The following is a 230,686-nucleotide window of genomic DNA, read 5'->3' as shown; positions in this document are numbered from 1 at the left end:
TTTAATCATGTGCATTGGCACATGGCCTGGGCCTTCAATAAATACTTGTACATCGTGTTTCCACGCAATTTTTGTAAGCTCCCCTAACGTACGTAGCTCACTAAATTGCGCTTCGTCGTTGGCATCAGCAATCGAACCAGGACGAAGGCCATCTCCAAGCGAAAAACACACATCGTATTGTTTTAAAATTTCGCAAATATCTTCAAAGTGCGTATATAAAAAGTTTTCTTTATGGTGCGCTAAACACCACTTAGCCATAATTGAGCCACCACGCGATACAATGCCGGTTACACGCTTTGCCGTCATTGGCACGTAACGCAGCAATACACCGGCATGAATAGTAAAGTAATCAACACCCTGCTCGGCTTGTTCAATTAACGTATCGCGAAATATCTCCCACGTTAGGTCTTCGGCCACTCCGTTTACTTTTTCAAGCGCCTGATAAATTGGTACCGTGCCAATAGGCACCGGCGAATTACGTACTACCCATTCACGGGTTTCGTGAATGTAACGCCCGGTTGATAAATCCATTACGGTATCGGCACCCCAGCGCGTAGACCACACCATTTTTTCTACTTCTTCTTCGATTGATGAGCTTACCGATGAATTACCAATATTAGCGTTAACTTTAACTAAAAAGTTACGGCCAACTATCATGGGCTCGGTTTCGGGGTGGTTAATATTATTTGGTAAAATAGCGCGGCCGCGGGCTATTTCGTCGCGTACAAATTCAGGGGTAATAAAATCGGGAATACTCGCCCCAAACGACTCGCCTTTATGCTGTGCTGCTAATAGCTCTTCTCTAATTTGTGCACGGCCCATGTTTTCGCGTATGGCTACGTATTCCATTTCAGGGGTAATAATGCCTTGGCGAGCATAATGCATTTGCGTCACGTTTTTGCCCGCTTTACCACGGCGAATTTTAGGTAAATGATCAAAGCGAATATGATCAAGGCCGTCATCGGCCATACGTTGCTGAGCAAATTGCGAAGTGACTGAGTCGAGCACTTCGGTGTCGTTGCGCTCTTTTATCCACTGCTCACGAAATTTAGGTAATCCCTTACGTACGTCTAATTCAAAGTTAGGGTCGGTATACGGGCCTGATGTATCGTAAACACGCAGTGGATCGTTTGGCTCATACACAGGGTTTTGCTCATCGCCACCAATAAACGTATCGCTTAATGTAATTTCGCGCATACCCACGCGTACACCGCTTTGGCTGCCCTCAACATACACTTTTTGTGAGCTTGGAAATGGCTGACCCGTTAAATTATAAATGTAATCTGACGCAGCAGCGCGCGTTTCTCGACGTGTAGACTTATTTGTAGTGTTTGACATGACTTACCTCATTGCTAAAGGGTTGTCTTGTCAGATATTCCATAAGGAATAGAGAAAGATCGTAAAGCAGTGGTTACGCTGCTTTGCGGCCTAAAATGGCTAGTTATTTTGTTGTGCGCATAAAAAAAGACGCACAAGCGTCCCATTTTAGGCAGCTTGTTCCCTACGCAGGTTTTAACCTGATCAGGTTCACGGATCCCGCTTTCGCGATCTCAGCCTTAATTATTTAAGGCACTCCGACAAGTAAAATTATGTTCGTTGATTTGCTATTTTGATCAAATCAGCGTTGAGTGTACGCCAGTTAAAAATTGCCTGCAAGGGGCAGTTTTAAATACTCATGCCACTACTTTGCAATAAATAAAAAAGTTTGATCGCCCTGCATAACTAACTGTGAGCCTTGCATGGTAAGCGTTGCACCTTCTCGTAGCGCTTGTAAAAACTGCTGCTCTAGCTCATCAACGTCTGCTCCGCACGACTTACGCGTCATGCCAAGTTTATTAACGCTAATACTGCTGTCTTTAAGCTCACCTTCACCAAAAAACTTATTACATCCTGCAAACCCGTTTACTTGCAACGCTTCAATAAAGCTCATTGATGCATTGTAAGAGGCCGGCACAGCTAAACCATCAACCTTTGATAGTTGCCATTGTGTGTACTTTAGCTGCTCAGTGGTCACCGTCCCTGTGGCTGTACAACCAATACATAAACCGATTAAAAGCATCGGTAGTGCTGCTAATTTCATGCTATTTCTAACTAAATATTTAATTACCGTAATAGTAACAATTTTTATGCGGTTTATCCGTTAAAAATGCATGTTTTAAATGTAAATTTTTGTTCTATGATAGTTTAGAGAGTGTTGAACTTTGCAGATTAAAACGTGTTCACAGTAAGGGGGCTTTAATCGCTTTGCTTGGCTTGTAACTTAGTGGGCTCGATAACAGCACCTGCGCTACCCGCTATTTACGATAAACAATCCCACTGCCTAGGCGCTGCTTTAAAACAAACTACGTTAAATTTAGCCTAAAGGTCACAGCCCCTAAAAATTATACCCGCTAATCTTGGGTGTAATTTTTAAATAAGTTATCTATTTCGGGAGGTAAAAAAGGGCGCCCTTTTTCATTAACCGAAGTGCCTATAACCTTGGCTTGTAGCATTACTTTATTGTCGTGTTTACGTACTAAGGTTTGCTTAAACGCAAACTTTATACGGCTTATACGCTCAGGTTCAACTGCTATATAAAATTCATCATCTGGTACAAGCGAATGTTTATAATCAACCTCACTGCGTATCACTACTAAGTTAACTTTTTGCTTTGCTAGCAGTGCAAAATCAACCCCATTTGCAAATAAAAACTCATGGCGAGCATGCTCTAAATAATTAAAGTACACACTGTTATTTACAATTCCTTGTAGGTCACATTCGTAATGGCGCACTTTAAAATCAACTTTAAAGGTCATATTAGTAATCCTGATTATTTAACGTATAATCGCTGCGTTATAACACAAGTATTAAAATAATTGCTACCATACGAGTCCCCAAAATGGAGTTAAGTAACCTAATGAACTTACGTTTGTCTTTAATTACTGCGGCGTTATTACCGCTAATTAGTACACCACTTATAGCAAACGCTGATGACAGCGACCTAGAACGAATTGTTGTTACAGGCGACTTTCAACGTGAAAGCATTCAAACATTAAGCGCTAGCGCTAGCCTATTTAGCAAAGATGAAATTAATCAACGTGGTGCAAGTTACTTAGACGAAATGCTAGGTAGTACAGCCAACGTAAACTTTACATCTGGTGCCTCTCGTGGTCGTTATATTCAAATTCGTGGAGTGGGACTTCGTTCACAATTTGTAGATCCAATTAACCCATCGGTTGGCTTAGTCATTGACGGCATTAACTACTCGGGTTTAGGTGGCAGCTCATTATTATTTGATATAGACCAGGTAGAAATTTACCGCGGCCCGCAAGGCACTCGCTTTGGTGCAGACGGCATGGCCGGTATGATCCAAATGGAATCAGCTCAGGCAACTGCCGATCCTAGCTTAAAATTACAAGTGGGTATGGGTACTTATAACTCGCGCGAAGCAGGCCTTGCAGCAAGTACTGGATTAACCGACGACACAAGTGCCCGCGTAAGCTACTTTCGCAGAAAATCAGATGGCTACGTAGATAACCTATATTTAAACGACGAAACTCAACAACAGGATGAGCAAGTAGCCCGCTTTAAATTAAACAGCCAACTTACTGAGCATTTAAACACAGAGTTAAACCTGCACTACATAGATATAAACAACGGCTACGATGCGTTCACGCTTGATAACAGCCGTAATAGTGTAGCCGACGAGCCAGGCCAAGATAATCAACAAAGCTACGCCATTGGTATTAATAATACCTACACAGGCTTTGATGCCTTTGATGTAAGCTTAAACCTTTCAGCCATTGATACAGAGCTACTTTACAGCTTTGATGAAGACTGGGTATGTAACGATGCAAGCGAGCCACAATTATGTGCAGCTGGCCTACACCCTTGGGGTTATAGCTCAACCGATGTGTACACGCGTGATCGCGATGATCAGTCGGCTAATTTACAGTTTAATTCTAAAACAGGTAACTGGGTTGCCGGTGTTTACTATCAAAACCGCGACGTAGATTTAGAGCGCGAATACACTTGGCTTGCAAGTCCATTTGCATCAACCTACGAAACCAGTAACGTAGCTGTTTACGGCCAAGTAGCCACACCTATTGGCCCTAAAACCACGCTCATTACCGGTTTACGTGTAGAGCAATACCAAGGTGATTACACCGACAGCAACGGCTTTATTGAAGAGACTGACGACGTAATGGTAGGCGGTAAAATAGCACTTGAATACCAAGTGATTGATCGCACTATGATCTACACCAGTATTACCCGTGGTTATAAAGCTGGCGGTATTAATTCAGAAGCATTAGCCAAAGCTAAAGATGAAGGCTTAAACCTAGATGCTGATTTTTTCCAGCAGCATACAAGCTTTGACCCAGAATACCTCTGGAGCGGTGAGTTTGGCGTTAAGGGTTCATCGCTTGATGATAAATTTACCCTGCGTTTAGCAGCATTTTATATGCACCGCGACAACATACAGTTAAAAGCATGGCAAGTAGAAGGTCAGCAATTTACAGGCTACGTTGATAACGCAAGCTCTGGTAGCAACTACGGGCTAGAAGTTGAAGGTAGTTACCAACTTACCGAAGATTTATTCTTAACAGGTAGCGCCGGTTACTTAAACACAGAAATTGACGACTTTGTAACGCAATCAGGCTTAAATCAAGACGGTCGTGAGCAAGCGCAATCACCTAAATACCAATACGCATTTAGCGCACGTTACAACTTTACTAATGAGCTGTACGGTATGATTGGTGTTGAAGGTAAGGACGATTACTACTTCTCCGATAGCCATAATTCAAAAGCACCCAGCAGCAATTTAGTAAACCTAAGTTTAGGCTACGAAGCCGACATATGGGCAGTGCGCGCATGGGCACGTAACGTATTTGACGAAGAAGTACCAACCCGCGGCTTTGAGTTTGGTAACGACCCACTTGATGGCTACGCTACACACACCTACGTGCAATTAGGTGAGCCAAGAGTAGCGGGTATAACGTTTACGTTAGAGCTGTAAGCTGTAAGCTGTAAGCTGTTAGAAAAAATAAATATTAAGCACCGTGTTTACAATAAACGCGGTGCTTTTTTATTGGTAGGCGTGAAGCTTGCTCACGCAAAAAGAAAAAGCGTAAATAGATTTTATATCAACGCGCCAGCAAGCAAGGCGCCTACAGGACAAGCATCACGCCCTATCTACATCAAACGCGATGACTTCTTTTATTGTATCTTTAGCGGTGGCTAGCATAACTAATCTGTCTATCCCCATAGCAACGCCTGCGCATTGCGGTAAACCGTGCTCAAGTGCGGCGATTAAGCGGGTATCCATAGGCACGTGGTTTAACCCATTGGCAGCGCGATAAGCGTTATCTTCATCAAAGCGCTTTGCCTGCTCTTTAGCATTAGTTAGCTCATTAAAGCCATTCGCTAATTCCATATTTTTATAATAAAGCTCAAATCGCCCTGCTACACGGTTATCATGCTCACAAATTTGTGCCAGTGCCGCTTGCGATGACGGAAAGTGATACACAAAACACGGCTTAGTTTGCCCTATAGTTGGCTCTACTTTCATACAAAATAACAGCTGCAGCAAGGTATCTTTATTGGTTTCGTTTTCGGCTATATCGGCAAAACCGTGATCGCAGGCAAGTGTTTGCAATTGTCTAAGCGTAGCTGTTAATGGGTCAAGCGCTAACACTTGCTCAAATGCTTGTTGGTAAGTCAGTCGCTCTGCAGGTTCTACATTTAAAATGAGCTGCATTAGCTCATTCATTTCATCCATTAATGCAAACTCATCAAACCCAGGGCGATACCACTCAAGCATGGTAAATTCGGGGTTATGATGGCGTCCCGCTTCTTCGTTTCTAAATGCCTTACAAAGCTGAAATATGGGCCCTGAGCCTGCTGCTAGCAAACGCTTCATTGCAAATTCAGGCGATGTTTGTAAATAAAGTGGCAAGCCACCAGCGTGGCCTGGGCCTACAAACTGTGTATTAAAACTTGCTAAATGCACATCGGTTACACTGGCACTGCTTAAGCTCGGTGTTTCTACTTCCATTACATTACGCGTATAAAAAAACTCACGAATGATTCTCAGTATGGCTGCACGCTGCTTAAGGGTGTTTATGCTTGCACTAGGTGCCCAAGGTGTTGCTGACATATTTTCTCCAAAAAAAATCCCAGCTTAAGCCGGGATTTTATAAACCGTACTCAAGCTTACTTAACACGGCCTACGTATTCACCGCTACGGGTGTCTACTTTAATTACTTCACCAATTTGTACGAATAATGGAACGCGTACTACTGCACCAGTGCTAAGCGTTGCAGGTTTACCGCCTGTGCCCGCTGTATCGCCTTTAAGACCAGGATCAGTTTCAGTGATCTCAAGCTCAACAAAGTTAGGTGGAGTAACCGCGATTGGGCTACCGTTCCATAATGTAATAGTACATACATCGTTTTCAACTAACCATTTAACGGCATCGCCAAGTGCTTTTTCGTCAGCGGCAATTTGTTCAAATGTTTCGTTATTCATGAAATGCCAAAACTCACCGTCTGTGTATAGGTACGCTAAGTCGGTATCCATTACATCGGCGCCTTCAACTGATTCACCCGATTTAAAGGTTTTTTCAAGCACCTTACCAGAGATAAGTTTGCGGATACGAACACGGTTAAACGCTTGGCCTTTACCAGGTTTTACCATTTCATTTTCTAAAATACTGCAAGGTTCGCCGTCCATCATAATTTTTAGGCCGCCCTTGAACTCGTTGGTGCTATAATTCGCCATCGTTTCCTCTATTTAATTTTTTTCGAGTAATCTACGTGCCAATGATACAAAGAAATGAAGCAAATTTGCATAAAAACTGGCAAAAAGAATTAGCAAATGTAGTTACCTGCCCAAAAACCTTGCTTGAAATGGTCGGTTTATCGAGCCAAGCCCATGAAAACGACCTAAAAGCCCGCAGTTTATTTCCGGTACGCGTGCCAGTCCCTTTTATAAAAAAAATACGCAAGGGCGATGCAAACGACCCCTTATTGCTACAAGTTATGCCACGCCATCAAGAGTTTTTAACCAAAACAGGTTTTAATAAAGACCCTTTACTAGAGCAAGACAACGAACAGCCTGGGCTTTTACATAAATATAAATCCCGTGTTTTAATTATGTTTAAAACTGGCTGTGCAGTAAATTGCCGTTACTGCTTTAGACGCCACTTCCCGTATCAAGAAAACCAGCTTAATAAAAAAAGCCTGCTTGATGCGCTGAGCTATATAAAATCAGATGCCAACATAAACGAAGTGATTTTAAGTGGTGGCGACCCACTTATGGCCAAAGACGATGCCATTAGCTGGTTTTTAGATGAGCTTGAACAGTTACCTCAAATTAAACGCATGCGAATACACAGCCGTTTACCTGTTGTTATACCTGCGCGTATTACCGATGAGCTCTGCGCGAGGCTAAAGCAATCACCGCTAAAAATTATATTTATTAACCATATAAATCATGCCAACGAAATAGACGACGAGTTTAAAGCAGCCATGCAAAAGCTAAAGCAAGCAGGCGTAACGTTATTAAACCAGGCAGTTATTTTAAAAGAGGTGAACGACACCGTTGAGGCACAAATAAATTTAAGTGAGGCGTTATTTGATGCCGACGTACTGCCATACTATTTATATTTGCTAGATAAGGTTGAAGGCGCAAGCCACTTTGATATAGAAGAGCCACAGGCAATAAAAATAATGGCAGAACTATTAAAAGCCCTGCCTGGATTTTTAGTGCCTAAATTAGTAAGAGAAATAGGCGGTCAAAAAAGCAAAACACCTATCGACCTTAAGTTAGTTTAAACGTATATATTTACATTGTTACCCAGTGTTGCAGTGACCGACTGAGCCGGTGATTGCGCATTTGTTGGCTGGGCAGCACCTTCAATTAGTGCAAGTGCTGCTGCGCCATCTGCTAATTGCTGCTTTTTAGACAAAGCAGCGGTATATACTTCACCACCTTGGCCAGAGCTAGACATAGCGGGTAGATTTCCACCTGATATATTCATCGTTATAAGCCTTAATCAACCTGACATTTAAATGTAATCCAAGTACTATATCGGCAATGCAGTACAAAGCTTTAGGAAAACCATGGATTCTATAATTGAACAACTCAACGCTAACTTAAAAATTGTTTATCGCCAAGCACTTGATGCCGACAAAAAACTAGATGAGCTACAGCAACAAGGCCACGGTAAATTTAAAGCCTTGTTCCCAGCTGATGCCGGATTTAGTTTTGAAGCTAAACGCTTTAAGCCATACGTACTTGATGTAGCAGCCGATGTAGAAAGCTTAAGCACAGATGGTTTTGATGAAGAAAAGCTTAAAACAACGGTTATTAAGCTACAACAGTTACTTACCCTGCTCGCTACGTTTAAGTAGCTAAAAATTAAAGTTTAATTTAGTAAACATCAAATACAAAAAATGCCGATAATGTTTATCGGCATTTTTTATTTATTTTATAACTGTATTTAACTTATATTAGATAAAACTTTTGAATGAAACCAGTTAGTTACTAAGCGTTTTTCATAATAAAATGATCTAGAGGTTGAGCGCTTAATTTTATCTAAATAGCCTCTATCTTTTAATAACACTTCTGTGGCGTGGTTCACAACTTCACCCTGCGGATTAGTTACCGTGTAAGACAGCTTAATTTGTGGGTAATGAAATGGTTGAATTACTCTTATTTTTTTAGCGCCAGAAAACTCAATTGCACCTGCTAAATCAAGATCTGCAACCTCTACATTTAATTTATATCCACTTGGTAATTTTTCAGCTAACTTCGCAAAATGCTTTTCAAAGTTAATAGTAATTTGCTTTTCAAAAGAAGTTGGTGATTGATTTGCTGCACGCACATCGCGGTAATTGTCAAAATCTTGCCATTTAACTGCAGACTCACCAGCTTGTGCAATACCAATAGAACTTAAACCCATTACTAACGTTAGTAATTTTAAACTTTTCATAATCTTCTCCATGTGAACTATCAAAAGTCAACGCAAGTACAACACATTCAATTTAAAACAATAAACCAGAACACTTACACTGATGACATTAGTTTAAATTAGCAGCAAAAATTTTTAATGTAAAGTTGGGTACATCCCTATATTGATAAAAACACAATCAAAAAGTAATTTAATCACTTAATTGCCAGCTTGAAATGCAAAAGCTAATAACTCTCTTTGTACGCATAATCAAAATGATAAAAAAGCCTACTTATATTTAAGCTCCGCTTGATAAAACTAATTTTAATAAGGAAAACTATAAATCGCTTTTTTAGTCTGCAATAGTTGCTTACTTTAAGTCATTTTGATTTTGTAACTTGCCATTGTTGGTGGCAAGTTTAATTTAATCAATGCTTGCTAAAATTTGCTCGCCAAACCATTCGGTTATTAAGCGTTTTTCATAAAAAAACGGCTCGTCGCGACCCATTTTAATTTTATCCATAAAGCCCATGTCTTTAAGCTCTACATCGTCCTCTTCACTCACTACACTCCCTTTATTATCGCTTAGCGAGTAATTGAGCTTAATGCGCGGAAAATAAATAGGTTTTACTACGCGTATTTCATCCATACCGCCATAGCGCACGTCCCCTGCTAAATCGATATCGGTTATTTCTAAATTTAGCTTGTAGCCTTTTGGCAATTGCTCGGCCAGTTTAGAAAAATGTTTTTCGAACTGAGTAGCAATTTGTTTATGGTACGACGCTTTACCCTGGCTAGAAGCGCGCACATCGCGGTAGTCTTTAAAATCTTGCCACTTAACTACAGATTCTCCAGCGTGTGCAAATGCAGGTAATGTAATACACATTGCCATAGCGATTGTTTTAACTGAATTCATAGCATTCTCCAAAGGGGCAGTACTAATTATTTAGACTTAGCCCAGTAATAGACCATACAAGTTTAACACTAGTTTATTAACCATTACTTAATTAACCTATTTTAATACGCTTTTAAAATAAAGCATGTAAATAGTAAGAATATATGATGAAATTAAGATAATTGAAAAAGGTATCCACGGAGCATTCATGGCAATTTTAGTAACAGGCGGCGCAGGCTACATAGGCTCACACACCGTTTTAGAACTTTTACAGCAAGGCAGCGAAGTTGTTGTTGTTGATAATTTAAGTAACGCATCAAAAGAGTCGCTTGCACGCGTAAAGCAAATCACAGGCAAAGAAGCCACGTTTTACCAAGGCGACATTCTTGATAAAGTTTTTTTAGATGCCATTTTTACAAGGCATACCATAGAGAGCGTTATTCATTTTGCAGGCTTAAAGTCAGTGGGTGAGTCGGTAGCTAAACCTGTTGAGTACTATCAAACAAACGTACAAGGTACGCTTACACTTGTAGATGCCATGCGTGATGCAGGCGTATTTAAATTAGTATTTAGCTCATCAGCCACAGTTTACGGCGACCCTGCAAGCTTACCGATTAAAGAAGACTTCCCGGTAGGTGGCACAACTAATCCGTACGGCACATCAAAACTGATGGTTGAGATGATGCTGCAAGATATTGCTAAATCAGATGAGCGTTTTGCATTTGCTATTTTACGCTACTTTAACCCAGTGGGCGCACATGAGTCAGGCTTAATTGGCGAAGATCCAAATGGTATTCCTAATAACTTATTACCATTTATTGCCCAAGTTGCAGTAGGTAAATTAAAGCAGCTTGCTGTATTTGGTGATGACTACGACACCGTTGATGGCACTGGTGTGCGCGACTATATTCACGTTGTAGATTTAGCGATGGGGCACTTAAAAGCGCTTGATAAAATTGCCAACAATACCGGCGCGCTGGTATATAACCTTGGCACAGGCAATGGTTACTCTGTGCTGCAAATGGTTAACGCCTTTATAAAAGCCAGCGGCCAAGAGGTTCCATATCAAGTATCGCCACGCCGCCCTGGCGATATTGCTGCATGTTATGCCGCGCCAGAAAAAGCCCTTAATGAGCTTGGTTGGAAAGCAGTACGTGGAATAGATGCCATGATGGAAGACACATGGCGCTGGCAGTCAAATAACCCTAATGGTTATAAAAGTTAATAAAAAATACCTCATAGATTTTGCCTGTTTCGCAAGCAGGCAAATTACCTACAAGTAAATTTAACCACCGCGTAATTTTTGGTTTAGACGTAGAGCTTGCTCAGGGTTGATGCATAGCTTCCCATTGTTTTAAAAAGTAATAAACACTGTAAAAGCGCTGCTTTTAAACGCCAGCAAGCTGCGCGCCTACAACACCCACTGCACCTGTGTTATTTCAGTCGTAGGCGTGAAGCTTGCTCACGCACAAAGTTGAAATACCAGTATTTTTATACCAACGCGCAAGCAAAGCGCCTATAAATAAACTTAGCGTCAGCGCTAATTACCAATTTTGCATTTCGACAATACGCGACTGCGTTCGCGCATATTCAAAGTTCAGCTTTTGCCCCTGATACAAATACTCAACGTGCGCGTGGGCGTTAATAACTAATAACTTGTGGCAATCGTAAAACTCGTCCACCAATGCAATAAAGCGCCGCGCTTCGTCATCTAAATAATGCTCATTTGGGGTTTGTTTTTCGCGTTGATAACTGTCTTCAATACCATGCACTATTACTTTACCTGTTGCGCCTACACCCATTTTTGGCACATTTTCTATATATAAAATATCAAACTGCTTGGCTAAAAACATATAATCGTAAGCGCTACGCGCTCCTGAGCAAAGCGCCATAAAATCGATCATTAATGCATTATCTGCGGTTAATAAACACGGTAAGCTGCGGGAGTGTACCTGTAAAACTTGGTTTTCCTTTGCTTGTGGATACTGAGATAAAAACTGCTTTTTAAACTCGCTTATAGGTAAATTAATAAAATAATGGCAGCTATTTTTACCATACCTAAAGCGATGATCATCCTGCCCTTCAACACTAATTACATGGCAATAATTTTTAATTAAATCGATTGTGGGTAAAAACCGCGCGCGCTGTAGGCCATTGCGATAAAGCTGCTCAGGTTTTGCGTTAGAAGTTGCCACCAGCACTACCCCACTATCAAACAAGGCATTAAATAACCTTGCCATAATCATTGCATCGCCAATGTCGCTAACAAAAAACTCATCAAAACACAGCACTTTTATATCTTTCGCCCATTGTTTAGCAATTAACGTGAGGGGGTTTTTATGACCTTGTAGCTGGGCAAGTTGCGTGTGTATTTGCGCCATAAAGTGATGAAAATGTAGCCGCTGCTTACGCTCAGTGGGTAAATTTTTATAAAATAAATCCATTAGCATGGATTTACCCCGCCCCACCGGCCCATGCAAATAAATACCTTTAATTAACGGCGCTTTTTTCCACCAAGGTGTTTTTATGTGTAACTGTATACTTAGGTTATTTAACGCATTTACCGCATTTTGCTGAGCGCTATCAACACACAGTTCACCCGCATCTATTTTTGCTTGGTAAAGCCTTAAAATTTGTGGGTAGTCTACTGACATGGGGTTTCACTATCGGCTATAATCGCCGCCATTGTAGCCGACTAAAAATGTGAACCAAAATGAAATTCCCTTGCCGCTTAGATAAATTTATTAGCCACCTAGCCGAGCTACCACGCTCAAAAGCTCGCGCGGGTATTAAACGCCAAGAAGTGCAAGTAAATGGGGAAGTTGTTAGCGCGTTCGATTTTCAAGTAACCCAGCAAGATGAAGTAACATTTGCTGGTGAGCCTATGGTATTTTTAGGCAAACGCTACTTCATGCTACACAAACCTGTAGGCTACGTGTGTGCCAATGTAGATGAACTACACCCCACCGTATTTGATTTACTCGATGAGCCAAATATGGCCGACTTTCATGTAGCAGGTCGCCTTGATATAGACACCACCGGCTTAGTACTTATTACTAACGATGGCGATTGGTCGCACCGTATAACCTCGCCAAAACACAACAAATTAAAAACCTACTTAGTAGAAACTCAAGAGCCTATAACCGAAGAAGCATTAGAGCAACTACGCAGCGGCGTACAACTTCACAACGAAAAAGATCTCACCCGTCCAGCTAAAGCAGAAGCACTTGCCACCTACAGCTTACGTTTATCAATCAGCGAAGGTAAATACCACCAAGTTAAACGCATGTTAGCCGCGGTAGGTAACAAAGTGGTAGAGCTACACCGCGAGCAAATAGGTAATATTATACTGGACGAAAACTTAGCAAGTGGAGAGTATAGGGAGTTAAAAGAGGGAGAGGTAAAACTATAGAGCGGTCAGCGGTCAGCGGTCAGCGGTCAGCGGTCAGCGGTCAGCGGTCAGCGGTCAGCGGTCAGCGGTCAGCGGTCAGCGGTCAGCGGTCAGCGGTCATTTTTAATGTTGCGATTAAACTAGTCAACATTTTTGAAAGCGCTACGGTTTCATCAAGCCACTTTCGACCAACGGACTTATCTATATAACAAATATCTATTCCAATATAAATTTGCGTTCTTGCTTCAGCTATTGATGAGCGAGCGATATCTAAAAACCTCACTTTTTCTTTATTGCTGTCTCTTGTCATTCCCTCAGCTATATTACTAGGAACAGACAAGCCAGAGCGCGTTAATTGATCTCTAAATCCGTAATCTTTTATAGTGCTAGTCGCTTTATAAATATCAGCACTTAAGCGAGCAGATCGTTTCCATACTTCCAAGTTTTCAAAGTTCATGGGCTAAATCCTAGCTATTTACTTTTAGCTTAGAAGTATTTGAAGAAATAGAAACCCTAAACGCAATTAAAGCCTAAAACTGATTGATCTGACTCCATAAAAGTAGACACCTATTTAGGAGTCAGTTCTCATGAAAGTAAAAGCGTTTCGTAAACATACAGAGGAATTTAAAAGAAAAGTGGTGCAGGAGTCATTAGACTCACACGGTACCGTTAAAATGACCGCTAATAAATACGGTATTCATCCCGATATGCTGTCAAGTTGGAGAAGTAAAATGACCTCAAGAAAAGAGCCTAAGCCACTTAAAAACCATGGTCCAGAAAAGTCATATAAAGACCTTGAACGTCAAGTTCGTAACCTTGAAAAGCAGCTTGAGGACGTACAGTTGGAGAACGACGTACTAAAAAAGGCGAGGGCCTACTTCGACAGTCTAAAAGAATAAGGTTTCAATATATTCATAAGACCACGACGGTGAAGAAAACAGTAAGCAAGTTATGTAAGTTATTATCTGTTTCTAAGGCTGGGTATTACAAATGGTTGAAACAGTCGTCGAATCCAGTTGAAAGAAAAAATGATTTTTTACTTCAGTTTTTAATAAAAAGAAGTAATGAAGAGCACTGCATACCTGGTTACAGAAAATTGTGGCAAGCCGCCATAGCCGACGGATATGATTGCAGTAAAGGCCGAGTGCAGCGTTTATTACAAAGCGTAGGTTATCGCTCTAAATCAGGTAAGCGTCGCTACACCAGTGGTAATAAAAAGCAGGGTTTTATAACGACAGAGAATCTACTTGCTCGTCAATTTGATGTTGAAGAGCCTAATAGTGTATGGGTATCGGATATAACTCAGGTGCGCTGTAAAGAAGGCTGGCAGTACTTATGTGTCATTTTAGATTTATACTCACGCAAAGTTGTGGGCTGGGCAACAAGTCGAATTAATAATGCGGTTTTAGTGATTAAAACACTAAAGAAGGCTTGGAATGTGCGCAAGCCGAACGGGCAACGTTTACTGTTTCATTCAGATCAAGGGAGCCAGTATCGAGCTAAAGAGACTATATCGTGGTTGAACAAGCGAGGTGTAACGATTAGCATGTCGAGAAAGGGGAACTGCTGGGATAATGCCTGTTCAGAAAGTTTTTTTGCTCAGTACAAAAAAGAATGGATGAGTAATCTAAATGAACTGAGTCGTAGCGAAATGACAATACAAAGTCGTTTTTATATTGAGAATTACTACAACTCAGTGCGAATGCATGGGACGATTGGAAATGTTAGCCCCATACAATATGAATCAATGAATTAAAACCCCGTGTCTACTTTTATGGAGTCAGATCAGATAGCTGATAGCTAAAAGCTGATAACTAACAGCTTACAGCTCCCCACTTTTCTTACGATTTTATCTGCACTAAATCAAAGTCTGCCATACCTGGGACAATCGCTTGCAAGCGTGATTCGGTCACATCGAGTGCGTTTAAACATTCACAGTATTCAGAGGCTTTAAGCTCAAGTTGCTGAGCCTTTTTCTGCAGGGATTTATCTATTTCTTTAGAGATAATATCCATACGTTGGCCCATGTCGTTAATGCGGTCTTCAATATTACCTTCACGTGATTTAAACGCATCACCAAGCGACATTAAAATAGCCCCTAACGAACCATGTACGGCAGAGTGTATTTGCTGGCTAATTTCTTTAGTGAAAAAATCATCTATTTGCGAGAGCGACTGTGGCGCGATAAAAAAGAAGTCATCACCACGCTTAAATTTGTCCATAAGCGCACGCTCTACGTACTGGAGCTGGGTTTTTAGCACCTCTGGCTCTTTGTCAGACATCCCCTCGACTACATGTTCAATGGCGCTTAAACCTAAGTTAACACCATCGGTAGCCAAATTAACAAGCTCCGGCACCGTATGGCGAATACCATTGCTAAATTGCTCAAGCACTTTGCTTTCTTCAATGCTTAAATCAACCCAGTAACCTCGAATAAAAAGCTGGTTGTTATTATTAATTTGTACGCGTGTTTGGCCTTTATCAAGAATACGTATAACGTCGTCGGTGATAATTAAGCCATGACTAAGCTCAACATCACACTGCGACTGAGCTAAAACTGCAGAGCTTGAAAGTGCTAAACACAACGCCAATATCGAACGAGATAACAACGCCATATACACCTCAACAAGCTAAAAAAGGAAGGCAGGTAGGTTAACAAAAAACCAACTTTATGCAAGAAAAATAGCTGTTAGCTGTTAGCTGTTAGCTGTTAGCTGTTAGCTGTTAGCTGTTAGCTGTTAGCCAAAATAAATTATTAAGCACTGCGTTTACAATAAACGCAGTGCTTTTTTATTGGTAGGCGTGAAGCTTGCTCACGCAAAAAAATAAAACACCTATATTTTTACCAAACGATAGCAAGCAAGGCGCCTACAACACTCCCCTCTAGAGCGCAGCGTCTCTTAACCTCTTTGTGAATAAGTCACTTAATATTTTGCACAAAGAGAAGAAAATGAGAAAACATACAAGTAGCAGCGAGTTTACCTCGCGTCAGACATTTTGCATTAATAAATATACGCATAATAATTACCAAGCGCGCCAGCAAGCAAGGCGTCTACAACGTTACCCTCTAAAACGCAGCGTCTCTTAACCTCTTTGTGAATTAGTATTTTTATTTTTTCATAAAGAGAAGTAAGTGAGAAGCAAATGAGAAAACATACAAGTAGCAGCGAGTAATACTCAATACGCGGCATAAAGCCGCGACTACAACGTTACCCTCTAAAGCGCAGCGTCTCTTAACCTCTTTGTGAATTAGTATTTTTATTTTTTCACAAAGAGAAGTAAGTGAGAAGCAAATGAGAAAACATACAAGTAGCAGCGAGTTTACCTCGCGTCAGACATTTTGTATTAATAAATATACACAGAATAAATTCCAAATATGCCAGCAAGCTGGGCGCCTGCAAAATAAAACTTAACCTCAAAGCTCATTTGGGCTAAAAATGTAGATCTTACCCATACTAAATAACGACTAATCTACGTGGGGTTGAGTCTTTTTCTTTCTTACTTAGTTATTTATTGCTAACCTCGCATTAACGTTTTTTTACTTAAACAATTTTTTGCTAACGGAATAATTATGCTAAAAAAAATATCGCTACTTGTCGGGATGGCAATCAGTGCAAATGTAATGGCTAAAGGCGGGGTTTCACCTTATTTACCTTTAAATCAAGTTCCTGAGCTTGAACATCAAGTACAACGCCTTTTAGCTGTAAGTAAAAACACACACATAATGAGTAAGCCCTATAAAGCGCATGATATCTATAGAGTGCTACAGACAGTTAGGCATACTTACCCCGAGTTATATCAAACGCTTTCTTATCAGCTTAGTCCATATGTACAAAGCGACGCAGGCGCTTTTGCAAAGTTAACCATTGCTGCAGGTACTAAAAACAAAACACTGCCAAACCAGCGCGGGCAAACCACAAAAACCAACTTAATTGTCGAAGGCGGAGCATACGCTAACTTTGGCCGGCACTTTGGTGTAAGTGTGGCTGGCATAGCCAACGAAGACGAAATACTTCCAACACAAAGCTTTGTTTACCTAGGTTATAAATACGCACAACTAGATATTGGTTACCGTGAACATTGGTACTCTCCCTTTGAAGACAGCGCCATGCTACTAAGCACACAAGCTAAAACAACACCTTCTATAACAATAAGCAACGTAGAGCCAATCACTAGCTTTAAAATTAGATACGACATGTTTATTAGCCAAATGACAGAGCAAAGCGGCATATTAAAAGAAGGTAAACAAACTGGCGTTGAAAGAGTTTACGAGCCGGGCAAGCCCTATTTATTCGGTTTACATACAAGCTTTGCAGCTACCGATAATTTAACCATTGGTTTAAGCCGCTTAATGCAATTTGGTGGCGGGCCGCGTAGCGTAACGCTAAAAGACTTTGCTGAAGGCTTTTTTAGCCCTGGAAGTAAAGACAACATAGGCCGAGAAGACGCTGACGAACTAGGAGAAAACTACGAGCTAGGCGATCAACTAGGCTCTATAACATTTGAATACAACAACAGCCTATATTCACTACCATTTGAGTTTTATGGTGAAGTCGCGCTTGAAGATACCTTAGGCGGCTCACGCAATAACGCTTACAGCTTTGGTTTATATTTACCTTATATTGCAAACAATCACAGTTTACGTTTTGAACATAGTAATTGGCAAAAGCTTTGGTACGCCAATGGTATTTATCTAGATGGTAATCGTAATTCTGGTAATGTTATTGGCCACTGGGGTGGTGATGAGCACAACTACACCGACTATACGCCAGCTAAATCAATGAGCGTAAATTGGCATTGGCAATTGAGTCCCATAGAAACGCTAAATACAACTATTCGTTCACTTGAAAATAAAAACAGCGGCTATAAAACAGGCTACGAACTGCAAACAGCTTATACACGTAAATTAAGCAAGCCAATAATGGGGGCACAAAGTTGGGGAGCAGAGCTGTATCAGGGCAAAGATGTATACGGAGAAACATTTGCAAGGTTAGCTATATTTGCAAATTTTTAACGCTTATTAAAAGCGCACCTTAAAGTTTTGTTTTAAATATTTTAGTAGCAGCGGGTTTAACTCGCGTTTGGCCTTATTGTTTTAACGCGGCATAAAGCCAAAGCGCGGCATAAAGCCGCGACTACAGCGTTAACTTCTAAAGCGCAGCGTCTCTTAACCTCTTTGTGAATTAATCCTTTAAATCTTGCATTTATAAATGCACCATAAATTCCAAATGCGCCAGCGAGCAAGGCGCCTACGGTAAAAACACAATGTCGTAGGCATGAAGCTTGCTCACGCAAAACTGCGAATTTACTTGGCGTTAGGCACTAATACTCAATACGCGGCATAAAAGCCGCGCCTACAGCGTTACCCTTTATAGCGCAGCGTCCCTGAATCTCTTTGTGAGTTAAGGTTTTTAAATTTTGCATTAATAAATAAATGCACCAAAAATTTCAAATGCGCCAGCAAGCAAGGCGCCTACGGTAAAAATACAATGTCGTAGGCGTGAAGCTTGCTCACGCAAAACTGCGAATTTACTTGGCGTTAGGCACTAATACTCAATACGCGGCATAAAGCCGCTGCTACAATATGACCCTCTATAGCCCAGCGTCTCTGAATCTCTTTGTGAGTTAAGGTTTTTAAATTTTGCATTAATAAATAAATGCACCAAAAATTCCAAATGCGCCAGCAAGCAAGGCGCCTACGGTAAAAACACAATGTCGTAGGCGAGAAGCTTGCTCACGCAAAACTGCTTGGCGTTAGGCACTAATACTCAATACGCGGCATAAAAGCCGCGCCTACAGCGTTACCCTCTATAGCGCAGCGTCCCTGAATCTCTTTGTGAGTTAAGCTTTCTAAATTTTGCATTAATAAATATATGCACCAAAAATTCCAAATGCGCCAGCAAGCAAGGCGCCTACGGTAAAAACACAATGTCGTAGGCGTGAAGCTTGCTCACGCAAAACTGCGAATTTACTTGGCGTTAGGCACTAATACTCAATACGCGGCCTAAAGCCGCTACTACAACGTTACCCTCTATAACGCAGCGTCCCTTAATCTCTTTGTGAATAAGTTACTTAAAACCCTATTGCACAAAGAGAAGTAAAAGAGGAGTAAATGAGTAAGGTATTTAAGTAGTAGCGAGTTTTCCTCGTGTCAGACGTTTTGCATTAATAAATAAATGCACCATAAATTCCAAATGCGCCAGCAAGCAAGGCGCCTACGGTAAAAACACAATGTCGTAGGCGTGAAGCTTACTCACGCAAAACATAATGACTTATCTCTAGCAAAATACATACACCCACAAAAAAGCGCGGCATATAGCCGCGCTTAAAATAATATAAGCTTTAAAATATTATAAGTTTACAACATTATCAGATTGCGCAGCCGGCTCATCATTTACCAATGTTTTTAAATATTGTCCAAAATCGTCGCCAAGCTTAGTATCACGCATGCCGTATTCAACAATTGCTTTTAAGTAGCCTAGCTTATCGCCACAGTCGTGCGAACGGCCACTCATATGAAATGCTTCAACGGTTTCTTGAGTCATCAACGCATCAATAGAGTCTGTTAACTGTATTTCACCACCAGCGCCTACCGGCGTTTTAGCAAGTAGTGGCCAAATGTTTTTACTTAATACATAACGACCAACAACAGCAAGGTTTGATGGCGCTTTATCGGCATCTGGTTTTTCAACCATTGTTTTAATTGCCGCACTGTTGCCTGGTGTTAACTGCACGCCGTTTATATCAGCAATACCGTATTTGCTTACATCTTCTTGTGCTACTGGCTCAAGCATAATTTGACTTGCTTTAGTTTCGTTAAAGCGCTTGATCATCGCGGCTAGGTTTTCAGTTTTTTGATCGGCCGTATAAGCATCAAGTATTACGTCAGGGAGCAATACAATAAAATCGTCATCGCCTACAATAGGCTTTGCACACAAAATAGCGTGCCCTAGGCCTTTAGCTTCACCTTGGCGTACACTCATTACCGTTACATCAGCAGGGCAAATAGAGCGTACTTCTTCAAGTAAAGCACGCTTAACACGCTTTTCTAAAGTAGCTTCAAGCTCGTAGCTGGTATCAAAGTGGTTTTCTATGGCGTTTTTAGAGCTATGCGTTACAAGTACAATGTCTTTAATACCGGCAGCTACACACTCACTCACTATGTATTGAATAAGTGGTTTATCTACAATCGGTAGCATTTCTTTAGGAATTGCTTTAGTCATAGGTAACATGCGAGTGCCAAGGCCGGCAACAGGAATCACAGCTTTCATGGGTAGTCCTTTATTTATAAATTAATTAATTATTTTTAAGTTAACAGGTTAAATGTAGATGGGGGCTGAATGAATGGGAAGCTGATAGCTATCAAAGTGTAAATTAAACTATTTTTAAGTAAACACTGCTTTTAAAAAAAGCAGTGTTTACTTCGCTATAAAGCTTATTTATAAAAGTCTTTATACCATTTAATTAGCTCACTAACGCCTTGCTTAACACCCACTTGCGCCTTATAGCCAGTCGCATTAAACAAATCTTGCGTGTCGGCATATGTTTTATAAACATCGCCCGCTTGCATTTCGCGGAAGTTTTTATTTGCCTCAGTACCAAGCTCAGCCTCAATTGCTTCAATAAACTTCATCAGGTTTATTGGGCTACCGTGGCCAATATTATAAACAGCATAAGGAGCAGAGCTCGTAGCTGGTGAACCGCTCTCTACACGCCAGTCAGGGTTTGCTTTAGGTATAACATCGGCAGCGCGTACAACACCTTCTACAATATCGTCAATGTAAGTAAAGTCGCGCCACATATCACCATTGTTGTTTATATCAATAGTATCGCCGGCGAGTATTTTTTTAGTAAAAATATACGGTGCCATATCAGGGCGCCCCCACGGGCCATAAACCGTAAAAAAGCGTAGCCCAGTGGTCGGCAAATTATATAAATGCGAATAGCTGTGCGCCATTAGCTCATTTGCTTTTTTAGTCGCCGCATAAAACGATACAGGGTGATCAACACTATCGGTAGTTTCAAATGGCGTTTTTTCGTTTAGGCCATAAACAGAGCTAGATGATGCATAAACAAGGTGCTTAACATTGTTATGTCTACATCCTTCAAGCACATTTAAATGCCCTACTAAATTAGAATCGGCATAGGCATCTGGGTTTTCTATTGAGTAACGCACACCCGCTTGCGCAGCTAAGTGTATTACTTTATCAAACTGCTGTGCTGCAAATAATTCGCTCATTGCTGCGCGTTCGCTTATATCAAGCTTAATAAACGTAAAATTATCGTGGCTTTCAAATTGCGCTAAACGTGCCAACTTTAAATTTACATCGTAATAATCGTTTAGGTTATCTATACCAACAACCACATGGCCAGCAGCCAATAACTTTTGGCACGTTGCAGCACCAATAAAGCCCGCTGCACCTGTAACTAAATATTTCATAAAATTCCTAATTTAAGCAAAAAAACCGCATCAACATACATTTCAGCGGCTTTTAAAAGTAATCTCTAACAGCTATTATCTAATCAATCACTACCAAATAAATCACGTGTATACACTTTATCTGCAATATCACTAAGCTCCTCAACCATACGGTTAGAAACCACTACATCAGATATCTGCTTGAACTCGTTTAAGTCTTTAATAACACGCGAGTGGTAAAACTCGTTTTCTTCAAGCACAGGTTCAAATACAACAACCTCAATACCTTTGGCTTTAATACGCTTCATAATGCCTTGAATAGCAGACGCTCTAAAGTTATCAGACCCCGTTTTCATTACTAAACGGTACACACCTACAATTTTAGGGCTACGTTTAATAATTGAGTCGGCAATAAAGTCTTTACGTGTTGTATTGGCATCTACAATAGCGCCAATAATATTGTTTGGCACATTTTGGTAATTAGCTCGTAGCTGCTTGGTATCTTTTGGTAAACAGTAGCCACCGTAACCAAACGACGGGTTGTTATAATGGTTACCAATACGTGGGTCTAGGCCTACACCTTGTATAATTTGCTTAGAGTTTAAGCCATGTGCTTCTGCGTAGCTATCAAGCTCATTAAAATAAGCAACTCGCATTGCAAGGTAGGTGTTAGAAAATAACTTAATAGCTTCAGCTTCCGTTGAGTCAGTGAATAGCACTTCAACATCTTGCTTAATTGCACCTTGCTTAAGTAAGTTAGCAAAAGTAGTTGCGCGCTCGCTTTGCTCACCTACAACAATACGTGACGGGTGTAGGTTATCGTAAAGCGCTTTGCCTTCACGTAAAAACTCAGGGGAAAATATTAAATTTTCTGCGTTAAGTTGCAGCTTAATATCAGCCGTAAAGCCTACCGGAATAGTCGACTTAATCACCATAACCGCATTAGGGTTAAGCGCCATTGTGTCTTTAATTACGGCTTCAACAGAGCTAGTATTAAAGTAGTTGTTTTCAACATCGTAGTCAGTGGGTGTAGCTATAATTACGTAATCAGCGTCTTTATAAGCGGCTACCTTGTCAGTAGTAGCTGTAAAATTTAAATCATCACGCGTTAAAAACTCACTAATTTCTGTATCAACAATTGGTGACTGTTTATTGTTTAAAAGAGCTATTTTTTGCTCGTCTATATCAAGCGCAACCACTTCGTTATGTTGCGACAAAAGCATAGCGTTTGAGAGGCCTACATAGCCTGTACCTACCACGGCGATTTTCATGTTAATCCTTTAAGATTTAGTTAGTGATCAATAAATATAATTTTATCAGAATTGTATAGCATTAGGTATTAGATTTAAGCTATCAGCAATAGTACTATTTATTGGCAGAATATTGCTTTTCTGGTAAGTCTAATTTACGTCTAAAAAAGTTAATGATTTTGCAGTAATTAATTAAAATTACTAAGTAAATTGCAAACATAACTATAAAACTATAAAACATTAAAAACTCAGGTATTACAAACATTTCACCAATTATCCCTACACCTGCAAATACAGCAGCAATACTACATATTAATATAAGCGTTTGCAGTGGAGAGCAACCTAAACGCTGGCAAATATGGTGCAAGTGCTCACGGTCGGGCTTAAAAGGAGATTTACCTTGCTTTATACGGCGAATCATAATTGCCGCCATATCCATAAGCGGCAGGGCTATTAACCATAGTGCAGTAACAGGGCGTATCATCGGGTTGCCAGGTGTTTGGCTTGCACCAATTAATAGCCAAATAACGGTAAAGCCTATCATCATGCTGCCAGCATCGCCCATAAACACCTTGCGCTCTCGCCCAATTAGGCCTAAGTTCATCACAATATAGGGGATCATACATACAACTAATAGCAAACATAAATAACTTAAGCTTTGCTCATTAGCTAAATTTAGTAATATACCAATTGCGCCAAAGGTTACTACCGATAACCCACCCAATAGGCCATCAATTCCGTCAACCATATTAAATGCGTTAATACAGCCTATAACTGCAATTATAGTAATAGCCCCACCAACATAGCCATAATTTAGCGCTATTTCGCCAAACCCTAGTATATTACCCAATGTAACCAACTCAGCTTTTGCAAAATAAATCATAGCTACCGATATAATCGCTTGTACCAACATGCGTACTTTTACGCTTAAATCAAACCTATCATCCAATGCCCCAACAGTGGTTAGCCCAATAATACAAAATATATACAAGTTAGCATTATTAATCATAGCTGGGTGAGAGTATATGTATTGTACAATGGTAATACATATAGCTACGCCGCCCACTAAGGGTATGTTACCCGTATGAAGTTTACGTCCTGAAGGTTTGTCAACCAAACCAACTTGCCTTGCAACTTTTCGCATTAAAAAAAGCACAGCGAACGATATAAAAAAGGTAAACATTAAGTCTAATAACATGATATTCCTTCTAGTTTTATTACTACTTCTTAAACAACTATGTTAGCAATAGAATCGTTTATTTTTAGTCAAAATTAAAACTAACTAAAGCCAGCCTTCCGCTACTCCTGCTTAAAACTTAATTCGCGTAAGAGCTATTCTAAGAAAGCTTTATCAATTGCCTCCTTGCTCTGGAAGTACCAGCTATTTAACTGTTTATATCTTTCATAAAACTTGAATATAAAGCCGATATATTTCTAATTCTTAGATTTATATCATATTTATGCATGATTTTTGCTCGTGCAGCCCTACCTAAACTTTCCCTGAGGGCCTTATTTGCAATTAATTTATGGATATTTAGATTTAGTTTTGACTGTTCAGATAAATTAAATAATAGGCCATCCGATTCAGTAACTAAGTGGTTATTTCCTGGAATATTTGAGACTATTGAAGGTAGACCTGATGATTGAGCTTCAAGTATAGCAAGAGGCATTCCTTCCCATAATGAAGGAAGGACAAAGACATCTAGCATTCTTAGTATATCTTGGATGTCATTGCGCCAGCCCAAAAAATGTACTTTATCTGAAAAACCTGACTGCTCTACTATTTCTTCTAAGTGACTTCTTAGCTCACCATCACCAACTAAAAAGAATTGAACATTTTTTTTCTGCGATAATATTTCTATAGCAGCATTAACAAATACAATTGGGTTTTTCTGTTCCCATAAACGTCCCACCATTCCAACGCAAATTGTATTCGGAGGGACATTAAAACTCGACTGTAATCTATTCTTTGCTACATGATCTATTGGAGAGAATTTAACTGTATCAACCCCATTAGCTAAAATTACAACTTGCTTTTCTTTCGCACCTAACTTGTCAACTGCAATATTTTTGTCAACTTCATGAAGACAAATTATTTTGTCTGAACATTTTGTGCCAAGCCATTCCATAAAAAAAAATAATAACTTATCCAATCGACCTTTAGCTGCAGGAAAAGCAAATCCATGGACTGTATGAACAACCATAGGTACACCAGCCAACTTAGCGGCTACTCTTCCAATTACTCCGGTCTTTGAAGAATGACTGTGTACAATATCAAACTTCTGCTGCTTAAATAATTTATAAAGCTTAATAAAGGCTTTTAAATCATTTAATGGTGATATACTTCTCTCTAAATTTTCGTTAAAAAAAAAGTTTATATTTTTGTTTTTAGCGCCTTCAATCAGAGGGCCTTCTTCTTTACAAACAATAAATTTATCATATTTACTGTCCTCTAAACGCTCTAACTCTTCTAAGGTTACACGTTGCACCCCTGTCAATAATGGCAATAACTGTAAATGTGCAACTTTTAATTTTTTACCCATGAAATAAAATCACTTTAATTAAATAAATTGTAAGGCTTAATTTATAAAGTTTTTATAAAATTTTCTTCGCTTAGTTTTAAGTACGTCAGAGAGATATTCTCTGGCTATATTAAGACTTCGCTTAGTATCATCTTCAAGACTGTAACTTTCCACCACTTCAGTTAAGTCATTATTTAGTTTAATAAAGTCACCTCTAGAGTGAATGTATTTACCCCGTACTAACTCACTAAGCCCACCTGCATCAGAAGAAAGTACAGGACAACCAGTACTCATCGCTTCTATTGTTGCCCTAGGTAACCCCTCTTGAAAAGAAGGCTGAAGATATACATCTATATCTTTAAACCAATCTAATACGTCAGCTTTATTAGCTTTAAAGCCTTCATATTGAAAGTCGACACCATACTCTTTTGCTAGCCGAATATACCTTGAAGGATCTCCAGCTCCAATTACATGGAGACTACCGGGTATATTTTTTAGAGCCTTTATAGCTATATGAATACCTTTGGTATCATTCTTTAAAGTTCCCGCGATACCAAACTTTAAAGACTTACATTGCTTTCTTGCATTAAATCTTTCACTTCGGAAATCGAGAGTATCATAGTGAATACTATCTAGTTCAACATTAGAAGCATTTTCAGTTAATCCGTAGCATGGGTACCTAGCCTGTAATTCAGACTTAGTTACATATAACGCACCATCTGCAACTGAAACCCACTTTTTCATCCTATATTTGATTAACCGCGCATAAAGTTTCGCTGTTATGCTTCCATGATAGCTCAACGCATCATATGGGCATGCAACTACTTCACATACAACTTTCTTACCCAGTCTCTTAGCCTCTTTAACAGCTGCAAAACCAATTTCACTGGGTAGACGACATATTACCAAATCAACTTTTTTTACTTGATTTTTCACGACCTGATGATCAGCACCAAAAAATAAGCATTTAGGACTTGATAAGTTAGGCGAAAAATTGAAACTAACTTTGTCAGTAGAAGATAAAACTAGGTTATCTGTAGTAACCTCTGCTGATTTCCTACAGCAGACAATCAACTCTTCGACATCATGCTCTAAATATCGCTCCCAAAAAGTACTACTCAATGTTCCCGTAGTATAAATATTATGACCATTACTGATAAAATTATGATCGTGAAAAAAGCCTACTACCATATTAGATACTCATATAATTAAATTAGTGGTTAGTTTTAAAAGGTTTCTCTAATCAAATTGATCAAGTTATTTCTGTCTTGCTCAATAATAGCCATCCCACTTTTAAGTTTTCCTAAGTAATCTTCCTTAGATGCTTCTAGAGTTCTCATCATGTCAGTTAGCTTAGAGCAAGATACTTCTTCAATATCAACGACGAACTCTTCAAGATCCAGTTCTCTCATTATCCCTCTGCTTTTGTTGCCACCATAAGCAATTGCAATAGAAGGTATATTCATTATTTGTGAAAAAATAACTGAGTGAAACCTTGTACCTATCACATAATCCATTTTTGAATAAACATCTAGTAGCTCTCTGTAATCGTAAGAATCATCAACTAATTCATAAACCACATCATCCGAAAGTATTTTTAATACATCATTAATAGCAATTAAATCAGTTTCATGAGCGCTTGGGCCTTGTACTTGCACTATAAAATAATATTTCCTACCATCGATATTATTATTACAAAAGTCAGCAACAGCTTTTATGTATGAAGAGTATTTTTCCTCAGGATTTGCGGATTTAGGAAAACGATATGGCCGTAATGTTATACCTATTTTCTTAGCTTTATTATCATCCAGGTTCTTTTTATTATCTGATATAGGCTTACTTTTGGAGTAATAACCTAAGTCGTAAGCGTATATAGCATTACTAATACCCATCGAACTGAGATACTCCTTCGATATTCTCTCTCTAACTAATAATAAATCAACCTTCCTAATCACATACTTAAAGAAAGCGCGATTTAGCCCCCCCGTAATAGGTCCAATAGAGTTCGGGAATATAATAACTTTCTTGTTTAATCTTTTAGCGAGAAGAACGTAATAAAGACCAAACCAAAGATAATATAGATCCTCTATTTTCCCATAAGTATGCAAATATCCGCCCCCTTTAATAACTATAGCATCAGCTCGTTTAATTCTTTCAAAACTCTCTTTGTAGCCTTTCCCTCTATAAAACAGATTAATAATTAATTCTGTTGGGCAAAGTAAAAGAATAAAGTGTTTAATAAAATCTAAACAAGCAACCGTAGCAGAGATAAAAAAAGCAGACAGTTTATTATGCACTGAAGAATTATTAACATACCTTTTAGGGTTTTCCGTTAAATTCCTTATAACATTGAAGCCTTCAGCTTTTGTTTGAGCTGACTGCCTGGCTCGATCAGCTTCGGTATTACCATAGTCAACAATATCAACTGATAACTCGTCATCACCTAGAGCATCCCTCATTAAATAAGCGGTTTCCCAAACTAAAGCCTGATCACCTCTATTCAAATCAGTACATGCGGGAACAATTACTACGTTTTTTGTCATTAGACACCTATAATTCCTAATAAATTAAGCTAAAATAGCTCGTTTTTCACGAAGGGTTGCTTTCAATTTGTAACAATACCCTTTTATAAATTCGAACTATATTTGAAGACTCGTATATAGAAATACTTGACCTTAAAATACTTTCGTCCCAATCAAATTCAAGTGCATTTATAATAGATTCTTTTAAATGATTTTTATCTAAATGATTTACGAGAAATCCGTTTATATTATCCTGGACTATCTCAGAAGGCCCACTTGGACAATCATAAGAAACAACTGGAGTACCAGCCGCTATAGATTCTAGTAGCACATTTGGAAAACCTTCATTGAAAGATGTCAACAGCGTTAATGAAGCATCCCTATAATAATTAGAAACATCATCAACTTTCCCCACAAAAGATACTTTGTTATTTAGGCTGTGAAGCTCACAAAAAGATTCTAAACTCTTCCTTTCGCTACCATCACCTACGACTGTTAATTTTAAATCATTATCAAACCTGCTCATCTCTTTAAAAACTAACAAAATATCCAGTACATTTTTCTGTTTAACCAACCGCCCTACATAAAGTAAATTTTTAGTACTTTTTTTTATAACAGTTGATAGTTCTTTTGGAGGTATATTAACTGGATTCGGGATTTGTATACTGGGTCCTTTGACTGAGAAGTTATCTATCAAGTCTGCTTTAATACCCTTAGACTGAAAAATGTAAAAGTCCATATACCTATAAAAGCACGCCATAAGAAATTTCATAACTAGCCTATATGAATATTTCTTAAACTTAATTGTTTGAGAAAATGTATTATTCATCCTAGATATTATTTTAATTCGAGAAAATGTTATCTTCTTAGCTAAAAACAACATAATTGCTAACTCATGATTAAAAACCAATACCGACTTACTTTTAAAAGTACTAAGTAATTTTATTAGTGAAGGGAATGAACTTAAGGTACTCTTTTTACCTAAATATATATATTTTACGCCAGTATCGTCCAAAGGGGTTGTTGGTCTGTGATCAAATATATATATTTCTACTAAATCTCCATTTTTAGTAAGCTCCTCTGCAAGTAGCAAACAAACTTTCTCTGTACCGCCTCCATGCAATGAATTTATCAAGAAACTATAAACCATCACTCTTTTCCCTATCAGTAATTAATATTAAAAATAAAATAAATATAAAAACAGCACTAGTGAATTTTATTTTTGTAAGAAAAAGTAGCATTAAGCATAAAGGCCGTAACATACCTTGTCCTCTACTAAATACGCAGTAAATAATAGCTATAATACCGATTACACCAAACTTCAAAAAAAGAAAAAAAGCTAAGCCGTTATCATTAATAGCCGCTACTCCCTCTTTAGTCCAAGATATAGTATCAGAGCGAAAAAGGTAAGATAATGCATCAGGAACACCGACAGGACCATTCCCAAACATTATCTCTAACCAACTCTGACTTATAGCTATATCAAATAACCTATACCTAATTCCTAATGCATCATAGCTACCTGATGTCCTCATAACATATAAATCTATAACTACAGGTATAATTAATAATATGATTACGGTAATAGGGGGTAAATATCTATATATCTTTTTCCCTTTCAAATTTATTAAAACTAAGAAGATTACCGCGATAGCTATTGAGGCAAAGGATAAGCTTAAAAACAAACTTAAAATTACTAATCTATCTACCTTCGTCAAAAAACCTGTAAAATAATATTTAACACATAGTAATGAGAAGACTATTGACAAATAGGTTGAGGGTTCATTAAAAAAACCTGTAGGGCGGTATGTAGCCCCAATCACAGGAACGCTTACCCCCCACGTGTATCGTGAGGTTTCAGCTGTAAATGGCTCTAAGAAATCTAAATAATAACCTGAGGTGTAAACTAAAATAAACTGTACAAAAAATAAGGTAACATGAATAGCTAATACTTTATTTAATATCAAAACCAAATTATTTTTTTTATTGTTTAAGGTATTGACAGCAAAATAGACTATTAATAATTTAAAGCTTGTAGCATAAAAAAAATCTGATAAAGAGTAAGCTTTCATATTTTCTTTGTAAGATAGCCCACCGAGATAAGATATTACAGATATTAGGATCAAAAATAAGAAGAGCTTTATATAAGCAGTAAGAGTAGCTTTATTGAAATTTACATAAAAGGCATAAAAAATAAAATAAATAACAGGAGGAATACACAAAATAAAGCGTATATTTCCATGATTTTCTAATGATAATATAAATATACAAAAGATTAATAAAAAGTTACGAAAGGAATCAGACCCTAGCTTAGTCATTATCACCTGACCAACTTCTGTTCTGATATTTTTCTTGCAGGTACACCGGCTATTACCCCTTCCGTATTAAAGCTTTTATTCACGACAGAGTTTGCACCGATCGCTATGTTATCACCTAACTCTATTGAACCGTACAGCTTTGCACCAGGTCCGATGTAACAATTATTACCTATTTTAGGTGCAGCATGCGAATCATGGGCTGATGCCCCTATGTTAACACATACATGAATCCTACAATTTTCACCAATTCGAGCTTTACCACTTATCACAATAGTGCCTATGTGCGCTATAGATAAGCCTGCACCACAAGTATTTATAGGAATAGAAAAGCCAAGCTTAAGTGACATACGATATAGGGCAATTCGATAAAAAATTGTTCTGATTTTCTTATTAGTATTGCTATAATATTCTGTTTTTCTCAAGAGTTTTTGAAACTTCCAGATATCGTTAAACAAATAATCCTTAATACTTCCTTTTACTTTCAAAGCTTGTTTATCTTGTCTCAAGTAATAAATCAAATCACTTTTGTTTTTTATCATTACAGTTTCGCCGTTCTACTTATAAAAATTACAGTTTTTCACTTAAGAAAATTCTCTTTTCTTTTTTATTCAACTTTTTAGTTTGGTAAATTTTATTTTGATTCTTTTCTTTATACTCTTTGATAGTACAAATTTTCTTGGCTGGGGTACCTGCATATACATAATTACTATCTAACACTCCTTTAACAACTGAACCAGCTCCAACTATTACATTATCTCCCACAACACTCCCAGCTAAAACTATAACGTCAGCGCCTATAAAAACATTATTACCAATAACTATTCTTCCGAAAATATCAGCGTTAGTAAGTTCATCATAAATATTTCTAAGCACATTAACAGAGCCATCATGTGTTATAAATTTCACACCGGCTGCACAATAGAAATCATCACCAATTGATGTTAAATAAGGCTCACTTCCAAAAGTTATACCTTTATTAAATTTACATCTTGCCCCATAACTTACTCCAATATAACTAACCCATCTATTAGCAGTAGAAAAGCGCTTAACTAGCATCTCTCTTATATTATAAAACTTTTTAATGAACACGTTTTAGAATTTCCCTATTAACATATATTTGGATAATGAAATGAACAAGTTGAACTATAAAAAAACAGTACGCAAGCCCAATAGCACCAAAAAATAGTAGCATTGGATAGACCAAAATTAGATTTACAACCACAGTGGTAAAAGTGACTTTAGTTAATACACTTCCTTTTTCTTCAAGTATTAAAATTGAGGATAGAAACCCACCGATAGCAAATAAAAGCGTCATTGAAAATACTTTTAGTATGGGTAAGCTTTCTGAAACAGGCCCTTCGATTAAGAAAATCAATAAGGCCTCTCCAAAAATAAATAAGAGTCCTGAAAATATTGAAAGTAATAGCATGAGTGTTAGAAAGGAATACTGAACATACTTTTTAAAAGAAGTGTAGCTCCGTTTTCTAAAACCCGCTAAGTAAGGGAAAACAGCTTGTATAAATGGCCGAAAGAGTTCTCTTGAGGCCATATACACTTTTTCAGCGATTGAATAATACCCAACAATAACATTCGAAAACATAAGTCCTAAAATTACCGTATTTAAACTTGTATAGAATAAGACTGCTCCTTTCGAAAGGAATACATGGCGTGCACTTATTAATAAATCTAAAGATCTTTTCAAAGATAATGAATAAAGCTTGAGCTTAAACATTCTAACCGCAATTATAATTGAGGCTAATGAAATAATGATAGATATAGACGCCTCAATCAAAGGAATGTATAAAATATCTTCTGGTGAGTTGACATAAACAAGTACTAAGCCTACAAAAGTAAATTTACTAAAGAGTTTTAAAAAAGTTATAACTTTCATATTCTGCAAGCCCTGAAACAGCCAAGCAGGAAAAAACACATCTGCAATTACTAATATAAAATAAGACAATAATAATAATTTGTTTTCTGTAAATTGCTCGACTGTAAAGATCAAAGTGCATAAAATAATGAAGCTAATAATACACAGTAAGGACTTAGCAAATATTACGTCAGTAAAAATCTTACCTAAGATTCTTAAATCATTTGAGCTTTCTGCAACTGCTTTTGTTGCGGTAAAATCAAATCCATAGGAAACAAAAACCCTAAAAAAAGTGTTAATTGCGATTATAAAGCTTAAAGTGCCGAAGGCTCCTACACCAAGCTTGATGATCAAATACGGCGTAAGGACTAGTGGTACTATATAGTTACCAGATTGTAAGACTAGAAGTGAAAAGCCATTTTCTAAGACTTTACGTATGTCTTTATTCAAAACTAATCACCTGATTTATACTCATAATTGTAATAGCCATAATAACCATATGCATTGCTGGCTTTTTTAACTACACCGTTAAATACCAAGCCTTTTACATCTATACCGTTTTGATCAAAGCGATCTCGTGTTAATTCTATTTCACGTAAATGGTTTTGGCCAAAGCGTGCTACCAATAATGTAGTACCTGTATGGGCACTAACTATAGCTGGGTCGGTTACCGCAAGTATTGGTGGTGTATCTATAATTACTATGTCGTAAGCGTTGCTTACCTCTTCAACCAACTTACTAAAGTTGCTGTGCATTAACAGCTCTGATGGGTTGGGTGGTATTTGCCCGCGGGTAATAACATTTAACCCTTCTACTTTGGTCGGTTTAGTAACTTGCTCCAGGTTTAAACGCCCCGATAGGTAATCACTTAGTCCGTCGTCCCATTTTAAGCCAAACTGTGTTTGCAAATAGCCTTTGCGCATATCGGCGTCAATAATAAGCACTTTTTTACCACTTTGTGCGAGTACTGAGGCTAAGTTAACCGAAATAAACGATTTACCAACGCCAGGGCTTGGACCCGATATAGCAATAATGTTGTTTTTAGCTTCCATCATCGCAAAATGTAAGCTTGTACGTAAACTACGTAGCGCTTCTATTGAAAGGTCTGCGGGGTTATCGAGCGCGAGTATGGTTTTTGCTTTTGCGGTTTTATTTTTGCGTGCTTTAGCAAAGCCGGTTAGCTTATCTTGATGATCTGAGTGCGGTACACTTGCGTAAACAGGTATACCTAGCGCTTCTATCTCGCTTGGGTCTTCTACCCCTTTATGCATTGCTTTTTGTATAAGCACAATTGCAATACTCAACATACCGCCTAGCATAGTCGCCATAACCACTATTAATGCCTTTTTAGGCTTAACTGGTTTTGTGGTGTTTACCTCTGCGTAGTCAATAACACGTACATTACCCACAGTACCAGCACGCACTATGTCGAGCTCTTGGGTTTTACTAAGTAGCAATGTATATATTTGATTGCTTACCTCAACATCGCGCTTTAGGCGTAGTAGCTCTTGTTGGGTTTCGGGCAGGCTACCTACCTCGCCAATTAGTTGGTCTTTTTGTTTTTCTACTGCTTGTATTTGCTCAATAATACCCTGATACGATGGGTGATTTTTTTTAAATTTACGGCCAAGTTCTAAGCGTTTTAAGTTTAGCTCTTGTAGTTTGGTTTCTAGCTTTACGACTTGCTCAAGTACACCTTGGGTCTCAAGCGTTATGTTTATAGACTGGCGTTTTATTTGGTAATCGTTAAAGCGTTGCTCGGCGTATTCAAGTTGCTTTTTAATCTCAGGTAGTTGTACTTCTAAAAATTCAAGCGACTTTTGTGCCTCGGCACTGTTTCGCTCTACATTGCGGCGTACATAAATAGCGGCTACTTTATCAAGTACTTTTTCGGCGTAGCTTGGCTTGGTACTTTGAAGGCTTAAATTTATGATGCCTGAGTCTTTACCTTTTTCGCTTGCGCCAATGGCTGCTTGTAAATCAAGTATTGTATTTAAGCGATCTTTACGGGTTAGTATAAACTCAGTACCTGGGCGAGCGTTAAGCTCACGCACTGTTAAGTTAAACTTGCCATTGGTAAGCTCCTCGCCTACTTTACCAGCGAGTATTTGTTCGCCATCACTACTTAAAAGTTCTACGCTATTATTTATTTGTGCTACAAGTGTGAACTCTTGGTTTACAGCAGTGCGAGGTACATCAAACCTAAATATATTGATGCTTTCGCCGCCCCACGCATAGCTACTTGCACCAAAGCTTGGCTCGGCTAGGTCGCCCTCTTCCATTGGCATAAACTTCCGGTAAGCGCGATTACCAATAAATGGGAAGAGCTTAGGCTCGGCTGTTATATCAAGCTTTAATGTATCTACTGCCTCTCCAATAACGCTTCGCGATTTAAGGAGTTCTATTTCGGTTACTGCGGCCGATGTACTTTCGAACATGCCGGCCATATCGTCAAACCCAGGGACCGATGCGCCGCCATCTTCCACTTGGATCATGGCGGTGGCTTGGTAAACCGGTGTACTTAATACAGCATAAACCACACCTACAAACATAAATAATGCGGTTATACCGGCTATAAAATACTTTCGGTCGAGCAATGCACCAAGGAGGGCCATTAAATCGATTTCTTGAGTTGGTTGTGCGGTATTTTTACTTTTATTACTTGGCTGGGCAGTCATTAATTTAGCCATTCCTTATAAATACTTTTGCCAAGCGCTGCATGCGCTATCGATTAGTGTGTACACGTGTTCAAAAGCCTCTTGGCTTTGGCGGTATGGGTCGGGTATTTCGGCGTTGTTAATCCACTTACCGAGTAAAAAGGTTTTACCGCGTGCCTCTGGGTAACGAGCGTGTACATCGTTTAAATGGCGTTCTTCCATTACTAAAATAACACTGTTTTGCGCCACTAAAGCCGATGTTAATTGGCGCCCTTGGTGGGCATCCATATTTACACCATTAGCTTGTGCAATTTGCTTTGCTGTGGCATCGGCGGGTTTACCTTCAAGTGCGGTTAACCCAGCCGACGAAACTTTAATATTTTTACCTTCAAGCTTTTGCTTTAATACATATTCACCGGTAGGACTACGGCATATGTTACCCGCACAAACTACTAAAACTGAATCAAACATTCTTTAACCCTTAGTTTGATGAAATATCATCTAAGCTATCAACTGATGCTACCGATGGTAGTAATAAACTTATTACACGGTTCCAACGTGCAAGCGGTGCAGAGGTTACATATACAATGTCGCTTGGCTGCAATTCAAATTGCTCTGCTAGTACCATTGCTGCAATATTTTTTGCATGTAACTGATATACGTTTGCAATATAGCCCGTTTGTTCTACGTTACTTTTACGTAGTACAAATACGCCGTTTGCATCTGCTGTTGCTTCATTTAGGCCGCCCGAATCACTTAATGCTTCGGCTAAGTTTAAACCATAGCGATTAAGGGTTACTGAACCCGCTTTTTTTACATCGCCTAGTACAAATACCTTTTGCGCATCGTTACGGCTTACATGCACTATATCGCCATGTTGCAGTAAACGGTTTTGCGAAATATCGCCGTGGGCATAAAAATCATCAAGCTGAATGACCTCTGTTTTATCGCCTCGGGTAAAAGTAACTGTCCGCCAATCGGCTGAGTCTGTTAGGCCACCTGCTTGGTTTAGTGCGTCAATTAGGGTAAGCGGTATTTCGGTTACAGGGTAAACACCTGGCTTATTTACCTCACCTGTTACGTATGCTTTTTGGCTTCTAAAGCCCACTACTTTTACATCTACTTGTGGGTCTTCTATTACTCGGCTTAAGCGCTTTACTAGGTCGTCACGCACTTGGCTAATAGTTCGGCCTGCGGCAGGTATGTTAGGCGCATACGCGTAAGTAATTGTGCCGTCTTTTTGTACCCTAAAGCCATCAAACTCTGCGGTACGCTGTACGGCAGCAGGTATTGTAAGCTCGGGGTGATCCCACACGCCTATTGTTAGTACATCGCCAACACCTAGTTTGTATTCGTAGTTGCTGGTGTTTACACCTGCATTACTTGAAATAGGCTTAGCGGCGGCCTGTTCTAACTTTTGTGTGTTTAAAAGCTGAGAGTCGATAATTTGAATGTTTACTTTTTCGAGATCTTGCTCAAGGTTATATGTTTTTTCGCCTGAGTCTATGCCTTCAAAATGGCTACCGGGTACTATTGTACAACCTGATATTGCTAGCATTACGAGAGAAGTTGCGAGTGATTTACAGCTTAACGCCATTGTAGAATCCCAAAATTATTTTAAATATTGCGCTTGCTCACCAACCTTGGTGAGTACTTATTTTTTTAGCGGTGTAATTAAAGCATGAGGTATGTTTACGCGCAAGCGCGAATCGATTTGTTGAAGCTATCAGCTTTTCTATTAAACGCTTATTCGCTTTATACCTTCAATTAGCTTTACTTGGTTAAAGTTTATGAGCAATCCTGTTTTTATACCGCTTAATTTTAAGTATGTTATTAGCTGTGCTGTATGAATTGGCAATAGTTTATCAACTGTTTTTATTTCTATTATTAATTGCTTTGGGATTAATATATCGAGCCTATACCCTGCATCTATGGTTGTGTTTTTATATTTGATTGGTAATTTTATTTGGCTTTTTGTTGATAAACCTGTTTGCTGCAGTTCATATATTAGGCAGCTCTCGTAGCTTGATTCTAATAAACCTGGCCCTAGGTTTTTATGTACTTCAATGGCGCAACCAATTACTTTTTGAGTTAATAAGTCTTCCATGGCGATCCTTTGCAAATTTGTCACCTTGGAATATAGACTAATTATTTAAGTTGCACATATTTTGTTCGCCACTTGTGCATTTGCTTGCTAGCTTATTTAAGTTACACATTAATTACCACCGAGAGCACAGAGGCGCTGCGCGCTACACTGAGAAGTTATTAGCTTTACTAGCTCTTCTCCTTCACTTTTCCTTGTCTTCTCTGTGGTGATAATAATATTTTATTTTTTATCAATTAGGTAAAAATTCAACCGCAGAACAATCTGACCACCGAGAGCACAGAGGCGCTGCGCGCTGCACCGAGAAGTTATTAGCTTTACTAGCTCTTCTCCTTCACTTCTCCTTGTCTTCTCTGTGGTGATAATAATGTTTTTATTTTTTATCAATTAGGTAAAAATTCAACTTACAAATTTTTTGCTTGTCTAGCCCTTCGGGCACGCTTCACGTTCCAGTTCGTCGCAGAGCTCCTCTCGCTCCAGCTTGAAAGCAAAACTTTTTGCTTGTCTAGCCCTTCGGGCACGCTTCCGCCCCTAGGTTGCAGTTCCTACGTACTGATATTTACTTAATTTTTGCGATATAAAGGCACAACTACGCTTTAACCTTCTGCCTTTAATCTTTACTGCCTAATATCTTTATTATCGACACTTACTTCGATTTTTTGATTAAGTAAGTTAATTAGTAAAATGCTACGCATGTCGCCATCAGGCTCTTTATATATTGCTGTAATATTATTGAATGCGTTGTTGTGAACGCTCACAGTATCGCCTGCCTTTGGTATTGTTGATTCGGCAAATTCTGTGCGCTCACATTTAAGTTGTTCTATAAGGCCTTTTGGCACAACCTGGTAATGAGCCCCATAAGTTACAAACCCGCTAATTCCGCGCGTATTTTTTACAGCAGAAAAGTTACCGTTTTGAGACTCTAAGCAAATAAATAAGTAGCTTGGGAATAGAGCAGACTGTTTAACAGTTCGCCTGCCTTTAATGAGTTTTTCTGTGGTTAATTTTGGATAAAAAACTTCAATGCCTTGATTAAGTAAGTTGGTGGCTGCTCGCTCTTCTTGGCGAGGTTTACATGTAACTAAATACCAACTTTTCATAGCAATCCTTACTACATACACAATTGCAACAAACACAACATTATTTTTAACAGCGTGCAATTATAAACAGTTTAGGTTTATTAAGTAAATAGCCTTTAAGGTAAATGCACACTTACTTTGTTAACAGCAGCAAATGAATTTATTGTTCCCGCTGGTGTTTATATAGACTAAATCTAGCTTAAAAACATGTGAGTAGCAGTGAATTTAGCTCGCGTTTGACATACTGCTTTAACGCGGCATAAAGCCTAAGTGCGCCAGCAAGCCAGACGCCTACAACGTTCCTCTCTAAAGCACGGCGTGCTTTTAACCTCTTTATGAATTAATCACTTAAAAACCTATTGCACAAAGAGAAGAAAAAGAGGAGTAAATAAGAGAAACACCTAAGCTATGTGAACTAAAATTGATGCGCAGGCAAGTAATGTGCCAACAATAACAACATAGTTAAATTTTGCTTAAACCGCTGTTTAACTCTACTTTTAACTTTACCCTAAAAAAAACAAATATAGATACCCTATGCAAATACTTCACCACGGAGCGGTAAATGGCGTGACTGGCTCGTGCCACGAATTAGTTATTAATAATAAAACCAGCGTGCTAATAGATTGCGGGCTTTTTCAGGGAGAAGACGCAAAAGATGATTTATCAATAGAGTTTGATATTGCGCACATTAGCGCGCTTATTGTTACCCATTGCCACATTGACCACGTGGGGCGCATTCCTTATTTATTAGCAGCCGGTTTTAAGGAGCCCATTTATACTACGCCTGCCTCGGCTAGCTTGCTGCCACTAGTGATTGAAGATGCGTTAAAGGTAGGTGTTACCCGCGATATAAAAATTATAAATGCGTGCTTAAGCTTGCTAAATAAGCAGATAATAGCGGTTAATTTTAATACTTGGTTTGAGCTGCCTTGCGCCAACGTGCAAATAGCTAAAGCGCGGTTTCAGCGTGCTGGTCATATATTAGGTTCAGCCTATGTAGAAATAGACATTGGCATTAATACAAAGAATGATAAAAGCCATAGGGTTGTGTTTTCAGGCGATTTAGGTGCCCCCTACACGCCGCTATTACCGGCTCCAAAACCTCCTTATAAGGCCGACACATTAGTTATAGAGTCAACCTACGGTAATAAAAATCATCAAGGCCGAAAAGAGCGTACCCAAACACTAAAAAATGTAATTGAACGCGCAGTAGCAGATAACGGCGTAGTGTTAGTGCCGGCATTTAGTATTGGCCGCACACAAGAGCTACTTTACGAGCTAGAGCAGCTAATACATCAATCAGCTAAAGGATCGCCTTGGCGAAGTATTCATGTAATTTTAGACTCCCCCATGGCTGCCAATTTTACCGAGCAATATATTAAGTTTAAACACTTATGGGATGCAGAGGCTAAGCGCAAAGTATCCAAAGGCCGCCACCCGCTAGACTTTGAAAACCTAACCACGATTGATACCCATAGCGAGCATATCGCTATTATTAATTATTTAGCTTCTCGCCAAACACCTGCCATTATTTTAGCTGCCAGCGGTATGTGCAGTGGCGGGCGAATAGTTAATTACCTTGAGCGCTTTTTAGGCGACAAAACAACCGATGTTTTGTTTGTTGGCTACCAAGGCCGAGGGACGCTTGGCCGCGATATACAAAAATATGGCCCCCGCAATGGGTATGTTTTTATAAACGATACACGTATTACAATTAACGCACAGGTGCATACCATTAGTGGTTACAGCGCACATGCCGATCAAAACGGATTAGTAAAATTTGTAACCGGCATGCGTAAAAAGCCAAGCCATATAAAAATTGTACACGGCGATGAAGACGCAAAGCGCGCATTAGCAAGTAAATATAAAGAGGTGTTGGGGGAAGGTGTTAAAATTGAGATAGGTAAGGGGTAAATACAGAGCTTATTCGAAAATATGTGTAAATACCTGCGTAGGCGTGAAGCTTGCTCACGCAATTTGGTAAATATGTAAAAGCGTTGCTTTTAGTGCGCCAGCAAGCAAGACGCCTACAGCCCAATATACACCGAGTATAAAAATTCACGTAGGCGTGAAGCTTGCTCACGCGAAAAAGCACTTTAAAAGGAATAAAACTATGGCTAACACACATAAACGTTTAAAAGGTAGGTGCCCTACCATTAATGCTTTTTACTCCATAACTTTATGTTGCGACTTCCGTAAGCCATTATTTGCTAATTATTTAAATGCACGGTTAGTAGCTAGAGAGCTTACTGTGTTTTCCAAAAGTAATTCGCTTAACACTATTTGCTTTGTAATTATGCCTGATCATATACATTGGCTTTTACAACTAAATCGTAGCCCAGAACTATCAAACCTAGTTAGAAAGTTTAAGAACATTACAACTTATAGATTTAATAAATATAACGGTACAGACGGAAAGATATGGCAATCAAATTATTATGACCACAAAATAAGAGATGATGAAGATTTAATAGCTCAAGCTAGATATATAATAGCAAACCCTTTACGCGCAAAGTTAGTAAACAACATAAACAAATATCCGTATTGGGATTGTGTTTATTTGTAAAAGCTTTTAATGCGCCAGCAAGCAAGACGCCTACAACATAATAAACACCGAGTATAAAACCCCACGTAGGCGTGAAGCTTGCTCACTCAATTTGGTAAATATGTAAAAGCGGTGCTTTTTTGCGCCAGCAAGCAATACGCCTACAACCCAATATACACCGAGTATAAAAATCCACGTAGGCGTGAAACTTGCTCACGCTATTTGGTAAATATGTAAAAGCGTTGCTTTTAGTGCGCCAGTAAGCAAGACGCCTACAACACAATATACACCGAGTATAAAAATTCACGTAGGCGTGAAGCTTGCTCACTCAATTTGGTAAATAGGTAAAAGCGTTGCTTTTAATGCGCCAGCAAGCAAGGCGCCTACAATACAATATACACCGAGTATAAAGTCCACGTAGGCGTGAAGCTTGCTCACGCAATTTTGGTTAATATGCAAAAGCAGTGCTTTTAATATGACAGTAAGTAAGGTGTCTATAACACAATAAATATATACCGAACGTAAAGGTACATTTTGCGTCAGGCTAGCTCAAACAAATAGGCTGCAAATTATTAAACTATTGCAGCCTAGCCATTTTAAGAGCCGCTTACGTTGGGTAAAGCGGTAACATTTGTTTGGCTATTTTGCTTTTCTTGCCAGTTAAGGTCACATATACCATCCGTTGGCGAAAATGCGGTAGGCGCTTGAAGTAATAGCTTACGTATTAAAATATGATCAGATTCATCACATGCGTTTTTGAGTTTTCCTAAGAATGGCTCAAGCTCATCCCATGGCATTTTTATTTCTTGTGCACTTAAAATTCTTGGATGGTCTGTGCCAATAACGTTGTCGCCAATAAGGAGCTCTTCAAAAAGTTTTTCGCCTGGGCGCAAACCTGTACATTTTATTTCTATGTCGCCATTTGGGCGTTTTTCGTGCTTAACTTCAAGCCCCGATAAGTGAACCATTTTAGTTGCTAGGTCTTTAATTTTAACTGGCTCACCCATATCAAGCACAAATACATCGCTACCTACCCCCATAGCACCAGCTTGAATAACAAGCTGAGCAGCTTCAGGTATGGTCATAAAGTAGCGTGTAATATCTTGGTGCGTCAGCGTTATTGGGCCGCCTGCTTTAATTTGCTTTCTAAATAATGGAACAACAGAACCAGACGACCCTAATACATTACCAAAACGTACCATTGTAAAACGTGTTGTATTTTGAACCTCAGACAACCCTTGAAGCACAAGTTCTGCCATGCGCTTTGTCGTTCCCATAATATTTGTAGGTCGTACGGCTTTATCGGTTGATATTAAAACAAATGTATCTACTTTGGCGTTTATTGCCGCCGTGGCTACATTGTAAGTACCGTAAATATTATTGCGAACACCTTCTACTACGTTGTGTTCTACTAATGGTACATGCTTATATGCTGCTGCATGATAAACAGTTTGTACATTAAAGGTAGAGAATGTTGATTCAACCAGTTTTTTATTTTGTATTGAGCCTAAAATAGGCAGTACTTCTATACTTAAGTTATTTACAGTGCAGTACTCTGATAGTTCTTTTTCTATCGCGTATAAAGCAAACTCAGAAAGTTCAAAAAGTACTATTTTTGTAGGGTTATTTTTAACTATTTGTCTGCATAACTCAGAGCCGATTGAGCCACCCGCCCCTGTTACCATGACTACTTTGTTTTCTATATTTGCCGACATAAGATCTTGACGAGGCTGTACAGAGTCTCTACCTAACAGGTCGTCTATCTCAACATCTTTAACTTCATCTAAATTAGTCGTGCCCGAAACAATATCAGCCATACCAGGAACGGTCATAACTTGTAGCTTGAACTTTTCGATTGCGTTAAGCACTTCCTTACGACGGCTTCTAGAAGTACTTGGCAGGGCAAGTAAAATTTTATTAGCACATTTTTGCTTTGCTATTTCAGCTATTTGAGATGGAGCATGAACACAAACACCTTGTATTAGTGATAAATGCTTTTTAGGATCATCATCAATAAAGGCAACTGGTGAGTACTCTGGGCCATTAGCTAAGGCAGTTGCAAGTTGGCGGCCAGCTGACCCCGCGCCATATATTATAACCCCTTCTTTACGGCGCATTGTAATTTGCCCAACAACTGCACGAACGGTAAGCCTAGCTCCGCCTACAAATAAAATACAAAAACTTGCGTATATAAATGGCACTGTGCGTGGTACAGGGGCACTTAAAAAGAAAGATAAAACGGTTAAGTAAACGGTAGAAAGTACAACACCTGCAATAATGGCCCACATAGCTTGGGTATTCATATAACGAAGTACTGCCCTGTATAAGCCAAGCTTTACAAAGCTAAGTAAGCTTAACGGTAATACTGTTGCCAGCAGAATCCATGTGTGTGTATTTTTTAAAACAGCGGTGCTGTCAAGCCTAAGTAAAAAGGCAAGCCAAAAAGCTACAATAATAAAAATGCTATCTACAACAAGTGATACAACTCTTTTTTGGGGGCGAGGCAAGTTAACTAAGAATTTTAAAAACACAATACATTTCCCTGAAGCTAGCAGTGATACTACTATTCTATTGGTTACAATTTTACTACAAGATGAACAACTATTGCACTTAATAGTTAAAGACTATATGCAAAAGATTATATGGTCTTTATGTATTTGGTTACTTTTTGTAAATTTGTGTATGTAATTTAGCTATTTTACTCTATCGCCACTGCCACTTCCTGTGACGGTTTGTAGTATATAAGTAAAGTAGTGTTTTAAATTAAGTGTGGCAATCATTCTTGCATCGGTTTCAGCTAGCAGTTGTGGAGTAGACATGTCTATTTCGTTTACTTGCGCCAAGCCAGTAATGCCAGGACGTACTGTGTATATATTTTTCGCTTCGCGCGCTTGGGTAAGCTCGTCTTGGTTGAATAACCCGGGGCGCGGCCCAACTAAGCTCATTTCACCTTTAAGTACATTCCATAGCTGTGGTAGTTCATCTAACTTTGTTTTACGTAAAAAACCGCCAAATGGTGTAATAGATGCTGTACTTGCTAAGTGGCTAGCTACAGAGGCTGTATCTACTGTCATTGTTCTAAATTTAACTAAAGTAAACGGTTTTTTATTACGACCAACGCGCTCTTGCATAAAAAGCGGCGAGCCAGTATCGAATAGGCCAATGATATATAAAATAATTAAGAATGGCGTAGTAAGTATTAAACCTACCAATGAAAACAAAATGTCGAGTATACGAATCATTAACTAACCTATTTAATTTTTGCTGATAACTTAAAACCATCTTCAACTGAATATGGAGGTGTCCATTTTAAGGTATCTTTTGTATGCGTAATATCTACTTGCAAAGAGCCTATTAAACGATCAACTACGTGTTTTTTGCCTAATATAGAGCCCGCTATTGAAAATAACGTTGTTGGTACTGGAAGTGCTAAGTTTGACTTGCCCTGTACCTTAGCCATTAATTGTACCATTTCGGCAGTGGAAAGGTCATGATCATCACTTACTAAAAATACTTTATTAGCCGCATTTGGGTGTTCAACACAGACTTTAATTAGGTCAACTAAATTATATACAGATACTAAGCTTCTCTTATTTTTATTTATTGATCTAAAAGGTAGAGGAAAACCTTTGTTTACTAATCTCATTAAAGATGCAAAGTTAGCCTTTACGCCTTCGCCATATACTAACGGTGGCCTTATTATTACTATTTCCATACCTGTTTGTTGCCCTAGAGCGAGCAACTGCTGCTCGGCCTCCGCTTTAGAAACTCCATATGGGTCTTCTGGGGAGCATTCTTGTTCGTTAAAAGGCTTACGACCAGTTGTACTTTCGCCATTTACTTTAATAGTACTTATAAATATAAAGCGTTTAACACCAGCTTGGGCAGCTTGAGTCGCTAAATTTAAAGTCCCTTTTGTATTTACAGCTCTAAACTCATCAATTGGGTTTTCAGAGTTATCGTTCATTATGTGGACGCGAGCGGCGCAATGAATAAGCACTTTAGCTCCACTTAAATCTAATTTTTGAACTGAGTTACTAAGGTCAAAATACTGATGTTTGTAATTGCCAGATATCGGTTTTCTCCCGAGCAATAAGTGCTGCTTTTCGGTATTTATTTTTTTTAGTAGCTCTGTACCGACAAAACCACTATAACCAGTAATAGCGATCATAGTTTATTATCCAGCAATGCTTTATATATTTTGATGTGAGTATCTACGACAGCTTTAACATCAAACTCTTTTTCTGCAAATATTCTGGCTTTAACACCCATTTCTTTACGTTGCTCTGGGTTATTGATTAGTTGAATAAAAGCATCGGCAAGTGATTTTGCATCCATAGGAGGAACAGCTAGCCCTGTTACATTATTAATTATGGCATCACTACAACCTGGGTTTGTAGTTGTTACAATCGCTCTACCGCAGGCTGCTGCTTCAATAAGTACTTTAGGGACGCCTTCACCATAAAAAGAAGGTAGACTTACAATGTTTACATCTGAGAAAATTGCAGGAATGTCATTACGATGCCCTAAATAATCGATTACCCCGTCATTAACCCACTTGTCAATTTCAGCTTGTTTTATTGTATTTGGATTTTCTAAGTCGGGTGTTCCTATAAGCAAAAACTGTGTATTTGGGAGCTGTGCCTTAACTATTTTGGCAGCTTCAATATATTGGTAAACACCTTTTTCACGTAATAAACGACATGCCATTGCTACTTTAATGTGCGTGCGGTTTATTTCAGGGATGTGATTATAAACAGATAAGTCGGCTCCAGAGCCTTTAATAAGTATTTTATCGTTAGCTGCAAGTTTAGCTACATCTGTTAGTATTTTTTCATCTGATCTATTTTGAAAGATAACCGTTTTATTTTTATGAGCTAGCGCAACTTTATACACCATTGATGCTATAAATTTAGTTAGCTTTGCCCTAAACGTACTAGCAGTAAATACATAGCCTAAGCCAGATATAGCAGCTACAAACGGTATTTTTTGTTTAATAGTTTTTAATACTAACCCTGCATATAAAACAGGCTTTATTGTTACAGCATGAATAACCGATGGCTGCTCTTGCTTAATTAAGTTACGAATAGCTTTAAGTGTTTTTAGCTCATTACCTATGCTGCCACCACTTCTACTAAATGGTAGTTCTGCAACATTAAAACCCATATTTATAAGCTCTTGCTTATGCTCTGTAAAATGACAAGCTATGGTAACATCATACCCTTGTTTAAGCGCTTCTTGTGCAATTGGTAAACGGTGTGAAATAAAGAACCAGTCCACATTAACTAAAAATAAAAGTTTAGGCATTAGCTTTATCCCTAAGTTGGTAATTTGAAAAAATTTTAATACTTCCTATTTGTTTGATTTTAATAAATACAGACGCAGATAATTAATAGTTAAACTATATTGACCAAGCTGCGTGATAGTTATTAATCATTGAATTAATACTAAAATTATCTTCAACCCTTTTTCTACATGCCTTTGAGCGATTTAACCAATTTTCTTCTTGTAACTCTTTTTCTTTAATAGCACCAATAATAGCGTCAGCTAGTTCATTATGATTCTTTGGGCTAACAACCCAACCTGTCGATTTTACAATTAACCCAGCATCTCCCACATTTGTAGTTACGCATGGTGTCCCGCAGGCCATAGCCTCAGCTAAGACATTTGGAAACCCCTCCCCAAAAGATGAAGATAAAATATTTATATCAAGTGCGTTCATTATGTGAGGTATATCGGTTCTTTGACCTAATAAAATAATTTCTTCTGTCAAATTTAAATTATCAACTTGCTCAAATAACACCTGGTTATTCCGCTCTATTTCTCGCCCTATTAAAACGCATTTAAACGAATAACCAGCTCGTTTTACTAAGTTAAGTGACTGTAATAAATTATGATGATCTTTTTGCGGGTTATATCGACCGATCATACCTATAAGCAATTCAGATTGCTCAAGACCTATACTGCTACGGAAGGTATGTGCCCCTACATTATCAACGGTAAATAACTCTAAATCGTAGCCATTTCCAATGACTATGGATTTTGAACTATCGTACCCTAACTGCTCATGGGTGACTTTAGCTTGCTCAGCACAATAGATGATTTTTTTTGGGATCCATTTAGAAAGTATTGAACAAGCTTTAGCGACAAGCACGAGTGACTTTTTAGAATGTTCAATTTCTATCGTGGAGTGTCGTACATTCCAGTAAATTGATTTTGCTCGAGCTAACTTAGCTACTACCCCACCAATCAAGTCGGCATGATACATCCATGTTTGTATTACGTCAGCATTTTGCTGTTTAATTAATCTATATAAGGTTAATAGGCCATTAATAGAAACCCTTCCTGAAGGCATATTGAGGCAGTAAACCCTAATTCCTTCAGCTTCCAATAGGTCAGCATATTTACCCCTACCAATTAATGAGACCACAATATGAGTATTGTGCTTATCGCCTTTACAAAGCCTGTATAAAACGCCTTCTGCACCACCATTTTCTAAGCCGGTAGAAATATGAATAATTTTTTTCATTACAACCCTGTACCCCAGCCTAACCAAGGTTCTTTAAATCTGAGAATCCACGTAATTAACGTAAACGATATTATTAATCCAAAAAAGCAAAGCCTTCGCCACGAAGTTAAGCCCAAACTCGCTAATAGTACTATTACGACAGAGCTTTCGAAAATTCGCCCTGTCACTTCAATCAAAAAATAAGTGGATAGATAAAAGGCTATTATGCTCATTGCAAAAGCATTCTTTTTGGCGAATGTACGTCCTTGCAAGTAATACAAAGTAAAAACACATAACCATAAAACAAAACCTAAACCGCTGACCGAGCTAGCACTAAATTCATACACGTTTGCTTGCCTTGCCCCAACTGCACCGGCTAAAAAGCCTAGGCCTACCCCTATCGTTAAGCCGAATAAAATAACCGCTATTGTTCTTATGTCACTAGATAGCTTTACATCTCTAAGAATGTGAGTAAAAACATATAAAAATAATATAAAAAAGAAGCTCGCGTGTATTAATGGAGTTAAAGCAAAGAAGAACCATCGCCATGAACGAGATTGGCAAAACCACCCTAGCAAAAATAAGCTAATAGCAAACCCCTGCCTAATATGAACTACATATTTAGTTATCACTTGTGGAAAAAGTAAAATAAAAACGAGAAAAAAGATGTACCTTGGGTTAATTTTAAGTATTACAAACGCAGAGCTAAAAGCTGAAAAAAATATTATTGTTGCTACAACTTGTTCTGGAGTTAAGAAGCGGCTAAATATAAAGTTTAACCCCAACCACACAGGTTCGTTAAAAAAGCTAGAAATTACGCCGCTAGACCAATATCTAACAAATATTATTTCTGGATTGCTTGCATATTCGATGTAGTTTAGTCGGTCTTTTATAGTCACATCCATAGGAATGTAATTCGATAGAACCAAAGCATATAAAAATGCTAAAGCCAATACCGCCAAACTATAAATAAGCTTGGTATTTCTGTATTTTATTAACTGCTTTTCAATTGAAGTCATTCTACTAACCCAGTTAGATATTCTTTAAGAGTTCTGAATATTTTTTCATAACTTCTGACACTTTATTTTTTTTAGCTGTTTCCATTACAACTTTAGAGTCAAACTGAGTATTTAAGCTTTTGTCTAAATAGAATATAAGGTCGTCGATATTTTGATATTCTACAAGGTAGCCATTGCTCCCTTGGTTTATTATTTCACTTGGTCCACTAGGACAGTCAAACGAAACAACAGGAGTGCCTAAGGTTATAGACTCTACGAGTACGTTAGGAAAGCCTTCGTAAATAGAAGTTAATAAAGTAACTTTAGCATTTAAATAATAATCGAGCATGTGAGGTTGGAAGCCTTCAAAGTCTACGCTCTCACTGATTTCAAGCTGTTTTGCTAAGCTTTTAAGCTCACTTTCAAGACTACCTTGTCCTACAATTTTTAGTCGTAAGTCTGGGTAGTTATTACTTATTTTAGCGAACGCTTCTAATGCAAAATGAAAGGCCTTTTGTTTCTCCAAACGCCCTACACAGAGTATATAGTTCTGCTTGTGATTATTTTCTTTATTATGGTTTTCCGCATAGTCTTCAACATGCTTTGCTACAGGATTTAAGATTACACTGGTTCTTCCTTTTAATTCAGGAAACGCAGTTAATAAATCTTCCTGCATTGCTTCACATTGATTTATTACATGATCAGCTTTACAAAAGTAATGTTGGATTAATGGGTTGGCAATATATCTACGCCATATCCCTTTACCTTGGCCACTAGATTGAGAAAAAGTATTAATATTCCGTGCTATGACTTTTATGTTAAGCCTTAAAACACTTTTTAATAGAATAAGTAATACCGCTAGTTCATATTTAAATACAACTATTTTTTCTATTTTGTTTTGGCGAATATATTTTAATAGCGGAACAATAGCGTACCTTGCATTGCCTGCATTTAACGATATTAAATTTACGTTTTCGTTAACACGATCTAAATAAGCTGCATTTTTTAAATGTAATACAATTAAGTCTACATCCCAGCCGTTTTTGGCTAGTCCATTTGCTACATTAACACAAACCCCTTCTGCCCCGCCTCCGGCCAAAGAGCTAACAAAAAGTGTTATTTTATTATCTTTCATTTAAATATCTGCATTTGTTTTTCCACATAGATAATAAGTAGAGTCGGTAAATCAATCGGCATGAAAGTTGGGAGTACTTTGTATCTTTATCCATAGATTTTTTTAGTCTGAGAATAATGCGGTCTACTTCACTATGATCCCACAAAGAACATTTACTTATCTCAGCTGTAATAATATCCCAATTATTATTCACGATTGCTTTAGTATCATAAGACCAACCCATCTTGCCTATTTCATCAGAGTCGATATTGATTTTCTCTTTTAGTAAATCTCTTAAAACAAGCTTATTTTTAAAAGTTTTACGATCAAATAAATACTGTTCAGGCATCTTTCCAAAATATTCTGCAACCCTTTTAGTTGCAAAGGGAAGTACTATTTGAGCACCCAGGTAATCTGAAAAGTTAAATAGTTTACGAATCATTTTTTCGCTAATTACACGTGTAGAGTAAATATCAGATTTAAAATAAAATAAATCCCAACTACTTCTCAAGTTAGACTCTTTTCTCCAGTACCCATAAGTTGATACTGTATTTGGAAAAACCTTTAAACTATCTTTTAATGAAAACCCAGATTGTCCAAACCATTCAGCTGGTGTTCTTAATAATGAACTATATTTATTTTCTGAATCTATAAACTTTCTAATAAAAGAAAACCGTGAGCTAAAATTACTGACTTTTGTTTTTAAGCTATCTTTAGCAGAAGGTGGGCTAATCATATGGCTGTCGTTGCCATCCCCAAAGATTATATTTGCATTGAATAGTTCTGGGAGTTGCTTAGCATATAAAGGATACGCTAAGCATAAGTTATCTACACAAGGAAATGGTGCTTTTGTAAAATACTCTTCAATATATTTTAAGTGCTCATTATTTAGCTCATCAACTTCGTTTAAAACTTGATGTGAAAAACCCAATTGTTTAGCAATATTTTTACTAATTTGGCTCTCATCTAAATTACCCTTAGAGCAATGTGTAACCAATGTGACTTGATCCTGTAGGCCTGCTTCGGCAAGCGCAATGGCAATGCTATTACTGTCCTTACCTGCACTATGAAAGAGAAACGTTTTTTTACTTATATCTAATTTACTTACTGTTTCTTCTGCTAAGAGTTTTACAATATCATCAAGATTAGGTTTTTTGTAAGTATCAAAATCTTCTCTATTGTTGTCCATAAAAGGAAATTCATGCCTGAAATCTATAACAATTTCATTATCTACAGTTTTTATCTCCGCTGTATCACCTATTCCTACAATAAAAACACCTTGATAAGCTGTCATCGGCGGCGGGATTACACTACTTTGTAGCAAAAAAGAGATACCTTCATCTGATACTTTTAGAGGCTTTGTAACTCTTGCATCTTCGAACAGTTCTGTTACCGAATTAGAGTAAAGCAAGGTCTTTTTATCTTCAGATAAATATATGTATAGTGGTAACTCACCAGCTAAATCAGACGCAAGCTTTAAACACGGGTTACCAAGGCTGTATTTATCAATCATTATATGACTCTTTCAAGATCTCTAAATTAAAATCACTTTTCATTCATTGCTCTAAAATCTTCAAACTGCGTCCTTCTAGGATGCTTTTTGTTATATTTCATATTAAACCTGTCGGCAGTTCTTGAGAGCAAATATATAAACCGATTGTACTTAAAATTACATGCAGGCATTTCAATGCTTTTTAAACTGTCGAGTGAATGTTGACACGATTCATTTGTAAACTGCTCTATGCAATTTACATGTTTAGTTTTTAGCTCTACCCTTAACTCTTTAGGCATATCAATGTAGTCAGCAATCATTTTCTCGACTGAGAATAGAGGTAAATCTAGGCCCTTCCGCGTATATTGATGCATATAAACATCACAAAAATAACCATAAGTTTTGGGCTCAACAAAGTTCTGAACACCAACGATAGAAGGGATCCCAAGAGCAGCAGCTTGTACTATTGCAGTGCCGTCACCAATAAACATATCACTATTACTAACAACTTCGTCAAACTTTGAATAATCCAGTGTTCCTTTTAATTTTATTGAGTTAGAAACTTCAAGTCTAAGTATTTTTTCTTTTAATTCATCGTATAACGGGCCATTCCCATAAATATCAAACTCAATATTGTAGCCTTTACTAACTAAGTTTTTTATAACTTGAATCATATAAAAGTTATACGTTTTAAATTCAACCAACCTGCCAATAGCAACCAGTTTTAATGGGGTACTTATATCACTAGATAAATGAACATCTTTTTTATCCACGACTCCTAGACTAAATGTATTTGCTCTTTTGAATGACTTATTTCTATTTTTTTCATACAGATCTCTGCTCCCAGGGGAGAAAAAAAGCAGAGATTGTTCTGGTAGATAATCAAAAATAAATTTTCGATTAATACGTTCATGCAACGCCACTTTATTACCGCCCCACAAATACTTAATGTAATGGTAAAAGCCAACTGTTATAGGAATTTTTTTATCTATTAGACGGGCAAGCCTTTCACCCAGGAGTAATTGCATAGCATCGAAACTATGAATTTGATCAACGCCTTCCATTATGCTTTTTAGTTTATTTTTATTAACAGGCGCAATAATTGATAGTCGTGAACTTAGAGTTGGTTTGAATAAAAAAATGTCTTTCGCAAAAAATACGCTAGCGTATAGTCTAGCCTCCGTGAGTAGCTCAAGGTTACTTTGTTTAGGCTCGGATAAGAGTAAAATTGAGGTTTTTAGCCCTTGGCGTGCTCTTTCTTTAGCCATACGCACAAAAAATGTTTCGATCCCTCCGACCGACAATGAACTATAAATAAATAACATTTAGCCTCTTTTTTTTATATATTGCTTAATTGTTTGTAAGCTTGTTTCTATTCTTTGATAAAAAGTAGCGCTTACAATCATAAATAAGCAGACCCAAACAATGCTAAAATATGGTAAATTTCCTTGGGTTAACAAACATATACAGGTTGCTACCGTGTACATTGTTAGTACTAGATAAATCTTTAAGCGTGGAAGTGATTGCCATGTTATCGCACTAGCCTCTGTTCTAATCAGGAAAAAAATAAAGAAGGAAATAACAGTTGCTAATGCAGCCCCAGCGGCACCATATATAGGGATTAAAAAATAGTTAAAAATTGCATTCGATAAAAAAGCAATTAAAGATGCTAGCATTGCATATGAAGACTTACGCTTTATACCAATACCAACCCCAGTAGTTTGTGACAGCATATAAAATAAAGGCATAGATACACACGCTACTATTAGGTATTCAATTGCCCTGTATTCACTAGGTAGGAAATAGGGAACAATAAAAGAGAATATGCCTACAAGAGACCAAATCAGGCACACTAATAATAATATACTTTCTGTTACTGCTTGAATCTTACTATTGCTAACCCCTTGTTTAACCCATTTATATAAAGTTGGGTGCCAGAGATTAGAAAAAACAGTTGAGATTACCGATACAGCTCCAGCTAAAGAAGCAGCTAACGCGTACACACCAAGCTCTTCAAAACCGACCATACTCCTTAAGAAAAAGCGGTCCATTGTTGTTAAGCCCCAGTAAGCTAGGCCTCCTGCAACTAGTGGGAGACTGAATAGCAAGGTTTTCTTTAATAAAAATAGATCAGTTTGACTCTTTAAAGCGCTGAGCCACGTTTCCTTTGTAATGAATAAAAATATTAATAAAGAAAATAGTATAGCGTACGTATTCATCTGCATTAAAGTAGTAAAGTTAGCTGTCAAACTAAAGCACATAATCAGCGCTATAAAAAATACAAAAAAGAGTTTAGGGGCTATTTTTGTTGCAGAAAACGCTAATCCTTTTTCTTCCATTCTAAGTAAATGCGACAAGAAGTTGATCAAGAAACTAGCATAGATACCTACTATTAATAAACCAGTTAATAACTTTGATTCAATGCCAAATAAAAGTTTTGATAAGGAAAATGGTGCTACTAGACACACTATAACTGTGAACGATAAGAAGAGTAAGCCAGGGAGCACACTCACTCTGAATAATACAGCTTTATCTTTCTCTTCATGGTATTCCCTAACATAAGCTTGGTGCATTGCTAAACTAAAAAACGATACAGATAGGCTTAGCACAACCTGCATCATTGTTAATTTCCCGACATCTTCTACAGAAAAAAACCAAGCTACAAATGGAAGTGTAATTAGACCTAAGCCAGCTGCCGCGATAGGACCAATAGCAAAATGCAAGACTTTCTTTAAGTTCAAGCAAAAAACTCCGATACTGCACTAATAACTTTAGCCTGTTCAGATGGCGAAATACCATAAAAAATAGGTAAACGAACTAATCTTTCACTCTCTTTTGTGGTGAATACATCACTGCCACTAAATACACTCGCTTGATTTCCTGCCGGCGAACTATGCAATGGAACATAATGAAAAACCGAAGAGATATTACGGGACTTCAAAAAATCAATAAATTGGTTTCGTATGTTAAGATTTGCAAGTTTTAGGTAGAACATATGTGCGTTATGCTCACATTCAGCAGGGATATGAGGTAATTCAACATTATTTTCATTTTTCAGGTCTTTAAATGCTTCATAATATATTTGCCATGACTTTAAACGCGCTTGGTTTATTTGATCTGCTCTTTCTAATTGCCCCCACAAGTATGCAGCTTGCAAATCGCTAGGTAAGAAGCTACTTCCTATATCGACCCAAGTATACTTATCCACTGTTCCACGGATAAATTTACTTCTATTCGTTCCCTTTTCTCTTATTATTTCTGCTCTTTCAGCGAATTTAGGGTTATTAATAATTAGTAACCCTCCTTCACCGCCACTTGTATAGTTTTTTGTATCATGGAAACTAAATGCTCCAATATCACCTAAAGTACCAAGCGGCTTACCTTTATAATAAGATCTTACTCCTTGTGCAGCATCTTCTATTACATAGAGCCCATGCTGTTTTGCCAAGGCTAAAATTGTATCCATTTCACACGCAACACCAGCGTAGTGAACAGGTACAATTGCTTTAGTTTTACTTGTTATAGCAGCTTCTATCAAAGACTCGTCAATATTCATAGTATCAGGTCTAATATCGACAAAAACAATCTTAGCACCCCTCAGCAAAAAAGCATTTGCAGTGCTAACAAATGTATAACTTGGCATTATAATTTCATCACCAGGCTGAGTATCAATTAAAATAGCAGCCATCTCTAAGGCGTGTGTGCATGAAGGAGTTAATAGTGCTTTATGGCATGCTAAATCCTCGACGAACCAAGTATGACAAAGCTTTGTAAACTTACCATCACCAGATAATTTACCGACTTTCATGGCTTCCAGTACGTATTGTTCTTCATTGCCAGTGTAGGGAGTCTTATTAAACTCAATCATTGCTGTGCCTTAAGTATGCTTTTTAGTTTTTCAATATTCGGTGATTGGGAAATTGTTGAATAGTTCTCTTGTATTTTATCTACAGACCAGTCCCACCACTTTAATTTAAGAAGTATCTCAATAACCTCTTTTGAAAACCGATATTTTATTATTTTTGCTGGACTGCCTGCGACAATTGCATATGGGGGGATATCTTTAGTTACAACTGCATTTGCGCCTATTACTGCACCGTCTCCAACTTTGACCCCCCTAGTTACAACTGCACCTGCAGCAACCCATACATCATTACCAATTTGTACCGAACTTTTATAACGTTCGTAGGCTACTGGCTCAGATTTTGGACGTATGTTATCTGTAGAATTGTAAAGAAATGAGTGTTGTGTAATACGAGAGTAATCATGATTCGCGCCACCAATTGAGACATTCCAAGAAATACTCGTGTAATTACCAATGACAGAGTAAAGAATGATGGTGTTACGCCCAGTGTAACTATAAGCGCCAATTTCGGTATTATCTATATGGTTGTTTCGATCAATTTTAACAGCGGAAAAAAGTTTAGAATTAGCTACCTTGGAAAAGTCTCCCACGCTTACGTTTTCACCCAATTGCGAGTCAATAACAGTAACGCTATTGTAAAGCTTCACACTTTCATGTGCTAAGTTTTCAGTTACTCCAATATGATTGCTCATTTTATAATAAGCTCTATAGAAGATGCTAATTCTTTTGCTAACGCTTCAGCTTCAGTACTAGTGTCAGATATAACAATTATATGCCCTAATCTATCAGGACCTACTTTAAATGCATTTACCTGATCACCTTCAACTACATCAAGTTTTAAATCGACTAACATTGGGTGGTTTTTGAGCCTAGAGGGTATATTAATACTTTCAACAACCCCTGTCTTTTCTGAGCATATTAACAATGAGGCGTTAGGCTGCTTTGACATATTACTTTGAACTGGTAAAGGCTTGCCAATTGCTAACCCTATTAAGTATTCATAAATATCAATCCCTTGGTAAATTGAAATGTTTTCCGGTAAACATGTCGCTCCCATCCTAGCGCCTATTTCTAGAACAAAAACATCATTATCGCATATCATTAGATCCACATTAGCGACTGTATTCTTTAAACCAATTGCTTTAACAGCTGAATTTATAACTTCTATGCATTGCTCTAAAACACTGCTAGCTAATGTAATAGGTAATGAATGTCCTATAGGAACACTAATGGGTGGTTGGGTAACTACGTCATTGTGAATAAAAACTTTATCAACCTTATCGCCACGAACTAGCGCTTGAGCTCCTATTTCATAGCCTTCAATGAATTGTTCTACAATCACTTTTGACGCTTGAGAAACTGCTAAAGCTTCCTTAAATGCGGGCTCGACTTCAGCCTCATTTTCAACCTTAGTGATTCCTCTACTTCCCGAAGAGTCGATAGCCTTTACCATTACAGGGTAGCCTATAAAGTTGGCTTCTTTTTTTGCCTCAACCAGAGTATGCACTTCTTTATAATGGGCAGTTTTAACATTGTGGCTGATAAAGCACTTTTTCATAAGGGCTTTATCCATGCTTCTTTGAGACGCTAAAAAACCAGTACCAGGTAAATTGAGTTTATCTACAACATAACCTATTGATGGAACAGCTACATCTGTGCCAGTTGTTAATATTCCTGAAATTTCATACTTAATAGCAGCAGCTAAAATAGCTTCCTTGTCTCTGGTGTCTGAATCTACAATATGGTCAGCAATTTTAAGTCCTGGATAGTTCCCTATTGGAGAAACTACAATCGCAATATAGCCAAGTTCCTTAACTTTTTTTATTAGAGGAACTTGGTATATTCCTGCACCCAATATCATAATTTTCATATTTTATTCCACGTAGACTTTTCTGCTGAAGTGCTAATAAATACTTTAAAGAGTAAATAAAGCAGAGAAAATTTATACTGTTTATTCAGCTAAAATGCTTAAGTAATGACCATAACTATTTTTTTTAAATAATTCGGCACGCTCTTTAATTTGTTCTTTATTTAACCAACCATTGTTAAAAGCTATTTCTTCTAAACAAGCTATTTTATAGCCTTGCCGTTTCTCAATGGTTTCAACAAATTGAGCTGCTTCAAGTAAGCTTTCATGTGTACCAGTGTCTAACCAAGCAAAGCCGCGCCCTAAGCGTTCAACATTTAGCTTATTCTGGTTCAAATACATTTCATTGAGGCAAGTAATCTCTAGCTCACCTCGGTGTGAAGGCTCTACTTTTTTAGCTAACTGAACAACAGAATTATCATAAAAATATAAACCTGTTACAGCAAAATTAGACTTGGGTACTTCCGGTTTCTCTTCTATGGAGATAGCTTTTTTATTTTTATTAAACTCTACAACTCCAAAGCGCTCGGGATCCTTCACTTGATAACCGAACACCGTTGCGCCTAAACCATTCTTTGCATTGTCGACGGCATTTTTAAGTTTAGGTGTAAAACCTTCACCGTAAAAAATATTATCACCAAGCACTAAGCAAACATCATCATTACCAATAAAACGTTCACCTAAAATAAAGGCTTGCGCTAGACCTTCAGGTTCTGGTTGAACTGTATAATTAAGCTCAATTCCAAATTGTGAGCCATCACCCAGTAAGCGCTTGAAAGAATCAGAATCTTCGAGTGTTGTAATGATTAATATTTCTCTAATACCTGCGAGCATTAGCACCGAAAGTGGATAATAAATCATTGGCTTGTCATAAATCGGGAGCAGCTGCTTGGATACGCCCATGGTAATTGGATATAAACGGGTACCAGATCCTCCCGCTAAAATTATTCCTTTCATTGCATAGCTCCTTCTTATAACTTGCCAAGTCGTTCGCGCTGATACGATCCGTCTTGAACATTTTTGCACCATTGCTGATTCGATAAGTACCACTCGATAGTTTTACGCAAACCTGTTTCGAATGTTTCCACTGGCGTCCAGTTTAGCTCTTCACTCATTTTTGACGAGTCTATCGCATAGCGCCTATCATGCCCTGGGCGGTCAGTCACATAAGTAATTTGATCAGCATATTTAGTTGCTTTAGGGACTAATGTATCTAATATACTGCAAATAGTTTGTACAACTTCGATATTCTGTTTTTCATTGTGGCCACCTATGTTGTAGGTTTCTCCTACAACCCCTTCTGTCACTACTTTATATAAAGCGCGCGCATGGTCTTCTACGTATAGCCAGTCACGTATTTGATCGCCTTTGCCATAAATAGGCAAGTCTTTTCCTTCTAGGGCATTAAGTATCACTAAAGGAATTAGCTTCTCAGGAAAGTGGTAAGGCCCATAGTTATTTGAACAATTAGTAACAATTGTAGGAAAGCCATACGTACGCAGCCATGCTCGAACTAAATGGTCACTCGAGGCTTTACTAGCTGAATATGGGCTACTTGGCGCGTAAGATGTTTGTTCAGTAAATAATGGAAGCTCACCTTCTTGCTCATCTGGATGTGGAAGATCGCCATATACCTCATCCGTTGAGATATGATGAAACCTAAACGATTTTTTATCATCGTCATTTAATGTATTCCAGTATTCACGAGCCGCTTCTAATAAATTATAAGTACCTACAATATTAGTTTGTATAAATTCAGCAGGCCCTGTGATTGAACGATCGACATGGCTTTCAGCAGCCAAATGCATTACTGCATTTGGCTTATGAGAATTGAAAACCCGATCGAGCTCCGCACGATTACATACATCAACTTGTTCGAATATATAACGACTATTATCTTCAACTAATTTTAATGATTCTAAATTCCCAGCATAAGTTAATTTATCGAGATTAATCACTGAGTCTTTAGTATTTTCTACAATATGGCGTATTACAGCTGAGCCTATAAAGCCTGCACCACCGGTTATAAGTATTTTCACATTAATCCTATGTAGTAATTACTACTTTTACTGAGCTGTTAAAAAGCTTTGCGGAAATAAGTAGACTTCACTCGCATCAAAAATGCTAGGGTCTATTACTTTGTGTAAAGAAGTTCAGTAATTTAATTCAATTAATAAAAAATTTTATACAATTTTTTATTCGATTAAAACTGTATTACTTTAGTAGCTTATATAGTTAATTAATTGCATTGACTATAAAACAAACAGAAATAAACTTATCTTAATCTTTGATCCTAATATAGTGCTTGAGAATAACGATCATACAACTAAAAACTATCCCTAATGCGAAGCCTAAAATTACGATTAAGGTGCGCTTTGGACTGTCTCTTACTTCTGGAACAAGTGCTGGATCAATCGTTTTAAATGCATACTCATCTCGAACACTAGCAAACATAATTGTTTTTGCTTGCTCTTCAATTAATTTATAAAGAATGATTCGTATATCAGCGATTTTCGTATCCTCTAATTGCTTAGAAAGGAAATCGGCACTTTTTTGAGCCTCCACTACGTCTCTATCTTTCATTTCTTTATTAATATCTTCGACCAGCCAGTTTACCCATTTTTTCGCAATCAAAGGGGACTGGTGAACTATAGATAAAGTTATCATTGCCGTTTCTTTATTTGTTTTTATTGAGATTAAATCACTAAAAATTTTATAAGCTTCTTGTTCAGATGGTTTAGGTGTGCGTGGAGGATCGACTACCCTCAACCATTTTTTTGAAGTGCTATCGTAAACTTCTGGATCATAGCCAACCCCTTTATCTATATCCCAAGACTTTACTGCCATTAGATCTGGTAAAATATTATGTTTTTCAATAAAACTTGATACGAACTTTCTTGACTTTAAAACTTCAAGAGCTAACTGCGTTTTGTTGATGCTTTGCCCACCAATATTTACTCCTGCTAAGCTTGCTAAACCACCAAACTGGCCAGCTAGAGCAGATAGCCCGCCATTACTTTTTGCCTCCGCAGGCGCTAATAACACTTCTGATCTGTATAAGTTTGGCTGTTTTAAGGCAAAAATGACCGAGAATAAAACAAACAGAAAAGTGATGACTGCAATTACCCACTTTCCTCGCCAAATAACAGATAGCAGCTCTCCTAAATCTATTTCATCATCAACAGGCGGATATCTGTTTTGCTCTAGCTCGGAGCTTTGTGTTCTCAAATCTGTTTTCATATAGTTGGTCTAGTTCCACTTTCTAATCTAATTCTTAAAGCAATAATTACTGCTCGCATAATTGCTTATGAGAGCAAGTTTATATTTTAAATATTGCTAATTGCAGCAACGGCCACACCTAATTGATAAACAATTTGGGTTGCAGTACTCCATAGAGTAAGCTTATCCATATGGCTTGCATCCATTGGTATTACAATAGTATCGCCAGCTTCTAGCTCTGTAGGATCATTTGCGGCAAACCATCCCCCTTTAGAAGGAATTTTTACTGAACCATTTGCTTTAATTATGTAAATACTGTCTTCGTCCGCACGATCTTTTAAACCACCACTTAGACCAATATAATCTTCTAATGTAACCCCTGACTTATATAAATGGGAGGTAGAGTAATTAACTTCACCTATTACGCTAATCGAGTCACGCTTGCTTGGCACATATAAAACATCACCGTCTTGAAGGACTAAGTTTTGCTTATTTTCAACAATCAGTGGTAAATCGATAACTAAACGCCCTACCGCTTCAACACTCGCTAAATCATTTAATAACTTATTCATTTCATCATAAGAAAGTGAATTACTACTTACTGAGTTTTGAAAGCTCTTTGAAGCAATATCGCGGCGTAGCTCAGTTGATAAGCGGGCTAGCTGTTGCTGCTCTTGTTCTTTAATTGAGGCACGGGTGAATACAGCTGCTTTTTGTTCAGCAAACTCTGAGAAGCCGCCTGCGCGCTCTAAAAGCTCTGTTAGTGTTTCGCCTCGGCGAATTGTGTATGTACCAGGGAACCTAAGTTCGCCTTTAAGCTCTACTTTTACGTTTTCTTGCCAATTTGGGATAGCGAATACGTTAATGCTGTCTTTACTTTGCAATGTAATGTTGCTTTGTAAATCGCCACGCATTGCACTTTCAAGGTCTAAACGTAAGTGTTCTATTTTAGACGCGTCGCTTGCAACAATACGCGTAATTTCGGCTTGTTTTACGTAGGCTGATTCTAGCAAGCCACCTGCAGCGGTCACTAAATCACGAACATCACCACCTACCATTAACGGGTAAACACCAGGAAATGTAACGTTACCGCTAATTTCTACAAGCTGAATAGCCTGATCAACAGAGGCCTGTTGCTTAAATTTAGCAATAAGTGGGGCTAGTAAGTTATGGCGGCTAAATAGAGCGTAGTCTTCAGGCTTGAGCTCAAGCTCGGCTTCTTCTTTAGCTTTGCGTTTTGACATTTCAGCGAGCGTGAGGGCTTTATTTTCTTCAAAAATAAACTCTTCTACTTCTTGGTTTATACCAATGTATTTTTCAAACTCTTTTTGCTGATATGTATGCCATTGCTCAGCCTTTAGCTGCTGCTCTTGCTGCTCTTGACTCAACGCCATATTAGCAAGTGCTGATTTTTCAGCTTCTTTTTCTTCAAAGCGGCTAAATACTATGATTTTGTCATTAGCTTTTAACGCTAAATTGTTTTCAGGGTTTTTAATAATGGCTTGTGCTACATCAAATTGATGCGCTTCTATATCACCATTTATGTTAATTTCGCGAATAACTAAGCCATAGCTTAAATCTGCTTGTGGCAGTAAGTCACCACGTACTGATTTTAAAACATCAGAAATACGCTTACCTTGATACCACTGATAATTCCCTGGGCGCGCTACAGCACCAATTAAGCTAATAGAGTTTTGGTATTGTGAGCTTACAGAATTAAAGCGTACACGGTCGCCATCTTGCGGGATGTAGTTAATTTGTGGCTTAGTAAAGTCTACTGATAGCACTTCTTTGCGATCAAAATTGAAACGCTCTACCACTGCATTTTTAGCATAAGCACCCGGCTTTAAGCCCCCTGCCATAGTGAGTAACTGCTTAGCCGTTTCGCCTTTTTTAAGTTCAAATATTGCAGGGCGTTTAACTAAGCCGTCCACTGTAACTTGAGCACCTACTGGTGGTACAAAAACGACATCGCCAGGCTTTAGTACTATATCGTTGCTGCTATCGCCATTGATTAGTAAATCGTAAAGGTCGAAATTAGCTACTGTTTTACCAGCGCGTTTTACTTGTATGTTACGCAGTGAAGCAATTTCAGACACACCACCACTTACAAACAAAGCATGTGATACGGTTGTTAAAGACGATACGCTGTAGCTGCCAGGTTTGTAGGCCTCACCTAATACAAGTATGCGCATACTACGCAGTTGACCCAGTGATACAAAGGCTTTTACACCGATTACTTCTTGCTCAACCTTTACTTTTATTAGCTCTTTAATTTCGGCAAATGTTAAGCCTGCTACTTCTACAGGGCTTAAATCAGGAATGCTAATACGCCCTTCACGGTCAACAGTTACATCAAAACTATCGCTTTCTTTCCCGTAAAAGTTAATTTTTAGTTGATCCCCTGGACCTACTATATAAGTGTCAGGTACGGCTGCATTTTCACTAGGCATAAATGTGGTGGGTTCACCGGCAAAAAGCTCGTAGCCGTAAGGCTTTAATTCTTCTGTTTTTGGCTTAAAACGCTCTTCGTCAGTTAAGTCTTCTTGTTCTTTTTCTGGGCGTTCGCCGATAGTTGACTGCTGCTCATTTGAGTCTGCGTCATTTGATTGATTAGCGCCGGTGATCGTAGAAATATCTACACCGTATTGTTTCGCTAGGGCTTCTTGCTGGGCTTTTGGCAACTTTTTAAATTGCTCAATTTGTGAGGCCGTTGGCGTAAAAGCCATGGTACTAAAACTACAAAGTAGAATAAAAGCACTAAAAAATTGTGTAAAAACTTTCACGAGTAGGTATATCCCTAGGTCTACAACCAAAATTGGTGGCTATAATACATTAAATCTAAACAAATAAAAAAGGGACTTTCGTCCCTTTTGTCACTTAAATGTCATTAAATACGGTTTTTGGTTAAAAACTGTAAACTAACGTTAATGACGTCTCTGTATCTGTGCTTTCTTCGTCATCAGCAACATCTGAGTTGTTGGTAACATTAAAAGCGACTTTCATTTGCAGCGAGCCATTTATTTTTGCTAGCAATGCAGTTTCTGAACGCGTTTTGGTGTTTGAGTCACCGTACTCAACTGATACAAGTTGAGTAAAACGTGCACTGTCTGAAATCTGCCAGTTGTAATCAAGTTTACCTAAAGCAATTACTTCACTGTCGCTTTCGCCTGCAAGTAGGTTACCGTCGTCATCAACTTGCGTGCTGTCGTCTGAGTATTCAAAAAATTTGTAACCCGGACCAAACTCTGCATTTAACCACATATCTGGTTGGTCAATTAAACGTAAGCCGTAACCAGCAGAAATTACAGATTCAGTTCTATACGCGCCAAAGTAGTCTGAAACGTGTGAACCATAAATGAATAAATGAGAATTCTTTTCATTTAATTTGTAATTACCTTGCGCAGATGCAGAGTACTTTTCGTTCGTACGCTGCTTGTCTTTATCGCCGTTGTCATCTTCTACTTCATCTTCTTTATAGATGCCGTCGATTTTGTACTCGTTATTCCAGTTTTCTAGGTGATGTAATACCTTTAAACCGCCTTTTAACGTTGTAGTTTCAGTGTTACCACTAGTGACAATAGCACCTAGCTCGCTTGTTACTTCCCACGTTTTTTTCTCTGCGTCTTCAGCGAATGCGTTAGTTGCAGCAGATGCTGCAACTAAAAGTGTTAAAAGCTTTAATTTCATTAAAAATAACCTATTTAATCCTAAAAATTATACTAATTCGCTTAATTAAGTAATCTATTTTGAGGCTGGAAAAACGTGTTGATAGCCAGGCAAAAAATTCGCTATTTAGTTGTTCTAAATAAGAATTTTTTAACGCAGCTAGCAACACGTTTAACCCCGCAAAATGATTAAGTATTATTGCGGATTTGTATTAGTCTTGCTTGTGTAAATGTACATCCATTTGTGGAAATGGGATTGTAATGTCTGCATCATCTAATGCAATTTTAATGTTCTCTAATAATGCCCAGTACGTTGGCCAGTAATCACCAGAGTTTACCCAAGGACGCACAATAAAGTTTACGCTTGAGTCTGCAAGTTCAGAAACTGCAACAGTGTATTCTGGATCTTTAAGTAAACGAGACTCTGCGTCAAGTACTGACTGTAACACTTCTTTTGTTTTACGTAAGTCAGCATCGTAACCTACACCAATTACTAAATCGATACGGCGAGTAGACTCGCGCGAGAAGTTAGTAATAGCACCAGACATAATTTGTGAATTTGGTACGATAATTACTTTGTTATCTGGGGTGCGAAGCTCTGTAGAGAATATTTCAATTTTTTTAACTGTGCCCATTTTACCGCCAGCTTCAACAAACTCACCTGATTTAAATGGACGAAGTAATATAATAAGTACGCCAGATGCAAAGTTAGACAGCGAACCTTGCAGCGCTAAACCAACAGCTAGGCCAGCCGCACCTAAAATAGCAATAAACGAGGTTGTTTCTATACCGATTTGCGAAAGCGCCATTAAAATAGTGGCAGCAAATACGATGGCATAAACTATACTCGATACAAATGAGCCTACAGCTTTATCAACTTTCTTTTTATCGAATGTTTTTTCTGTTAAGCCTGCACAAAATTTGGCAATACGGCTACCAAGTAAAAAGATAACAAGCGCAATAACTGCTTGAATACCGTAGTGTAAAATTAGGCCTGAGTTTTCGTTTAGCCAAGTAAGTATTGAATCCATAGTAACTCCAAATAGTTTTTATTAAGCAATTTCCCGCAAATGAGTATACATTAATTTACATTTTATTCTCATTAAATAGTAAAATATCACTACAAAATAATTTTTATTATTAGCGCTAATACGCTACACACTCTTTATGAACCTTTACTGATAGTGGGCAATTTTATGAAATATTTATTTTTTTTGATTTTTTTTAATTTTAGGCTTCACAACATTTATAATATTATGTATTATGCGCGCCACACCAAACGAGGTGTGTAGTGGCGGTTGTAGCTCAGTTGGTAGAGCCCCGGATTGTGATTCCGGTTGTCGCGGGTTCAAGCCCCGTCAATCGCCCCATTTCTTCCCCCTTATTTTTAGTCATTTGCTAGTTCCCTATTTTTTAATACCTCAAAATTAATTTGCTCCTTTTTTATTACCTCTTAATTTTATATATTTTGAAAACAATTGTTAACATCTTTACAATAATACTCCCTCATACTTTACATATAGACAAAAAGTGCTAACTTATTAACGTTTAATAGCATTTAGTATTAGCAGCCTGCTATCACTTTCTTACGGGATACCCACACAAGCATGACTAAACACGCCTTTTTTATAATATTTTTTGGATGCTTTTTTTTAATGAACTTTAACGCTAAGGCTCAAAGTGATACGTCGTTTGTAAAGCTACTTGGTGAACTGCAATATTTAATTTCGCAAAAGCAATTTGATGAAGCATACAAAAGCAGTCAAAAACACTATAAATATTTGGGCGAACCTGATTTTGACTACTTGCTTGGGGTTTCAGCACTAAATTCTGGTCTTTCTGCTCCGGCGGTATTTGCTTTTGAGCGAGTAATAGAAGCAAAACCACAGTGGTATGAGGCACGTTTATATTTAGTAAAATCTTATATTGCAGCCAATAATTTACCTGCAGCTAACGCTCAAGCAACTTTATTAATTAATACTGATACTTCACCAGAGGGTGTAAAAAAAGCGGCTCGTTCTTTATTAGCAACATCACAGCACAAGCAGCGCTTAACAGAGCGTACATATGATCAGAGCATTGAACTTGCATATGGTGTAGATGGTAACGTTAATGCAGGCACCTCTGAGGATACAATTTTAATCCCTAATTTGGGTGAGTTTTTACTATCACCAGAAAGTAAAAGCACCGACGATAATTATATAAAGCTAAATTATAAAGGGCGGTACTTTCACCCCATTGATCAGCGAAGCTCTTTTGTTTTAGGTGTAAATACCGATTGGTACAAATTTAATGAGCTATCTGAATATGACCGTATTAGTACCAATATATCAGGTCGATACCAACAAAAGTTAAATGATAACACCCTGTGGTATTTGCAAGCTGGTATTACGCCTTTACTGTTAGATGGCGAGCTATACAGAACCGAGACATCATTAACAAGTGGAGCTAGTTACCAGTTTGATAAACAGTTAAGTGTATTTGGAGCGCTATCAATTGGCCTTATGAATAATACATTTGACGAGAAACTAGATAACTCCTTTTACACTCTTAATATAGGTGCAAGTTATCTGTCTCAAAAATGGTACCAAAGCGTTAGCGCAAACTTTAAAAATGAAAGCGCTAACATTGACGAAGGTGAGTTTAATGCAAGAAGCATTAGCGGAATTTATTACCAAATAAATGCATTACTTAGCCAGCAATGGCAAGTCTCTGCACAAACAGGGTATCAATGGATTGAATATCAGGATGAGCACCCGCTATTTCTTCAAGAGCGAAGCGATAACCTATTGATACTTTCTAGCTCGTTACGCTATTTAGTTAATAAAAGTTTAGCGTTGCAATTAGCATTGAACTTCCAAGACAAAACCAGTGATATTTCTTTGTTCGAATACGATCGCTTTGATACCAATATAAGCGCAAGTTACTCATTCTAATTAAGGTACTTATGAAACATTTGATTCCGGTATTAACCACCTTACTTTGTGTGAGTTTTTATTCTCAAGCGAGCACAACTGTTGCAGGAAAAACTATTTTAGCCCGAGGCGCTGTACTTGCTACAGATGCCAAATCCGCCCAACAACGAACACTTAAACGACGCGACACGGTATATGGCGTTGATAAAATAACGACTGGCGAAAAAAGCAAAGCGCAATTTTCAATGTCTGATGGCGGCTTAATTGCATTAAAAGAAAACTCTGAGCTAAATATTGCTAACTATGAATTTAATACAACGACTCAGCAAGGCTCTGCCTCTATTGAGCTAATAAAGGGCGGGCTGCGCTCTATTTCGGGTGTTATTAAAAAAAATGGTGGCGCATACAGTGTTAAAACACCGGTTGGATCAATTGGTATTCGCGGTACCCATTTTGAACTACAGCTTATAGATGGTGATATGTATGTAGCTGTTTGGGATGGCGCAATAGATTTAACACTAGAAGATCAAAGCGTTGTATCCCTTGGTAGTAATGAGCCCTTTTCTTTTGCACAGGTTACTTCATTAGGGCGCGTGATTAAAACAACTCAGCCACCTGCTGTTTTTACCCAAACCATAGCGACTATTAGTGATGACACAAGTGCTGAGCAACCAACAGAGCAGCAATCAATAGTACAAAACAATACTTCAGAAAAAACGACAGATGCCGATATATCAATAACTGATGTTTATGCTCAGCAGCAATTTCAGGCGGTAAATGATGCAACCTTAATTGACCAAATCGCGCAGCGCCAAGGTGTTTTTAATTACCAAGCAACCAGCTTTGATGTGTCGTCGAGCCTAGGAGAAATCAGTGATTTTTCTATGTCTATGTCGGTAGATTTTGATAACGGCACAGTTCCCGATGGTGAAATTAGCTTTAATGATGCTGGCGGCAACTGGTACGCAGCTTACAGCGGCTTAATTGATTTAACCAAACTAGATTTAGCCGTTACATTTGCTTCTCATAACAATAATAAAGCAACAGGCCAAATTGATGCTGTGTTTTTAAATGACATAGATACCATCACGGGTGATTTTAGCCTTACTGAAATTAATAACCCTGCTGTAAATGCCGGTGGCGACTTTAGATTAGAGCCTTAAGTAACCTACACTGTGGGTAATAATTTTCTTAACTAGTATTCAGGTTAAGTAACTTGAATATAAAGCTTTTTATTGGAGTATGTAGAATGACAGCAAAGAACCTTTTTTTGCTCGGTTCAATGGTTTTTTTGCTTAGTGCATGTGGAGGCTCCGATGAGACAGCTCAACAAGACTCAGAACAGCTACCTGTAGAACAAGTTACACCCACCCCTTCTGCTACACCGATAAACCTTACAGGTATAACGGGTAACTCTGTTGTTACTAAAACACAGGTGTCAGGTGCTGTGGCCTCTAGCAGAGGGGTTGTAGGCACAACGGTAGCAAACTCTCAGGCTACAATAACTCTTTCGCAAACTAATGAAGTTATACAAGGCAATATCACTTTTTTACTTAGCGTATCTGATCCTGATGGCATTAGCGCAGTAAATTTAGTACTGCCGAGTGTAAATAAAAGCCTAGCACTTTGCACACAAGCATGTGGAACAGATTTTGAGCAGTCGGTTATAGGGTTGAGCCCTTACTTTTATGGCGTTGATCCTGGTGATCTACGTTTAGAGATATGGATTACCGATAGCCTTAATAACCAGGTACTTGCAGACGCAGTGACGGCTAATTGGCAACCCTACCAAATAGAAGGCACAACTGCACAGCGAGACGGACAAACGATTAATTTAGCGTGGCAAGAAAACGAAAACTTAAACCGCTACAATATTTATCTAGCAACCGAAGCTGGCATTACCACCAGCAATATAAATACGCTAGAAAATGGCCAGCAGTTTTTAAGCGTATCAGGCTCTAGCTTTAATATAGACAACCTATTAGCTGATAAAAGCTATCAAGTTTTAATAACTGGTGTAGATGGCAGTGGTGAAAGTGGCTTTGCAGAATTAATTAACGTAGCACCGCAAGGAGGAGAGCTAAACTTTGCACCAAAAGCGGTAAACGATCAATTTTTAGTTAATGAAGATCAAGCCTTACAAGGCAACGTTTTAACTAACGACACTGATGAGTACCAAGGGGAGCTATATATAAGCACAACCCCTTTAGTTACCCCTCAGCATGGCAGTATTTCACTCAGCGGAAGCGGTGATTTTACTTATACGCCACGAGCTAACTTTAACGGCATTGATGCATTTAGTTACCAAGTAATTAATGAACTTGGGATGACAGATACCGGTATTGTAGAAATAACGATTAATGCTGTAAACGATGCCCCCATAGCCCTTAATAACACATACAATATAAGTGCTGACGGAACGTTATTAGTTGGCACCCCCGGCTTATTAAATAACGACAGCGATATAGACCAAGATCTGCTTACTCTAGATACAACGCCTGTTAGCCTACCTATTAAAGGTACTCTCACACTTGTTGCTGATGGTAGCTTTGAATATGTAGGTAGTGCAAATATGCAAGGCACTGATAGTTTTCAGTACCGTATTTTTGATGCTCAAGGTGCTGAGGCTATTGCAAGTGTTACAATTAATGCACTAGATCAAAATAGCCCGCCTACTGCTGCAAACGATAGCTATAGTGTAGATGAAGATACCACACTTGTAGTTGATGCAAGCCAGGGTTTACTTGCTAACGACACAGACCCTAATAATGATACTTTCATCATTGATGATACTTATCTTATTTCACCTGCCCATGGGCAATTGCAATTAGCTACCGATGGTAGTTTTTCATATATTCCTGATGCTAACTACTACGGTATCGATGAATTTCAATACCAAGTAATCGACACTTTTGGTGCCACGGCCACTGCCACGGCAACACTCACAATAAATAGCACGCCTGATACCCCTAATGCTCAAAATGATGAATACCAATTTCAGTATAATCAAACACTGGTTATTTCAGCTGAAAATGGCTTACTTAAAAACGATGTAAACATAGAGCCAGGTAATCTCATCGTTAACACCACTCCCGTAGTTAATGTACAAAGCGGTACTTTGGCACTTAACGTTGATGGGTCATTTTCCTATCAACCCGATTCAGATGCATTAGATGTTGATAGTTTTACTTATTCAGTTTCAAATGAACAAGGGCTAACATCCACAGCACAAGTTGTATTAAGTAAAACAGGGTCTAACTCCCCTGCTGAAGCTAATGATGATGAATATACGTTATTAGAAGACAGCCCTGCTACTTTGTTAAACGTATTAGAAAACGATACCGATGCCAACGGCGATACACTTACCCTTACTAATGTTACAAATACAATCGGCAGCGCACGCATTGTAAACAATAGAATTGAGTATACACCTGAGCCCAATTACTTTGGTGAAGTAACCCTAAACTATAAGATTTCTGATGGCATTGCAGATGGCACGCCAGCTCAAAGTAGCGCAATGGCCACCCTCATTATTATACCGGTTAACGATGCCCCCATTGCGGTGGCTGATAGCGCCGCAATGCAAGAAGATGCATCGCCAATTTTAGTTGATGTGCTTGCCAACGACACTGATATAGACAGTGATAATTTAACTATAACAAGTGTTGGCACCGAATTTGGCTCAGCCAGCATTGTTGATAATAAAATTCAGTATAGCTCTGCACCTAACACTCATGGCGTGGCAATTGTATCGTACAGTGTATCCGATAATAACGGCGCAGAAGCAACTGCTAATTTACAAGTAACCATTTCGCCAGTTAATGATGCACCCATAGCAAATGCCGATAGCATTACCATTACAGAAGACGCTACTGCTACCTTAATAAATGTATTAAGTAACGACACAGACATAGATGGTGATACCTTAACTCTTAGCTCTGCTAGCAGTGATATTGGCAGTGTCTCAATTGTAAATTCTCAAATTCAATACACTCCCACAGAAAACGATAATGGCACTGCAACAGTCAGCTATACAATAACCGATGGTACGCAAAGTGCTTCGGGGATACTTACAGTAACAATCACCTCTGTTAATGATACGCCGGTAGCAAACCCTGATACCGCAACCATTTTAGAAGATGCTGCGCCAACGAGTATTAACGTAATAGCTAACGACACCGATGTAGACAACGACCCCCTTGCTATTAGCACAGCAAGTGCAAGCACCGGCTCAGTATCGGTGTCTGGCAGTAACCTAGTTTACACACCTGAGGCAAACTTTAACGGCCAAGCCATTGTAAATTATACACTTACTGACGGCACGACTACCGCCGCAGGTGTGCTTACGGTAACAGTAACAGCAATTAACGATGCACCTGTTGCTAATCCCGACTCAGCGACTATTTTAGAAGATGCTGCAGCAACAAATATTAACGTACTTGGCAATGATACCGATGAAGAAAACGACGTTCTTTCTATTAGTGCGCTAACGACCACATCAGGTGCAGTTACAAGTACAGGTAATGATGTAATCTTCACGTCTGAGGCCAACTTTAATGGCCAAGTAACGGTAAATTATACCCTAAGTGATGGTACTGATACGGCTATGGGCGTACTAACAATAACAGTAACGCCCGTTAACGATGCCCCAATTGCAAACCCTGATTCTGCCACTATTTTAGAAGATGCCGTAACAACAAACATTAATGTATTAAGTAACGACACAGACCCTGAAAATGACTCGCTCACGATAAGCGATGCAAGTACCAGTACTGGTAGCGTTTCGGTAGCCGGTAGCAACCTTGCTTATACTCCAGAAGCCGACTTCAACGGCCAAGCAGTTATAAATTACACCCTAAGTGATGGTACTGATACAGCCTCTGGGGTACTTAATATTACGGTTACACCGGTAAACGATGCGCCAGTTGCCAACCCTGATACAGCCACAATAAATGAAGACAGCTCTACTACTGTAAATGTAGTGGCTAATGATACTGACACTGAAGGCGACTCACTCACTATTACCACGGTTTCTGCTGACTCAGGAAGCGCAACCATTGTGGCTAATCAAATACAATATACACCGCAAGCTGATTATAACGGCACTGCAGTTGTTACCTATACAATTAGTGATGGCGAGGCGGCTACATCAGCTACACTTAATATCACAATCAATTCAGTGAACGATGCGCCGGTAGCAAACCCTGATACAACCACTATTTTAGAAGATGCCACAGCAACAAATATTAATGTGTTGGGCAACGACACTGATGTAGAAAACGATACACTCTCAATTAGTGCTGTAACTGCCACATCGGGCACGGTGACAAGCTCTGCAAGTGATGTAATTTATACCCCAGATGCAAACTTTAATGGTCAAGCCACTATAAATTACACCCTAACTGATGGCACTGATACAGCCAATGGCGTGTTAACTATTACGGTTACCCCAGTGAACGATGCGCCAATTGCAAACCCTGATACAGCTACTATTTTAGAAGATGCCGCAGCAACAAATATTAATGTGTTGGGCAACGACACTGATGTAGAAAACGATACACTTTCTATTAGTGCTGTAACTGCCACATCGGGCACAGTGACAAGCTCTACAAGTGATGTAATTTATACTCCAGAGGCAAACTTTAGCGGTCAAGTTACTATAAATTACACCCTAACTGATGGCACAGATACAGCCAATGGCGTGTTAACTATTACGGTTACCCCAGTGAACGATGCGCCAGTTGCCAACCCAGATACTGCCACTATTTTAGAAGATGCCTCAGCAACAAATATTAATGTGTTGGGCAACGACACCGATGAAGAAAACGATACACTTTCTATTAGTGCTGTAACTGCCACATCGGGCACAGTGACAAGCTCTGCAGGTGATGTAATTTATACCCCAGATGCAAACTTTAGCGGTCAGGCTAGTGTAACTTACACCCTAAGTGATGGCACCGATACAGCCAATGGCGTGTTAACTATTACGGTTACCCCAGTGAACGATGCACCAGTTGCCAATCCGGATACTGCCACTATTTTAGAAGATGCAGCAGCAACAAATATAAATGTGCTGAACAACGATACAGATATAGAAAACGATACTCTTTCTATTACTTCTGTAAATGCTGATGTTGGCGCCATTTCTAGCTCTGGTGCTAACGTTGTTTACACGCCAGAAGTTAACTTTAATGGCCAAGTAATCGTAAATTATATCCTAAGCGATGGTACAGACACTGCTGCGGGAACATTAACCATTAATGTAACCCCTGTAAATGATGCGCCTGTAGCGCAACCTGATACAGCAACTATCAATGAAGATGCTCCCGAAACAACCATTGACGTTATAAGCAACGACACCGATGCAGATGCAACCGATACCCTAGCTATAACAGCCGTTACAGCAGATATTGGTACAGCGAGCGTTGAAAATAATGAAATTAAATATACCCCCGCCTTAAACAACGAAAGCACAGCAACACTCACCTACACGTTAAGTGATGGTACTGATGAGGTGCAAGGTAATTTAACCATTACAATTGTAGCAATTAACGATGCTCCAACGGCAGTAAACCAAACTTTTGCTATTGGTGAAAATGCCGCTGATGGAGAAACAATTGGTACTGTAACAGCGTCTGATATTGAAAATAATACCCTCACATTTAGCCTAAGCGGTGGCGAAACCTCATTATTTAATATTGATAGCAATAGCGGGTTGTTAACCGTAAATGGCAACAGTGCCTTTAATTTTGAAACAGCTACACAGCACACAGTTAATATAGATATTACCGATAACGGCTCTCCAAATGAAACCACTACAATAACCATTAATGTGAATATTACGGATGAAGAAGACCCATTAATTCCTGTAGAAGATGATGCATTTGGACGAGCGATTAGCGAACAGTTAGATCTTTCGAGCGTTTTTTCAAACGGTGAATTTAAAGATAGCATTGAGCTTAACACTAACCTTTATTTTGTAGGTTACAATAACAACACAGATACAGATATTGTTGTTGTTTCTTATACCAATACGGGCGATTTAAACACTGCATTTAATAGCAGCGGCTTTAAAACGATAGATTTTGGTGAAGATGAAACAGGCACAGCTATTATCTCTGGTAATGGCGAGTTATTTATAGGTTATTCAAGCTTTAATGGCTCAGAAACTGAAGCATGTTTATTAAAAATGAGTGCTGCAGGCGTTATAAGTACTAACTCTGGCGACGCTAACAGCGGTACTAAATGTACAACACTGGCTAATGAATCTGTAATAAACGACCTTGAGTTCACCGACAATAAAATACAAGGCGTTGGCTACTCGGTAAATGGTTCAGACAAAGACAGTTTATTCCTTAAATTTGATGTATCGACCCTCGCTTATGAATCAGGCAGCCCAGGTATAGTAGATGTAAGTGGCCGAAACCTGGATGATGAATCGCACGCTATTAAAAACTTTGGTAACTCTAATTTACTTGTAGTGGGAAGCAGCATAGGTGAAGAAGGTGATTTAGATGCAACCATCAGATACCTTATTCCTGATGGCAACAATAACGGAAGTTTTAACTCTGGCGATGCGCTTATATTAGATTTATCGGACGAAGAAGGTGACGATGAGCTACTTGCAGTTGGTGGAGTAGACGCAGCTAACTTTAATGCCTTTTTAGGGGGGTATATTACTCGCTCTTCAGGTGAGAAAGAGGCTGTAATGATCTCAATTGATAACAATGGCAATATTGATGAGAATATAGGGGATGAAGGAATCGCCGTATACAATATTGATGAAAACTCGGGTTCTGCTAATGGCGGCGCACAAATAACGGGTGTGCAATACGCCCCTATGAGTAATCAACTAATCCTCTCAGGTACTACTGGTGTGGAAGCCTCTGATGATACTCAAAACGAGCAACTATTTTCGGCGCGAGTATCTATATCTGATGGCGCGCTTGACACTAGCTACGGCAATGCAGGCATAAACATCATCTCTAACGTTATCAGTCATCAATCTGCTAATGCATCAACTATTGATGAAAATGACACTCTGTGGCTATCAGGCAGATTTAACGATTCATCTAATGAGCCTTTTGTAACGTCAATAACGAGTGATGCAAATTTAAACACCGACTTTGCAATAAATGGCTATACAAGTATAAATGACTTAAGTGTTAGCTCAGACGACTTATCGATGAATGTATTGCAGCTACAAAACGGCGTGCAAGCTAATAAGTTTTTAAGTGCCTCTATTGCACAACTTAATACTAATAATAAGCTAGTGCTCACTCGCTATACCAGTGCAGGCATTATTGATACCAGCTTTAGCCTTGATGGTAGTAAAGCCTTAAATATTAATGTTGCGTTTAAAACCATTACTTTAAAAGAGCTTAGCGATGGCAGCATCATTATTGCGGGTACACTCATAAACGGTTTAAACGAAGAAGGCTTTATAGCAAAAGTAGACCAGGACGGTTACCTAGATGAAAGTTTTGCCAGCGAAGGTATTTATACCACTGTAGATATATTAAATATCAATATTAACTTTGCAGATGTTGCAGTAGATAGCAGCGGCTATATTGTTGCTGTAGGATCTTCGACTAATGCTTTAAGCGTAACAAGAGCGTTTGCAACGATGTTAAAAAGCGATGGTAAATTAGAAAATAGCTTTGCTACAAGCGGTGCTTATTACGGCAGCGTAAATGAATTTTTTGAAACACTCTATATTGATGCAAATAAAGATATATATATTGCAGGCAAGCAAGTATCTGGCAGTGACTCGCAATTAATAATGTTGAAGATAGACGATGATGCTAACGCGCTATTTAGCTATACAGATAGCCGCTCTTCGACAGATATTAGTAATAGAGCAGCAAAAATACTCGCCGATAGTGCGGAAAATCTCTATTTAGTTGCTAATGAAGGCACTACGCCAAACCAAGCGGTGATCATCAAGTTACAACCAGATGGAACTGAAGATACAAGCTTTGCCACTAGTGGTGTGGGGCAATATCAATTAGCATCAAGTTCTGATACTAAAGTTACCGATGCGGCGATTGATACTGCAGGTAATATAATTTTATCAGGCATGAGTGATTCTAAAGGGGTGATTGCCCGCATATTAGCTAATGGCACTATCGACACCTTATTTGGAGAAAATACGCTTGGTTATTATCAGGCTAATCAATGCGATGGCACACATCAGTTTACATCAATGCTTTTACAAACAGATACCCAAGTGGTACTTAGCAGTACATGCTTTGATAATGCCTCTAATAATGTCAGTCTATCTAAGTTTAACTTTTACCCTGATGGAGTTAAGCCCTAAATTATGAAAGTTAAATTTTATGGTGTAAGAGGCTCAATGCCATCTCCGGGTGAGCATACGCACCAATTTGGTGGTAACACCTCATGTGTGTATGTTGAGCAAACAAATGGCAAAGGCCTGATACTCGACTCAGGAACGGGCATTGCACAGTTAGGTGAAAAGCTCATAGAGCACACGACCCCCATTGCAATTTTATTAACGCATAATCATTGGGATCATATTCAAGGCTTTCCTTTTTTTAAGCCTATTTACCAAGCCGATCGCGATATAACCATTGTTGTAGGTGATGTTGAAGACGAGCAAACTAAAAATGCGATTTTAATGCAAATGTCTGGCTCTTTTTTTCCGGTTAGCTACCAACACTTACCTGCAAACATTACATTAAACACTCAGCTTGCTTCTCAAAAAAACTTTACTCTAAATAGTTTTAACGTATTTACCGCGCCGTTAAATCACCCAGGCGGCGGCACAGCGTATTGTGTGCATGCTGAAGGCAAAAAAATTGCTTATATAACAGATAACGAATTGGCCCCACCTGGTGTTGTTAAAACCACAGTTACCCAGTGGGCTGAGTTTATTAAAGATGCTGACTTATTAATTCATGATGCACAATTTACTACCGAAGAGCTCACGCTTAAGCACGGTTGGGGGCATAGTACATTTAAGCAAGTAGCTGAATTAGCAATGCAAGCGTGTATTAAAAATTTAGCGGTTATAAGCCACGACCCAGCAAGAACCGATGACGAGCTACTCGCAATAGAAACACATTTACAGGCAAATTATGGCGAGCATATTAATATTGAATGTGCCAGAGAAGGCCGAACGTTTGAGTTTACGCTAAGTAAGGATTAATAGTTATTTCTCGCGTTTATATTCCTAAAATTTACCGCCACCTATTTGTAGGCTTAGCCATTACGCTGCTTATAGCTGCTGTAGAATTATTCTCTAGTGGCGCATTAGCCAAGCTGCTCAATAGGGTCGAAGGTATTATTTACGACTCTAGGCTATTGCTAACTTTACCCGATACTCCCCGTCAGCTCGACGAAACCGTTGTTATTATCGACATAGATGAAAAAACGATGCAAGAGCAAGGGCGTTTCCCGTGGAGCCGGGCAAAAATGGCAGATCTGGTAAATAAACTCACAGAGGCCGGTGTTGTAGTTATTGCATTTGATATATTTTTTTCTGAACCGGAAACAAACCCGGTTAACCAAATTCAATCTAGAGCTCCTGATTTATTAAGTGCATACAAAGTAGCGTTAAATGATATTAAACATCAGGTAGATGCTGATACCACCTTTGCTAAAGCACTCAATAGTAACGATACCGTATTGGGTTTTTTATTAAACAACGATACCTACAAACAACGTAACCCGTTGCCAGAGACAAGCGTACTATGGCCAAAGAGCGAGCAAAGTAACTCCCAAGTAACCCAGTTTTTAGGCGCTACTGTTAATATACCTATGCTGCAAAATAGTGCTACGGGCAACGGATTTATCAATGCTCACAGCGAAAACGACGGATTTATCCGTAAAGCGGCACTGGTTAATAGAGTCGGTGATAAGCTCTACCCTTCTTTAGCACTTGAGGCAGCACGTTTATATACCTTAGCGGACAGTGTTGAAACACGCGCGAGTGCCCAAGGCGACCTGACTTTTTTTGAAGGGGTTAAATTTCATGAGCATTGGATTCAAACAGATGAGTACGGCCAAATTTATATCCCGTACAAAGGCCGTGCTAAAAGTTTTCAATATTACTCTGCCACAGATGTATTAACCAAAAAAGTTGCCGAGCAGCAATTAGAAGGCAGCGTAGCATTTATTGGTACATCCGCAATTGGTTTAGCTGATTTAAGAGCAACACCAGTGGGTTTACAATACCCAGGGGTAGAAGTGCATGCCAATATTTTTGAAGGGCTACTCCATCCAGAAATTTTACCTTCTCAACCCACATGGGCTTTAGGGGCAACATTATTAATAATTACCTTTGTGGGCTGTTGCTTATCGTTTTTAAGTTTTCGTAAAAGCGCCCGCTTTATTGTCACGCTTTCAGTGAGTATGGCTGGTCTGGTTATATTGCTTAATTTTTATTTATGGTCAGTACAAAAAATTAGTCTGCCGCTATTTATGCCGCTGTTACTTATTTCCCTATTAGCAGCCTACTTTGTTTTTATTGGCTCTATAGCAGAAATGAAGCACAGCCGAAAAATTAAATCGATGTTTAATCAGTATGTACCGCCTGACCATATTGAGCAGTTAATTCGCCAACGTAAACAGCTTACTCAGCAAAGTATAAAACGAAATATGACCGTATTATTTGCTGATATAAGAAGTTTTACTGCGCTGTCGGAAGGAATGAGCGCAAATCAATTAAGTGATTATTTAAATCAGTACTTATCGGCGACTACAAAGATTATTTTTGATCACAGCGGCACAATAGACAAATACGTAGGCGATATGATTATGGCCTTTTGGAATGCCCCACTTGAAGATAGCGACCACGCAAAACACGGTGTTGAAGCAGCAATGGCAATGGTAGCAGGCCTTACAAGCCTTAATAAAGCATTTGCCGAACAGCAGCTTCCTCCCATTAGCATTGGTGTGGGTATAAGCACTGGCGAAATGAATGTTGGCGATATGGGCTCGGTGTACAGAAAAGCCTATACAGTACTTGGAGATGCAGTTAATTTAGGCTCAAGAGTAGAAAGCTTGACCAAATTTTACGGGGTAGCTATTCTGGTTACAGAAGAGACAATGCTTGCTTGTCCACAAATTGCATTTCGCTTAATTGATAAAGTACAGGTAGTAGGTAAAGTAAATGCAACTGAGCTATATGAGCCTGTCAACTTTATAGATGATATAAGCGAAAGCCAGCTATTTGAGATTAAAAAGTCGTTCACTGCTATGCAGCATTACAATAATAAAAATTGGCAACTCGCTCTATCGTTATTTGAAGAGCTAAGTGAAACTAGCTTATTGACTGACCACGTTTACCACATTTTTATTAACCGAATTAAAAATACCGATTTGCAAACTTTAGCACAGGATTGGAATGGCGCCTTTATTCACAAAACAAAGTAGTAATAATATGTCTGAGTACATTAAAGATAGAACAAATCTTCATCACTTTATTGATATTAGTATTAGGCTAACAACAGAAAAGGATGCGAGTAAACTTCTTGAAGAAATTCTACAAGTTGTTATGTCTATTTCTAACTCTGACGCAGGGACTATTTACTCTATTACAGATGACAAGCAGCTAAAGTTTGAAACGGTTATTAATAAATCTTTAGACCTCTATTTAGGGGGAGCTTCAGGGAAGCCCGTTGACTTTCCTAATATAGATTTGTTTATAGATGGAAAAGAGAACGAAACAGCTATTGTCGCTCATGCGGTTAACTCTGGTGAGATTATTAACATACCGGATGTATACGCGGCCCTGCCCTTTGATATGAGCGCTGCCCGTAATATGGATGCGCGTACGGGATATCGCACCCAATCTATGTTAACGATTCCGCTAAAAGATCATACCGATGATATTATTGGTGTGATCCAACTGATCAACGTAAAAGATCAACACGACAATATAATCACTTATAGTGACGAACTTGTCACATTGATACGATCATTTGCATCGTTAGGCGCTATATCACTGACAAACTCTACCCTTATTAAGGGAATGGAAGAGCTATTTTCTAAATTTGTAGAAACCATTGCTATGGCCATCGACGAAAAGTCCCCTCATACCGGCGGACACTGTAAGCGAGTTCCTGCACTTACTTTAATGCTTGCTGATGCTGTGCATAAAATTGACCGTGGTCCCTTGGCTAACTTTTTAATGAGTGATGCAGACCGTCATGAGCTAGATATAGCAGGCTGGCTTCATGATTGCGGCAAAATAGCGACTCCCGATCACATCATGGAAAAGTCGACCAAACTCGAAACTATTTTTGATCGTATTGAACACATTGAAGCTAAATTTGAAGTTATTAAACGTGATTTAGAAATAAGCTATCAAAAACAAATTATCTCTGCAATGAAGCTCAATAGGCCAATTGAGGTTTTACAATTTGAGCGCTTACTCGATACCGAATTAAAACAACTTTCTTTAGATCGCGCGTTTTTGCAAAGAGTTAATGTGGGTGGCGAGTTTTTATCAGATGAAGATGTTGCGAATATTGACCGCATAGCATCTCATTATCACTTAACTATAAACGGCAAAGATACCCCGTTACTAAACGCAGATGAAGTAGAGAATTTACAAATACGCAGGGGCACACTAACGCTCGGCGAGCGCGACGTTATGAAGCGCCATATGGATGTGACTAAAAATATTTTAGACACACTGCCATTCCCTAAGCATTTAAGTAATGTGTCTGAATATGCACTGGGCCACCACGAAAAACTAGATGGTACAGGTTACCCGCAAGGATTAACTAAAGAGCAAATGTCGATTCCGGCAAGGCTAATGGCCATTGCAGATATTTTTGAAGCCTTATCAGCAGTAGATAGGCCTTATAAAAAAGCAAAGCCTGTGAGTGAGTGTTTAGCTATTTTAGGAAAAATGGTAGAGAGCAACCATTTAGACGCCGATATATTCGCGGTATTTGTAGAGAGTGAAGTGTATAAGCACTACATAAATGAGTACGCAATTGCAGAGCAATTAGACTTTGTTGATTTAACCACCCTACCGGGCTATTCACCTATAAAATAAGCCAGCTTAACTTACTCAAGCTATAAAAAATGCCACCTTGCGGTGGCATTTACACACGGGTTATTTCTACAAGTAGAAATTCTTTTTATTTTTGATTACTTTTAAACAAAAATTATGCCGTAAATGTAGCACTAAGGCCTATATCTAGCAATAAAAAGGTAACTTGTAGTTATAAACCTATACCAATTCCGCAATAATATTTAATCATTTTATGGGGCTAAACGTGCCGCTACCGGCGTTAAAAAATGCTCATTTACGACTGCATGGATGCACAAGGTAGAGCAATGCAGGCGCAATTGCCGAGGACAACTAAATAGCGAATTTTTTGCCAAGCTATCAACACGTTTTTCCATCCCCAAATTGAGCACTTAATTAAGCAAATTGGTATTAGTAACCTAAGCCGTGCTGGATAAACCAATTTTCATGGTTTATGGTGTCATCGTTTTTAAACTTTGATACACACGTATTTTTCTTCAAGGTATTCATCAAGCCCTTGATGGCCGCCTTCTCGGCCTAAGCCAGATTGCTTAACTCCACCAAACGGTGCCACAGGGTTAGATATAACCCCTTCGTTAACACCAACCATGCCAAACTCAAGCCCTTCGCTAATACGATAAATCTGCTTGATATTTTGACTGTAAAAATAAGCCGCTAAGCCGTATGGAACATCGTTAGCAAGGGCAAGTACTTCGCTTTCCTCATCAAAAGGAATAACCGTTAATACCGGGCCAAATACTTCTTCGTGGTATATATCCATTTCGGTCGTTACGTTAGTAACAATAAGCGGGTTTTGAAAACTGCCGCCTAAGTCGCTGTTATCCCCTATTAGGTCTGCGCCTTTATCAAGTGCATCTTGCACAAGCTGCTGCACTTTTTCTTTCGCTTTTGGGTAAATCAGGGGGCCAATGTCTACGTCCTCTTCAAACCCATTGGCTACTTTTAATGCAGCTACTTTAGGCGTAATTTTACTAAGCACTTCATCTAAAATACTGCGCTGTATAAAAATGCGGTTTGCGGCTACACATGCTTGGCCACTGTTTCTAAACTTAGCCGCCATGAGGCCGTCGATTGCTTCGTCTATATCGGCATTATCAAAAATAATAAAGGGGGCGTTTCCGCCAAGTTCCATGGAGGTACGTTTAATTGTACCCGCACACTGAGAAAGTAACTGCTTACCTACGCCTGTTGAACCTGTAAAAGTAAATTTGCGTACCACTTCTGAGTCTGTAAGTATTTGTCCGACTGTTTTTGCGTCTTGCGAAATCAGTACGTTAAAAGCTCCTTTTACAAACCCGGCTTGATCGGCAAGGTATGCCAACGCCAAAGCACATAAAGGTGTATATTCAGAAGGTTTTAGCACAAAGCTACAGCCTGCAGCGTATGCTGGCGCCACTTTACGTGTCACCATAGCAACCGGAAAGTTCCAAGGAGTAATGCCAGCCACAACGCCTACAGGTTGTTTAAAGCTCGTTAATCTATGTGTATCGTCGGTTGGGGGGATCACATCGCCGTAACTGCGTTTAGCTTCTTCTGCAAACCATTTTATAAACCCAGCGCCATAGTCTATTTCACCTAACGACTCTTTAAGCGGCTTTCCTTGCTCTTTGGTCATTAGCTCAGCAAGCGTTTGCTTGTGTTTTATTACCAGCTCATACCAACGCATTAGCGTATCACTTCGCTCAGTGGCATTGGTTGATTTTAACTTAACAAACGCACCTTGCGCTGCCTTTATTGCGCTATTAACGCCTTGCTCGTCTATATCACTTACTTCAACAATACTTCTTTCGGCCGCAGGGTCGTCAACGCTAAAACGCTGGCTTGTAGAATAAAAATCACCGTCGATAAACGAATCAGAAAAAACCAAATCAGACATAGAACCTCCAAGTAAAAGCTATCAGCTATCAGCTATCAGCTATCAGCTATCAGCTATCAGCTATCAGCTATCAGCTATCAGCTATCAGCAGCTTAAAAAAATCGAGAAATGAATGTAAAGCTACTTCAATTTATTAACACAAATAGCTAAACCTCCATCATGAGCAGCTAAAAAACTGACGGCTGAAAGCTGAAAGCGCTAAAACAAAAAACCGCTGTAGAGACCAAGCAACTACAGCGGTTTTTACGAAATCAAAGCCGTTTAGAATTAATGCTCTTCATTAACGATATTGAGATTGTACTTAGGTATTTCAACCACTAAGTCTTCATCTCTAATAACTGCTTGGCATCCTAAGCGAGATTCTGACTCTAAGCCCCATGCTTTATCTAGCATGTCGTCTTCTAGCTCATCGCTTTCATCTAGTGAGTCAAAGCCTTCGCGGATCACTAAATGGCATGTAGTACATGCACATGATTTTTCACATGCGTGTGGAATGCTAATGCCATTTTTAAGGGCCACATCAAGGACTGTTTCGCCCGCAGGCGCTTCAAGTGCTGCACCGTCAGGACATAACTCCGGATGGGGAAGAAAAATAATTTGTGGCATTCTAACCTCTTTAAACGTTGTCTACTGACTGCCCTGTAAGGGCCTTTTTAATTGATGCATCCATTCTGCGCGAGGCAAAATCGCTGCTAGCGTTATCTACTTTTTCAATTGCGGCTTTAATATCACCTGGCTGCTGCGCGGTTTCGCGCACTTTAGCAAGCTCGCTTATTTCAGCTTTTAAATTAGCAAGTTGAATATCGTCGAGCAAGTCACCGTCGCTAGCAAGTGACGCCTCTAGTGCTTCTATAACACGTAGCGCTTCTACTTGTTGCTCTTTAAGCATACGTGCTTGCATGTCGTCTTTAGCGTTACTCATTGACTCTTTAAGCATGTTAGCTACTTGGTCATCAGATAAGCCAAATGATGGTTTAACTTGGATTTCAGCTTGCACACCAGTTGATTTTTCCATTGCTGATACACTTAATAAGCCATCGGCATCCACTTTAAAGGTAACACGAATATGTGCAGCGCCTGCTGCCATAGCCGGTATGCCTTTTAAGCTAAATTTAGCCAGCGAGCGGCAATCGTCAACCAGTTCGCGCTCACCTTGTAGCACATGTAAAGACATTGCCGTTTGGCCGTCTTTAAAGGTAGTAAATTCTTGTGCACGAGCAACAGGAATAGTGGTATTACGCGGAATTATTTTTTCAACTAACCCACCCATCGTTTCAAGGCCGAGTGACAGTGGCAATACATCAAGTAATAGCATGTCAGAATCTGGCTTGTTACCTACTAATACATCAGCTTGTAATGCAGCACCTAGTGCAACAACACGATCAGGGTCGATTGATGTTAGCGGCTCTTTTTCAAAAAAACCTTCAACTTGGCTGCGAACCAGTGGCATGCGAGTTGAACCGCCTACCATTACAACCTGCAGCACTTCTTCATTTTCGATGCCAGCATCTTTTACTGCACGGCGACACGAACGAAGTGTTTTTTTAACAAGTGGCATAGCCAGCTCATCAAAGGTTTCGCGTGTAACTTCTACGGTGTGTTTTTGCTCGTCAAATTCAAGTACTACATTCACTTTTGCGAACTGGCTCAGTGCTTCTTTACAGGCTTTTGCTTTATTTATAAATAAGCGAAGCACAGAAGGTGATAATGCCGAAATACCGGTTTGTTGCTTAAAGTAATCGACTAATAGCGAATCGAAATCATCGCCACCTAAGCTTGAATCACCGCCAGTTGCCATTACTTCAAACACACCTTGGTGTAAGCGAAGTATTGAAATATCAAAGGTGCCGCCGCCTAAATCGTAAACAGCAATGATACCTTCTTGGCCCGAGTCTAACCCGTAAGCGACTGCCGCAGCGGTTGGCTCGTTTAATAAACGTAATACGTTAATGCCAGCAAGCTCGGCTGCATCTTTAGTGCTTTGGCGCTGTGCGTCATCAAAGTACGCAGGCACAGTAATTACTGCACCTAAAATCTCTTGATTCCCAAAGCTTTGCTCTGCACGCGCTTTAAGTGCCGCTAAAATATGGCTAGAGGCTTTAACAGGGCTGATTTTTCCGGCATCGGTTTGAATGGCAAGTGAGCCGTTATCTTCACAAAACTGGTACGGTAATTGGCCGTAGCTTTGCTCTATTTCAGCTTGAGTTTTACCTAAAAAACGCTTAACCGAAATAAGGGTATTGGCTGGGTCTTGTGTTGCAGCTTGTGCAGCATCGCTGCCTACCGTGATGCCGCCAGCTTGGTAACGCACAACCGATGGCAACATGGCTGCACCAAGGTCATCTGTTAATGTGCGGGCTTCGCCACTTTGTACCGTTGCAACCAATGAATTAGTGGTACCTAGGTCAATACCTATTGCTAATTTGTGTTCATGTGGTGCCGCGCTCTGCCCCGGCTCAGCAATTTGCAATAATGCCATAATGCTCTTTAAACTCGTGTTGCTCGCTTTACAGCAAGTAATTAATCGTCAAATAAACTGTCTTCAATGCGCTCAAGTTCGTCTTCTAATTTATATACAAACTTTAATTTGCGAATGTTGTCAGCAGCTTGTTGATATTGCGCCTCGTCGTTACTTGCAAGTTGCTCGGCAAGTTCATTACTGTATTGGATTTTTAATTGCTTTATTTGTGATTCAAAATTGGCGATAGCGGCCTCAGGATTACTTGCTGAAGCGAGCTCTTCAAGCTCTTCACGCAGTTCCATTTGCTGCATCAAGAACATTGGATCTTGCAATGTTTGTTGCTCAGCTCGAATATCAACACCTAGCTCGCTGAGCATATATTCTGCTCGTTTTACTGGGTGTTTTAGCGTTTGTAGCGCATCGTTAATTTCAGCGGTACTTTGTACGGCCATTAACTTATCACGGCTGCTCGCATTAGCGTGGCGATCGGGATGCACTGCGCGCTGCAGCTCTAGGTAATGCTTATTTATTGTTGCCAAGTCAATGTTGTAATCAACTGGTATTGCAAATAACTCAAAGTAACGCATAGCTTCAACCAATAAAATTTAGAAATACAAATTTCACAAATAACAAAGCCCTACAATTACTGGCAGGGCTTAAAAAAACTACAAAGGTAGCTGAGCTTAAACAGTAAAGCTTTCGCCACAACCACACTCGTCGGCTTGGTTAGGGTTATTAAATTTAAACCCTTCATTTAAGCCTTCTTTGGTGTAGTCAAGCTCAGTGCCGTCGATGTAAACCAAGCTTTTAGCGTCAACAATTAAGGTAACGCCTTTAGCTTTAAAGGTTTCATCGTCTTCGTTAAGCTCATCAACAAACTCGAGTACATAAGCAAGACCTGAACAGCCCGTCGTTTTAATGCCAACGCGCAGGCCTAAACCTTTACCGCGGTTTGCTAAAAATGATTGTACGCGGTTTGCTGCCGCATCTGTCAATGTCACTGCCATGAATTTCTCTTACTTCGCTTGTTTGCTTTTGTAATCAGCAATTGCTGCTTGAATTGCATCTTCAGCTAAAATTGAACAGTGAATTTTCACTGGTGGTAATTCAAGCTCTGCACTGATATCAGTGTTTTTGATAGTTGATGCTTCGTCTAGTGTTTTGCCTTTCACCCACTCTGTTACAAGTGATGATGAAGCAATTGCACTGCCGCAACCGTATGTTTTAAATTTTGCATCTTCAATAACGCCTTCAGACGATACTTTAATTTGCAATTTCATTACGTCACCACATGCTGGTGCGCCAACCATACCCGTTGCCACTGACGGATCATTTTTGTCTAAAACACCAACATTACGTGGGTTTTCTACGTGGTCGATTACTTTATCACTATAAGCCATAATTCTATCCTCATTACCTGCTACGGTAGGTGCTCACTCGTATTAGTGGTGAGCCCATTCAACTGAATCTAAATCAACACCTTCTTGATGCATTTCCCATAAAGGAGACATCTCGCGTAGGCGACCGATAGAGTTTTTCATTAATTCAACGGTGTAATCAATTTCTTCTTCGGTAGTAAAACGGCCAATACTAAAACGAATTGAGCTGTGTGCTAGTTCGTCGTTACGGCCAAGTGCGCGTAATACATATGAAGGCTCTAGACTTGCTGATGTACACGCAGACCCTGATGATACCGCTATGTCTTTTACTGCCATAAGTAACGACTCACCTTCAACAAAGTTGAAGCTGATATTTACAATACCTGGTACTGATTGGTCTTGTGCGCCGTTAAAGTATACTTCGTCCATATCAGCCATAATGCCGTCAATTAGGCGTTTACGTAATGCGCTGATGTGTGCGTGATCTTTTTCAAAATCTTGCTTAGCAATTCTAAATGCTGCACCCATACCTACTAGCTGATGAGTTGCAAGTGTACCTGAACGCATACCACGTTCATGGCCGCCACCGTGCATTTGCGCTTCTAGGCGAGCACGTGGTTTACGACGAACGTAAAGTGCGCCAACACCTTTAGGGCCATATACTTTGTGGCCTGAGAACGACATAAAGTCAACTTTAAGCTGTTGTACGTCGATTAATACTTTACCTGCGCTTTGTGCTGCATCTACGTGGAACATAATTTTACGTTCGCGACACATTTCGCCAATAGTATTGATATCTTGAATTACACCTAGCTCGTTATTAACGTGCATAATGCTGACAAGAATAGTGTCGTCACGCATAGTTTCTTCAAGCTTTTTAAGATCTAACAGGCCGTTTTCTTCAACGTCCATATAGGTTACTTCAAAGCCTTGGCGCTCAAGTTCACGACACGTGTCGATTACTGCTTTGTGCTCAGTTTTAGCGGTAATAACGTGCTTACCTTTCTTTTTGTAAAACTGCGCTGCACCTTTAATTGCAAGGTTATTTGATTCTGTTGCGCCCGATGTGAAAACAATTTCACGCGGGTCAGCATTAATTAAATCGGCAATGTCTGTACGCGCTTGGTCAACTACTTCTTCAGCTTGCCAACCAAAACGGTGCGAACGTGACGCAGGATTACCAAAATTACCGTCCATTGTCAGGCATTGCATCATTTCTTTTGCAACACGCTCGTCAACAGGCGTGGTCGCTGCGTAATCTAAATAAATCGGTAACTTCATTTCTCTCTCCGCTGCAGGTCAACTTTTATAGTTGACAGCTTACTTGAATGTTTTCCAACTGCTTAATTGCATTATTGATGCTGTTATCTTGGCGAGATGCGATTTCTTTCACATCTGATTTTTCCACCAATTCAGCTAAGGTAATATTATTTAAAAACTCTTCGATACGTGCGCTTAAATCAGACCATAGGTTGTGAGTTAAACAACGCATACCACTTTGACACCCGGTATCGGCACCTTGGCAACGTGTTGCATCTACCGATTCGTCTACGGCGCTAATTACGTCGCCAACAGAGATAACCGCGGCTTCTCGGCCTAGCAAATAACCGCCACCAGGACCACGAACCGAGCTCACTAAGCCATTTTTACGTAAACGGGCAAATAATTGCTCAAGGTAAGACAAAGAAATTTCTTGTCTTTGTGAAATATCAGCAAGGGCAACAGGACCTACACTCGCATGTAGTGCAACATCCAGCATAGCTGTTACGGCATATCTGCCTTTTGATGTTAACTTCATAACGCCCCCCGCACAAAAGAGTGCAAATTTTAATTACCAGAGTAAAATAGTCAAGTATTATCACTTGATAAAAATTTGATTAAAGAACACTGTTCTATTAACAAATTTTTAATACCTGACCTTTTTGGTCAAGTATTAGGTGTATTGTAATTACTTGAGTGTTTTAGTCAAGTATTAGCTCGTTATTTACCCGCAGGTTTTTATAACCAATCGCTATACCTTACTTAGGAATAGATTTATTAATTGAGGTAAGAATACCGCGCAATATGTTTAGCTCTGCCTCTTCTGGGCGTGCACGGTTAAACAAACGGCGTAGCTTGGTCATTACTAAACCTGGATGCTGCTTAATAATAAAACCGGTGTTATCGAGCGTCTCTTCTAAATGCTCGTAAAATAACTCTGTTTGTTTTGAGCTTGGGTAAGCAGTTTCATCGTCTGCTTGCTCAGCCTTTGGCTGCTGATTTAAAAACGCCATACGTGTTTCGTAGCTTAGCGTTTGTACCGCCATAGCTAAATTAAGCGAGCTGTACTGTGGATTTGCAGGAATACATACATGGTAATTACACAGCTGTAGCTCTTCGTTAGTTAAACCGCTGTTTTCACGGCCAAATACGAGCGCTACAGGGCCGTTTACAGCCTCAGCAACTAGCTTTTCACCGCATTCACGTGGCTCAACCATAGGCCAAGACAGCGTGCGTGAACGAGCACTCGTACCAATAGTTAATGCACAATCGGCAATGGCATCAGCCACGGTATCAACAATAACCGCATTGCCTAAAACATCGGTTGCACCGGCTGCTAAGGCGCTTGCATGGCTGTCTACTTCACAAGCAGGGTCCACTAAATACAGTTTTGATAAACCCATGGTCTTCATGGCGCGAGCCGCCGAACCAATGTTGCCAGAGTGTGAGGTATTAACTAAAACGATGCGAATATCATCTAAGATCATTGCTGTGCTACTTTACTATGCCAAAAAATTGTGCGAATTCTAACATAAAAGCGCGCTAAGATCCTAGATCCTTAAAGCCGATCAACACGCTAAATACCGTTAAACCATGGCCGCTTTTACATACACATCAAAACGGTTCTTTTTTGTTTTAATTTGCATGCTGGGGGTTTGATTGTTTAAAAATGGGGCGTAATCAGGGCGTTTAACTACCACACGCTTACTGGCAAGTGGGTAGGCAAATTCAAGTAAGTCATCGGCGTCGGTGTCTGCGCCTACTAATGCCTGAAATACGCGCATTTCTTTTTTAACTAACGCTGATTTTTCTCGGTGTGGAAACATAGGATCTAAATACACAACATCAGGCATGCTCTCGCACTGCTCTAACAACGTGTGGCTTGAGCCAAACACTAAGCTCATATTTTGCTGCATCCACGAACCAATCTCTGCATCTTCGTAAGCGCGTTTTAAGCCATCAAATAATAAAGCTGCTACCACAGGGTGGCGCTCATGCAGTATAACCTTACAGCCAAGTGACGCTAGCACAAAGCCATCTCGGCCAAGCCCGGCGGTGGCATCAAGTACAACAGGCGTTGCGCCCTTATTTAAGCCTACCGCTTTTGCGATTGATTGGCCTTTACCGCCGCCAAATTTACGCCTATGAGCAACAGCACCTGTAACAAAGTCAACGTTTATTGCGCCAAGTTTAGGTTCATCGCTTTTTAAAAGGCTCAGCCCTTTATCGTCGTAATGCAGAGTAAAACCGCTGCAACTTTGCGCCCATTGGGCTAAGTTAAAACGCGTTTCTAGCTCATTTAAATATGGGCGACACTCTTTAAAAGCACACTGAATAACCACTACACACTCCGACGAAAAATTTCAGCTGCAGTATAACAAGCGTTAAAGCACTAAAATAGCTCTATATCGCTTTGGTGTGCAAGACTATGTGAGCTGGCCTCTTCTACTTTTGAGCGTAAGTTGCACAATAATTCGTTGCGGCTTTCGGTCACTTGTTTAAGCTGGTACTTTATAAACGCTAAATCACTATTTGCGGTTACTAGCAGTTGCATAGTTTCGTCTAATTGCGACATGTATAAAGTTAAATCAGCTGGATTGGCGTGTGCTTGTGTTTGCTTAATTGCACAGTTGAGTTCATGAAGCTGCTCTATAAACTGCCTTGTGTAGTCGTTTTGTACAACATTTTGGCTAGTAAGCTGCTTTACTATATCTTGCAAAGCAGTGCTAATTTGGGTGGCTTGTTCAAAGCTATTTTCGTTTCTTTCCATAGCAACGACCTTTTCGTTTGTCACTTCGAGTATGTGGGGAAATAAGTCTTTATAACGGCCGTATAAAGCACGATTATCAGCCGGCATATTTTTAATTAATAAAGATATTTTGGGGTAGTTAATAATGGTGCTGCTACCAATATCAACAAATCGATTTGCATTACGGTGCTGCTCTAAAAGCTCCTGCTCGAGCGGGCATACGCCACTTTCTAAACTATAAAAATAGCTCCCCCCTTGGTACCAAAACACAATAACAACATCTAAATTAAACGGGCTAAAAAAGGCAAGTAAGTGCTCGCTTAACGAATGAAAGTTATGAGAGTGATAGCTTTGCCCCACAAACCTAACAATACGCCCCATATCCCCCGACTCCGCCAAAGCCATTGCGGCCGTATCTTGCGCTTTAGCAACATCAAATTTTAGCTTTTCACATTGCTGCCGGTACTCATACAGCACTTTAATGCGTGCCATTAGCTCTTCGGTGTTGAAGGGTTTTATAATGTAGTCAGATGCGCCTACGCTGTAGCCTTTTACTCTATCGTTAAGCTCCACCTTAGAGGACAAAAACATAACGGGTATATCGTGTGTTGACTCATCCTCTTTTAGTGCTTGGCATACTTGGTAGCCGGATTTACCGGGCATTTCTATATCAAGTAAAATTATGTCGGGCGTGTGCTTTTTGGCTAGCTTAAGTCCTTGTTCGCCATCTTTAGCGTGAATAAGCTTACAAAAGCCCGCTAAAGCCTCTTCAATAATTCGATGAACATACAAATCGTCATCAATCGTTAGTACCAACTTTGCCATGCCCTAGTCCATTTTGCTGCGTATACACAAAGCATAGTACGGGAGGTTAAAATTACTAAAAACAATTGGCCAATATATTAAAAAACATAAAAAAAGCGCCATATAGGCGCTTTATAAGGTTAAGTAGTTGTTTATGCAGCTATACCACTGTGACGCAGTAAGGCATCAACATTTGGCTCGCGACCACGGAACTTTTTAAATAACTCCATAGGTTCTTCACTGCCGCCTTTTTCTAAAATATTTTCTAAGAAGGCTTTACCTGTTTCGGCGTTAAAAATACCGTCTTCTTCAAATTTAGAAAATGCATCGGCAGAGAGTACCTCAGCCCATTTGTACGAGTAGTAACCGGCGCTGTAGCCACCTGCAAAAATATGACTAAAGCCATGTTGAAAACGATTAAACTCAGGCGGGTTAACCACCGACGTGCGGCTACGTACGTCGTTTAAAATCGCTTGAATTTGGCACTCTTGGTTTGCCTGGTAGTCGTGGTGGATTTTAAAATCGAACAACGAAAACTCAATCTGACGCAGCATTTGCATGCCAGAATTATAGTTTTTAGCAGCCAGTAGCTTATCAAGTAGCTCTTTTGGTAACGGCTCACCACTTTCAAAGTGGCCTGAAATAAAGCTCAGCGCTTCTTCATCGTAACACCAGTTTTCTAAAAATTGGCTTGGTAGCTCTACGGCATCCCATGCAACGCCGTTAATACCAGCAACAGGAGCAGCATCAACTTGGGTAAGCATGTGGTGTATACCATGGCCAAATTCGTGGAAAAGCGTGGTTACTTCGTCATGTGTAAATAGCGCCGGTTTGTCGCCTACCGCTTTATTAAAGTTACACACTAAGTATGCCACGGGTGTTTGCAATTCTCCGCTGGCGCGCACTTTACGCCCCATACAGTCATCCATCCACGCGCCGCCACGTTTGCGCTCGCGTGCATATAAATCAAGATAAAAACGACCGCGCAATGTATTACTGCTATCAAAAATTTCAAAAAAGCGAACATCGCTGTGGTAGCTATCAAAGTCGCTTACTTCTTTTACCTTAATACCAAAAAGGCGGCTAACGGTTTCAAATAAACCGCTAAGTACTTTATCTGCAGGGAAATAAGGGCGCAGTACTTCATCTGAAATTGCGTATTTTTCTTGCTTGAGCTTTTCGCTGTAGTAACCAAAATCCCATGCTTGAAGCTCAGTAATACCATGGTGTTGCTCAGCATAGGCTTTTAGCTCTGCCACTTCTTGCTCTGCTTGAGGCTTAGACTTAGCGGCTAAGTCTTCTAAAAATGAGAAAACTTGCGCTGGCGACTCGGCCATTTTAGTTGCTAATGATTTTTCAGCGTAGTTATTAAACCCTAACAGCTGCGATAGCTCATGGCGTAGTGCAAGCTCTTCTTTCATAATGGCTGAGTTATCAAACTCACCCGCATTAGGGCCTTGATCTGAAGCGCGCGTACAAAATGCCGTGTAGGTTTCTTTGCGAAGTTCGCGGTCATCTGCATAGGTCATTACCGGTAAGTAAGACGGAAAATCAAGCGTAAATACCCAGCCGTCTAAACCTTTGCTTTTAGCTGTTTCGCTAGCAAGCGCTAATGCCGACTCTGGCAAGCCTGCCAATTGGCTTTCATCGGTAATGTGTTTATGCCATGCAAGCGTTGCATCCATTACGTTGTTACCAAATTTAGAGGCTAGTTCAGATAAACGCGTGCTAATTTCGCCGTAGCGCTTTTGATCTTCTGCTGATAATGCAATGCCTGAAAGTTTAAAATCACGTAGAGCGTTGGTGATGGTTTTTTGCTGCGCAGTGCTGAGTGTTTTAAATTCGTCGCTGTTATAAAGCGCATTATACGCTTCGTACAGGCCTTGATGCTGCCCGACAAATGTTGAGTACTCAGATATAAGTGGTAAACATTGCTCGTAGGCTTCACGCAGCTCGTCGTTATTCATGACTGAATTAAGGTGCGATACCGGTGAAAACATACGCGAGAGTTTATCGTCGGCTTCTTCAAGGGGTAATACTAAATCGTTCCATGTAAACGAGCCTTTCGCTAACACGTCACCTATGGCTTTACGACATTGCTCTATACCGTGCTTTAGTGCCGGTACTACGTACTCTGGCTTTATTTTTGAAAACGGGGGTAAGCCTTCTAGGCCAATGAGTGGATTTGTTTGTGCTTCGCTCATGAATTTTCTCAATTTAATTGACTATGAATTTGAAGTTGGGGCAAAACGGTGAAATACAAGCCTCCATTAATGGGTCTAATATAGCTTAGGATGAAACTGATCGGCATAATAAACAATTTCGTTTGTTGTATTTATCAGCTTTTTAGCGCGCCGCGCTGGGTGACTTGCACTTAGCATATGCTATCATCGGCACATTATAGTTAAATATATTTTTTGAGGATAAAACATGGCTCAGCATTTTGATTACATTGCGATTGGTGGTGGTAGTGGCGGTATTGCCTCTGCTAACCGTGCGGCAATGCGTGGCGCTAAAGTAGCGCTTATCGAAGCAAAACACATGGGCGGCACCTGTGTTAATGTAGGCTGTGTGCCTAAAAAAGTAATGTGGCATGGCGCACAAGTTGCTGAAGCAATTAACTTATATGCACCTGATTACGGCTTTAACGTAGAAGTAAAAGACTTTAACTGGAGCAAACTCGTTGAGAGCCGCGAAGCGTACATTGGTCGCATTCATAAAGGATACGACAACGGTTTAGCTAACAATGGCGTAACCGTAATTAATGGTTTTGCTAAATTTGTTGATAGCAAAACCGTAGAAGTAAACGGCGAGCATTACACGGCTGATCATATTTTGATTGCAGTAGGTGGACGTCCGCATACTCCTAATATTCCAGGTGCTGAGTACGGTATAGACTCAAATGGCTTTTTTGAATTAACAGAGCAGCCAAAGCGAGTAGCGGTAATTGGCGCAGGTTACATTGCTGTAGAACTTGCCGGTGTACTACATGGTTTAGGCACAGAAACTCATTTATTTGTACGCAGACACGCGCCGCTTCGTAATTTTGATACGCTACTGGTTGAAACCCTGGTAGAGATCATGAAAAAAGAAGGCCCAACACTGCATACAGAATGCTCGCCTAAAGAAATTGTTAAAGAAAGCGATGGTAGCTTAACCATTCATTTTGAAAATGGTTACAGCCAAAATGTTGACCAAGTAATTTGGGCTATTGGCCGTGAGCCAAGCACCGATGTAATTAACATTGCAGCAGCAGGGGTTGAACTAAATAGCTCTGGTTATGTAAAAGTAGATGAATATCAAAATACAAACGTACCTGGTATTTATGCTGTGGGCGATATTATTGAGCACGGTATAGAACTTACGCCTGTCGCTGTTAAAGCCGGCCGCACCCTATCAGAGCGTTTATTTAATAAAGACCTACCTGATGATTTAAAAATGGATTACAGCCTTGTACCTACCGTGGTATTTAGCCACCCACCTATTGGTACTATTGGTGAAACCGAGCAAGAAGCTATTGCTCGCCACGGCGAAGAAAATGTAAAAGTGTACAAGTCGGGCTTTGCCGCTATGTACACAGCCGTTACACAACACCGCCAACCGTGTGCGATGAAGCTTGTATGCGTAGGCCCTGAAGAAAAAGTAGTTGGCTTACACGGCATTGGTTTTGCCGTTGATGAAATGATTCAAGGCTTTGCGGTTGCTATGAAAATGGGCGCAACTAAAGCTGATTTTGATGCCGTTGTTGCTCTGCACCCTACAGGCTCAGAAGAGTTTGTGACGATGCGCTAGGCATATTCTGCTTATAACGTTAAAAGCCCTTACTATGTTTTAGTAAGGGCATTTTTTATGCTTAACGCATTTAACCCTATACAGCACAACTAATTAACTCAACTTATTACAAAAAACACATCATAAATACATAAAATAAAAACATAACCCATTAATTTAACAGCAAAAAATTTAGACCGATAAATATATAAAAAGTTTCTATAATGTTTTGGCTTTTAGCCATTTTTATAATTAAACTGCCGCGCATTGTTTTCTATTTGAGCTTTTATATGTTTTTACTGCGATCTTTTATTTACTTATTATGCTTAGCAGGTGTGGCTTTTTTAATTCAGCTTGAAGGTTTTGATTTACAGCAAAATGCACTTTACAGTGAAGAAACACTAACCGAACACATGCAAGATATTTTAACGTTTTTAAGTTGTATGCTGTTTTTCTACGCCTCACGTATTCACTCTGATCTTAAAATAGCCGCGCTGTTACTGGCTGCATTGACAGCTGCTATGTTTGTTAGAGAATTTGACACCTACCTAGATATGTATGTGTTTGATGGCGCATGGCAAGCAATTGTATATACGCTGTTAGGGAGCGTACTACTTTACTTAAAAGCCCAACGAGGCTTTATTTACAGCTCGTTAAAAGCCTATGCGCAAACACCGAGCTATGGTATTTGTCTATCTGGCTTAGTGACCTTACTCGCTTTTTCGAGAGTGATGGGCAAGGGCGAATTTTGGCACTCAGTTATGGGAGAACAATACGTTCGGGTAGTTAAAAATATTATTGAGGAAGGCGTAGAAACCCTAGGTTACACACTTATTTTTATCGCTGCCATTGAGCTTGTATTGTTTTGCCAAAAACACGCTAAACACACGCAGGTCTCTATTACAGAGCAAACAGCCTAGCTGCTAAGTAATACCGGTTTAATTAAGTATTAGCCATTCTAGCGTACAAGATAAAGCGCTAACAGGGTTATAACGCTATTCAGCTATTGCTATAAATGGCTCATAACTTAATACAATTGGTATAAGTGATTTTATGTAGCTTAAATTTGCTAATTGGTTTGATTACTCAATATACTTAGCGTGCCTATTGCTACTCGTATTTGGAAGTTATGATTAAAGACATACTCATGCACCCTTTTTTAGTTTCTGTGCTCGTGCTTGCCATTGCATTTGTGCTTAAAGTACTGGTTGATAAACTAGCAAGAAACCGCGCAGAAAAAAAAGAAAAAGACATTCGTTACATCACTCATAACATTAAGCACTTTATTAATTTTGTTATGGTGTTGTCGCTGCTATTTGTGTGGTCGACCGAAATACAAAATTTTGCGCTGTCTATTGCTGCGTTTGCAGTGGCTATAGTGCTTGCAACTCGCGAGTTTATACAATGCGTTATTGGCTTTTTTTACCTAGTTACCACCCGCCCGTTTAGAGTAGGTGATTGGATACAAGTAGGTGACTATTTTGGCGAAGTAGCCGAAACAGACTGGGTAAAAACCACCATGCATGAAATAGACATGCACACTTATCAGTTTTCGCGCAAAACAATTTATATACCAAATAATAAGCTGATCACCAGCTCAATTAAAAACCTTAATTATGTAAAACGCTTTGTTACTCATCATTTTACTATTGTACGCAGAGAGAGCTTTAACCCTTATGTTATTCATGACGAGTTAGTCAATCAGGCAAAACTGTACTGCGAAGAGTTTCACGATGTAGCAACACGTTATAATTCGATGATAGAGCGTAAACTCGATGCCAAAATTTCGGGTCCGGCACCGGTTATTCACTTTGGCACTACAGAGCTTGGTGAGTTTAAAGCAAGCTTTACGCTATTTTGCCCAACCAACAAAGCACTTGAAATAGAGCATAAATTAACTGAGTGTTTTATGGCTTTGTGGTACGAACAGGCGAAGAAGAACAAAGAAGAGCAAAGCGAGGCGTAAACCTCGCATTGGTAACCTATAAAGCGCGAATTGCTTCGCGCTTTATTGTTTTATGCGGTACCACCTACTGTAAGTTGGTCTATTTTAAGGCTTGGCTGACCTACCCCTACAGGAACGCTTTGGCCATCTTTACCGCAGACACCCACGCCTTTATCAAGGGCTAAATCATTGCCTACCATAGAAATATGCTGCATCACCTCTGGGCCATTGCCAATCAGTGTTGCACCTTTAATTGGCTGGGTAATTTTACCGTTTTCAATTAAGTACGCCTCTGATGCGCTAAATACAAACTTACCTGAAGTAATATCTACTTGGCCGCCACCAAAGTTTGGTGCAAATACCCCTTTTTTAACTGAGCTTATAATATCAGCTTGGCTATGCTCGCCCCCTAGCATGTAGGTGTTGGTCATACGCGGCATAGGTAAATGCGCATACGACTCACGACGTGCATTACCCGTTGGGTTTACACCCATTAAACGCGCATTGAGCTTATCTTGCATGTAGCCTTTTAAAATACCGTTTTCGATAAGTACGTTATAAGCTGCAGGTGTGCCTTCATCGTCAACGTTAAGTGAACCGCGGCGATCAGCCATGGTGCCATCATCAACTACTGTACACAGCTCAGATGCTACTTTTTGCCCCACTTTACCGCTAAATGCCGAAGCTCCTTTACGGTTAAAGTCGCCTTCAAGGCCATGGCCTACCGCTTCGTGTAGCAACACGCCAGGCCAGCCATTGCCTAACACAACTTCCATTGTGCCAGCTGGTGCATCAATTGCCTCTAAGTTTACTTTAGCTTGGCGTACTGCTTCTTCGGCAAAGCCCATCCAACGCGGCTTGCCTTCAACTAGCTCTTTAAAGTAACCATAATCTAAGCGTGCGCCGCCCCCTGCACCACCGCGCTCACGGCGGCCATTTTTTTCAAGTAAAACGGAGCAGTTTAAACGAATAAGCGGGCGTATATCGGTAGCAAACGTGCCATCGCTGGCAGCAATTAATACTTCTTCGTATACAGCCGACATTGAACTAATTACTTGCTCAGCATCAGGGGCGAGTTCGCGTATATAGTTTTCAAGCTCACGCAATAAACTCACTTTATCGCTGTCACTCATGCTTGATATTGGCTGATGCGGGGCAAATTGCTCTTTTGCTTTCACATCGCTAAATACTTTAATGGTTTTATCTTCGCCTGCATCGGCAATGCTACGAGCCGCCGTTGCGGCTTTGTTTAACGCTTCAAGGTTAATGGCATCAGAGTAAGAAAACCCTGTTTTTTCACCACTAACGGCACGAACACCTACTCCGCGCTCAACATTGTAAGAGCCTTCTTTTACTAAGCCGTCTTCAAGCACCCATGACTCATGATGGCTTGATTGAAAGTATAAATCGGCGTAATCCACTTTATGCTGATGAATATACCCAAGCGTTTTTTCGAGTTCTTCTCGATTTAGCTGGCTGTCGTGTAATAAATGCTGTTCAACCGAATTCATAATAAATGCTCTCTAAATCGTTGATGAGATTGCACGGGCATATCTCTTCTAATTTTATTTAACTGGTTTAGGTCGGCGTAACCGCTTATAAACCCTACCCCACTTTCAAGCGTTGCTATTTGCTCGCCCCACGGTGAAATAATAATACTGTGGCCGTATGTTTGGCGGCCATTTTGATGCGTTCCATACTGCGCCGCTGCTATAACGTAACATTGCGTTTCTATTGCGCGTGCTTTTAATAAGGGTTGCCAATGTGCTTGCCCAGTAGGGAGTGTAAAAGCACTGGGCACTAAAATTATTTCAGCCCCTTGGCGCGTAAGTGCGCTAAATAATCCGCTAAAGCGCAAATCATAACATACTGTTAAGCCAATTTTACCAAACGGTGTAGCAACAACCACCACATCATCGCCTGCCTGAGTAAAGTCTGACTCTCGATAGCTGGCGGTTTTATCGGCCACATCAACATCAAATAAATGCATTTTATTGTACGTGGCTACGCATTCACCTTGGCTATTAAATAAGTGCGAGGCCGCAAAGTATTTATTATTTTTGTGTGGCTCAGGGACGGTGCCCGCATTTAGCCAAATATTATGCTTTTTACACAATGCACTTAATTGCAGCTTGTAGTGAGTAATACGTTTAGCAACCGCTAGCGTATCATGGCCACTTTTACTAAATACTAAAAACGCCTCGGGTAAACATACAAGCACTGGCCTGGCTGCGGGGAGTTTATTTAACGCCTCGACAAGGGCTGCCATGTTTTCATCGGGGTTAGTGCCTGAGCACATTTGCAAAGCAATTATATTGGCGTTTAGCGTACTCATTGTGTTGCTGTTACCGCGGCATCTTTAAGTGTGAGTGTACTGGCCGCTTGCGGCTGATTTTGCGCAGCTTGCGGTAAGGTAACTTCTTTGCTTTTACGCTCAAGCTCTTGTACCACAGGGTCATTCATTTTGCCGGTTACTTTAAAGTTGATTTCGGAGATTACTCTTGCTGAGTGAATAACCTTATCAAGCGCTAAAGCGGCAAGCCCTGTGACGGGATTAACCATCCAAGCCACAATAACCGGAATACTAGATGTTACTTGTGGTGCCACTGCTAAATCGTAATCTATTTCAAGGGTGTTTAAATTAGCATAGCCGTTAATCGTTAAATCGGCTGGCACGCCATCCATTTTGGTATCTTTTGTGTAGGCTATACCTTTATCTAGCTGCATAGAGCCTTTTAAGCTGTTGTAAAAAAAGCCTTTTGAAAATACATCTCTAAAATCGAGTTTTAATTTACGCACTAGCGAGTCAAGGCTAAGTAACGAAAATACACGTGCCCCACCATCACTTATTTCAGCAATGTGGCCTTCGCCTAAATCCCACTTAACTTCACCGCCCAAACTAGGTATATCAAAGTCATACGGGGCGCCTTGCCAAGCAAGGTTGTAGTTAATATCGGCTTTTGAATCTTTTATAGCGGTGGTGATATCAAATTCATCAAATAGCGCGCCTATATCGTCACTTTTAAGTTCACCATTAAATTGCGTAAAGCCACCTTGCCACTGCCCTTCGGTACGTAAAATATGGTCGCCCTTATCAACCACAAGCTCAGAAATAGTAAGCTTGTCGCCTTCACCGACCAGCGAAGCGCTCACTTTATCAAGCTGATAACTTGCCACTTTACAATCTGCACATTCAAATTCAATGGCAGGTACTGTGTTAAGCCACGCTAGGTTTTGCTCTGGCAGTACATCGGTGATCTCAAGATCTTCTTCTACTTTAGGTGCAAAGTTAAGTCTTAAGTAATCGCTATTTATGCGTATCGGCTGGCTTGGCTGAGAGCTAGGAATAAACACGTCAGCACGCAGCTCTTTGGCATTAAGCTTTAAATATAAGTCGTTTTGCTGGGGCGCTAAGCGCATTTCAAAATCGTTAAAAATAATGTCGCTAGCATTAACTTTGTCAATATGCGCAACCACTTCATTTAATGGCGGCATAATACCCTCAGACTGCTGGTCTGGCTTAGCTTGAGCGGCTTTAATTATTTGGTCTATTAATTCAAACCATGCTTCTAGTTGCGTTTGTTCAAGGTTAATATTAACGCTTAAATCTTTTTGATTTAGCCCTAAATCTTGCTCACCAAGTACAATATGCATATTACTAAATTGCGGCTGACCGTTTTCTAAAATCGCATTAAAATATAGCTGCTGATTAGCATTAGCCGTAATAAGATTTGAAATATCATCGCCTTGCACTATGCCCGTTAACGGCCAAACCTGTTCACTTGTTTTGCCATAGGGCGCTGGTAGCGTGCTCGTCAAGCCACGTAGCTCAGAGCTAACCTGAGCGCGGTAATTAAAGCCTTGCTCAGTAAAATTAAGTGCAAGGCCTATATCAACTTCACTTTGCCCACTCAGGTACCCTTTCAGTACACCTTGCGCCTGGGTTGTTAGTGTATCTGCATTTAGTAACGCCGTTATATCAATATTAGCGGTGTACTGCTGTGCTTCGCTTGCACTATTATAGTTAATGCTAAGCGGCATACCCAACCATGTAGCGCTGGCGTTTTGCATGCTAATTGTATCGTTTTCAAAGCTGAGCTCGCCGCTTAGTTTTTCAAGCGCAATGCCTGGGGCTGCAATATAAACAGGCAAATCGTTTAGTTTTACTTTGCCGTTTACACTGGCTCCACCTTTAAATTTAGAGCCAATCAAAAGAGTTACGCTTGCATCGGCTTGACCTTTACCTTGCACCACTTCAAAAATATTGGCCAGTGGGTTTGCAATCGGGGTGGCTGCAAAAAAGTCATGCAGTTTTTCCATTTGCGCGCGTTTATCTATTTGTACAATGAGTTCATCAGCGTGCATTAAATCGGCAATACTCACTTGCACGCTATCGCCTACTTCTAAATTAACTAACTGGCCTTGCTGGCTATAAATATCCATTCGCTCGTTGGCAAAGTGCAACTGCACATTGGCGTTAGTTACTGCCGGCCAATTGGGGTCAAACGCGTACGTTGCATTATCTATTTGCGCGAGTACATCAAATTGGCCGCTGCCATCGGTGAAAGGAAAACCTGAAAGCGGACCTGCAAATAATACTTGCGCCTTAGCTACTTCGCCCCCTTTTATTGCGCCATTTAAGTAGCTTACAAGTTGAGGGCTCATTGCCTTTAACGGAAAGTAGTGCCCAGCTACTGTGGCATCTTCTGCATAGGCTTCCGCGTAAAGATCTAAGCGAGGATCGTCGCTAAGGCTTACATTTAGCTCAGCCGCTAAGGTAACTTCGTTATTATCAAACCAAATATTATTACTGCTTACATTCCAGTAATTATCTGTTTTTGCTAAATCCAGATCGATATTAATTTGGTTGTAATCAATATTTTTACTGAAGCTGTCGCCGGTTATTAAAGTCCCGTTTTCGCCAAATAACTGCACTCGCCCGCGCTGCTGATTTATAAGCCCCGAGACTCTAAGTGCCTGCGCTGCAGGAACACCAGACACTTCTTGCCAGCCAATATTATTAGCTGAAAACCATAACTGCCATTGCTCATCTGGATTAAGTTCTAGGTAGGCTTGATCGATAAAACCACTTGGTTTGCGGTTTAAAAGTGGCTGTAATGCTTCAAAGTTAGTTAACGACGCCAAGTTACTCAGTAAAGAAAGATCAACCTGCTGCAGCCACACTTTATTTTGCTTACCTAAGTTTGCCTCAAATTCTAGACTTGGCCAGGTTGTGTCGTTATTACTAAATGTCAGGCCCGTGCTTTTTAAGTGCCAAGCGTTTGCCTCAGGAAATAAATGAAATCCCCCTTCGCTTAAGCTTACTTGTTTAGCTTGTTGGTTGTTTTGCCAGTGCACAAAGCTAGGTAACCACTGCATTTTTACATCACTGATAAAGCCATTTTCGAGCTTAAGCCAAGACTTTAAGTTTATGTCTGTGTAAAGCTGTTGTTTTTCAGTATTAATATATTGCGCCAACCAATTAGACACATCTACGCTATTTGCTTGAACGTAAATATCACCCGCAATTTGCTCTATAGTTTTGCCACTAAGCGCGATACGTGCGTCAAAGCTACCCACACTAATGCCGGGCAAGGCGAGGCTGCCGCTTCCTAAATGTTGTTCATCTTGGTTTTGCCATACTATGTTTTCGAGTAATAGTTTGCGCTCTCTACCATCTTCTAAAATAAAATTAATACTCGAATTTTCAATAGCAAAATGCCCAGTATCTCCCAAAAACAGCTCTTCAATTAGCTCTTTTTGTTCAAACGAGACATCATCGTTATTGGTGTTATTAAATAAATTTTGAATATTTACACTGGTATGAAAGCCATTAATAACAAAGTAATTAGACTTTAACTGAAAGGATTTAATGCTCTCCCATAGGTTAAGCTCTAAGCTTGTTTTGGCAATAGTGAGCGATATAGGCGCAGTTTCGTTATCCTTAAAGGAGAGATCTTCTAATACCAAGGCAGGGCCGGCGCCATGCCAACTGGCAGAGATTGCGCCTATAGAAAGACTAATGGCAAATTTATCGTGCAGGTAGGTTTCTATATCGCCTTTGTAGTCGTTTGCATAAGGTAAGGTGTACTTTAAAATAGAAACGATCACGGCCAGTAATACTAAAATTATGGCGCAGGTTTGCCATAACTTTCTAAAACAAAAAAAACAGACCGCTTTCGTTTTCATTACATCATTACCACATCAAACTGCTCTTGGCTGTATAGGCTCTCTGTTTGAATATTGACCTGTTTTCCAATAAATAGTTCAAGTTCGGCAAGGTTATGATACTCATCATTGAGTAAGGCTTCACTTACAGCAGGTGCCGCATACACCATGAATTTATCGGCATCGTAGGCGCGATTAACGCGCACTATTTCGCGCAGTATTTCATAGCATACGGTTTCGACTGTTTTTTGTGAGCCACGTCCAGAGCAAGCCGGACATACATCACACAAAATATGCTCAAGGCTTTCGCGGGTGCGCTTACGGGTCATTTCTACTAAGCCTAATGCGCTTAAGCCGTTTATGTTGGCTTTTGCACGGTCTTTAGATAGTGCTGATTCTAGTGAATGTAATACTCTGCGTTTATGATCTTCGCTGATCATATCGATAAAATCGATAATAATAATACCGCCTAAGTTACGCAGGCGTAGCTGCCTAGCAATGGCTGATGTGGCTTCCACATTGGTATTAAAAATGGTTTCTTCTAAATTACGATGCCCTACAAACGCACCTGTATTCACATCAACGGTGGTCATCGCTTCGGTTTGGTCGATAATTAAATAACCGCCTGACTTAAGCGTGACTTTACGATGCAGTGCTTTTTGAATTTCGGTTTCAACGTCAAATAAGTCAAAAATTGGGCGCTCACCTGGGTAATACTCAAGTGCTTGCGAAAGCAAAGGCACAAACTCTTCAGTAAACAGCTTTAGCTCTTGATAGGTTAGCTTAGAGTCAACTCTAATGCGCTCCATATCTTCACCTACGTAGTCGCGCAGGGTTCTAAATGCAAGCGTTAAGTCTTCGTGTAATATACTGGCTTTATTGGTTTTTTTACGACGTGATACAATTTTTTGCCATAGTTTTCGTAAAAATTCAGCATCGTGTCTTAGCTCCGCTTCACTGGCGCCCTCTGCCGCTGTACGAACAATAAAACTGCCATTATCGTCGCCGTATTCTGCCACTATTTTTTTAAGTCGCGCACGTTCTTCTTCGGTTTCTATACGCTGACTAACACCTACATGCGTAGCGTCTGGCATAAACACTAAATAGCGCGAAGGAATAGTGATATCGGTAGTAAGCCTTGCTCCTTTAGTGCCTAGTGGGTCTTTAACCACTTGCACCATAATGTATTGGCCTTGGCGTACCAGCTCACGTATGTCTTGTACTTTTTTAATCGGCTCGTCGTCTACCCCCTCAACTATTGAGGCGCTATTGACTATGTCTGATGCATGCAAAAAAGCGGCTTTTTCTAGGCCTATATCAACAAAAGCAGCTTGCATGCCTGGCAGTACGCGGCTTATTTTTCCTAAGTAAATATTGCCTACAATACCTAGGTTGCCTATACGCTCTAGTTGAATTTCTTGTAATACACCGTTTTCGATTAGGGCAACACGGCTTTCACTTGGCGTGACATTTATTAGTAATTCTGTACTCATGTTACCTTCTTAAGAATGCTTGTAATAATTGTTCGGTCTCGTATAAAGGTAAGCCTACAACAGCAAAATAGCTACCCGCAATGTGTGTAACAAAGCGACCACCTAAGCCTTGAATGCCATAACCACCGGCTTTATCTTGTGGCTCGTTTGACTCCCAATAGCTATTTATTTCTTCATCGCTGAGGGTTTTAAAGGTCACATCGGTACTCACTACACAACTTAGTACATCTGTTTGTGTAGCAAAAGCAACGGCAGTAAGTACTTGATGTGTATTGCCAGATAAACGTTTAAGTGTTGTTATGAAATGGTTTTTATCGCGTGGTTTACCCAACGATTCGTTATCAATAACAACCACAGTATCGCTACCAAGCACTGGGCGGTCTGTGTAACCAAGCGCTACGCCTGTTTGCGCTTTTAAGCGGGCTAAGCGCTCAACCAATGCATGAGGCTGCTCGTTTGCAAGTGGGGTTTCATCTGCATCTACACTGAACTGTTCAAACTCAATGCCTAACTGACTCAACAACTCTTTACGTCGCGGGGAGGCTGATGCCAAATATACTGCGGTTGTCATTACCTGATCCTAAAATGTCTACGGTATTTGCGAAGAAGTAAAAAGACCCAAAACCAGCTGACCATACCGGTCGCCACTGGCCACAGGTATTGTGGATTAAAATAAACACCTAATAAAAAGTGATTTAACCAAAATTGCATTAGGTGATACAAGGTTAAAAATAAGCCCACTAATAAGCTTTGCTGCCAAAGCGAAAAGTTACGTATTTTTTGAAAGTTACTTGCGGTCACAAATATACAAATAGAATACGTGAGTGAGTTAACCCCTAATGGAGAGCCTAAGGCTAAGTCCATGAGTAGGCCAACAACCCACGCGGTACCAATATTTAATCTATGCGGCACTGCCAGCGACCAGTACATTAATACCAGTAATACCCAATCAGGTCTGAAGGGCTCAAACGAAAAAGGCAGTGGCATTAATGCCATAATTAAAGCAAAAAAGATGCTTAGGGCAATTAACAATGAATAACGATTAATCATCGCTGATTTGCTCCTGTTGATTGCGCCATAAAATAACCAACAAACGAATACGGTCTAGCTGTGCAATAGGCTCTGCAAATACTTGAGCAAATGGGCGCCCTTCATCGCGGTTTATTTCGGTGACAACAGCCACCGGGTAACCTTCAGGAAACGTACCGCCAAGCCCCGAGGTCACGAGTACATCACCAATGCGAACATCAAGGCTATGAGGTACATGCGAAAGCTTAACAACGTTAATTTTACCTATGCCTTCAACTACCGTGCGTACGTCGTTTCGTAGTATACGTACCGGCGTAGCATGAGTTGTGTCGGTCATTAGTAACACGCGCGACGTGGTAGAGCCTACTTTCGTTAATTGACCAACAACCCCCATTTCATCAATTACCGCTTGGCCTTCGCTTAGGCCGTCGGTGGTACCGCGGTTAATAACCACTTGATGACTATAAGGGTTTGAATGTACAGAAAGTACTTGGGCTATTTTTTTACGATTAGATTGCTTAGCCGATGAGCCAAGTAAAGCACGTAGCTTTTGGTTTTCGCGGGCTAAAAATTGGTATTGCTGCAATTGCTCGCTTTGTAGCATTTGCTTTTTTTTCAGCGCTTCGTTTTCACTCAGTAACTGATCGCGGGTATGCAGGCTTTTAGCACCTAAGCTAAATATTTCGTAAGGTAGGTTGGCAACGTAAATTAATGGGCTAACAAGAGTATTAAGGCTTGTACGTACAACCGTACCGCCTTGTGTAAACTTATCGCCCGCAATGAGCACTATGCTCAAAAGCACTGCGACAAAAAGTCGCAGTTGCAAAGAGATGGTTTGTCCAAACAGTAATTTCATTAATCGTAACTAAAAACGTCACCACCATGAACATCAATCATTTCAAGTGCTTTACCGCCGCCACGTGCTACACACGTAAGTGGATCATCGGCAACAACCACAGGAATGCCTGTTTCTTCCATTAATAAACGATCTAAATCTTTTAATAGTGCACCACCGCCAGTCAGAACCATACCGTGAGCTGAAATATCTGATGCAAGCTCAGGTGGAGACTGCTCAAGTGCAACCATTACGGCACTTACAATACCCATTAGCGGCTCTTGGAGTGCTTCTAAAATTTCGTGCGAGTTAAGTGTAAATGAGCGAGGAACACCTTCGGCTAAGTTACGACCGCGTACTTCAATTTCAATTGGTTCGTCAGTTTTAAAAGCAGAGCCAATTTGATGTTTAATATTTTCAGCTGTTGCTTCACCAATTAGGCTACCAAAGTTACGGCGCACATAATTAATAATGGCTTCATCAAATTTATCGCCACCAATACGCACAGACGATGAGTAAACAACACCGTTTAGTGAAATAATAGCAACTTCGGTAGTACCACCACCAATATCAACAACCATAGAACCGGTTGCTTCTGATACTGGTAGCCCAGCACCAATTGCTGCGGCCATTGGCTCTTCAATTAGGTACACTTCGCGCGCGCCGGCACCCATTGCTGATTCGCGGATTGCACGCTTTTCTACTTGGGTTGCACCACACGGTACACAAATAAGTACACGCGGGCTTGGGCGCATAAAGTTATTGTTGTGCACTTGTTTTATAAAGTGTTGTAACATTTTTTCGGTTACATAAAAGTCGGCTATTACGCCATCTTTCATTGGGCGAATCGCTTTAATATTACCCGGTGTACGCCCTAGCATTTGTTTTGCTTCTGTACCCACAGAAGCAACACTTTTAGGTCCACCAGCGCGTTCTTGACGAATAGCTACAACTGAAGGTTCGTTAAGTACAATACCTTCTTCTTTTACATAGATAAGGGTATTGGCTGTACCCAAGTCGATCGATAGATCGTTTGAAAAAATACCACGGAGTTTTTTAAACATGAGGCTGGATGACCTTTGAAATACGTTCTTATGTTAGCTGCACTCACTTTAACATGCCTAATTAGATGAGCAATATAAAGCGCAACTACCTTTGTTAATTTGTGAAAAAAGGAAGCTAGGCTTCCTTGGTTAAATGCTATCGTTCGCGGACTAAGCGAAAGCCAATGTAGTTAGATCTAAAATCTGGCGCTAAAATTAATCGTGTTGAAGCACGTGCAAGGCTTGGTGCAAAGTTCCACGCCCCGCCTCTTACTGCAACATCAGATTCGCCCGACTCTTTAGCTGTCCATTCCCACACATTGCCTACGGTGTCGTATAATCCAAATGCGTTAGGAGAAAAAGAACCCACCGGTGCTGCACGTTTGTTTGACCATTCGCTACCACACCAACCACAGTTAGCTAAATTTTTACCTATTTCGTTACCCCAAGGGTATTCTGTTTCTGTACCTGCGCGAGCGGCGTATTCCCATTCAACTTCATTAGGTAAACGGTACTGCTGGCCGGTTTCGCCAGAGAGCCATTCGGCGTACGCTTTCGCGTCGTTAAATGTTAAACACACAGCAGGAAAATCGCTGCTTTGCTCAAAACCTGGGTTACGCCAGTTTAAATTAGCTTCCCATACGGGTTCGCCATTTAAATAATAAGCACACCCTTTGCTTTGCTCTGCTTGTGTTTTATACCCAGTACTTGCTACAAACGCTTCATAGGCACCTACGGTAACCTCTTTGGTTTGCATAGCAAATGAGCTGGCTATCACTTTTTCAATAACCGGGCGTTCATTTGCTAAACCATTGCCGTTAATATCGCCCATCTTAAATTTACCGGCGGGCACAACTACAACATTATTTTGTACATCAGCAGAGCGATTAGTGCTTGCTGTACGACTTACAGGTTTTGGTTGCTCGCGAGTGTAAGCCGGTGCAGCAATCGACTCAGACTTTTTTACTAAGTTAGCATGAATAGTCTGTGCTTTAGTTAAATCAACTCTTACTTTGTAAGGCTTATAACCTAATTTACGTATTTCTACGTTATGCACACCACGCGGTAAACGCGTAACTAAACGCGTAGAGCCAAAGCTCACCCCATCAATAAACACTTCATCATCGTAAACATTTGAACGTAAAGTCAGCTCAACTTGCTGATTTTTCTCTTTATTTATAATTGATGGATAGTTTTTTTTTGTAGGTGCAGCTTTCACTGAATAATCGCGCACTGGCTGATTGTTCATTCGCGATACAGACACAGTGTCGGTATTATCCGCGGCGTTGCTGAATGTTAACTGACTATCAGAGTAGGTTGTACCGTAACCAGGCTGATACGCTGTCGCGAGTGGCGAGCCATATTCAGAACAATAACGGTTATCTACGTTTAATAAGTTACATAGGCGGCTGCTGTTTACTTCGCCGCGCATGGTTACGCTTAAGTTAACGTTGTAATTGCCTTGTCCACTAAATGCACTGTTAACTACATGGCTACTTAAAATTTGTACTTGTGCGCCTGCCATGTTGCGTTTTGGTTCAACAATTCGCTCTTCTGTTAAATTAGCAAATATTTGATCAACAAAGCGCTTAGTGGCTTTTTGTAAACCCATTTGCTGGCCGCGTTGCTCACAAGCTGCGAGCGTTTCGGTACGCTTACAGTTAATTGTGTGGTTTACTTCAAGTGTACCTTCGCGGGTAAACTCATTACGTAAACGCTCTACTCGGGCTGTAGTTAATTGCTCTTTTAAGCTTTCTAAGGTGTTTAAAAGCGTATGTTTTGCAACACGAATTTGCTCTATATCTTTACGGTGAGATGCAATTGCCGCCAACTGCATTGAGATGTCGTCTTTATTTTGCTTATGATCAACCACGGCTTTTTGATAGCGCGATTGGGCAGCACTAATATCAAGCGTAGGATCGTCAATTAAGCGGCGATACATTTCGTTCATCGCATCAAGTGCTTGGTTTTTCTCTTTATCAAGCTCTGTAGAGCGAGAACGAAGTAGTTCAAGTTGGTTTTGTAACTGACTTTCTTCTTTTAAGTGTTTTTCAAGTATTTGTGTCGAGTTATCGTATTCTGTTTGTTTAATACTAATCTCTGATTCAATTCCGGTTACTGTTGCTGTGTCTTGTGCAAATGCACTACTAGCTAACAAACTAGCGGAAATTAACAGAGATAAAGGAGCAATTCGCATATATTCCAGTCCCAAAAAGCGGCAATTATTTGGTCGTTATTATTGTTTATTAGAGTGTACTCACTTTTGAAAGCTGAACATTTTTCAACCATCAAAAATCAATACACCCAATGCCTTATGCTATGTACTTGAAGCACAAAACACAAGCTTTGTTCAATTATTATCTTAGTTTACAACTATTCTCTTGTTTCACGCCAGTAAATAACCCGATCATTTCCTCTAAAGCGACCAAATTGCAAAATAGCATGGGGATCTTGCTGTGAATTATCACCAAGCCAATCCCACTTTAACCAATTTTCTGTTTCGTATTCTAATGTAAATGTACCACTGCCATTTGGTATTGCATAAATAGCATTGTTTGTAGGGTAGCTGCCTGCCTCTAATGAACCCGCTGCACCTGCACCATACTCATAGCTTAATATTGGCGTTGATGGCGATATTTGGGATAACTGCGGATGCTCAAATACACTGCAGTTATCTTCGGTATTTAATACAAAGCCTGCTCCATCAAAGTACTGAGCCTGCATAGGCACACGTAATGAGTCTAAATCTGAGCCGGCATTGTTGCCTAGCACTAAGCGTCCAAAGCGAAAGTCTATTGGCACATCATTTAAACGCACGCTATTGCAATCAGTGCTGCAGCTCGCTTGCGTACTCGGCTCATCGTTGGCATCAATTAAAGTAGCCCCTTCTGTATTAGTGACGGTGGCCATAAGATTAACCATAGTAAATGGGCCGTCGGGGTTATTTATAGCCAAGCGCGTTAACATGGCAGTGCTGTCGCTCATTTGCCATTGTCCATCGGCTAGAGTGTTCCAACTGTTGCTACTTATATTGGCTAACCTGCTGGTTAGCGTTGTTGCGGGTACATAATTACCAGCTTGATTGTTTTCGGCATTTATTTGTACTTGGGCTTTTTGAAAGCCTTGTTTGTAATTAGCCATTAGCTGGTTGTTATGATTAAGTGCTTGTACCGTAAAACCAAGCTCAAAGGGCTGATCTAAATAGGTTAAATTACTGCCTAACTGTGTACATTGCGCAGCAGCTTGAACACCTAATACTTGATAGTGCGATGGAGCAAATCGCCCTACGTTGTTTAGCTGCCCTTTTACATCGCCCACACCAAAATAATCGCCATCTTGTAAACCCGCAAATACGTTTATAATACCCACTTGGTCATAAGCGTACTGCGATATGGATTCACTTAAGCTTCCTGTATCAGTAAAGGCAAGGGTACTTAGCGCTTCAATTTGCCCCTCATTACCAGAGCTGGGTAATACTAAGCTATGTGTTACTAAAGGAGACTCGCTAATGAAGTGTTTGGCAATGGGATTACTATGAATAGCGCTATAGTTATCAGGTATCCCATCGTTGTTATTGTCTTGCCCTGCGCGCCACTGTACTGCATTCATTTTTAAATCAAATGACTCACCCGTTAATCTAAATAAACTATCGTTTGCTGTTTGAGCATAGCCGTCACTTGCAACTTGCATCGCTAATCCAAAGGGCTTAACTACATATTCGTTAGAACTGCCGGTTAAGCTTACTGATAAATTAGTTACTGGGTCTAATACAATTGTTGCCCGTGCATTTAAACTTAATTTAGCGGCATCGGGGTAGTTAATAGCAATAGGGGCTTTTGAGTCTTGATCAAAGGTGAGCGAAAAAGTTTGATATGCTTGCTGCACGCTATACGTATTCGCATTATTACTAAGTTGTATTGGATCTGAACATGTAGCGCCGGCACTGCAGGTATAAGCTAAATCTAAATCAACTTGACCACCTGCAGGGAATGCGGCTTCGCATACGCCTGTTGTAGTATTTGTTTTAACCGCTTGAATGGATAGCTCGGCGGCATTAAAACCCTCGCTAGAGGGTTTACCAGATAATTGAGTGGGGATACTCGCTGTATTGGCTGTGTCGTTATTAAAAATAAACCCTGCATCAGAAAAAACCACTTTGCACCCGCCCAGCCCTACGTTACTACCATTAATATAACAACGCAGCGGTGCAGATGGGTCGGCGGTATTATAGCCAAGTGTGACGGTCCCTGTGGTACGCTTTGCAAGCGCTACTGTGGCAGAGCCTGTAAAGGTAATATTTTCACCGCTTACCCAGCTTTGTTGGCCACTGTTATCTGGAGACAGGTCAAGTGCGGAAGGCTCATCATACAGTAAATCACATGCATCGTTTGCACAGGCGGTTAATGTCATTTCTTTTGCTTGACAGGTTAAGCCTTGGTTATCACTTAATGATATGCGGTAGTGATCAAGCAAAACCGGCGTAAAAATACCGCAAAACCCAGGAATACTCTCTGGCACTGTTAACGCATCAAACGTAGAGCTGCCCTCGGTTATTACTTGTGTTGCAGCGGTTATAGAGCCCTGGTACGTGACATTTTGGGCAATTCTTACTTCCCCCGTTGCGACAATGTATGCAGCAATATTTGCATCAGCCGCAATGGCAACATCCCCATCGACATATATAGCTAAATACGCTCCTTCCTCAACCACAATATTCGTTTTGCCTATGTTCAAAAATGCGCTAGAAATTAGCGACGATGTATCTTTTAAAAAGATACGGGTGGGCGCTGTTACCTTGTACTCATCTTCCAATAAGTTAAGTGCTAGTTCGTCATAAAAATAATCGCCAGCTAACGATACAGGCACATCACCGGTAGAGCTTCCATCGTTTGTGACCGTGGGTACTTGCGCAGCTTGATTTGGCTCAAGGGAGTTATACCCAGTGGCCACACAGCCTTGGCCATTACACAAAGGCGGGTTGGTGAGTGCCGTTGATATTAAATTAGTGGTGGTAATAAATTGTGCATTGCTATCGGTTATTTCCACACCTTGAACAAGCTGCACTTGTCCATCATTGTAGGTAGAAATAGCGCCAGGAAATAAAGTATCGCAATCTAAAATATCGCCATTAAATACAAACGTACTGGTCATGGCCAATATAGAGGCTTCTTCTTTTACGTGGTTACGCTCTCTGTCGCCATCACGGTCTTCATCAACCACCAGCCCTAACCGATCCGCTCTTAAATTACAGCTGCGCAGCCACCCACCGTCTTCTTCAAGTCGGGAATTTTTACTTGCCACCACCAGCGGTGCCTCACTAAAGTTATTGTTAAAATTAAAGTAGTTACACCCATCATTCCAACCATCAACTTCGAATCCTGTAAAAAAGGTCTCCCAAGACACTTCTACCCCATTGTCATCGGTAAAGGTGCGATTACTGCCAGGCTCTACAGCCATGTAGGCCACCGTTTCAGTTTGAATAACACCTAATGCGGTTTCTGAGGCCTCTAACGCTATATTTACCCCGCTTGTAGATAAGGAACCACTTTGCACTGCAATGGTTAAAAAAGGCACAAGCGCTTGAGACGGCGGGTTACTATCTAAACTATTTAGTGTTTGTAACGAATGAAAAAAGTTAGGCCTTACGGCAAACGGTTTATTAAAAGTCAGTGATTTGTAACCTTTAGGCGTGATGGGGGCAAACCCCGACTTATCACCGTATTGTAGTTCAAGGCGTAAGTCGGTGTTTCCCACTTCCATAATGGTCCCATCAGGAAATTCATGCACTCCATATTCTACCGCTAAATAGTGCGCGCCCATGGTTATATGCTCACCATCTTCTCCTGATGGCTCAAGTGGCAATGCTTCAAACCCTGTGGTTGTTACATTGCGTATTCTCACTATAGCGGGGTTACCGCCTTGATTAGTGGACAACATAAATACCGCAGGAGGGGTTATGTATTGCTGCTGAAAATTTATTTTTGTCCATATGGGTGAAGTGTACGTGTCTTGTAGCTCTATAAATCGCCCTTCAATTTTAGGCGGTACAGCCATAGCGCATCGGCTTAGTAGCAAACTTATTAAACATAAAATACAGAGGGTATATTTGCTCATGGTAATGTTTTAGCCTCCACACTTAGAGTACGTTGGGTTTGCCAATATTCCTTTTGACATGCTGCACCGGCAGCACAATCATTGGCGGCGCACGTTGCAGAGCTTTGTAAGTAGTAAATATTAACGGTGCCAGAGCGGGTGCTGCTATCGGGTAAGGCTATGTATTCACTACAGCTCAGTTCAACTTCACAATTGGCTAGATAGAGGGTGCTAAAACTCCTACTGGTGGTTACTGCACTGCATGTTTGCGCAGTGCTATTTAGTGCAAAAATTTCGCTTAAGCCGGTTTCTAATCCGCTTTGGGCTGCCATGTAAGCGCGCGCGCCGTAATACTCAATGGTATTTTGCTGCGCCGCACCCGATAACACTTTAGAAAGCGCCAGCCCTAGTGCCAGCAAAGTGACAATGATCACCAACGTAATTATGAGCAAATTACCCTGCTGCTTTTTAGCAAAACTGATGTTTTTTATATTAGGGGACATTAGGCACATGCACCTCATGGCTAATACTTATTTGTTCGGTGTCGTTAAACCCCATTTGCGCAAACACATTAACAACCGCGCTGCGCTGTAGCGAAATCTCACTTAACGTAAAAAAGGCTCTGCTCGTTAAGTTATTGGCAATATAATTACTCATTAAATCGCGTTTAACGCCCGAGCTAACCTGTAAGCTGGCGGCGTTTAATTGGTTTGTAGTAAAGCCGTAGTTGCTATAGCGATACAGTGAATTACCTTCTACACAAAAGCTAACGGGCTGTTCTAATAAATAAAGGCGCTTACTCGGTGACTCTTGAGCAAATGCTTTGCTAAATTGCCATGTATCTAGCTCACTTGTAACGGCGCTGTAGCTACTAACTTGTAAACGCTTGCTTTGACTTTCATCGTATATATCGCTGCTATTTAATGGATAGATACTTGCCCAATCGTTTATTTGTGGCTCAGTTAAATTATTAAGCGCAAAATTAACGGCGGTAATCTCAAAAGGGGCACTAGTGGGTAAGTAATCGGTATAGTGAGTGGCAGATAAAAACGGCGTAAATTCTAAACACTGCTGCGTGCTACATGCTCCATTGCTGGCGTTGTCGCAATTTAAGCGCAGTGAGTTAGGGGTTGCGTGGCGAAGCTCTTTACTTAATCGGGTTAAAACAAAGCGACTTTGCGCCACCGCTTCTTGGCGTTTCACACCTTGGCTGTAAATATTAAATCCAGCGCTAATAAACGAAAATGACGCTACGGCTAAAATGCCAATAATTACCATAACAAGTAATAGCTCAACTAAGGTAAAGCCACGCTTTTGCTTTGCTCTATTCATTAGTAATTACCTTTATATGCACTAAAGCCGTACACTTGCCCCAAGGGTGAGGTTACTTCAATGGTAATTCGTTTAAAGGCAACGCCATCGTTATTGGTTGCCTCGTTTAGGTCGCTGTCGTATTGCACGTTTACAGCCAGTGAAAAGTCGCTGTATTGCGCTAATGTATTCCCTAAACTATCACTAATAGGCTGTCCTGTGAGCGCAATATAATCATCAACATCGTTAAAATTAGCCCGTGCTTCACCGCTATCAGCACCAAGCTCAGAATGAGTACTACAAGGCTGGGCACCTAAGCTTGTTTCGGAACAGCGCCTAAATGGTGGCGTGCGCTCGCTATGTTCATCAAATGATTTAGCTAATATTTCGTTCATTAATGCTTGCCCAAGCTCTGAGGCCCTGAGTGCGACAATAGGCTCGGCACTTTGCTTTGCTTGAGGTGCTATAAGCGCTGTAATGATACTTAGCGCAATAGCAAACATCACAATGCCAATAATTAGCTCAATTAAGGTAAAACCTGTTTGTATTTTAGGGGCAGGCATAAATAAGCCCTTCACCGCTAATGCACACCGCTGCTAGACCCAGGTCAATTTTACATTGTACTGTGCAATTTTGATCGGCCCTTCCAAGTGGATCAAAGTTTATTTGCGAAAACGTATTAGCATTGCTATCTAAGGCATTAAATCGTACGTCGCTGCGCTCGGTATTGATAGCAACAACTAAATGCTCGCTATTATTGGTATTTGGGCCGCCAGTACAGGTTTCTGGCTCCGGCCCCGCAACCAAGGTAGGTGAAATATACAGTTTATGGCAGCTGCTTGTTGCAGTATTTTGCATCGCGCGTAATTGTACTGTGCGCAGGGCGTTTAATACCCTATCTCTGTATGAGTATGCTTGCTCTGTTGAACTTCCTAGCAACTTGGGCACTGCCGTTACCGACAGTATGCCCAAAATAACTAAAGTAATAATTAATTCAACCAGTGTGAAGCCACGCAATCGTTGATTACTACTGCTATTCATTTATATAAATTAACACCCACTCGTGATAAGCGTAACAGTAGGAGGCGTAACAGATACAGGCGGCGTACCGTCGTTTGCATCTGCTGCTTGTGTATACTCAATACGACAATCATCAGTTTGCACGTAGCTATTAGGGAAAATAATTGCTTTTTCATCAGCAGCAACTGCTACAAGGTTAAAATCTGCAGAGTCATCAGATGCAAATTCTACATCTAAAAAAGCTTCAAAAGCTGCTTCTGTCGCTGCAGGGTAGCCATACACTGTAGATACTGCATCGCCGGTATCAACAGTAACCGTTGCACTCGCTTTTTTGTGGTCACTTGCGATAATAGATTTACCATTAACGATGTTCATACCACTGCGAATTGAGCCTTGTAAACCTTCGAGTGTAGAAGCGTTAGCATCACCCTGCAGGTTTAAAAAACGAGGGGCAGCGGTCACCGCTAAAATACCTAAAATTACAATTACAATTATTAGTTCAACAAGCGTAAAACCTGCTTGCTTATTCATTGGTTGTTTTAATGACTGCGTTTTCATAAGTAAGCCTCTTTATAATTACTTAGTTTTTAAAAATTTGCACTTTGCCTGTTGTTGGAAAGTACGAAAACCCTACTTTTTTAGCCATAACGGCGCCATCAGTAGGTAGGTTATTGGTGTTTAAATTATGAGTTAAATAATAAATACACTGGTTGTTTTTAGTGTTATAACGCACTAAATAACTCACCTTGGTTATTATAGAAATCTCAGTACTTAATGTGCTTGTTGGCGCATCTTGTAAAATTACACTTAATACTTTTTGGCATTGCAGTGCAGTCATTGCGCTGGCCCGCGTATCAGTATTAGTCGTTTTATCACCCGTTGGTGTGCCTCTCTCTCCATCAACACCAACAATCACACCTCCGTAATTAATATGTGTTGTATTATTGACGCCCTTTGGACGCCCCGATAATTCCCACTGACCTTTGACCATCAACACCGCAGAGGCAAATCCACCAGCCACCACATCCACACTAGCATTGTGTGCCTTATTTTTAATGCCTATGTATTGAGGTATAGCAAAAGCCATAATAACTGCCAGTAAAACAACTACTAAAACGAGCTCAAATAACGAAAAACCTGTTGCACGAACATGACAGTTAGTCAAAATGGCTACCCTTTAATAGCCGACATCATGTTCCACATAGGCATAAAAATACCGAGTGCTAAAATAAGCACCATAATGGCAACAAACACCGTCAAAATGGGCTCTATTTTTGCGGTTAAACTGCGTAAATCGTAATCGACTTCTCGTTCGTAAAAATCAGCCGCTTCTTGTAATAACTCATCTACGCGACCGGTTTCTTCACCCACTGCCACCATTTGCAGTACCAACTGTGAAAATAGCTCGCTACTTCGCGAAGCCCGCAACAAACTGTCGCCTTTTTCGATATCTTGACGCATGGTGATAATGGCTTTTTCCATGTAGCTGTTATCAACTGCATGGGCCGTTAACGACAGCCCTGTCGTCATAGGGACGCCCGAGCGCAGCACCATGGCTAAGCTTTGGCTATAACGGCCAAGTAAGGTGCGTTTTAAAATATCGCCTACAAATGGAATTTTGAGTTTGTGGTGATCCCACTTAAAGCGCCCAGCCGACGTATTTAAATACCGACGCCATGCAACGACTCCACCCACTAACATTAGCGCTAGCAGCCACCAATAATTGACAAAAAAGTTACTGGTGCCAATGAGGATCTGGGTCATTAAAGGCAGCTCTGCATCAAACTTTTCGAACATGCTGGCAAAGGTTGGGATCACAAAAATATTTAATATGATCATCGCAACTAAAAGCGCCAAAATAACAAAAGTGGGGTAACGCATAGCGGCTTTTATGCGCTTACGAGTCTCTTGCTCTTTTTCAAAGTAAATAGCCAGCTGATAAAACGCATCTTCTAATCGTCCCGAGCCTTCTCCGACTTTAACCATAGAGATAGTTAAACGGCTAAACACCTTGTTATGTATAGCTAACGCACTAGATAATTCACGGCCTTGTTCGAGCTGGCGTGTTACTTCAAGCAACACACTTTTAAACTCTTTATTTTGCGTGGTATCAGCAAGCCCTATCATTGCCCTAATAATGGGGATCCCGGCTTTAAGTAAAGAATACATTTGCCGTGAAAACATGATCATGTCATCAAGGGTTATTTTTTCGCTAAATAAGTTATCGAATAACTTTATATTATTTTTTGTTTCAACTAACGAAATTGAAATAGGTATGTACTGGCGCTTTAATAAGCTATCGGCGACACCGGCCTCATTATTTGCCTCAACACGCCCTTTAACCAGCGCACCGTTTGCGTCTTTGGCTTTGTAACTATAAAGCTGCATCGTCATCACCTACCACTTCAGGTACATATTCAGCCACTTTAAATACCTCATCTAACGAGGTAATGCCTTGCTTTGCATACGTTAAAGCCATATAAGAAAGCGGTGCAAAATTAGCGCTATTTTTAGCCGCTTCGGCAAAGCGCTGCGTGTCGTTAATACGCAGGGCATCCATCATAGCGTCGTTCATTTCTAACAGCTCAAAAATCCCCACCCTGCCTTTGTAGCCGCTATGGCTACATGCTGTGCAGCCTTGGCCTCGCCAAAACTGTGTGCTGCTAACATCTTCGCCTAAATAGGTAAGCCAGCTTTGTTCTTGTTTATCTGGGTGATACGGTGTTTTACATTCATTGCAAATACGCCTAACTAAGCGCTGAGCAATAATAGCGCGTAGTGAGCTTGCAACTAGATAAGCGGGTGCTCCCATATCAATTAAGCGCATTGCGCTTGATATGGCATCGTTGGTATGTAACGTAGAAAGTACTAAATGGCCTGTTAATGCAGCCCTTAGGCCTATATCAACGGTTTCTTGGTCACGCATTTCGCCAACCATAATAATATCGGGATCTTGGCGTAACGTGGTTCTTAATACACTGGCAAAATTTAAGCCTATTTTGTTGTTTATTTGCACCTGATTTACCCGCCCAATGCGGTATTCAACCGGATCTTCTACGGTAATAATTTTACTTTCTTGTTGGTTAAGTTCACTTAAAGCGCCGTACAAGGTGGTCGTTTTTCCTGAGCCGGTAGGCCCTGTCACTAACACCATGCCATGAGGGCGTTTTATAATGCTGCGCAGGCGCTTTAAAATATGCACCGGCATGCCCGTTTCATCTAACGATAAAAGCCCTGCAGATTGGTCGAGCAACCGCATCACAACTGACTCGCCATATTGCACTGGCATTGTCGATAAACGTACATCAATGCTGTGCGCGTGCACTTTTATATTAAAACGGCCATCTTGCGGTAACCGCTTCTCCGATATATCTAACCCCGACATAAGTTTTAGCCTAAGTACTAAAGCAGAGGCTATTTTTACTTGGTTTAATGTGTGCTCTTGCAATACACCATCAACTCGTTGGCGAATGCGTAATAGCCTTTCATCGGGTTCTATGTGGATATCTGAGGCACGTACTTGTACTGCATCTTCAAATATAGATTGCAGTAGTTTTACTACGGTGGCGTCAGAGGTTTCATCTGCTAAGGAATTAAGATCAAACTCTTCTACGTCTTCGTATTCTTCGTGTAGCTTTTCAGCAAAGTTAGTAATCTCTTCTGTTCGGCGGTACACATTATCAAACGCTGCCATAAGCTGGCTTTCTTGCACAACAGCAAGCTCAATTCGCTTAGGGGCTAGCATTGGCGCTAACTGATCCAACGCTCTCAAATCAGCGGGGTCACTCATTCCGACTAACACAGAATCCCCGTTATCTTCTATTACTAATGCTCGGTAGCGCCTGGCATAAACCTCTGAAAGTAATTTAGATACATCTGAAGATATTTTGCGCTGCGAAATATCTAAAAACGGTATTTGTAATTGTTGGGCTAAAAAGCGCAATAATTGCGGCTCACTTATAAACTCAAGCGCAATTAATGTAGCCCCTAACTTTCGCCCTGACGCAGCTTGCACATTAAGTGCTTCACTTAGCTGTGCTTCGGTGATCATTTGCTCATGAACGAGTAAGTCCCCTAAACGCATTTTTAAACTGGGTCTCATACAGCCTCCTTCAATGCGACTAAGCGCTGTAGTGCATGTTGCGTCATTGCGGCATTTAAACCGCCTAAATCTAGGGCAACTTTATAAAGGTGCTTTGCATCTGCAAACTCCCCCAACGCATCTTTTGAAGTAGCTAACGCCAGCCACCATTTAGCTTGCTGAGGCTGAAGCTGTGTAAGCTGTGTAAAACTCGCAAGCGCTATTTGATGTTGCTGCGCATTTTGTGCTGCAGTGCCTTTTAATACCCAAAACTCCAAGTTTGCTTGCGGCTCAAGTTCGGCTATAAGCAGTTTAAGCACGCCTTCGTACTCTTGTTGCATAATTAAAATTTTACTGAGCATTACACGCCACTGCACAACCTCAGGGTTTATTTTTATGCCAGCAACTAATAACTGCTGAGCCATAAGTACATCTTGTTGCTGAAAATACGTTGCCGCGAGTAAATTACGCGCTTCTATATGCTCAGGTTGTGTTTGTAAAATAGCGGTTAAATCGTTAATCGCATCATCATATAAAGCAAATTCCAACGCTTGTTTAGCACGCTTTAATTGCTGTGCTATCCGCTGGGCTTTGCTTTGCTTAACACTGGCAGTTTTTACTAATTTATTTTTAGCGGGCAGCTGCTCAGCCTGTGTAATGCTTTTTACTGGTGCACTGCTTTTTGCTTCAACTGGAGTATTTATTTCTGCTCTAGTAGCTACTTTAGCGCTTACTTCTGTGGGGCTTGCTTTTTTGCTCAGTAGCGCGGCTTTGTCTGCAGCGTGTTGCTGTATTACTTCGTCTTTTGCCTGATCAGGCAATGCGTTATTGCTTTGTACCTGCCCCAGCTCTTTTTGCGTATCTGCATTAATATGAGCAGCTTTAGCGCCAGTGTTTTCTTCGCTTAATTGTTTTAAGGGCTTAATTACGGGCGTAATTTTAGCTTGGGCAATTTCAATCGGCCGGCTGTTGTTATTAACCGCATATGCTTTTTCAGCCGTGTCGCTACTCGCTTGTGGTGCCTGTGCAAAAGGTAAATAAAGGTAGGCTGTAAAAATTAGTACAATCGCTAATAAAACACTCAGCACTTTAAATAATACATCGTGGTAATCGCGTACAGGGGGAATATCGACCCCGCCACTTTGCTGATTACGCTGTGCAGTTTGGCGCTGGTCGATATTTTTTAGCATGTTATTAATAACACTCATAACCATTGCCTCCATACCCACATAACTGCAATAACAAAAACACTAATAGCTAATAAGCTGTAAGCCCAGTAATGGTTAGCATGGTGCTTTTTGCAATCCTCGGTGTCTGCAATGGCAAGATGTATATGGCGCGGTGTTACTTTATTAAGGCCTTCACCGTATGCCTGCAGTAAAACTTTATGGCATAAAATATTGACCAAACGGGGAATTCCTCGACTCGCACGCGCTATTTTTAATCCTAAACGATTAGTAAATAGTGGTGGCTGATTAAAGCCTGCCACCTGTAAACGGTGATTAATATAATAAATAACTTCACTGGCGGTCATTGCACGCAATGAGTAGGAAAAACTGATCCGCTGGCGTAGTTGCCTCACTTTACTATTAGCAAGTTTTTCATCTAATTCAGGTTGGCCAAATAGCACCACCTGAATAAGCTTTTCGGTTTCGGTTTCTAGGTTTGTAAATAATCGAAGCGCTTCAAGTGTATCCCAACTCAAGCACTGCGCTTCATCTATCAGTAGTACAACCCGTTCGTTATCTTCTTGTAGCTCTAGTAAGTAATGGTTTATTTGCTGGCTTAACGATTGTTGATCTAGGCTTTTATCTACCTCCATGCCAAGTTCTACAGCAATAGCCCAGCGTAATTCTTCAGGGCTTAAATAAGAATTAGGTAAATAAGCCACAAAGTAGTCTTCTTCAATTTGATTTAAAAGTTTTCTGCATAGTAAGGTTTTGCCTGTCCCTACTTCTCCTGTTACTTTTATAAATCCCTCCCCCATTTCTAGCGCTGTGGTAAGTACTTGCATCGCTTCGTGGTGCGGCTCAAGTGCACAAAAAAACTCGGTGTTTGGGGTTAAGGTGAAAGGCATTTCACTTAAATTAAAAAAGCTCAAATACATAGTTAGTTCTCATACCATGTATTTAACAGCGCGCGGCTGTGAGCTTGTTGCTTTTTCCACGTGTCGGGCATCACCACCGTTGGCTTGATTAAAATAACGAGCTCTTTTTTCTCTTGGCGCTTACTAATACTTTTAAACAAGTTACCTAATATTGGCACATCGCCCAAAATGGGTGTTTTCGATTCTTCATCTTCCGTGGTGGTTTGCATTAACCCACCAATTACGACTATTTCACCACTTTGAGCGCGGATCACCGTGTCAGATTCGCGAATATTACTTTGTGCAAGCGGCAACTCAAAACGCTGATCATCTAATGTAATCACCTTGAGCTGCTCTTCTGTTTCGGTTACCGATGGGTGGACGTGCAAAATTACTGAGCCATATTTATCGATTTGTGGGGTGACATCTAAGGCAATTCCCGAAAAAAACGGAGTTAAATCTATTTCTGGTGACGTAGTCGTTGAAGTGCCCGTTACTGTTGTGCTCGAAACGTTAGTAACAAAGTACTCATCTTGCCCCACTTTAATCACGGCTTTTTGATTGTTTGTTGCAGTTACACGCGGGTTAGAAAGCATTTGCAGGTCGCCCTGCGTTTCAAGCAAGCTAATTACGCCGCTAAAGTCGCCTTTTTCAATCGTTAACGAGGAGACCCCTCCTAAAGTAGCTGAAATAGAATTACCTATGCTGCCTGCTGTTGTTGCAAACGACACCCCACCTTCTAACCCTCTAGAAATTCGCTCCCAGTTAACCCCTTGTTGGTATTCATCTTTTAAGGTTATTTCGACAATTTTAGCCTCAAGAATAACTTGTCGCTGAAGGTTTTCTTGGCTTTGACGTAAAAAGTCTTTTAACTGGTTTATTTCACTGGGTAATGCATTAACCGTAACCAAGCTTGCCTGTGGGCTGGCAACCACATAACGGCCATCGTTTGAACCAATAAGTGATTTAAGAGCAAGCTCAAGTTCCTTCCAAAAGTCGTTTTGGTTAATTGTTTGGATGCGAGAGCCATTTAGCTCGGTATTTTGATTATCGCTGCCAAACTGATTATTTTGGCTCGAATTATTACTACTGTTTGAGCTTGAATTTGAACTTGAGTTGTTTTGTGAAAACTGGCTCACTCCACCAGCAACAACACTTACCGTTGATTGCCCATGGCGCTGCATCATTAAATAATTAACCGGTATAGTTTCTGTGCGCATGACCGCTGGTAACACCTGCACAATACGACCTTCTTGGACAATATCTAACGGGTACATGCGTTTAATAACAGCTATAACTTCTTCAAACGTTACGTTTTTTAAATTTAAAGAAATAACTCCGCTCACTTGTGGGTGTACTGCCACGCTGTATGGAGTATCAGCAGTTAATCCATTAAAAAATGAGCTTATTTCTACCTCTTTTGCGGCTACATCAAAACGCTTTACAGCTAACTCATTTGTTAAACTTTGCTCGCTATTAAGTGACGAAAGTAAGCTTTGTGTAAGCGCGCTACTCACCTCTACCGGGGCAACACTTTTAGCATTGTTGCTTATAGGAGCAAGCTCTTGTGCTATGTGTGGCTGAATCTCTTTTCCGGGCTTAAAACTATGGCACGCCGTTAAAAAAGGCGGTATTAAAATAAGCGCAAGCCATGGCTTTGTTATATTATTTTTTAATTTCATAGTCGTATAATTCTAATTTTATTTGCTTATCATCATTCGCTAACAACACTGAATTGGCGTTTATTGTTAGCACCCGAAATTCACCTATTACATCTCCTGGCTTATACACCTGCTTAGAAATAATCGCTTTGTATTGCTTTTCGGTTTTAATAATTGACTGTAACGACAGCGCTGTATTGCTAACTGCAGCGCCTTTTAGTATTGGTGCATTGCTTGGCTGAGTAGGATCGCGCAGTATTTCAGCTGAACTAACAGAGAAAAAACACACGCAACATACACACAAACTATAAAGCGATAAATTTTTCATTGGCACTCACCGTTGCTATTTGTAATGTTAACTCTGCATTAGGGTATGTTTGCACCTGATAGTTAAACTGCTGTATTAACAACTTTTGTTGGCTAGCTTTAAGGCCTTCTAAATACTGCTGTAAGCTAAAATAACGCCCCTGCAAAGTAACCACCATTTGGTGTTCGAAAAACAAGGTTTGCGTATCGTGCTCACCGAGTTTTTCTACATCAATTGCTTTTGCTGGGTTTACTCTAAAGCCAACCACTTGCACATCGGGAGTATTTACTAATAAATCCTTTAATACAGCAGGTACTTTGTTTGCTGAAATAAAGCCTTGGCTAAACGTGCTTAACTTATTATTTATATCTTCTAGCTCGCGCTGGGTTTGCCCTACCTGATTTCTGAGTACTTTAGTGTAGTCATGCTCTAATGCCTGGGTAAGCATAGAGAGCTGTGCTTCATTTTGATTGAGTTTTTGCCACAATGTATTTTGTTCCACGCGTAAACTATTTACTGCATCTTGCTGTGGAAACACCACAAACCATAAACCTAAATAAACAATAAGAAATAAGCCAACAAACAGTACAGAATACTTTTCCCGCTGCTGTAACGCCGCAAATTGTGCTTGGTATTTAACGAATAATGGCCAGCCTTTATTTTCATTTTGCTCATTCATTGTGTTACCTCACTTGAACTAAGCTCTGTAGCCACATTAAACTCGCTCACGCCATCACTGCTCGACAGCTCCAGCACTGAAAACTCCTTCCCTTTAAAAAAGCTCGATTTCTTGAGATTAGCAAGCCAAATAGGTAAAAATTTAGCTTGCTGAGTACGCCCTTTGAGTATTACTTTTTGGCCTTCAAATTTTATCTGATCAAGCCAAATTTGCGGCTCGTGGTACGCTGCCAAATCGCGCATTACATCGGCATAATCCGTTTTCGTGTGCATGGATGTGTTTTCTAAATAATCAAACACCTGCTGTTTATGCAAAATTTCTTGTTGCAGTACTTTTAGCTCATCTATCAAATGCGATTTATTTTGTTTATCAGCTAATCGCTGCTTTACCACGTTTAATTGCTGCTGCGTTTGCTTTAGATAAGCTTGGCTTTGCGTAAGTAATTGCTGGCTATTGTGCTCTTCGTATAAATAAAACAACCAAGTTAATGCAACCACTAACAATGTACCTAGCCACAGCAACAGCATTCCTTTAAAGGGCACGGGGTCGCGCCTAACCCTAATGGCTTTTTGGTAAAAATTAATCCGTGTTTTCATAACACTGAATCCGGATCAGTTAATTGATACGCTGCGCCTAATGCGTAATAAAAGCTTGGTTCGAGATCCTGTGCTAAATCTATATTAGGTTTAAAATCAACAACCTTTACTTGCAAAAATTCTGCAAGGCCAGCCCTTAATGTTAAAGACGATAAATCATCGCAATGCAGCTGAATGCTTCTGATAGGAGGCTGTTTTAGTTGGCTTTCAAAAAAATCCATTGACCGTTGGATCTCAAGCCCTAAGGCTTCAACCAAACCGTGTGTGCGCTCTTTATCTGAAATGCCTAAAAACCCGTTTAAACGCCTAGCTAATAAAAGCTGACCATCACGAATAATTAAAATACGCGGCTCATGCCCTGCATGTTGCACTATAAGCATGTGCGCGCTTTTATCTTCGCCAAACAAGGTCACTAAAATCATTTCTTCCGAGGTCATTGCTCTGAGCACAGGCTTTATTTTTGAAAAGCTATCAATAAAAGGCAGTAACTGTAGTTTATTAGTAATAAACACATTCATTTTACTGCTTTGCATAGGCTGAACGATTGGGTAATCGATAAAGTCGGCAACAATGTTCTCTGGTGGAATATCAACTAAGTCTTTTGTTGTCCAAGGTAAGGATTGAATGATCTCTTCGTCACTCAGCATGGGTTTATCCATTTGCACTATTTGATAAAAATAATGAGGAACCACTAAATTTACTGGGCACACCTCAGCGCAAACTTCATTTGTGCAAGTTGCAATAGCGACTGTATAATCCGTTTGGTCCTCTACATTCACACTGTGTGAGTTATGTACGTACCACTGCCCTTGATTTTTTTTTAAACACACCGCGTTTACTGTATCTGCATAAGTAGCAATACCAATCGCTGTGCTTGAGTCTAAACTGCGATTTAACCAAGATAACAACGAAAACAGCTTTTTTTTCATATAGCTACTATTGTTAATAAGAGATTAACTAAGTGTCGTACAAGTTTTTTAGTTTGCAAGTTTAAACACGAGAAATAATGCTTAATTTATTCAATATTGAAAAAGAAAGTCCAATACAACAAATAGATAGCGACTGTCTTAAAAAGAGAAACATACGGTTAAGTATAAAAAGAGATGACTTACTTCACCCACTAATAAGTGGTAACAAATGGCGTAAGCTAAAATATAATTTACAGCAAATGCAAGCCCTTAATAAAACACAACTCCTCACCTTTGGGGGGGCTTTTTCTAATCATGTTCACGCCTGTGCAGGGGCGGGTAAACTATTTAATATAAAAACCCACGCCATAATTAGAGGGCCACACTTAGATACTCAAAACCCCACCCTGCAATTTGCTAAACAGTGTGCAATGGATTTACATGCGGTTACTCGTATTGAATATAAGCAGCGCCATGACCCAGATTATTTAGCTCAGTTGCAAGAACGCTTTACACAAGCCTATATAATCCCAGAAGGTGGAAGTAATACATACGCCCTGCCTGGGTGTGCTGAGCTTGCTAAAAGCTTACCAAAACATGATTACTTAGTATGTCCCACAGGAAGTGGAGGAACTCTTGCAGGCTTAATTGAAGGTAGCTATGAGGCCACACAGCTGTTAGGAATTGCGGTATTAAAACAAGCCGAGTACTTGAATAATGAAATTACAGCACTCAGTAAAAAAGCAGGTCAGCAATCCAATTGGCAGCTACTTACTGAGTTTCATGATGGCGGTTATGGCAAATTTAGTAATGACTTATGGCAGTTTTGCCAACGCATGCAGCAGCAACATAACTTACCTCTTGAGCCTATATACAGCGGTAAAATGATGTATGCACTATGGCAACTTATCGAGCAAGATTACTTTGCTGCTGGTAGTCATATAATGGCGATTCATACAGGCGGTTTACAGGGGCTCAATGGGCTAAAATATCGTGGCCTGATCTAGGGCTATCAACCTCAGGGCATTAAAACATGCTTACTTAGGGCCAGTTTAACCACGGTACAGTGTGTAACCTAGTGAGCTCTACAACCACTGCTAGAGTGGCCCTTTTGGCTGCGCTTAGCTTAAAAGGATTAACTGGCCTTAGTAAAACGTGGCATGTGTGTATTCTTGCAAGGGCTCAGAAAAGTAAAAACCTTGTGCGGCAACTACGCCTAGTTTAGCCAACATAAGTAGCTCTTTTTGGGTTTCTACACCCACCGCGTACACAGGTATATTGAGCAACTTGCTTTGCGCCACAATGTTTTTAACTTGTTTTTGCTGTTGTGTTTTTTCATCCACATTATGAACAAGCGGATACCCTAGTTTAATACCGCTAACTAATTTTTGAGAAGCAATTTGGTTAATGTGCTCCACATTCTGTACATTATCAATCACCAGCAAACTTTGTAGGGCTGTCAGTTTTTCAAAGGCGCCTGCTAGTTGCGCTTGGTACTTAATAAAGTCTGCTTCGCTAATTTCAAACTGTAACTTTCGCTTTGTCGTAAAATCTTTCATATTGGTGACAAACCAGCTCCAAAACTGCTCGTTAAACCAATTACTTATATGCAAATTAACGCTCACCGTTAGAGCACTAGGCTCAGCTAAAATAAGCTTTTTAACTTGAAGTAGCACCGCTTTATCTAACTCAAATGCTTGGTGATTGTTAAAGTCTTGATTAATAAAGTAACGCGCAGCTAATAAACCGTGCGGTTGCTGCCTAATTCTTATTAGCACTTCATGTTGTACAATATCGCCGCTGGTGATCATAAATAACGGTTGAAAGAATAAGATAAATTTATTCTTTTTAATATTTTCAATAACCTGCTTACTTGAAATTAAGTTCCCTTGCTCGTGCTGTAACGCGAGCCTATGCCAGTGCTGAATTAAGCTTTTTTCTGAAAATACTAAGGCCGACTTAGCGAGTTTAAAAATAACGGGTTGCTCAGTCGCATATCGATAATCGCACAGTCCAACCTTTATGTTTTTACGCGTTACTGTGCTTCGATAACGCTTACAAATTTGATAAACGCATTCGTGTAGGCTTTCACTGTATGTATCTAGCTTTGCTACGGGGATATTATTTAAAGTAATAGCAAGGTTGTTAGCATCAAATACATTAACTGATACTGCAGGAAGCTCTTTAAAATATTTTGCTATCAATACCTTAAAGCTTGCTTGGGTATCGGTATTTTCATCAAACACACAATCACATTTCACTATGGCAAATAAGCTATGTCGCGCTGCACTAACACCGTACATAGACTTTACTTCGCAGTTTAATGTGGTGATTTGCGTAGAAAGTTTTTTTGCAGCTTTAGTTTTGCTGGAAGGCAATGGCAGGTTCGCTGCCGGTTTTGTTACTAATACTTTCCACCATCTAACCCACCAGCTAGTGGCACCTAATATAATGATATTTAATAGTAAAAATAAGTAAGCTTGCTCCACCCAGGCAGGCCAGTGGTATAAACTTATGCTGAGCGTTTTATAGCTAAATACATCGTGCTGTATATCAACTAAGTATTTGAAGTGTTCGGCATTTGAGTGTGCAGCCAGCATAAAGCCCTTACTTTGCACCAATGCCTGCACTATTTCTTTATCGGCATTGGCATTAATTTGCAGCTCAAAAATTTGCTGCGTTAACTGCTGACCATTTTTATGAATTTTTTTATGGAGCGTATCATTTAAAAGCACATTAAAAATAATTACCATCAGCGTGAAACTGGTTAAGTAAATTATTTTTTTTTGCTCAGCAATTTTTATTAAGGCTTTATGCATAGTGCTCTCTGTGGCAACGCGACTATTTAAAGTGTTGTTCAAAATAGTCATTAGCACAAGCAGGCAAAGCAAGTTTAAATGTTTATAATTTTGCTAAACAAAAAAAACCCATGTAAACGGGGTTTTGGCAAATAGTTTATTACTTTTAGGGTTGCTCGCCCTGCGCGTTTAATATCATTTCGCCGTCTTCTTTGTATAGCTCGCCTTTAGGCCATTGCGCTAACAACGTTAAAACTTGCTCACTAGGGCGACATAGCTTAACCCCTTTTTCGGTGCACACTATAGGTCTATTAACCAGTATAGGGTGCTCAAGCATGGCCTCTAAAATAGCTTCGTCTGTTACATTTTCATTTAACAAGCCTAGTTCTTCAGCAGGCGATTTACTCACTCTCAACGCTGTTTTTGGTGTTAAGTTTGCTGCGGCAAATAACGCTAACAATTGAGGTTTTGTCCAGCCCTCTTTAAGGTATTCAATAACCGTGGGGTTATAGCCAGCGGCTTTAATAATCTGCAATACATTGCGCGATGTACCACAATCAGGATTATGATGAATAACGACCATGACACTCTCCTAGTTAAACCAATGACGCGTTTTATTAGCAAAATAAACTAAGCTAAGCATAACAGGTACTTCAACAAGAACGCCCACAACGGTGGCAAGCGCAGCACCAGAGTGTAAACCAAATAATGAAATGGCTACGGCAACAGCAAGTTCAAAAAAGTTAGAAGTTGCAATCATGCAAGCTGGAGCTGCAATATTATGAGCTAGGCCCATTTTTTTTGCGGCTATATAGGCTATTGCAAAAATACCGTACGTTTGAATAAGCAGCGGAATAGCAATCAATACAATGGCTTCTGGGTTATCTATTAATGTTTGAGACTGAAAACCAAATAAAAGTGCCACCGTTGCCAGTAAGCCAATTATAGAATACGGTTTCATTACCTTTAAAAAGTGATTTAACCGTGTGTGATCTTCACCCTTATCTAACTTTTTGCGGGTAATAGCGCCTGCTATTAATGGAATAAGTACATACAAAACCACCGAGAGTAATAACGTGTCCCACGGTACCGTTATGTCTGTTACCCCTAGTAATAAACCTGCGATGGGCGCAAAGGCAAAAATCATAATAATATCGTTGATAGATACCTGCACTAACGTGTAATTAGCATCGCCTTTTGTTAATTGACTCCACACAAACACCATTGCAGTACATGGTGCTACTCCTAATAAAATCATACCGGCTATGTATTCTGTTGCCGTTTGTGGGTCAACAAAGTCTGCAAAAATGCCTTTAAAAAATAACCACCCTAGTAAGGCCATGGTAAAGGGTTTTATGAGCCAGTTGATAACAACTGTCAGTACTAAGCCTTTAGGCTTTTTGCCTACATCTTTAATAGAGGAGAAGTCAATTTGCACCATCATTGGGTAAATCATAAACCAAATGAGTACAGCGATAACAATATTTACATGTGCATATTCTAAGCTTGCAACAACACTAAATACATCGGGTACGGTGTAACCGGCGACAATCCCTACCGCGATTGCCAGCGCAACCCACACCGATAAAAAGCGTTCAAATAACCCCACAGTAACCTCCTAAATGTCTTTTTGATTTACGCGTTTACTGAGCTGCTCTGCTGTTTCTACTCGCTCAGAGTATCTATCAACAAAGTAATCTTTTTGGTCGCGCATTAATAAGGTAAATTTTACGAGCTCTTCCATTACATCCACAATTCGATTGTAAAAAGCAGAAGGCTTCATTCGGCCATTCTCTTCAAATTCTAAAAACGCTTTAGGCACCGATGACTGATTAGGTATTGTTACCATGCGCATCCAGCGCCCTAATACGCGTAACTGATTAACCACATTAAATGACTGTGAACCACCACAAACCTGCAGCACAGCCAGCGTTTTACCTTGTGTAGGCCTTACCCCACCCAGGTTTAATGGAACCCAATCAATTTGGTTTTTAAATACACTCGTCATAGCACCGTGTCGCTCCGGCGAGCACCATACTTGCCCTTCAGACCAGAGCATTAAATCACGTAGCTCTTGCACCTTAGGATGCGTCTCATCTTCACTATCTGTTATGGGTAAACCTTCAGGGTTAAATATTTTAACCTCAGCACCAAAGTGGGTTAGCAAGCGTGCACTTTCTTCTATAACTAACTTGCTATATGAGCGAGCTCTTAGCGATCCGTATAACAATAAAATTTTAGGTTTATGAGATGAAAACGTTAGCGTGAAATCCTTAACGGTAGGAGGAGTGCTTTGTGAAAGTTCTAAATTAGGTAGCTCGTGTTCAATTGATTTACTCATAATCCTTAACCTTGTAGTTCTATAGCGAACTAAACACATATGAAAAAACGAATATATGAAATTTCACATATTAAAAGGTGTGAGTCAAACCCTATTTATATAAATTTTGCGTTTGGTTTTTTAACGTTGCAGGCGTTAAAGCCTGCTATTAAAGGTAGGTAATTGATAAGTTTATTTATTTAAGCAGCTAATTATTGTATCGCGTAATGTTTTAGCTTTTATTGGTTTAGCAACATGTGCATTCATACCAATAGATAGGTAGTGAGTAATATCATCTTTCATTACGTTTGCAGTTAACGCAATGATAGGCATAGAGGCAAGCGCAGTATTGCTATCACTGCGTATTACTTTAGTCGCTTCTACACCGTCCATAATGGGCATATGAATATCCATTAAAATAATATCAAACGTTTCTAATTTTACGGTTTGTATGCATTCTAAGCCATTTTCTACTACGTGCACTTGCGCCCCACTGGCGGCTAATATATCGGATACAATTAACCTGTTTATGGCGTTATCTTCCACAACGAGTATTTTTACCCCTTGCAGTGGCTTTTCGGTGGCAGGTTTATGGGTATTACTTGTAGAAGGGCTAACCACTTTGCTTTTCATCGCTTCAAATAACACGCTGGTAAGCACAGGCTTATGCAAAATAGTTTTAATGTTTATTTTTTTAGCTATGTCGTAAATTGCGTCGTTTTTGCTTGCTGTAAGTACAATAATATTGTTGCAAAGCTGTGGGTTTACTTTGTAAATGCGGGTAAAAAACGTTTCACTGCTCATGGTCGGCATTTCACAATCAACAATAATAATTTTATAAGTGTTTATATTTTCTTTAATTATCTCTATTGCATCACTTGCCTGCTTGCAGGGCGTACAACGCAGCCCCATTGCACTAAGCTGACTTTTAATTAAGCTTAAATCATCTTCGTTATCATCTATTAGTAATACATCAAATGGTTCAGCAAATGATAACTGTGGGCTGTCTTCTATTAATGCTTGGGTGTTTACCTCAACGTTTATGGTAGCAATAAACTCACTGCCTTCACCTTGCGTACTGCTTACAGAAATATCGCCACCCATTGCTTGGCATAAACGTTTACTAATGGCTAAGCCTAACCCAGTTCCCCCGTATTTTCGGGTTGTAGAGCTGTCGGCCTGAGTAAATGACTCAAACAAGTTAGGTAAGCTTTTTGCATCAATACCAATGCCAGTGTCTTTAACACTAAAGCGTAAAACAGTACTTTTGGTGTCATGGGGGGCTTCTTCTGCGTCTATTTGCACCGAAACAGCTCCATTAGAGGTAAACTTAATCGCGTTAGAGCACAAGTTAATTAATACTTGGTTTATACGCACCACATCGCCAACTAAGTTATGTTTCACGTTATCGCTAATATTAATCTCAAACGCAATTCCTTTACTCCGCGCCCTATTTTCAAATGTGGTCGTTATATAATCGACAACCGCGTTTAACGAAAATGCAAAGGCCTCGAGTTTGATATTTCCTGACTCGATTTTTGAAAAATCTAAAATGTCATTAATAACCACAAGCAATTGATCTGACGAGTACTTTATTTTTTCTAAATACTGTTTATCTTCTTCAGGTAAGTTTTTGCCCAATAAAATATTTGTCAGCCCTATAATGCCACTCATTGGGGTTCTGATCTCGTGACTCATATTGGCTAAAAATTCAGATTTTGACGAGGTAAGTTGCTCTGCTTCTTCTTTAGCTTGTAGTAGCTCTTTAGTGCGTTGCTCTACACGCGATTCAAGTCGTAGCTTTTCTTCATCAAGCGCGTTTACAAGCTGGATGCGGCGGCGGTTTAACCGTAATACAAACACTAAAAAAGCGCTCAATACAAAAATAGTAATGGCGGCGCTGTAAATTAACACTTTATTTTGTTCAAAGTAACTCGGCTTGTAATAAGCAATAATCGATTTTTCTGGCAGGCTTTGCGGGGCAACATTATATTTTTTTAGCTGTCGCCAATCGTATTTATGAACACTTAAATTTTCATCGCTTATAGTAGGTAACACGTTATTTTCACTGTAAGAAATAATAACTTCACCCACGCGTTTACCTATTTTCTCACCTGATAAAACATAACCACCCACTACACCTGAGCCCAATAAAACTTCCCAGTAGCTAAAAATGGGGGCGTTACTGTGCTGAGCGAGTAAGCTGACGAGCTGATACGGGCTAATCGACTTATTTTCGTAATTTCTAAATATAGGGGTAAATAAAATAATGGCGTCTGAAGGCGCATTTTTTACTTTTGTCATCAGTTCAGCAGCCGGAAGATCAAACCATTGCTCAATCTCTAAATACGAAAAATCTTGGCTGATAAAATTAAACAGCCCTGTATAAAAGTTTCTACCTATTTCATTTTTAGTATCTAAGATGACAATGAGCTTTTTAGGTTTCATTAAATTAACCGCGCTGGCGGTTGCTTGCTTGTAGTCTAACTTAGCCTGCATTAATGCATTGTTAGTGTTTACCGGTAGCCTAAACTGCTCGCCAGGCTCAATATAAACTTTTGGCGTGCTAGTAAAAAAATCATTCAATTGCGATATTAACGTGGCTGCTGAGGGTGATAACGTGACAATAATATCTATGTGCTTATTTTTATATTTTTGCTTAAGGTAGTCGCTCATTAATTGCTTTTGAGTGGCCTCATCAAAGCGCCCTACATCAATGTTTTCAACAAAAAGCTCATAGTCAAAAGTCCGTGTTGATAGCTCGCTATTTAAGCCCTCTTCAACACTTTTATGCCAAGGCATATGTTGGTTGGTAGAATTTATAAATAAGACATTGGTAATTTTAGAATCCGGTTGAGCGCTTACCGGCAAACTGGCAAATTGAAAAACAAGAAATAAAAATAAAATAATGGCTTTCATGTTTCTCATAGTTGCTTGAAGTAATTAGTACCACTAGAGTAGATGTTAATTATTTACAAATCAATTAAATGAGATGTAAATCACAAGGGTGTTTTTGCGTTTTTTCGCATTTACGCCTCGCTAATTATTGCAGCGCATAAGTTAGCTAAAAGCGCTTTTATAAAGCCAACTCAATTACGCATGCTAAGCTGAATCTCTGCTTGGGCATTAAGTGCCATTTCAACAAACGCTTGCGTGGTAGCGCTGTTGTTAATTTGCTTGTATTGCAGCTGCAAATAAATTTGTGTGTCGACCTTTTCTAACTCTATAAAATGGCACCCCTCGCTATATAATTTACTTACACAATAAGGTGCTATAGCTAACCCTAAACCAGCGGCAACCTCTGTTACTAAGGTTTGCATATGCCTTGGTTGACTAATAATGTTAGGTGAAAAGCCAGCGCGCTTGCAACGAGTAATAATTTCATCAAACAACCCTAAGGCTTCGTCGCGATTAAAAAGAATAAATGGCTCATTTTTAAGGGTTTTCAAATCAATAGTTTGCGCCGATGCAAAGGGATGATTTTTGTTGACCACCGCTACGAGGCGGTCAACGTACATAGTTTCACTTATAAACTCATCGGCTATGGTGCTTGGTAACGGCCGAGAAAACGCAACATCTACCCGTTCGTTTTTAAGGGCCTCTATTTGCTCGGTCGCGGTCATTTCTAGCAAGGTAACGTGAACATTAGGAAACTGCGACTTATACGTTCGGATTAATTTGGCTAAAAATGTTAAACACGCAGAGCTTAAATACGCAATACTCAGCGAGCCTAACTGCCCGCTATCGACCAGTTTAACCTTATTTTTAGCCCGCTCTGTAAGCGCTAAAATTGCCGTGGCATCTTTAACTAACTGATCTCCCGCTTGCGTGATCGACACCTCCCGAGAGTTACGGATAAACAAGCTAACACCTAGCTGCTCTTCTAACGAAGAAATATGGCGACTTATAGCGGGTTGAACTGTATGTAGCTCTTGAGCCGCTTCTGAAAAGCTCAGGTGCTTAGCCACTGCAATAAAACTTTTTAATATTTTTATATCCATGTGCGACTCAAATTTGCTCTGTATGAGAGGTATAGCAACAACTATACGTTATTTGTATAGGTTCCATCAAATTTAAACATTTCTAACATCAAGCTTCTCCCTCTATCATTCGCCTACCTTTTAATGTTGGAGAGCAAAATGACCCAGGTAACGCAAAGCGCCTCGTTAAGTCGCTTTATTTTATTGTTGATGACAACCGCCATTGCAGCAACCGCTGCAAACCTATATTACAGCCAGCCAATTTTACCTCTGATTGGTAACGAGTTTAATTTAACGGATTCACAACTTGGTAGCATTCCCGCATTTACTCAATTTGGTTACGCTTTTGCCCTATTGTTTATTTCGCCGCTGGGGGATTCTATTGCGCGTCGGCGCTTAATAAGCATTTTATCGGGCTTACTGGTTATTGCATGTAGCTTTGCCGTATTTACACCTAACTTACCGCTGTTATTAATGTCGGTATTTTTAATAGGGGTAAGTGCCAACATTACTCAGCAATTAATCCCTTTTGCGGCATCACTTGTATCTGCTGAAAATAAAGGGGCGACATTGGGCACCTTAATGATGGGTCTAACCATTGGTATTTTACTTTCACGCACGTTAAGCGGTTTTGTAGGAGAGCACTTTGGTTGGCGTGGCGTATTTGTTATGTCTGCAATATTAGCTGCGCTATTTGGTGTACTACTTAGGCTCTTTTTACCCCTAAATAAACCACAAACTAGCTTACGTTACTGGCCGCTACTTAAAAGTACAGTGGCGTTATTTAAACAGCACAAATCATTACAAGTATTTACTTTAACTGGCGCGCTTTGGTTTGCTGCTTTTAATGTACTGTGGGCTACTTTAGCTATTTATGTCAGTGATGAACCTTTTAACTTCAGTGCCCAAGAGGCCGGATTATTTGGCATCATTGCTTTAGCTGGCGTAATAGGGGCTAAGTCTTCGGGTAAGTGGGTCAATGCGTTGGGCTCTAAAAAATTAGTCATGATAGTACTCTCACTTGCCGCAATTGGTTTTGCTATTACAGGCGTTTTTTTAGGAAACCTAATAGCCCTAATTATCGGTATTATTTTAATCGACTTCGCTATTTTTAGCGCACAAGTAGCCAATCAAGTCCGCGTATTTAGCATAGACCCAAGCGCACAAAGCCGTATCAATGGTGTTTACATGCTCGGCTACTACTTAGGCGGCGCCTTTGGCTCAATTATTGGTGTGAAAGCCTTTGCTTTGTACCAGTGGCCTGGCGTAGTTGTCCTTAGTGTAGTGTTAATTACCATCAGCGCTGCTTTTAACTCTCTCGCAAAAAAATAACCGCCATTAACTCCTTGCAACTAAGCGTAAGTCCCCCTTAGTTGCCCCATTTAAAAACAGAGAATACTTATGAATAAACTCAATAACGCAGGAAGCTACACTTTGCTGTGTATAGCTTGCTTAACAATCATGGTGGGTGCATTGGTTACACCTGGTTTAATCAGTATATCAACAGCCCTAAATGTTGCTGACAGTGCGGTATTTTTAGTGACCTTACCGGCTTTAGGGGCTGTTATATTTGCGCCTATTGCAGGTAAATTAATTGATAAATATGGCGCTTACCGTTCATTAATTATTGGCTTATTTTTATACGGCTTTTTAGGTGCAAGCGTGTATTTGTTACAAGGGCCGTTGTTGGTTTTTGCTAACCGTATTTTGCTTGGCGGTGTTACCTCAATTGTTATGGCCGGTTGTACCGTTTTAATATCACAGTGGTACTTTGGTAAAGCGCGCCTAGGCATGCTTGCTAAGCAAGGTATGGCAATAGAGCTCGGTGGCGTTATATTTCTATTTATAGGTGGCCTACTTGCTGTGCAGCATTGGGCTTTACCATTATCGTTGTACCTTATTTCTTGGGTATTTTTAGCCATGTTGCTACTTTTTGTGCCGCGTAATCACCCTCAAGCACAAGAGGCACAAGCAACACAAGAGCACGTAATATCAAATAAAGGCTTATCTCTTAAGCATGTGTATTCGCTGGCTGTGCTTGCAATGGTCACGTTTTTTAGCGCAATTGTTTTACTACCCAGCACAATGCATGCGCAAAATTATAATGAAGAACAAGTAGGGTTTTTACTCTCTTTCATCTCGTTAGTGGCTGTTGTTGGGGCACATTTTATGCCTCAGTTAACTAAAAAAATGGGCGAGCAAAAAGTACTTGCGCTGGCATTTATAGGCTATGGGGCATCATTTGCTTTCTTTTTACAAACGGGTACAGCGTTATTGGTAATAGGCGCTGTGTTTAGCGGTATTGGCTTTGGTTTTAGCATCCCACTATTAAACCATATGACCGTAGAGCGTAGCGCAGCCTCTGTTCGCGGTCGTAACCTCTCTTATTTCACAATGGCTGTTTTTTCTGGGCAATTTTTAACATCGTTTGTTGAATATATCCCCGGAGGCACTCGCAATATTTTTATTAGCTGTATCAGCTTATGTGCACTCACTGCGCTGTACTTATTTGTTAAAAAAAATCATTCACAATCAGTATAAAAGAGGTTTTTATGTCAGAGTCATTTAAATTAATAGCCGGTAATTCATTTCCAACAGTTACTGCACACTTGCTCGATGGGACAACCGCAGATCTAAGTAAGCCGCACGGTGGCGCCGAGTGGCAAATGCTCGTGGTATACAGAGGCAAGCATTGCCCGCTTTGTATGCGTTACTTAAATTTACTAGAAGCGCAATTACCCGCATTAAAGGCACTTGGGGTGAGCGTTTGTGCCGTTTCTGCAGATAGCCGCGCGCAGCTAACACAAAGCATGGACACGCTCGCGGTTAGCTTTCCTATAGCTTATGGTTTAACACAGCAGCAAATGAAACAACTTGGGCTGTATATTTCCTCACCTCGCTCTAAGCAAGAAACCGATCACAACTTTGCAGAGCCCGCTATGTTTGTCGTAAATGAGCAAGGGATATTGCAAGCTGTAAATATTTCTAATGCCCCGTATTTACGCCCTGAGTTAGACGTGGTTGTAAGAGGCTTAAAGTTTATTAAAGAGCAAAATAACTACCCTATTCGCGGCACTGTTGTGTAACCATTTAAATTACAGCCGTGGCGTTTATTACCTGACGGCTGCTTTATTAAGGCATAAGCTTTCATGAAGAATTTATTTAGTAATCTTTTAAATTTAGCCAGCGCGCTTTTTATGTTTAAGTTTGCCCTGCCAAAATTATTAGCAGCGCAAGTAAGCGTTAAAACCTTTAGCTACTTTGCACAGGTACTGCCCGTTAACGCTAAAATTTATATGTATAGCGTTGGTTTACTGGAGTTGGTAGTGGGTTTAATGATGCTTGCTCTTTTGTTTATTAAAAATGAAAAGCAAAAAGCACTGTTTATCTATGTTGCGTATGTTTTATTGGCGGGTACGTTAATTGGGGCGCTGTTACATGAATATTTTGTTCGCCCCGAGCCAGTTGCTCAGTTAGTCACTTACTCAGGCTGCTTTTTAGTTATATGTGCCATTCAACTTTTAGCCTATAAAAAGGCGCTAATAGCGCGTTTTGAGTGACTTTAAGGCGTTAAATGGTAGATAGACACTGCACCTTTTGTACTAAAACGTGTTGTTACAAAAAAGCCGCTTAGTAGCGGCTTTCTAAATTTTTTATCAACAATTATGATTTATGTATTCCTCAAAACGGAATGTCGTCATCAAAATCTATTGTTGGTTCCATAGGATTTGATGCACCGCCCTGAGGGGCGTTTTGCGGCTTAGGTGCAAAACCACCTTGCTGCTGTGGCGCATTACTTTGCCCAGGAGCAAAGCCACTGTTGTTTGATTGTTGGTATTGGTTATTTTGCTGTGGAGCAGGTGCTGCAGCTGGGCGTTGTGCTGGTGCAGCTTGTTGCTGTGGTGCATAACCACCTTGCTGGCTGTTTTGAGCTTGGTTGTTTTGACCATAGCCACCGCCTTGTTGATTATTTTGGTAACCGCCACCTTGTTGGCCGCCTTGATTACCTTGATAACCACCACCTTGCTGATCGCCACCGCGAGCGCCTAGCATTTGCATTTGACCCGTAAAGCCATCAACAACGATTTCTGTTGTGTATTTTTCTTGGCCTTGTTGGTCGGTCCATTTACGTGTTTGAAGTTTACCTTCAACGTAAATTTGCGAGCCTTTACGGCAGTACTCACCAACAATTTCAGCTAGCTTGCCAAAAAATACTACACGGTGCCATTCAGTTTTATCAACCATTTGGCCAGTGTTTTTGTCTTTATAGCTGTCTGACGTTGCTAAGGTAATATTTGCTACACCATTACCATTAGGCATGTAACGAACTTCAGGATCTTGTCCTAAATTACCAACCAAAATTACTTTGTTCACACCGCGTGCCATGGAACCATCTCCTATAAACGTTAGATTAAACCAGCTACTTTACGTGCTTGGTCTAGGTCAAATTCTTTATCATTAATCTTTAAATAGCTGCGGCTTTCGTCGCGTACTACTGTTGCTTCTATTACGCCAGGTAAAGCAACTAGCTGAGAAGCAAGTGCTTGAGCTTGCTCTTCAGAACTTAAATTGGTCATTAAACTAATAACTTTACTTTTCGGTGGGACTTGCATTTTCCACGCAATAATAAGCCATATTAACCCAACAAGTGCCGCGGCCGCAAACACAGCTTGCGTACTTGTAGTTTGGGCAACATAACCCCCTAAAATACCACCTAAAAAAGCCCCCAAAAACTGGCTAGACGAATACCCACCCATAGCCGAACCTTTTTGGCTAGCGGGCGCAATACGCGATACAAGCGCAGGCATAGTGGCTTCTAAAAAATTAAATGCTACAAAATAAAGCAACATACAAATGGCAATGCCAACCACGCTATTCACCCAAATAGACATAGCAAACATACTAATAGAAAGCAGTGCTACTGAACCAATAAACGCTTGTTTTTCTTTTTCTTTTTTAATGGCAATAATCATAATAGGGACCATTAAAATAAACGCTAACAGCAATACCGGAATATATAAATACCAATGGTGGTTTGCCACTAAGCCATCTTTTATTAGTTGGCTGGGTAGTACCACAAAAATAGTGGTTAGCGTTAAATGTAGCAGTAATACACCTGCATTTAAGCGCGATAATTGCGGATGCTTAATAAGCTTTTTAATATCACTAAAGCTTGCCAAGGTATCGCCTTTGGGCGCTTTGTTTACTGCGTTGGGCACTAGAAATAAAATAATACCAATACCGAACACGGCAAGTATTGCTGTTAACCAGAATACGCCTGCTACACCCCACGACGCGGCAACAATAGGCCCAAGTAACATAGCAAAAGCAAAGCTCATGCCTATGCTCATACCAATCACCGCCATTACTTTAGGGCGCTGTTCGTCGCGGCTTAGGTCGCTGGCAAAAGCAAGCAGCGCACTGGCTATAGCGCCCATACCTTGTAGTGCACGGCCCACTGTAACCATTTGAATAGATTCAGCAAGGGCTGCAATAACAGAGCCCAACGCAAACACAACTAAGCCACCAACAATGACTTTTTTACGGCCTATTTTATCTGACAAACGCCCCATAGGAATTTGCAGTACCGCTTGCGTTAAGCCATACGCGCCAATAGCAAATCCTATCCACATAGGCGAAAAACCATCAAGCGATTGGCCATAAATAGCCAATACAGGCATCAGCATAAACAAGCCGAGCATTCTAAATGCAAACACACTCGCCAGCGATACAGCGGCGCGCTTTTCTCGTGAATTAAGTGAAGATGCGGTCATTATCTGCGTATTCTTACGATATGAAAAATTTAGGCTGGGATTCTACCACAAGCTTGGCAATAATTAATCGCCTATAAGTAAGGATTTTTTCGTTGATCATTGATTAATAATGTTTCGTATTATGCGATACTGGACAAATAATTTTGGTAATAAACGAGATAGCATGGAAAACATTGAAGTCCGAGGCGCCCGTACGCACAATTTAAAAGACATCAGCCTAACCATCCCACGTGATAAATTAATTGTTATCACAGGCCTATCTGGTTCGGGAAAGTCATCACTGGCATTTGATACTTTATATGCAGAAGGACAGCGTCGTTATGTTGAGTCACTTTCTGCCTACGCAAGGCAATTTTTATCGTTAATGGAAAAGCCTGACGTTGATCATATTGAAGGCCTGTCTCCCGCCATTTCTATTGAGCAAAAATCTACATCGCACAATCCTCGCTCAACAGTGGGTACCATTACCGAAATATACGATTACTTGCGTTTAATGTTTGCCCGCGTGGGCGAACCACGCTGCCCAACCCACGACTTACCGCTTGCAGCTCAAACAATTAGCCAAATGGTTGATACCGTTTTAGCACTGCCAGAGGGCACTAAGCTGATGCTTTTAGCGCCAGTAGTTAAAGATCGTAAAGGTGAGCACGTTAAATTACTTGAGCAACTTGCAAGCCAAGGCTACATTCGCGCTCGTATAGATGGCGAAGTATGCGACTTATCAGATCCACCAACGCTTGAGCTTCATAAAAAACACACTATTGAAGTGGTGGTTGACCGCTTTAAAGTAAAAGATGGCCAACAGCAGCGTTTAGCAGAGTCGTTCGAAACCGCACTTGAGATGTCTGGCGGTGTGGCAAATGTAGCCTACATGGACGACAGCACGATAGAAGAAATGCTGTTCTCAGCAAATTTTGCCTGCCCTACCTGTGGCTACGCAATGACCGAATTAGAACCGCGCTTATTTTCGTTTAATAACCCTGCCGGCGCGTGTCAAAGCTGTGATGGTTTAGGCGTACGCCAATACTTTGATCCCAACCGTGTGGTACATAACCCAGAGCTCAGCCTTGCCGGTGGTGCTATTAAAGGCTGGGATAAACGCAGCTTTTATTATTTTCAAATGCTACAGGCGGTCGCCGAGCACTATAACTTTGATTTAGATGTGCCATTTGAAAAGCTGGCTAAAGAATCGCAAAAAATTATTTTAGAAGGCTCAGGGCAAACAAAAATAGCCTTTAACTACCGTAACGACAGAGGCGATTTAATAACACGCAACCACGAGTTTGAAGGCGTGTTAAACAACATGAACCGTCGCTATCGCGAAACTGAGTCAAACTCGGTGCGTGAAGAGCTCGCTAAATATCAAACTAGCCAAGCGTGCCCTAGTTGCCATGGCTCGCGTTTGCGCCAAGAAGCACGCCACGTATTTATAGGTCAAACAAACCTACCTGCTATTACAACTATGAGTATCGGCGAAGCGATGGACTTTTTTGAAGGGTTATCGCTAACAGGTCAAAAAGCTCAAATAGCTGAAAAAATCCTAAAAGAAATTCGCGACCGCTTATCGTTTTTAATTAATGTTGGCCTTAATTACTTATCACTTGAGCGCAGTGCCGATACCCTCTCCGGTGGTGAAGCCCAGCGTATTCGTTTAGCCAGCCAAATAGGTGCGGGCCTTGTAGGCGTAATGTACGTACTGGATGAGCCATCAATTGGTTTACACCAGCGCGATAACGACCGTTTATTACAAACATTGGTGCATTTACGCGACTTAGGTAATACCGTTATTGTTGTTGAGCACGACGAAGACGCGATTCGCGCAGCCGATCACATTATTGATATTGGCCCAGGCGCGGGAGTGCACGGCGGACACATTATTGCACAAGGTACACGTGACGATATTTTAGCCACTAAAGACTCGGTAACTGGCCAGTTTTTATCAGGCGTACGCAAAATAGAAGTGCCACAAGAGCGTAACCCAACCAGCGCCAAATGGCTTGAGCTATTTGGTGCCACAGGTAATAACCTAAAAAATGTAGACTTAAAAATTCCATTTGGCTTATTAACCTGTATTACAGGGGTATCGGGCTCAGGTAAATCAACGCTCATTAACGATACACTCTTTAAGCTTGCGCATACTGAGCTTAACGGCGCGACCACAGCAGAAGCCGCGCCTTACAAGTCAATTAGTGGCCTTGATCACTTTGACAAAGTGATTGATATTGACCAAAGCCCAATTGGTCGTACACCGCGCTCAAACCCTGCAACCTACACAGGTATTTTTACCGGTATTCGTGAGTTATTTGCAGGTACACAAGAAGCCCGCTCTCGCGGCTATAAAGTAGGTCGCTTTAGCTTTAACGTAAAAGGCGGGCGCTGTGAAGCTTGCCAGGGCGATGGCGTAATTAAAGTAGAAATGCACTTTTTACCTGATGTATATGTACCGTGTGATGTATGTAAGGGCGCGCGCTATAACCGCGAAACTTTAGAAGTACAATACAAAGGTAAAAACATTCACCAAGTGCTCGAAATGACCGTTGAAGACGCGCACGACTATTTTGATAAAATACCTGCAATAGCGCGTAAACTTAAAACGCTAATGGACGTTGGTTTATCGTATATTCGCCTAGGGCAAGCTGCTACCACGCTCTCTGGTGGTGAAGCACAACGTGTAAAACTGGCTCGTGAGCTTTCTAAACGCGATACAGGTAAAACACTGTATATACTTGATGAGCCAACAACCGGCCTTCACTTTGCCGATATTGAACAACTACTTGTGGTATTACATCGCCTGCGCGATCATGGTAATACCATTGTGGTAATTGAGCATAACTTAGATGTGGTTAAAACCGCAGACTGGGTGGTTGATTTAGGCCCTGAAGGGGGCGCTGGCGGCGGTGAAATACTCATTGCAGGCACGCCTGAAGAAGTAGCCGAATGTGAACGCTCGCATACTGGGCATTACCTAAAACCATTGCTTTAAGATAGATAATAAAAAGTATTCATTAAAAGTCACAAAAATGCCGCTAAATTTAGCGGCATTTTTATTTGCTTATACTAGTAAAGCAATTTATGTACGAGGAATAAACCCTAGTGCATCGTAAACCGATTTAAGTGTTTTTTCTGCACGTACACTGGCTTTTTCTGCGCCTGATTTCATGATGCTATCAAGTAGGTTTTGATCTTCTCTGATCTCTTTAAAACGTGCTTGGATTGGCTCAATCATGCTAACAACTGCATCGGCTGTGTCTTTTTTCAGGTGACCATACATTTTATCTTCATACTCTGGCACTAAGTCTTCAATTGAGCGCTTAGTGGCTACGCTTAATAAAGTAAGTAAATTAGAAACGCCTGGCTTTTCAGTACGGTCAAAGTAAATACGCGCTTGCTCGTCTGAATCGGTTACTGCTTTTTTAAGCTTTTTCTCAATCTTTTTAGGCTCATCTAATAGCATGATGTAGCCATTAGGGTTTTCGTCAGACTTAGACATTTTTTTGAGCGGATCTTGAAGGCTCATTACGCGTGCGCCAAATTCAGGAATATATGGCTCAGGTAACTTAAATACGTCACCGTATAAATTATTAAAGCGTGTAGCTATATCACGCGTTAACTCTAAGTGCTGCTTTTGGTCATCCCCTACCGGTACTTGGTCTGCTTGATATAATAAAATATCCGCTGCTTGCAATACTGGGTACGAAAATAAACCGACGTTTACATTGTTAGCATGCTTAGATGACTTGTCTTTAAACTGAGTCATGCGGTTAAGCTCGCCCATTTGTGCGTAACAATTTAGCACCCATGCTAACTGCGCGTGTTCTGGCACTTGCGACTGTACAAATAAGGCCGATTTTTCAGGGTCTATGCCACATGCCGCGTATAACGCTATACCATCTAATACACGAGAGCGAAGAAGTTCAGGCTCTTGGCGCACGGTAATCGCGTGTAAATCAACAAGCATAAAGAAACTTTCGTGGTCTTCCTGTAGCTTTAGCCACTGGTTAATAGCGCCAACATAGTTGCCTATTGTCATACCACCGGTTGGCTGAATGCCACTTAAAACTACTGGTTTACTCATGATTTTCCTTTAGTGTTTAGTTAATTAAAAATTTTAACGCTGTGTTAGTGTTGGTATTATATCTAAGAAGTTATCGCATAGGTACTGTGGATTATAATCCTCAAGATTTTCGCCTTGGTTATAACCATAATCCACCGCTATTACATCAATTTTAGCGGCATGTGCTGCCAATATATCGCTTTTTGAATCGCCAATCATAATAGCCTTACTCGGCTCAACATTCAGCTTGTTACATGCATACAATAAAGGCGCTGGTGAAGGCTTTTTAGCCATATCGTCTCCACACACTATCACTTCAAAGTGACTGGTAAGGGAAAGCTTATCAAGTAGTAGCTCGGTAAATAGGCGCGCCTTATTAGTAACAAGTGCTTTTGGCATGCCCCGCAAAGCACTGAGCCCTGTTTCTACATGCTGATACAACACACTATACTTGCCCACTAGCTGCTCATAATGTTGGTAAAATAAGGCAATGGCTTTTGCACTAAGCGCTTCATCTAAATGTTCGCTAATTTGCATATCACCGCTGAGTGCACGCTTGACTAGGGTTTCAATACCGTTGCCTATCCAGCTTTCAACCAAGCTTTGGCTAACAATAGGAAACGCTAAATCACTCAGTGTTAAGTTTACTGCTAGGTATAAATCGTAAACGCTATCAACAAGTGTGCCGTCAAGGTCGAACAAAGCTACATCATATTTCATTACTTTACGTTTCCTAACTGCTCACGCATTTGATCAATAACAACCTTGTAATCAGGCTCATTAAAAATAGCAGACCCTGCTACAAACATATCGGCACCTGCTTGCGCTGCTGCGGCTATGTTATCAACCTTAATACCACCATCTACTTCTAGGCGAATATCACGACCCGACTCAACTATACGCTGCTTTGCTTGAGCTAGTTTTTCAAGGGTGTGGGGAATAAAGCTTTGGCCGCCAAAGCCTGGGTTTACCGACATTAATAAAATAGTATCTAGCTTATCAATAACATGATCGAGGTAGCTAAGGCTAGTGGCAGGGTTAAATACTAAGCCTGCTTTACAACCATGGTCTTTAATGAGCTGTATGGTGCGGTCTATATGCTCGCTGGCCTCAGGGTGAAAAGTAATTATTGATGCGCCGGCCTCTGCAAACAAAGGGATTATACTATCGACTGGTTTTACCATTAGGTGCACATCTATAGGTGCTGTTACACCGTAATCTCTAAGCGCTTTACACACCATAGGCCCAATAGTGAGATTAGGCACGTAGTGATTATCCATGACATCAAAATGTACTACATCAGCGCCTGCAGCGAGTACTTTATCCACATCTTCGCCTAATTTTGCAAAATCGGCTGACAAAATAGAAGGCGCAATTAAGTATTTTTGTTCAGGGTTTAACATAGTAATCCGTCAATCAGTAAAGTATGCCTTAATGTACCGTAAATGCTAAGGTTTCCCAAGTAATACACTGTAAATTAGGCATAACTAAAAATATCGATTTAAATACATAAGTATTTATTTATAAAAAGCTTTAGGGCGTGTTGAGCTTTAGTGGTTGAGTTTTAGGCAGCATGTTTAATTTTTGGTAAGGCCGTGAGTAGGATACACAAGCCATGCTTACATGATACAAGTTATTAGTTTACGCAAGAGCAGTTATTGTGCCCACTCGATTACAACCCTCGGGTCGCGATTTAAAAACTCTTAGCTTGAGAGCACACTTTAACTCGCAAGTTTCAACAGGCCTTAGCTATTACAGATAAATATTAGTTTGTTATTTATACAGCTTTTGTTATTATTAAAGGAGTAACTTAATTTTAGGCTAATATTATGCGTGCATTTAAAACAGGGATCTTAATTGCGTCGGCATTGTTATTTATTGGAGCATTTAGTTTTGCGCCAAGTTCTGAGCAAGATTTAAGCTTAGTTAGCAATTGTCAGCATCAGGCAAGTAGTAAAAACGCTTCAAACACCTTAACGTGTGCGAAAGTAGAAGAAGACTCATCGTGGTTTTCGTGGCTAACAGGCGATAGCCGCAGTGCGCAGTTTCATTATTTAGATTTATTAGAGCTATTAACTAGCTCAGAAGACGCTAAGAATACGCCTTCAATAAAACCTCTATTTTAAATAATGCTGCACTTTATTAGCGCGTTGCAAAGTGTGCTAGCAGCATTTTTTGGTGTGCAATCAGAGCACAAACGCCAAGCCGACTTCCAACAACACTCCCCTCTTTTTATTATTGCTTTAGCTGTGCTGTTTTTTGTTATTTTTGTAGTGACAATTTACGCAGTGGTTGCTTGGGTGCTAAATACATAGCCATTAACTCGTCGACCTTGTTGCGTGACCCACCTTTAGGGCTGATAGTACGTTTTACCTGAATTTTACCAAGTGTAGCTTGGCTATAAATTTTTCGCGTCCACATGGTATCGTGGTTAGATATAAGCACTGGGGTATTGTTTTCGAACGCGGCTTGCTCGGCTAAGTTTGCCAAGTTTGCTTGATCGTCTAAATTAAACCCGCCTTTAGCATAAGAGGTAAACGACGCTGTTTTACTTAGCGGCACATAAGGCGGATCGCAATAAATAACCGCATTGTTTGGCACAAGCTTAAACACATCATCGTAGCTTAGGCAGGTAAATGTGGCTTTTTGTGCTTTTTCGGCAAAAAAGTACATTTCTTTTTCTGGAAAATAAGGCTTTTTATATTTACCAAATGGCACGTTAAAAATGCCTTTGAGATTATACCTACACAGCCCATTGTAACCATGGCGATTCATGTATAAAAAGAGCATTGCGCGCTCATATACATCATTGCTTTTATTAAACTGTACACGGTATTCGTAGTAAGCGTCTGGGTGGTTATTTAAATCAACAAATAGTTTTTTAGAGTCACTTATAAACTCATCAGGCGAGCGCTTGAGCTCTTTGTATAAGTTAATTAAATCAGCATTGATGTCGTTGAGTAAATAGTGTTTAAAATTACTATTTAAAAATACCGAGCCTGCACCTACAAAAGGTTCTACCAAGGTTTCAGCGTGTTTGCTGGCTTGAGATAAACGTGCATTAATATCTTCAACTAGGCTGTATTTACCGCCAGCCCATTTAAGGAAGGCTCTACTCTTTTGTTGCATTGGTTCTTAACTTCAATCTGCTGTAGCGCGATTTTACACTAAAGTGAGTCAGTTTACTGATCAAGTCGTGCAATTTCTTGTTTTATTTTGCTGATTTTTTTATAAAAAGGCTTGTTCTTTCTAAGCGCACTCGACAAGGCAGACAACGCACTTTTAGCATCAGCGAGTGATGCATAACTACCAATAGTAACCACCCACCACACTTTATTATTTCGCTTAGTTTGGTAAACCTTAGCGCGCTGGCTTAAATTATGTTGAATAATAAACTCACGGGTGATTTTTTCCTGTGTAACAGCTAGCAGCTGCACAGCTGTATTATTATCTGGCTGAGCTAAATACCAAGCGTTATCGGATACGTTATTTGAGATTTTAGGCTGCGGGCTTTCTTTATCGTCACTTTCAATTGGCTCAATAGTCTCAGGAGTGTTTAAGCTTTGTGGTAACGCCTCGCTTTGCTCACTTTGCTCACTTTGAGCGCTTTGTTGAGCCTGACGCGTTAAACTTTGCATTATCGCCGGCACATCGTTTTTATGGGGCGCTACATTACCTTGTGATTTATCGCTGACCGGCTCTAAAGGCAAATCCGCTTTTGATATATCAGAATTAGCATTACTGACTTCTTTATTCGCGCTTGGGATAGCGGTAATTTTTGAAGCAGGAATAGCGGTATCTATGCCTTGGCTTTGTTGATTTTGATAGTACGTTTGCCACCACTGGGTCATATCATTTTTATACAGCAAACCAATGATAAGTAGCATAATTATAATTAACAACGAGATTAAGTGTACTCGCCACGACACTTTATCTTTTTTTATAATATCAGCCACATGCTCCGTTGGCTGCCATGCTAATAATAAGCTGGGGTTGCCATTCGCTTCATTTAAAAATGCGCTAAATACGGGGTCTTCGTCGTACGGTAAATTAGGAAAATACCAGCTCATTAGCTGTTTAGATTCATGCGCAGATAAAGGCTCTAAGTAAATTTCAACGGCATTATTAATAGCTAGCTTTGATTGCGAAGCTAGCATGATATAAAGCGTTACAGGGCTGTTTTTGGCAAGTAACTCTAATTCCTGTAATAACTCTTCAGATAAGTGCCTTGCATTATCGAGCACCCACAAACAAGCCTCACACGGCTGCTGCTGCAACAATTGGTAAAAGTTTTCACTTAACGATAAATCGTGGTCAATCAGCGGAGAGTTAAAGCTTTGCTCTAATATATCACTCATCAGTGATACATCATTTACACTGGCACTTACTTGTACAAATGCTTTATTAAAACTGTTGTATTTGTCGGTGATGAAGGTTTCGAGCATATAACTTTTGCCTAGGCCAGAGGTGCCTAGTAATACAATTAAGTTTTGCCCGTATTCAAATTGCAGAGCGATTCTATCCACCAACGCCGCACGGCTTGGTAAAATTTGCGCCTGCATTATTGCTCGATTAACGCTCTAACTTGGTCGTCTGATACGTCATCTACCAATGCGCATTGACCAAATTGAGTAGGTAAAATAAAGCGGATAGTGCCTTTTTTATTTTTTTTGTCTTTACGCATATGCATTAAAAACTGCTCAGCAGTCATTTCACTTGGGATCTCAGTCGGTAAATTATAAAGCTTGAGTAGCGTTACAATTCTATCTACCTCAGTTTGCGATAAGTCACCGCGTGTATGCGCTAATTTAGCAGCAAGTACCATTCCGGTAGCAACAGCCTCTCCATGTAGCCATACACCGTATCCCATTTGCGCTTCAATTGCATGCGCAAAGGTATGCCCTAAGTTGAGTAATGCACGAAGGCCATTTTCTTTTTCATCTTGCGCCACGATAAGCGCTTTAATTTCACAACATCTATAAATAATATGCTGCAAACTTGCTTCATCTAGTTGCTGTAGCTTTTCTACATTTTGCTCAATAAAAGCAAATAGCTCGGTATCGTAAATTAAACCATACTTAATAACTTCGGCCATACCCGCAGCAAATTCGCGCGCCGGTAAAGTGTGAAGTGAATTAGTATCAATAAAAACAGCTTGCGGCTGATAAAACGCCCCAATCATGTTTTTACCCAGTGGGTGATTTACCGCTGTTTTGCCCCCTACAGAGGAGTCAACTTGTGATAGTACCGTGGTCGGAATTTGAATAAACGGTACACCGCGCTGATAACATGCAGCAACAAAACCTGTTAAATCGCCAATAACGCCGCCACCTAGTGCAATTAAGCATGTGTCTCGGCCGCAATTATTTTGCAATAAAAAAGCAGATATTTTCTCAAACCATTCAAGCGACTTGTATTGCTCACCATCAGGAATGACAAAAGAAAGAGGGTCTAGATCAGCCAACGAATCAAGCAGCCCTTGTAAATATAAAGGCGCAACTGTGTCGTTAGTGATAATGATAGGCCGACAATCACCAATGTGGTGAACAAGGCGGCCATTATCTTGAAGTGCAGATTGACCAATAAAAATAGGATAACTTCGCTCGTCCAAATTAACAGTTAATTCAAGCATGCTTTGTTATTTCCTTTATTATTGGTTTTTAAAAATCTAATTTCTCGATGATTTGGTTAGCAACAACTTTAGCGCTTTGCTCATCGGTGCGTACAACAAAATCGGCAACTTCTTTGTATAGTGGCTCGCGTTCTTCTGCTAAGCGCTCTAGTACATTACGAGGTGCTTCTTCAGTTTGCAGTAATGGGCGACGCTTGTCGCGTTGCGTGCGTGCAACTTGCTTTTCTATAGGTGTCTCTAGGTATACAACGATACCACGAGCCGAAAGCTTGTTTCGAACTTCTTTACTCATTACTGAACCACCACCGGTTGCAAGTACAATACCTTGCATTTCGGTTAAGTCGCCAATAACAGATTCTTCACGAAGTCTAAAGCCTTCTTCACCCTCAAGATCAAACACCCAGGCAATATCTGCACCGGTACGGCGTTCGATTTCTTGATCAGAATCGACAAATTCAAGGTGTAATTGGTCAGCGATGTGACGACCAATCGTGCTTTTGCCAGCCCCCATGGGGCCAACTAGAAATATATTACGTTTCTCAGCCATATCTTTTAGTACAAACGAACTCTAAAATTTGAAATAAAACCCCGCCTAACGACCTGGCCCCAAAATTAAGGAGGGGATTATCTCAGTAATTGGCCGGGTATTTCAAGTCTATTACAATAAAAAGCCATATAACGAGCAATTATTATCAATAAACACTCGTTGACGAACATAAAACCACTAAATTTTAGTCTATTTGTATTTTCGGTGTCACGAAAATAAGTAATTCACGTTTCTCATTAAACTCGCTGGTGCTCTTAAATAAGCGTCCAACATATGGAATATCACCAAGTACAGGTACTTTATTTGTGGTATTAATTATTTGCTGCTGAAAAATACCACCCAGCACAACGGTTTGGCCGTTATCAACCAGCACTTGTGTTTCAATTTGTTGAGTGTCTATCGAAACCGCTTCACCTGTTCCGGTTTGAACCGTTTCGCCACGAGTATCTTGTGTAATAACTAAGTCTAAAATAACTTTGTTATCAGGCGTTATATGCGGGGTAACCTCAAGGCTCAATACCGCTTTTTTAAAGCTTACAGTAGTAGCACCACTTGAGGCTGATTCGGTATAAGGGATTTCAGTACCTTGCTCAATACGTGCTTTTTGCTGATTAGCTGCTGTAATGCGCGGGCTCGCAATAATCTCACCTTTATTTTCTTCTTCTAAAGCACTTAGCTCTAAATCAATTAAAGTGCCATTAGCCAACTTAGCTATGTGTAAACCAATACTTGCCGCAGGGTTAGTAATAGGTAGGTTTACATTAAGACGGTCTGATAAATCAGGAATAGTGCCATTTGAGATAGACTCAGCTCCTTCAAGCGAGCCAGAGATACCATCACTATCTTGTTGATCACTAAATCCCCAACGCACGCCTAAATCTTCTGTGACGTTATCGCGCACTGTTACCATACGTGATTCAATAACAACCTGTTGCACTGGAATATCGAGTGTTTCAATCATACGACGAATACTTTCAATGCTCTTCGCTGTATCTTTAATAAGTAATGTATTGGTACGCTGGTCAACCGATACACTGCCTCGGGCAGAAATGATGCTGTTAGTGTCGGTTTTCAGTAAATCCGCAAAATCTTCAGCCTTAGCGTAGTTTAAACGAATATACTCACTGTAAAGCGGCTCTAAATCCTCGACCTTTTGTTTTGCTAATAAATCTTTAGCTTCACGTGCAGCGAGTTCTTCAGCTGGCGCAACCATCAATATAGAGCCATCCATACGCTTATCAAGGCCTTTAATACGCAGTACAACGTCTAAAGCCTGATCCCATGGAACGCCATCTAAACGAAGCGTAATATTGCCGGTTACGGAGTCACTCGTTACTAAGTTAAACTCGTTATAACCCGCTATGATTTGCAGTACAGCTCTAACCGAAATATCTTGGAAGTTTAAGGTCATTGGACGACCTTGATATTCTTTGCCGCCATCTAAATAGGCATTTTGCGTTTCATCTTTTTCAATGGTTAACGTTAAAATGTTATCTATTTGCTGGTAGGTAAAGGTAAAAGCAGCATTAGGCTCAATAACTACACGGCTTAAGCTATCTTCTTTAAAGGTCTCAATGGTACTTACTACAGTACCAAAATCTAGCACATCTAATTCATACAGTAAGTCGTCTAAAATATCTGTGTGATGAAACTCTGCAATTATTTTTCCACCACTTTCATGTACTTCTATTGCAGCTTGCGTGTCTTGTAAAAATACTAAAACTTTTGCTTCGCCTTTTTCACCACGACGAAAATCAATAGATTGAATCCGATTAATATAAGCGCTTGAGGCATCATAACTATTGCTGCTTTCATCAGAAGCTTGCTCAGTAAGCGGGTTATCAGATACGCGCAACGACACTAAGTTATTATTAACTTGTGTTTCGTATATTTTTAAACGCTCTAAATTTACCGTAACTTTTAAGCCTTGCTCTGTCAGTACGCTGCTTACACTGTTAATACCTGCGTGATCGACCGGCACATTTTCAAGACCCTGTTCTAGTTCTGCACCATCAAATAGCATTTCTATGCGCGCTGGTGTGTTGTGTACTTGAATTTTAGGTTGTTGTGTTAGCTCTTCGTCAAATACAAGTTGTAACTCTGTCTCGCCTTTTAGCAAGGGGTTATAACGTACATCATAAAGTAGCGGCGCTGCACTGGCTGTTTTTGCAACAAAAAGAGCCAATATGACAAATAACACCGTTTGAAAACGATGATGCCAAAGTACATCCTTATGCATGTGTGTTTTACCTTTTTTATTATTAATTTGCGCCATTATTTGCCGCCTCTAACATTTCCAATTTAGTCAGCCGCTCTTTCCAACAACCCGACCCATCAGGGATTAATTCAACTAGTTCTACATAATCACTACTTACAGACTTAACTTTACCGTCATACGTCCCTAAGTAATTATTTACCGTTACCCTATGCAGCGTTTCATCCGCTGCGGTGATCAGTGCCCACATTTGCCCGTTAGAGCCTAATGTACCTTTCATTGATAGGTTATCGAGCGGGTACTTTTCTAGTGGCTCTCTCACTCTATCAGGGTCAGGGTGTAAACAATTTTTAATTTGCGTTAGTTTATTTTGAATAATTTCAGGCTGCGGAGCCACAAAAGGACTACGTAACTGCGATGCATTATATTCAAAATGTTCAAACTGCGTTAATTCAGGTATTTCCTCAACTTTAGGCGTGGTGCTGGCCTTAACTTGGTCAATAAATTCTTTTTGCTCCGACGTATCGTCGTTACAACCTGCCAACAATAAAACTGATAATGATAATAAAGGGACTAATCTCACTTTTTAACCCCTTCTTCATAACGATATGTTTTTGCTACCACACTGAATGTTAGTTGCTTTTCGCCAGATGATACAATCGAAAAGTCGTGTAAACTTACAATTCGTGGTAATTGGGCTACTTTTCCTACAAATTCACCAAATTCATGGTAAGTGCCTATTACTTCAATTTTTATTGGCAGCTCAGTATAAAACTCTTTTTCGACTTCAGGTAACCAGCCAATTTTCAAAAATGTTAAACCGCTAGTAGTACCTACATAAGATAAATCGTCTAACAGGCCTGGGGTTTCATTTGAGGTAGGTAATCGCTTTAGTAGTTGTGAAAACTTATCTTCCATTTCAACCATTTGCTGGCGGTATATATCAAGCTTACTAGCTACGGCATACTTTGTTCTGTAGGTACTGCGCAGCTCTACTTCTTTAGCTACCGCGCTGTGATAGCTGTCTATTTCATCAGATACCAATAGGCTGTAACTAAAAAACAACACTAAACCGGCTATAAATAAGCAACAAATTGCTTTTACCGCAACGGGCCACTCGCCAATGTTGTCGAGCTCAATTTCATTCCAATCTATTTCATTTAAGGCTTTTAAATCAAGGTTCATCACTTACCTCACCAATTTCATCAAATGGTTTTACGTAAAACTCCATATTAAAATCACTGAGTAACCGTGATGTTTGATCGCCTGCCACAATGCCTTGCATGGTAGGTCTTTCTAATAAATATGAGCCTTGCACCTGACGCAGCATAGTAGATAAACGATTATTTGATTCACTGCGCCCTAGCACATGTATTTGACTGCCGCGGCGCTCAAGCTTAGTTAAATACACGCCTTGAGGAACAATTTTAGCTACTTCGTCCATAATTTGAGTACCTAAATTACGGCTGCTTTGTAGCTCTTCAATTAATCGCATACGTTGTTGTAAATTTTCTTTTCGCTTATCAAGATTTCTAATTTCACTGATTTTTTTATCAAGCATGCTGATTTCTGAGCTTAAATAATTATTTTTTAAATTTTGGCCATCTTTTAAACCCGCGTAAAAAGAGCTAAGTAAGTACATACTTGCAAAACAGCCAATAACAACCGCAACTAAAATTGTTATAAATTTCTTTTTTGATTCTTCACGCTGTAGCTCTCGCCACGGCAATAGATTTATATGTGGCATGATGAAAAGCTCCTTAATGCCAAACCAGTAGCAATTGCAAACTGCGTTCTATTTCGCTGCATTACATTTCTGTCTACTTTTGGCGAAACTTCCATATTTGCAAATGGTTCAGCCACCACAGCATGAATACCTAGCTCTTCAATTAACAACCTATCTAAACCGTCAATCATCGATGTACCGCCGGTTAGCACAATATAATCTACTTGATCTTTACCTGTGGTTGTTAAAAACATTTGTACCGCACGGCGCACTTGTTGCAATAATGATGTTTGAAACGGTGCCAGCACTTCAAAAGTATAATTAGGGGGTAAGTCACCCGTTGTTTTGCCTATTTCAGCCTCATCAAAGCCTTTATTATAGTAAGACACAATGCTGTTAGTGTATTGGTCGCCACCAAACACTTGGTCACGGGTATAAATTGTTTCACCTGCTTGAACAACACTGACCAGCATTAAAACAGCGCCAATATCTACCACCGCAACACACTTATTAAAGGCGTCACTTGGTAATTGCTGATAATACACATCCATTGCTCTACTTAACGCATAGCTTTCAACATCAACCACTTTAGCGGTTAAGTTTGCCGCCTCAAGTGCGCCCACACGGGCTTCAACACTTTCTGTACGTGCAGCAGATAACAGCACATTCATTTTACTCGGATCGGCTTCGTTGGTAGAGAGCTTTTCAAAATCTAAACTCACTTCATCAAGGGGGTAAGGTATTAAGCTGTCAGCTTCTATTTCAATTTGCGACTCTAATTCAGCGTCGCTTAATGAAACATCCATAAAAATAACTTTAGTGATAACGGTTTGCCCTGATACAGCCACTGCCGCTGATTTTAAAGATTTTGGTAGTTTTCTTTTTAATTTTGTAATTATGTTACCAATTGCTTCAATATCCTGAATAGAGCGCTCGCTCATTGCGCCTTTTGGCATAGGTTCAATTGCAAGTGCTTCTAGTCGAAATCCCGTTTCAATTTCACTTAAAAGCACTGCTTTGATAGAGTGCGATCCGATATCAATTCCGACCATCGCAGTGGATGGCTTTTGAAATAGTTGACTTAGCATGTTTGCAACTTGACCTTTGTTTTAATAATAAACAAGTTATAATTTTTTTAGTAAAAAATATTATTCATTTTTTAATCAATATATACTAGCAGTCTAAACTCGCAATTGGGAGTCCATTTAGGGAAATATAAGTGATTTTATTAAAACGAACATTACAATTTTTTATCATTTGCACGTTATTTGGTCTGATCACTTTAATCAGCCTTTATTATTACGTTAAACCTGATATCCCCAGTGTGCAAGTTTTAAAAGACGTGCAATTACAAACCCCTATGCAAGTCTTTACAAAAGATGGACTCTTAATTAATCAATTTGGTGAAAAACGCCGCATTCCCGTCACTATAGACGAAATCCCCCAACCTTTAATTGATGCTTTTTTAGCAACAGAAGACAACCGTTTTTATGACCATATTGGTATAGACCCTATTGGTATTGTCCGCTCTGCTATTGTGTTAATTTCAACAGGTGAGAAAAAACAAGGCGCGAGTACTATTACTATGCAGCTTGCTCGTAACTTCTTTTTAACACGAGAAAAAGCGTATATTCGTAAAGTTAAAGAGATTTTTATAGCTCTACATATTGAAAGTGTATTAACTAAAGACGAAATTCTTGAGCTGTATCTTAATAAAATAGAACTAGGTAATCGTGCATTTGGTATTGGTGCTGCTGCTCAAGTTTACTATGGCAAAGAGCTAAAAGACCTCACTCTTGCACAAATGGCAATGATTGCCGGCTTACCTAAAGCCCCTTCGGCGCTTAACCCAATTCGTAACCCAATTAGAGCTAAAGCACGCCGTAATGTAGTGCTTGGTCGCTTGCTTACTGAAAACTATATTACGCAAAAACAATACAACGATGCGGCTAACCAGCCTATCACTGCTTATTTTCACGGTGCTGAAATAGACCTTTACGCCCCTTATATCTCTGAGATGGTTCGTGCTGAGATGGTTGAGCGCTACGGTGTAGAAAAAGCATATAACTCTGGATTTAAGATATTTACCTCTGTGGAGTCTAAAGTTCAAAAGGCTGCGCAAACAGCTTTAGTTAATAATTTACATAACTACGATATGCGTCATGGCTTTCGTGGGCCTGTAGACGTGTTGTGGGATCCAGAAACACAGCCCGCCTTAACTGAGCAGCAAATTATAGAAAAGCTAAAACCTGTTAAAGAAATAGCTGATTTGCATGCTGGCGTGGTGTTAAATGTGGCAGAGAAAACTGCTGACGTTATTTTAAAAAATGGCCAGCGCACCACACTTGATTGGGATAATTTAAAATGGGCGCGCAAATACATTACTCGCTACCGCCAAAGTTTTGCCCCTAAAGCCGCTACTGACATTCTTACCCCTGGCATGCAAATATGGCTGCGTAAAAATAACGACGACAGTTACCTACTAAGCCAAATACCAGAAGCTGCCAGTGCACTTGTTTCACTCGACCCACAAGATGGTCGTATTAAAGCTATAGTAGGCGGTTACAGTTTTGAGCAAAGCCAATACAACCGAGCGGTACAAGCTAAACGCCAAGTTGGCTCTAATATTAAACCCTTTATATATTCTGCTGCGCTCGAAAATGGCTATACATTGGCCTCTATTTTAAACGACGCGCCAATAAACCAGTGGGATAAAAGTTTAGGTGTAGCGTGGCGACCAAAAAACAGCCCAGCAGTTTATAATGGCCCTATACGTATTCGCCGTGCACTTGCGCAATCTAAAAACGTTATTTCTGTGCGCTTACTTCGCGGTGTAGGGTTACAACGCACCGCCGATCACTTGCTTAAGTTTGGTTTTAAAGATGCTGATATTAACCGCAGTGAATCGTTAGCATTAGGGAGTGCATCAATCACGCCATTAGAGCTTGCTCGCGGCATGAGCGCATTTGCTAATGGCGGTCACTTAATTGAACCTTACTTTATATCTGAAATTCAAGATGCCTATGGCAATGTACTATTTAAAGCAAACCCAGCTCTTGCTTGCGATGAAGACGAGCTATTACCCGCCTCTCAAGCAATGGATAGCTTTGCCAACAATAACCTAGATACCGACATAACAGATGATACAGCCACGCAACCACGTTGTGCACCACGTGTTATTTCAAAGCAAAATGCTTTTTTAATTGCTGAAGCAATGCACAGCGCAGTATGGGGTGGCGGTAGCTGGACCCATAAAACAGGCTGGAGCGGGACAGGTTGGCGTGCGCAAGCATTAGATAGACGCGATCTATCGGGTAAAACAGGCACAACCAATGACTCTGTTGATACTTGGTTTAGCGGCTTTAACCGCAATGTAGTAACGTCTGTATGGGTTGGTTTTGACAACCCAGGTAACTCGTTAGGACGCTCAACCTATAATAACAACCTAGATAGCAGTCAAATCTCTGGTGCTGAATCGGGCGCCAAAACGGCACAGCCTGCTTGGGTTGATTTTATGAAAGTGGCGCTTGAGGGCACACCAGAGGCGCCAATAGAGCCTCCTGAAGGACTAGTTTCAATTCGTATCGATTTAAAAACAGGTCTGTTAAGTCATAAAAACGACTACACCAGTCGCTTTGAATATTTTGAAAAAGGCACTGCACCTACAAAATATGTGCTGTCTCAGCCAACTGATATTTTTGAAGAAGATACAAAAACAGAAGAAGAGTTATTCTAAAAACAAAAACGGCAGCTTACACAAGCTGCCGTTTTACTATTAATATTTGCTGCGCTATTTTAAGTTTTTAACTAACCAATATAAATCAGAGTGCACTCCCGCGGCGGTCACTTCTTTGCCTGCCCCTGGGCCTTGTATTACTAAGGCGTTTTCGTTGTACCACTGGCTATTAATAACAAAGATATTATCGCCTGGTGTTAAGTTAGCTAAGGCGTCCCCTTTAGGCGCGTAAGTTATACCTACCTTCGCCGATACTTTACCCTGCTCTAATGCCAATAAACCGGTATACCTAAGTACAGCATCTTGAGCATTTGCCGCATCGGCATGGTGTTTAATAAAGGCATTTAGCTTATCTTTATTCGCTAAAAAGTCATCCCATGAACCTTGGGCTAACTCATCAGGCATTAATGCTTGTAAGCTTATATCATTTAAATCTAATTCAATGCCAAGCTCGCGTGCAAGTATCAGCAATTTACGTTGCATATCGCGGCCCGATAAATCCTCGCGAGGATCAGGCTCTGTAAAGCCCATTTTTTGCGCTTCTAGAACAAGGTCAGAAAATGCCACACTGCCATCGTACTTACTGCATAGCCACGAGAGTGTGCCCGAGAAAACACCTTCAATACGGGTAATTTTATCGCCACTATTTTGTAAATCGGCCAACGCAAAGTTAATTGGCAACCCTGCCCCTACACTGGTGTTGTAGCGCCAATGCAAATTACGCTCGCTAATACTTTGGCGCAGCGCGTTATACCAATTTGATGCAGCAGTGCCTGCGTACTTGTTAGCACTTATTAAATGGCAGTCTCGCTCAACAAAGTCGGTGTATAATTGGCTAAATTGCTCGCTTGCCGTTATATCAACAACAACTTTGTGCTCGTAATCAAGTTCGTTTAATGCACTTAATAAATCCGTCTGCTCATAAGCAACGGCATTATGCTGCCATTGTTTTTTCCACTGTCCGAGTGTAATACCCGAGGCATTAAATAGCATATGTTGCGAGCGAATTAAGCCAACTAGCTTAATACTATAATCGCCCGACAATCGTTTAAATTGAGCATCTAGCTGGCTTAAAAATTCATCGCCTACATTACCTAAGCCAGCCACAACCAGGGCAACTTCTTGGCCTTTATTAATTAATTTTTCGTGCAATAAACTAAGTACATCGCTTTCTATTAACTGATCCGTTAACAGCAATGTATAGCCTGTATCTTGATGAATAAAACGAGGGTGAATACTTTGCTGATTTAAAACCTCAGCCGCTAATGTACTTAGTGTGTAAACATCTTGCGTAGGTGCAACCACCGCGCAGCCATTTAAATTAGACTCGCTTATATTTGCTCGCCCAGCAAAATAACTCACTACTTGATGCGTTGCACCTGCGGGCACAACTAAGTATGTATCGCCGTTGTGTATAAAATGATGAAGGCTGTGCTGAATAAGCTGGCTAACATGCGCCACTTCACCCGCGTTAAGGCCTTCAACGAGCAGTAAATCAACGTTTTGTAATGTAGTAATAAACCGTTTTTGCTTAGCTTTGCCTTGTTTTACAATATCGGTAGGGGCAGTTTGCACATCAAAACTACTACGTACAGCCAGTTTAATATTACTGTTTTTTAAAGGCGAAAGCGTTTTAGCATGTAAAACAGGGTTACCCAATCGAGCTAATAAGTTAGCTTGTTCACGGCACACCTTGTTGTACTTAATCGCCTTTTCAACTTTACGTGGGTCAGCACTAAATACCCCTGGCGTATCAGTCCAAATACATACATTTTGTGCGTCGCAATAATTGGCTAATAAGGTGGCGCTGTAATCACTGCCATTGCGCCCAAGCGTAACTGTTTTACCATCAGCACTTGCTGCGATAAACCCTGTTACTACGTTAATTTTATTTGCATCAATAACTTGGCTGCATTGCTGTTTGTTTTGCGCATGCAAAAGCTCCCCGCTTGTTACACTAAACAGCGCTCTAGCATCATGAGCACACGCTTGAATGTTTAATTGCGTTAAATAGGCTGCCAATAATCGCGCAGACCACAGCTCACCATGCGCCAGTAAGGCCGCCTCTTGCAACTGCTGCTTGCTGGCTTGCTCCGCTACATCACTTAGCTCTTGCGCTAACACAGCTAAAGCCGTGTGTTTAGCATCGGCTTTTAATAACTCTTCAATTAATGCCGTTTGGTGATTACTCAATTGCAGCAAAATATCAGCCACAGCTTGCTTATCTTGTTGTTGATAACTTTGCCACAGCGAAACCAATGTATCGGTGGTTTTACCCGCAGCAGATACAACCACGCAATCGCCAGGCTGTGTGTGGCCAATAATTATTTTTGCCACACTTTGATAGCGCTCGCCCGAGCTTAAGCTCGAGCCGCCAAATTTATGTACACTGTTTACCATACTCAATCACCACAAAGCTGGATGAGCAGCCTGCTGCTTTACATCACCATTGGCATTGCCTGCAGCTTTACCAACACGCCCTACATTTTTATTTTGACCAGGTTTAACTAAGTTAAATACACGTTCAAAATCAGCCAGTAGGTCTTCTACATCTTCAATACCGACCGAAATACGAATTAGCGTATCGCCCACACCCGCCTCTAAACGTGCTTGAGCTTCCATACCTGCGTGAGTCATGGTCGCAGGATGACAAATTAAACTCTCAACCCCACCTAACGATTCTGCTAAGCTAAATTCTTTAAGGCTTGTTAAAAACGCCGCAGCATCATTCACATCGCCTTTAATATCAAAACTAACCATACCGCCAAACCCAAGCTGTTGGGCTTTAGCAAGCGCATGTTGAGGATGCGATTCAAGGCCTGGGTAGTAAACTTGGCTAACATACTCAGAGCTTTCTAGGTATTTAGCAATTGCCAGGGCATTTTCTTGGTGCTGTTTTAAACGCACATTTAAAGTACGTAAACCACGTAACGTTAAATAGCTATCAAATGGTGCGCCGGTAATACCAATGTTATTGGCCCACCAAGCAAGCTCATCACCAAGCTCTTGTGTTGCAGCAACAACTGCACCGCCTACAACATCAGAATGGCCGTTTATATATTTAGTGGTTGAGTGCACAACAATGTCTACGCCAAACTTAATTGGGTTTTGTAATGCCGGTGATAAAAAGGTGTTATCGGCGGCCACTAATGCACCGCACTGTTTTGCTATATCCGTCACGGCTTTAATATCAGTTAGGCGCAGCACAGGGTTACTTGGTGTTTCTATCCAAATTAATTTAGGTTTAATGGTTAAAATTTGTTCTAGGCTTTCTGGTTTAGTTAAATCAAGCACTTTAAGTTTAAGCAAGCCGCGCTTTTCTAACGACGTAAATAAACGGTAGCTGCCGCCATAACAATCGTGAGGAATAACCAATGTATCATCGTTATTTAATAACTGTGTGGCTAAGTGCACTGCTGCCATGCCCGTAGCAGTAATAATTCCGCGTGCGCCACCTTCAAGCTCTGCTAGAGTGTCAGCTAAAATATCGCGATTAGGATTACCACTGCGTCCATAGTCGTATGCGCGCTTAGTATCAAAACCGGCAAACGAATAAGTCGTCGATAAATAAATTGGCGGTACAACGGCGCCATGATGTTTATCGGCATCAACCCCATTTCGTACAGCAATGGTTGCTTTGTTTTTTTCGCTCATATTCGTCACCTGATTAATTTGGATGTTTAGACGTCTAAAAGAGTAAGTTATCCATTATAATAAGTCAAAGCTTTTAAAGCTCTAGATGGCTAAAAATAACAGATGTGTAAAACTTCAATGAGGCTGTGTTTACTATTACAGCCAGCTTATTAAGATAGATTGCTATCTATTATTTGACTATCTTTTTTAAAACGATAGAATTTCACGCATATTTACACGCTTTTTACGCCGTGTGAGAAATTAATAATCTGAGGCAACGATACATCTTATGGCTAAATGGAATGGTGAGTATATTCACCCATACGCAGAACACGGGAAAAAATCAGAGCAAGTTAAAAAGATCACCGTTTCGATCCCGCTAAATGTATTAAAAGTATTAACTGATGAGCGTACACGTCGTCAAATAAACAACCTGCGTCATGCAACAAACAGCGAGTTACTATGCGAAGCGTTTTTGCATGCCTTTACAGGCCAGCCATTACCTAATGATGATGACCTACGTAAAGATAACGCAGAAAAAGTACCTGAAGAAGTTAAAAAAATAATGCAAGAAATGGGTTTAGAAGTGCCTATTTTAGACGAAGAATAAAACGTCTTTTTAAACAAAAAAACCTCAGCATGCTGAGGTTTTTTTGTTTAAGCGCTATATATTACGCCATATAATTTTCCGGTAAGTCAATTTGTGCCACGCCCGATTCAACAGCAGCAATAGCAACCGCCTTGGCTATACGTGGTAATAAACGCGGGTCCATCGGTTTAGGAATAATGTAGTCTGCACCAAATTCGAGCTTTTCTACACCCGCTGCTTTTAATACTTGCTCAGGCACTGGCTCTTTAGCAATACTACGAATAGCTTCAACAGCGGCTATTTTCATTTCATCGTTAATTGCGCTTGCACGTACATCAAGTGCACCACGGAAAATAAACGGGAAACATAAAACATTATTAACTTGGTTAGGGAAATCAGAACGCCCCGTTGCCATAATTAAGTCTTTACGTGCACTGTGCGCAAGCTCAGGTGCAATTTCAGGATCTGGATTTGAACATGCAAACACCACTGGCTTATCAGCCATTAGTTTTAGATCTTCAGGTGCAAGTAAGTTAGGACCCGATACACCTACAAACACATCAGCATCAGCAATTACATCTTGTAGAGTACGCTTATCTGTATTGTTAGCAAAAAGCTGTTTGTATTCGTTTAAGTCATCGCGGCGAGTATGAATAACCCCTTTGCGGTCTAGCATATAAATATGTTCGCGCAGTGCACCACACTTAATTAACAGCTCCATACAAGCAACCGCTGCAGCGCCTGCACCTAAACATACAATAATGGCATCTTCTATTGATTTGCCCTGCACTTCTAAGGCGTTAAGCATACCTGCCGCAGTTACTATAGCGGTACCGTGTTGGTCATCATGAAAAACCGGAATACTGCAACGCTCAATAAGTGCTTTTTCAATTTCAAAACACTCTGGCGCTTTAATATCTTCTAAGTTAATACCACCAAACGTGTCGGCAATATTAGCCACTGTATTTATAAAGTCTTCGGTGGTGCGATGCTTAACTTCAATATCAATAGAATCTAAGCCTGCAAAACGTTTAAATAAAAGCGCCTTACCTTCCATAACAGGTTTAGAGGCTAATGGCCCTAAATTACCCAAACCTAAAATTGCCGTACCATTACTGATCACCGCAACCATATTACCTTTACCGGTATATTTATATGCATTGGCTGGGTCTGCTGCAATTTCGCGCACAGGCTCTGCAACACCAGGGCTGTATGCTAATGCTAAGTCTTGCACCGTTTCGGCTGGTTTTGTTAGCTCAATGCTGATTTTGCCTGGAACGGGGTGAGAGTGGTAGTGTAATGCTTGTTCACGAAAATCTGACATAACGCGATGGTATCCTGCAATTTAAGTTAAGTGAGAGGGAGTATGGGGCTAAGATACTCTTATTATTTTTAAATTCCAAGCAATATCAGGTCTATCCTGTTATATGCTATATCCGTTAATTTTAAGTGATTTATCAGCAACTTCGCTAAAAGTTATCAATATTAAACAAATAAAAATTCATTCAAAAAGTGCTTTTTGAGGTTCATTTTGCCCTGCCAATATTTTTCTAAAATAGCAGAATATTAAAATAGTAAAATGCACCAATATGGCGCGTTTATCACCGTTAAAAACAAATATCGCCACGATAAGCACTTTTAGCAGCTTGGTTAAAAATTAACGTGTAAAAAATATAGAGAAGAATTGAGAGTTTGTCTGCAAAGGTTTATGCATATTCAGAATAAGAACAGGAAATAGTTATGCACACGTAGTACGGCAACAATCGGTGATTTTTTAGTAAAAATGATGATTTTTAGACACAAAAAAAGCACCCGAAGGTGCTTTTTTTACTAAACAGCAATAATTACTTCTTGCTGCTAAGTGCACCGAAGCGCTTGTTGAAGCGATCAACACGGCCGCCAGTGTCTAAAATCTTTTGCTTACCAGTGTAAAACGGGTGACACGCAGAACATACGTCTAGGTGAATGTCTTTACAAAGAGTAGAACGAGTTTCGAATTTGTTTCCGCATGAACATGTTGCAGAAATTGCTTCGTACTTAGGGTGAATACCTTCTTTCATAGGAACCTCTAGTTAAGGCCGCATCGCTCTCCAAACCCGAAGTCTGGCACCATACGTCGTTAAAACAAATTTATAGGCCGCGGATTTTATCCAACTAGCTTGCCCCGCACAAGCTTTAATTACGCTTTTTGCCAAAAAAGTAACCAACCAGCGCTACCGCATCCATTTGTATGTAGGTTTTTAGCCTTATTTTTAGTACATTAAGCTATTACCCTTTATCACATGAGTTGTTATGCGTTTTGTTGAAGTTGCTATTAAAGTTCCGTTACCACGCACCTTTGATTATAAAATAGATGAACAACTCATCTCGCCCTCGGCGCCTATTATGCCAGGGATGCGTGTTTTAGTGCCTTTTGGCAATCAAAAGAAAGTAGCGGTTGTTCTTGCTCTTAAAACGCATACCGACGTGCCCGATAACAAAATTAAAGCGGTTACTGAGGTTATTGACCAAACCCCTATTTTATCATCACAGCATTTAGAACTGCTTAGCTTTACTGCACGCTATTATTGCTATCCGCTCGGCGAAACCATACACATTGCGCTGCCAGGTGCGCTTCGCCAAGGTGAAAACCCAGATAAAACCAGCATTAACATGGTTAGCCTTACCGAAAAAGGCGCAAAGGTTCCATCGTTAAAAGCGAAAACTCAGTTAAATTTACTAAAGCAACTCGCGCAATCCGGTAAGTCGTCGGTAACCGAGCTAAAAGCGCTCGGCTTTAGTAAAAAAACAATAGATGCCTTAATAGATAAAGAGCTTATAACCCAAAGCATTGAGCATGATAATCAATGGCAAAGCGTTGCGCCCACAGTCGGCACCAAGCCAGTACTTAATAAAGAGCAAGCCGTAGCGTGCACTACAATAAATCAAAGTGTTGGCTTTAAAAGCTTTTTATTAGAAGGTGTAACAGGCAGTGGTAAAACCGAAGTGTATTTACAATGCCTAGAAGAAGTCCTTAAACGTGGCGAGCAAGCCTTAGTATTGGTGCCTGAAATAGGCTTAACACCACAAACTGTTAACCGATTTCGTCGTCGCTTTCCCGATACGCCAATTATGCTATGGCACTCTGCCCTAACCGATAACGAACGCTTGCAAACATGGCGTTTTTGCGAAAAAGGCAGCTGCGCAATTGTAATAGGTACCCGTTCGAGTATTTTTCTACCTTTTTTAAAGTTAGGAATGATAGTGGTTGATGAAGAGCATGACTCTTCATTTAAACAGCAGGATACCTTACGCTACCACGCACGCGATTTAGCAGCTTATCGGGCATTTCAGCACAAAATACCGCTTATTTTAGGCAGTGCCACCCCTGCGCTCGAAACACTGCACAAAGCTATAAACAACAAATACCAACTTTTAAGCCTTACAGAGCGCGCACAAACTGCGACCGATAATCAGTTTATGTTGCTTGATATGAAAGGCCAGCCCGACCAAGCGGGTATTGCACACGCAAGCCTTGCCACTATGCGCCAACATTTAAACCGTGGTAAGCAAGTTATGGTGTTTTTAAATCGTCGTGGCTTTTCTCCTACGCTAATTTGTCACGAATGCGGGTGGCTGAGTGAGTGTAATCGCTGCAGCACCAGTGCAACCTTTCATAAAGCCATTGGCCAAATGATTTGCCACCACTGTGGTGAGCAACACCCAGTACCTCACCAGTGTCCTGATTGCGGTAGCACACAAATTTTTCCTAACGGTAAAGGCACCGAACAAATTGAAGAATTTTTATCGAGTGAATTCCCCGATACACCCGTAACCCGCATCGACCGCGATTCAACCCGCCGTAAAGGGAGCCTAGAAAAAGCCTTAGAGGAGATAAACCAAGGCGGGGCGCGTATTTTAGTGGGCACACAAATGTTGGCTAAAGGTCATCATTTTGCCGATGTTAGCTTAGTGCTTATATTAGATGTAGATAGCGGCTTGTACTCGTGCGATTTTAGAGCCACAGAGCATTTAGCCCAGCTGGTAACTCAAGTTGCTGGGCGCGCGGGTCGCTCTGGTGAGCCAGGCCAAGTATTACTGCAAACCCACTTTCCTGAACACCCTTTATTGCAAGACTTAGTAAATAATGGCTACCAAGATTTTGCCCGCTTTGCTTTAAGTGAGCGTGATGATGCCGACCTTCCACCCATTACCAATATGGCTATAGTTAGAGCACAAGGGCACAGTATTAAGCTCGTTGTCGATTTTTTGACGGATTTGGTTCCTGTTAACGGTGTATCTGGTATACAATTGCTCGGTCCAATTCCTGCCCCACTAGAAAGAGTGGCGGGTATGTACCGGTTTCAATTGCATATTCAAGCGCAAGACCGCAAAGTATTGCATCAGTATCTTGCGCAAATGGTCGACTATTTAAGCACCAGCAAACTTGCACAAAAAGTGCGCTGGAGTCTTGATGTTGACCCTATAGACATGATTTAGGTTAAAGCCAAATGGCACAGCACGATTATATTAATAAAAAACCAGCGGGTAGAAAAAACACCAAGCAAGCCCCTGCTAAAAAACCATTTCCTATACTTTTAGTTGTTATTACTGTTTTGCTTGTAGGCGGCTTTGCTTACGGCTTATGGTTTATTAAAAATAACGCCGACCCTGAGCTTGTTGAGCAGCAGGCGCACCCTAAAACAGCTGAAAAAGTAGAAATAGCTAAACCTCGCGCCCCTAAGTTCATTGAAGAAATTAAAGAGCACGAGATCCAAGTTGAAGTAAGAGAAATTGAGCAAAAAGGCCCCTATGTTATGCAGTGTGGGTCGTTTAGAACACACGCACAAGCCGAAACCCTCAAAGCTAAAATTGCCTTTGCGGGCTTAATTTCTGAAATTAAAAAGACCACAGGTACTAATGGTGTTTGGTATAAAGTGCGTTTAGGCCCTTATAAAACAAAGCGCCAAGCCGAAAGCGACAAAAACAAACTCAAGCGAGTGCATGTTGTTAGCTGCGGAATTTGGGGCTGGACTTGAAATTAGTCCATTCACCCATATAACCTCATCATAATCGTTTTTTACAAGCTGCCCCCGCAGCTTGATGATGAGGAATAACATGACCACTATCGTAAGTGTACGCCGCGACAATAAAGTAGTAATTGGTGGCGACGGCCAAGTTTCACTTGGTAATACCGTAATGAAGGGCAACGCCCGTAAAGTTCGACGCCTTTATAATGGCAAAGTAATTGCTGGTTTTGCCGGCGGTACTGCTGATGCCTTTACCCTTTTCGAACGCTTTGAAAGCAAACTAGAAATGCACCAAGGTAACCTCACTAAAGCCGCTGTAGAAATGGCCAAAGACTGGCGTAGCGACAGAGCTTTACGCAAGCTTGAGGCACTCCTTGCGGTTGCAGATGAAACTGCTTCACTAATTATCACCGGCAATGGTGATGTAGTGCAGCCAGAAAACGATTTAATTGCTATTGGTAGCGGTGGTAACTTTGCTCAATCAGCAGCCACTGCCCTATTAGAAAACACCGATTTAAGCGCTCGCGATATCGTAGAAAAAAGCCTGACCATTGCTGGCAACATCTGTGTATTTACCAACAACTTCCAAACAATCGAAGAATTATAATAGGACCCATTATGTCTGCTATGACCCCAAGAGAAATTGTACACGAGTTAGATCAGCATATTATTGGTCAAGCTAATGCTAAAAAAGCCGTGGCTATTGCCCTGCGTAATCGCTGGCGCCGTATGCAACTAAACGATGACTTACGCAGCGAAGTAACCCCTAAAAACATTTTAATGATTGGCCCAACCGGTGTCGGTAAAACTGAAATTGCCCGCCGTTTAGCTAAACTCGCTAATGCGCCTTTTATTAAAGTAGAGGCGACTAAATTTACTGAAGTGGGTTATGTTGGTAAAGAAGTAGAGACTATCATTCGCGATTTAGTTGATGTATCAATTAAAATGACCCGCGAGCAACAAACTAAAAAGTTTAAACACCGTGCAGAAGAAGCAGCAGAAGAGCGTATTTTAGATGCACTTTTACCACCGGCTAAAGATCAATACGGTGAAACGCAGCGCGATGACAACTCATCTACTCGTCAAACATTCCGTAAAAAATTACGCGAAGGCCAGCTTGATGATAAAGAAATAGAAATAGATCTAGCGCAAGCACAGCCAAATGTAGAGATTATGGCGCCTCCTGGTATGGAAGATATGACCAACCAGCTGCAAAGCATGTTCCAAAACATGGGTGGCGACAAACGTACTAAGCGTAAGTTAAAAATTAAAGAAGCCTTTAAGTTATTAACCGAAGAAGAAGCCGCTAAATTAGTTAACCCTGAAGAGCTAAAAGAGCAAGCTATTTTTGCAGTAGAGCAAAACGGCATTGTGTTTATTGATGAAATAGACAAAATTTGTAAGCGTGGCGATTCGTCAGGCCCAGATGTTAGCCGTGAAGGTGTACAACGCGATCTACTTCCTTTAATTGAAGGCTCAACCGTTAATACTAAACACGGTATGGTGAAAACAGACCACATGCTATTTATTGCATCAGGTGCGTTCCAAATGGCTAAACCATCAGACATGATCCCTGAGCTACAAGGTCGTTTACCTATTCGTGTAGAGCTTGAAGCACTAAGTGCTAATGACTTTAAACGAATTCTTACCGAGCCACATGCTTCACTTACTGAGCAGCAACGTGAACTGCTTAAAACTGAGCAAGTAAATGTTGAGTTTAACGATGATGCAATAGAGCGCATTGCTAAAGCCGCTTGGCAAGTAAACGAGAAAACCGAAAACATTGGTGCTCGTCGCTTACATACAGTAATGGAAAAGCTAATGGAAGAAATTTCATACGATGCATCTGAACAAGCTGGCTCTACCCTTACTATTGACGCCGCTTATGTAGAAAAACATTTAGGCGCATTAGTTGAAGATGAAGATTTAAGCCGCTTTATTTTATAAGGTAGGCAAAAATACTATACTAAAAGCCTCCATATTGGGGGCTTTTTAATGGGATATATAAAATGAAACACGTAACAAAAGTGCATTATCATAGCGTGAGTAAAAACCTAGATGTTTACTTTGATGATGACAGTATGGCTGTATTTAGCTGCGAGTTTTTACGCGTTCACTCTCCCTCGGCCGAAGTGCAAGGGCATGGTGCAGAGCCAATGAAGTTGGTACTTAATAAACAACATGTTGGTATAAAAAAGATTGTACCGGTGGGGCATTACGCACTGAGATTAGACTTTGATGATGGTCATAACAGCGGGCTATTTAGCTGGAGCTACTTTGAAACACTACAAGCGCAGCACGAAACCTTGTGGGATAAATATCAAGCGCGTCTTGCCGAGCACGAACAAAACAAAGATAGCGTACCAATAAAGTTTGTTCCCTAAACCTTATTGGCTTTTTAAACGCTACACTGTATTACACTTTAAATTTATCAATAGCCGCAAATAATACGCGCGCTTGTTCAGAGACTTCTTCACTGGTTTGCGCATTATTAACTGCATGCTCAGAGGCATCTTGGGCAATGTCTCTAATGCGTACTACATTTTTGTTCACCTCTGATGCCACCTGACTTTGCTCATCAATAGCAACGGCAATTTGAGTACTCATTTCCATTATGGTTTGCACATCTTCGGTAATAGCACCGAGTAAATCACCCGCTTTAATAGCTTGTGAAGCACTTTCATCACCTTGCGAGCGACATTGATGCATAATACTTACTACCTCTTGCGTGCGCTGCTGAAGCGTATTAATAATGCCTTCAATTTCACTGGTAGACTCTTGTGTACGTTGCGCAAGCGAGCGTACTTCATCCGCTACAACAGCAAAGCCTCGCCCTTGCTCACCAGCACGAGCGGCTTCTATCGCGGCATTCAATGCAAGTAAATTGGTTTGCTCTGCAATGCCTCTGATTACATCGAGCACTGAGCCTATGGTTTCACCGTCTTTTTCAAGTTGCGATACCACACTTGATGCGTTACCTAACGACGAAGATAAATCGCGTATGTGCTTAACCGTAGAGTCTACTTCATTACGCCCTTGCTGCGCGCTTAGATTGGTTGACTCTGCTTTTTTAGCAGCAGCTTCGGTATTATGAGAAATATCTTGAATCGTTGCCTGCATTTGCGTAGCCGCAGTGGCAACCATATCCGCTTCGTGTAACTGCTCTTGCATGCCTGAACTTGTTGCAGAGGTACTTTCAGATAAGTGCTCTGTTGCCACATTTAACGTATTAAGCGCGGTATTCACTTCGTTTATGAGGTTTTTAAAATCGCCTATTAAACTATTAAAGTCCGACGTCATAATGGTAACTTCATCATTACCTGTTTGCTCTATCATTACGCTTAAGTCGTTATTACGGCGTATGTCGTTTATGGTGTGATATACCCGCTCAATAGGCACAATAATTGAGTGGCTAGTAAAGTACACCAGCGCCAACACTATAATCCCCGAAATAACAAATACAACGATGGCAATAAACTGCGCTTGGTCAACGCTTTTCTCAACTTCCAGCTTGGTTGACTCAACAATTTGACCAACAACCTGATCGCTTTTTTCTACGTTAATACGCATAACGCCTAGTGCACCAGAGTCTAAATCTAGCCCTAACTGCGTTTGTGCCTTTACAAGATTTTGAAAAGCACTTTGATACGTATCTATTAAAGGGCTTATTTGCGACTTATAACTACTTTGCAAATCAGCTTGGGTAATTTTTTGTTTAAACGTACTAATAAGTTCGTTAAAGCGAGTTAAGTATTTTGCATCAAAGCGCAGCATAAAATCTTTCTCAGCGCGTCGCAGCTGTAGCATTGCCGATAAAAGCTCAAAGTTATCTTGCTCTTTTAATAGCACCTCAACTTCGTGCACTGCAGTTCTGAGCTTGCCATACAACCCATCTTTAGGGTTTAAACCTATCTGTTGCTGTAACCTAACAACCTCTGAAAAATTGTTGTTGTAGTTAGTAATAAGCGTATGAAAATGCTCAATTTGCGCTGTGGTAATGCCCTGCTGTTGCATTACCTCCTGCAGCTTTTTGATTTTAGTGCTTAGCTGTTTAAAATCCTTATCAAATGATGTAAGTGCTTCCTGCTGCTTGTAAAAAAGAAAGTTTTTTTCATGCTTTCTAAGCTCTAGTGCATGTACGTTGAGCTCTTCTGCAAGCTGAATTGTTTTATTCAGATTGAGTGTTACGCGCGACTCATAAATTATCACACACAACAAAATGACCATTGCCAGACCGACTACCACTGCATTAAGTTGCAAACGCCTTTTAATGGTTAAGTTTTGTAAAAAATTCATTGAAAACACCTATATTTAATATGCACTAATAGTGTAGTACGTTCTGGCGCTTTATATTGAACTTTTTATTAACTTTTTATACATATAACTCATGCTTTTAGATTAACACTCCCCCATAAATCTTTATGCAATGAGTGAGTGTCATGCCACTGTTTATTAAGTAGCCATTTAACCAAAGGGGCAGGATCACTGGGAAAATTAATTTGTTTGTTTTGCGGGGCACTATTCCAATCATCCAGCGCTTGCGGGTTTAAATAATTCATTACATGGGCCATTTTCATCGCCCGCAATGTTTGTGCATTTGCATCTTGTTCAAACTGACCATCAAGAGGTTTAAGTAATAATTTTTTCCCAAGCTTTAAGGCCTCACTTGCCAGCTCAAAGCCTGCATTACCAATTACGCCACTGGTATTTGCTAAGTCGTTTAAAAACCCCGCTCGTGAAGGAGTGCGCAAATGAATATGCCCAAGGGATTTATCCTGCGCGTGCGGGTGGTAACAGTAAAACTCTTTTTCTGGGAAGTCCTTTAAATAATCAATAATGTTGTCGAGGTTCTCAAAGGGTAAATACACCAGCACTTTATTCATAACGGCGACAGGATTGCCATGGTCATGGTTTGCAATAAAGGGCGGTATAATATTATCTGCAAAGGGCTGCCAATGTACGCCTAAATAGGTGCTTGCTGGCGCGTAGTGCTTAATGAGAGATTTTCTAAATAAACCGCGGCCAAACATAGGCACGCTATTAGATAAAAAGGCCGCCTGGTGACTAATACCAACTACAGGCACGCCTGCACGCTTTGCAGCCCAAGCTGAAATAGGCTCAAAGTCATTTAAGACAAAATCGTATTTTTTTACATTAAATGATTTTATATCGTTAACTAACTTACACACACGGGCATTTTTTAATGTTTGATAGCTTTTTACTTGGCCATTTTTAGTGCTAAACGATAACCCTCGAAACGTTTTGTAATCAGCAAATTCCTGCATATCAAAGTAGTCTTTTTCAGGGCGCCCTGAAAAAACGTAATCTACATCTATACCTAACTCTTTAAAACAACTTGCCATAACACGGGCGCGCGTAATGTGGCCATTACCTGTGCCTTGTATGCCGTATAATATCTTCATACAGGCACCACCAAAGCCAGCGCAAATAGACCACATGAACTGCCAATAACAGCGCCAATTATTATATCTGCCGGAAAATGTACGCCTAATACTACGCGAGAAACCGCCACCCCCGATGCCCAGCTAAACCAAAGCCACGCATACTCTGCAAAAAAGTGACTCAATATTACCGCAACTAAAAATGCTGCTGCACTGTGTCCCGAAGGCAAACTAAATTTGTCACTAGGCACAATATACGCATTACTGACTAAGCAATCACAGGGGCGGATTCGGCCAAAGCTACGTTTTGCTAAAAAATAAATAGGCCTTTCAATTGCAAACCCCAGTAACACCGATATTGGCAATAACTGATGCTGCTCATTGGTACTTAGCCACCAAACAGCGCCACACATAAGTAAATATAAACCACCATTACCACTTTTAGATAAACCAAGTGCAGCCGTTTTCAGCCATTTGGGTGAATTATAATTAAACAGAGTTAAAAAGAGTTGTTCATCCATTTGAGCCATTTTTTTAAGCACGTTATTGTCGTTCATTATTTACCCTTAGCTGCACAATATCTAACCATAGTTAAAGCTTAGTGGCAGAAAATAACAATTGAGTGACGCTTTTAAGACACTATTGTTGCCATTTCTAATTTCGGCATTTTTTGAATAAATTTACTGCTATTAAGTCGTTGTTATTGCATATAAGGAGGGTATACTGAGGGTAACTTATGTACCCTTTGAGGATAAAATAATGGATTACAGCACTTCTGACTTATGTGACTTTTTTGCCGATGTGGTTGACGTGCTTGAACCGATGTTCATCAACTTTGGTGGTCGACACACGTTTGGCGGCCGAATTAAAACGGTTAAATGTTTTGAAAATAATGAACTGATCCGTGAAATACTCTCACAAGACGGTACTGATCAAGTACTACTTATCGATGGTGGTGGCTCAACACGACGCGCCCTTATCGACATTGAACTTGCAGAGCTTGCGCTTGATAACAACTGGAACGGCATTATTGTATTTGGTGCTGTGCGTCATGTAGATGAGTTAGAAGAAATTGATTTAGGTATTCAAGCGATTGCATCAATTCCTGTTGCCGCCGACAGCGAAGGCGCTGGTGAAGATGGCATTGGCGTTAACTTTGCTGGTGTGTCGTTTTTTGATGACGATTTTATCTATGCAGATAGTACTGGCATTGTATTATCAGCAGAAGAACTTGAACTAGAAGTTATCGAAGAATAAAGTAACAAGCAGTGCTCAACAGAGCACTGCTTACGCCACCACGAATAATTTTTGCTGCTCAATACGGATTCAACACAGTGCACCCTACCTTAAAAGTGTATGATGAAAACGCCGTTAAACCCTATTGCTCCACACGCGTTAACGAAACAAAAGCTTGGCAGTCTGTTGCCCTATTAGACACCCATGTAAATGTACAACAAGCCCTTAACGATGCAGCGCAATTTGGTATTCGCTACGTATTAATTGGTATATGTGAAGATATAGGCCCTCGCGCTAATTTAGGCAATGGCGGCTCACATCAAGCTTGGCCCGCTTTTTTACAATACTTTTTGAACCAACCAGTTAACCAGTTTAACGCGACCCAGCAGGTATTGCTGTTAGGCGAAATTGACGTTGATGATGTAATGGTGCAAGCCCAAGGCTTAAATAACCAGCATGCTGAAGAGCTGGCTCAACTACGCAAACTATGCGCAACAATAGATGAGCGAGTAGAGGCGGTATTAACGCTTATATTTAATGCGGGCCTTGAGCCTATTATTATCGGCGGTGGGCACAATAATAGCTTTGGCATACTCAGTGCTTTAAGCAAACATAGTGGGGCTTCAGTTAACGCTATAAATTTTGATCCCCATGCAGATTTACGGCCTTGCGAAGGTCGCCACAGCGGCAATGGTTTTAGCTATGCCTTGAAGAAAAATGCATTGCAGCAATATCATATTATTGGCCTGCATGAGCAAAAAAATAACCAAGCCATTTTTGACTTAATCGCGCAAAATCAATGTAGTTTTCACAGCTATCAAGCTATTAATATACGCCGAGAAATATCACTAACCGATGCCGTACAGCACGCCTTAGCAGCGTTTAATAATGCGCCACTTGGTATTGAACTCGACTTAGACAGTATTTCATTTTTACCGGCCAGCGCGTATACATGCTGCGGCTTTAGCGTTAGTGATGCTGAGCATTATGTGTATTTAACAGCAAAACACAGCACCGCCCGCTACCTACATTTGTGTGAAGCTGCACCGCTAAATCACCCAGCTGGGTTAACAGCAGGTATGCAAAGCTGTGGGCAAATTATTAGTGCATTAGTTAATGCCTACTTACATGCAAAAACGCGTTAATTTCAATTAGCTTAATTAACCGCTGCATTTATAAGGCAGCTGAATTACGTTACTGGCTTAGCTAAAAATGGTGAGTAATTCTATCGCAGCGAATTGCTGAGTTCCCCTTACAAAATAATTATTGCAGCTGGGCATAACTTATTGTGTTTGGTGGGCCTGCCACTGCTTTAGCCAACTCATTAAGCCAATGCTGCTTAACGGGTGGCCAAAATAATAACCTTGTGCTGCGTGCGCTTTTAAACTTTTTACAAACTTTAATTGGTCTAAGGTTTCAACGCCCTCAAAAATAACCTTGGTATTTTGTTGGTTATGCATTTCAACCATACCGCCTACTAGGCTGCGTATATTATTTTGATTGCTAAAATCTGCAGTAAGCGATGGCGCTACCTTAATGTATTCAACAGCTAGATTTGGCAGCTTAGAAAGAACAATGGGGTTATCGCCTAACCCATCAACGCATATTTTTAAGCCTATATTATTTAATCGGGCAATCATCGCACGGCCCTTATTATCTAAATCTGTGAATATATGCAGCGGGCATTCAACAATTAAATCTCCGTGCTGTAAGTTGTGCTCACTCACCACACTATCTACAAACTCAACAAACTCTTCGTTAAGCATTTCGGGGCCAAATAAGTTAATGCTCAGCGGTATAGCAATTCCCTCGATGCGAAGTGCCATGGCAAGCTCTGCAGCTCGCTCTATAACAAATTTAGCCAGTGGGTAAGCTAAACCCGCAATATGAATATCATCAATAAATCGGTGGGCAGATAAAATACCTTGTTGAGGGTGCTGCCAACGCAACAGAAGTTCTAAAAACTCAATTTGGCCGTCGTCATTGCGGATAATAGGCTGAAAATAAAGTTCAAGCTCGCTTACAAAATCAATATTAGCCAGCTCTTTTAAACGGGCTTGCTGCTCAAGTTGCTCAACCATCATTTGTTGATGATACACAACCACTGCTTTTTTAGGCTGACTGTCAAGGGCTAAGTAAGCACACGATACTAAGTTATCAAAGTTAGCGTCTTGCTCATCGCAATTAACGTAACTCGCCCTTGCTTTTACCTCTACGGTACAATTAGCGACGTTAAACGGTTTAAGTGTTGCGCCAATAATTTGCTCAATGATGTGTTCATGGCTATGTTTGTGCATAGCTAAGCTGCAAATAAAGGCAAAGTTAAGACCCCCTAAATGCGCCAACTTTTCTTGGCCACCTAAATCAATCACATTGTCGTTATTTAGTAAGTCTTTTATTCTGTTGGCTGATTGTGCCAACAACAAATCACCAAAATCTCTGCCTATGTGCTGATTAACTTGCTCAAACCCTTCTAGACGAACAATCACCAGTGCTGCTTCTAGCTGTTTTTCTTTACACCAGCTGTAATAGCCTTGGCGTAACTGCTGTTTATCTGCAAATGCAGCAAGAGGAGAGTCATCTTGGTACGGCTCAGGCTCATTAATGTTATGCGAATCTTCAACTTTGAGCTCTTCTTCCTCGCTCATTAGTCCTACAACCGCTAGCAGAATAATAGCCACCACCACCCAAAATAGGGGCACGTCCATGAGTAAATGCGCTGAAAACAACACCACAAATAGCAACCCTGAAACGGCGCTTGTGATAATCATGCTCCAACTATTACGCTCAAACGCTTGCCATAAATGAAAGCAAAAACCAAAAGCGAGCAAGATTGCTAACCAAGCAGCCCCGCTACTTAAGATGGCTAAACCGACAGCGCCTGTACATAAGTAACTAAATTTAATACTGGTATTTTTAACCGCAAATAACGTAGCGACCATCGCCATTAACAGCGCGCCGCTAAAAAATATTGGAAAGTTACTGTCAGTCAAAATACTCAAGCTTACGCCACTCCATTAGCAATAAAATTTAATAAAAGCATGTTAAATATGGACAAAAATAATACAAACTAATTAATTCTACCCAAAATCCATAGATTTAACAGTTTATTTACGCCAAATTGGTAACTTAATTGTGAAGGGTGACTTATTTGCCAATGCGCAATATCAGCCCTTGCCCCAACCTTTAATACGCCTCTGTCTTTTAAACCTAGTGCCTGCGCTGCATTGCGGGTTACTCCTGCAAGGGCCTGCTCAGGGGTGAGCCTAAATAAAGTACATGCCATGTTCATCATTAATTGCACAGAACATAAAGGCGAGGTTCCTGGGTTAAAGTCACTGGCAATAGCAATAGGCACATTGTATTTTTGCAGCAAATCGATGGGAGGAAGCTGTGTTTCTCGTAAAAAATAAAAAGCCCCAGGTAATAAAACAGCCACAGTGCCAACCTCTGCCATGGCTTTTACGCCATTTTCATCAAGGTACTCAATATGATCAGCTGAAAGGCCTTTATACTCAGCCACCAGCTGTGCGCCCTGCTGATTAGAAAGCTGCTCAGCATGGCACTTTACCGGCAAGTTATGTTTTGTAGCTGCATCAAACACTTGTTTTGTTTGTACAAGACTAAAGCCTACATTTTCACAAAATACATCCACAGCATCGGCAAGGTTATTAGCCACTACCTGCTCAAGCATCTGCGTACATACTAAATCTATGTATTCATCTGCACGGCCTTTGTATTCAGGGGGTAGCGCATGTGCACCTAAAAACGTGGTTTTAATATCAATAGGATGATGCTCATTAAGCAAACGCGCCACTTCTAAAATTTTTATTTCGTTTTCAACATCAAGCCCGTATCCCGACTTTATCTCAGCAGTCGTTACGCCCTCGGCAAGTAAAGTGTTTAAGCGATCTTTTGCATCAACAAATAACTGCTCATGATCTGCCGCGCGAGTGGCCTTAACAGTGCTGGCTATACCGCCACCTTGTGCAGCTATTTGTTCATAGCTTACACCTTGTAAGCGCTGCTCAAATTCTTCAGCTCGGGAGCCTGCAAATATTAAATGTGTATGGCAATCAATAAGCCCAGGTGTTAACCATTGCCCTTTAATACTTAATGTAGGGGTAGCAAAGGCATCAAAACTGGGTAAGTTTGATTGCTCACCTAACCATACAATTTCGCCGTTTTTAATCGCCAGTGCCGCATTTTCTATAGCCCCATAAGGTGCATCAATTGTGCTATCCATGGTTGCTATGTTGGCATCAGTCAATAATAAGTCGAGATCTTCCAAGGCGTAACCCGTTGTTTTATTTTGCATACTTAGCTCCCTAACGTGCTTAAAATACAGTCTAACAATACACCTTGTATATACAAGGTAATTATGCCATCTTTATTAAATAGTTTATTTTAAGTACAGCTAATAATAGTAATGACCACACCTAAATTTGCACAAATTAAACAATTTATTGTCGATAAAATAAAAAATGGCGCATGGCAAGAAAACCAACGTGTTCCTTCAGAAAACGAGCTTAGCAGCCAATTTTCTGTAAGCCGTATGACCGCACGACGTGCACTGAGCGAATTAACAGATGCCGGTATTTTAACGCGCAGCCAAGGGTTAGGTACGTTTGTAGCCAGTTTTAAATCGCAGTCTTCACTACTTGAAATTAAAAACATAGCCGATGAAGTAAAAGAACGTAACGGGCAATACAGCTGTAGTGTGCAGGTGCTTGAATCAATCAATGCGGTAGCACCCATAGCCATTGCGCTTGGCGTTGAAGTAGATAGCCTGGTGTATCGCAGTGTGCTTGTACACAATGAGAACGACAAACCACTGCAAGTTGAAGAGCGATTTGTAAACCCAGCTTTAGCCCTGGGTTATTTACAACAAGACTTTAGCGCCCTCACCCCGCATGAATACTTATCGAGCGTAGCGCCGCTCACACAAGCGCGCCACACAGTGGAAGCGATTATGCCCAACTCGCAAATGTGCCAATGGCTTAACCTGTATAACGAAGAACCCTGCTTACAGGTTATTCGCCGTACTTGGTCTACAAAAGGGATAGTGAGCTTTGCTCGCTTAGTATCACCGGGCAGTAAATACCGTTTGGGCGGGCACTTAACATTTAAAAAATAATAACAACTTAACGCTCAAGGGCGTTTTTTTGTAGCTGACTATCTTGTATATACAACAGGAGAAATTCATGAACAACCGGCTCGACACACACCGAGAAATCCGCGCGCCTCATGGCGATAAAATTAGCGCTAAAAGTTGGCAAACCGAAGCCGCTAAACGCATGTTAATGAACAATTTAGACCCTGATGTGGCAGAGCACCCTCATGCGTTAGTGGTATATGGCGGTATTGGCCGTGCAGCAAGAGACTGGCCAAGCTTTGATAAAATAATTGAAACCCTTGATAGGCTCGAAAACGACGAAACCCTGCTTGTGCAATCGGGTAAGCCCGTGGGCGTATTTAAAACCCACGAAAACGCGCCGCGCGTTCTCATTGCTAATTCTAACCTGGTGCCACATTGGGCAAATTGGGAGCACTTCAATGAGCTCGATAAAAAAGGCTTAATGATGTATGGGCAAATGACCGCGGGCTCTTGGGTTTATATTGGCTCACAAGGCATAGTGCAAGGCACTTACGAAACCTTTGTAGCAATGGCAAAACAACACTTTGGCGGTAATGCAAAAGGTAAATGGGTTTTAACAGCAGGCCTTGGCGGTATGGGAGGTGCCCAACCACTCGCCGCGACGATGGCAGGTTTTAGCGCATTAGTTGTGGAATGCGACGAAACCCGTATCGATTTTCGAATTAAAACCGGCTACGTTGATGTAAAAGCCACGACACTTGAGCACGCGCTTGAGCTAGTTACCGATGCTTGCATTAAAGGCAAGGCATTATCGGTAGGCTTATTAGGTAATGCTGCCGATATTTTTACTGCACTGGCAAACAGTAATATTACCCCTGATATAGTGACCGACCAAACCTCAGCGCACGACCCACTCAACGGCTACCTACCTCAAGGTTGGAGCATGCAACACGCAGCAAAAATGCGTGAACAAAACCCACAGGCAGTGGTTAAAGCCGCTAAACAATCTATGGCGGTGCAAGTAAACGCCATGCTAGCACTTCAAAAAGCCGGTGCTGCCACTACCGACTATGGCAATAACATTCGCCAAATGGCATTTGAAGAAGGCGTTACCAACGCATTTGATTTTCCGGGCTTTGTGCCTGCTTATATCCGTCCGTTATTTTGTGAAGGAATTGGCCCATTTAGATGGGTTGCGCTTTCAGGCGACCCCGAAGACATTTATAAAACCGATGCAAAAGTGAAAGAGCTTATCGCAGAAGATACTCACTTACATAACTGGCTTGATATGGCGCGTGAGCGCATTCAATTTCAGGGTTTGCCAGCGCGTATATGCTGGGTTGGTTTAAAAAACCGAGCCCGCCTTGCACTGGCCTTTAACGACATGGTTAAAAATGGCGAGCTTAAAGCGCCGGTTGTAATTGGTCGCGATCATCTCGACTCTGGCTCTGTAGCAAGCCCCAACCGTGAAACCGAAAGTATGCAAGATGGTTCAGACGCCGTTTCTGATTGGCCGTTACTTAATGCTTTGCTTAATACTGCGGGTGGCGCAACGTGGGTGTCGCTGCACCATGGCGGCGGAGTGGGCATGGGCTTTAGCCAGCACGCAGGCGTGGTTATTGTTGCAGATGGTAGTGAACAAGCCGCGCAACGCATAGCTCGTGTGCTTTGGAACGACCCTGCTACCGGCGTTATGCGCCATGCTGATGCAGGCTACGATATTGCAAAAAATTGCGCGCAAGAGCACCACCTAGATCTCCCTATGCTAAACAAGGAATAGTCATGATTTCACACACTCTCACACCAGGGCAGTTAGACTTAAGCACCCTAAGAAAAATTAATGACTCAGCTGTCACACTTAACTTAGTCGATGGCGCCAGTACACAAATAGCGGCCAGTGCACAAACTGTTCAAAACGTAATAAACAAACGCCAAACGGTGTACGGTATTAACACCGGCTTTGGCTTATTAGCCAATACAAAAATAGCAGATGACGAGCTTGAGCTACTGCAGCGCAGTATTGTGCTTTCGCATGCTGCCGGTATTGGGGAGCTCATGGACGACAGCACTGTAAGACTAATGATGACCTTAAAAGTAAACTCTTTGTCTCGGGGCTACTCAGGGATACGCCTAGAGGTGATCGCATTTTTTATGCAACTACTGTGCAGTGAAGTGTACCCGTGCGTACCACAAAAAGGGTCTGTGGGTGCTTCGGGCGATTTAGCGCCTCTTGCTCATATGTGCCTTCCACTATTAGGTGAAGGCAAAATGCGCCACAAAGGTGAAATTATAAGTGCTGCTCAAGGGCTAAAAATTGCCAATCTTTCACCTCTTACATTAGGCGCAAAAGAAGGACTGGCACTGTTAAATGGTACACAAGCCTCTACCGCGTTTGCGTTACAAGGGCTTTTCAAAGCAGAGGATTTATATGCACAAAGCTGTGTTATAGGCTCTATTAGCATAGAAGCTGCAATGGGTAGCCGTGCGCCCTTTGATGCACGCATTCACGAAATACGGGGGCAACGCGGCCAAATTGATACGGCCAGTGTATTTAGAGAGCTACTTAGTACTGAATCACAAATTAGCCAATCTCACGTAAACTGCGAAAAAGTGCAAGACCCTTACTGCCTTCGCTGCCAACCTCAGGTACTCGGCGCGTGTTTAACACAAATACGCCACGCCGCAGAAGTGTTGTTATGTGAATCAAACGGCGTTACCGACAACCCGCTGGTATTTGCCGATGTGGGCGATATTATATCCGGTGGTAACTTTCATGCAGAGCCCGTTGCCATGGCAGCTGATAACTTAGCCATTGCGATTGCCGAAATAGGCGCGCTGGCAGAGCGAAGAATCGCGCTACTTATTGATTCAAACCTCTCTACACTGCCACCTTTTTTAGTTGAAAACGGCGGAGTTAACTCAGGTTTTATGATTGCCCAAGTAACCGCGGCTGCGCTTGCCTCCGAGAACAAATCGCTTGCGCACCCCGCCTCGGTAGACAGCCTGCCAACTTCAGCAAATCAAGAAGATCATGTCTCTATGGCAACCTTTGCAGCAAGGCGCTTAAAGGAAATGGCCAATAACACCCGCGGGGTATTAGCAATTGAATGGCTTGGAGCTGTTCAAGGGCTTGAGTTTAGAGCCCCACTTAAACCTTCACCGCAAGTAGAAAAAGCAAAAGCTCTGCTGCGCGAGCATGTAAGTTACTACGATAAAGACCGCTACTTTGCCCCCGATATAGACGCAACCAATACGCTTTTAGCACAAGGGGCATTGTGCGACTTTATTCACCACAACCCACTACCATCGCATTTTAAATTCCATGCTGATAGCTAAAACCTAACGCTTCAATTGCTGAGCCAAGTACTTTGCGCTCAGCACTTTCATTACTGGTAAAGGTTGGCATTTCGCCGCCATGCTCTGCACACTTTTGTGCATAATAATTCGCTTTAGTTGGGTGCGATGGATTTACCACGTTATAAATATTTTGCCCCGAATTATAGTTTTCTATTACCGCAAAAATGGCGTTTATCACATCTTGTTGATGCACCATATTAACCACCTGCTGGCTCGATGAATTTAATTCTTTCCCAGCAACAAAGCGCCCCGGCTCGCGGTTAGGTCCTAATAACCCTGCTAAACGCAGTACTTTACCATCTTGCTCAAGCACCTTTTCTTCGCCATCGTATAGTTTTATTTGTCGCTCATTGGTACAACTTATTTCACTGCTTTCAGTGTAAACACCTGGCTCTTGGTCGTACACACCGGTAGATGAGCACAAAATAAAGCCCTTTGCATTTAATTGTTTAGAAAGAGTAAGTGCAGCGCTTAGTGTTTCTGGGTAGTTACTTTCACTGTGTCTGCTTCGTGGGGGGATTGCACACACCCAGTAAGCATCGTGTAAATCTATTTGATGTATTAGTTGCCCATCAATCAGTACAAATTGACGCTGAAAATCGTCTGTGTGCTCATCACTTCTATGCGTACCTTGTACCTGCCAACCCGCCTGTTTAGCTTGTAGGCACAAAGTATGACCCAACCAGCCTGCGCCTAATACTACTAATTTATTAGCTTTTGTTTCCATTTTTGCATAACCCTTCATTTTAAACGCATAATTAGTGCTTTTTATCTAACTTCATAGAGATTTAAAGTAAGATATGATTAGATATAACCTACTAAAAAACAATAATACGTGCACTTATGCTAAATAATTTATCATTACGGAAGAAAATATTATTATTGATTGGTGGCACCATCACCATTTTGCTAATTATTGCTTCAACATTTTTTGTAAATCACATCGCTAACCTTTCCAGAGTAAACATTGAGCGCGAAGCTCAAAGCTACCTACAAAGCGAACAACTTTCAATGCAAAGCTACTTTGCAAAGTATGGCAAGCTGGTTTCTACGTTTGTTAATAACCCGCATTTAGTTAATTTTTTTGAAAATTGGGATACTCGCGACCAGCCGATTAAAAACGCCCCCGGTTACAACGAAGTTAATCAAGATTTTGTACGCATTAGCTCAAATGACGAAAATGTACTGTCGGCGTTTTTCGCATCAGCAACCACCGGTGAATACTTTAAAGAAAACGAGCGTACCAGCCATTACAATGGCCAACCATACTACGCCTATAAACGTGGTTGGTGGCAAGAAGCCCTGCAAATTAATAAACTTTACGTAGGCCCTATATCGGTCGATTTAACCACTGGGGTTGCCTCAGCAGTTGTACAACAGCCGGTATACAACGCACAGCGTAAACTTATTGGTATGGGCGGCGTTGATTTACAGCTTAATAAAATCAACGATATGGTTGAAGGTATTCGCTTTAACGGCCAAGGCTATGGCTTTTTACTTGATGGCAATCAAAAGGTTGTACACTTTTCAAATGCTACCGGCCATAAGCTGTCTAACACCGACGAAGGCCCTAAAGGTAAAGAAGGGCTAGATGGCCTTGAAAGCCAGTTTAATAATACTTCAGGCTTTACAGAGCTTAACGCACAAATGCGTAATAACCTCGAAGGCAGCCAATTGGTGACCTTAAAAGGAGAAGAGTATTATGTGGTGTACCATCGCTTACAACTAGAGCAACCTTATCTAGATTGGTATGTAGGTATACTGATCCCAACCAGCATGATTGAAGCCCCCGTTAATGAGGCGGTTACCACCACAACCACCGCAGTGGTGATTATTTTAGTGATAATTTTAGCGATGATATTATGGGCAACCCACATGATCTCGCAGCCTATTACCACCTTAACTAACATAATGCGTGATATTGCATCAGGCGAAGGCGATTTAACCCAAAAGATTAATATTACCAGCCAGGATGAGGTCGGCCAGCTTGCCAATCACATGAATACATTCATTGATAAGCTGCGCGCCATGATGTTAGAAACAGCCGCACAAGCTGAGCAGTTAACCAATGCCGCAGCGCAACTTAAAAACGTATCTGCTCAAACCAACACCGAAATACAGCAAGAAAAACAACAAGTAGACAGCGTAAGTGCCGCCGTGACCGAAATGGCCAGCACTGTACTTGAAATATCGCGTAACGCACAGCATACCAACAGCGCCGCCGAAGAAGTACAAGCTATTACTGCCGAAGGGGCTGACCGCTCAACTCAAGCACAACGTGTGATGACCGAACTTGCGCTACACATAGGTGAAGCGTCTAAAGTGGTAGCAGGACTTGAGCAAGAAAGTAATAACATTGGTGCATTGGTGGATGTAATTAACTCCATTGCCGATCAAACCAACTTACTTGCTCTAAATGCCGCCATTGAAGCTGCGCGTGCAGGTGAGCATGGCCGTGGTTTTGCGGTAGTTGCTGATGAAGTACGTTCACTGGCAAGCCGTACGCAAGAGTCAACAGACGATATTCGTAATATGATTTCTCGCTTACAGCAAATTGCCCAACAAGCGTCGGTAATGATGCTACAAGGGCAAGAGCAAACTGAAGGCTCAGTATCGCAAACAAAAGAAGTGCTAAGTTCATTACAAAACATTGCTCAGTCGGTAACTAAAGTGCAAGACCAAAGCCACCAAATTGCCACTTCAACCGAGCAACAAACCGTTGTCGCAGAGGACATTAATACCAGCCTTGCAGCAATTAATGGCTTAGTAAACAGCACAGCTGATCACGCACACATTTTAGCAGATGAAGCACGCGATTTAAGCGATCTTGCTGTTGCCTTAAACAAAACGGTTAATCAGTTTAAACTATAAAAAGCACAGCGTAATAAGGTGGGTAACTAAGTATAAATTAACCCACCTAGGGTGTGTTGAGCATTGTAGATTGAATGAATTTCAATCACCCAAGGCCAGCATGCCCTAGCACTCTTGTTTTTAAATTTTTTAACACCATATCTTCACAACTTGCTGCTATTTTTTAGCGTAATTAAATCAGTTAAAGTGATTTTTACGCATCAGATCAAATTTTTCTGTTTTTAATACACATCTTTTAGTTGAGATAGTTTGTTGTTTGGCAGAGTCTGGTATAGTAGCACACGTATTAAACAGTGCTTTGAGGCTCTTTAATACAAAATTGCTAATTAATATGTTCTACAGGTTATGTAAAAGTACATATTAATTACCAATTGTAAAAAATGGGTTAGCCGACACTCGGTTAACAAAGAATACATTGTAACGGTTTTATCATGATATCTAATTTATTTACCAAGATTTTTGGTAGTCGCAATGACCGCACTATTAAAAACCTAAGAAAGACGGTCGCGCTAATTAATGCGCTAGAAACGCAATTAGAAGCGCTTTCTGATGAAGATTTAAGAGCTAAGACAGCTGAGTTTAGAGAACGTTACGATAACGGACAAAGCCTTGACGACATTCTACCAGAAGCATTTGCTGTGGTACGCGAAGCGTCAAAGCGTGTAAATGGCATGCGTCACTTTGACGTACAGCTATTAGGCGGCATGGTTTTACATCAAGGTCGTATTGCAGAAATGCGCACCGGTGAAGGTAAAACCCTCACAGCCACACTTCCAGCCTACTTAAATGGCTTAACAGGCAAAGGCGTGCACGTAATTACCGTGAACGACTACCTTGCTAAACGTGATGCTGAAACAAACCGCGAGTTATTTGAGTTCTTAGGCCTTACTGTGGGCTGTAACGTACCAGGCATGATGCCACAACAGAAAAAACAAGCTTACAGTGCCGATATTACTTACGGTACTAATAACGAGTTTGGTTTTGACTACCTACGTGACAACATGGCATTTAGCATTGATGAGCGCGTACAACGCCCACTGTTTTATGCGGTAGTGGATGAAGTGGATTCAATCTTAATTGATGAAGCGCGTACACCACTTATTATCTCAGGCCCAGCTGAAGATAGCTCTGAGCTATACATCGAAATCAATAAAATTGTGCCACTTTTAGAACTTCAAGAAAAAGAAGACGAAGAAGGCATTGAAGGTGATGGCGATTACACAATCGACGAAAAGTCTAAGCAAGTTCATTTAACTGAGCGCGGTCAAATTAAAGTTGAAGACTTATTAACTGAACGTGGCTTGATTGAAGAAGGCGACTCGCTTTACTCAGCCGGTAGCATTACCTTACTGAGCCATGTGTATGCCGCACTTCGTGCCCACAAGCTTTATCAAAAAGATGTTGATTACGTTGTTAAAGAAAACGAAGTTATCATTATCGATGAGCACACAGGACGCTCAATGGAAGGTCGTCGTTGGTCTGAAGGTTTACACCAAGCTGTTGAAGCTAAAGAAGGTGTAAAAATTCAAAACGAAAACCAAACACTGGCTTCAATCACGTTCCAAAACTACTTCCGTTTATACGAAACCCTAGCCGGTATGACAGGTACAGCCGATACTGAGGCATTTGAGTTTCAATCTATTTACGGCCTAGACACGGTTGTTATGCCAACTAATAAGCCGATGATCCGTGATGATCGCGCCGATTTAGTTTACCTAACACAAGAAGAAAAATACGAAGCTATTTTAGCCGATATTAAAGATTGCCAAGAGCGCGGACAGCCTGTGCTTGTAGGTACTATTTCGATTGAAAGCTCTGAGTATTTATCGCAGTTTTTACGCAAAGAAAAAATTAAGCACAACGTACTTAATGCTAAATTCCACGCGCAAGAAGCTGACATCGTATCGGATGCAGGCTTACCAGGTACTGTAACAATTGCAACCAACATGGCCGGTCGTGGTACCGATATTGTGCTTGGTGGTAACTGGAACAGCGAAGTTGAAAAACTAGAAAACCCAACAGATGAGCAAATTGCTGAAATTAAAGCGGCGTGGAAGATTCGCCACGATGCAGTAATTGACGCTGGCGGTTTACACATTATTGGTACTGAGCGTCATGAATCGCGCCGTATAGATAACCAATTACGTGGCCGTGCTGGTCGTCAGGGTGATGCCGGCTCTAGCCGTTTTTACTTATCGATGGATGATGCGCTAATGCGTATATTTGCCGGCGAGCGCATGACTAACATGATGCGTAAACTAGGCATGCAACGCGGCGAAGCCATTGAGCACCCTTGGGTTAACCGTGCAATTGAAAACGCTCAGCGTAAAGTAGAAGCACGTAACTTTGATGTACGTAAACAATTACTTGAGTACGATGATGTAGCAAACGATCAACGTCGTGTTGTTTACTCTCAACGTAACGAACTGCTTGAAGAAGGCGATATTTCAGAAACCATTACAGCAATCCGTGGTGATGTACTTGCCGGTGTTATTGATCAATACATTGCACCACAAAGTCTTGCTGAAATGTGGGATATCCCAGGCCTTGAAGAGCGCTTAAAACAAGACTTCCTGATTGAGCTACCTATCACGCAGTGGTTAGCTGATGACAATAAACTATACGAAGAAAAACTTCGTGAGCGTATTGAGCAAGCGGTTGAGCAAGCTTACAAGCAAAAAGAAGAGCAAGTTGGCGACTCTGTACTACGCCAGTTTGAAAAAGCGATTATGCTTCAAAGTCTTGATCAGCACTGGAAAGATCACCTTGCTGCAATGGATCATTTACGCCAAGGTATTCACTTACGTGGCTATGCACAAAAGAATCCTAAGCAAGAATACAAGCGCGAGTCGTTTGAGCTATTCACCGAAATGCTTGAAAACTTAAAAGTTGATGTAGTGGGCATTTTAAGTAAAGTACAAGTTCGTGCCGAAGAAGATGTTGAAAAAGTAGAAGAGCAACACCGTAAAAGTGAAAATGCCCCTCGCGAGTACCAACACGAAGAAGCTGAACATGTAGGCGGTGAAGCCCCTCAAAGCGCAACTGTAATGGCAAGAACAGCGCCTAAAGTTGGCCGTAACGATCCGTGTCCGTGTGGCTCAGGACAAAAGTTTAAGCAATGTTGTGGTAAATTAAAGTAACGACGCATTGTATGTAATTAAAAAGCGACGCTAGCGTCGCTTTTTTTATGGAGAAAAAAACATGACAACAAAAATTGTAAATGTAGCGGTAGGCGTAATAAAAAAAAATAACGCCATCTTTATCTGCAAGCGTGCTGATGAGCAACATCAAGGTGGCTTATGGGAATTTCCAGGCGGGAAAGTAGAAGCTGGCGAGAGCGTATTTGCTGCACTTAAGCGTGAGCTAAGTGAAGAAGTTGGCATTACCATTCATAGCTCTAGCCAACTTATGGTGATTGAACATGACTATGGCGATAAATGTGTAAAACTTGATATTCACGTTGTGAGTAACTTTAGCGGTGAAGCACATGGCGCCGAAGGGCAACCAAGTGAATGGGTCACTATTAATGAGCTTAGTAACTATGAGTTCCCTGCTGCTAACGCCGAGATTATCGAAAAAATACAAGCGCGATACGCCTAAAGCACATGAATACAGCAATACAAAATAAATTAAGTGAGCTATTAGCGCTAAACCCTGAGCTTACTCAGGTGAGCTCTTTAGGCAGCGGACATATAAACACCACGTGGCTGTTAACTAATGCTGCGCAGCAATTTGTTGTTCAAAAGCTCAATACCCATGTATTTAAAAAACCAGCACAACTGGTTAATAACGCACAGTTAATTGAGCAGCACCTAAGCGCTAAACAACAAGCAAATACTTACCCGCTCGACATTGTTAAGCATATAAGTACTTGCCAAGGTGAATACCTTATTACAATTAACAACGCGTACTATCGCGTGCTTAATTTTATTAGCCAAAGTATTAGCGAAGATGTGGTTACAGAGCCCCATCACGCACAGCAAGCCGCATTTGCATTTGGCACCTTTACACGTGCCTTGCTCGATTTTGACGCATCAAGTCTCTACCCTGTTATTACTGACTTCCATAACTTAGCTATGCGCTTTGAGCAGCTTAATACAGCTATTAGCAACGCCACTAAAGAGCGGCTGCAGCAGTGTAAAAACGACATTGACTACTGCATTGCACAACAGTATTTAGTAAAAGAACTCGCTGACGTAACAGCCGATTTGCCCACCCGGGTGTGCCACAACGACACTAAAATAAATAATATGCTGTATTGCAGCAATACATATAAAGCTAAAGCAGTTATCGATTTAGATACATGTATGGCAGGCTTTTTATTGTATGACTTTGGAGACATGGTGCGCACATTTTGCTGCGCTGAGCCAGAAGATTCGATTAACCTTGATAAAGTGGTTATTCGCAAAGAGGTATTTACAGCCCTTGTTAAAGGCTACCTTGCCCCCCTTAAATCGGCTATTAGCAACAAAGAGCAAGCAAGTTTGCTACTTGGCGCTAAAGTTATGCCGCTAATGCTCAGTGTGCGGTTTTTAACTGATTACTTAAATAACGACGTGTACTTTAAAACCACCCATGCAGAACATAATTTAGAACGTGCGCAAAACCAGCTGGCTTTGTATAAAAATATTTTAAGCAATCAAAGCTGGATGCATAAAACACTCATGCAGTAGCCCTAAATTAAGTATCATTGCGCATTGGTATTAGTACTCAGTATTTAAATATAAAAAAGCCAGCAAGCTAAACACTTACTGGCTTTTATTTACTAACCTAAAAGCTGGGTAATTTATCTCTTAACCAGATTCAAGTTAACTAACAGGCTATCAATTACCAAATTTTTACGCGGTCTTCTGGTTTGATATACATTTTGTCGCCTTCTTTTACGTCAAACGCTTGGTAAAACTCAGGCATGTTCGACAAGATACCGATAACACGGTAGTGACTTGGTGAATGCGGGTCTGTCATTAAGCGGTTACGTAGCTCTTCATCGCGGTACTTACGACGCCAAATTTGTGACCAACCCATAAAGAAGCGCTGATCGCCGGTGTAGCCATCAATAACAGGCGCTTTGTTCTCACCTAACGATAATTGATACGCCTTATAAGCCACCGTTAAACCACCTAGGTCGCCAATGTTTTCGCCAAGGGTAAGCTCGCCGTTAACACCCGCATCTTCAAACGGTTTATATTCGTTGTATTGCGCTACTAACGCACCGGTACGCTCTTCAAACTGTTTAAGGTCAGACTCACTCCACCAGTTACGTAAGTTACCGTCACCATCGTATTTAGCACCTTGGTCGTCAAAACCGTGACCTAACTCGTGGCCAATTACTGCGCCAATTGCACCGTAGTTTACAGCGTCATCGGCTTCTAAATTAAAGAACGGTGGCTGTAAAATAGCAGCTGGGAATACAATTTCGTTATTTACTGGATTGTAGTAAGCATTCACTGTTTGTGGCGTCATGTGCCACTCAGAGCGGTCCACTGGCTTGCCTAATTTAGCAATCATGTCGCTATAAGCCCACTGGCTGTAACGTATGTAGTTACCCACTAATTCATCAGGGTTAATGCTCAGCTGTGAGTAGTCTTTCCACTTATCTGGGTAGCCAATTTTTGGGGTAAATTTGTTTAGCTTTTCTTGGGCTGCAAGCTTGGTTTCAGGGCTCATCCACTCCAGGTTTTCAATAGCAACGCCGTAACCTTTAATAACGTTATCTACCAGCTCTTCCATACGTGCTTTTGCTTCAGGCGGGAAGTTATCTTTTACGTATACTTTACCTAAAATTTCGCCAAGTACGCTGTTAGATGCATCAACCGCTTTTTTCCAAAGTGGCGCTTGCTCTTTTACGCCGCGTAATGTGGTGCTGTAAAAATCAAATTTAAGATCAACTAAGTCAGTGCTCAGTAACTGCGCGTAACCACTTACAAAATGAAACTTTAAGTAGTTTTTCCACGTTGCTAAATCTGTTTCTTTGTACACATCAGCAAACCCTTCTAAGTAGCTTGGCTGACGTACAATAATGTCTGAGGTATCTACCCCTGCACTTTTGAAAAATGCAGCTAAATCAAAGTCGCCTGTTAGCTTATTTGCCTCAGCTACGGTCATTTTATTGTATGACTTAGTTGCATCACGGCTTTGTACTCTACTCCATTGCGCCTCAGCTAAAGCGCTTTCAAATGCGATAACGTTTTTCGCGGCATCAGCGGCATTTTCAACGCCTGATTTAGCTAAAATATCTGTTATGTATTGCTCGTAAGATGCGCGAATTTTAGTAAATTTTTCATCATCTTTTAAGTAATAGTCACGATCAGGTAAGCCAAGTCCAGATTGCGATAAGTACAGCGCGTATTCACTTGAATTTTTAGCGTCGTTATTTACAAACCAGCCAAATGGTAAGCTAGCGCCTTGCTGCTGAATCTTAGCCATTAAAGGAGCAAGATCAGCTTTTGAATCTAGGCTATCAATGGTATTAAGTGAAGGTTGTAAAGCGGTAATACCTAACTCATCACGTGTATCTTTATCCATGTAGCTTTTGTAAAAAGCACCAATTTTGTACTCATCGCTGCCTTTTTTAGCACTGCTATTATTAGCGGCACTTTCAAGCGCTGTTTTCATCGCTTTTTGCGACCCGTCGTATAATTGTGTGAACGAGCCGTAGTTCGACTTATCGCCAGGGATCTCTGTTTTAGCAAGCCACTGTCCATTTACATGGTAATAAAAGTCATCTTGTGCGCGAACCGACTCATCCATATTGGCAAGGTTTACACCTAGCTCAAGCGTTTTTTCTGCCGGTGCTGTAACGGCAGCGGTGTCGGCCACTTGCGTTTCTTGTTGTTTTTCACCGCAACCTACTAGGCCCAGTGCAAGTGCGATACTTGCAGCGGTAATAGTTACTTTTTTCATAATTATTCCGTTTGTTAGTAAAGAATAAAATATCTATTTCATTAAACTATTGCATGCCAGAGAAAAAATAAAAGCGCCCTGCGATGCTTTCACTTAATGAAATTAATATTTAGGCGGTTAAAACAACACGCCGAATTTGTATGATAAACCCCATTAAAGAAACAATAAAATAGAATATGTAACAAAGTATTTTCTATGAGACGAGGTAACAAAATAGCCCTACCAACAACCATAATCGCGCTTTTGGGAGTTATTTTTTACCATGGCGAGCAAGGCGCTCTAGCTTTTCTTTCAGCGAAGGTGGCGCTGATGCGGCAATGGCATTAAGGTAATCTGAAGTTTGCTGGCTCATTTTTCTTGAATTGCCAGGTGCTTTACCTGCGGGGCCGGGTTTATCTGCAGTTGGGCTTAAGCGCGCTGTTGCTTGAGGGTTTGCAACAATTTTAATTTGTCCGAGCTCTGCCATGCCTGCCGCTCTAAAATGCGACTGCATATCCATTTTTAAATAATTAAGTTTAAGGGCAATTGCCGCCGATACAGCTTCAATCATCAACGTGCCATCGCGGTAATTACTCACACGGCATTTTTCAGCAAGCTTTGGGCCTAAAAACTCTTTAAGCAACACCTGTTGCTTATCAAGCGCTTGGCTTTTACCTGCATAGGCCGATAAGCGATTATTAAGGCCTGCCATAATGTCAGTCAGGGGTTTTGGTGCGTACCTATCTTTAGCCATTCAACACCTCAAAAATTTAAATAAAGCACGTTTAAGCCAAGCGTTTAAATGCTCGGCTTAAATATGTGCTTTTATATTATACCAATTCGCTTAATTACGTATTATTGCAAATTGCTATTAAGCGCCTGCTACTTGCATTTGCTCTATAAGTACTGAGCCGGTTTGAATGCCGCCTCTGCGCTCAATATCGCCCCCTATGGCCGAAATACCTTTAAACATGTCTTTTAAATTTCCGGCAATGGTAATTTCACTAACAGGGTACTGAATTTCACCGTTTTCTATCCAAAAACCAGCTGCTCCACGCGAGTAGTCACCCGTAACGGTGTTTACGCCTTGCCCCATCAGCTCGGTAACTAATAAGCCTGTTCCCATGGTTTTTAATAAAGCCGATAAATCGTTGTGCGTTTGCTCAACTAACCAGTTATGAATACCGCCTGCATGGCCTGTTGGAGCCATATTTAATTTACGCGCTGCATAACTTGCTAATAAGTAGGTTTGCAGCTCACCGCCTTGAATAATTTCACGGTCAATCGTTTTTACCCCTTCGCTATCAAAAGGCGACGACGCTAATCCTTTTAATATATGAGGACGCTCAGCAATATTAACGTTCTTACTAAATACTTGGGTGCCTAGGCTGTCGAGTAAAAAGCTCGATTTACGATAAAGCGCCCCGCCGCCAATTGCCGACACTAAATGGCCAAACAATGAATTGGCAATATCGGCTCTAAAAATAACAGGGACTTTCATAGTACCCAGCTTTTGGCTATTTAGTTTAGCCAGAGTTTCGGTGGCGGCTTCTAGGCCTACCGCAGCAGCGTCGTTAAGTCCGCCCTGATCGCGAGCAACAGTATAAGCAGAGTCGCGCTGCATGTGCTCGCCTTCTTTGCCTATTACCATAGTGCTAATGCTGTGGCGCGTACGTGGAAAACCAGCAATTAAACCATGGCTATTGCCATACACACGTAAGCCTTGGTGCGATGAAAAACTTGCACCATCTGAATTAACAATACGCTCATCAGCATTTAAAGCGGCTTGCTCTGCAGCATGACATAGCTCAATACCTTGCTCAGGGCTTACATCCCACGGGTGATATAAATCAAGGTCCTTAGGGGCAAACTCGAGTAATTCTTTATCGGCAATACCATTAAAAGGGTCGTCTGAGGTAAATTTGGCAATATCAATGGCTTTTTCTACTACCGTGCGCAGTGTTTTTGGGTTTAGATCAGCAGTAGACGCCGAGCCTTTATTATTCCCTACATAAACACTGATACCTAAACCACCATCTTGGTTAAACTCTATGGTTTCTACTTCACCCATGCGTGTGCTTACCGATAAACCCGATGTACTAGACATAGCAGCTTCTGCGGCAGTGGCACCCAATTTTTTAGCATGCTCGAGCACTTCAGCTACGGCATCTTTTACTTGAGAGATTTGAGAATAAATTGGATCGTGTTGTTGGCTTTTCATAAATTAAGTCCTGAGCCTTAAGGCAATATTGCACGCATTTCTTATCTTTAAATGCTAACACACTCACTGCACCACATCAGCTAATATTAATCACTAAAAGAATCGCGTATAATGGCAAAAGTTATTTTTACTTAAGAGCACCCCATGGCGAAGAAAAAAGGCAAGCCTGCTGAAATTGAAGAAGAAATTATTTACGTATCAAAAAGTGAACTAAAGCGCGACGCGCAAGAGTTTCATCAGTTAGGTTCTGAAATTGCTAAAATGGGGAAAAAGCAACGCGAACGCTTACCACTCAATGACGATTTGAAAGCAGCCATGGTAGTTGCTGATAAAATCAGTAATAAAAGCGATGCGTACCGCCGCCACTTAAATTACATTGCTAAAACGCTACGCACAGTAGAAAACGTTGAAGAAATTAAAGCCATTATTGACGTAATGCTTAATAAAAATAACCAAGCTGAGGTTTTAATTAAAAAAATTGAGCAATTACGTACCGACTTAATTGAGCAAGGCGATGATTTAATTAACGAAACTATTGAGCAATACCCGACCCTTGAGCGCCAAAAAATGCGCCAATTGGTACGCAACGCCGCTAAAGAAGTTAAAGCTGAAAAGCCAGGCAAGGGCTATAAAGAATTGTTTCAATACTTAAAAGATGCCCACAACATAACGTATTAACAAAAAATACTCTTTTAAAAAGGTGCTTAGGCACCTTTTTTGTTGTAGATCAAAACCCCTCCCTTAAAAGCTTTTTATACTCAACACCTCATTAATACATAAGGTGCGCGTGATGATAAAGCTTCCAAAATGGGATCAAACTCTTATAAATAAGTATAACGTGTCAGGGCCACGCTATACCTCCTACCCCACCGCTTTATCTTTAAGCGAGGGGTATCAGCAACAAGACCTTGTTAGCGCTATAAAATCATCCTCTAGTCGCTCACTTTCTTTGTATATTCATATCCCATTTTGCAGTGAGCTTTGCTATTACTGCGGATGTAACAAGGTGATCACACGCCATCAGTCTAAAGCCGATGTATATTTAGATTATTTAACAAAAGAAATAGCAGCGCATGCACCTTTATTTAAACACTACACAGTGGAGCAATTGCATTTAGGGGGTGGTACGCCAACCTTTTTAACTGTAAAGCAAATGACGCGCTTAATTAACTTATTAGAGCAGCACTTTCACTTTACCCGCAACACTGAGCGGGGCATTGAAATAGACCCACGCTCCCTTGCTAAAGATATGCTTATACACTTACGGGTTTTAGGCTTTAACCGCGTATCCTTTGGTATTCAAGATTTTAACGATGAGGTACAACAAGCGGTTAACCGCACACAGCAAGTAGATACCGTTAAAGCACTGATAACTCAAGCCCGCGAGCTTGGTTTTAAGTCTATAAATGCAGATATGATTTATGGCCTACCTAAACAAACACCCCAAAGCTTTGAAAAAACAATAGCGCAATTAATTGCCTTAAGCCCAGATAGAGTCTCTGTATTTAATTACGCGCATTTACCAGAGCGCTTTGCAGCGCAACGTAAAATAAAAGAGGCTGACTTACCCAGTGCCCACGACAAGCTAACCATGTTTAAAAACACCTTGGCGCAAATGACCTTTGCAGGCTATCAGTTTATTGGTATGGATCATTTTGCAAAAGCCGACAACGAACTTGCAGTCGCGCAAAATAAAGGGCAGTTACATCGCAACTTTCAGGGCTATACCACTCACGGTAATTGCGACTTATTAGGTTTAGGGGTTTCGTCTATTTCGCAAATTGGCACCGCCATTTTACAAAACCAAAAAGTGCTTAAGCATTATTATCACGCAATTGAAACGCAAGCCGGCAGTGCTATACATAAAGGAATGCATTTAACGCACGATGATGTAATACGCGCGGAGGCTATTAAATCACTTATTTGCCAGTTTGAATTAGACACACACGCATTTTCGAAAAAGCATTCTATACATTTTAATGAGTATTTTGCGGATGCGCTGTTGGCGCTAAAGCCTTTAATAGACGATGACATGGTGCATATAAACGATAAGGTAATACGCGTCACGCCTCGCGGAAATCTATTTATTCGTATTATATGTATGTGCTTTGATGCTCACTTACAAAAGCAAATAAGTAAAACCCGTTTCTCACGAGTGATTTAATTAGTGCTATTCCAATTCGCTTATCACGTTTGAGGTAGTAAAAACGTGTCGATAAGCAGGCATAAAAAAAGCAGACCTGAGTCTGCTTTTTGTATTTTCTATAGGGTTTAATTAAACACGATGTTTTCGCTGCCCGGCGCAGCTTTAAACTCAACAATGATTTTGTCGCAATCGGCTTTAATCTCATCACTAAAGTTTTCTTCAGCTCGCCAACGTGCTGTATCTTGCTTAAAAATCTCTTTTTTAGAGTATTTTTTGCGTGCATCGTGGGTCGGCATTTCTTTCACAACGTTATACATTTTATAAATGCCTGGGTACGCTAGCGTTAAATCTCGCTCATCTTCAAAAGCGTACTGAGACATTAAAACCCAAATCCGTAAACAGCCTTCAGAGTACTCACATTGCTCTTCAGCCATTGCACGAGCAATTAGATGAATGCTATCTGCAAGTTTAGCGTTACGCTTTAAGCGCGACTGCTTAAGCTTTTGCTGTTGCTCTGCTTGCTTTTGCGCAATTAACTTTTTTTGCGCGTTAAGCTTATAGAGCAACTGACCTGCATAAAATGCTAAGCCAGCAATAATAACAGCACCTACAAACAAGGCTACAATCACTGCGGTACTCATTAAGCGCCCTTACTATTTGTCGTCATAATCATCTAGCCACTCATTGGCTAAATCATCTGAAAGGTACTTATCGAAATCTGAGTTACCGTCGCTTTCGAAGTTATCTTCAAAATCATCTTCAAACTCGTCTTCGTCTTCATCTTCGATACCTAGTAACTTACAAAGCACTTGGTGGCGAGCAATACGGCTATTAAAGTACTTCGCATCTTTACCCGTCAGCATTTCACCTTGCTCATGGCGCTCAACGAGCTTAAGTAAACGCTCATCGTTTTCAAGCGCTTCTAGCTCTTGCTCAGGCGTAAGCTCTGGCTCTGTAACCTTTTTAAGCTCAACTGTTGGCTTTAAGTTACGCTTCATTTCTACTTGCGGCTGTGGTGCACTAGCCACTAAAGGCACGGCTTTTTTACTGCCGACGCGCTTATCTTTTGGCGCTGAGTTTGCTTTTTTAGTATCGCTATCTAATAGCTCAGGTGCATTACGAGAACCAGGCTTAGCACCCTTTGGTTTTTTAACTCGTTGCTCTTTTAACGCACGCATTTCTTTAAGCTTATCTTGGCTTAAACGAACAGGGCCGTTTGAAGGAATTTTGCGTGATTTTTTCTTTCTACTCATATCTTGATCATCTCACTTAAGAGGTTTTGAGCGAGGCACATAACATGAGCATCGCAGTGCTGGCCTAGCCAGAAGAATTCGATTTGCGCATTAAAGCTTGGGTTGCTCGTTGAATTAGCGCATTAGCTTATTGCTAAACGGTGGGTATTGTAACAGGACAAATAAAAAGGCGGTAGAGAAAACATCTCTACCGCCTACTAATCTGAGCGCCATTATCTGGACACTTCTCCCTTCGACTTTTTTTAGTCTTTATTATTTTTATTATTATCAGTCCGTATTGTTATTATTTTAACCTTCCTTGTTACATTCCATTTTGTTTTTATTATTAAACTTCCTTGAGATTTTATTATTTACGGTCATCCTGACGCTTTCTTGTTATTTCCTTTTGTAGCACCATCAATGTGCTATTCAGTCGTGTCGCGCCATTTTCCTTTAGCATAATCCATATTGTTATTGTTGTTTTGCGACAGTGGTTAATTTACCCGTTAATATTTTTGTTACAACTGGTTTATATAATTTTTCTTACATAGAGCATATATAAAAAACAAAAAATTTATAATAAACATAAATTTAACTGTAAAAATATTTTTAAAATAAGTTATTTCTTACAAAAGAGCATGGCAAATGTCTCACAAACTAAAGGGTGATATCGTTAAAATGTGGACACAAAAAAAGCAGCGCAAGCTGCTTTTTAATCATATTACATAGTATTACACTAGCTAATACTAAATAAATACGACTTTAGTGTAAGCCACCTAAGTATTGAGATAGTACTTCAATATCTTTATCAGTTAGCTTTTTCGCTATATCTTGCATCATACCGTTATGGTCGTTTTTACGGGTTCCATCACGAAACTTCTCTAGCTGAGCTTTAATGTACTCTGGGTGCTGAAAAGAAATTTTAGGAAACTTAGCAAGAGACGAACCATTGCCTCGCGGACCATGACACGCCGCACAAGCCGGAATACCACGTTCAGCATCGCCTGCTTTGTAAAGCATTTGACCAACTTCAACCACGTCTTTTGGGGTGGCGCCTTCAGTCATGTTCAATGAAGAAAAATAAGCAGATAGGTCTTTCATGTCTTGTTCGCTAAGTGGCATAGCCATCGCGCTCATTACAGGATCCATACGGCCTTCTTTACCGCCTGAAGTCATACCTAATTTTAAATCCTTAAGTTGTTTAAGGATGTAATCTGGGTGCTGGCCTGCAAGTTTAGGGTAAATATTAACCGGTGCATTACCGTCTGGGCCGTGACAAGCCGCACACGTTGCTGATTTTTCTTTACCTGCGTTTACATCGCCATCAAATGCTGTTGCGTTGCTTGCTGACAACGCACCAAGCAATATTGTTAAAGATAGTGCTATTTTTTTCATGGTGAATTCTCTGTTTCCGACCCTGTATCATCTACAATATGGATGTTGTAATTCATGTATTCTACACGATAAAAAATTCTCTGGCACGTTTTCTACTCATATTAAGCTTATAATTTATAGGGTTTTGACCTAGATTAACCTTTAAGCAGCTTTAATAGTGCCATTTATAGAGTTTTTAGGTGTTTAAATACGCTTTTTAATACATCCTTTATAGTATAAAATACGCGCCCTGAGTGAATTTAGCTCAATAAGATTAACTTTTACGTTTTTAGGAGAGCCTGTGCTCAAATCTCGTATCAAATATAATACTGCGTCTTTTGTAACAAGCGCGCCAGACATCACTAAATTACCTGCTGATACGGGAATTGAAGTCGCGTTTGCAGGTCGCTCTAATGCAGGTAAGTCAAGTGCTCTTAATGCACTGACAGATCAAAAACTTGCACGTACCAGTAAAACGCCAGGTCGTACGCAGTTAATCAACACCTTTGAATTAGGTGAAGTAGATGATATGCGCTTAATCGACTTACCCGGTTATGGTTTTGCTAAAGTACCTATTGAAATGAAAAAGAAGTGGCAAAAGTCACTGGGTGAGTACCTACAAAAACGTCAAAGTTTAAAAGGTATTGTTATATTAATGGATATTCGCCACCCATTAAAAGATTTAGACAAAGATCTAATTAACTGGGCTATTGGCAGCGAAATCCCAGTACTGGCGCTTTTAACTAAAGCCGATAAGCTCAAGCAAGGTGCGCGTAAAGCACAAGTACTGCAAGTACGCCGTGAATTAAGTGAACTAGACGGTGATATTACTGTACACGCTTTTTCATCACTTAAGGGAACAGGTTTACCGGAAGTCGCTAAAAAGCTAGATGAGTGGTATTTAGGGCCAATTGTGGCTGTTGCACCACCGCAAAGTGATGAAGACAGCTCAGACGCTTAAAAATAAGCACCTACGAAAGATAAAACTTTCCCCCTGCTGATTTTATAAAATAGCCGCGCTCATCAGCGTCGGCTATTTCAGCCCACTGATAAAACACACTTCGTGATACCCGCGCGCTACACCCATAAGGTAATTGCAAATAAGGCACCGCTGCATTTTTATAGTTTTTTATATAAAGAGGCTGCTCAGCACTGATTAACCATTGCCGTGCTAAATTATCTATACAACACATAACCTGCCCTTGCGCTGTGCTTTCAATATGCCAGCTTACGATAACGAAAGGCGCATCTTGCACCTCTATCGCTATTTTTTCGATGGGTGTTTTTAAATAAAACTGCTTACCTTCTTTGCATAAAACACTGGCAAACAGTTTTACCATCGCAGGACGAGTAATTTCGCTGCCATCGTAAAACCACTGCCCATGCTCGTTAATCATAATCGGCAGCTCACCACACTCGGTAGGCTGCCAACTATCAAACGGTTTGCTAGGCTCGCTTAATTGCTTACTAAGCGCCGTTAACGAGATCACTGTTTTTTAAGTGTTAGCGCAAAAGTAACTGGTACGGCTGTAGCAACTCCAGGCAAACCAGCTAATTGCTGTAGCTTTTTAACGCCTTCGGTCACACCAAAGTCTTGGCTATTTACAATCACAGGCGTAAACGACGACACGCTTAAATCGCCATTTTCGGCACTGCTAACAAGTACATTTATTTTTAATGGCTTTTTATTACCATGAAAATCAAGCTGTGCATCAACCTCTTTTAATACATGCTGGCCCGGCTTTTTAATATTACTTAATTGCTTTTTTAAATCCGCGGTTAAAACTGCATGAGGAAACTTAGCCGCTTCAAATACAAATTGAGTTAAACGTTCATTGCGAATAGGGATCAGTGTTTCTGCAGAGGTTAAGTCTATATTTACACTAAAAGCACCACTGTCTGAAAGTGTTCCTTCTAGGTTAGTAAAATGATGTGCCTCAGCAATCGAGTCTTTTTTGATAGAAACAAAACTTAATTGGCTCTTGTCATTGACTAGCTGCCAATCTGCATGAGCGGCATTAGACAAAGCAACACTTGATAACGATAAACCGATAATGGCTAACGTTTTAAACATAACGCACTCCTAAAATAAAATGAGAATAATAGCGCTTTCGATACTATCACCTGAAATAGGGGCAAACCACCTCAAATTAAAGACGGCGCTAAATTACTTAGCCCGTACTGTTATTAAAAAATTAATAACGATATAGCAGCCTATAACTGATGCTTTTTAGGGGCATACCGCAACATCCACGCTAATCATTGCGTGAGATAGCTTTACTTGCCTACGTTTGCTTTATAACTGCTTTATACATATACCCGTTTGAGGGCGCACAAGGTATGGCACAAAAAATAATAAGCATAAATGAGCATAAAGTGTGAATAGTAAAAAAGCGCTTAGCGGTGCTATTTAGCTTTAAAGGGCAATCTAATGAGGAAGAAAAAGCAGCCTGCTTAAAACAAGCAGGCCGATATAGCAAACTGGGGAGAAGCTATCAATTTGTTGCACCTTTTCAGATGCATCATCAACAGGATGTCCTACAGGATGAGGACGCGCGCACTTTAGCAAAAGCGCGCATAAAAATACAATGATATTCCGCCAAAATAGTTCGAATTGACGAACATATAACTATTTAATACAAATAGTTGCTTAAATTAACCTACTTTTAACTAAACTTTGTTTACGCGTAGAAATACTTATATCGATTCGCTTAATTGAGTGAGTTATTTAGAGGTAATAAAAAAGCGCCTTGCAGCGCTTTAAAATATAAGCATGTTTTAGGTTAGTGGGCTTGTTCCCAGTTTTCACCTTCGTCAGCTTCTACAATTAAAGGGACATCTAAGCTAGCCGCTTGCGACATTAGCTCACAAATCTGCTTTGTGTATGCTTGCGCACAATCGGTTTTAATCTCAAACACCAATTCATCGTGTACTTGCATAAGTAACTTAATGGTATTGGGAGCTTGTTGATTAACCCAGCTATGCACGCTCAACATTGCTTTTTTAATAATATCAGCGGCTGTGCCTTGCATTGGTGCATTGATTGCTGCGCGTTCGGCGCCTTTACGGCGAGCTCCATTACGTGCATTAATTTCGGGTAAGTGTAAACGACGCCCAAAAATAGTTTCTACGTACCCGTTCTCGGCCGCTTTTTCGCGGGTTGTTTCCATGTACTCAAGTACCCCAGGGAAACGCTCAAAGTATTTATCTATGTAGTGCTGCGCTTCGTGGCGTGGTACATCAAGCTGACGCGCTAAACCAAAGGCTGACATGCCGTAAATTAACCCAAAGTTTACTGCTTTAGCTTTACGGCGCATATCTGTGGTTACATCCTCTAGCTCAACCCCAAATACCTCAGCAGCGGTTGCACTGTGCACATCTAACCCATTAGCAAAGGCATTTAGTAGCCCTTTGTCTTGCGATAAATGCGCCATAATACGCAGCTCAATTTGACTGTAATCGGCAGCCACAATTTTATAGCCTTGTGCCGCTACAAATGCCTCACGTATACGGCGTCCTTCTTCAGAACGAATAGGGATATTTTGTAAGTTAGGATCGGTAGAACTCAAACGCCCTGTGGCCGTAACAGCTTGATGATAAGAAGTATGCACGCGCTGTGTTTTCTCATTAACCATCAATGGTAATTTATCAGTGTAGGTTGATTTAAGCTTAGATAAACCACGGTGCTCAATAATCACCTTAGGTAATGGGTAGTCATGGGCAAGTTCTTGTAGCACTTCTTCAGCCGTTGAAGGTGCACCTTTAGGTGTTTTTTTAATGACTGGCAGCTCAAGTTTTTCAAATAAAAGTACTTGCAGCTGCTTTGGCGAGCTTAGGTTAAATGGTTCGCCAGCTATCTCAAACGCTTCTTTTTCAAGTTCAAGTAAACGCTCGCCTAAACGTTGGCTGTGCGCCGCCAGCATGTTGCTATCAATTGCTACGCCGGTGCGTTCAATATCAGAAATAACATTCACTAATGGCATTTCTATTGTTTCAAATACTGACTTTAACTTCTCATCAGCTTCTAATTTTGGCCAAAGTACTTGGTGTAAACGCAGTGTAATATCGGCATCTTCTGCTGCATAAGGCGCAGCTTGCTCAAGCTCAATTTGATTAAAGGTAAGCTGCTTTTTCCCTTTGCCGGCTATATCTTCAAAGCTAATGTTTTTATGGCCTAAGTATTTAAGCGCTAATGAATCCATGTCATGGCGAGTGCCCACGCTATTAAATACGTACGACTCAAGCATAGTATCAAACTTAATGCCATTGAGCTCATAGCCTGCATTAGCCAGTACGCTCTTGTCGTATTTTAGGTTTTGCCCTACTTTAGCTTTGTTAGCATCGGCGAGGATTGGCCCAAGCTTTTGCATTACATATTCAAGGCTTAATTGCTCTGGTGCACCCGGGTAGTCGTGTGCAATTGGTAAGTAAGCAGCTTCGCCTGCTTTTACAGCAAAGCTCATACCTACTAACTGCGCTTGCATGTAATCAAGGCTGGTTGTTTCGGTATCAAAGGCAAATAACTCAGCGCTATTTAGCTGCTCAATAAGCGTATCAAATTGTGATTCGGTTAAGATAGTTTCGTAATGAGCATCTTCTACTTTTGGCAGTTCATTTGCCTCAGTAGGGAGCGCTTTTTCTGCATCTTTAGGGTTATCAAGCAGCTCAGCTAACCAGCGGCGGAACTCACACTCACCATACAGTGCAATAAGCTCATCTTTATTTGGCTCTTGTACTTTAAAGGTATCTAGGTCTGACTCTACCTCAACATCACATTTAATGGTGGCAAGTTCATAACTAAGTGGTAAATGATCAAGGGCATTTGCAAGCTTCTCACCAATCTTGCCTTTAATATCGCCGGCATTATCAATTACACCTTGAAGCGATCCATATTTTTGAAGCCATTTAACAGCTGTTTTAGGTCCACAGCCTTCAACACCTGGGATGTTGTCAACCTTATCACCCATTAGCGCTAAATAGTCGATGATTAGCTCAGGGCCCACACCAAATTTTTCAACAACGGTTTGAGGATCTGAAATGCTGTCGGTCATGGTATTGATTAGCGTAACATGCTCGTTAACTAGCTGAGCCATGTCTTTATCGCCAGTAGAAACCAATACATGGCGCTTTTGCTCAGTCGCTATTCGTGAAAACGTACCAATAACATCATCTGCTTCAACCCCTTCAATACTAATTAGCGGAAAGCCCATCGCTTTAATAATACTGTGCAGTGGCGCTATTTGCGTTCGTAAATCGTCAGGCATAGGCGGACGGTTAGCTTTATACTCGCTATACATATCGTTTCTGAACGTTTTGCCTTTGGCATCAAACACCACCACCATGTGGCTCGGATCATATTGTTTGATCAAACTTTTAAGCATGTTTACCACGCCATAAATAGCGCCAGTTGCTTCACCTTTAGAGTTAGTTAAATGCGGTGGAGAATGATAAGCACGAAATAAATATGAAGAGCCATCAACTAAAATTAGCGGGTTTTCGGGGATCTGAGCCATGGTGAATTTGGATCCTAAATACAAAAAAGTAATATTATTACAAGCATGCCATAAGGTTGTGAATAAAACGACAGTGAATTACGCTTAGTAGCCATAATTATTGCGGAGCAACCTGTGGATAACTTTGTAGATAACAGCCACGAGCTATTCCTCCAATGCATAATAAAATGCTTAGAAAAATAAATAACTGCTTGTTTTGTTTAAAAAAGATAATACGAGGTTCTTTTTTTATTATTTTAAAACCAATGTGGAAAAAGGTTTTCTAACTGATACATCCGCTGTTAGTCACTTTAGTTATTTGTATCCATTTAAATAACCGGAGGAGTATTCTAGCATAATGGATCAAAGATCATAGCGATCCTTTATAATTTTTTTTACAAGCGCACTGGCAAAAATGGCATAAACCGCAATACAACTTGCACTGCGAATACTTTTTAAACTAAAAAATTATTTTAGTGTGTGTTTTGGCCCGTGTTAAACTTCATCCAAACGACTTATTTAAAATACTTAAGGAGCACAAAAGCATGAAAAAGATAGCTGTAATATTAGCCGGCTGTGGTGTGTACGATGGCAGTGAAATAAACGAAGCAGTATTAACACTGCTGCACATAGCTAAAAACGGTGCTGCATATCAATGTTTTGCTCCTGATATAGAACAACTTCACACTATTAATCACCTTACCGGTGAAGAAATGCCAAGCAACCGTAATGTACTCACTGAGGCAGCACGCATTGCCCGTGGTGATATAAAATCATTAAGCAAATTAAAGGCATCTGAATTTGATGCGTTAATAGTACCAGGGGGATTTGGCGCCGCTAAAAACTTATGTGATTTTGCCGTTAAAGGCGCTGATGCGCAGATAAACGACCTAGTATTAGAGGCCTGTAAACAGTTTGCTAATGCACAAAAAGCGGCTGGATACATGTGTATTGCGCCGGCTTTAATTCCGTTTATATATCCCAATGCTACTTTAACCATAGGTAATGATGAACAGACCGCTAGCGCTTTAACCCAGCTAGGCTCTACTCACGCAGCCTGTGCGGTTGATGATATTGTGATTGATGAGGACAATAAACTCGTTACCACCCCTGCTTATATGCTGGCGCAGTCTATTTTAGATGCCGATGCGGGGATCGAAAAACTGGTTAAAAACGTACTAGCATTAGCTTAAATAGTGATTTACTAAGCCACCGATTATAAATGTTTGTTAACTGAAACATGCAATTTTATTGCGTTAACGCAAAAATTAGTCAGTTTTATCGATAAAAACACCAGTGGGCGTTTTATAAATTGTTACACAAAGGTATAATCGGTTTAATTTCCGTCATCTATAATCGTGATTGATCACGTTCAAATCGAAGTGAGCAAGGCAAAATGAAAAAACTATCAGCTGCAGCATTATTAGTGCTAGCAACCACCGCATACGCACAGCCATATGATAACTCTATGACTGAAGATGCGATTAAAAAACGTTTAGCACCAGTTGGCGCTGTTTATCTTGAAGGCGAGAAAGCTGCTGCAGCCGCAGCTCCTACTGGCCCTCGCTCTGGTGAGCAAGTGTACCAAGGCGCATGTTTTGCCTGTCACGGTACTGGCGCACTAGGTGCACCTAAATCAGCTGATGACTGGGCACCGCGTATCGCTAAAGGTAAAGATGTACTGCTTGATCACGCTATCAACGGTTTTAATGCGATGCCGCCAAAAGGAACATGTATGGATTGTTCTGATGATGAGATTAGCGCAGCTATTGATTTCATGACATCTAAATAATTTAATTAAACCCTTGATAACTAGGGTGATTAATTTAAAAAGGCCTATTTTTATAATAGGCCTTTTTTTATTCCTAAAATAATCTTTTTAGTTGCTGTTTTAGGGCATTAGTTACTTGACGATCGCAACTAAAAGTGAAATTATACGTTTAATAAACATACAATAATAAAATAATATGATTCATGTCATCGGAAGATAAACCCGCGGCACCGAGTAAACTAGCGCACCAAAATAAACGTCTTAAAGCGCTATTAGAAAAGTATAAGCAATCTCACCACTTACAAAATGCCCTGATCCAGCTATCAGAGCAAGCAAGCTCTGTTGCCGAATTAACCTTACTTTACCCTGCTATCCATGACATTTTACAAGCATATCTACCTAGTAAAAGCTTTTACGTGGTGCTTGCTAATCAATATACTCATGCCTTGGAACTTTCTTATTTTTGCGATGAAAAAGATGGTATATCAGTCGCCCTCAATCAAGATAATAGTTTTGAAGAAGGCGCTACAGGCTACGTTTATAAGCTTGGTAAAACCACCTGCTTTACCAAACAAGAGATGCAAAGCGCTGCACAAAATGGCTTATTTAAAGCACTAGGCTCACCTGCTGAGTACTGGGTTGGTGTTCCTATTTATCAAGAGCAAAACATTATTGGTGTACTTGCTGCGCAAAGTTACGATAAACACCAAGATTACAGCAGCCAGCAAGTACATTTACTCGAAGTAATGTCTTTATACTTAGCCACAGCCATAGAGCGAGTTAAAAAAAGAGAGCTGCTCGAATCTGAAGTAAAAATTCGTACTCGCGCGCTCACGCAAAGTAATGATGCGCTAAACCTAGAAATTGAACAACGAAAACGCGCACTGCAACGCCAACAAATTTTGTTTAAAATATCGGAGTTGGCAACGCAAGCGCAAAACTTAGATGATGCCTATGTAAAAATTCATCAAATAATAAAAACCATTACATACGCAGAAAACTTATACATTGCACTTTATAACAAAGAGACTGGTTGGATTAGCTTCCCGTACTGTGTGGATGAATTTAAAGACAACACCGAGCCAAGGCCGTTTGCAAAAGGTTATAGCGAACTGGTTATTAGCAGCGAGCAGACCCAACTTATACACCCTAGTAGAGCCAAAGAGCTATTAGAAAGTGGTGATGTACAACGAAATAAACCGGTACCAGAGGAGCAAATGGCCACCAGCTGGCTAGGTGCTCCGCTTAAAACATCGCAAGGGGTTATCGGCTTAATTGCATGCCAAGCGTATAATAACAATCATATTTTTAGCAAAGACGACTGCGAGCTTATTACTTTTGTATCACACCAAATTGCCACGGTTTTACAAACAAAGTTAGCCACTCAAGCACTTAAATCTAGCCACCAAGAGTTAGAGTATCGAGTAAACGAAAAAACAAAGGCGCTGCAACAAGCTAACCTACATTTACAAATGCAAATTGATGAGCGTAAAAAAGTAGAGCAGCAGCTTTATCATGATGCGCATCACGACCCATTAACGGGCCTGCCTAACCGCAGCTTGTTTTTAACCCAGCTAGAAAAAACACTGCAGCATTACCATCGTTTTCCTGATCATCACTTTGCTGTGTTATTTATTGATTTAGATAAGTTTAAAGATATAAACGATCAACTAGGTCACCATGCCGGCGATCAATTTTTAATAAGTGTGGCTGATTTATTTTCGCATTGTATTCGCGAACACGATTTACTCGCTCGCCTTGGTGGTGATGAATTTGTAATTTTGCTTACCCACTTAACAGAGCTACAACAAGCAGAAGATGTAGCTGATCGCATTATTAATATAATGAAAAAGCCATTTTGCAGTAAAGGTACCTGCATTCAAAGTGGTGCAAGTATTGGTATAACGTACTCAAATTCAAGTTATCAGCATACCGATGAAATTATTCGCGATGCCGATGCTGCTATGTATTACGCTAAAAATGCAGGGCGCGACCGCTATGAGCTGTTCCACCCGTTATTAACGCAAACACTAACAAGTGCAGAATCTCCAGCACAGCACCATCTTGATTCACTTCCGATGAGTTTTAGAAGTGCAGATATTATAAACCTTGATGAACAACAGCAATCAGAGTCACTGTTTGAAGCCTTTGGTGAACACCCTGTATTAGGCTATACCAGTTTTGAAGTGCTGAAAAAGTTTGCAACCGATAAAGAGCAGCACCTCCAAGTTGAATTAGAACTCTTACAACACGCCTATTCCCATGCCTTAGCGGCAAATGTAGCCATGGTATTATTGCCATGCTCAGGGTTACTGTTAGAAGCGCTTGAATTCAATTTATTTACTGAGGTATTAAGTAAGCTGCAAGGGCAAAGCCAACTGTGTTTATTGTTTGACGACCAAGAAATACGTTACGCCTGTGCAACTCAACTAGAAAACCTTAAAAAGCTCTCGCAGCTTGGCTACAGCATTGGCTTAAATAACTTTGCAAAAGACCGCTGTGAGCTAAATGCACTGACCGACATTACCTTCGATTATGTACTACTTAGCTCAACCTTTAGTAAACGCGTACTGCAACAAGAAAGTTTTAACTTGCAATTACAAGGTGTACTGGCAATCACTCAGCTAAAAGGCATAAAAGTTATTGCCAAAGGCCCTTCTATACTCAACTTTAGAGCCTTGCTAGATAAATACGGACTAAACTTATTTGTTGCTAAGCAGCAAGGCTTATCGGAGCCAGTAGCGGCTAATAACAACGCCGCGCAGTCTATTAACTAGGTTTTTTCAGCATCGCCCTTAAGTTAGCGACCCGTGCTTGGCCTTTTTCCATGCGCTCAGCTTGCGAGCTTGGGGCTTTTTTGTTTTCAAACGCTAGGTCATCTTGTGGTAACTCTTGCACAAAGCGACTTAGCTCTGTTTGTGAGGTTTCGCCAAACTGACGACGTATTTTTGCATACGTTAGTGTCAGCTCTTGCTGGGCCCGTGTGATCCCTACGTATGCTAAACGGCGCTCTTCATCTACGTTTTCTTCGTCAATACTTACTTGGTGTGGCAATAACCCCTCTTCCATACCAACCATAAATACGTACGGGTATTCTAAGCCTTTAGATGCATGCAAAGTAAGTAACTGTACCGCATCAGACTCATCTTCTTCCTCGTTACGCTCTAGCATATCGCGAAGCGTTAATTTGCTGACCACTTCAGGTAAGGTCATCGGTTCGTTATCGGCATCTCCGGTGAGCATATCGGTGATCCAACGATACAGCTCAGAGACGTTTTTCATGCGCATTTCTGCCGCTTTGGCACTTGGCGATGACTCATATAAATACGCTTCGTAGTTAATATTACGTACCAAGTCTTTTACCGCTTCGAGTGTATCGCTACGCACTGCATTATCTGAAAGCTCAACAACCCAACGTGCAAACCCCGAAAGCGCATTTAAGCCACGCCCTTTAAGGCGGTAGCCTAGGTCGTTATCAAAACAAGTGGCAAATAAGCTTTGGTGTTTTTCGTTTGCAAGTGTGCCTAGCTTTTCTAGTGTAACGGTGCCTATTTCACGGCGCGGCGTATTAACAATGCGTAAAAAAGCGTTATCGTCGTCTTGGTTAACCAACAAGCGTAAATACGCCATAATATCTTTAATTTCTGAGCGCGAAAAAAACGACATTCCGCCACTAATTTTATAGGGAATGCGGTTACTCATTAACGATTTTTCAAAACCGCGCGCCTGGTGATTACCGCGATACAAAATAGCGTAATCTTTATAGCTGGTGCGCTTCATAAATTTATGAGAAATTATTTCAGCAACAACTCGCTCGCACTCATGCTCTTCATCCCTACAGCCAATCACTTTAATCGGCTCACCGTAACCAAGCTCACTAAATAGCTTTTTTTCGATATCGTGCGGGTTATTGGCAATTAAAATATTTGCAGCTTTTAGAATGCGCTGGGCACTACGGTAGTTTTGCTCAAGCTTTATGAGCCTAAGGCCGGGGTAATCTTTACTTAACAGTACCAAGTTTTGGGGGCGGGCTCCGCGCCATGAATAAATAGATTGGTCATCATCCCCTACCACAGTAAAACGCGCTCGCTCGCCTACTAATAACTTAACAAGCTGGTACTGGCTGGTATTGGTATCTTGATATTCATCCACCAGCAAATACCTAAATCGTTGCTGCCAACGCTCTCGTGAGGTGGCATTACTACTCAGTAATAAGGTGGGGATCATTATTAAATCGTCAAAGTCCAGTGCGTTATATGCTCGCAGCTGATTTTGATAACGCGCGTAAAGCTGCGCAAATAACGCCTTTTGCGCATCACGTGCTTCGCGTATGGCTTGCTCTGGTAAAATTAATTCGTTTTTCCAGCTGCCTATTTGCATTTTTAATAGATTAAGTAGGTCTTTGTCTTTTTTTAGCTCGTCTTCGGTTAAATCACCTAATAGCTGGTTAGTATCTTGGTCATCAAACAGCGAAAAACCTTCTTTAAAGCCAAGTGTTTTGAGCTCTTTTTTAATTATTTCAAGCCCTAGGGTATGAAAGGTTGATACCCACAACCCTTTCGCCTCTTGCTTATTTAGCGTTTGTAATACACGCTCGCGCATCTCTTTGGCCGCTTTATTCGTAAACGTTACCGCAGCAATATTACGTGCTTTGTACTCGCACTTTTGCACCAAATAAGCAATTTTGTTAGTGATTACGCGGGTTTTACCTGAGCCTGCACCCGCGAGTACTAAACACGGACCACTAATATATTTTACTGCTTCATCTTGTTTTGGATTGAGTTTCATAACGACCATGGAGTTTTAAAAGGCAGCTAATTTTACCGTAACCACAGATACAGGCATAGCCATTAGATTAATTAATTCCATTGTGGTGATCATGTATTAAATACCTTAGGTATAAGGTAATATTAGTCATTATCATTTTAGGGCAACAGCAAGGGACGATTATGATCAATCCAGCAAAACTTGAAGAAATTGCTAAGCAAATCACCAACAACATGCCGCAAGGTGTAAAAAACCTAGCAGATACACTGGAAGGTAAAACCAAACAAGTTTTACAAAATAAGCTGGCTGAAATGGACTTTGTTAGCCGCGAAGAATTTGATGTACAAAGCCAAGTACTTATTCGTACTCGTGAAAAACTCACTGAGCTTGAAGCAAAAGTTGTGTTACTAGAGCAGCAACTAAATGCTAAAAATAACGCCGAGTAGCACGTATTACGTCTGTATACTCAGCCACAAAAAAAGCAGCCAAGGCTGCTTTTTTGCTTTTAGTTTTAACATTTACCCACTATGTATTAAAAAGTGCCTCTAATACATAGTATTGCAGTGGTTGTTGCTGCGCCAAACTTACAGCGCACATTTTTAGCGCCACTTGCTTACCCGTAATGGGTTTATAACGTTTTAAAAAAGGAAGTTGAGTAATAACAGGTAACACAAATGCGCCTATTTGCTCAGCTATTCGTATATCGTTTCGCTCACCCATTAATAAAGACGGCTGGAATATACTTACTTTTGCAAAGCCCAGCGTTTTTATGTGCTGCTCAAGCTCGCCTTTCATTTTTAAGTAAGGGCTGATGCTGTGCGCATTGGCGCCGCTTGATGACACTAAGCAATAATGGCTCACTGCATTGTTTGCCGCCATTTGCGCCGCAATAAACTGATAATCAAAATCAACTTTACGCTGCGCCGCGGTTGAGCCAGCCTGCTTTTTAGTAGTGCCCAAACACGAAAAAAACACATCCCCTTTAAATAACGCGCAGTAGTTAGTTAAACAATCAAAATCAATAACCTGATTAGTGAGCTTAGTATGTTCAACGTCCAGCTTACGGCGAGTTATAGCAATCACATGTCCAAACGCAGGGCTTTGCAGTAAAAGCGTTAATAGCTCACTCCCCACAACCCCTGTTGCCCCTATGATTATCGCCGTTTTAGTCATTGTTTAAATTACTCGCAACCGGCTTTAGCGAGTACATGTGCAACGGCTTTTTTATACACATCGCCTTCTTCATCAGCGCAGGTTACAACCGATGATAAGTCGTGCAAGTGGCCGTTCTCTAACCCATATACCCAACCATGAATCGTGAGCTCTTGGCCTTTATCCCATGCATCTTGAACTATGTTTGTTCTGCACACGTTGCGTACTTGCTCAATAACGTTTAGCTCAATCAAGCGGCTTAAACGCTGTTGCTCATCCATTGCATTAAGCTGCTCTAAGTGTTTTTCTTTTACATCGCCAACATGGCGTAACCAGTTATCAATAAAACCAAATTTGGCGTTATTTAATACCGCTTGAACACCACCACAGCCGTAGTGGCCAACCACCATAATATGTTTTACTTTAAGCACCTCTACCGCGTATTGCATTACCGATAAACAGTTATGGTCAGTATGTACTACCACATTAGCTACATTACGGTGTACAAATAATTCACCCGGCAGTAAATCAACAATTTGGTTGGCAGGAACACGCGAGTCTGAACAGCCAATCCACAAGTACTCTGGGTTTTGTTGCATTGATAATATTTTAAAAAACTCAGGGTTGGCTTCGGTTGTACGTGCAGCCCAACGTTTGTTGTTTTCGAATAAATTTTTTAGCTTTCTCATTGCATCTCTTATTTAGGACGGGATAGAAATTACACCCCAGAAAAGACAAATAATGAGCGCCTTTTTAGTTGGTGTTTGCAAGAATTAAAATATTGCGAGGAGTTAATTGTTTCTCACAAAAGGTGGTAACTGAAACGTGATAACCTTGCTGTTGCAAATATAAAGCACGATCGAGCACAAGCCAAACTTCTATTGCTCTTCTAAACACATGTCGAACCAGTTCAATTCGCTCTGTTACTTTTTTACGCGCCTTACCAATTAATAAAAACTTATTGTAATCAGTATCTTGAGGGATAAATATAGACTTTTTATCCCCCGCCCAAGCACAAAACTGTGCAAACGTATCAGAAAACACGGCTTTGTTAACTGAAGGCACACTCACGTAATACTGTTCATGAGTGAGTGACTTTCGAAGTGCGTCAAACCCTAAGCGCCATTCCACCTCAGTTTTTCGTATTTTAGCTACACGTGAAGGAGCTGTAACTGTTTCTTGCAGCGCCAGTTTTAGATCGCGGTGCGTTAAATTAAGCTTACTAGCAAGAGCAAGCTCACTCATTGCCTGATAACAACTATCGGTAAATAAGTGATAACAGCACGGCGAAAAACTAATACGTTTTACCCTAGCGGCGCTGGCGTGCTGCATAAATGTTTGGTGCAATGCGCCACATGCATGCAGTGCAACCGCATGTGTATCGGTATTAAAAAAATGGCGTGTTTCATCTTCAAGCACATTAGCTTGGCTAAATTTCATCGCCAAACCTTGCTTGCGTGCACTGTGCTCTCCTTGCTCGCAAAGATGCCCTTGTAGCTCAACACTATGTACGCTTTGCGCGCCGTTATAAGCAAGCATTCGGCCTAAATGCCCTTTGCCTGCGCACCATTCTAGTACAGGCTGCGTGCTACTCGTTAATGCTGAAACAAAGTCTTGCAGTTGCTCAAACTTACGCCCTTTAATACCGTTACTTATCCAAAACGGGTATTCACCGCGTTGCTGCTGGCTTTTTGGTAAATTGCACAGCTCAGGTAGCTGCTCTACCCCGGCAATAAACGGGCTAAAAAATTGATAAAGCTGTTGCTGATCGTTATCAAGCCTTGCGACATCTTCATCTGATAAGTTATTTAACGCCGCTTGTAGCTCAGGCCACGGTAATTCATCAAAATCAAATGCTGTACATTGCCAATATTCGCGGGTATTCATTAGCACTGTATCGAGTGCTGCAAACTGCTCAGCTAGGTTCATAACAACTTAAAATAGTAAAAAGACGGTTAATTATACCAGTTGCGCAGAGCAGCATTAAGCGGTTATTTTTTTCCAAGTATTAAACGCAAATAAAGGGGGATCGAAATAATACTCACAATAAAGGCGGCTATTAGCATCCACGACAGTTGTAATCGCTCTGGCTCTTGGTATTTATAAACAAACCCAGCTTTGTGCTCGTCAAATTGCGTTTGCTTAATGCCATAATAATCTGCAATTAAGCGCCACTTAGCCATCGACATATTCCCTAAATGGGTCGTAGGCGGCATTATGTAGTCTTTCAAGACTTCGGCTTCATAGGCTAGCTGATGAAAACTTTTGTTTGGCGCATACACTTGCTGAGTAATTGCAATGGCTTCATCCATATTCATCATCGCATAGCGCCAACCCTTTAAGCTCGCCTGGTAAAACTTTTCGACCGTTTGCGGGTGCTTTTTAAGCATTGATTCGCTGGTAAATAACACATCACCATACACATCCATACCATAGCGCTGTGGGCATATAAGGCGGTGCGATACCCCTTGCTGAGTCATGAAGTAGGGCTGAGTGGTGACATACACTTGCATTGCATCAAGTTTGTTTTCTTGCCACGCTTGTAGCGCAGGCTCATCGCCTTCGTATACCTCTAAGGTGGCAATATCAATACCGCTGCGTTTAAGCATAACCAGCAGCTCGGTACTGTCTTTTTTACTCACTTCGGTAATACGTTTAGCGGTAAAATCGCGAGGGTGAAAAATATCAGAGCTGTCTTTTACCATCCAACAGTACGGAGAAAACTGTAAAATAGCCGCCATTGCTACAAACGGTTGGCCGTTTACTCTTTGTTGTAAAATACCCGAATGCGCTACGCCAAACTGGGCTTCTCCACTTGCTACAGGCGTGAAAGTGTCAGGCATTTTAGGATTGGCTTCGCGTATGGTTACATCAAGTCCGGCGTCTTTGTAATAGCCTTTTTGCTGAGCCATATAATAGCCGGCGAACTGAAACTGGTGGGTCCATTTTAGTTGTAAAGTGACTGATTCTTGAGCCATTAGTTGGCTGCAAAAAAGCAAAATTACAAATATTAATCCTTTAATAAGCAACTGGGTGTTCCAAATAGTAGTCATTAGCTGTAACTATATTTAAAACACACGATAAAGCAAGCATGCAAACGTGCATACTTGCTTATAAAAACCCTAAGCTGAGGCTAAATTGTCAACGTTTGGGCTTTGTGGCTGAGAGGTTAAAAACTGCGTAAAACACGGGTTATGTGTTTCATCTTGTACACTGTAACCTAAGCGGTTTAAGTGCTCGTTAAACATATCAAATTGGCTTGGCTCAATAGCAAAGCCCGCCAGTACATTTCCGATAGAACCCCCATGATTGCGATAATGAAATAAAGTAATATTCCAATTGCTACCTAAGGTATCTAAAAAGCGCGCAAGGGCTCCTGGGTATTCCGGAAATTCAAACCGTAATAACCTCTCATGTAACTGCTCCGGTGCTTTACCACCTACCATATAACGTACGTGTAATTTAGCGAGTTCGTTATCTGATAAATCGCAAAATTGGTAGTCGTTGTTAGTCAGGTCTTGTTTTAGTTCGTTGAGTTCTTGCTCACCCTGGCGCAGGGCAATACCTACAAATATTTGCGCTTCACCTGGGCCTGCATAACGGTAGTTAAACTCAGTAATAGCCCGACCACCTAAAGAGGTGCAAAACTGCTTAAAGCTGCCTTTTTCTTCTTTAATGGTCACCGCAAGTAGCGCTTCGTTTTTTTCACCAAGCGCAGTACGCTCAGCCACATAACGTAAGCGGTCAAAGTTTAAGTTAGCACCCGAAAGCACCGCTGCTAAATGCAGCCCTTTTAAGCCCGATTGCTGGCTCCACTTTTTAAGCCCTGCGGTTGCAAGTGCACCTGAGGGCTCTGAAATTGCGCGAGTAGAGACAAAAATATCTTGCATGGCGGCACAAATTTCATCGCCACTGACAGTTACAACTTCATCGCAAAATTTTTGTGCTAAGCGAAATGTTTCACTGCCAATAATTTTAACCGCTACGCCATCGGCAAAACTGCCAACACGGTCAAGCTCAACAGGCTCGCCCGCTTTAAGCGCGGCTTGTAAACATGCACTTTCGTCAGCTTCTACGCCAATGACTTTTATATCGGGGCGTAATGATTTGATATAAACCGCCATACCAGCAAGTAAACCACCACCGCCAACAGGGATAAATACCGCATCAAGCTCGTTGAGTTGCTGCATAAGCTCGCGAGCCACTGTGCCTTGCCCCACAATTACGTCAGGGTCATCAAAAGGCGGTACAAATACGCCATTGCGTTGCTCTGTTAGTTCAAGTGCATGTGCTTTTGCAGCATCAAAATGATGGCCATGTAAAACCACTTCACCGCCCAGCGCACGTACCGCACTTACTTTTATTTCAGGCGTGGTAACTGGCATAACGATAGTGGCTTTATGGCCAAGATGTGAAGCACTAAGCGCCACACCTTGTGCATGGTTACCCGCAGAAGCCGTAATAACAACAGACCCTTTTGGTAACTTGTTTAATTTATTATAAGCACCGCGTAACTTAAACGAATACACGGGCTGTTGATCTTCACGCTTTAACCAAACATGGTTGCCTAATTTATCACTGAGGTCGCGCATTTCGCTGACCTCAGTCACTTTAGCTAGCGGTTCCATATTGGCCTGAATAATAGCGCGAAAATAATCGAGCTCTTGAGAAACCATAATTAGCTAAGCTCCTCCAGTTTGGCTAAATCACGTACTGCGCCTTTATCGGCACTGGTTGCAAGTAATGCATACGCTTTTAATGCCGACGATACATAGCGGTCACGATCAAGCGGCTTATACGCTTGCTTACCACGCGCTAATTGCTTTTGTTTACGTGCTTCTAGCTCTTCGTCACTTAATGCAAGGGTGATTTCACGTGTTGCGATATCAATGATAATTTTGTCACCATTTTCAACATACGCAATGGCACCGCCACTTGCCGCCTCTGGCGATACGTGGCCAATTGATAAACCAGAAGTGCCGCCCGAGAAACGACCATCGGTGATCAAGGCACATTTTTCAGCAAGGCCTTTTGATTTTAAGTAGCTCGTTGGATAAAGCATTTCTTGCATACCTGGGCCGCCTTTAGGGCCTTCGTAGCGAATAACCACAACATCACCGGCTTTTACTTCGTCGTTTAAAATGCCTTCTACTGAATCATCTTGCGACTCGTACACCACGGCAGTGCCTTCAAAATGCAGCATTTCGTCCACCACGCCTGCACTTTTAACAATACAGCCATCAACCGCTAAATTACCTGAAAGCACAGCTAAGCCACCATCTTGTCTAAAGGCATGCTCAACACTACGGATACAACCATGCTCTCGGTCGTTATCGCCTTCATCCCAACGGCACTCTTGGCTCATTGCTTTTGTAGTACGAATACCGGCAGGGCCTGCACGGTAAAACTTTTGTGCTGCTTCGTTTGTAGGATCAGTCGCATCCCACTTTTTAACAAGCTCACCCATCGTCATACCCGCTACGTGGTTTACCGATAAATCAACTAAACCTGCTTTACCTAGCTCACGTACAATTGCCATCATGCCACCAGCGCGATGCACATCTTCTATGTGGTACTCAGGTGTAGCTGGGGCTACTTTACATAAAAATGGGGTTTTACGAGAAAGCTCATCAATGTGCGACATATCAAAATCTACACCGGCTTCTTGTGCTGCTGCTAATAAATGCAATACGGTATTAGATGAACCACCCATGGCAATATCAACCACCATAGAGTTCATAAAGGCTGTTTTGTTTGCAATTGCACGCGGTAACACGTCGTGGTTGTCTTTTTGGTAGTACTCGCGACACAAGTCAACAATGCGAGCGCCGGCTTCTACATACAGTTGCTTACGATCTTTATGCGTTGCAAGCGTTGTGCCGTTACCCGGTAGTGCAAGGCCAATAGCCTCTAATAAACAGTTCATTGAGTTGGCAGTAAACATACCCGAACACGAGCCACAGGTAGGACACGCAGAGCGCTCTACTTGCTCTGAATCAGCATCACTTACTGTTTCATCAGCGCCTTTTACCATGGCATCAACTAAATCTAGTTTAATATCGATGTTAGCAAGTTTGGTTTTACCCGCTTCCATTGGTCCGCCCGATACAAAAATAACCGGTATATTTAAACGTAGCGCTGCAAGCATCATCCCTGGGGTGATTTTGTCACAGTTAGAAATACAGATCATCGCATCGGCGCAGTGGCCGTTAACCATGTATTCAACAGAGTCTGCAATTAAGTCGCGAGAAGGGAGTGAGTAAAGCATACCACCGTGGCCCATTGCGATACCGTCATCAATTGCGATGGTGTTAAATTCTTTTGGTACGCCGCCCGCTTGCGTGATTGTTTCAGCCATTAGCTCACTAAGCTGATTAAGGTGTACATGCCCTGGTACAAATTGCGTAAACGAGTTAACTACAGCAATAATAGGTTTACCAAAGTCGGTGTCGGTCATGCCTGTTGCGCGCCATAATGCACGTGCGCCTGCGCGTTTACGTCCTTCAGTTGTTGTTGCACTTCTTAATTTAGCCATAGTTACCTCTGTTTTGCCGCTGTGTAAGCGGGCATTCCTCATTCTAAAAATTGTTGAGTTACTGAAGGTTATATTCAGTAACGCGTAAATGTGTTTCGTTAGCAGTTACACTGCTTGTTGCTGTAAATTTTCTAAGCTGATTTCTTTCACGTCTACCAACTTATTTAGCTGGCTGGTTAATAGATGAATAGGCTTATCGCTATCGACCGTCATTGCTATCGTATATTGAGCTTCATCGGTATTAAGCTGAAAATGCGTAAGGTCAAAACCACGGTGACGTACAACACGTAAAAAGCGCTCCACCGCAATACTTTGGTTTTTCAATGCAATAGTTAAGCTGTGTTTCATTGTGCTTTCTCCGTAATCATTTCGTCATTTGCAGCCCCTGGTGGTACAAGCGGCCATACGTTTTCTTTATCATCTATACAGGCATGTAAAATATACGGCCCTTCGCTGTTTACCAGTGCAGTGATTGCATCGTCTACTTCGTTGGCTTTAGTAATAGTTTGCCCAGGAATACCAAATACCGCCGCTAACTGAACAAAATCAGGGTTATCTGAAAGATTGGTTTCAGAGTAACGCCCTTCAAAAAACAGTTCCTGCCATTGACGAACCATACCTAAGCGTTGGTTATCTAATATTAGTATTTTTACTGGTAAATTGTTACGACGTATAGTGGCAAGCTCTTGAATGTTCATCATGATTGAGCCATCACCCGACACCGTTATTACAAAATCGTCTGGGCGTGCTACTTGCGCGCCAATAGCCGCGGGTAAACCAAAGCCCATAGTGCCTGCGCCACCACTACTTAAGTGATTACTTGGGTGGTTAAATTTCATATGTTGCGCCACCCACATTTGGTGCTGGCCTACATCGCAGCACACTACGCCTGTTTTTGGCATACGCTGGCTTAACTGGTTCAATAAATACGGGGCAAATACTTTTTCGCCTGGGTAGTCGTAACGCCATGCGTGTTTTTCGCTCATGAGCTTATTTGTATCGCACCATGCTTTAGGTGTTACAACACACTCAAGTGCGGGTAATGAGGTTTTTAGATCAGCAATTAAGGACGCTTTAGCAGGTTTGCGTTTACCTACTTCGGCCGCGTCAATGTCTAAGTGAATTACTTTTGCTTTGGCTGCAAATTTGGCTAAGTTGCCCGTTACGCGGTCATCAAAGCGCGCGCCTATACATACAAGTACATCACACTCTTGTACTGCTATGTTAGCCGCTTGTGTGCCGTGCATGCCTAGCATTCCTAAGTAGTGCTCGTAATCTGGTAACACACTGCCTAGCGCTTTTAATGTTGATACCGCTGGCATTTGTGTTTTGTTTAAAAACTGCATTAACTCATTTTGCGCATCGGCGGCTTGTACGCCACCACCTACATACGCTACTGGCTGCTTTGCTTCAGTTAATAACTGGTTTGCAATGGCTACTTGGTTTAAATCAAGTTGTGGTAAATATTCATCAGCAGCTAACCAAGGTTTAAAAGGCACTTGCGCCATTTGAATATCTTTTGGAATATCTACAAGCACTGGGCCTGGGCGACCACTTTGAGCTAAGTGCATGGCTTCTTGTAATATTTCAGCTAAGTCTTCTGGGCGCTCTACCATGTAGCTATGTTTAGTACACGACAGTGACATACCTAGTACATCGACTTCTTGAAATGCATCTGAGCCAATAGCGGCTGTCGGTACTTGGCCTGTAATTGCTAATAATGGCACTGAGTCCATCATTGCATCGGCAAGTGCTGTTATTAAGTTAGTAGCGCCTGGGCCTGAGGTAGCAAAACAAACGCCTAATTTGCCTGTGCTGCGAGCATAACCCACTGCGGCAAAACCAGCGCCTTGCTCATGGCGAGTAAGGTAATGCTTTACAGGCGCGCCATACAGCGCATCGTAAATGGGCATAATAGCTCCGCCAGGGTAGCCAAATACTTCATTTACGCCGTGCTTGGCTAATAAATCGATTGTTAGTTCTGCGCCTGTCATTAATTAATCCTCATTCCTCAGTGACAACCCAATTACATACTTACTTAAAAACTTATAGCTAATACCAATCCGCAATAATACTTAATTATTTTTAGGGGGCTAAAAGTGTCGCTATCTACGTTAAAAAATTCTCATTTAGAACAACTAAATAGCGAATTTTTTGCCTAGCTATCAACACGTTTATCTATCCTCAAAATAGATCACTTAATTAAGCGAATTGGTATAAAATTTTTAAAACTTTGTGCTTAAAACTAAAAAGCCCTCCGAACGGTTAGGTGCGGAGGGCTTTTTAATGCTTAAGTTTATAGCACTACGAAGCCCTCGCGGGAATAATCACCACGATAATAATCAGGACTAGGTTAAGTGCATTTGTAAGCATGTAATTAATACCAAAATGTGTTCATTTGTTACGAAGTAATACTCTTCGCTCTGTATATGTATTTGTACCGCGCTGAGGCGAGTAAGTCAACACCAAACTTAATTCAACAAAAGAGCAAAAAGCGACTTTAAACGGATTTTAAATTCACAAAAAAAGGCTTAAATGAAAAATCTATACCTTAATTTGCATCAAGTAAATTCACTAGCCCCATAATAGCCATATAGGGCTTGATTAATTTTTGATACATTGTAATACAAATAACAGCGCAGCACGGTAAATAACTTAAAACTTTGCTAATTAGGCAGGTTTACTCCGCAAGCCCTATTACGCACCACTCAATTACATTCACCCTATTTAAATAAGGTGCCCTAGTGCAACTAAATTCATAAGCGCATTTAAAAGTGTTTAATATAACCAAATAGGTTTATTAAAGCGCTTTAATTTAAGCTAGTATTTAGGCAACTCAATTAGATTTAAGGACAAACCATGCAAGCCCTCACTCGAATTAGTCAGTTTTTTATATTGGCACTTTTTATAGCAACTAGTTTTAATAGTGTCGCAGCACCGGCATTATTTAAAGTAGAAAAAAACGGTACTAGCTCTTACTTGTTTGGCACAGTTCACGTAGGCGACGCCAGCATGAAAGGCTTACCAGAAAAAGTAACTAAGGCTATAGATCAAAGCGAGCAAGTTGTTGTTGAAGTAGATATTAGTAAACTCACGCCTTTGCAAATGCAGCAGCGTTCAATGCCCTTTATGATGCTTAAAGATGGCAAAACATTACAAACAGAACTCTCAAAACAAAACTACAATAAGCTTAAAGACTACTTTGCTAAAAAATCGATTGATATAGCTATGTTTAATGGCCTCAAACCTTGGGCTGTAATGGTAACCATGATGCAGATTGAATTTCAAAATGCAGGATTTTCTGACCAAACAGGCATAGACAAGCAAGTACTTGCTTACGCTAAAAAGCAAAATATCACGATTGGAGAGTTAGAAACGCTAGAGCAGCAACTGCAAATGTTTGATGGCATGGCTTTGCTCAGTAATGAAATGATTGAAGAAACGTTTGAACAGCTTGCCGATATTAATACTTATTTTATTAAGTTAGTAAACGCCTGGAAAAATGGTGATATGGATACGCTGACTGAATACTACAACATGAGTTTTGACGAGAGTAACTACGGTGAAATAAGCGAGCAAGTTATGCTAGTTAATCGTAATAATAAATGGGTGGAGCAATTAGTGCCTCGCTTAACTAACGAAAAGCTATTTATTGCTGTAGGCGCGCTGCACTTACCGGAGCAGCATGGTTTAATTAAACAGTTAACTGATGCAGGCTTTACCATTACTCGCCTATAACGTGGCGTTAAAGGTTGGGCATATTCAGCCCAGCCTTTAATTAAAATCTTCCATTTTTAAATAATGCTCAATCCCTTTAATTTTGTCTGCCGCATGGTGATTTACATAAATAACGGTGCTGGTATTTGCGGCACAAATTTTCTCTATTAAAATTAGTACTCGCTGTCTATTTGCTTCATCAAGCCCTAAGCAAGGTTCATCTAAAATAAGTAACGTGGGGTGTTTTACCATAGCACGCACTATTAATAGCATGCGCTGATCGCCGTATGAAAGTTGCGTAAATGAGCTATTTTGTTTATCGCCTAACCCAATCAGCGCTAACCATTGCTTAGCTGTATTTACTTGTGACTCTGTTGGCTTTTGATATAAACCAATGCTGTCGTAAAATCCAGAAATAACCGTATTCAATGCCGATATACTTACTCGATAATCCATATGCAGTGCATTTGATATATAGCCTATATGCTGTTTTATATCCCAAATACTTTCACCACTTCCGCGCTTAAAACCAAATACCTGAATATCATTGCTGTAGCATTGAGGGTTATCGCCAGTTATTAAATTTAATAAGCAGGTTTTACCTGAGCCATTTTTACCACTCAATTGCCAATGTTGATGTTTATTAATTTGCCAATTGAGATTTTTAAATACATCAACCCCAGCGTAGCTAACCTTTGTATTACTAAGCTTAACCAATGTATCGGCGGTATACTCTGCACGGCCTTGGGAGTCATCCGGTTGAGGTATTTCTAAAGCGGTATGGGTTAAATGCAGTAGTTTAAGCAAGTCAGCACGCTGCTCTGCGTTTGGATTATTAAGTACATGCAGCAATTGCCCCTGATTTACATAAGCGTAATGAGTAATAAACGGCGGGATTTCATCAAGCCTATTTAACACAAACACAAAGTTAATTGTTGAGCTAAGTGTTTCTAATAAAGTGTTTAGCACCTCACTCGAATGTTTATCTAAGCCATCATATGGCTCATCTAGTACCACTAAATCAGCATGACTACTTAGCGCATTTATAAGTAGGAGTTTACGGGTTTCGCCGGTAGAGAGATCTCTAAAATGCCTGTCTAAAAGGGCGCTGTAATTAAAGGCATCTATTAGTTTTGTACGTAACTCATGGTTGTAGCTACTATTTTGAGGGAAGATAAAATCTTTTACTAAGCTGTGATGTTCATGCTCAATTTCGTTTTTGATTAACTGCTTTTGCACATCAGATGACACAAGCTGCGTGCTATTAAAGGTACTTTTAAAAGTACCACTTTGCTGCTTAGCTTCACCCGTTAATGCGGCGCTCAATGCCGATTTACCTGCGCCATTAGCGCCTAATAAGAGCCAGTGCTCACCAGCATTCACTTGCCAACTTAAGTCATTAATTGTGTAACAGCTTTTACCTTGCCCTTTTAAATAACCACTAAATTGTTCAAATACAATACTTTGCACAATACTGCCTTCACCATAAGCTAAATAAACAACTTAACGTATAGTAAATTGCTTTAGCAAGCGTATTTAATTGCGTATTAATTTATTTCATTAGCTATGCACACATTTACTAATGCATCAGCCACTGCCTGCTTACTTATGGGTTTATGAATATGCTCACTCGCGCCATATTCATAAATTAAGTCCATGTCTTCGGCTGAGGTATTTGCTGTAACAACGATTATGGGCATGGTTTTATTTAGCTCTTTGCGTATTTTTTTAGTCGCTTCAAAGCCATCCATGACCGGCATGTTTAAATCCATAAACACCACATCATAGTCAGCCTTACCTACCTTTTCGCAGGCTTCTAGGCCATTTACAACGCATTCATAGTCCACACCTAACGTTGCCAAAATACGTGTGAGTAACAAGGTGTTTAATTCGTTGTCTTCAACCACAAGGCAAAAAAGCTTTTTTTCGACTTCTCTTTCTGTTTGCTGGTTCGTAATTTCAATCGGCAAGTTAAGCGTAACATGAGCGCCACTCGCTGCGTTGTTTTTAAATGAAAGCGAACCATGCAGCGCTTTAACAACATACTGCGCCCGTGTTAATCCCGTTCTTAGGCCTTGAAAGTGGTTAGTTTGTTTAAATGAGTCAAACTCTAGTTCTGTTATTTTGCTAGAAAAACCACACCCACTATCATTAACGGTTAATTGTAATTGCGAGTTTTGCATGTTTGCAGCAACTTCAACCTCGCCCTTGTCGGTAAACTTTATTGCATTGCTAATTAGCTCGGTTAATACATGCTGTAAGCGCTGATGATCTAACTTACAAAAACAATTAAGAGACTCATCAAAATGAGTGATTAATGTTAGCCCTTTTTGCTGCGCTGCATACTCATACGCCAACACCACTTTGTTTATGGATTCTAAAAGGTTTTCGTTTTTAAGAATTGGCGCCCACTTTCCTGTGCTTAGTGCTTGTAGGTCTTGTAGCTCATCAAGCATAGATAGAAGTCTAAGGGCGCAGTAGCTTGCTTGCGTTTTAATATTTTGCTGCTCGGTATTGATGGTTAGCTCATCAATCGACGTAATTAATCCCTGTAACGGTGTTCTAAATTCGTGGCTTGCTCTGGCAATAAAGTGCTCTTTGTTTTGGCTCATTTGCGCTACAAAGTCCTTTTGTTTTTGAAGTGCTGTTAAGGTGCGTTCCACCTCTTTTTCCATCGGCATAAACACAAATCTTAGCTCAACGAGCAATAACACCATGGCGACTAACCAGCACAGCAATTCTAAATTAGACACGCGGTTAACTTTTTTCACTGCATGTTGCTCAAATAAAGTAACCGCGCGGTCAAGCTTAGCTAGCAGGTTTTCTACATGTGCTACGTTGAGCACCTGTGTGTCTACCTCGCCTTTTTGATACAGCAGCCAGCTAGCTTGGGCAATAAATTCATTCACTTCGCTATCTAGATTAGCTGGCTCAGCAAAGTATAACTTTACTAATTCTGGCGTTAAATAACGGTAACTACTACCTTGCTTGGTAAGTAATACCTCATGAGCTGTTTTAAATTGTGCGAGAGAGTGTTCGAGGGAATTGGTATGGGTAGCAACATCGATTCGTGATGAAAGAAGTGCATTGCTATGCCAAGCAATTTTTTGCGAGAGCATGCGCTGCTTACCTGCCATATTAATAATTTTGGCATCGTACTTTTGTACAGAAAAGCCATACTGCAGCAACAATGCTGAGCCACTTATTAACAGAGCAATAGCAATAAGCGCCCATCGGTAACGCTTTCTTACATTAGCAATAATTTTAAACATACAAGGCCGCTTTTTTATTTTAAGTGTAGCCTATATATAGAAAACTCAACATCAGCTTTAGTAATTATATAAATAAAAAGCCCAGTAACATGACTGGGCTAAATGTATTAAGTGTGAGGCAAAAAGGGTAATACTTGCGACACTTTTGTAATTACCAGTTAGCGATTTTCTAATCGGTTGTAATCAAACATACCAAATTCAACGCCGCGATACTCTTTAGCTACTTGGTGCATTATGTCGCTGTATTTCCAAAACTCTGGATGTGAGCGACGAATACCAAACTTTACTTTTAATGCAGCATAATCTGCTTCAATTTGCATCATAGGTAATAGCTGTGCAAATTCACCCACTTCATTTTGATCATTTAAATACCAAATAGCCGCAGGGTAATCACCAATAAAGCCAGGCACTAGGGTGGCGGTATCTTCATCATAAGCGCGCTGCCCATCTTCATTTAATAAGCTGGAAATATTGTAATGCGCGTTGTGATGAATAAGCGTATAAGCTTTATGTGAAGCATCGTCTTGCTTAACCAAAATATACGATAACTGCGGTAATAAATTTATAGCTTTAGCCGGCATATTGTTTAGTGCATTTAATGGCGAGGATACTTTTGTGTAGTCGTAGTGCTCACTCAGTACTGGCGCTAAAGTTTGCTTAACTAACCCATACAGCTCGTGTTGTGGATCATCCGTTTTATATTCAATACCACTAGGTTGGCTAAACTCTCGGTTGTTTTTAAAAAACTTAGATAAGCTTGGCGGAGACTTTCTATACCAGCTTTTTTTAATTTGATGGCGCTTCGCTTCAGGTAATAAAGCCAAAAAGTTTTGCTCACCCTCTAAACGTAAAAAGTCCATGTATAGGCGGGTCACTAATTGGTGGCCGATATTTCCGTATACATCAAAGCCTGCAACAAGTAAGTAATGAATACGCTCAAATAGCGCATAATCTAACACCCACATAGTTTTAGGCTCTTGACCAATAAAGCCTTTCACTACCGTGGCACTATCAAAATGGCGAAATATTGTAAGCGCTGCATTTTTGTTATGGCCTTCACCTTTCCACAATAGGTCGGTGGTTAAATGCTCTCCGTTTTTAAACATCTCGTTAGCCAGCTCAACTTTGGCTTGTAAGTATTTTTTCTCACGCACTGAGTATTTAACCCAGCTAGAGATAGGCAATGCATTGCTTTCTTCTGCTGCAGGTAATTCAAGGGCTTCTTCGTGCTGAAGCAACATATCTTCCACTGCTGGAGTCGCGACTTTTTCAGGGTCTGCAAAGGCAACCCAAAAATGATCGTTAATCACATTAAGTGCAATTTGGCCGCGGCATACAGGGCCCTTAATAAAGCCCATAATAATTAGCTCAGCTTCATCAAGCATAAATTGATACTTAGAATTAATAGGAATTACTTCAAACGTTTTAAAAGGATTAGATGCCGCCTCGCTCTTATAACTTGGCATTTTAGTAACCGTATAATCGGGAGCTATAAATTGCTCATAAATACGTGCAAGCTTTGCATCATCAAGCTTTAGCGGTAAATGTGTTTTTGATAAAACAGTTGAGCGGTCCTGTAGTAAACGGTAATACACACGACTCACTTTAGGGTCATCGTATGGTCGGCGCGTATTAATTAGCTTAATTTCTTCGCCTGGCGGCGTACTTGAACGAACCAGTTTAAAAAAGCTCTGTGGTTTATCAGAACCAAAATAAATATGGGCTAAAAACCAATGCTCGTAAATATAACGTGCGGCTAATTGGTATTTTAAGCTGTCTTGATTTAAAAACGCTTCCCAGTTTTTAACGTTTGTTAGTTCGGCTTTGGTGGGCGGTTTAATATGCGCCATTTTTCCACCGTCTTTAAGCCACTTTTGTAAATGATAAAATTCCTGGCTAGACACGCCCGGTAAACCGTAAGGCATACCGCCATGAGGTTGCTCTGCAGCTAAACGATCGAATTCTCCCATAGTGGCGCACGTTTGAGAGCGGCTAAGTGAAAAGTCAAATTCGTCATCAAGAATTTCATTCTCTGGTAAGGGTGCACTTTGCTTAAGCACTAATGAATTAAATAACACCCCACCGGCAAGGTTTGCTTCTGGGTTTTGGTCACGCTCGTTAAGTACCGGAGTAAAGCCCTTTTTACGCCATTGCTCAGTGCTGGTTGCATCAAATAATAACCGGCTTGGTGTAGTGGCTAATAGCCGTGTACCATCATAAACAAGCTCTTTGCTTAGCCCTCTATCTATCCCTTCAGGGGACGAAAGCTTTAGCTGACAAGGCGCATCATAACAGCCATGGCATACTACACAGCGTGTATCTAGCACAGGTTTTACTTCTTGCAAAAACTCGGCACCAGCACCTGTATCATGCGGCACTATACGCTGCTGCGTTTGTTCATCACCAAATAAGTCGTTGTAGTGAGCATTGCCTAAATAAGCACACCCGCTGAGGATAATAAGGACGAATGTGCTGATCAGAATTTTTTTCATTCTTCATCCTCATCACCCAGGTCGAAGGTTGGCATCATATCCATTTGTGGAGAGACAAAAGTTTGGTTGTCGTGGGTATTTAACACCACACTTAACAGTGGCCCGTGGGTCAGCGTTATTTGTGCATCGTGCTCTTGGTTTAATAACGCATTAAATTCGCTGCTATGCGGCGCAAGCTCATACTCTTTTAAACTAATAGCGATACTGCTATCGGGTGCTGGGTTTTGGCATATCTGCGTCAGTAGCTCATCATCAAGAGCAAATGAAATGTCTAAATCGGGCTTTTCTACATCTCGCTCACTAAGCGACTCATTTAAAATAAATAACGGTAAGGTTAATTTACTATCTTGTTCAAATTCCATTGTGCTCTCTTGCTGACTGAGGGTGTAATTACCCGCCATTATAGCAAAAAAGCACATAATTACTGCGCCTAAATAACCACACTAAAGTCTAAAATTTAGCCTTAAGCGCTGTTAATGACTAAGCTTTAATATCATCCATTGCCGATTCAATAATAGAAAATACAGCCCCTTGAGGGTCGCAAATAACACTAAAACGCCCTACATCAGGAATATCTGTAGCAGGTACACACACTTGCCCTCCAAGAGTCGCCGCTTTTTTTACATAGCTATCGCAGTTATCCACGGCGAAGTAAATCATCCAATGGGGGGGTACGTCTTGTGGCCACTCATCAGTCATTTGTAGCATGCCTGCTACCGGCTTACCTGCAACTAAAAACAAGGTGTAATCCATACCTTCCATAGGCTTTGTTTCACTTTTCCACCCCAGTAGTTCACAGTAAAAATCACGGCTTGTTTCACTATCGCGCGTTGCCATTTCATGCCAATAAGGCGTGTTGAGCTCACAAGGACGCTTACATCCTATATGCTCTTTACCTTGCCACAATGCCACCGTGGCACCCGCGGGGTCTTTAAGCATTAACATACGCCCTGCATCCATAACATTGTGAGGGCCTGCTATAATTTGCGCACCGAGCTCTTGCGCCTTAATTGCACATGCATCAACATCATCTACGGCAATATAGGTAAGCCAGTAGCTAGGCGTAGAGGCCACTTGCTCTTTAGGCATTTGATACATGGCAGCAATATCGTCACCTTGCTTTTGTAGCATAGTGTAATACTCATCATCGCCAATGGGCTGATCGTCATTTCCCCACTCAAACAACGAGGTATAAAAAACTTTCCCGTCTTGCCAATTATGAGTACACAGTTCAGCCCAGCAAAATATACCTTGCGGATAATTATTTTTATTATTCATCGCCCATTTCCTGTTGTAAATTTAAGCCATTTTTAGCTTAGGCTAATACCCTGTAAGTGTCGATAGTTATTCACTGAATAAGCACCTCCTTATACATCAGTGACCACTTCTACTCGGGCTTTGTAAAGCCAAGCCAAACAACATTATTTACATTAACGCCAAGCAGCTAAAAGTTGATAGCTAAAAACTAATCACTTTTTTTCAGGCAATAAAAAAGGCCACCGAAGTGACCTCTTTTTAGTATTAATTAGCTAGGCTAATTAATACTCATTGAACGTTGCTACATAGCACCTACGCCTAAAGGTAATAGCGCCACCTTCACATGGAGTAAATTTCAGGCAATAAAAAGCCACCGAAGTGACCTTATTAATTAACTAGGCTAATTATTACTCTAGGATAGTTGCTACATAGCACCTACGCCTAAAGGTAATAGCGCCACCTTCACATGACATAAATTTTAGGCAATAAAAAAGGCCACCGAAGTGACCTCTTTTTAGTATTAATTAGCTAGGCTAATTATTACTCTACGATAGTTGCTACAACACCAGCACCTACAGTACGGCCACCTTCACGGATAGCGAAACGAAGACCTTCGTCCATCGCGATTGGCGCGATTAGAGTTACTGTCATCTTAACGTTATCAC

At 40.6% G+C, this 230,686-nt stretch carries 187 protein-coding genes, 1 tRNA gene, 1 pseudogene and 1 riboswitch (1 of these 190 cut by a window edge); of the genes and pseudogenes, 51 read left to right on the top strand and 138 right to left on the bottom strand.

Annotation, left to right across the window (positions count from 1 at the left end; all coding sequences use genetic code 11):
* From thiC to PSH54_RS03915, 3 genes are all read right to left on the bottom strand, one after another.
* Positions 1 to 1,338, bottom strand: partial view of a phosphomethylpyrimidine synthase ThiC gene (gene thiC, locus PSH54_RS03925; protein WP_054982298.1) — the 5' portion only. Its footprint begins 615 nt before the window's first position; 1,338 of the gene's 1,953 nt are visible here — the first part of the coding sequence; its start codon is at positions 1,336 to 1,338; its stop codon lies off the left edge, out of view.
* 143 nt (positions 1,339 to 1,481) lie between these two features.
* Positions 1,482 to 1,587: riboswitch (TPP riboswitch) on the bottom strand.
* Between the two features lie 94 nt (positions 1,588 to 1,681).
* Positions 1,682 to 2,080: an META domain-containing protein gene (locus PSH54_RS03920; RefSeq protein WP_249326182.1), complete on the bottom strand. Its 399-nt coding sequence runs from the start codon at positions 2,078 to 2,080 to the stop codon at positions 1,682 to 1,684.
* Positions 2,081 to 2,390: 310 nt separating this feature from the next.
* Positions 2,391 to 2,795 carry an acyl-CoA thioesterase gene (locus tag PSH54_RS03915; RefSeq protein WP_004589047.1) on the bottom strand — a complete coding sequence of 135 codons (405 nt, stop codon included), beginning with the start codon at positions 2,793 to 2,795 and terminating at the stop codon, positions 2,391 to 2,393.
* 83 nt (positions 2,796 to 2,878) lie between these two features.
* On the opposite strand from PSH54_RS03915, the gene PSH54_RS03910 reads away from it, so the two are divergent.
* Positions 2,879 to 4,996: a TonB-dependent receptor gene (locus PSH54_RS03910; RefSeq protein WP_273605550.1), complete on the top strand. Its 2,118-nt coding sequence runs from the start codon at positions 2,879 to 2,881 to the stop codon at positions 4,994 to 4,996.
* A gap of 165 nt (positions 4,997 to 5,161) precedes the next feature.
* Here the strand turns inward: PSH54_RS03910 and epmA are convergent, their stop codons facing one another.
* Complete coding sequence (gene epmA / locus PSH54_RS03905) at positions 5,162 to 6,136, bottom strand: elongation factor P--(R)-beta-lysine ligase (protein WP_273605549.1); 975 nt, start codon at positions 6,134 to 6,136, stop codon at positions 5,162 to 5,164.
* A 56-nt stretch (positions 6,137 to 6,192) separates the two neighbouring features.
* Positions 6,193 to 6,759 carry an elongation factor P gene (gene efp / locus PSH54_RS03900; protein ID WP_004587956.1) on the bottom strand — a complete coding sequence of 189 codons (567 nt, stop codon included), beginning with the start codon at positions 6,757 to 6,759 and terminating at the stop codon, positions 6,193 to 6,195.
* Between the two features lie 41 nt (positions 6,760 to 6,800).
* On the opposite strand from efp, the gene epmB reads away from it, so the two are divergent.
* The gene (epmB, locus tag PSH54_RS03895; RefSeq protein ID WP_029773264.1) at positions 6,801 to 7,814 is read left to right on the top strand and encodes an EF-P beta-lysylation protein EpmB; all 1,014 of its coding nucleotides are present in this window, start codon (positions 6,801 to 6,803) and stop codon (positions 7,812 to 7,814) included.
* Here epmB and PSH54_RS03890 read toward each other — a convergent pair.
* A complete protein-coding gene (locus PSH54_RS03890; protein WP_273605548.1) occupies positions 7,811 to 8,020 on the bottom strand; it encodes a hypothetical protein in 210 nt (69 codons plus the stop codon). The genes epmB and PSH54_RS03890 overlap by 4 nt on opposite strands.
* 82 nt (positions 8,021 to 8,102) lie before the next feature.
* On the opposite strand from PSH54_RS03890, the gene PSH54_RS03885 reads away from it, so the two are divergent.
* Positions 8,103 to 8,393: a hypothetical protein gene (locus tag PSH54_RS03885; RefSeq protein ID WP_004587953.1), complete on the top strand. Its 291-nt coding sequence runs from the start codon at positions 8,103 to 8,105 to the stop codon at positions 8,391 to 8,393.
* 89 nt (positions 8,394 to 8,482) lie between these two features.
* Here the strand turns inward: PSH54_RS03885 and PSH54_RS03880 are convergent, their stop codons facing one another.
* Both PSH54_RS03880 and PSH54_RS03875 read right to left on the bottom strand, forming a co-directional pair.
* Positions 8,483 to 8,974, bottom strand: a complete 492-nt coding sequence (locus PSH54_RS03880) for a DUF3016 domain-containing protein (RefSeq protein WP_029773263.1) — start codon at positions 8,972 to 8,974, stop codon at positions 8,483 to 8,485.
* A gap of 382 nt (positions 8,975 to 9,356) precedes the next feature.
* Positions 9,357 to 9,848 (bottom strand): DUF3016 domain-containing protein, encoded by a 492-nt coding sequence (locus PSH54_RS03875; protein WP_004587951.1) that lies wholly within the window; start codon positions 9,846 to 9,848, stop codon positions 9,357 to 9,359.
* Positions 9,849 to 10,035: 187 nt separating this feature from the next.
* On the opposite strand from PSH54_RS03875, the gene galE reads away from it, so the two are divergent.
* Entirely contained in the window at positions 10,036 to 11,052 is a 1,017-nt protein-coding gene (gene galE, locus PSH54_RS03870) for a UDP-glucose 4-epimerase GalE (RefSeq protein ID WP_273605547.1), read from the top strand.
* 319 nt (positions 11,053 to 11,371) lie between these two features.
* Here galE and zapE read toward each other — a convergent pair whose 3' ends face one another.
* Entirely contained in the window at positions 11,372 to 12,481 is a 1,110-nt protein-coding gene (zapE, locus tag PSH54_RS03865) for a cell division protein ZapE (RefSeq protein WP_273605546.1), read from the bottom strand.
* A gap of 59 nt (positions 12,482 to 12,540) precedes the next feature.
* Here zapE and rsuA point away from each other — a divergent pair, with 59 nt between their 5' ends.
* Complete coding sequence (rsuA, locus tag PSH54_RS03860; protein WP_064386950.1) at positions 12,541 to 13,239, top strand: 16S rRNA pseudouridine(516) synthase RsuA; 699 nt, start codon at positions 12,541 to 12,543, stop codon at positions 13,237 to 13,239.
* 82 nt (positions 13,240 to 13,321) lie between these two features.
* Here rsuA and PSH54_RS03855 read toward each other — a convergent pair whose 3' ends face one another.
* Positions 13,322 to 13,675 carry a four helix bundle protein gene (locus PSH54_RS03855; RefSeq protein ID WP_024032429.1) on the bottom strand — a complete coding sequence of 118 codons (354 nt, stop codon included), beginning with the start codon at positions 13,673 to 13,675 and terminating at the stop codon, positions 13,322 to 13,324.
* Between the two features lie 130 nt (positions 13,676 to 13,805).
* Here PSH54_RS03855 and PSH54_RS03850 point away from each other — a divergent pair.
* Positions 13,806 to 14,974 (top strand): IS3 family transposase gene (locus tag PSH54_RS03850; protein WP_121637701.1). Its coding sequence is split into 2 segments (ribosomal slippage): positions 13,806 to 14,076 and positions 14,076 to 14,974, totalling 1,170 coding nucleotides; the frame shifts between segments, so codons are not numbered across the junction.
* Positions 14,975 to 15,059: 85 nt separating this feature from the next.
* On the opposite strand, the gene PSH54_RS03845 is transcribed toward PSH54_RS03850, so the two are convergent.
* Entirely contained in the window at positions 15,060 to 15,833 is a 774-nt protein-coding gene (locus PSH54_RS03845) for a YggN family protein (RefSeq protein WP_273605545.1), read from the bottom strand.
* 956 nt (positions 15,834 to 16,789) lie between these two features.
* Here PSH54_RS03845 and PSH54_RS03840 point away from each other — a divergent pair.
* The gene (locus PSH54_RS03840; RefSeq protein WP_273605544.1) at positions 16,790 to 18,232 is read left to right on the top strand and encodes a capsule assembly Wzi family protein; all 1,443 of its coding nucleotides are present in this window, start codon (positions 16,790 to 16,792) and stop codon (positions 18,230 to 18,232) included.
* Between the two features lie 1,336 nt (positions 18,233 to 19,568).
* Here PSH54_RS03840 and galU read toward each other — a convergent pair.
* The 17 genes from galU to rfaH form a co-directional block, all read right to left on the bottom strand.
* Complete coding sequence (gene galU / locus PSH54_RS03835) at positions 19,569 to 20,489, bottom strand: UTP--glucose-1-phosphate uridylyltransferase GalU (RefSeq protein WP_273605543.1); 921 nt, start codon at positions 20,487 to 20,489, stop codon at positions 19,569 to 19,571.
* 164 nt (positions 20,490 to 20,653) lie between these two features.
* Positions 20,654 to 21,658, bottom strand: coding sequence for an NAD-dependent epimerase (locus tag PSH54_RS03830; RefSeq protein WP_273605542.1), 1,005 nt, complete (start codon positions 21,656 to 21,658; stop codon positions 20,654 to 20,656).
* Positions 21,659 to 21,741: 83 nt separating this feature from the next.
* Positions 21,742 to 22,908 (bottom strand): nucleotide sugar dehydrogenase, encoded by a 1,167-nt coding sequence (locus PSH54_RS03825; RefSeq protein WP_273605541.1) that lies wholly within the window; start codon positions 22,906 to 22,908, stop codon positions 21,742 to 21,744.
* Positions 22,909 to 23,002: 94 nt separating this feature from the next.
* On the bottom strand, positions 23,003 to 24,085 hold the full coding sequence (gene wecA, locus PSH54_RS03820; protein ID WP_273605540.1) for a UDP-N-acetylglucosamine--undecaprenyl-phosphate N-acetylglucosaminephosphotransferase: 1,083 nt from the start codon (positions 24,083 to 24,085) through the stop codon (positions 23,003 to 23,005).
* Positions 24,086 to 24,272: 187 nt separating this feature from the next.
* A complete protein-coding gene (locus PSH54_RS03815) occupies positions 24,273 to 25,430 on the bottom strand; it encodes a glycosyltransferase family 4 protein (protein ID WP_273605539.1) in 1,158 nt (385 codons plus the stop codon).
* A 36-nt stretch (positions 25,431 to 25,466) separates the two neighbouring features.
* Positions 25,467 to 26,600, bottom strand: coding sequence for a glycosyltransferase (locus PSH54_RS03810; RefSeq protein ID WP_273605538.1), 1,134 nt, complete (start codon positions 26,598 to 26,600; stop codon positions 25,467 to 25,469).
* Positions 26,601 to 26,635: 35 nt separating this feature from the next.
* Entirely contained in the window at positions 26,636 to 27,952 is a 1,317-nt protein-coding gene (locus PSH54_RS03805) for a polysaccharide pyruvyl transferase family protein (RefSeq protein ID WP_273605537.1), read from the bottom strand.
* 46 nt (positions 27,953 to 27,998) lie between these two features.
* Positions 27,999 to 29,081, bottom strand: coding sequence for a glycosyltransferase (locus PSH54_RS03800; RefSeq protein WP_273605645.1), 1,083 nt, complete (start codon positions 29,079 to 29,081; stop codon positions 27,999 to 28,001).
* The gene (locus tag PSH54_RS03795; protein ID WP_273605536.1) at positions 29,071 to 30,249 is read right to left on the bottom strand and encodes a hypothetical protein; all 1,179 of its coding nucleotides are present in this window, start codon (positions 30,247 to 30,249) and stop codon (positions 29,071 to 29,073) included. The genes PSH54_RS03800 and PSH54_RS03795 overlap by 11 nt, the downstream gene beginning before the upstream one ends.
* Positions 30,250 to 30,251: 2 nt before the next feature.
* Positions 30,252 to 30,788 carry a serine O-acetyltransferase gene (locus PSH54_RS03790; protein ID WP_273605535.1) on the bottom strand — a complete coding sequence of 179 codons (537 nt, stop codon included), beginning with the start codon at positions 30,786 to 30,788 and terminating at the stop codon, positions 30,252 to 30,254.
* A gap of 28 nt (positions 30,789 to 30,816) precedes the next feature.
* A complete protein-coding gene (locus PSH54_RS03785; RefSeq protein ID WP_273605534.1) occupies positions 30,817 to 31,338 on the bottom strand; it encodes an acyltransferase in 522 nt (173 codons plus the stop codon).
* Entirely contained in the window at positions 31,328 to 32,569 is a 1,242-nt protein-coding gene (locus tag PSH54_RS03780; protein WP_273605533.1) for an oligosaccharide flippase family protein, read from the bottom strand. Before PSH54_RS03780 ends, PSH54_RS03785 begins: the two co-directional genes overlap by 11 nt.
* Positions 32,570 to 32,571: 2 nt before the next feature.
* Positions 32,572 to 34,797, bottom strand: coding sequence for a polysaccharide biosynthesis tyrosine autokinase (locus tag PSH54_RS03775; protein WP_273605532.1), 2,226 nt, complete (start codon positions 34,795 to 34,797; stop codon positions 32,572 to 32,574).
* Positions 34,798 to 34,812: 15 nt separating this feature from the next.
* Positions 34,813 to 35,247, bottom strand: coding sequence for a low molecular weight protein-tyrosine-phosphatase (locus tag PSH54_RS03770; RefSeq protein WP_138686047.1), 435 nt, complete (start codon positions 35,245 to 35,247; stop codon positions 34,813 to 34,815).
* Between the two features lie 10 nt (positions 35,248 to 35,257).
* Entirely contained in the window at positions 35,258 to 36,373 is a 1,116-nt protein-coding gene (locus PSH54_RS03765; RefSeq protein ID WP_273605531.1) for a polysaccharide export protein, read from the bottom strand.
* A 141-nt stretch (positions 36,374 to 36,514) separates the two neighbouring features.
* Positions 36,515 to 36,883, bottom strand: coding sequence for a GxxExxY protein (locus PSH54_RS03760; RefSeq protein ID WP_024032455.1), 369 nt, complete (start codon positions 36,881 to 36,883; stop codon positions 36,515 to 36,517).
* Between the two features lie 614 nt (positions 36,884 to 37,497).
* Entirely contained in the window at positions 37,498 to 37,980 is a 483-nt protein-coding gene (gene rfaH / locus PSH54_RS03755) for a transcription/translation regulatory transformer protein RfaH (RefSeq protein ID WP_273605530.1), read from the bottom strand.
* 513 nt (positions 37,981 to 38,493) lie between these two features.
* Between rfaH and PSH54_RS03750 the strand changes: the two genes are divergently transcribed.
* Both PSH54_RS03750 and PSH54_RS03745 read left to right on the top strand, forming a co-directional pair.
* Positions 38,494 to 39,873, top strand: a complete 1,380-nt coding sequence (locus PSH54_RS03750) for an MBL fold metallo-hydrolase RNA specificity domain-containing protein (protein WP_273605529.1) — start codon at positions 38,494 to 38,496, stop codon at positions 39,871 to 39,873.
* A 199-nt stretch (positions 39,874 to 40,072) separates the two neighbouring features.
* Positions 40,073 to 40,525: an REP-associated tyrosine transposase gene (locus tag PSH54_RS03745; RefSeq protein ID WP_273605528.1), complete on the top strand. Its 453-nt coding sequence runs from the start codon at positions 40,073 to 40,075 to the stop codon at positions 40,523 to 40,525.
* Positions 40,526 to 41,100: 575 nt separating this feature from the next.
* Here the strand turns inward: PSH54_RS03745 and PSH54_RS03740 are convergent.
* The 19 genes from PSH54_RS03740 to PSH54_RS03650 form a co-directional block, all read right to left on the bottom strand.
* A complete protein-coding gene (locus PSH54_RS03740) occupies positions 41,101 to 43,035 on the bottom strand; it encodes a polysaccharide biosynthesis protein (RefSeq protein WP_273605527.1) in 1,935 nt (644 codons plus the stop codon).
* A gap of 162 nt (positions 43,036 to 43,197) precedes the next feature.
* Positions 43,198 to 43,746, bottom strand: a complete 549-nt coding sequence (locus PSH54_RS03735; RefSeq protein ID WP_273605526.1) for a sugar transferase — start codon at positions 43,744 to 43,746, stop codon at positions 43,198 to 43,200.
* Between the two features lie 8 nt (positions 43,747 to 43,754).
* Positions 43,755 to 44,675 carry a UDP-glucose 4-epimerase family protein gene (locus PSH54_RS03730; RefSeq protein WP_273605525.1) on the bottom strand — a complete coding sequence of 307 codons (921 nt, stop codon included), beginning with the start codon at positions 44,673 to 44,675 and terminating at the stop codon, positions 43,755 to 43,757.
* Positions 44,672 to 45,811: a glycosyltransferase family 4 protein gene (locus PSH54_RS03725; protein WP_273605524.1), complete on the bottom strand. Its 1,140-nt coding sequence runs from the start codon at positions 45,809 to 45,811 to the stop codon at positions 44,672 to 44,674. The genes PSH54_RS03730 and PSH54_RS03725 overlap by 4 nt, the downstream gene beginning before the upstream one ends.
* A gap of 94 nt (positions 45,812 to 45,905) precedes the next feature.
* Positions 45,906 to 47,033, bottom strand: a complete 1,128-nt coding sequence (locus PSH54_RS03720) for a glycosyltransferase family 4 protein (protein WP_273605523.1) — start codon at positions 47,031 to 47,033, stop codon at positions 45,906 to 45,908.
* Positions 47,033 to 48,031, bottom strand: coding sequence for an EpsG family protein (locus PSH54_RS03715; RefSeq protein WP_273605522.1), 999 nt, complete (start codon positions 48,029 to 48,031; stop codon positions 47,033 to 47,035). Before PSH54_RS03715 ends, PSH54_RS03720 begins: the two co-directional genes overlap by 1 nt.
* A gap of 13 nt (positions 48,032 to 48,044) precedes the next feature.
* Entirely contained in the window at positions 48,045 to 49,145 is a 1,101-nt protein-coding gene (locus tag PSH54_RS03710) for a glycosyltransferase (RefSeq protein WP_273605521.1), read from the bottom strand.
* Positions 49,135 to 50,637, bottom strand: a complete 1,503-nt coding sequence (locus PSH54_RS03705) for a hypothetical protein (RefSeq protein WP_273605520.1) — start codon at positions 50,635 to 50,637, stop codon at positions 49,135 to 49,137. Before PSH54_RS03705 ends, PSH54_RS03710 begins: the two co-directional genes overlap by 11 nt.
* 32 nt (positions 50,638 to 50,669) lie before the next feature.
* On the bottom strand, positions 50,670 to 51,941 hold the full coding sequence (locus tag PSH54_RS03700) for a glycosyltransferase (protein ID WP_273605519.1): 1,272 nt from the start codon (positions 51,939 to 51,941) through the stop codon (positions 50,670 to 50,672).
* Positions 51,942 to 53,357, bottom strand: a complete 1,416-nt coding sequence (locus PSH54_RS03695) for a lipopolysaccharide biosynthesis protein (RefSeq protein WP_273605518.1) — start codon at positions 53,355 to 53,357, stop codon at positions 51,942 to 51,944.
* On the bottom strand, positions 53,354 to 54,484 hold the full coding sequence (rffA, locus tag PSH54_RS03690) for a dTDP-4-amino-4,6-dideoxygalactose transaminase (RefSeq protein ID WP_273605517.1): 1,131 nt from the start codon (positions 54,482 to 54,484) through the stop codon (positions 53,354 to 53,356). Before rffA ends, PSH54_RS03695 begins: the two co-directional genes overlap by 4 nt.
* On the bottom strand, positions 54,481 to 55,173 hold the full coding sequence (locus tag PSH54_RS03685) for a CatB-related O-acetyltransferase (protein ID WP_273605516.1): 693 nt from the start codon (positions 55,171 to 55,173) through the stop codon (positions 54,481 to 54,483). The genes rffA and PSH54_RS03685 overlap by 4 nt, the downstream gene beginning before the upstream one ends.
* Positions 55,170 to 56,351: an ATP-grasp domain-containing protein gene (locus PSH54_RS03680; RefSeq protein ID WP_273605515.1), complete on the bottom strand. Its 1,182-nt coding sequence runs from the start codon at positions 56,349 to 56,351 to the stop codon at positions 55,170 to 55,172. The genes PSH54_RS03685 and PSH54_RS03680 overlap by 4 nt, the downstream gene beginning before the upstream one ends.
* 81 nt (positions 56,352 to 56,432) lie before the next feature.
* Entirely contained in the window at positions 56,433 to 57,305 is an 873-nt protein-coding gene (gene rfbA, locus PSH54_RS03675; protein WP_273605514.1) for a glucose-1-phosphate thymidylyltransferase RfbA, read from the bottom strand.
* A 14-nt stretch (positions 57,306 to 57,319) separates the two neighbouring features.
* Positions 57,320 to 58,387 carry a dTDP-glucose 4,6-dehydratase gene (gene rfbB, locus PSH54_RS03670; RefSeq protein ID WP_273605513.1) on the bottom strand — a complete coding sequence of 356 codons (1,068 nt, stop codon included), beginning with the start codon at positions 58,385 to 58,387 and terminating at the stop codon, positions 57,320 to 57,322.
* A 241-nt stretch (positions 58,388 to 58,628) separates the two neighbouring features.
* Positions 58,629 to 59,588: a Wzz/FepE/Etk N-terminal domain-containing protein gene (locus PSH54_RS03665; RefSeq protein WP_273605512.1), complete on the bottom strand. Its 960-nt coding sequence runs from the start codon at positions 59,586 to 59,588 to the stop codon at positions 58,629 to 58,631.
* A gap of 86 nt (positions 59,589 to 59,674) precedes the next feature.
* Positions 59,675 to 62,353, bottom strand: coding sequence for an SLBB domain-containing protein (locus tag PSH54_RS03660; protein WP_443197762.1), 2,679 nt, complete (start codon positions 62,351 to 62,353; stop codon positions 59,675 to 59,677).
* A gap of 121 nt (positions 62,354 to 62,474) precedes the next feature.
* Positions 62,475 to 63,257 (bottom strand): DUF481 domain-containing protein, encoded by a 783-nt coding sequence (locus tag PSH54_RS03655; protein WP_029773724.1) that lies wholly within the window; start codon positions 63,255 to 63,257, stop codon positions 62,475 to 62,477.
* 190 nt (positions 63,258 to 63,447) lie between these two features.
* Entirely contained in the window at positions 63,448 to 64,266 is an 819-nt protein-coding gene (locus PSH54_RS03650) for a mechanosensitive ion channel family protein (protein WP_273605510.1), read from the bottom strand.
* Positions 64,267 to 64,529: 263 nt separating this feature from the next.
* Between PSH54_RS03650 and PSH54_RS03645 the strand changes: the two genes are divergently transcribed.
* The 7 genes from PSH54_RS03645 (at position 64,530) to PSH54_RS03615 (ending at position 80,182) form a co-directional block, all read left to right on the top strand.
* A tRNA-His gene (locus tag PSH54_RS03645) sits at positions 64,530 to 64,605 on the top strand.
* Positions 64,606 to 64,890: 285 nt separating this feature from the next.
* Complete coding sequence (locus PSH54_RS03640; RefSeq protein WP_273605509.1) at positions 64,891 to 66,171, top strand: hypothetical protein; 1,281 nt, start codon at positions 64,891 to 64,893, stop codon at positions 66,169 to 66,171.
* A gap of 11 nt (positions 66,172 to 66,182) precedes the next feature.
* Entirely contained in the window at positions 66,183 to 67,313 is a 1,131-nt protein-coding gene (locus PSH54_RS03635) for a FecR family protein (protein WP_273605508.1), read from the top strand.
* Positions 67,314 to 67,399: 86 nt separating this feature from the next.
* Complete coding sequence (locus PSH54_RS03630; protein WP_273605507.1) at positions 67,400 to 75,469, top strand: Ig-like domain-containing protein; 8,070 nt, start codon at positions 67,400 to 67,402, stop codon at positions 75,467 to 75,469.
* A gap of 3 nt (positions 75,470 to 75,472) precedes the next feature.
* Positions 75,473 to 76,321 (top strand): MBL fold metallo-hydrolase, encoded by an 849-nt coding sequence (locus PSH54_RS03625; protein ID WP_273605506.1) that lies wholly within the window; start codon positions 75,473 to 75,475, stop codon positions 76,319 to 76,321.
* Positions 76,322 to 76,326: 5 nt separating this feature from the next.
* Positions 76,327 to 78,549, top strand: coding sequence for a CHASE2 domain-containing protein (locus PSH54_RS03620; protein ID WP_443197763.1), 2,223 nt, complete (start codon positions 76,327 to 76,329; stop codon positions 78,547 to 78,549).
* Entirely contained in the window at positions 78,521 to 80,182 is a 1,662-nt protein-coding gene (locus PSH54_RS03615) for an HD family phosphohydrolase (protein WP_273605505.1), read from the top strand. The genes PSH54_RS03620 and PSH54_RS03615 overlap by 29 nt, the downstream gene beginning before the upstream one ends.
* Before the next feature lie 445 nt (positions 80,183 to 80,627).
* Here PSH54_RS03615 and PSH54_RS03610 read toward each other — a convergent pair whose 3' ends face one another.
* The 12 genes from PSH54_RS03610 to prlC all read right to left on the bottom strand — a co-directional run bounded on the left by PSH54_RS03610 (position 80,628) and on the right by prlC (position 92,912).
* Positions 80,628 to 82,055, bottom strand: coding sequence for an NAD-dependent succinate-semialdehyde dehydrogenase (locus tag PSH54_RS03610; protein WP_273605504.1), 1,428 nt, complete (start codon positions 82,053 to 82,055; stop codon positions 80,628 to 80,630).
* Between the two features lie 267 nt (positions 82,056 to 82,322).
* Positions 82,323 to 82,661, bottom strand: a complete 339-nt coding sequence (gene fdx / locus PSH54_RS03605; protein WP_004585776.1) for an ISC system 2Fe-2S type ferredoxin — start codon at positions 82,659 to 82,661, stop codon at positions 82,323 to 82,325.
* 10 nt (positions 82,662 to 82,671) lie between these two features.
* A complete protein-coding gene (gene hscA, locus PSH54_RS03600; protein WP_273605503.1) occupies positions 82,672 to 84,534 on the bottom strand; it encodes a Fe-S protein assembly chaperone HscA in 1,863 nt (620 codons plus the stop codon).
* 41 nt (positions 84,535 to 84,575) lie between these two features.
* Positions 84,576 to 85,103 carry a co-chaperone HscB gene (hscB, locus tag PSH54_RS03595; RefSeq protein ID WP_004585774.1) on the bottom strand — a complete coding sequence of 176 codons (528 nt, stop codon included), beginning with the start codon at positions 85,101 to 85,103 and terminating at the stop codon, positions 84,576 to 84,578.
* A 96-nt stretch (positions 85,104 to 85,199) separates the two neighbouring features.
* Complete coding sequence (gene iscA / locus PSH54_RS03590; RefSeq protein WP_004585773.1) at positions 85,200 to 85,523, bottom strand: iron-sulfur cluster assembly protein IscA; 324 nt, start codon at positions 85,521 to 85,523, stop codon at positions 85,200 to 85,202.
* 9 nt (positions 85,524 to 85,532) lie between these two features.
* Positions 85,533 to 85,916 (bottom strand): Fe-S cluster assembly scaffold IscU, encoded by a 384-nt coding sequence (gene iscU, locus PSH54_RS03585; RefSeq protein WP_004585772.1) that lies wholly within the window; start codon positions 85,914 to 85,916, stop codon positions 85,533 to 85,535.
* A gap of 42 nt (positions 85,917 to 85,958) precedes the next feature.
* Positions 85,959 to 87,176, bottom strand: coding sequence for an IscS subfamily cysteine desulfurase (locus PSH54_RS03580; protein WP_004585771.1), 1,218 nt, complete (start codon positions 87,174 to 87,176; stop codon positions 85,959 to 85,961).
* Between the two features lie 25 nt (positions 87,177 to 87,201).
* Positions 87,202 to 87,693 (bottom strand): Fe-S cluster assembly transcriptional regulator IscR, encoded by a 492-nt coding sequence (gene iscR, locus PSH54_RS03575; RefSeq protein ID WP_004585770.1) that lies wholly within the window; start codon positions 87,691 to 87,693, stop codon positions 87,202 to 87,204.
* Positions 87,694 to 87,913: 220 nt separating this feature from the next.
* Entirely contained in the window at positions 87,914 to 88,642 is a 729-nt protein-coding gene (trmJ, locus tag PSH54_RS03570) for a tRNA (cytosine(32)/uridine(32)-2'-O)-methyltransferase TrmJ (protein ID WP_054982876.1), read from the bottom strand.
* Between the two features lie 99 nt (positions 88,643 to 88,741).
* Positions 88,742 to 89,497, bottom strand: a complete 756-nt coding sequence (locus PSH54_RS03565) for a class I SAM-dependent methyltransferase (protein ID WP_004585768.1) — start codon at positions 89,495 to 89,497, stop codon at positions 88,742 to 88,744.
* 50 nt (positions 89,498 to 89,547) lie between these two features.
* Positions 89,548 to 90,729, bottom strand: coding sequence for a response regulator (locus PSH54_RS03560; protein WP_273605502.1), 1,182 nt, complete (start codon positions 90,727 to 90,729; stop codon positions 89,548 to 89,550).
* Between the two features lie 131 nt (positions 90,730 to 90,860).
* The gene (prlC, locus tag PSH54_RS03555) at positions 90,861 to 92,912 is read right to left on the bottom strand and encodes an oligopeptidase A (RefSeq protein ID WP_273605501.1); all 2,052 of its coding nucleotides are present in this window, start codon (positions 92,910 to 92,912) and stop codon (positions 90,861 to 90,863) included.
* 226 nt (positions 92,913 to 93,138) lie between these two features.
* On the opposite strand from prlC, the gene gorA reads away from it, so the two are divergent.
* The 3 genes from gorA (at position 93,139) to PSH54_RS03540 (ending at position 96,445) form a co-directional block, all read left to right on the top strand.
* Complete coding sequence (gene gorA / locus PSH54_RS03550; RefSeq protein ID WP_055254577.1) at positions 93,139 to 94,500, top strand: glutathione-disulfide reductase; 1,362 nt, start codon at positions 93,139 to 93,141, stop codon at positions 94,498 to 94,500.
* 314 nt (positions 94,501 to 94,814) lie between these two features.
* Positions 94,815 to 95,399, top strand: coding sequence for a hypothetical protein (locus tag PSH54_RS03545; protein WP_273605500.1), 585 nt, complete (start codon positions 94,815 to 94,817; stop codon positions 95,397 to 95,399).
* 209 nt (positions 95,400 to 95,608) lie between these two features.
* A complete protein-coding gene (locus tag PSH54_RS03540) occupies positions 95,609 to 96,445 on the top strand; it encodes a mechanosensitive ion channel family protein (protein ID WP_055254579.1) in 837 nt (278 codons plus the stop codon).
* 50 nt (positions 96,446 to 96,495) lie between these two features.
* Here PSH54_RS03540 and tldD read toward each other — a convergent pair whose 3' ends face one another.
* The 25 genes from tldD to PSH54_RS03415 all read right to left on the bottom strand — a co-directional run bounded on the left by tldD (position 96,496) and on the right by PSH54_RS03415 (position 125,755).
* On the bottom strand, positions 96,496 to 97,935 hold the full coding sequence (gene tldD, locus PSH54_RS03535; protein ID WP_024032486.1) for a metalloprotease TldD: 1,440 nt from the start codon (positions 97,933 to 97,935) through the stop codon (positions 96,496 to 96,498).
* Complete coding sequence (locus PSH54_RS03530; RefSeq protein ID WP_248443221.1) at positions 97,932 to 98,759, bottom strand: carbon-nitrogen hydrolase family protein; 828 nt, start codon at positions 98,757 to 98,759, stop codon at positions 97,932 to 97,934. Before PSH54_RS03530 ends, tldD begins: the two co-directional genes overlap by 4 nt.
* Positions 98,756 to 102,613: a YhdP family protein gene (locus tag PSH54_RS03525; RefSeq protein WP_273605499.1), complete on the bottom strand. Its 3,858-nt coding sequence runs from the start codon at positions 102,611 to 102,613 to the stop codon at positions 98,756 to 98,758. Before PSH54_RS03525 ends, PSH54_RS03530 begins: the two co-directional genes overlap by 4 nt.
* Positions 102,613 to 104,085, bottom strand: coding sequence for a ribonuclease G (gene rng / locus PSH54_RS03520; protein WP_004585759.1), 1,473 nt, complete (start codon positions 104,083 to 104,085; stop codon positions 102,613 to 102,615). Before rng ends, PSH54_RS03525 begins: the two co-directional genes overlap by 1 nt.
* A 1-nt stretch (position 104,086) precedes the next feature.
* The gene (locus tag PSH54_RS03515; protein ID WP_029772503.1) at positions 104,087 to 104,656 is read right to left on the bottom strand and encodes a Maf family protein; all 570 of its coding nucleotides are present in this window, start codon (positions 104,654 to 104,656) and stop codon (positions 104,087 to 104,089) included.
* Positions 104,656 to 105,135 (bottom strand): rod shape-determining protein MreD, encoded by a 480-nt coding sequence (mreD, locus tag PSH54_RS03510; protein WP_004585757.1) that lies wholly within the window; start codon positions 105,133 to 105,135, stop codon positions 104,656 to 104,658. The genes PSH54_RS03515 and mreD overlap by 1 nt, the downstream gene beginning before the upstream one ends.
* Positions 105,128 to 105,970 (bottom strand): rod shape-determining protein MreC, encoded by an 843-nt coding sequence (mreC, locus tag PSH54_RS03505; protein WP_024032490.1) that lies wholly within the window; start codon positions 105,968 to 105,970, stop codon positions 105,128 to 105,130. The genes mreD and mreC overlap by 8 nt, the downstream gene beginning before the upstream one ends.
* Positions 105,970 to 107,013 (bottom strand): rod shape-determining protein, encoded by a 1,044-nt coding sequence (locus PSH54_RS03500; protein WP_002958401.1) that lies wholly within the window; start codon positions 107,011 to 107,013, stop codon positions 105,970 to 105,972. Before PSH54_RS03500 ends, mreC begins: the two co-directional genes overlap by 1 nt.
* Before the next feature lie 136 nt (positions 107,014 to 107,149).
* Entirely contained in the window at positions 107,150 to 109,189 is a 2,040-nt protein-coding gene (locus tag PSH54_RS03495; RefSeq protein ID WP_004585755.1) for an SUMF1/EgtB/PvdO family nonheme iron enzyme, read from the bottom strand.
* 176 nt (positions 109,190 to 109,365) lie between these two features.
* Positions 109,366 to 113,046 (bottom strand): H-type lectin domain-containing protein, encoded by a 3,681-nt coding sequence (locus tag PSH54_RS03490; protein ID WP_273605498.1) that lies wholly within the window; start codon positions 113,044 to 113,046, stop codon positions 109,366 to 109,368.
* 56 nt (positions 113,047 to 113,102) lie between these two features.
* Positions 113,103 to 113,588 carry an agglutinin biogenesis protein MshP gene (locus tag PSH54_RS03485; protein ID WP_095206763.1) on the bottom strand — a complete coding sequence of 162 codons (486 nt, stop codon included), beginning with the start codon at positions 113,586 to 113,588 and terminating at the stop codon, positions 113,103 to 113,105.
* Entirely contained in the window at positions 113,578 to 114,417 is an 840-nt protein-coding gene (locus PSH54_RS03480) for a PulJ/GspJ family protein (RefSeq protein WP_273605497.1), read from the bottom strand. The genes PSH54_RS03485 and PSH54_RS03480 overlap by 11 nt, the downstream gene beginning before the upstream one ends.
* Complete coding sequence (locus PSH54_RS03475) at positions 114,417 to 114,959, bottom strand: type IV pilus modification PilV family protein (protein ID WP_273605496.1); 543 nt, start codon at positions 114,957 to 114,959, stop codon at positions 114,417 to 114,419. The genes PSH54_RS03480 and PSH54_RS03475 overlap by 1 nt, the downstream gene beginning before the upstream one ends.
* A complete protein-coding gene (locus PSH54_RS03470) occupies positions 114,946 to 115,437 on the bottom strand; it encodes a type II secretion system protein (protein ID WP_273605495.1) in 492 nt (163 codons plus the stop codon). Before PSH54_RS03470 ends, PSH54_RS03475 begins: the two co-directional genes overlap by 14 nt.
* A gap of 9 nt (positions 115,438 to 115,446) precedes the next feature.
* Positions 115,447 to 115,974 carry a prepilin-type N-terminal cleavage/methylation domain-containing protein gene (locus PSH54_RS03465; RefSeq protein WP_126005700.1) on the bottom strand — a complete coding sequence of 176 codons (528 nt, stop codon included), beginning with the start codon at positions 115,972 to 115,974 and terminating at the stop codon, positions 115,447 to 115,449.
* Positions 115,975 to 115,996: 22 nt separating this feature from the next.
* Positions 115,997 to 116,581, bottom strand: coding sequence for an agglutinin biogenesis protein MshB (locus tag PSH54_RS03460; protein ID WP_273605494.1), 585 nt, complete (start codon positions 116,579 to 116,581; stop codon positions 115,997 to 115,999).
* A gap of 5 nt (positions 116,582 to 116,586) precedes the next feature.
* Positions 116,587 to 117,804, bottom strand: coding sequence for a type II secretion system F family protein (locus tag PSH54_RS03455; protein ID WP_273605493.1), 1,218 nt, complete (start codon positions 117,802 to 117,804; stop codon positions 116,587 to 116,589).
* Positions 117,791 to 119,518 carry a GspE/PulE family protein gene (locus tag PSH54_RS03450; protein ID WP_273605492.1) on the bottom strand — a complete coding sequence of 576 codons (1,728 nt, stop codon included), beginning with the start codon at positions 119,516 to 119,518 and terminating at the stop codon, positions 117,791 to 117,793. The genes PSH54_RS03455 and PSH54_RS03450 overlap by 14 nt, the downstream gene beginning before the upstream one ends.
* Complete coding sequence (locus PSH54_RS03445; protein ID WP_273605491.1) at positions 119,515 to 120,705, bottom strand: tetratricopeptide repeat protein; 1,191 nt, start codon at positions 120,703 to 120,705, stop codon at positions 119,515 to 119,517. The genes PSH54_RS03450 and PSH54_RS03445 overlap by 4 nt, the downstream gene beginning before the upstream one ends.
* Complete coding sequence (locus tag PSH54_RS03440) at positions 120,702 to 121,604, bottom strand: ExeA family protein (RefSeq protein WP_096041078.1); 903 nt, start codon at positions 121,602 to 121,604, stop codon at positions 120,702 to 120,704. Before PSH54_RS03440 ends, PSH54_RS03445 begins: the two co-directional genes overlap by 4 nt.
* A 2-nt stretch (positions 121,605 to 121,606) precedes the next feature.
* A complete protein-coding gene (gene mshL, locus PSH54_RS03435; protein ID WP_273605490.1) occupies positions 121,607 to 123,265 on the bottom strand; it encodes a pilus (MSHA type) biogenesis protein MshL in 1,659 nt (552 codons plus the stop codon).
* Positions 123,249 to 123,572 carry a hypothetical protein gene (locus PSH54_RS03430; RefSeq protein WP_064386227.1) on the bottom strand — a complete coding sequence of 108 codons (324 nt, stop codon included), beginning with the start codon at positions 123,570 to 123,572 and terminating at the stop codon, positions 123,249 to 123,251. The genes mshL and PSH54_RS03430 overlap by 17 nt, the downstream gene beginning before the upstream one ends.
* Positions 123,550 to 124,230 carry a hypothetical protein gene (locus PSH54_RS03425; RefSeq protein WP_024032505.1) on the bottom strand — a complete coding sequence of 227 codons (681 nt, stop codon included), beginning with the start codon at positions 124,228 to 124,230 and terminating at the stop codon, positions 123,550 to 123,552. The genes PSH54_RS03430 and PSH54_RS03425 overlap by 23 nt, the downstream gene beginning before the upstream one ends.
* Positions 124,227 to 124,826, bottom strand: a complete 600-nt coding sequence (locus PSH54_RS03420; protein ID WP_273605489.1) for a PilN domain-containing protein — start codon at positions 124,824 to 124,826, stop codon at positions 124,227 to 124,229. The genes PSH54_RS03425 and PSH54_RS03420 overlap by 4 nt, the downstream gene beginning before the upstream one ends.
* Positions 124,823 to 125,755, bottom strand: a complete 933-nt coding sequence (locus tag PSH54_RS03415) for a hypothetical protein (protein WP_024032507.1) — start codon at positions 125,753 to 125,755, stop codon at positions 124,823 to 124,825. Before PSH54_RS03415 ends, PSH54_RS03420 begins: the two co-directional genes overlap by 4 nt.
* A gap of 77 nt (positions 125,756 to 125,832) precedes the next feature.
* On the opposite strand from PSH54_RS03415, the gene PSH54_RS03410 reads away from it, so the two are divergent.
* On the top strand, positions 125,833 to 126,741 hold the full coding sequence (locus PSH54_RS03410) for a 1-aminocyclopropane-1-carboxylate deaminase/D-cysteine desulfhydrase (protein WP_273605488.1): 909 nt from the start codon (positions 125,833 to 125,835) through the stop codon (positions 126,739 to 126,741).
* A 138-nt stretch (positions 126,742 to 126,879) separates the two neighbouring features.
* On the opposite strand, the gene PSH54_RS03405 is transcribed toward PSH54_RS03410, so the two are convergent.
* The 6 genes from PSH54_RS03405 to PSH54_RS03380 form a co-directional block, all read right to left on the bottom strand.
* The gene (locus tag PSH54_RS03405) at positions 126,880 to 128,553 is read right to left on the bottom strand and encodes an EAL domain-containing protein (RefSeq protein WP_273605487.1); all 1,674 of its coding nucleotides are present in this window, start codon (positions 128,551 to 128,553) and stop codon (positions 126,880 to 126,882) included.
* Between the two features lie 145 nt (positions 128,554 to 128,698).
* Positions 128,699 to 129,115 carry an arsenate reductase (glutaredoxin) gene (gene arsC, locus PSH54_RS03400; RefSeq protein WP_054982914.1) on the bottom strand — a complete coding sequence of 139 codons (417 nt, stop codon included), beginning with the start codon at positions 129,113 to 129,115 and terminating at the stop codon, positions 128,699 to 128,701.
* Positions 129,116 to 129,124: 9 nt separating this feature from the next.
* Positions 129,125 to 130,141 (bottom strand): ACR3 family arsenite efflux transporter, encoded by a 1,017-nt coding sequence (gene arsB, locus PSH54_RS03395; RefSeq protein ID WP_029773089.1) that lies wholly within the window; start codon positions 130,139 to 130,141, stop codon positions 129,125 to 129,127.
* A gap of 9 nt (positions 130,142 to 130,150) precedes the next feature.
* The gene (gene arsH / locus PSH54_RS03390) at positions 130,151 to 130,873 is read right to left on the bottom strand and encodes an arsenical resistance protein ArsH (RefSeq protein ID WP_024032512.1); all 723 of its coding nucleotides are present in this window, start codon (positions 130,871 to 130,873) and stop codon (positions 130,151 to 130,153) included.
* Between the two features lie 171 nt (positions 130,874 to 131,044).
* Positions 131,045 to 133,771, bottom strand: a complete 2,727-nt coding sequence (locus PSH54_RS03385; RefSeq protein WP_273605486.1) for a response regulator — start codon at positions 133,769 to 133,771, stop codon at positions 131,045 to 131,047.
* Between the two features lie 170 nt (positions 133,772 to 133,941).
* Positions 133,942 to 134,853, bottom strand: coding sequence for a LysR family transcriptional regulator (locus tag PSH54_RS03380; RefSeq protein ID WP_273605485.1), 912 nt, complete (start codon positions 134,851 to 134,853; stop codon positions 133,942 to 133,944).
* Positions 134,854 to 134,991: 138 nt separating this feature from the next.
* Here PSH54_RS03380 and PSH54_RS03375 point away from each other — a divergent pair, with 138 nt between their 5' ends.
* From PSH54_RS03375 to PSH54_RS03360, 4 genes are all read left to right on the top strand, one after another.
* On the top strand, positions 134,992 to 136,164 hold the full coding sequence (locus PSH54_RS03375) for an MFS transporter (RefSeq protein WP_273605484.1): 1,173 nt from the start codon (positions 134,992 to 134,994) through the stop codon (positions 136,162 to 136,164).
* Positions 136,165 to 136,233: 69 nt separating this feature from the next.
* Entirely contained in the window at positions 136,234 to 137,373 is a 1,140-nt protein-coding gene (locus PSH54_RS03370; protein ID WP_273605483.1) for an MFS transporter, read from the top strand.
* Positions 137,374 to 137,384: 11 nt separating this feature from the next.
* Positions 137,385 to 137,918, top strand: coding sequence for a redoxin domain-containing protein (locus PSH54_RS03365; RefSeq protein ID WP_273605482.1), 534 nt, complete (start codon positions 137,385 to 137,387; stop codon positions 137,916 to 137,918).
* A 63-nt stretch (positions 137,919 to 137,981) separates the two neighbouring features.
* Entirely contained in the window at positions 137,982 to 138,392 is a 411-nt protein-coding gene (locus PSH54_RS03360) for a hypothetical protein (RefSeq protein ID WP_273605481.1), read from the top strand.
* Positions 138,393 to 138,513: 121 nt separating this feature from the next.
* Here the strand turns inward: PSH54_RS03360 and ssb are convergent, their stop codons facing one another.
* Positions 138,514 to 139,218, bottom strand: coding sequence for a single-stranded DNA-binding protein (ssb, locus tag PSH54_RS03355; protein ID WP_024032519.1), 705 nt, complete (start codon positions 139,216 to 139,218; stop codon positions 138,514 to 138,516).
* A gap of 20 nt (positions 139,219 to 139,238) precedes the next feature.
* Complete coding sequence (locus PSH54_RS03350) at positions 139,239 to 140,606, bottom strand: MFS transporter (protein WP_024032520.1); 1,368 nt, start codon at positions 140,604 to 140,606, stop codon at positions 139,239 to 139,241.
* A gap of 163 nt (positions 140,607 to 140,769) precedes the next feature.
* Here PSH54_RS03350 and uvrA point away from each other — a divergent pair, with 163 nt between their 5' ends.
* Positions 140,770 to 143,589, top strand: coding sequence for an excinuclease ABC subunit UvrA (gene uvrA, locus PSH54_RS03345; protein ID WP_273605480.1), 2,820 nt, complete (start codon positions 140,770 to 140,772; stop codon positions 143,587 to 143,589).
* A gap of 87 nt (positions 143,590 to 143,676) precedes the next feature.
* Here uvrA and trpS read toward each other — a convergent pair whose 3' ends face one another.
* From trpS to rpe, 3 genes are read right to left on the bottom strand one after another with little or no spacing between them, the layout of a single operon-like run.
* On the bottom strand, positions 143,677 to 144,681 hold the full coding sequence (trpS, locus tag PSH54_RS03340; RefSeq protein WP_029771853.1) for a tryptophan--tRNA ligase: 1,005 nt from the start codon (positions 144,679 to 144,681) through the stop codon (positions 143,677 to 143,679).
* A 33-nt stretch (positions 144,682 to 144,714) separates the two neighbouring features.
* Entirely contained in the window at positions 144,715 to 145,380 is a 666-nt protein-coding gene (locus tag PSH54_RS03335; protein WP_055254629.1) for a phosphoglycolate phosphatase, read from the bottom strand.
* Positions 145,380 to 146,063 (bottom strand): ribulose-phosphate 3-epimerase, encoded by a 684-nt coding sequence (gene rpe / locus PSH54_RS03330; RefSeq protein ID WP_054982922.1) that lies wholly within the window; start codon positions 146,061 to 146,063, stop codon positions 145,380 to 145,382. The genes PSH54_RS03335 and rpe overlap by 1 nt, the downstream gene beginning before the upstream one ends.
* Before the next feature lie 426 nt (positions 146,064 to 146,489).
* On the opposite strand from rpe, the gene PSH54_RS03325 reads away from it, so the two are divergent.
* Together PSH54_RS03325 and PSH54_RS03320 are read left to right on the top strand one after the other, a co-directional pair.
* Positions 146,490 to 146,786 (top strand): hypothetical protein, encoded by a 297-nt coding sequence (locus PSH54_RS03325; protein ID WP_029771857.1) that lies wholly within the window; start codon positions 146,490 to 146,492, stop codon positions 146,784 to 146,786.
* A gap of 3 nt (positions 146,787 to 146,789) precedes the next feature.
* Positions 146,790 to 146,975, top strand: coding sequence for a DUF2970 domain-containing protein (locus PSH54_RS03320; RefSeq protein WP_024032525.1), 186 nt, complete (start codon positions 146,790 to 146,792; stop codon positions 146,973 to 146,975).
* On the opposite strand, the gene PSH54_RS03315 is transcribed toward PSH54_RS03320, so the two are convergent.
* From PSH54_RS03315 to PSH54_RS03275, 9 genes are all read right to left on the bottom strand, one after another.
* Complete coding sequence (locus tag PSH54_RS03315; RefSeq protein WP_273605479.1) at positions 146,923 to 147,789, bottom strand: Dam family site-specific DNA-(adenine-N6)-methyltransferase; 867 nt, start codon at positions 147,787 to 147,789, stop codon at positions 146,923 to 146,925. The two genes, PSH54_RS03320 and PSH54_RS03315, sit on opposite strands and share 53 nt — an antisense overlap.
* A 53-nt stretch (positions 147,790 to 147,842) precedes the next feature.
* Positions 147,843 to 149,222 (bottom strand): AAA family ATPase, encoded by a 1,380-nt coding sequence (locus PSH54_RS03310; RefSeq protein WP_273605478.1) that lies wholly within the window; start codon positions 149,220 to 149,222, stop codon positions 147,843 to 147,845.
* Complete coding sequence (aroB, locus tag PSH54_RS03305; protein WP_024032528.1) at positions 149,222 to 150,292, bottom strand: 3-dehydroquinate synthase; 1,071 nt, start codon at positions 150,290 to 150,292, stop codon at positions 149,222 to 149,224. Before aroB ends, PSH54_RS03310 begins: the two co-directional genes overlap by 1 nt.
* A 28-nt stretch (positions 150,293 to 150,320) precedes the next feature.
* The gene (gene aroK, locus PSH54_RS03300) at positions 150,321 to 150,839 is read right to left on the bottom strand and encodes a shikimate kinase AroK (protein WP_004589350.1); all 519 of its coding nucleotides are present in this window, start codon (positions 150,837 to 150,839) and stop codon (positions 150,321 to 150,323) included.
* A 184-nt stretch (positions 150,840 to 151,023) separates the two neighbouring features.
* Positions 151,024 to 153,114, bottom strand: a complete 2,091-nt coding sequence (locus PSH54_RS03295; protein ID WP_024032529.1) for a type IV pilus secretin PilQ — start codon at positions 153,112 to 153,114, stop codon at positions 151,024 to 151,026.
* Positions 153,101 to 153,637, bottom strand: a complete 537-nt coding sequence (locus PSH54_RS03290; RefSeq protein ID WP_024032530.1) for a pilus assembly protein PilP — start codon at positions 153,635 to 153,637, stop codon at positions 153,101 to 153,103. The genes PSH54_RS03295 and PSH54_RS03290 overlap by 14 nt, the downstream gene beginning before the upstream one ends.
* Positions 153,634 to 154,239 (bottom strand): type 4a pilus biogenesis protein PilO, encoded by a 606-nt coding sequence (locus PSH54_RS03285; protein ID WP_004589347.1) that lies wholly within the window; start codon positions 154,237 to 154,239, stop codon positions 153,634 to 153,636. Before PSH54_RS03285 ends, PSH54_RS03290 begins: the two co-directional genes overlap by 4 nt.
* A complete protein-coding gene (locus PSH54_RS03280) occupies positions 154,229 to 154,801 on the bottom strand; it encodes a PilN domain-containing protein (RefSeq protein ID WP_024032531.1) in 573 nt (190 codons plus the stop codon). The genes PSH54_RS03285 and PSH54_RS03280 overlap by 11 nt, the downstream gene beginning before the upstream one ends.
* A complete protein-coding gene (locus tag PSH54_RS03275) occupies positions 154,789 to 155,868 on the bottom strand; it encodes a pilus assembly protein PilM (protein ID WP_004589345.1) in 1,080 nt (359 codons plus the stop codon). The genes PSH54_RS03280 and PSH54_RS03275 overlap by 13 nt, the downstream gene beginning before the upstream one ends.
* A gap of 131 nt (positions 155,869 to 155,999) precedes the next feature.
* Here PSH54_RS03275 and PSH54_RS03270 point away from each other — a divergent pair, with 131 nt between their 5' ends.
* A complete protein-coding gene (locus PSH54_RS03270; RefSeq protein WP_273605477.1) occupies positions 156,000 to 158,516 on the top strand; it encodes a penicillin-binding protein 1A in 2,517 nt (838 codons plus the stop codon).
* Positions 158,517 to 158,570: 54 nt separating this feature from the next.
* On the opposite strand, the gene metL is transcribed toward PSH54_RS03270, so the two are convergent.
* Both metL and metB read right to left on the bottom strand, forming a co-directional pair.
* A complete protein-coding gene (metL, locus tag PSH54_RS03265) occupies positions 158,571 to 160,916 on the bottom strand; it encodes a bifunctional aspartate kinase/homoserine dehydrogenase II (protein WP_273605476.1) in 2,346 nt (781 codons plus the stop codon).
* A 6-nt stretch (positions 160,917 to 160,922) separates the two neighbouring features.
* Positions 160,923 to 162,170 carry a cystathionine gamma-synthase gene (metB, locus tag PSH54_RS03260; RefSeq protein ID WP_273605475.1) on the bottom strand — a complete coding sequence of 416 codons (1,248 nt, stop codon included), beginning with the start codon at positions 162,168 to 162,170 and terminating at the stop codon, positions 160,923 to 160,925.
* A 268-nt stretch (positions 162,171 to 162,438) separates the two neighbouring features.
* On the opposite strand from metB, the gene metJ reads away from it, so the two are divergent.
* Positions 162,439 to 162,759 (top strand): met regulon transcriptional regulator MetJ, encoded by a 321-nt coding sequence (gene metJ, locus PSH54_RS03255; RefSeq protein ID WP_004589341.1) that lies wholly within the window; start codon positions 162,439 to 162,441, stop codon positions 162,757 to 162,759.
* A 61-nt stretch (positions 162,760 to 162,820) separates the two neighbouring features.
* Here the strand turns inward: metJ and PSH54_RS03250 are convergent, their stop codons facing one another.
* Positions 162,821 to 164,062, bottom strand: coding sequence for a malic enzyme-like NAD(P)-binding protein (locus PSH54_RS03250; RefSeq protein WP_029771819.1), 1,242 nt, complete (start codon positions 164,060 to 164,062; stop codon positions 162,821 to 162,823).
* Positions 164,063 to 164,582: 520 nt separating this feature from the next.
* A complete protein-coding gene (rpmE, locus tag PSH54_RS03245) occupies positions 164,583 to 164,798 on the bottom strand; it encodes a 50S ribosomal protein L31 (RefSeq protein ID WP_004589339.1) in 216 nt (71 codons plus the stop codon).
* Positions 164,799 to 165,030: 232 nt separating this feature from the next.
* On the opposite strand from rpmE, the gene priA reads away from it, so the two are divergent.
* From priA to PSH54_RS03220, 5 genes are all read left to right on the top strand, one after another.
* A complete protein-coding gene (gene priA, locus PSH54_RS03240; protein ID WP_024032537.1) occupies positions 165,031 to 167,217 on the top strand; it encodes a primosomal protein N' in 2,187 nt (728 codons plus the stop codon).
* 11 nt (positions 167,218 to 167,228) lie between these two features.
* Entirely contained in the window at positions 167,229 to 167,756 is a 528-nt protein-coding gene (locus PSH54_RS03235; protein ID WP_004589337.1) for an SPOR domain-containing protein, read from the top strand.
* Positions 167,757 to 167,835: 79 nt separating this feature from the next.
* Positions 167,836 to 168,354, top strand: a complete 519-nt coding sequence (gene hslV, locus PSH54_RS03230; protein WP_004589336.1) for an ATP-dependent protease subunit HslV — start codon at positions 167,836 to 167,838, stop codon at positions 168,352 to 168,354.
* An 11-nt stretch (positions 168,355 to 168,365) separates the two neighbouring features.
* Entirely contained in the window at positions 168,366 to 169,694 is a 1,329-nt protein-coding gene (gene hslU, locus PSH54_RS03225) for an HslU--HslV peptidase ATPase subunit (RefSeq protein WP_004589335.1), read from the top strand.
* A gap of 62 nt (positions 169,695 to 169,756) precedes the next feature.
* On the top strand, positions 169,757 to 170,131 hold the full coding sequence (locus tag PSH54_RS03220) for a gamma-butyrobetaine hydroxylase-like domain-containing protein (RefSeq protein WP_004589334.1): 375 nt from the start codon (positions 169,757 to 169,759) through the stop codon (positions 170,129 to 170,131).
* 31 nt (positions 170,132 to 170,162) lie between these two features.
* Here the strand turns inward: PSH54_RS03220 and PSH54_RS03215 are convergent, their stop codons facing one another.
* From PSH54_RS03215 to PSH54_RS03205, 3 genes are all read right to left on the bottom strand, one after another.
* Entirely contained in the window at positions 170,163 to 172,043 is a 1,881-nt protein-coding gene (locus PSH54_RS03215) for a methyl-accepting chemotaxis protein (protein ID WP_004589333.1), read from the bottom strand.
* 89 nt (positions 172,044 to 172,132) lie between these two features.
* Complete coding sequence (locus PSH54_RS03210) at positions 172,133 to 173,170, bottom strand: MJ1255/VC2487 family glycosyltransferase (RefSeq protein ID WP_121636880.1); 1,038 nt, start codon at positions 173,168 to 173,170, stop codon at positions 172,133 to 172,135.
* The gene (locus PSH54_RS03205) at positions 173,167 to 173,706 is read right to left on the bottom strand and encodes a phosphatase PAP2 family protein (protein WP_029771744.1); all 540 of its coding nucleotides are present in this window, start codon (positions 173,704 to 173,706) and stop codon (positions 173,167 to 173,169) included. Before PSH54_RS03205 ends, PSH54_RS03210 begins: the two co-directional genes overlap by 4 nt.
* Positions 173,707 to 173,908: 202 nt before the next feature.
* Between PSH54_RS03205 and rraA the strand changes: the two genes are divergently transcribed.
* Entirely contained in the window at positions 173,909 to 174,406 is a 498-nt protein-coding gene (gene rraA, locus PSH54_RS03200; protein WP_004589330.1) for a ribonuclease E activity regulator RraA, read from the top strand.
* Positions 174,407 to 174,483: 77 nt separating this feature from the next.
* Positions 174,484 to 175,530, top strand: coding sequence for a formimidoylglutamase (locus tag PSH54_RS03195; RefSeq protein WP_273605643.1), 1,047 nt, complete (start codon positions 174,484 to 174,486; stop codon positions 175,528 to 175,530).
* A 138-nt stretch (positions 175,531 to 175,668) separates the two neighbouring features.
* Here PSH54_RS03195 and PSH54_RS03190 read toward each other — a convergent pair whose 3' ends face one another.
* Both PSH54_RS03190 and hutI read right to left on the bottom strand, forming a co-directional pair.
* Positions 175,669 to 177,333 carry an EAL domain-containing protein gene (locus tag PSH54_RS03190; protein WP_273605642.1) on the bottom strand — a complete coding sequence of 555 codons (1,665 nt, stop codon included), beginning with the start codon at positions 177,331 to 177,333 and terminating at the stop codon, positions 175,669 to 175,671.
* A 122-nt stretch (positions 177,334 to 177,455) separates the two neighbouring features.
* Entirely contained in the window at positions 177,456 to 178,703 is a 1,248-nt protein-coding gene (gene hutI / locus PSH54_RS03185) for an imidazolonepropionase (protein WP_273605474.1), read from the bottom strand.
* 111 nt (positions 178,704 to 178,814) lie between these two features.
* Here hutI and hutC point away from each other — a divergent pair, with 111 nt between their 5' ends.
* The 3 genes from hutC (at position 178,815) to hutH (ending at position 182,819) form a co-directional block, all read left to right on the top strand.
* Positions 178,815 to 179,522: a histidine utilization repressor gene (hutC, locus tag PSH54_RS03180; protein WP_273605473.1), complete on the top strand. Its 708-nt coding sequence runs from the start codon at positions 178,815 to 178,817 to the stop codon at positions 179,520 to 179,522.
* 67 nt (positions 179,523 to 179,589) lie between these two features.
* On the top strand, positions 179,590 to 181,263 hold the full coding sequence (gene hutU / locus PSH54_RS03175; protein WP_273605472.1) for a urocanate hydratase: 1,674 nt from the start codon (positions 179,590 to 179,592) through the stop codon (positions 181,261 to 181,263).
* 2 nt (positions 181,264 to 181,265) lie between these two features.
* A complete protein-coding gene (gene hutH / locus PSH54_RS03170; RefSeq protein ID WP_273605471.1) occupies positions 181,266 to 182,819 on the top strand; it encodes a histidine ammonia-lyase in 1,554 nt (517 codons plus the stop codon).
* Here the strand turns inward: hutH and PSH54_RS03165 are convergent.
* On the bottom strand, positions 182,797 to 183,567 hold the full coding sequence (locus PSH54_RS03165) for an NADP-binding protein (RefSeq protein WP_248531377.1): 771 nt from the start codon (positions 183,565 to 183,567) through the stop codon (positions 182,797 to 182,799). The two genes, hutH and PSH54_RS03165, sit on opposite strands and share 23 nt — an antisense overlap.
* Before the next feature lie 116 nt (positions 183,568 to 183,683).
* On the opposite strand from PSH54_RS03165, the gene PSH54_RS03160 reads away from it, so the two are divergent.
* The 4 genes from PSH54_RS03160 (at position 183,684) to PSH54_RS03145 (ending at position 190,384) form a co-directional block, all read left to right on the top strand.
* A complete protein-coding gene (locus tag PSH54_RS03160) occupies positions 183,684 to 185,711 on the top strand; it encodes a methyl-accepting chemotaxis protein (protein ID WP_029773386.1) in 2,028 nt (675 codons plus the stop codon).
* 431 nt (positions 185,712 to 186,142) lie between these two features.
* Positions 186,143 to 188,851 carry a preprotein translocase subunit SecA gene (gene secA / locus PSH54_RS03155; protein WP_064386276.1) on the top strand — a complete coding sequence of 903 codons (2,709 nt, stop codon included), beginning with the start codon at positions 186,143 to 186,145 and terminating at the stop codon, positions 188,849 to 188,851.
* A 61-nt stretch (positions 188,852 to 188,912) separates the two neighbouring features.
* A complete protein-coding gene (gene mutT / locus PSH54_RS03150; RefSeq protein WP_273589792.1) occupies positions 188,913 to 189,311 on the top strand; it encodes an 8-oxo-dGTP diphosphatase MutT in 399 nt (132 codons plus the stop codon).
* A gap of 5 nt (positions 189,312 to 189,316) precedes the next feature.
* Complete coding sequence (locus PSH54_RS03145; protein ID WP_273589791.1) at positions 189,317 to 190,384, top strand: phosphotransferase enzyme family protein; 1,068 nt, start codon at positions 189,317 to 189,319, stop codon at positions 190,382 to 190,384.
* A 154-nt stretch (positions 190,385 to 190,538) separates the two neighbouring features.
* Here the strand turns inward: PSH54_RS03145 and PSH54_RS03140 are convergent, their stop codons facing one another.
* The 3 genes from PSH54_RS03140 to pmbA form a co-directional block, all read right to left on the bottom strand.
* Positions 190,539 to 192,614, bottom strand: coding sequence for a M13 family metallopeptidase (locus PSH54_RS03140; protein ID WP_273605470.1), 2,076 nt, complete (start codon positions 192,612 to 192,614; stop codon positions 190,539 to 190,541).
* Between the two features lie 250 nt (positions 192,615 to 192,864).
* Entirely contained in the window at positions 192,865 to 193,347 is a 483-nt protein-coding gene (locus PSH54_RS03135) for a DUF721 domain-containing protein (protein WP_004589317.1), read from the bottom strand.
* 117 nt (positions 193,348 to 193,464) lie between these two features.
* Positions 193,465 to 194,814 carry a metalloprotease PmbA gene (gene pmbA / locus PSH54_RS03130; RefSeq protein ID WP_273589789.1) on the bottom strand — a complete coding sequence of 450 codons (1,350 nt, stop codon included), beginning with the start codon at positions 194,812 to 194,814 and terminating at the stop codon, positions 193,465 to 193,467.
* Between the two features lie 144 nt (positions 194,815 to 194,958).
* Between pmbA and yjgA the strand changes: the two genes are divergently transcribed.
* Together yjgA and hemN are read left to right on the top strand one after the other, a co-directional pair.
* Positions 194,959 to 195,492 (top strand): ribosome biogenesis factor YjgA, encoded by a 534-nt coding sequence (yjgA, locus tag PSH54_RS03125; protein ID WP_004589315.1) that lies wholly within the window; start codon positions 194,959 to 194,961, stop codon positions 195,490 to 195,492.
* Between the two features lie 112 nt (positions 195,493 to 195,604).
* Positions 195,605 to 196,978 (top strand): oxygen-independent coproporphyrinogen III oxidase, encoded by a 1,374-nt coding sequence (gene hemN / locus PSH54_RS03120; protein WP_273605469.1) that lies wholly within the window; start codon positions 195,605 to 195,607, stop codon positions 196,976 to 196,978.
* A 107-nt stretch (positions 196,979 to 197,085) separates the two neighbouring features.
* Here the strand turns inward: hemN and PSH54_RS03115 are convergent, their stop codons facing one another.
* The 3 genes from PSH54_RS03115 to PSH54_RS03105 form a co-directional block, all read right to left on the bottom strand.
* A complete protein-coding gene (locus tag PSH54_RS03115) occupies positions 197,086 to 197,601 on the bottom strand; it encodes a DUF2489 domain-containing protein (RefSeq protein ID WP_004589313.1) in 516 nt (171 codons plus the stop codon).
* Between the two features lie 12 nt (positions 197,602 to 197,613).
* Entirely contained in the window at positions 197,614 to 198,213 is a 600-nt protein-coding gene (gene yihI / locus PSH54_RS03110) for a Der GTPase-activating protein YihI (protein ID WP_273605468.1), read from the bottom strand.
* 741 nt (positions 198,214 to 198,954) lie between these two features.
* Complete coding sequence (locus tag PSH54_RS03105; RefSeq protein WP_004589311.1) at positions 198,955 to 199,587, bottom strand: c-type cytochrome; 633 nt, start codon at positions 199,585 to 199,587, stop codon at positions 198,955 to 198,957.
* Positions 199,588 to 199,867: 280 nt separating this feature from the next.
* Between PSH54_RS03105 and yihA the strand changes: the two genes are divergently transcribed.
* Positions 199,868 to 200,527 (top strand): ribosome biogenesis GTP-binding protein YihA/YsxC, encoded by a 660-nt coding sequence (gene yihA, locus PSH54_RS03100; RefSeq protein ID WP_004589310.1) that lies wholly within the window; start codon positions 199,868 to 199,870, stop codon positions 200,525 to 200,527.
* A gap of 10 nt (positions 200,528 to 200,537) precedes the next feature.
* Here the strand turns inward: yihA and PSH54_RS03095 are convergent, their stop codons facing one another.
* From PSH54_RS03095 to polA, 3 genes are all read right to left on the bottom strand, one after another.
* Positions 200,538 to 201,056, bottom strand: a complete 519-nt coding sequence (locus PSH54_RS03095; protein WP_273589787.1) for a DUF1285 domain-containing protein — start codon at positions 201,054 to 201,056, stop codon at positions 200,538 to 200,540.
* Positions 201,053 to 201,640, bottom strand: coding sequence for a YceI family protein (locus PSH54_RS03090; protein WP_064386286.1), 588 nt, complete (start codon positions 201,638 to 201,640; stop codon positions 201,053 to 201,055). Before PSH54_RS03090 ends, PSH54_RS03095 begins: the two co-directional genes overlap by 4 nt.
* 709 nt (positions 201,641 to 202,349) lie before the next feature.
* Entirely contained in the window at positions 202,350 to 205,079 is a 2,730-nt protein-coding gene (polA, locus tag PSH54_RS03085) for a DNA polymerase I (RefSeq protein ID WP_029773397.1), read from the bottom strand.
* Between the two features lie 524 nt (positions 205,080 to 205,603).
* Between polA and elbB the strand changes: the two genes are divergently transcribed.
* The 3 genes from elbB to PSH54_RS03070 all read left to right on the top strand — a co-directional run bounded on the left by elbB (position 205,604) and on the right by PSH54_RS03070 (position 209,606).
* Entirely contained in the window at positions 205,604 to 206,251 is a 648-nt protein-coding gene (elbB, locus tag PSH54_RS03080) for an isoprenoid biosynthesis glyoxalase ElbB (RefSeq protein ID WP_064386288.1), read from the top strand.
* A gap of 203 nt (positions 206,252 to 206,454) precedes the next feature.
* Positions 206,455 to 206,850: a c-type cytochrome gene (locus PSH54_RS03075; RefSeq protein ID WP_004589305.1), complete on the top strand. Its 396-nt coding sequence runs from the start codon at positions 206,455 to 206,457 to the stop codon at positions 206,848 to 206,850.
* Positions 206,851 to 207,032: 182 nt separating this feature from the next.
* Entirely contained in the window at positions 207,033 to 209,606 is a 2,574-nt protein-coding gene (locus tag PSH54_RS03070; RefSeq protein ID WP_273605467.1) for a sensor domain-containing diguanylate cyclase, read from the top strand.
* Here the strand turns inward: PSH54_RS03070 and rep are convergent.
* Positions 209,599 to 211,617, bottom strand: coding sequence for a DNA helicase Rep (gene rep, locus PSH54_RS03065; RefSeq protein WP_004589303.1), 2,019 nt, complete (start codon positions 211,615 to 211,617; stop codon positions 209,599 to 209,601). The two genes, PSH54_RS03070 and rep, sit on opposite strands and share 8 nt — an antisense overlap.
* 161 nt (positions 211,618 to 211,778) lie before the next feature.
* On the opposite strand from rep, the gene ubiK reads away from it, so the two are divergent.
* Positions 211,779 to 212,042: a ubiquinone biosynthesis accessory factor UbiK gene (gene ubiK, locus PSH54_RS03060; RefSeq protein ID WP_004589302.1), complete on the top strand. Its 264-nt coding sequence runs from the start codon at positions 211,779 to 211,781 to the stop codon at positions 212,040 to 212,042.
* 79 nt (positions 212,043 to 212,121) lie between these two features.
* On the opposite strand, the gene PSH54_RS03055 is transcribed toward ubiK, so the two are convergent.
* From PSH54_RS03055 to ilvG, 8 genes are all read right to left on the bottom strand, one after another.
* Positions 212,122 to 212,769, bottom strand: a complete 648-nt coding sequence (locus PSH54_RS03055; protein ID WP_273605466.1) for an NAD(P)H-binding protein — start codon at positions 212,767 to 212,769, stop codon at positions 212,122 to 212,124.
* Between the two features lie 8 nt (positions 212,770 to 212,777).
* Entirely contained in the window at positions 212,778 to 213,437 is a 660-nt protein-coding gene (gene can, locus PSH54_RS03050; RefSeq protein WP_024032154.1) for a carbonate dehydratase, read from the bottom strand.
* A 64-nt stretch (positions 213,438 to 213,501) separates the two neighbouring features.
* Complete coding sequence (locus PSH54_RS03045; protein WP_273605465.1) at positions 213,502 to 214,677, bottom strand: methyltransferase; 1,176 nt, start codon at positions 214,675 to 214,677, stop codon at positions 213,502 to 213,504.
* A gap of 62 nt (positions 214,678 to 214,739) precedes the next feature.
* Positions 214,740 to 215,726 carry an ABC transporter substrate-binding protein gene (locus tag PSH54_RS03040; protein ID WP_039972499.1) on the bottom strand — a complete coding sequence of 329 codons (987 nt, stop codon included), beginning with the start codon at positions 215,724 to 215,726 and terminating at the stop codon, positions 214,740 to 214,742.
* Between the two features lie 144 nt (positions 215,727 to 215,870).
* Positions 215,871 to 217,424, bottom strand: coding sequence for a threonine ammonia-lyase, biosynthetic (gene ilvA / locus PSH54_RS03035; protein ID WP_004589297.1), 1,554 nt, complete (start codon positions 217,422 to 217,424; stop codon positions 215,871 to 215,873).
* 2 nt (positions 217,425 to 217,426) lie between these two features.
* On the bottom strand, positions 217,427 to 219,283 hold the full coding sequence (gene ilvD, locus PSH54_RS03030; RefSeq protein WP_024032149.1) for a dihydroxy-acid dehydratase: 1,857 nt from the start codon (positions 219,281 to 219,283) through the stop codon (positions 217,427 to 217,429).
* Between the two features lie 105 nt (positions 219,284 to 219,388).
* A complete protein-coding gene (gene ilvM, locus PSH54_RS03025) occupies positions 219,389 to 219,631 on the bottom strand; it encodes an acetolactate synthase 2 small subunit (protein ID WP_004589295.1) in 243 nt (80 codons plus the stop codon).
* Positions 219,628 to 221,277 (bottom strand): acetolactate synthase 2 catalytic subunit, encoded by a 1,650-nt coding sequence (gene ilvG, locus PSH54_RS03020; protein WP_004589294.1) that lies wholly within the window; start codon positions 221,275 to 221,277, stop codon positions 219,628 to 219,630. Before ilvG ends, ilvM begins: the two co-directional genes overlap by 4 nt.
* Before the next feature lie 865 nt (positions 221,278 to 222,142).
* Between ilvG and PSH54_RS03015 the strand changes: the two genes are divergently transcribed.
* Positions 222,143 to 223,021 (top strand): TraB/GumN family protein, encoded by an 879-nt coding sequence (locus PSH54_RS03015; protein ID WP_138577667.1) that lies wholly within the window; start codon positions 222,143 to 222,145, stop codon positions 223,019 to 223,021.
* 36 nt (positions 223,022 to 223,057) lie between these two features.
* Here the strand turns inward: PSH54_RS03015 and PSH54_RS03010 are convergent, their stop codons facing one another.
* The 6 genes and pseudogenes from PSH54_RS03010 to PSH54_RS02985 all read right to left on the bottom strand — a co-directional run.
* Positions 223,058 to 224,470, bottom strand: a complete 1,413-nt coding sequence (locus PSH54_RS03010) for an ATP-binding cassette domain-containing protein (protein ID WP_273605464.1) — start codon at positions 224,468 to 224,470, stop codon at positions 223,058 to 223,060.
* Positions 224,471 to 224,547: 77 nt separating this feature from the next.
* Positions 224,548 to 226,272, bottom strand: a complete 1,725-nt coding sequence (locus PSH54_RS03005) for a response regulator (RefSeq protein WP_273605463.1) — start codon at positions 226,270 to 226,272, stop codon at positions 224,548 to 224,550.
* A gap of 158 nt (positions 226,273 to 226,430) precedes the next feature.
* Positions 226,431 to 228,764, bottom strand: coding sequence for a fatty acid cis/trans isomerase (locus PSH54_RS03000; protein WP_273605462.1), 2,334 nt, complete (start codon positions 228,762 to 228,764; stop codon positions 226,431 to 226,433).
* The gene (locus PSH54_RS02995; protein ID WP_029774302.1) at positions 228,761 to 229,126 is read right to left on the bottom strand and encodes a hypothetical protein; all 366 of its coding nucleotides are present in this window, start codon (positions 229,124 to 229,126) and stop codon (positions 228,761 to 228,763) included. The genes PSH54_RS03000 and PSH54_RS02995 overlap by 4 nt, the downstream gene beginning before the upstream one ends.
* A 118-nt stretch (positions 229,127 to 229,244) precedes the next feature.
* Entirely contained in the window at positions 229,245 to 230,042 is a 798-nt protein-coding gene (locus PSH54_RS02990) for a VOC family protein (protein ID WP_273605461.1), read from the bottom strand.
* Positions 230,043 to 230,561: 519 nt separating this feature from the next.
* A pseudogene (locus PSH54_RS02985) lies at positions 230,562 to 230,686 on the bottom strand (elongation factor Tu); the annotation flags it as partial.

Source organism: Pseudoalteromonas sp. Angola-30 (assembly GCF_028599215.1).
Classification (GTDB): Bacteria; Pseudomonadota; Gammaproteobacteria; order Enterobacterales; family Alteromonadaceae; genus Pseudoalteromonas; species Pseudoalteromonas atlantica.
This window is presented reverse-complemented; position numbering and strand designations above follow the sequence as displayed.

Bases quoted from the DNA above. Each gene is read 5' to 3' on its own strand.
- PSH54_RS03825 (WP_273605541.1), bottom strand. From the start codon at position 22,908: ATGAAAATCGCCGTGGTAGGTACAGGCTATGTAGGCCTCTCAAACGCT.
- PSH54_RS03745 (WP_273605528.1), top strand. From the start codon at position 40,073: ATGGCTAACACACATAAACGTTTAAAAGGTAGGTGCCCTACCATTAAT.
- PSH54_RS03015 (WP_138577667.1), top strand. From the start codon at position 222,143: ATGCAAGCCCTCACTCGAATTAGTCAGTTTTTTATATTGGCACTTTTT.
- PSH54_RS03360 (WP_273605481.1), top strand. From the start codon at position 137,982: ATGAAGAATTTATTTAGTAATCTTTTAAATTTAGCCAGCGCGCTTTTT.
- PSH54_RS03875 (WP_004587951.1), bottom strand. From the start codon at position 9,848: ATGAATTCAGTTAAAACAATCGCTATGGCAATGTGTATTACATTACCT.
- PSH54_RS03380 (WP_273605485.1), bottom strand. From the start codon at position 134,853: ATGGATATAAAAATATTAAAAAGTTTTATTGCAGTGGCTAAGCACCTG.
- PSH54_RS03410 (WP_273605488.1), top strand. From the start codon at position 125,833: ATGCTTAATTTATTCAATATTGAAAAAGAAAGTCCAATACAACAAATA.
- PSH54_RS03610 (WP_273605504.1), bottom strand. From the start codon at position 82,055: ATGTCTGATTTGGTTTTTTCTGATTCGTTTATCGACGGTGATTTTTAT.
- PSH54_RS03420 (WP_273605489.1), bottom strand. From the start codon at position 124,826: ATGAAAACACGGATTAATTTTTACCAAAAAGCCATTAGGGTTAGGCGC.
- PSH54_RS03430 (WP_064386227.1), bottom strand. From the start codon at position 123,572: ATGAAAAATTTATCGCTTTATAGTTTGTGTGTATGTTGCGTGTGTTTT.
- trmJ (WP_054982876.1), bottom strand. From the start codon at position 88,642: ATGATCTTAGATGATATTCGCATCGTTTTAGTTAATACCTCACACTCT.
- PSH54_RS03760 (WP_024032455.1), bottom strand. From the start codon at position 36,883: ATGGAAGACTTATTAACTCAAAAAGTAATTGGTTGCGCCATTGAAGTA.
- PSH54_RS03220 (WP_004589334.1), top strand. From the start codon at position 169,757: ATGAAACACGTAACAAAAGTGCATTATCATAGCGTGAGTAAAAACCTA.
- PSH54_RS03730 (WP_273605525.1), bottom strand. From the start codon at position 44,675: ATGATCGCTATTACTGGTTATAGTGGTTTTGTCGGTACAGAGCTACTA.
- PSH54_RS03560 (WP_273605502.1), bottom strand. From the start codon at position 90,729: ATGGCAAAGTTGGTACTAACGATTGATGACGATTTGTATGTTCATCGA.
- PSH54_RS03385 (WP_273605486.1), bottom strand. From the start codon at position 133,771: ATGAAAGCCATTATTTTATTTTTATTTCTTGTTTTTCAATTTGCCAGT.
- PSH54_RS03320 (WP_024032525.1), top strand. From the start codon at position 146,790: ATGCTGCACTTTATTAGCGCGTTGCAAAGTGTGCTAGCAGCATTTTTT.
- PSH54_RS03480 (WP_273605497.1), bottom strand. From the start codon at position 114,417: ATGAATAGAGCAAAGCAAAAGCGTGGCTTTACCTTAGTTGAGCTATTA.
- PSH54_RS03440 (WP_096041078.1), bottom strand. From the start codon at position 121,604: ATGTATTTGAGCTTTTTTAATTTAAGTGAAATGCCTTTCACCTTAACC.
- rffA (WP_273605517.1), bottom strand. From the start codon at position 54,484: ATGATTGAGTTTAATAAGACTCCCTACACTGGCAATGAAGAACAATAC.
- aroK (WP_004589350.1), bottom strand. From the start codon at position 150,839: ATGGCTGAGAAACGTAATATATTTCTAGTTGGCCCCATGGGGGCTGGC.
- rfbA (WP_273605514.1), bottom strand. From the start codon at position 57,305: ATGAAAGGAATAATTTTAGCGGGAGGATCTGGTACCCGTTTATATCCA.
- PSH54_RS03770 (WP_138686047.1), bottom strand. From the start codon at position 35,247: ATGTTTGATTCAGTTTTAGTAGTTTGTGCGGGTAACATATGCCGTAGT.
- PSH54_RS03840 (WP_273605544.1), top strand. From the start codon at position 16,790: ATGCTAAAAAAAATATCGCTACTTGTCGGGATGGCAATCAGTGCAAAT.
- PSH54_RS03075 (WP_004589305.1), top strand. From the start codon at position 206,455: ATGAAAAAACTATCAGCTGCAGCATTATTAGTGCTAGCAACCACCGCA.
- PSH54_RS02995 (WP_029774302.1), bottom strand. From the start codon at position 229,126: ATGGAATTTGAACAAGATAGTAAATTAACCTTACCGTTATTTATTTTA.
- PSH54_RS03275 (WP_004589345.1), bottom strand. From the start codon at position 155,868: ATGCTAAGTCAACTATTTCAAAAGCCATCCACTGCGATGGTCGGAATT.
- PSH54_RS03000 (WP_273605462.1), bottom strand. From the start codon at position 228,764: ATGAAAAAAATTCTGATCAGCACATTCGTCCTTATTATCCTCAGCGGG.
- PSH54_RS03650 (WP_273605510.1), bottom strand. From the start codon at position 64,266: ATGGATTCAATACTTACTTGGCTAAACGAAAACTCAGGCCTAATTTTA.
- PSH54_RS03685 (WP_273605516.1), bottom strand. From the start codon at position 55,173: ATGAGCAATCATATTGGAGTAACTGAAAACTTAGCACATGAAAGTGTG.
- iscR (WP_004585770.1), bottom strand. From the start codon at position 87,693: ATGAAGTTAACATCAAAAGGCAGATATGCCGTAACAGCTATGCTGGAT.
- gorA (WP_055254577.1), top strand. From the start codon at position 93,139: ATGGCTCAGCATTTTGATTACATTGCGATTGGTGGTGGTAGTGGCGGT.
- PSH54_RS03405 (WP_273605487.1), bottom strand. From the start codon at position 128,553: ATGCATAAAGCCTTAATAAAAATTGCTGAGCAAAAAAAAATAATTTAC.
- PSH54_RS03705 (WP_273605520.1), bottom strand. From the start codon at position 50,637: ATGATTGATAAATACAGCCTTGGTAACCCGTGTTTAAAGCTTGCGTCT.
- PSH54_RS03475 (WP_273605496.1), bottom strand. From the start codon at position 114,959: ATGCCTGCCCCTAAAATACAAACAGGTTTTACCTTAATTGAGCTAATT.
- PSH54_RS03045 (WP_273605465.1), bottom strand. From the start codon at position 214,677: ATGAACCTAGCTGAGCAGTTTGCAGCACTCGATACAGTGCTAATGAAT.
- PSH54_RS03285 (WP_004589347.1), bottom strand. From the start codon at position 154,239: ATGAACCTTGATTTAAAAGCCTTAAATGAAATAGATTGGAATGAAATT.
- efp (WP_004587956.1), bottom strand. From the start codon at position 6,759: ATGGCGAATTATAGCACCAACGAGTTCAAGGGCGGCCTAAAAATTATG.
- PSH54_RS03715 (WP_273605522.1), bottom strand. From the start codon at position 48,031: ATGACTTCAATTGAAAAGCAGTTAATAAAATACAGAAATACCAAGCTT.
- epmB (WP_029773264.1), top strand. From the start codon at position 6,801: ATGATACAAAGAAATGAAGCAAATTTGCATAAAAACTGGCAAAAAGAA.
- uvrA (WP_273605480.1), top strand. From the start codon at position 140,770: ATGGAAAACATTGAAGTCCGAGGCGCCCGTACGCACAATTTAAAAGAC.
- PSH54_RS03765 (WP_273605531.1), bottom strand. From the start codon at position 36,373: ATGGCGTTAAGCTGTAAATCACTCGCAACTTCTCTCGTAATGCTAGCA.
- PSH54_RS03580 (WP_004585771.1), bottom strand. From the start codon at position 87,176: ATGAAGTTACCGATTTATTTAGATTACGCAGCGACCACGCCTGTTGAC.
- PSH54_RS03325 (WP_029771857.1), top strand. From the start codon at position 146,490: ATGCGTGCATTTAAAACAGGGATCTTAATTGCGTCGGCATTGTTATTT.
- PSH54_RS03890 (WP_273605548.1), bottom strand. From the start codon at position 8,020: ATGAATATATCAGGTGGAAATCTACCCGCTATGTCTAGCTCTGGCCAA.
- PSH54_RS03500 (WP_002958401.1), bottom strand. From the start codon at position 107,013: ATGTTTAAAAAACTCCGTGGTATTTTTTCAAACGATCTATCGATCGAC.
- PSH54_RS03425 (WP_024032505.1), bottom strand. From the start codon at position 124,230: ATGAATGAGCAAAATGAAAATAAAGGCTGGCCATTATTCGTTAAATAC.
- PSH54_RS03455 (WP_273605493.1), bottom strand. From the start codon at position 117,804: ATGCAGCTTTATAGTTACAAAGCCAAAGACGCAAACGGTGCGCTGGTT.
- PSH54_RS03680 (WP_273605515.1), bottom strand. From the start codon at position 56,351: ATGAAAATTATGATATTGGGTGCAGGAATATACCAAGTTCCTCTAATA.
- tldD (WP_024032486.1), bottom strand. From the start codon at position 97,935: ATGAATTCGGTTGAACAGCATTTATTACACGACAGCCAGCTAAATCGA.
- PSH54_RS03815 (WP_273605539.1), bottom strand. From the start codon at position 25,430: ATGGGTAAAAAATTAAAAGTTGCACATTTACAGTTATTGCCATTATTG.
- PSH54_RS03920 (WP_249326182.1), bottom strand. From the start codon at position 2,080: ATGAAATTAGCAGCACTACCGATGCTTTTAATCGGTTTATGTATTGGT.
- PSH54_RS03335 (WP_055254629.1), bottom strand. From the start codon at position 145,380: ATGAAATATGATGTAGCTTTGTTCGACCTTGACGGCACACTTGTTGAT.
- polA (WP_029773397.1), bottom strand. From the start codon at position 205,079: ATGGCTCAGATCCCCGAAAACCCGCTAATTTTAGTTGATGGCTCTTCA.
- rep (WP_004589303.1), bottom strand. From the start codon at position 211,617: ATGAAACTCAATCCAAAACAAGATGAAGCAGTAAAATATATTAGTGGT.
- wecA (WP_273605540.1), bottom strand. From the start codon at position 24,085: ATGTTATTAGACTTAATGTTTACCTTTTTTATATCGTTCGCTGTGCTT.
- PSH54_RS03720 (WP_273605523.1), bottom strand. From the start codon at position 47,033: ATGAAAAAAATTATTCATATTTCTACCGGCTTAGAAAATGGTGGTGCA.
- PSH54_RS03310 (WP_273605478.1), bottom strand. From the start codon at position 149,222: ATGCAGGCGCAAATTTTACCAAGCCGTGCGGCGTTGGTGGATAGAATC.
- epmA (WP_273605549.1), bottom strand. From the start codon at position 6,136: ATGTCAGCAACACCTTGGGCACCTAGTGCAAGCATAAACACCCTTAAG.
- ilvA (WP_004589297.1), bottom strand. From the start codon at position 217,424: ATGGTTTCTCAAGAGCTCGATTATTTTCGCGCTATTATTCAGGCCAAT.
- trpS (WP_029771853.1), bottom strand. From the start codon at position 144,681: ATGAGTAAACCAGTAGTTTTAAGTGGCATTCAGCCAACCGGTGGTATG.
- elbB (WP_064386288.1), top strand. From the start codon at position 205,604: ATGAAAAAGATAGCTGTAATATTAGCCGGCTGTGGTGTGTACGATGGC.
- hutU (WP_273605472.1), top strand. From the start codon at position 179,590: ATGAACAACCGGCTCGACACACACCGAGAAATCCGCGCGCCTCATGGC.
- PSH54_RS03655 (WP_029773724.1), bottom strand. From the start codon at position 63,257: ATGAAATTAAAGCTTTTAACACTTTTAGTTGCAGCATCTGCTGCAACT.
- prlC (WP_273605501.1), bottom strand. From the start codon at position 92,912: ATGAGCGAAGCACAAACAAATCCACTCATTGGCCTAGAAGGCTTACCC.
- PSH54_RS03070 (WP_273605467.1), top strand. From the start codon at position 207,033: ATGTCATCGGAAGATAAACCCGCGGCACCGAGTAAACTAGCGCACCAA.
- PSH54_RS03350 (WP_024032520.1), bottom strand. From the start codon at position 140,606: ATGACCGCATCTTCACTTAATTCACGAGAAAAGCGCGCCGCTGTATCG.
- PSH54_RS03630 (WP_273605507.1), top strand. From the start codon at position 67,400: ATGACAGCAAAGAACCTTTTTTTGCTCGGTTCAATGGTTTTTTTGCTT.
- PSH54_RS03090 (WP_064386286.1), bottom strand. From the start codon at position 201,640: ATGTTTAAAACGTTAGCCATTATCGGTTTATCGTTATCAAGTGTTGCT.
- yjgA (WP_004589315.1), top strand. From the start codon at position 194,959: ATGGCGAAGAAAAAAGGCAAGCCTGCTGAAATTGAAGAAGAAATTATT.
- PSH54_RS03495 (WP_004585755.1), bottom strand. From the start codon at position 109,189: ATGCGAATTGCTCCTTTATCTCTGTTAATTTCCGCTAGTTTGTTAGCT.
- PSH54_RS03800 (WP_273605645.1), bottom strand. From the start codon at position 29,081: ATGGTTTATAGTTTCTTGATAAATTCATTGCATGGAGGCGGTACAGAG.
- PSH54_RS03855 (WP_024032429.1), bottom strand. From the start codon at position 13,675: ATGAACTTTGAAAACTTGGAAGTATGGAAACGATCTGCTCGCTTAAGT.
- priA (WP_024032537.1), top strand. From the start codon at position 165,031: ATGCGTTTTGTTGAAGTTGCTATTAAAGTTCCGTTACCACGCACCTTT.
- PSH54_RS03315 (WP_273605479.1), bottom strand. From the start codon at position 147,789: ATGCAACAAAAGAGTAGAGCCTTCCTTAAATGGGCTGGCGGTAAATAC.
- PSH54_RS03145 (WP_273589791.1), top strand. From the start codon at position 189,317: ATGAATACAGCAATACAAAATAAATTAAGTGAGCTATTAGCGCTAAAC.
- PSH54_RS03775 (WP_273605532.1), bottom strand. From the start codon at position 34,797: ATGACTGCCCAGCCAAGTAATAAAAGTAAAAATACCGCACAACCAACT.
- hslV (WP_004589336.1), top strand. From the start codon at position 167,836: ATGACCACTATCGTAAGTGTACGCCGCGACAATAAAGTAGTAATTGGT.
- PSH54_RS03365 (WP_273605482.1), top strand. From the start codon at position 137,385: ATGTCAGAGTCATTTAAATTAATAGCCGGTAATTCATTTCCAACAGTT.
- PSH54_RS03880 (WP_029773263.1), bottom strand. From the start codon at position 8,974: ATGAAAAGTTTAAAATTACTAACGTTAGTAATGGGTTTAAGTTCTATT.
- PSH54_RS03805 (WP_273605537.1), bottom strand. From the start codon at position 27,952: ATGACAAAAAACGTAGTAATTGTTCCCGCATGTACTGATTTGAATAGA.
- aroB (WP_024032528.1), bottom strand. From the start codon at position 150,292: ATGCTTGAATTAACTGTTAATTTGGACGAGCGAAGTTATCCTATTTTT.
- ilvG (WP_004589294.1), bottom strand. From the start codon at position 221,277: ATGACAGGCGCAGAACTAACAATCGATTTATTAGCCAAGCACGGCGTA.
- PSH54_RS03375 (WP_273605484.1), top strand. From the start codon at position 134,992: ATGACCCAGGTAACGCAAAGCGCCTCGTTAAGTCGCTTTATTTTATTG.
- secA (WP_064386276.1), top strand. From the start codon at position 186,143: ATGATATCTAATTTATTTACCAAGATTTTTGGTAGTCGCAATGACCGC.
- PSH54_RS03370 (WP_273605483.1), top strand. From the start codon at position 136,234: ATGAATAAACTCAATAACGCAGGAAGCTACACTTTGCTGTGTATAGCT.
- pmbA (WP_273589789.1), bottom strand. From the start codon at position 194,814: ATGAAAAGCCAACAACACGATCCAATTTATTCTCAAATCTCTCAAGTA.
- PSH54_RS03415 (WP_024032507.1), bottom strand. From the start codon at position 125,755: ATGAAAAAAAAGCTGTTTTCGTTGTTATCTTGGTTAAATCGCAGTTTA.
- ilvD (WP_024032149.1), bottom strand. From the start codon at position 219,283: ATGGCTAAATTAAGAAGTGCAACAACAACTGAAGGACGTAAACGCGCA.
- PSH54_RS03845 (WP_273605545.1), bottom strand. From the start codon at position 15,833: ATGGCGTTGTTATCTCGTTCGATATTGGCGTTGTGTTTAGCACTTTCA.
- PSH54_RS03280 (WP_024032531.1), bottom strand. From the start codon at position 154,801: ATGCCACATATAAATCTATTGCCGTGGCGAGAGCTACAGCGTGAAGAA.
- yihI (WP_273605468.1), bottom strand. From the start codon at position 198,213: ATGAGTAGAAAGAAAAAATCACGCAAAATTCCTTCAAACGGCCCTGTT.
- PSH54_RS03485 (WP_095206763.1), bottom strand. From the start codon at position 113,588: ATGTCCCCTAATATAAAAAACATCAGTTTTGCTAAAAAGCAGCAGGGT.
- PSH54_RS03140 (WP_273605470.1), bottom strand. From the start codon at position 192,614: ATGAAAAAAGTAACTATTACCGCTGCAAGTATCGCACTTGCACTGGGC.
- rsuA (WP_064386950.1), top strand. From the start codon at position 12,541: ATGAAATTCCCTTGCCGCTTAGATAAATTTATTAGCCACCTAGCCGAG.
- PSH54_RS03725 (WP_273605524.1), bottom strand. From the start codon at position 45,811: ATGCCTAAACTTTTATTTTTAGTTAATGTGGACTGGTTCTTTATTTCA.
- hslU (WP_004589335.1), top strand. From the start codon at position 168,366: ATGTCTGCTATGACCCCAAGAGAAATTGTACACGAGTTAGATCAGCAT.
- PSH54_RS03105 (WP_004589311.1), bottom strand. From the start codon at position 199,587: ATGAAAAAAATAGCACTATCTTTAACAATATTGCTTGGTGCGTTGTCA.
- can (WP_024032154.1), bottom strand. From the start codon at position 213,437: ATGAGAAAGCTAAAAAATTTATTCGAAAACAACAAACGTTGGGCTGCA.
- PSH54_RS03445 (WP_273605491.1), bottom strand. From the start codon at position 120,705: ATGAGTGTTATTAATAACATGCTAAAAAATATCGACCAGCGCCAAACT.
- metL (WP_273605476.1), bottom strand. From the start codon at position 160,916: ATGGTAAACAGTGTACATAAATTTGGCGGCTCGAGCTTAAGCTCGGGC.
- PSH54_RS03250 (WP_029771819.1), bottom strand. From the start codon at position 164,062: ATGTCAGATTTTCGTGAACAAGCATTACACTACCACTCTCACCCCGTT.
- PSH54_RS03735 (WP_273605526.1), bottom strand. From the start codon at position 43,746: ATGATTCGTATACTCGACATTTTGTTTTCATTGGTAGGTTTAATACTT.
- PSH54_RS03470 (WP_273605495.1), bottom strand. From the start codon at position 115,437: ATGAATAGCAGTAGTAATCAACGATTGCGTGGCTTCACACTGGTTGAA.
- PSH54_RS03885 (WP_004587953.1), top strand. From the start codon at position 8,103: ATGGATTCTATAATTGAACAACTCAACGCTAACTTAAAAATTGTTTAT.
- PSH54_RS03640 (WP_273605509.1), top strand. From the start codon at position 64,891: ATGAACTTTAACGCTAAGGCTCAAAGTGATACGTCGTTTGTAAAGCTA.
- hutH (WP_273605471.1), top strand. From the start codon at position 181,266: ATGATTTCACACACTCTCACACCAGGGCAGTTAGACTTAAGCACCCTA.
- hscB (WP_004585774.1), bottom strand. From the start codon at position 85,103: ATGCGTTACTTTGAGTTATTTGCAATACCAGTTGATTACAACATTGAC.
- ubiK (WP_004589302.1), top strand. From the start codon at position 211,779: ATGATCAATCCAGCAAAACTTGAAGAAATTGCTAAGCAAATCACCAAC.
- PSH54_RS03790 (WP_273605535.1), bottom strand. From the start codon at position 30,788: ATGATAAAAAACAAAAGTGATTTGATTTATTACTTGAGACAAGATAAA.
- PSH54_RS03540 (WP_055254579.1), top strand. From the start codon at position 95,609: ATGATTAAAGACATACTCATGCACCCTTTTTTAGTTTCTGTGCTCGTG.
- PSH54_RS02990 (WP_273605461.1), bottom strand. From the start codon at position 230,042: ATGAATAATAAAAATAATTATCCGCAAGGTATATTTTGCTGGGCTGAA.
- PSH54_RS03625 (WP_273605506.1), top strand. From the start codon at position 75,473: ATGAAAGTTAAATTTTATGGTGTAAGAGGCTCAATGCCATCTCCGGGT.
- arsC (WP_054982914.1), bottom strand. From the start codon at position 129,115: ATGGTCGTTATTCATCATAATCCTGATTGTGGTACATCGCGCAATGTA.
- mreC (WP_024032490.1), bottom strand. From the start codon at position 105,970: ATGAAATTACTGTTTGGACAAACCATCTCTTTGCAACTGCGACTTTTT.
- PSH54_RS03810 (WP_273605538.1), bottom strand. From the start codon at position 26,600: ATGGTAGTAGGCTTTTTTCACGATCATAATTTTATCAGTAATGGTCAT.
- PSH54_RS03490 (WP_273605498.1), bottom strand. From the start codon at position 113,046: ATGGCTGTACCGCCTAAAATTGAAGGGCGATTTATAGAGCTACAAGAC.
- PSH54_RS03115 (WP_004589313.1), bottom strand. From the start codon at position 197,601: ATGAGTACCGCAGTGATTGTAGCCTTGTTTGTAGGTGCTGTTATTATT.
- PSH54_RS03235 (WP_004589337.1), top strand. From the start codon at position 167,229: ATGGCACAGCACGATTATATTAATAAAAAACCAGCGGGTAGAAAAAAC.
- PSH54_RS03910 (WP_273605550.1), top strand. From the start codon at position 2,879: ATGGAGTTAAGTAACCTAATGAACTTACGTTTGTCTTTAATTACTGCG.
- ssb (WP_024032519.1), bottom strand. From the start codon at position 139,218: ATGGCACGCGGTGTGAACAAAGTAATTTTGGTTGGTAATTTAGGACAA.
- PSH54_RS03700 (WP_273605519.1), bottom strand. From the start codon at position 51,941: ATGTTATTTATTTATAGTTCATTGTCGGTCGGAGGGATCGAAACATTT.
- PSH54_RS03190 (WP_273605642.1), bottom strand. From the start codon at position 177,333: ATGGCGATGGTCGCTACGTTATTTGCGGTTAAAAATACCAGTATTAAA.
- PSH54_RS03295 (WP_024032529.1), bottom strand. From the start codon at position 153,114: ATGGCGCAAATTAATAATAAAAAAGGTAAAACACACATGCATAAGGAT.
- PSH54_RS03205 (WP_029771744.1), bottom strand. From the start codon at position 173,706: ATGAACGACAATAACGTGCTTAAAAAAATGGCTCAAATGGATGAACAA.
- galE (WP_273605547.1), top strand. From the start codon at position 10,036: ATGGCAATTTTAGTAACAGGCGGCGCAGGCTACATAGGCTCACACACC.
- iscA (WP_004585773.1), bottom strand. From the start codon at position 85,523: ATGGCAGTGACATTGACAGATGCGGCAGCAAACCGCGTACAATCATTT.
- PSH54_RS03665 (WP_273605512.1), bottom strand. From the start codon at position 59,588: ATGAAAACAGATTTGAGAACACAAAGCTCCGAGCTAGAGCAAAACAGA.
- PSH54_RS03465 (WP_126005700.1), bottom strand. From the start codon at position 115,974: ATGAAAACGCAGTCATTAAAACAACCAATGAATAAGCAAGCAGGTTTT.
- PSH54_RS03005 (WP_273605463.1), bottom strand. From the start codon at position 226,272: ATGTTTAAAATTATTGCTAATGTAAGAAAGCGTTACCGATGGGCGCTT.
- hscA (WP_273605503.1), bottom strand. From the start codon at position 84,534: ATGGCATTATTGCAAATTGCTGAGCCGGGGCAGAGCGCGGCACCACAT.
- hutC (WP_273605473.1), top strand. From the start codon at position 178,815: ATGACCACACCTAAATTTGCACAAATTAAACAATTTATTGTCGATAAA.
- mutT (WP_273589792.1), top strand. From the start codon at position 188,913: ATGACAACAAAAATTGTAAATGTAGCGGTAGGCGTAATAAAAAAAAAT.
- PSH54_RS03710 (WP_273605521.1), bottom strand. From the start codon at position 49,145: ATGAAAGATAATAAAATAACACTTTTTGTTAGCTCTTTGGCCGGAGGC.
- PSH54_RS03215 (WP_004589333.1), bottom strand. From the start codon at position 172,043: ATGAATTTTTTACAAAACTTAACCATTAAAAGGCGTTTGCAACTTAAT.
- ilvM (WP_004589295.1), bottom strand. From the start codon at position 219,631: ATGAAACACAGCTTAACTATTGCATTGAAAAACCAAAGTATTGCGGTG.
- PSH54_RS03160 (WP_029773386.1), top strand. From the start codon at position 183,684: ATGCTAAATAATTTATCATTACGGAAGAAAATATTATTATTGATTGGT.
- rfaH (WP_273605530.1), bottom strand. From the start codon at position 37,980: ATGAAAAGTTGGTATTTAGTTACATGTAAACCTCGCCAAGAAGAGCGA.
- mshL (WP_273605490.1), bottom strand. From the start codon at position 123,265: ATGAAATTAAAAAATAATATAACAAAGCCATGGCTTGCGCTTATTTTA.
- arsH (WP_024032512.1), bottom strand. From the start codon at position 130,873: ATGAGTAAATCAATTGAACACGAGCTACCTAATTTAGAACTTTCACAA.
- PSH54_RS03795 (WP_273605536.1), bottom strand. From the start codon at position 30,249: ATGACTAAGCTAGGGTCTGATTCCTTTCGTAACTTTTTATTAATCTTT.
- rpe (WP_054982922.1), bottom strand. From the start codon at position 146,063: ATGTTAAACCCTGAACAAAAATACTTAATTGCGCCTTCTATTTTGTCA.
- metJ (WP_004589341.1), top strand. From the start codon at position 162,439: ATGGCTAAATGGAATGGTGAGTATATTCACCCATACGCAGAACACGGG.
- PSH54_RS03515 (WP_029772503.1), bottom strand. From the start codon at position 104,656: ATGACAACCGCAGTATATTTGGCATCAGCCTCCCCGCGACGTAAAGAG.
- PSH54_RS03525 (WP_273605499.1), bottom strand. From the start codon at position 102,613: ATGAAAACGAAAGCGGTCTGTTTTTTTTGTTTTAGAAAGTTATGGCAA.
- PSH54_RS03530 (WP_248443221.1), bottom strand. From the start codon at position 98,759: ATGAGTACGCTAAACGCCAATATAATTGCTTTGCAAATGTGCTCAGGC.
- PSH54_RS03135 (WP_004589317.1), bottom strand. From the start codon at position 193,347: ATGGCTAAAGATAGGTACGCACCAAAACCCCTGACTGACATTATGGCA.
- PSH54_RS03635 (WP_273605508.1), top strand. From the start codon at position 66,183: ATGAAACATTTGATTCCGGTATTAACCACCTTACTTTGTGTGAGTTTT.
- galU (WP_273605543.1), bottom strand. From the start codon at position 20,489: ATGAAAGCTGTGATTCCTGTTGCCGGCCTTGGCACTCGCATGTTACCT.
- PSH54_RS03210 (WP_121636880.1), bottom strand. From the start codon at position 173,170: ATGAAGATATTATACGGCATACAAGGCACAGGTAATGGCCACATTACG.
- rpmE (WP_004589339.1), bottom strand. From the start codon at position 164,798: ATGAAAGAAGGTATTCACCCTAAGTACGAAGCAATTTCTGCAACATGT.
- iscU (WP_004585772.1), bottom strand. From the start codon at position 85,916: ATGGCTTATAGTGATAAAGTAATCGACCACGTAGAAAACCCACGTAAT.
- PSH54_RS03830 (WP_273605542.1), bottom strand. From the start codon at position 21,658: ATGAAATATTTAGTTACAGGTGCAGCGGGCTTTATTGGTGCTGCAACG.
- PSH54_RS03055 (WP_273605466.1), bottom strand. From the start codon at position 212,769: ATGACTAAAACGGCGATAATCATAGGGGCAACAGGGGTTGTGGGGAGT.
- PSH54_RS03750 (WP_273605529.1), top strand. From the start codon at position 38,494: ATGCAAATACTTCACCACGGAGCGGTAAATGGCGTGACTGGCTCGTGC.
- rng (WP_004585759.1), bottom strand. From the start codon at position 104,085: ATGAGTACAGAATTACTAATAAATGTCACGCCAAGTGAAAGCCGTGTT.
- metB (WP_273605475.1), bottom strand. From the start codon at position 162,170: ATGAGCGAAAAAAACAAAGCAACCATTGCTGTACGAAATGGGGTTGAT.
- mreD (WP_004585757.1), bottom strand. From the start codon at position 105,135: ATGATTAATCGTTATTCATTGTTAATTGCCCTAAGCATCTTTTTTGCT.
- PSH54_RS03915 (WP_004589047.1), bottom strand. From the start codon at position 2,795: ATGACCTTTAAAGTTGATTTTAAAGTGCGCCATTACGAATGTGACCTA.
- PSH54_RS03450 (WP_273605492.1), bottom strand. From the start codon at position 119,518: ATGAGACCCAGTTTAAAAATGCGTTTAGGGGACTTACTCGTTCATGAG.
- zapE (WP_273605546.1), bottom strand. From the start codon at position 12,481: ATGTCAGTAGACTACCCACAAATTTTAAGGCTTTACCAAGCAAAAATA.
- PSH54_RS03615 (WP_273605505.1), top strand. From the start codon at position 78,521: ATGGCGCCTTTATTCACAAAACAAAGTAGTAATAATATGTCTGAGTAC.
- PSH54_RS03165 (WP_248531377.1), bottom strand. From the start codon at position 183,567: ATGGAAACAAAAGCTAATAAATTAGTAGTATTAGGCGCAGGCTGGTTG.
- PSH54_RS03040 (WP_039972499.1), bottom strand. From the start codon at position 215,726: ATGGCTCAAGAATCAGTCACTTTACAACTAAAATGGACCCACCAGTTT.
- hutI (WP_273605474.1), bottom strand. From the start codon at position 178,703: ATGCAAAATAAAACAACGGGTTACGCCTTGGAAGATCTCGACTTATTA.
- rraA (WP_004589330.1), top strand. From the start codon at position 173,909: ATGGATTACAGCACTTCTGACTTATGTGACTTTTTTGCCGATGTGGTT.
- fdx (WP_004585776.1), bottom strand. From the start codon at position 82,661: ATGCCACAAATTATTTTTCTTCCCCATCCGGAGTTATGTCCTGACGGT.
- hemN (WP_273605469.1), top strand. From the start codon at position 195,605: ATGATAAAGCTTCCAAAATGGGATCAAACTCTTATAAATAAGTATAAC.